Origin of the sequence: Exiguobacterium sp. s35 (assembly GCF_018617535.1) — a bacterium.
GTDB classification, from domain to species: Bacteria; Bacillota; Bacilli; order Exiguobacteriales; family Exiguobacteriaceae; genus Exiguobacterium; species Exiguobacterium aestuarii.
Genome location: NZ_JACSKI010000001.1, coordinates 1,326,327 through 1,557,012 on the forward strand (window position 1 = coordinate 1,326,327; position 230,686 = coordinate 1,557,012).

General features: G+C 50.0%; 221 protein-coding genes, 1 tRNA gene, 1 pseudogene, 1 riboswitch and 1 other annotated feature (1 of these 225 running past the window's edge). Of the genes and pseudogenes, 54 read left to right on the forward strand and 169 right to left on the reverse strand.

Annotated features, from left to right (window positions below):
- The 16 genes from rnr to KNO75_RS06905 form a co-directional block, all read right to left on the reverse strand.
- On the reverse strand, positions 1–807 hold the 5' portion of the coding sequence (gene rnr / locus KNO75_RS06830; RefSeq protein ID WP_214795459.1) for a ribonuclease R. Its footprint begins 1,599 nt before the window's first position; only the first 807 of its 2,406 coding nucleotides appear in the window; the start codon lies at positions 805–807; the stop codon falls past the left edge of the window.
- Between the two features lie 15 nt (positions 808–822).
- Complete coding sequence (locus tag KNO75_RS06835) at positions 823–1,563, reverse strand: alpha/beta hydrolase (RefSeq protein ID WP_074033592.1); 741 nt, start codon at positions 1,561–1,563, stop codon at positions 823–825.
- Positions 1,564–1,665: 102 nt separating this feature from the next.
- Positions 1,666–1,890: a preprotein translocase subunit SecG gene (gene secG / locus KNO75_RS06840; protein WP_012726902.1), complete on the reverse strand. Its 225-nt coding sequence runs from the start codon at positions 1,888–1,890 to the stop codon at positions 1,666–1,668.
- 73 nt (positions 1,891–1,963) lie between these two features.
- Positions 1,964–2,851 (reverse strand): YitT family protein, encoded by an 888-nt coding sequence (locus KNO75_RS06845; RefSeq protein WP_083600113.1) that lies wholly within the window; start codon positions 2,849–2,851, stop codon positions 1,964–1,966.
- 47 nt (positions 2,852–2,898) lie between these two features.
- Complete coding sequence (locus KNO75_RS06850; protein WP_214820605.1) at positions 2,899–4,239, reverse strand: glycosyltransferase; 1,341 nt, start codon at positions 4,237–4,239, stop codon at positions 2,899–2,901.
- Positions 4,236–5,444, reverse strand: coding sequence for a glycosyltransferase family 4 protein (locus tag KNO75_RS06855; RefSeq protein WP_251126141.1), 1,209 nt, complete (start codon positions 5,442–5,444; stop codon positions 4,236–4,238). The genes KNO75_RS06850 and KNO75_RS06855 overlap by 4 nt, the downstream gene beginning before the upstream one ends.
- Before the next feature lie 21 nt (positions 5,445–5,465).
- Positions 5,466–6,347: a UTP--glucose-1-phosphate uridylyltransferase GalU gene (gene galU, locus KNO75_RS06860; RefSeq protein ID WP_214795448.1), complete on the reverse strand. Its 882-nt coding sequence runs from the start codon at positions 6,345–6,347 to the stop codon at positions 5,466–5,468.
- A gap of 233 nt (positions 6,348–6,580) precedes the next feature.
- Positions 6,581–7,378 carry an aminoglycoside phosphotransferase family protein gene (locus KNO75_RS06865; protein ID WP_214820607.1) on the reverse strand — a complete coding sequence of 266 codons (798 nt, stop codon included), beginning with the start codon at positions 7,376–7,378 and terminating at the stop codon, positions 6,581–6,583.
- A gap of 155 nt (positions 7,379–7,533) precedes the next feature.
- Positions 7,534–8,826 (reverse strand): phosphopyruvate hydratase, encoded by a 1,293-nt coding sequence (gene eno, locus KNO75_RS06870; protein ID WP_012726908.1) that lies wholly within the window; start codon positions 8,824–8,826, stop codon positions 7,534–7,536.
- 36 nt (positions 8,827–8,862) lie between these two features.
- On the reverse strand, positions 8,863–10,401 hold the full coding sequence (gene gpmI, locus KNO75_RS06875; RefSeq protein ID WP_214795444.1) for a 2,3-bisphosphoglycerate-independent phosphoglycerate mutase: 1,539 nt from the start codon (positions 10,399–10,401) through the stop codon (positions 8,863–8,865).
- A complete protein-coding gene (tpiA, locus tag KNO75_RS06880) occupies positions 10,402–11,154 on the reverse strand; it encodes a triose-phosphate isomerase (protein ID WP_034778525.1) in 753 nt (250 codons plus the stop codon).
- An 18-nt stretch (positions 11,155–11,172) separates the two neighbouring features.
- The gene (locus KNO75_RS06885; protein ID WP_214746065.1) at positions 11,173–12,357 is read right to left on the reverse strand and encodes a phosphoglycerate kinase; all 1,185 of its coding nucleotides are present in this window, start codon (positions 12,355–12,357) and stop codon (positions 11,173–11,175) included.
- A 97-nt stretch (positions 12,358–12,454) separates the two neighbouring features.
- Positions 12,455–13,462 carry a type I glyceraldehyde-3-phosphate dehydrogenase gene (gap, locus tag KNO75_RS06890; RefSeq protein WP_012726912.1) on the reverse strand — a complete coding sequence of 336 codons (1,008 nt, stop codon included), beginning with the start codon at positions 13,460–13,462 and terminating at the stop codon, positions 12,455–12,457.
- Positions 13,463–13,521: 59 nt separating this feature from the next.
- A complete protein-coding gene (locus KNO75_RS06895) occupies positions 13,522–14,550 on the reverse strand; it encodes a sugar-binding transcriptional regulator (protein WP_012726913.1) in 1,029 nt (342 codons plus the stop codon).
- Between the two features lie 109 nt (positions 14,551–14,659).
- Positions 14,660–14,917, reverse strand: coding sequence for a glutaredoxin family protein (locus KNO75_RS06900; RefSeq protein ID WP_251126064.1), 258 nt, complete (start codon positions 14,915–14,917; stop codon positions 14,660–14,662).
- Positions 14,918–14,922: 5 nt separating this feature from the next.
- Positions 14,923–16,068, reverse strand: a complete 1,146-nt coding sequence (locus KNO75_RS06905; RefSeq protein WP_214820609.1) for an RNA polymerase factor sigma-54 — start codon at positions 16,066–16,068, stop codon at positions 14,923–14,925.
- A gap of 119 nt (positions 16,069–16,187) precedes the next feature.
- On the opposite strand from KNO75_RS06905, the gene KNO75_RS06910 reads away from it, so the two are divergent.
- The 3 genes from KNO75_RS06910 (at position 16,188) to clpP (ending at position 18,998) form a co-directional block, all read left to right on the forward strand.
- Positions 16,188–16,260, forward strand: a tRNA-Arg gene (locus KNO75_RS06910).
- Between the two features lie 139 nt (positions 16,261–16,399).
- The gene (locus KNO75_RS06915) at positions 16,400–18,295 is read left to right on the forward strand and encodes a 3'-5' exonuclease (RefSeq protein ID WP_214817249.1); all 1,896 of its coding nucleotides are present in this window, start codon (positions 16,400–16,402) and stop codon (positions 18,293–18,295) included.
- Between the two features lie 127 nt (positions 18,296–18,422).
- A complete protein-coding gene (gene clpP / locus KNO75_RS06920; protein WP_012726916.1) occupies positions 18,423–18,998 on the forward strand; it encodes an ATP-dependent Clp endopeptidase proteolytic subunit ClpP in 576 nt (191 codons plus the stop codon).
- A gap of 43 nt (positions 18,999–19,041) precedes the next feature.
- Here clpP and KNO75_RS06925 read toward each other — a convergent pair whose 3' ends face one another.
- The 13 genes from KNO75_RS06925 to hprK all read right to left on the reverse strand — a co-directional run bounded on the left by KNO75_RS06925 (position 19,042) and on the right by hprK (position 29,906).
- A complete protein-coding gene (locus KNO75_RS06925; RefSeq protein WP_214820611.1) occupies positions 19,042–19,737 on the reverse strand; it encodes a MerR family transcriptional regulator in 696 nt (231 codons plus the stop codon).
- A 57-nt stretch (positions 19,738–19,794) separates the two neighbouring features.
- On the reverse strand, positions 19,795–20,238 hold the full coding sequence (locus KNO75_RS06930; RefSeq protein ID WP_214820613.1) for a hypothetical protein: 444 nt from the start codon (positions 20,236–20,238) through the stop codon (positions 19,795–19,797).
- An 89-nt stretch (positions 20,239–20,327) separates the two neighbouring features.
- Positions 20,328–20,843 (reverse strand): DUF2179 domain-containing protein, encoded by a 516-nt coding sequence (locus KNO75_RS06935; protein WP_074033625.1) that lies wholly within the window; start codon positions 20,841–20,843, stop codon positions 20,328–20,330.
- Between the two features lie 90 nt (positions 20,844–20,933).
- Positions 20,934–21,173, reverse strand: a complete 240-nt coding sequence (locus KNO75_RS06940) for a CopG family transcriptional regulator (protein ID WP_074033629.1) — start codon at positions 21,171–21,173, stop codon at positions 20,934–20,936.
- 84 nt (positions 21,174–21,257) lie between these two features.
- Positions 21,258–22,211: a DNA-binding protein WhiA gene (gene whiA, locus KNO75_RS06945; RefSeq protein WP_074033630.1), complete on the reverse strand. Its 954-nt coding sequence runs from the start codon at positions 22,209–22,211 to the stop codon at positions 21,258–21,260.
- 34 nt (positions 22,212–22,245) lie between these two features.
- On the reverse strand, positions 22,246–23,241 hold the full coding sequence (locus tag KNO75_RS06950; RefSeq protein WP_214795434.1) for a gluconeogenesis factor YvcK family protein: 996 nt from the start codon (positions 23,239–23,241) through the stop codon (positions 22,246–22,248).
- Between the two features lies 1 nt (position 23,242).
- Positions 23,243–24,115, reverse strand: a complete 873-nt coding sequence (gene rapZ, locus KNO75_RS06955) for an RNase adapter RapZ (protein ID WP_074033636.1) — start codon at positions 24,113–24,115, stop codon at positions 23,243–23,245.
- A gap of 120 nt (positions 24,116–24,235) precedes the next feature.
- Complete coding sequence (gene trxB, locus KNO75_RS06960) at positions 24,236–25,189, reverse strand: thioredoxin-disulfide reductase (protein ID WP_214786950.1); 954 nt, start codon at positions 25,187–25,189, stop codon at positions 24,236–24,238.
- Positions 25,190–25,257: 68 nt separating this feature from the next.
- Positions 25,258–26,730 carry a tetratricopeptide repeat protein gene (locus KNO75_RS06965; protein ID WP_214795432.1) on the reverse strand — a complete coding sequence of 491 codons (1,473 nt, stop codon included), beginning with the start codon at positions 26,728–26,730 and terminating at the stop codon, positions 25,258–25,260.
- 294 nt (positions 26,731–27,024) lie between these two features.
- Positions 27,025–27,507: an acyltransferase gene (locus tag KNO75_RS06970; RefSeq protein WP_214786945.1), complete on the reverse strand. Its 483-nt coding sequence runs from the start codon at positions 27,505–27,507 to the stop codon at positions 27,025–27,027.
- On the reverse strand, positions 27,500–28,150 hold the full coding sequence (gene ppaX / locus KNO75_RS06975; RefSeq protein ID WP_214820615.1) for a pyrophosphatase PpaX: 651 nt from the start codon (positions 28,148–28,150) through the stop codon (positions 27,500–27,502). The genes KNO75_RS06970 and ppaX overlap by 8 nt, the downstream gene beginning before the upstream one ends.
- Positions 28,150–28,968: a prolipoprotein diacylglyceryl transferase gene (lgt, locus tag KNO75_RS06980; protein ID WP_214786942.1), complete on the reverse strand. Its 819-nt coding sequence runs from the start codon at positions 28,966–28,968 to the stop codon at positions 28,150–28,152. The genes ppaX and lgt overlap by 1 nt, the downstream gene beginning before the upstream one ends.
- A 2-nt stretch (positions 28,969–28,970) precedes the next feature.
- Positions 28,971–29,906: an HPr(Ser) kinase/phosphatase gene (hprK, locus tag KNO75_RS06985; protein WP_214786940.1), complete on the reverse strand. Its 936-nt coding sequence runs from the start codon at positions 29,904–29,906 to the stop codon at positions 28,971–28,973.
- A 148-nt stretch (positions 29,907–30,054) separates the two neighbouring features.
- On the opposite strand from hprK, the gene KNO75_RS06990 reads away from it, so the two are divergent.
- A complete protein-coding gene (locus tag KNO75_RS06990; protein WP_214795428.1) occupies positions 30,055–30,411 on the forward strand; it encodes a hypothetical protein in 357 nt (118 codons plus the stop codon).
- Positions 30,412–30,448: 37 nt separating this feature from the next.
- On the opposite strand, the gene KNO75_RS06995 is transcribed toward KNO75_RS06990, so the two are convergent.
- The 3 genes from KNO75_RS06995 to uvrB form a co-directional block, all read right to left on the reverse strand.
- Positions 30,449–31,618 carry a DUF4097 family beta strand repeat-containing protein gene (locus KNO75_RS06995; RefSeq protein ID WP_214786935.1) on the reverse strand — a complete coding sequence of 390 codons (1,170 nt, stop codon included), beginning with the start codon at positions 31,616–31,618 and terminating at the stop codon, positions 30,449–30,451.
- 65 nt (positions 31,619–31,683) lie between these two features.
- Positions 31,684–34,557 (reverse strand): excinuclease ABC subunit UvrA, encoded by a 2,874-nt coding sequence (uvrA, locus tag KNO75_RS07000; RefSeq protein WP_214820616.1) that lies wholly within the window; start codon positions 34,555–34,557, stop codon positions 31,684–31,686.
- The gene (uvrB, locus tag KNO75_RS07005; protein ID WP_214786932.1) at positions 34,558–36,528 is read right to left on the reverse strand and encodes an excinuclease ABC subunit UvrB; all 1,971 of its coding nucleotides are present in this window, start codon (positions 36,526–36,528) and stop codon (positions 34,558–34,560) included.
- A 451-nt stretch (positions 36,529–36,979) separates the two neighbouring features.
- On the opposite strand from uvrB, the gene KNO75_RS07010 reads away from it, so the two are divergent.
- The gene (locus tag KNO75_RS07010) at positions 36,980–37,687 is read left to right on the forward strand and encodes an MIP/aquaporin family protein (RefSeq protein WP_214795422.1); all 708 of its coding nucleotides are present in this window, start codon (positions 36,980–36,982) and stop codon (positions 37,685–37,687) included.
- A 28-nt stretch (positions 37,688–37,715) separates the two neighbouring features.
- Positions 37,716–39,233, forward strand: a complete 1,518-nt coding sequence (gene glpK, locus KNO75_RS07015; RefSeq protein ID WP_214820619.1) for a glycerol kinase GlpK — start codon at positions 37,716–37,718, stop codon at positions 39,231–39,233.
- Between the two features lie 65 nt (positions 39,234–39,298).
- On the opposite strand, the gene KNO75_RS07020 is transcribed toward glpK, so the two are convergent.
- From KNO75_RS07020 to cspD, 12 genes are all read right to left on the reverse strand, one after another.
- A complete protein-coding gene (locus tag KNO75_RS07020) occupies positions 39,299–40,453 on the reverse strand; it encodes a PDZ domain-containing protein (protein WP_353047553.1) in 1,155 nt (384 codons plus the stop codon).
- Between the two features lie 28 nt (positions 40,454–40,481).
- On the reverse strand, positions 40,482–41,885 hold the full coding sequence (locus tag KNO75_RS07025; RefSeq protein ID WP_214820621.1) for a S41 family peptidase: 1,404 nt from the start codon (positions 41,883–41,885) through the stop codon (positions 40,482–40,484).
- A gap of 101 nt (positions 41,886–41,986) precedes the next feature.
- A complete protein-coding gene (locus KNO75_RS07030) occupies positions 41,987–43,327 on the reverse strand; it encodes a murein hydrolase activator EnvC family protein (RefSeq protein ID WP_214820623.1) in 1,341 nt (446 codons plus the stop codon).
- Positions 43,328–43,350: 23 nt separating this feature from the next.
- Positions 43,351–44,253: a permease-like cell division protein FtsX gene (gene ftsX, locus KNO75_RS07035; RefSeq protein ID WP_214795411.1), complete on the reverse strand. Its 903-nt coding sequence runs from the start codon at positions 44,251–44,253 to the stop codon at positions 43,351–43,353.
- Complete coding sequence (gene ftsE / locus KNO75_RS07040) at positions 44,243–44,929, reverse strand: cell division ATP-binding protein FtsE (protein WP_214795409.1); 687 nt, start codon at positions 44,927–44,929, stop codon at positions 44,243–44,245. Before ftsE ends, ftsX begins: the two co-directional genes overlap by 11 nt.
- Before the next feature lie 352 nt (positions 44,930–45,281).
- Positions 45,282–46,889, reverse strand: coding sequence for a BCCT family transporter (locus KNO75_RS07045; RefSeq protein WP_214795407.1), 1,608 nt, complete (start codon positions 46,887–46,889; stop codon positions 45,282–45,284).
- A gap of 113 nt (positions 46,890–47,002) precedes the next feature.
- The gene (cccB, locus tag KNO75_RS07050; RefSeq protein WP_214820625.1) at positions 47,003–47,338 is read right to left on the reverse strand and encodes a cytochrome c551; all 336 of its coding nucleotides are present in this window, start codon (positions 47,336–47,338) and stop codon (positions 47,003–47,005) included.
- Between the two features lie 108 nt (positions 47,339–47,446).
- Positions 47,447–48,304: a YitT family protein gene (locus KNO75_RS07055; RefSeq protein ID WP_214795405.1), complete on the reverse strand. Its 858-nt coding sequence runs from the start codon at positions 48,302–48,304 to the stop codon at positions 47,447–47,449.
- A gap of 61 nt (positions 48,305–48,365) precedes the next feature.
- On the reverse strand, positions 48,366–49,466 hold the full coding sequence (prfB, locus tag KNO75_RS07060) for a peptide chain release factor 2 (RefSeq protein ID WP_214693596.1): 1,101 nt from the start codon (positions 49,464–49,466) through the stop codon (positions 48,366–48,368).
- A gap of 55 nt (positions 49,467–49,521) precedes the next feature.
- Positions 49,522–52,044: a preprotein translocase subunit SecA gene (gene secA / locus KNO75_RS07065; RefSeq protein ID WP_214820627.1), complete on the reverse strand. Its 2,523-nt coding sequence runs from the start codon at positions 52,042–52,044 to the stop codon at positions 49,522–49,524.
- A gap of 139 nt (positions 52,045–52,183) precedes the next feature.
- Entirely contained in the window at positions 52,184–52,747 is a 564-nt protein-coding gene (gene hpf, locus KNO75_RS07070) for a ribosome hibernation-promoting factor, HPF/YfiA family (RefSeq protein ID WP_214687196.1), read from the reverse strand.
- A 304-nt stretch (positions 52,748–53,051) separates the two neighbouring features.
- Positions 53,052–53,249 (reverse strand): cold-shock protein CspD, encoded by a 198-nt coding sequence (cspD, locus tag KNO75_RS07075; protein WP_012726946.1) that lies wholly within the window; start codon positions 53,247–53,249, stop codon positions 53,052–53,054.
- A gap of 273 nt (positions 53,250–53,522) precedes the next feature.
- On the opposite strand from cspD, the gene KNO75_RS07080 reads away from it, so the two are divergent.
- From KNO75_RS07080 to KNO75_RS07115, 8 genes are all read left to right on the forward strand, one after another.
- On the forward strand, positions 53,523–54,017 hold the full coding sequence (locus KNO75_RS07080) for a competence protein ComK (protein ID WP_214745974.1): 495 nt from the start codon (positions 53,523–53,525) through the stop codon (positions 54,015–54,017).
- A gap of 74 nt (positions 54,018–54,091) precedes the next feature.
- Positions 54,092–55,807, forward strand: a complete 1,716-nt coding sequence (locus KNO75_RS07085) for a hypothetical protein (protein WP_214820629.1) — start codon at positions 54,092–54,094, stop codon at positions 55,805–55,807.
- A gap of 9 nt (positions 55,808–55,816) precedes the next feature.
- Positions 55,817–56,107 (forward strand): EscU/YscU/HrcU family type III secretion system export apparatus switch protein, encoded by a 291-nt coding sequence (locus KNO75_RS07090; protein WP_074033686.1) that lies wholly within the window; start codon positions 55,817–55,819, stop codon positions 56,105–56,107.
- Entirely contained in the window at positions 56,104–56,484 is a 381-nt protein-coding gene (locus KNO75_RS07095; protein WP_214817284.1) for a flagellar export chaperone FliS, read from the forward strand. The genes KNO75_RS07090 and KNO75_RS07095 overlap by 4 nt, the downstream gene beginning before the upstream one ends.
- Positions 56,468–57,370: a flagellin N-terminal helical domain-containing protein gene (locus tag KNO75_RS07100; protein WP_214820631.1), complete on the forward strand. Its 903-nt coding sequence runs from the start codon at positions 56,468–56,470 to the stop codon at positions 57,368–57,370. The genes KNO75_RS07095 and KNO75_RS07100 overlap by 17 nt, the downstream gene beginning before the upstream one ends.
- 24 nt (positions 57,371–57,394) lie before the next feature.
- The gene (locus KNO75_RS07105) at positions 57,395–57,838 is read left to right on the forward strand and encodes a YaaR family protein (protein WP_214820633.1); all 444 of its coding nucleotides are present in this window, start codon (positions 57,395–57,397) and stop codon (positions 57,836–57,838) included.
- 9 nt (positions 57,839–57,847) lie between these two features.
- Complete coding sequence (locus tag KNO75_RS07110; protein WP_214820636.1) at positions 57,848–58,513, forward strand: DUF2225 domain-containing protein; 666 nt, start codon at positions 57,848–57,850, stop codon at positions 58,511–58,513.
- A 105-nt stretch (positions 58,514–58,618) separates the two neighbouring features.
- Positions 58,619–59,119, forward strand: a complete 501-nt coding sequence (locus KNO75_RS07115; protein ID WP_214820638.1) for a DUF1572 family protein — start codon at positions 58,619–58,621, stop codon at positions 59,117–59,119.
- Here KNO75_RS07115 and KNO75_RS07120 read toward each other — a convergent pair.
- From KNO75_RS07120 to KNO75_RS07135, 4 genes are all read right to left on the reverse strand, one after another.
- Positions 59,107–59,625 (reverse strand): DUF402 domain-containing protein, encoded by a 519-nt coding sequence (locus KNO75_RS07120; RefSeq protein ID WP_214820640.1) that lies wholly within the window; start codon positions 59,623–59,625, stop codon positions 59,107–59,109. The genes KNO75_RS07115 and KNO75_RS07120 overlap by 13 nt on opposite strands.
- A gap of 99 nt (positions 59,626–59,724) precedes the next feature.
- Positions 59,725–60,393, reverse strand: a complete 669-nt coding sequence (locus tag KNO75_RS07125; protein WP_214820642.1) for a DUF4352 domain-containing protein — start codon at positions 60,391–60,393, stop codon at positions 59,725–59,727.
- Between the two features lie 158 nt (positions 60,394–60,551).
- Positions 60,552–61,178 carry a hypothetical protein gene (locus KNO75_RS07130; RefSeq protein ID WP_214820644.1) on the reverse strand — a complete coding sequence of 209 codons (627 nt, stop codon included), beginning with the start codon at positions 61,176–61,178 and terminating at the stop codon, positions 60,552–60,554.
- A gap of 135 nt (positions 61,179–61,313) precedes the next feature.
- The gene (locus KNO75_RS07135) at positions 61,314–61,499 is read right to left on the reverse strand and encodes a hypothetical protein (RefSeq protein WP_031422829.1); all 186 of its coding nucleotides are present in this window, start codon (positions 61,497–61,499) and stop codon (positions 61,314–61,316) included.
- A gap of 159 nt (positions 61,500–61,658) precedes the next feature.
- On the opposite strand from KNO75_RS07135, the gene KNO75_RS07140 reads away from it, so the two are divergent.
- Entirely contained in the window at positions 61,659–62,036 is a 378-nt protein-coding gene (locus KNO75_RS07140) for a DUF3021 family protein (protein WP_214820646.1), read from the forward strand.
- A gap of 37 nt (positions 62,037–62,073) precedes the next feature.
- Here KNO75_RS07140 and KNO75_RS07145 read toward each other — a convergent pair whose 3' ends face one another.
- The 4 genes from KNO75_RS07145 to KNO75_RS07160 are packed head-to-tail and all read right to left on the reverse strand — an operon-like array spanning position 62,074 to position 64,876.
- Entirely contained in the window at positions 62,074–62,424 is a 351-nt protein-coding gene (locus tag KNO75_RS07145) for a flagellar protein FliT (protein WP_251126065.1), read from the reverse strand.
- On the reverse strand, positions 62,424–62,798 hold the full coding sequence (gene fliS, locus KNO75_RS07150; protein WP_214758342.1) for a flagellar export chaperone FliS: 375 nt from the start codon (positions 62,796–62,798) through the stop codon (positions 62,424–62,426). Before fliS ends, KNO75_RS07145 begins: the two co-directional genes overlap by 1 nt.
- Positions 62,799–62,812: 14 nt before the next feature.
- A complete protein-coding gene (gene fliD, locus KNO75_RS07155; RefSeq protein WP_214820648.1) occupies positions 62,813–64,507 on the reverse strand; it encodes a flagellar filament capping protein FliD in 1,695 nt (564 codons plus the stop codon).
- Between the two features lie 12 nt (positions 64,508–64,519).
- Positions 64,520–64,876 (reverse strand): flagellar protein FlaG, encoded by a 357-nt coding sequence (locus tag KNO75_RS07160; RefSeq protein WP_114165849.1) that lies wholly within the window; start codon positions 64,874–64,876, stop codon positions 64,520–64,522.
- 175 nt (positions 64,877–65,051) lie between these two features.
- On the opposite strand from KNO75_RS07160, the gene KNO75_RS07165 reads away from it, so the two are divergent.
- Positions 65,052–65,924, forward strand: a complete 873-nt coding sequence (locus KNO75_RS07165) for a DNA endonuclease (RefSeq protein WP_214820650.1) — start codon at positions 65,052–65,054, stop codon at positions 65,922–65,924.
- Positions 65,925–65,980: 56 nt separating this feature from the next.
- On the opposite strand, the gene KNO75_RS07170 is transcribed toward KNO75_RS07165, so the two are convergent.
- The 5 genes from KNO75_RS07170 to KNO75_RS07190 form a co-directional block, all read right to left on the reverse strand.
- Positions 65,981–67,147, reverse strand: a complete 1,167-nt coding sequence (locus KNO75_RS07170; RefSeq protein WP_214820652.1) for a flagellin N-terminal helical domain-containing protein — start codon at positions 67,145–67,147, stop codon at positions 65,981–65,983.
- A gap of 256 nt (positions 67,148–67,403) precedes the next feature.
- Positions 67,404–68,696, reverse strand: coding sequence for a methyl-accepting chemotaxis protein (locus KNO75_RS07175; protein ID WP_214760025.1), 1,293 nt, complete (start codon positions 68,694–68,696; stop codon positions 67,404–67,406).
- Between the two features lie 118 nt (positions 68,697–68,814).
- Complete coding sequence (locus tag KNO75_RS07180) at positions 68,815–69,138, reverse strand: hypothetical protein (RefSeq protein WP_214760022.1); 324 nt, start codon at positions 69,136–69,138, stop codon at positions 68,815–68,817.
- A gap of 10 nt (positions 69,139–69,148) precedes the next feature.
- Positions 69,149–69,976, reverse strand: coding sequence for a GNAT family N-acetyltransferase (locus tag KNO75_RS07185; RefSeq protein WP_214820654.1), 828 nt, complete (start codon positions 69,974–69,976; stop codon positions 69,149–69,151).
- A 66-nt stretch (positions 69,977–70,042) separates the two neighbouring features.
- Positions 70,043–70,528, reverse strand: a complete 486-nt coding sequence (locus KNO75_RS07190; RefSeq protein WP_214820656.1) for a hypothetical protein — start codon at positions 70,526–70,528, stop codon at positions 70,043–70,045.
- Between the two features lie 156 nt (positions 70,529–70,684).
- Here KNO75_RS07190 and KNO75_RS07195 point away from each other — a divergent pair, with 156 nt between their 5' ends.
- Positions 70,685–71,185 carry a hypothetical protein gene (locus KNO75_RS07195; RefSeq protein ID WP_074033734.1) on the forward strand — a complete coding sequence of 167 codons (501 nt, stop codon included), beginning with the start codon at positions 70,685–70,687 and terminating at the stop codon, positions 71,183–71,185.
- A 31-nt stretch (positions 71,186–71,216) separates the two neighbouring features.
- Here KNO75_RS07195 and KNO75_RS07200 read toward each other — a convergent pair whose 3' ends face one another.
- The 3 genes from KNO75_RS07200 to KNO75_RS07210 form a co-directional block, all read right to left on the reverse strand.
- The gene (locus KNO75_RS07200) at positions 71,217–72,152 is read right to left on the reverse strand and encodes a DMT family transporter (protein ID WP_214820658.1); all 936 of its coding nucleotides are present in this window, start codon (positions 72,150–72,152) and stop codon (positions 71,217–71,219) included.
- Positions 72,153–72,258: 106 nt separating this feature from the next.
- Positions 72,259–72,546 (reverse strand): putative quinol monooxygenase, encoded by a 288-nt coding sequence (locus tag KNO75_RS07205; RefSeq protein ID WP_214820660.1) that lies wholly within the window; start codon positions 72,544–72,546, stop codon positions 72,259–72,261.
- A 141-nt stretch (positions 72,547–72,687) separates the two neighbouring features.
- Complete coding sequence (locus tag KNO75_RS07210) at positions 72,688–73,548, reverse strand: YitT family protein (RefSeq protein WP_214820662.1); 861 nt, start codon at positions 73,546–73,548, stop codon at positions 72,688–72,690.
- A gap of 179 nt (positions 73,549–73,727) precedes the next feature.
- Here KNO75_RS07210 and KNO75_RS07215 point away from each other — a divergent pair, with 179 nt between their 5' ends.
- Positions 73,728–74,642, forward strand: coding sequence for a YitT family protein (locus KNO75_RS07215; RefSeq protein ID WP_214820664.1), 915 nt, complete (start codon positions 73,728–73,730; stop codon positions 74,640–74,642).
- Positions 74,643–74,698: 56 nt separating this feature from the next.
- On the opposite strand, the gene KNO75_RS07220 is transcribed toward KNO75_RS07215, so the two are convergent.
- The 17 genes from KNO75_RS07220 to KNO75_RS15135 form a co-directional block, all read right to left on the reverse strand.
- The gene (locus tag KNO75_RS07220) at positions 74,699–75,754 is read right to left on the reverse strand and encodes a GGDEF domain-containing protein (RefSeq protein ID WP_214820673.1); all 1,056 of its coding nucleotides are present in this window, start codon (positions 75,752–75,754) and stop codon (positions 74,699–74,701) included.
- A gap of 93 nt (positions 75,755–75,847) precedes the next feature.
- A complete protein-coding gene (gene csrA / locus KNO75_RS07225; RefSeq protein WP_074033743.1) occupies positions 75,848–76,075 on the reverse strand; it encodes a carbon storage regulator CsrA in 228 nt (75 codons plus the stop codon).
- Complete coding sequence (fliW, locus tag KNO75_RS07230; protein ID WP_214820675.1) at positions 76,075–76,512, reverse strand: flagellar assembly protein FliW; 438 nt, start codon at positions 76,510–76,512, stop codon at positions 76,075–76,077. The genes csrA and fliW overlap by 1 nt, the downstream gene beginning before the upstream one ends.
- 15 nt (positions 76,513–76,527) lie before the next feature.
- On the reverse strand, positions 76,528–77,082 hold the full coding sequence (locus KNO75_RS07235) for a DUF6470 family protein (RefSeq protein ID WP_251126066.1): 555 nt from the start codon (positions 77,080–77,082) through the stop codon (positions 76,528–76,530).
- A gap of 27 nt (positions 77,083–77,109) precedes the next feature.
- Positions 77,110–78,051, reverse strand: coding sequence for a flagellar hook-associated protein FlgL (flgL, locus tag KNO75_RS07240; RefSeq protein ID WP_214820679.1), 942 nt, complete (start codon positions 78,049–78,051; stop codon positions 77,110–77,112).
- A 6-nt stretch (positions 78,052–78,057) separates the two neighbouring features.
- Entirely contained in the window at positions 78,058–79,578 is a 1,521-nt protein-coding gene (gene flgK / locus KNO75_RS07245; protein WP_214820681.1) for a flagellar hook-associated protein FlgK, read from the reverse strand.
- Between the two features lie 14 nt (positions 79,579–79,592).
- Entirely contained in the window at positions 79,593–79,949 is a 357-nt protein-coding gene (flgN, locus tag KNO75_RS07250; RefSeq protein ID WP_074033757.1) for a flagellar export chaperone FlgN, read from the reverse strand.
- Positions 79,950–80,063: 114 nt separating this feature from the next.
- Positions 80,064–80,315 (reverse strand): flagellar biosynthesis anti-sigma factor FlgM, encoded by a 252-nt coding sequence (locus tag KNO75_RS07255; protein WP_074033759.1) that lies wholly within the window; start codon positions 80,313–80,315, stop codon positions 80,064–80,066.
- Between the two features lie 23 nt (positions 80,316–80,338).
- Positions 80,339–80,725, reverse strand: coding sequence for a flagellar protein (locus tag KNO75_RS07260; RefSeq protein ID WP_214793744.1), 387 nt, complete (start codon positions 80,723–80,725; stop codon positions 80,339–80,341).
- An 18-nt stretch (positions 80,726–80,743) separates the two neighbouring features.
- Positions 80,744–81,412 carry a ComF family protein gene (locus tag KNO75_RS07265; protein WP_214820683.1) on the reverse strand — a complete coding sequence of 223 codons (669 nt, stop codon included), beginning with the start codon at positions 81,410–81,412 and terminating at the stop codon, positions 80,744–80,746.
- Positions 81,409–82,566, reverse strand: a complete 1,158-nt coding sequence (locus tag KNO75_RS07270; RefSeq protein WP_214820685.1) for a DEAD/DEAH box helicase family protein — start codon at positions 82,564–82,566, stop codon at positions 81,409–81,411. Before KNO75_RS07270 ends, KNO75_RS07265 begins: the two co-directional genes overlap by 4 nt.
- A gap of 125 nt (positions 82,567–82,691) precedes the next feature.
- Entirely contained in the window at positions 82,692–84,326 is a 1,635-nt protein-coding gene (treC, locus tag KNO75_RS07275) for an alpha,alpha-phosphotrehalase (protein WP_214817316.1), read from the reverse strand.
- Between the two features lie 82 nt (positions 84,327–84,408).
- Positions 84,409–85,857 carry a PTS system trehalose-specific EIIBC component gene (gene treP / locus KNO75_RS07280; RefSeq protein ID WP_214820687.1) on the reverse strand — a complete coding sequence of 483 codons (1,449 nt, stop codon included), beginning with the start codon at positions 85,855–85,857 and terminating at the stop codon, positions 84,409–84,411.
- A 201-nt stretch (positions 85,858–86,058) separates the two neighbouring features.
- Entirely contained in the window at positions 86,059–86,766 is a 708-nt protein-coding gene (treR, locus tag KNO75_RS07285) for a trehalose operon repressor (protein WP_214786828.1), read from the reverse strand.
- A gap of 51 nt (positions 86,767–86,817) precedes the next feature.
- The gene (locus tag KNO75_RS07290) at positions 86,818–87,666 is read right to left on the reverse strand and encodes a DegV family protein (RefSeq protein ID WP_214820689.1); all 849 of its coding nucleotides are present in this window, start codon (positions 87,664–87,666) and stop codon (positions 86,818–86,820) included.
- A 95-nt stretch (positions 87,667–87,761) separates the two neighbouring features.
- The gene (locus KNO75_RS07295) at positions 87,762–88,454 is read right to left on the reverse strand and encodes a response regulator transcription factor (RefSeq protein ID WP_271305325.1); all 693 of its coding nucleotides are present in this window, start codon (positions 88,452–88,454) and stop codon (positions 87,762–87,764) included.
- A gap of 22 nt (positions 88,455–88,476) precedes the next feature.
- Entirely contained in the window at positions 88,477–89,601 is a 1,125-nt protein-coding gene (locus tag KNO75_RS15135; RefSeq protein WP_214820692.1) for a sensor histidine kinase, read from the reverse strand.
- 179 nt (positions 89,602–89,780) lie between these two features.
- Between KNO75_RS15135 and KNO75_RS07305 the strand changes: the two genes are divergently transcribed.
- Both KNO75_RS07305 and KNO75_RS07310 read left to right on the forward strand, forming a co-directional pair.
- Positions 89,781–90,422 (forward strand): YigZ family protein, encoded by a 642-nt coding sequence (locus KNO75_RS07305; protein WP_214820695.1) that lies wholly within the window; start codon positions 89,781–89,783, stop codon positions 90,420–90,422.
- 41 nt (positions 90,423–90,463) lie between these two features.
- Positions 90,464–91,471, forward strand: coding sequence for an LCP family protein (locus tag KNO75_RS07310; RefSeq protein ID WP_214793717.1), 1,008 nt, complete (start codon positions 90,464–90,466; stop codon positions 91,469–91,471).
- A gap of 40 nt (positions 91,472–91,511) precedes the next feature.
- On the opposite strand, the gene KNO75_RS07315 is transcribed toward KNO75_RS07310, so the two are convergent.
- The 5 genes from KNO75_RS07315 to KNO75_RS07335 all read right to left on the reverse strand — a co-directional run bounded on the left by KNO75_RS07315 (position 91,512) and on the right by KNO75_RS07335 (position 95,644).
- Complete coding sequence (locus KNO75_RS07315) at positions 91,512–92,564, reverse strand: glycosyltransferase family 4 protein (RefSeq protein ID WP_214793713.1); 1,053 nt, start codon at positions 92,562–92,564, stop codon at positions 91,512–91,514.
- Between the two features lie 123 nt (positions 92,565–92,687).
- Positions 92,688–93,095: a Rok-like winged helix domain-containing protein gene (locus KNO75_RS07320; protein WP_214793710.1), complete on the reverse strand. Its 408-nt coding sequence runs from the start codon at positions 93,093–93,095 to the stop codon at positions 92,688–92,690.
- Between the two features lie 218 nt (positions 93,096–93,313).
- The gene (gene pgmB, locus KNO75_RS07325; protein ID WP_074033782.1) at positions 93,314–93,979 is read right to left on the reverse strand and encodes a beta-phosphoglucomutase; all 666 of its coding nucleotides are present in this window, start codon (positions 93,977–93,979) and stop codon (positions 93,314–93,316) included.
- Positions 93,980–94,178: 199 nt separating this feature from the next.
- Entirely contained in the window at positions 94,179–94,514 is a 336-nt protein-coding gene (locus tag KNO75_RS07330) for an Asp23/Gls24 family envelope stress response protein (protein ID WP_074033784.1), read from the reverse strand.
- Between the two features lie 74 nt (positions 94,515–94,588).
- On the reverse strand, positions 94,589–95,644 hold the full coding sequence (locus tag KNO75_RS07335) for an acyltransferase family protein (protein WP_214793707.1): 1,056 nt from the start codon (positions 95,642–95,644) through the stop codon (positions 94,589–94,591).
- A gap of 329 nt (positions 95,645–95,973) precedes the next feature.
- On the opposite strand from KNO75_RS07335, the gene KNO75_RS07340 reads away from it, so the two are divergent.
- Positions 95,974–96,462, forward strand: coding sequence for a hypothetical protein (locus tag KNO75_RS07340; RefSeq protein ID WP_214786811.1), 489 nt, complete (start codon positions 95,974–95,976; stop codon positions 96,460–96,462).
- Positions 96,463–96,467: 5 nt separating this feature from the next.
- Here the strand turns inward: KNO75_RS07340 and KNO75_RS07345 are convergent, their stop codons facing one another.
- The gene (locus KNO75_RS07345; protein ID WP_214693725.1) at positions 96,468–97,067 is read right to left on the reverse strand and encodes an alpha/beta hydrolase; all 600 of its coding nucleotides are present in this window, start codon (positions 97,065–97,067) and stop codon (positions 96,468–96,470) included.
- Entirely contained in the window at positions 97,064–98,008 is a 945-nt protein-coding gene (locus tag KNO75_RS07350; RefSeq protein WP_214820697.1) for a ring-cleaving dioxygenase, read from the reverse strand. Before KNO75_RS07350 ends, KNO75_RS07345 begins: the two co-directional genes overlap by 4 nt.
- 116 nt (positions 98,009–98,124) lie before the next feature.
- Here KNO75_RS07350 and KNO75_RS07355 point away from each other — a divergent pair, with 116 nt between their 5' ends.
- From KNO75_RS07355 to KNO75_RS07365, 3 genes are all read left to right on the forward strand, one after another.
- Complete coding sequence (locus tag KNO75_RS07355) at positions 98,125–99,015, forward strand: ABC transporter ATP-binding protein (protein WP_214786805.1); 891 nt, start codon at positions 98,125–98,127, stop codon at positions 99,013–99,015.
- Positions 99,005–100,198 carry an ABC transporter permease gene (locus KNO75_RS07360; protein WP_214820699.1) on the forward strand — a complete coding sequence of 398 codons (1,194 nt, stop codon included), beginning with the start codon at positions 99,005–99,007 and terminating at the stop codon, positions 100,196–100,198. The genes KNO75_RS07355 and KNO75_RS07360 overlap by 11 nt, the downstream gene beginning before the upstream one ends.
- 64 nt (positions 100,199–100,262) lie before the next feature.
- Positions 100,263–100,688 carry a hypothetical protein gene (locus KNO75_RS07365; RefSeq protein ID WP_214693732.1) on the forward strand — a complete coding sequence of 142 codons (426 nt, stop codon included), beginning with the start codon at positions 100,263–100,265 and terminating at the stop codon, positions 100,686–100,688.
- Positions 100,689–100,742: 54 nt separating this feature from the next.
- On the opposite strand, the gene KNO75_RS07370 is transcribed toward KNO75_RS07365, so the two are convergent.
- Positions 100,743–101,342 (reverse strand): helix-turn-helix domain-containing protein, encoded by a 600-nt coding sequence (locus KNO75_RS07370; RefSeq protein ID WP_214820701.1) that lies wholly within the window; start codon positions 101,340–101,342, stop codon positions 100,743–100,745.
- A gap of 90 nt (positions 101,343–101,432) precedes the next feature.
- A complete protein-coding gene (locus KNO75_RS07375) occupies positions 101,433–101,933 on the reverse strand; it encodes a PTS sugar transporter subunit IIA (RefSeq protein WP_012727005.1) in 501 nt (166 codons plus the stop codon).
- A gap of 208 nt (positions 101,934–102,141) precedes the next feature.
- Here KNO75_RS07375 and KNO75_RS07380 point away from each other — a divergent pair, with 208 nt between their 5' ends.
- Positions 102,142–103,836 (forward strand): M3 family oligoendopeptidase, encoded by a 1,695-nt coding sequence (locus KNO75_RS07380; RefSeq protein WP_214820703.1) that lies wholly within the window; start codon positions 102,142–102,144, stop codon positions 103,834–103,836.
- Between the two features lie 31 nt (positions 103,837–103,867).
- Here the strand turns inward: KNO75_RS07380 and KNO75_RS07385 are convergent, their stop codons facing one another.
- The 4 genes from KNO75_RS07385 to KNO75_RS07400 form a co-directional block, all read right to left on the reverse strand.
- On the reverse strand, positions 103,868–104,935 hold the full coding sequence (locus KNO75_RS07385) for a DUF389 domain-containing protein (RefSeq protein ID WP_214820705.1): 1,068 nt from the start codon (positions 104,933–104,935) through the stop codon (positions 103,868–103,870).
- Positions 104,936–105,070: 135 nt separating this feature from the next.
- Positions 105,071–105,964 carry an aldo/keto reductase gene (locus tag KNO75_RS07390; RefSeq protein WP_285800806.1) on the reverse strand — a complete coding sequence of 298 codons (894 nt, stop codon included), beginning with the start codon at positions 105,962–105,964 and terminating at the stop codon, positions 105,071–105,073.
- A complete protein-coding gene (locus tag KNO75_RS07395; RefSeq protein WP_214793692.1) occupies positions 105,961–106,464 on the reverse strand; it encodes a cupin domain-containing protein in 504 nt (167 codons plus the stop codon). Before KNO75_RS07395 ends, KNO75_RS07390 begins: the two co-directional genes overlap by 4 nt.
- 81 nt (positions 106,465–106,545) lie before the next feature.
- Positions 106,546–106,872 (reverse strand): winged helix-turn-helix transcriptional regulator, encoded by a 327-nt coding sequence (locus tag KNO75_RS07400; protein ID WP_214793689.1) that lies wholly within the window; start codon positions 106,870–106,872, stop codon positions 106,546–106,548.
- Between the two features lie 262 nt (positions 106,873–107,134).
- Here KNO75_RS07400 and KNO75_RS07405 point away from each other — a divergent pair, with 262 nt between their 5' ends.
- From KNO75_RS07405 to KNO75_RS07415, 3 genes are all read left to right on the forward strand, one after another.
- Entirely contained in the window at positions 107,135–108,337 is a 1,203-nt protein-coding gene (locus tag KNO75_RS07405) for an MFS transporter (RefSeq protein WP_214793685.1), read from the forward strand.
- Between the two features lie 10 nt (positions 108,338–108,347).
- Complete coding sequence (locus KNO75_RS07410; protein ID WP_214820707.1) at positions 108,348–109,295, forward strand: LLM class oxidoreductase; 948 nt, start codon at positions 108,348–108,350, stop codon at positions 109,293–109,295.
- An 84-nt stretch (positions 109,296–109,379) separates the two neighbouring features.
- Positions 109,380–110,489: a low temperature requirement protein A gene (locus KNO75_RS07415; protein ID WP_214820709.1), complete on the forward strand. Its 1,110-nt coding sequence runs from the start codon at positions 109,380–109,382 to the stop codon at positions 110,487–110,489.
- Positions 110,490–110,526: 37 nt separating this feature from the next.
- On the opposite strand, the gene KNO75_RS07420 is transcribed toward KNO75_RS07415, so the two are convergent.
- The 15 genes from KNO75_RS07420 to KNO75_RS07490 all read right to left on the reverse strand — a co-directional run bounded on the left by KNO75_RS07420 (position 110,527) and on the right by KNO75_RS07490 (position 120,434).
- Complete coding sequence (locus tag KNO75_RS07420) at positions 110,527–110,955, reverse strand: CBS domain-containing protein (RefSeq protein ID WP_012727014.1); 429 nt, start codon at positions 110,953–110,955, stop codon at positions 110,527–110,529.
- A 254-nt stretch (positions 110,956–111,209) separates the two neighbouring features.
- Positions 111,210–112,013, reverse strand: coding sequence for an alpha/beta fold hydrolase (locus tag KNO75_RS07425; RefSeq protein WP_214820711.1), 804 nt, complete (start codon positions 112,011–112,013; stop codon positions 111,210–111,212).
- 75 nt (positions 112,014–112,088) lie between these two features.
- Complete coding sequence (locus KNO75_RS07430) at positions 112,089–113,201, reverse strand: M14 family metallopeptidase (protein ID WP_214817334.1); 1,113 nt, start codon at positions 113,199–113,201, stop codon at positions 112,089–112,091.
- An 87-nt stretch (positions 113,202–113,288) separates the two neighbouring features.
- On the reverse strand, positions 113,289–113,687 hold the full coding sequence (locus KNO75_RS07435) for a hypothetical protein (protein ID WP_214820713.1): 399 nt from the start codon (positions 113,685–113,687) through the stop codon (positions 113,289–113,291).
- 113 nt (positions 113,688–113,800) lie between these two features.
- Positions 113,801–114,268 (reverse strand): flavodoxin family protein, encoded by a 468-nt coding sequence (locus KNO75_RS07440; protein WP_214820715.1) that lies wholly within the window; start codon positions 114,266–114,268, stop codon positions 113,801–113,803.
- 56 nt (positions 114,269–114,324) lie between these two features.
- On the reverse strand, positions 114,325–114,765 hold the full coding sequence (locus KNO75_RS07445) for a hypothetical protein (RefSeq protein ID WP_214820717.1): 441 nt from the start codon (positions 114,763–114,765) through the stop codon (positions 114,325–114,327).
- Positions 114,762–115,412 (reverse strand): SIMPL domain-containing protein, encoded by a 651-nt coding sequence (locus KNO75_RS07450; protein ID WP_214820719.1) that lies wholly within the window; start codon positions 115,410–115,412, stop codon positions 114,762–114,764. Before KNO75_RS07450 ends, KNO75_RS07445 begins: the two co-directional genes overlap by 4 nt.
- 33 nt (positions 115,413–115,445) lie before the next feature.
- Entirely contained in the window at positions 115,446–116,195 is a 750-nt protein-coding gene (locus KNO75_RS07455; RefSeq protein ID WP_214820727.1) for a hypothetical protein, read from the reverse strand.
- A gap of 29 nt (positions 116,196–116,224) precedes the next feature.
- Positions 116,225–116,734, reverse strand: a complete 510-nt coding sequence (locus tag KNO75_RS07460) for an RNA polymerase sigma factor (protein WP_214820729.1) — start codon at positions 116,732–116,734, stop codon at positions 116,225–116,227.
- 114 nt (positions 116,735–116,848) lie between these two features.
- Positions 116,849–117,019, reverse strand: a complete 171-nt coding sequence (locus tag KNO75_RS07465) for a hypothetical protein (RefSeq protein WP_214820731.1) — start codon at positions 117,017–117,019, stop codon at positions 116,849–116,851.
- Positions 117,020–117,042: 23 nt separating this feature from the next.
- On the reverse strand, positions 117,043–117,579 hold the full coding sequence (locus KNO75_RS07470; protein ID WP_214820733.1) for a DUF2812 domain-containing protein: 537 nt from the start codon (positions 117,577–117,579) through the stop codon (positions 117,043–117,045).
- Positions 117,576–117,899 carry a PadR family transcriptional regulator gene (locus KNO75_RS07475; protein WP_214820741.1) on the reverse strand — a complete coding sequence of 108 codons (324 nt, stop codon included), beginning with the start codon at positions 117,897–117,899 and terminating at the stop codon, positions 117,576–117,578. Before KNO75_RS07475 ends, KNO75_RS07470 begins: the two co-directional genes overlap by 4 nt.
- A 116-nt stretch (positions 117,900–118,015) precedes the next feature.
- On the reverse strand, positions 118,016–118,651 hold the full coding sequence (locus KNO75_RS07480) for a GNAT family N-acetyltransferase (protein ID WP_214820743.1): 636 nt from the start codon (positions 118,649–118,651) through the stop codon (positions 118,016–118,018).
- 61 nt (positions 118,652–118,712) lie between these two features.
- Complete coding sequence (locus KNO75_RS07485; protein ID WP_214820745.1) at positions 118,713–119,705, reverse strand: tRNA dihydrouridine synthase; 993 nt, start codon at positions 119,703–119,705, stop codon at positions 118,713–118,715.
- Positions 119,706–119,789: 84 nt separating this feature from the next.
- Positions 119,790–120,434, reverse strand: a complete 645-nt coding sequence (locus KNO75_RS07490; RefSeq protein ID WP_251126067.1) for a TetR/AcrR family transcriptional regulator — start codon at positions 120,432–120,434, stop codon at positions 119,790–119,792.
- Between the two features lie 169 nt (positions 120,435–120,603).
- Between KNO75_RS07490 and KNO75_RS07495 the strand changes: the two genes are divergently transcribed.
- A complete protein-coding gene (locus KNO75_RS07495; protein WP_214820747.1) occupies positions 120,604–121,560 on the forward strand; it encodes a DUF5692 family protein in 957 nt (318 codons plus the stop codon).
- A 60-nt stretch (positions 121,561–121,620) separates the two neighbouring features.
- Here the strand turns inward: KNO75_RS07495 and KNO75_RS07500 are convergent, their stop codons facing one another.
- Positions 121,621–122,040: a hypothetical protein gene (locus tag KNO75_RS07500; protein WP_214820749.1), complete on the reverse strand. Its 420-nt coding sequence runs from the start codon at positions 122,038–122,040 to the stop codon at positions 121,621–121,623.
- Positions 122,041–122,249: 209 nt separating this feature from the next.
- Here KNO75_RS07500 and KNO75_RS15105 point away from each other — a divergent pair, with 209 nt between their 5' ends.
- Positions 122,250–122,909: an excalibur calcium-binding domain-containing protein gene (locus tag KNO75_RS15105; RefSeq protein ID WP_214820751.1), complete on the forward strand. Its 660-nt coding sequence runs from the start codon at positions 122,250–122,252 to the stop codon at positions 122,907–122,909.
- Between the two features lie 57 nt (positions 122,910–122,966).
- Here the strand turns inward: KNO75_RS15105 and KNO75_RS07510 are convergent, their stop codons facing one another.
- From KNO75_RS07510 to gatC, 11 genes are all read right to left on the reverse strand, one after another.
- Positions 122,967–123,890, reverse strand: coding sequence for a hypothetical protein (locus KNO75_RS07510; RefSeq protein ID WP_214820753.1), 924 nt, complete (start codon positions 123,888–123,890; stop codon positions 122,967–122,969).
- A gap of 40 nt (positions 123,891–123,930) precedes the next feature.
- Positions 123,931–124,464, reverse strand: coding sequence for a GNAT family N-acetyltransferase (locus tag KNO75_RS07515; protein ID WP_214820754.1), 534 nt, complete (start codon positions 124,462–124,464; stop codon positions 123,931–123,933).
- Positions 124,465–124,501: 37 nt separating this feature from the next.
- Entirely contained in the window at positions 124,502–125,308 is an 807-nt protein-coding gene (locus KNO75_RS07520) for a GNAT family N-acetyltransferase (protein ID WP_214820755.1), read from the reverse strand.
- Positions 125,309–125,448: 140 nt separating this feature from the next.
- Complete coding sequence (locus KNO75_RS07525; RefSeq protein ID WP_214820756.1) at positions 125,449–126,282, reverse strand: hypothetical protein; 834 nt, start codon at positions 126,280–126,282, stop codon at positions 125,449–125,451.
- Positions 126,283–126,420: 138 nt separating this feature from the next.
- The gene (locus KNO75_RS07530; protein ID WP_251126068.1) at positions 126,421–126,930 is read right to left on the reverse strand and encodes a dihydrofolate reductase family protein; all 510 of its coding nucleotides are present in this window, start codon (positions 126,928–126,930) and stop codon (positions 126,421–126,423) included.
- A gap of 139 nt (positions 126,931–127,069) precedes the next feature.
- Positions 127,070–128,203 carry a nucleotidyltransferase domain-containing protein gene (locus KNO75_RS07535; protein WP_214820758.1) on the reverse strand — a complete coding sequence of 378 codons (1,134 nt, stop codon included), beginning with the start codon at positions 128,201–128,203 and terminating at the stop codon, positions 127,070–127,072.
- Positions 128,204–128,410: 207 nt separating this feature from the next.
- Positions 128,411–129,769, reverse strand: coding sequence for a 23S rRNA (uracil(1939)-C(5))-methyltransferase RlmD (gene rlmD / locus KNO75_RS07540; RefSeq protein ID WP_214820760.1), 1,359 nt, complete (start codon positions 129,767–129,769; stop codon positions 128,411–128,413).
- A 55-nt stretch (positions 129,770–129,824) separates the two neighbouring features.
- On the reverse strand, positions 129,825–130,823 hold the full coding sequence (locus KNO75_RS07545) for a diacylglycerol kinase (RefSeq protein WP_214786002.1): 999 nt from the start codon (positions 130,821–130,823) through the stop codon (positions 129,825–129,827).
- 63 nt (positions 130,824–130,886) lie between these two features.
- On the reverse strand, positions 130,887–132,317 hold the full coding sequence (gene gatB / locus KNO75_RS07550) for an Asp-tRNA(Asn)/Glu-tRNA(Gln) amidotransferase subunit GatB (RefSeq protein WP_214793625.1): 1,431 nt from the start codon (positions 132,315–132,317) through the stop codon (positions 130,887–130,889).
- Positions 132,318–132,329: 12 nt separating this feature from the next.
- Positions 132,330–133,772 carry an Asp-tRNA(Asn)/Glu-tRNA(Gln) amidotransferase subunit GatA gene (gatA, locus tag KNO75_RS07555; protein ID WP_214820768.1) on the reverse strand — a complete coding sequence of 481 codons (1,443 nt, stop codon included), beginning with the start codon at positions 133,770–133,772 and terminating at the stop codon, positions 132,330–132,332.
- An 11-nt stretch (positions 133,773–133,783) separates the two neighbouring features.
- Positions 133,784–134,074, reverse strand: a complete 291-nt coding sequence (gene gatC / locus KNO75_RS07560; protein ID WP_012727041.1) for an Asp-tRNA(Asn)/Glu-tRNA(Gln) amidotransferase subunit GatC — start codon at positions 134,072–134,074, stop codon at positions 133,784–133,786.
- A gap of 215 nt (positions 134,075–134,289) precedes the next feature.
- Here gatC and KNO75_RS07565 point away from each other — a divergent pair, with 215 nt between their 5' ends.
- Positions 134,290–135,993, forward strand: a complete 1,704-nt coding sequence (locus KNO75_RS07565; protein WP_214793619.1) for a methyl-accepting chemotaxis protein — start codon at positions 134,290–134,292, stop codon at positions 135,991–135,993.
- A gap of 35 nt (positions 135,994–136,028) precedes the next feature.
- Here the strand turns inward: KNO75_RS07565 and KNO75_RS07570 are convergent, their stop codons facing one another.
- The 3 genes from KNO75_RS07570 to KNO75_RS07580 form a co-directional block, all read right to left on the reverse strand.
- Positions 136,029–137,390 (reverse strand): alanine/glycine:cation symporter family protein, encoded by a 1,362-nt coding sequence (locus KNO75_RS07570; RefSeq protein WP_214745746.1) that lies wholly within the window; start codon positions 137,388–137,390, stop codon positions 136,029–136,031.
- A 505-nt stretch (positions 137,391–137,895) separates the two neighbouring features.
- On the reverse strand, positions 137,896–138,333 hold the full coding sequence (gene bcp, locus KNO75_RS07575) for a thioredoxin-dependent thiol peroxidase (RefSeq protein ID WP_214793617.1): 438 nt from the start codon (positions 138,331–138,333) through the stop codon (positions 137,896–137,898).
- Between the two features lie 12 nt (positions 138,334–138,345).
- Positions 138,346–139,149 carry a hypothetical protein gene (locus KNO75_RS07580; RefSeq protein ID WP_214820770.1) on the reverse strand — a complete coding sequence of 268 codons (804 nt, stop codon included), beginning with the start codon at positions 139,147–139,149 and terminating at the stop codon, positions 138,346–138,348.
- Positions 139,150–139,321: 172 nt separating this feature from the next.
- On the opposite strand from KNO75_RS07580, the gene pruA reads away from it, so the two are divergent.
- A complete protein-coding gene (gene pruA, locus KNO75_RS07585) occupies positions 139,322–140,866 on the forward strand; it encodes an L-glutamate gamma-semialdehyde dehydrogenase (RefSeq protein ID WP_214786014.1) in 1,545 nt (514 codons plus the stop codon).
- Between the two features lie 39 nt (positions 140,867–140,905).
- Here the strand turns inward: pruA and KNO75_RS07590 are convergent, their stop codons facing one another.
- The 6 genes from KNO75_RS07590 to KNO75_RS07615 form a co-directional block, all read right to left on the reverse strand.
- A complete protein-coding gene (locus KNO75_RS07590; RefSeq protein WP_214820772.1) occupies positions 140,906–142,141 on the reverse strand; it encodes an HD domain-containing phosphohydrolase in 1,236 nt (411 codons plus the stop codon).
- Positions 142,142–142,269: 128 nt separating this feature from the next.
- Positions 142,270–142,734 (reverse strand): 6,7-dimethyl-8-ribityllumazine synthase, encoded by a 465-nt coding sequence (gene ribH, locus KNO75_RS07595; protein WP_147538420.1) that lies wholly within the window; start codon positions 142,732–142,734, stop codon positions 142,270–142,272.
- 5 nt (positions 142,735–142,739) lie between these two features.
- The gene (gene ribB, locus KNO75_RS07600; protein ID WP_214820774.1) at positions 142,740–143,915 is read right to left on the reverse strand and encodes a 3,4-dihydroxy-2-butanone-4-phosphate synthase; all 1,176 of its coding nucleotides are present in this window, start codon (positions 143,913–143,915) and stop codon (positions 142,740–142,742) included.
- Positions 143,915–144,556, reverse strand: a complete 642-nt coding sequence (gene ribE / locus KNO75_RS07605; RefSeq protein ID WP_214820776.1) for a riboflavin synthase — start codon at positions 144,554–144,556, stop codon at positions 143,915–143,917. The genes ribB and ribE overlap by 1 nt, the downstream gene beginning before the upstream one ends.
- On the reverse strand, positions 144,556–145,620 hold the full coding sequence (gene ribD, locus KNO75_RS07610; protein WP_214820778.1) for a bifunctional diaminohydroxyphosphoribosylaminopyrimidine deaminase/5-amino-6-(5-phosphoribosylamino)uracil reductase RibD: 1,065 nt from the start codon (positions 145,618–145,620) through the stop codon (positions 144,556–144,558). Before ribD ends, ribE begins: the two co-directional genes overlap by 1 nt.
- Positions 145,621–145,774: 154 nt before the next feature.
- Positions 145,775–145,916: riboswitch (FMN riboswitch) on the reverse strand.
- Positions 145,917–145,996: 80 nt separating this feature from the next.
- The gene (locus KNO75_RS07615; protein WP_214820786.1) at positions 145,997–146,809 is read right to left on the reverse strand and encodes an undecaprenyl-diphosphate phosphatase; all 813 of its coding nucleotides are present in this window, start codon (positions 146,807–146,809) and stop codon (positions 145,997–145,999) included.
- Positions 146,810–147,261: 452 nt separating this feature from the next.
- Between KNO75_RS07615 and KNO75_RS07620 the strand changes: the two genes are divergently transcribed.
- Complete coding sequence (locus tag KNO75_RS07620; RefSeq protein ID WP_074036465.1) at positions 147,262–147,903, forward strand: homing endonuclease associated repeat-containing protein; 642 nt, start codon at positions 147,262–147,264, stop codon at positions 147,901–147,903.
- Positions 147,904–147,948: 45 nt separating this feature from the next.
- Here the strand turns inward: KNO75_RS07620 and KNO75_RS07625 are convergent, their stop codons facing one another.
- Both KNO75_RS07625 and KNO75_RS07630 read right to left on the reverse strand, forming a co-directional pair.
- Positions 147,949–149,628, reverse strand: coding sequence for a sensor domain-containing diguanylate cyclase (locus KNO75_RS07625; RefSeq protein ID WP_214820788.1), 1,680 nt, complete (start codon positions 149,626–149,628; stop codon positions 147,949–147,951).
- 295 nt (positions 149,629–149,923) lie between these two features.
- Positions 149,924–150,754 (reverse strand): DegV family protein, encoded by an 831-nt coding sequence (locus tag KNO75_RS07630; RefSeq protein WP_214786721.1) that lies wholly within the window; start codon positions 150,752–150,754, stop codon positions 149,924–149,926.
- 161 nt (positions 150,755–150,915) lie between these two features.
- On the opposite strand from KNO75_RS07630, the gene KNO75_RS07635 reads away from it, so the two are divergent.
- The 3 genes from KNO75_RS07635 (at position 150,916) to KNO75_RS07645 (ending at position 154,758) form a co-directional block, all read left to right on the forward strand.
- Complete coding sequence (locus KNO75_RS07635) at positions 150,916–151,614, forward strand: ABC transporter ATP-binding protein (protein ID WP_214820790.1); 699 nt, start codon at positions 150,916–150,918, stop codon at positions 151,612–151,614.
- 12 nt (positions 151,615–151,626) lie between these two features.
- Complete coding sequence (locus KNO75_RS07640; RefSeq protein WP_214820792.1) at positions 151,627–153,948, forward strand: ABC transporter permease; 2,322 nt, start codon at positions 151,627–151,629, stop codon at positions 153,946–153,948.
- Positions 153,949–154,032: 84 nt separating this feature from the next.
- Positions 154,033–154,758 carry a DUF4261 domain-containing protein gene (locus tag KNO75_RS07645; RefSeq protein WP_214786714.1) on the forward strand — a complete coding sequence of 242 codons (726 nt, stop codon included), beginning with the start codon at positions 154,033–154,035 and terminating at the stop codon, positions 154,756–154,758.
- Positions 154,759–154,793: 35 nt separating this feature from the next.
- Here KNO75_RS07645 and KNO75_RS07650 read toward each other — a convergent pair whose 3' ends face one another.
- The 15 genes from KNO75_RS07650 to KNO75_RS07720 all read right to left on the reverse strand — a co-directional run bounded on the left by KNO75_RS07650 (position 154,794) and on the right by KNO75_RS07720 (position 171,258).
- A complete protein-coding gene (locus KNO75_RS07650) occupies positions 154,794–155,066 on the reverse strand; it encodes a GNAT family N-acetyltransferase (protein ID WP_214820794.1) in 273 nt (90 codons plus the stop codon).
- Positions 155,067–155,960, reverse strand: a complete 894-nt coding sequence (locus tag KNO75_RS07655) for a DUF5996 family protein (RefSeq protein WP_214820796.1) — start codon at positions 155,958–155,960, stop codon at positions 155,067–155,069. It lies immediately after the preceding gene.
- Between the two features lie 14 nt (positions 155,961–155,974).
- A complete protein-coding gene (locus KNO75_RS07660; RefSeq protein ID WP_214817409.1) occupies positions 155,975–156,376 on the reverse strand; it encodes a (4Fe-4S)-binding protein in 402 nt (133 codons plus the stop codon).
- A gap of 87 nt (positions 156,377–156,463) precedes the next feature.
- On the reverse strand, positions 156,464–156,790 hold the full coding sequence (locus KNO75_RS07665; protein WP_214793583.1) for a thioredoxin family protein: 327 nt from the start codon (positions 156,788–156,790) through the stop codon (positions 156,464–156,466).
- Between the two features lie 19 nt (positions 156,791–156,809).
- Positions 156,810–157,661 (reverse strand): DegV family protein, encoded by an 852-nt coding sequence (locus KNO75_RS07670; RefSeq protein WP_214793578.1) that lies wholly within the window; start codon positions 157,659–157,661, stop codon positions 156,810–156,812.
- 125 nt (positions 157,662–157,786) lie between these two features.
- Positions 157,787–158,206 (reverse strand): RDD family protein, encoded by a 420-nt coding sequence (locus tag KNO75_RS07675; protein ID WP_214693873.1) that lies wholly within the window; start codon positions 158,204–158,206, stop codon positions 157,787–157,789.
- 14 nt (positions 158,207–158,220) lie between these two features.
- On the reverse strand, positions 158,221–159,297 hold the full coding sequence (locus tag KNO75_RS07680) for a nitric oxide synthase oxygenase (RefSeq protein ID WP_214820798.1): 1,077 nt from the start codon (positions 159,295–159,297) through the stop codon (positions 158,221–158,223).
- A gap of 95 nt (positions 159,298–159,392) precedes the next feature.
- Complete coding sequence (locus KNO75_RS07685; RefSeq protein ID WP_214820810.1) at positions 159,393–162,224, reverse strand: sensor domain-containing protein; 2,832 nt, start codon at positions 162,222–162,224, stop codon at positions 159,393–159,395.
- A gap of 146 nt (positions 162,225–162,370) precedes the next feature.
- A complete protein-coding gene (gene pulA, locus KNO75_RS07690) occupies positions 162,371–165,292 on the reverse strand; it encodes a type I pullulanase (RefSeq protein WP_214820812.1) in 2,922 nt (973 codons plus the stop codon).
- A gap of 236 nt (positions 165,293–165,528) precedes the next feature.
- A complete protein-coding gene (locus KNO75_RS07695; RefSeq protein ID WP_214820815.1) occupies positions 165,529–167,187 on the reverse strand; it encodes an FAD-dependent oxidoreductase in 1,659 nt (552 codons plus the stop codon).
- 12 nt (positions 167,188–167,199) lie between these two features.
- Positions 167,200–168,486, reverse strand: coding sequence for an arsenic transporter (locus KNO75_RS07700; RefSeq protein WP_214820817.1), 1,287 nt, complete (start codon positions 168,484–168,486; stop codon positions 167,200–167,202).
- A gap of 36 nt (positions 168,487–168,522) precedes the next feature.
- Entirely contained in the window at positions 168,523–168,801 is a 279-nt protein-coding gene (locus KNO75_RS07705; protein ID WP_214820819.1) for a Fe-S cluster assembly protein HesB, read from the reverse strand.
- The gene (gene arsA, locus KNO75_RS07710; protein ID WP_483297998.1) at positions 168,798–170,555 is read right to left on the reverse strand and encodes an arsenical pump-driving ATPase; all 1,758 of its coding nucleotides are present in this window, start codon (positions 170,553–170,555) and stop codon (positions 168,798–168,800) included. Before arsA ends, KNO75_RS07705 begins: the two co-directional genes overlap by 4 nt.
- A gap of 13 nt (positions 170,556–170,568) precedes the next feature.
- Complete coding sequence (gene arsD / locus KNO75_RS07715) at positions 170,569–170,928, reverse strand: arsenite efflux transporter metallochaperone ArsD (RefSeq protein ID WP_483297999.1); 360 nt, start codon at positions 170,926–170,928, stop codon at positions 170,569–170,571.
- A 12-nt stretch (positions 170,929–170,940) separates the two neighbouring features.
- Entirely contained in the window at positions 170,941–171,258 is a 318-nt protein-coding gene (locus KNO75_RS07720) for an ArsR/SmtB family transcription factor (protein WP_214820826.1), read from the reverse strand.
- Positions 171,259–171,467: 209 nt separating this feature from the next.
- Between KNO75_RS07720 and KNO75_RS07725 the strand changes: the two genes are divergently transcribed.
- From KNO75_RS07725 to KNO75_RS07760, 8 genes are all read left to right on the forward strand, one after another.
- Complete coding sequence (locus KNO75_RS07725; protein ID WP_214821741.1) at positions 171,468–172,940, forward strand: SulP family inorganic anion transporter; 1,473 nt, start codon at positions 171,468–171,470, stop codon at positions 172,938–172,940.
- Between the two features lie 69 nt (positions 172,941–173,009).
- Complete coding sequence (locus tag KNO75_RS07730; protein WP_214793549.1) at positions 173,010–173,423, forward strand: universal stress protein; 414 nt, start codon at positions 173,010–173,012, stop codon at positions 173,421–173,423.
- A 111-nt stretch (positions 173,424–173,534) separates the two neighbouring features.
- Positions 173,535–173,741 carry a PLD nuclease N-terminal domain-containing protein gene (locus KNO75_RS07735; RefSeq protein ID WP_078147432.1) on the forward strand — a complete coding sequence of 69 codons (207 nt, stop codon included), beginning with the start codon at positions 173,535–173,537 and terminating at the stop codon, positions 173,739–173,741.
- The gene (locus KNO75_RS07740) at positions 173,738–174,586 is read left to right on the forward strand and encodes an ABC transporter ATP-binding protein (RefSeq protein WP_214820828.1); all 849 of its coding nucleotides are present in this window, start codon (positions 173,738–173,740) and stop codon (positions 174,584–174,586) included. Before KNO75_RS07735 ends, KNO75_RS07740 begins: the two co-directional genes overlap by 4 nt.
- Entirely contained in the window at positions 174,586–175,344 is a 759-nt protein-coding gene (locus KNO75_RS07745; protein WP_214820829.1) for an ABC transporter permease, read from the forward strand. The genes KNO75_RS07740 and KNO75_RS07745 overlap by 1 nt, the downstream gene beginning before the upstream one ends.
- 92 nt (positions 175,345–175,436) lie before the next feature.
- Positions 175,437–177,047 (forward strand): C39 family peptidase, encoded by a 1,611-nt coding sequence (locus KNO75_RS07750; RefSeq protein WP_214820831.1) that lies wholly within the window; start codon positions 175,437–175,439, stop codon positions 177,045–177,047.
- Positions 177,048–177,223: 176 nt separating this feature from the next.
- Positions 177,224–178,459 carry an exo-beta-N-acetylmuramidase NamZ family protein gene (locus KNO75_RS07755; protein ID WP_214820833.1) on the forward strand — a complete coding sequence of 412 codons (1,236 nt, stop codon included), beginning with the start codon at positions 177,224–177,226 and terminating at the stop codon, positions 178,457–178,459.
- Between the two features lie 114 nt (positions 178,460–178,573).
- Positions 178,574–179,473, forward strand: coding sequence for a CAP domain-containing protein (locus tag KNO75_RS07760; protein ID WP_214820835.1), 900 nt, complete (start codon positions 178,574–178,576; stop codon positions 179,471–179,473).
- Positions 179,474–179,554: 81 nt separating this feature from the next.
- Here KNO75_RS07760 and KNO75_RS07765 read toward each other — a convergent pair whose 3' ends face one another.
- Entirely contained in the window at positions 179,555–179,950 is a 396-nt protein-coding gene (locus KNO75_RS07765; RefSeq protein ID WP_214820837.1) for a hypothetical protein, read from the reverse strand.
- A gap of 143 nt (positions 179,951–180,093) precedes the next feature.
- On the opposite strand from KNO75_RS07765, the gene KNO75_RS07770 reads away from it, so the two are divergent.
- Genes KNO75_RS07770 through KNO75_RS07780 form a run of 3 tightly spaced genes read left to right on the forward strand, consistent with a single transcriptional unit; the run spans position 180,094 to position 183,258 of the window.
- The gene (locus KNO75_RS07770) at positions 180,094–181,026 is read left to right on the forward strand and encodes an ABC transporter ATP-binding protein (RefSeq protein WP_214820839.1); all 933 of its coding nucleotides are present in this window, start codon (positions 180,094–180,096) and stop codon (positions 181,024–181,026) included.
- Positions 181,027–181,037: 11 nt separating this feature from the next.
- On the forward strand, positions 181,038–182,171 hold the full coding sequence (locus KNO75_RS07775; protein WP_214820841.1) for an ABC transporter permease: 1,134 nt from the start codon (positions 181,038–181,040) through the stop codon (positions 182,169–182,171).
- Positions 182,158–183,258: an ABC transporter permease gene (locus tag KNO75_RS07780; protein WP_214820843.1), complete on the forward strand. Its 1,101-nt coding sequence runs from the start codon at positions 182,158–182,160 to the stop codon at positions 183,256–183,258. The genes KNO75_RS07775 and KNO75_RS07780 overlap by 14 nt, the downstream gene beginning before the upstream one ends.
- A gap of 43 nt (positions 183,259–183,301) precedes the next feature.
- Here the strand turns inward: KNO75_RS07780 and KNO75_RS07785 are convergent, their stop codons facing one another.
- Entirely contained in the window at positions 183,302–185,986 is a 2,685-nt protein-coding gene (locus tag KNO75_RS07785) for an HD domain-containing phosphohydrolase (RefSeq protein ID WP_353047554.1), read from the reverse strand.
- A gap of 200 nt (positions 185,987–186,186) precedes the next feature.
- Here KNO75_RS07785 and KNO75_RS07790 point away from each other — a divergent pair, with 200 nt between their 5' ends.
- The 3 genes from KNO75_RS07790 to KNO75_RS07800 all read left to right on the forward strand — a co-directional run bounded on the left by KNO75_RS07790 (position 186,187) and on the right by KNO75_RS07800 (position 189,660).
- Positions 186,187–186,495 (forward strand): PadR family transcriptional regulator, encoded by a 309-nt coding sequence (locus tag KNO75_RS07790; protein WP_074036378.1) that lies wholly within the window; start codon positions 186,187–186,189, stop codon positions 186,493–186,495.
- A 4-nt stretch (positions 186,496–186,499) separates the two neighbouring features.
- Positions 186,500–187,684, forward strand: coding sequence for a chromate efflux transporter (gene chrA, locus KNO75_RS07795; protein ID WP_214820845.1), 1,185 nt, complete (start codon positions 186,500–186,502; stop codon positions 187,682–187,684).
- A gap of 155 nt (positions 187,685–187,839) precedes the next feature.
- Positions 187,840–189,660: an acyltransferase family protein gene (locus tag KNO75_RS07800; protein WP_214820847.1), complete on the forward strand. Its 1,821-nt coding sequence runs from the start codon at positions 187,840–187,842 to the stop codon at positions 189,658–189,660.
- A 20-nt stretch (positions 189,661–189,680) separates the two neighbouring features.
- Here KNO75_RS07800 and KNO75_RS07805 read toward each other — a convergent pair whose 3' ends face one another.
- Positions 189,681–190,181, reverse strand: coding sequence for a YdcF family protein (locus KNO75_RS07805; RefSeq protein WP_214793516.1), 501 nt, complete (start codon positions 190,179–190,181; stop codon positions 189,681–189,683).
- 184 nt (positions 190,182–190,365) lie between these two features.
- Between KNO75_RS07805 and KNO75_RS07810 the strand changes: the two genes are divergently transcribed.
- Positions 190,366–190,659: a hypothetical protein gene (locus KNO75_RS07810; RefSeq protein WP_214793513.1), complete on the forward strand. Its 294-nt coding sequence runs from the start codon at positions 190,366–190,368 to the stop codon at positions 190,657–190,659.
- A 134-nt stretch (positions 190,660–190,793) separates the two neighbouring features.
- Positions 190,794–192,065 (forward strand): alginate O-acetyltransferase AlgX-related protein, encoded by a 1,272-nt coding sequence (locus KNO75_RS07815; protein ID WP_214816939.1) that lies wholly within the window; start codon positions 190,794–190,796, stop codon positions 192,063–192,065.
- Positions 192,066–192,099: 34 nt separating this feature from the next.
- On the opposite strand, the gene KNO75_RS07820 is transcribed toward KNO75_RS07815, so the two are convergent.
- The 17 genes and pseudogenes from KNO75_RS07820 to KNO75_RS07900 all read right to left on the reverse strand — a co-directional run bounded on the left by KNO75_RS07820 (position 192,100) and on the right by KNO75_RS07900 (position 222,518).
- Complete coding sequence (locus KNO75_RS07820; RefSeq protein WP_214693925.1) at positions 192,100–193,530, reverse strand: MBOAT family O-acyltransferase; 1,431 nt, start codon at positions 193,528–193,530, stop codon at positions 192,100–192,102.
- Positions 193,531–193,587: 57 nt separating this feature from the next.
- Positions 193,588–194,697 carry a non-hydrolyzing UDP-N-acetylglucosamine 2-epimerase gene (gene wecB, locus KNO75_RS07825; protein ID WP_214793506.1) on the reverse strand — a complete coding sequence of 370 codons (1,110 nt, stop codon included), beginning with the start codon at positions 194,695–194,697 and terminating at the stop codon, positions 193,588–193,590.
- Positions 194,698–194,777: 80 nt separating this feature from the next.
- A pseudogene (tagH, locus tag KNO75_RS07830) lies at positions 194,778–195,551 on the reverse strand (teichoic acids export ABC transporter ATP-binding subunit TagH); the annotation flags it as partial.
- Positions 195,552–195,564: 13 nt separating this feature from the next.
- Positions 195,565–196,362 carry an ABC transporter permease gene (locus tag KNO75_RS07835; RefSeq protein WP_074036361.1) on the reverse strand — a complete coding sequence of 266 codons (798 nt, stop codon included), beginning with the start codon at positions 196,360–196,362 and terminating at the stop codon, positions 195,565–195,567.
- Positions 196,363–196,379: 17 nt separating this feature from the next.
- Positions 196,380–197,669 (reverse strand): nucleotide sugar dehydrogenase, encoded by a 1,290-nt coding sequence (locus tag KNO75_RS07840; RefSeq protein ID WP_074036359.1) that lies wholly within the window; start codon positions 197,667–197,669, stop codon positions 196,380–196,382.
- A 145-nt stretch (positions 197,670–197,814) separates the two neighbouring features.
- The gene (locus tag KNO75_RS07845; protein WP_214820849.1) at positions 197,815–199,113 is read right to left on the reverse strand and encodes a glycosyltransferase; all 1,299 of its coding nucleotides are present in this window, start codon (positions 199,111–199,113) and stop codon (positions 197,815–197,817) included.
- Positions 199,110–199,463 (reverse strand): hypothetical protein, encoded by a 354-nt coding sequence (locus KNO75_RS07850; RefSeq protein ID WP_214820851.1) that lies wholly within the window; start codon positions 199,461–199,463, stop codon positions 199,110–199,112. Before KNO75_RS07850 ends, KNO75_RS07845 begins: the two co-directional genes overlap by 4 nt.
- A gap of 11 nt (positions 199,464–199,474) precedes the next feature.
- Entirely contained in the window at positions 199,475–201,436 is a 1,962-nt protein-coding gene (locus KNO75_RS07855) for a hypothetical protein (RefSeq protein WP_214820853.1), read from the reverse strand.
- A 60-nt stretch (positions 201,437–201,496) separates the two neighbouring features.
- Positions 201,497–203,662 carry a glycosyltransferase gene (locus tag KNO75_RS07860; protein WP_214820855.1) on the reverse strand — a complete coding sequence of 722 codons (2,166 nt, stop codon included), beginning with the start codon at positions 203,660–203,662 and terminating at the stop codon, positions 201,497–201,499.
- Positions 203,659–206,742, reverse strand: coding sequence for a CgeB family protein (locus KNO75_RS07865; RefSeq protein WP_214820857.1), 3,084 nt, complete (start codon positions 206,740–206,742; stop codon positions 203,659–203,661). Before KNO75_RS07865 ends, KNO75_RS07860 begins: the two co-directional genes overlap by 4 nt.
- Before the next feature lie 221 nt (positions 206,743–206,963).
- Positions 206,964–209,030, reverse strand: coding sequence for a bifunctional metallophosphatase/5'-nucleotidase (locus KNO75_RS07870; protein ID WP_214820864.1), 2,067 nt, complete (start codon positions 209,028–209,030; stop codon positions 206,964–206,966).
- Positions 209,031–209,271: 241 nt separating this feature from the next.
- Positions 209,272–211,383 (reverse strand): heparinase II/III family protein, encoded by a 2,112-nt coding sequence (locus KNO75_RS07875; protein WP_214820866.1) that lies wholly within the window; start codon positions 211,381–211,383, stop codon positions 209,272–209,274.
- A 171-nt stretch (positions 211,384–211,554) separates the two neighbouring features.
- Positions 211,555–214,119 carry an immunoglobulin domain-containing protein gene (locus tag KNO75_RS07880; protein WP_214820868.1) on the reverse strand — a complete coding sequence of 855 codons (2,565 nt, stop codon included), beginning with the start codon at positions 214,117–214,119 and terminating at the stop codon, positions 211,555–211,557.
- Between the two features lie 193 nt (positions 214,120–214,312).
- On the reverse strand, positions 214,313–217,093 hold the full coding sequence (locus KNO75_RS07885) for a hypothetical protein (protein ID WP_214820870.1): 2,781 nt from the start codon (positions 217,091–217,093) through the stop codon (positions 214,313–214,315).
- Between the two features lie 630 nt (positions 217,094–217,723).
- Complete coding sequence (locus tag KNO75_RS07890) at positions 217,724–219,040, reverse strand: Ig-like domain-containing protein (RefSeq protein WP_214820872.1); 1,317 nt, start codon at positions 219,038–219,040, stop codon at positions 217,724–217,726.
- Between the two features lie 216 nt (positions 219,041–219,256).
- Positions 219,257–221,986: a S8 family peptidase gene (locus KNO75_RS07895; protein WP_214820874.1), complete on the reverse strand. Its 2,730-nt coding sequence runs from the start codon at positions 221,984–221,986 to the stop codon at positions 219,257–219,259.
- Between the two features lie 160 nt (positions 221,987–222,146).
- Positions 222,147–222,518, reverse strand: a complete 372-nt coding sequence (locus KNO75_RS07900) for a nuclear transport factor 2 family protein (RefSeq protein ID WP_251126070.1) — start codon at positions 222,516–222,518, stop codon at positions 222,147–222,149.
- Between the two features lie 118 nt (positions 222,519–222,636).
- Positions 222,637–222,868: a binding site (T-box leader), on the forward strand.
- Positions 222,869–222,923: 55 nt separating this feature from the next.
- Between KNO75_RS07900 and trpE the strand changes: the two genes are divergently transcribed.
- Positions 222,924–224,255 carry an anthranilate synthase component I gene (trpE, locus tag KNO75_RS07905; RefSeq protein ID WP_214820876.1) on the forward strand — a complete coding sequence of 444 codons (1,332 nt, stop codon included), beginning with the start codon at positions 222,924–222,926 and terminating at the stop codon, positions 224,253–224,255.
- A complete protein-coding gene (locus KNO75_RS07910) occupies positions 224,252–224,827 on the forward strand; it encodes an anthranilate synthase component II (protein ID WP_214820878.1) in 576 nt (191 codons plus the stop codon). Before trpE ends, KNO75_RS07910 begins: the two co-directional genes overlap by 4 nt.
- Before the next feature lie 3 nt (positions 224,828–224,830).
- Here the strand turns inward: KNO75_RS07910 and KNO75_RS07915 are convergent, their stop codons facing one another.
- The 6 genes from KNO75_RS07915 to KNO75_RS07940 form a co-directional block, all read right to left on the reverse strand.
- On the reverse strand, positions 224,831–226,051 hold the full coding sequence (locus KNO75_RS07915) for a hypothetical protein (RefSeq protein ID WP_214820880.1): 1,221 nt from the start codon (positions 226,049–226,051) through the stop codon (positions 224,831–224,833).
- An 83-nt stretch (positions 226,052–226,134) separates the two neighbouring features.
- Entirely contained in the window at positions 226,135–226,830 is a 696-nt protein-coding gene (locus tag KNO75_RS07920) for a ferredoxin--NADP reductase (RefSeq protein WP_214820882.1), read from the reverse strand.
- 17 nt (positions 226,831–226,847) lie between these two features.
- A complete protein-coding gene (locus KNO75_RS07925; protein ID WP_214820884.1) occupies positions 226,848–227,600 on the reverse strand; it encodes an iron ABC transporter ATP-binding protein in 753 nt (250 codons plus the stop codon).
- On the reverse strand, positions 227,597–228,655 hold the full coding sequence (locus KNO75_RS07930; RefSeq protein WP_214820886.1) for an iron chelate uptake ABC transporter family permease subunit: 1,059 nt from the start codon (positions 228,653–228,655) through the stop codon (positions 227,597–227,599). Before KNO75_RS07930 ends, KNO75_RS07925 begins: the two co-directional genes overlap by 4 nt.
- Positions 228,652–229,656 (reverse strand): ABC transporter permease, encoded by a 1,005-nt coding sequence (locus KNO75_RS07935; RefSeq protein ID WP_214820888.1) that lies wholly within the window; start codon positions 229,654–229,656, stop codon positions 228,652–228,654. The genes KNO75_RS07930 and KNO75_RS07935 overlap by 4 nt, the downstream gene beginning before the upstream one ends.
- A gap of 9 nt (positions 229,657–229,665) precedes the next feature.
- On the reverse strand, positions 229,666–230,676 hold the full coding sequence (locus KNO75_RS07940) for a siderophore ABC transporter substrate-binding protein (RefSeq protein WP_214759601.1): 1,011 nt from the start codon (positions 230,674–230,676) through the stop codon (positions 229,666–229,668).
- Positions 230,677–230,686 lie beyond the last annotated feature (10 nt).

A 230,686-nucleotide genomic window follows, 5' to 3' on the forward strand; every position in this document is an offset into this window, starting at 1 on the left:
GACGGCATCATCCAAGTCTTTCGCATCTTCGCCGTCGATCGTGAAGATCGTCTCGTCACGAAGGTCGACACGACCGATGAAGTCTTTCTCATCCGCCTCGTCCGGTACGGCGTTCGCCTGAGCGATCACGTCTTCCGGGAACTCCGTCGGAATACCGTGCTTATAGACGATCGATAAGATGTCGACGCCTGGGTCATTCTTATGCCCGATGATGCGGACGACGTCACAAGCACCGGCGAAGCGGCCATCTGGATACTTCGTGATGCGCACGACAACTTTATGTCCGTCGACAGCACCGAGTGATTTGTCCGGGTTGACGACCGGCCAGAAGTTGATGCGCTTGTCATCCGGCTCGATGAAGGCGAACTGGTCGAGTCGACCGCTCGGGAGCGTATACGTCCCGACGAACTCCGAGAGTCCGCGCTTCAATACTTTCAATAGGATCCCTTCTGTCTTGCCACGGTTGTCCTCGCGTTTTTTGACGAGGATCGTATCGCCATGGTAGACGTCCTTCAGTTGGTCGGGCGGCAAGAACACGTCTTCCGCTTCCCCTTCGACCGACAAGAAGCCGAATCCGCGCTGGTGAATCGAGATGATCCCCGCGACTTGGCCGAGCGAGGCGAGCGTCCCGTAACGGTTCGTCCGCGTCCGGCCGATGGCACCCTCTTCCTCGAGGGCATTCAATGTGCGGATGAGTTCTTTGAAGTCATCCGTCGACGCGAGCTGTAGTCGCTCGGTCAGTTGATCGACAGAGAGCGGTTTCTCGCTCGCCTGTAAGATCTCTAGTAATTGGTCACGTAAATTCAACGTGACACCTCCTTCTTAGACTGACCAGTCTAACGTTTCGAGAAAATCGAGCACGTCCTGGTGCAGTTTCTCTTTTTCTTTGTCGAGCGTGATCACATGTCCCGAGTTCTCATAGATGAGCAACTCTTTTTGGAACGTGTTGACCGCCTCGTAAATCTGATTCGCCGATTCCGGGTCGATCATGTTGTCTTTGGCGCCTTGGACGACGAGTGTCGGGACGAAGATGTCCTCGAGCTTCGACGCCGTGTCGCGGACGAAGGCACGGAGGTCTTTTAGCGTTGGCATCGGTTTGAACTCTGCCATCTCCTGCTCGATCTGTTCCGGCGACTTTTCTTCTCTACCCTTATATTCTCGGGCATATGCCTGGACTCCTTTGTACAAGCGGTCCTCGGCATCGATTCCAGTCGGCGCGCACATCGGGATGACCGCCTTGACGTCTTTCTCCTCGGCGAGACGGAGCGACATCACGCCACCTAGCGATAGTCCGCAGACGACAATCTCCTCATGGCCTTTGTCGACGAGTGTCTGGTAGGCGTTCAAGACGTCTTCCCACCAGTCTTCTGGTCCATATTGGAGTAACTCTTCCGGTGGGACGGCATGACCACGATAGATCGGTCCCATACATGTGTATCCTTCTTTTTGAAGGAAGCGACCGAGCATGCGGACATCCGCGCTCGACCCAGTGAAGCCATGTAACATCAACACGGCACGTTTTCCGCCCTCGAAGAAGAACGGTTTTGGTGCTGTCACTTTCATTTTATCTGTCATCTCCTCGTATCTACATTATTCCCAAAAAATAAATCGAAAAAACAAAAGCTGACCGCCTCACGTGAAAATCGAGAACGATCAGCCTTATCATCATAATGATGCGACTAGTAATCCTAAAATGAAAAACAAAGTGCCTAGTACAGCTGCAGTTCGGTTCAAAACAGCATCGAAGCCGCGCGCTTTCTGGCGTCCGAACAACTGCTCCGCGCCACCTGCAATCGCTCCAAGACCTTGCGACCGACCTGACATGAGCAGTACGACGACAATCAATAAGACAGCCACGACAAGTAGGCTGATTGTAGCGATCGTTTGCATAGTAGTCAGTTCCTCCTTCTATTTACACGCCTTTTATTATATAGAAGTTATCGTCAAAACACCAGCATTCAAATTATCGGGACGGGTAGCTGAACCCTTCCCCGATGACTTCCTTCACTTGGTGGATGACGACGAAGGCACGGTCATCCGTCACTTGGACGATTTTTTTGAGTGGCGCGATCTGACGTTTGTCGACAATCATATACAACATGTTCTTATCTTGCTTCGTATAGTAGCCATGTCCATGGATGATCGTTGCCGAGCGGCCGAGCGTTTCTGTCAAGACGACGGCGAGCTCTTCTTGCTTGTCGCTGATGATCGTAACGGCCTTGCGGATATTGAGTCCTTCCGCGACGAGGTCGATGACCCACGAACCGATGATGATGGCGATGAGCGTATAGAGGACGACCTGCTCCCCTAAGAAGAAGCCAGATGTCGCGACGACAATCGCATCGATGATGAACATCGAGACGGCGACACTCAAATGGAGATAGCGCTCCATGAGGCGGGCGATGATGACGCCCCCACCGGTCGTCCCGCCGACACGGAGCACCATGCCGATCCCGACCCCAATCATGATCCCGGCGTAAACGGCCGCGAGCAGTTTGTCCTCAGCAGGGCTGCCCCAGTCGTGCGTCAAACTAAGGAAGAATGACGTTGCGACGACGGCGATGACCGAATAGACCATTGTCCGACGGTCGAGCAGCTTATAGCCGACGATAAAGAGAATCCCGTTCCCGATGATCGACGTGAGCCCGAGGTCCCAGCCGAACACGTAGTACAGGATGATCGTGACCCCGAGCAGGCCACCTTCCGAGAAATCGTTCGGTACGGTGAAGTAGTTGACCCCGAACGAGAGAATGAATGAGCCCGCGATGATCCAGGCGATATCCTTCACCGAGATCGTTTGTAGCTTGCGCCACACTTGTTGACGTAATAGATGTTGCTGTTGACGTTTCATAAATGTCCTCCCTCCATATAAAAAAGACCGCGGCCAAAGCCGCAGTCTTAAGATTGTACTGGCTTTGGCGCACCGTCTTTCATAATCGGCAACTTGCGCTCCGCAGCATTCGCGTAGACGTTCAAGAGTGCCTCTTTTTCCAAATCCCAGTTATATTGCTCACGCGCGGTCTTCGTGTTCTCTTTGACACGCGCATAGAGTGCTTGGTCTTCAATCATACGGTTGACGCCGTCTGCGATCGATTGTGGATCGTGCGAGTCGACGAGCACCCCGACATCGTTCCCCGCAACGACCCGTTCGATTTCAGGGAAGTCACATGAGACGACCGGTACTTCGGCCATCAAATACTCGAACAATTTGTTCGATGATGCCGAGTAGTGGTTGAAGCAGACGTTGTTCAACACTTGGAAGCCTAGGTAGGCGTTCATCGTATAGTAAGGTAACGCTTCGACCGGTACTTTGTCAATCATCTTGACACGATCGCCGACGCCTTCTGTCTCGATCAACTGTTGAATCGTCGGTTTGAGCTTCCCGTCCCCGATCATGACAAGCGTACCTTCTTTGAAGTCTTTCGCCGCGAGCACGAGCTGTTCAAGACCGCGCCCTGCTTGGATCCCACCTTGATACAAGAGGATCTTCTCGTCTTTTGGCAAGTCGAGAAGCGCATGCAAGTCCTTACGGAGCGAGAAGTCGAGCGGACGATAGAACGGGTAGTTGTGGAGCACGTACGGATAGAATCCGTATAACTCTTCGTTATGTGCCGCACGTGTATGGTTCTCGACCATCATCGTGTCGACGAACGGCAAGAGCCATCCTTCGAGGTTACTTTGGATGTAGCCGTAACCGGTACGGTCCGTCTGTACCTCGTGCGAATCATAGACGATCCGACCTTTATTGAACACTTTTCCGGCGAGGAGTGCCTGCGGGAGCGTGTTCAAATCGTTCGCATGATAAAAGTCGTATGACTTCTTCGTCGACGTGAACACCATCTCGAGCATCGCACTCGCGTTGACGATTTGCTTACGCACTTGCGGCAACAAGATTGTCCCGACCGCTGCCCCGAGAGCGAGCATCGTGAACGGTGCGAGTAGGAACAAGCCGGCACCGACGAGTCCGGCACCGATTTGACGGGTCCGTTTCTCGCTCACCCATTGGTACGTCTTCTTCGCGAACTTGAGCGCGTTGACGAGAATCGATGGCTGACGCTTCACGCGGATGACGCGGAAGCCTTCCGGACGCATCTCTTCTTTCGGTAACTCTTTATTTTTTGGATCTTGAAGCGCAATCAAATCAACTTCATAACCTGCCTCAGCGAGTGCCGAGCATTCGCGAAGGACGCGCGCATCATTCGTAAAATGGTTCCATACAAACATACATACTGACTTCATCGTGTTTCCTCCATCACTAACTGTTGTACGACTTGATCTAACACGTCGATATTCTCTTCCCAACATAAATTCTCTTTGACGTAACGAATCCCGTTCGCCCCGAGCGTCTCCCGAAGGTCCGGTCGGTCGAGGAGCTTGCGCAGGATTCGTTCAATCTCATCGATATCTCGTTTCCGTGAGACAAATCCGACCTCGGCCGCTTCAATGACATTCGCCGCATGGCCTGACACTGCTGCGACAATCGGTTTGCCGACCGCCATATAGTCGATGAGTTTCCCCGGAATGACCGTATCGAATACTTCTTGCTCGATCAGGCTGACAAAAGCGACGTCCGCATTTTTAATCGCCTGGAACGCCTCGGTCCGTGGCATCGCTTCTAGGAACAAGAAGTTTTGGAAGCCACGTTCTTTGATCGTCTGCTTCAACTCTTCTTTCCGGTACCCGTAGCCGATCAGTTTGAAATGAATCCGTGGTTCGTCACGGAACCGTTCGGCGAGTTCGAGCAAGAGCGAGACGTCCTGCGCGAGCCCCATGTTTCCGGCATATAAAATCTCCATCCGGTCGTCTGGTGGGATCGTCCGCTCCAGCGTCCGTTCTGATTCCCGAATCGAGTTCGGCATATAGTGAATCTTCTCGTTCGGGACACCGCGTTGACGAAGATAGCTGCGGAATCCTTCCGAGTTGATGATGACCTCATCGGCGGCACGATACAGTCGCTTCTCGAGCCAAAACGCCGGTGCGAGCACCCAGTCGTGTTTGAACACGCCGACCCCTTTCACCGATTCCGGCCAAAGGTCACGGACGTCTAGAATGAGCGGGACACGGTATTTCCGTTTCGCATATACTCCGACAAACGCCATAAAAAAAGAAGGGGTCGTCGCAAACACGACGTCTGGCTTCAATTTTAACTGGCGGACGGACCCGATCCCTTTCACCATCTGTTCAAGGAACAAGAGGAGACGGCTGACCATGTTGGACGTATGCTTCCGTTTCTTCGTGATGAGCCGTTTGATGAACGGTTGGTTGTTCAGCTCCCGGTCATTCCAGAAACGGTCGTCCTGATACATATCAAAGCTCGGGTACGAAGGGGCGGCCGTGATGACCTCGACTTCATACCCGCGCTGCTTCATCAAATGCGTAATGTTTTGCATCCGGTTGCCGGCACTGCCGATCTCCGGATAATAGTTTTGACACACCATGAGCATTGTTTTCAAAAATAACACACCTTACTGTTGATCAAGTTCGTCCACGAGCCGTTTTAACAAGGCATGGACGTCATCTTTTAAATCAGGATCGCTGAGCGCGTGGCAAATCGTCGTCTCGACGAATCCGATCGGCTCCCCGACGTCATAGCGTCGACCGTCGAACTCGTAGGCGAAAATCGTCTGCGCCTCATTCAAGCGTGCGATCGCATCCGTCAATTGAATCTCGCCGCCGGCACCTGCTTCTTGCCCCGATAACGCCTCAAAGACGTCCGGTTTCAGGATGTAGCGACCGAGGATGGCGAAGTTCGACGGGGCCTCACCGATGGGTGGTTTCTCAACGAACGTCCGCACCGGAATGAGCTTCCCTTCGACGGCAAGCGGGTCAATTATACCATATCGGTTCGTCATTTCATACGGGACGCGCTGCACACCGATGATGGAACGGTCATGTGCCTCGTATTGATCAATCAACTGCTTCGTCGCAGGTACGTCGGATTCGATGATGTCGTCCCCGAGCAAGACGGCGAACGGCTCGTCCCCGATGAATTTCCGGGCGCACCAGATCGCATGACCGAGACCTTTTGGCTCCTGTTGGCGTATGTAGTGAATATTCGCCAAATTCGAGGAGTGTCGGACGGATTCGAGTAAGCGGGTCTTCCCTTTTGACTCCAAGTTTTGTTCCAACTCGAGCGCGCGGTCGAAATGATCTTCGATGGCACGCTTGTTCTTACCCGTGACGATGATGATGTCTTCGATTCCAGAGGCGACGGCTTCCTCGACGATGAACTGAATCGTCGGCTTGTTGACGATTGGCAACATCTCTTTTGGCATGGCTTTCGTGGCTGGTAGGAAGCGGGTACCGAGACCGGCGGCTGGGATGATAGCTTTACGTACTCGTGTCATAAGCAATGGCTCCTTTACGCGTTATGTAAAGAGTATACCCAAAATTTGTGTGTTCTGACACAAAATAGAGGTCATGACAAAATCGTCATGACCAATCGTCGTCGCGCTTCGTTCTCAGATAGTACCACACTCCAAATGCGATCAGACCGATGACCAGAAGAATCCCTAGCATCATCATGAGAAACGCCTCCCTCATTTATGCTTCACTAGTTATATTCCCTTCCCACATCGCTTCAGAACCATTTCGATCCATGCATTTGAATGAAACGAAGTTCTTCTTGATAATGATCGTAATGCCCTTCATCCATCATCTTTTGAAAGGCGATATCCCCTTCGTTCGCTTTCCGCTTCATCAAGAGGCAGAGTGCCTCGATGCGTAACTGTAGCATCTCAAACAAGTCTTCTTTTGCGTCATCCCAACCATATGCCTTTAAGAATAATGAAACACGTTTTTTATACGTCTCATCATCTCGAACCGCATCGTAATAGATGACCTCTCCCGATTCAGCTTGATGGCGGCGACTGAGCGGAACGAATGTGTAGAGTGCGTAGACGATGTCCCAAGCTCTCGGACCTGGCGCAGCCAAATCAAAGTCGATGATCCCCGATACTTTCCCCTCATAAAAAATCGTGTTGTAGACGGCGAAGTCATTATGGCAAATGACCTCTAACGGTTGAGGTATGTTGTCAATCGGTACCCACTCCGCTGACCACTCAAAATCTGACGACGCATCATGTAGCCGTCTCATCAGTCGTGCAGCACCTTGAATCGCCTCATCGGACCACATATAGGATTTGAGAGGATAGTCTGCGGTTTCTCCATTTAAATACGTTAAGATTTCGCGACCTTGCTCGTCGATTCCCACAAACCGTGGAACCTCTGAAATCCCCTTCGCCTCCAGATGCCTCAACAACCGATGAATATTCGAACTGCCATCCTTCTGCGTACGATAGACGTAATTCCCTTTTTTATAGACGGTCGACACGTTCCCCCCGCTCAGTCGTTCTTCTTGTTCATTCAATTGGTCCATCCAATCCCCCCTACTGTTTTTCAGTCACGTTCAGTATACAGCAACATAAGATATCGATGACGAGGAGTTCCGACACAGAGCGTTCACGCCCGTCGATTGAATGGATATTCCACAAAAAAACAGGCCCGCCATGCGACGAGCCTGAAAACAATCAATTATTTTTTGAGGTTGTAGAACGACTTGATGCCGTCGTATTTCGCTACATCGCCGAGCATGTCTTCGATGCGGAGAAGTTGGTTGTATTTCGCGATACGGTCTGTACGTGAAAGTGAACCAGTTTTGATTTGTCCAGCGTTTGTCGCAACAGCGATGTCCGCGATTGTCGCGTCTTCTGTTTCACCAGAACGGTGTGAGACAACTGCTGTGTAACCAGCTTTTTTAGCCATTTCGATCGCGTCGAATGTTTCTGTGAGCGTACCGATTTGGTTAACTTTGATGAGGATCGAGTTCGCGATTCCTTTTTCGATACCTTCAGCAAGTTTAGATGTGTTCGTTACGAAGAGGTCATCCCCAACGAGTTGAACTTTGTGTCCGATTTTGTCTGTGAGAAGCTTGTGGCCATCCCAGTCGTTTTCGTCACAACCATCTTCGATTGAGAGGATTGGGTACTTGTCAACGAGCTCAGCGTAGAAGTCTACAAGCTCAGCAGTTGTGAGTGACTTGCCTTCGCCAGCGAGTTCGTATTTACCAGTTGATTTGTCGTAGAACTCAGAAGATGCAACGTCCATTGCGAGGTAGACGTCTTCACCTGGTTTGTAACCAGCTTTTTCGATCGCTTCAAGGATAACTGTGATCGCTTCTTCGTTAGACTTCAAGTTTGGTGCGAAACCACCTTCGTCACCGACTGCTGTGTTAAGACCCATACCAGAAAGAACTGATTTGAGGGCGTGGAATACTTCAGCACCCATACGGAGCGCTTCACGGAATGTTGGCGCGCCAACAGGCATGATCATGAACTCTTGGAAGTCCACGTTGTTGTCCGCGTGCGAACCACCGTTGATGATGTTCATCATTGGTGTTGGAAGTGTCTTCGCGTTGAATCCACCGAGGTATGTGTAAAGTGGGAGACCGAGCTCATCTGCTGCTGCGTGAGCTGCTGCCATTGACACACCGAGGATTGCGTTAGCACCAAGTTTAGCTTTGTTTGGCGTACCGTCGAGTTCGATCATTTTCGCATCGATTGCGTTTTGGTCGAAGACATCGTAGCCGATGAGTTCTGGTGCGATTGTGTCGTTCACGTTCGCAACTGCTTTCAAGACACCTTTACCGAGGTAACGTGACTTGTCGCCATCGCGAAGCTCAACTGCTTCGTGCTCACCTGTTGATGCGCCTGATGGGACGAGGGCACGGCCGAAACCGCCGTCTTCTGTGAAGACTTCTACTTCTACTGATGGGTTACCGCGTGAATCTAAAATCTCGCGTGCGTAAATTTCTGTAATCATTGACATGAAAAATCGCTCCTTTTCGTTTGAAAAATAGTTGTATTATTTTGTAACGATTGATGAACCAGTCATTTCAGCTGGCTGCTCTCCACCGAGAAGGTCGAGAAGTGTTGGGGCGAGGTCGCAAAGTGCGCCTTCGAGAACTGGTTTCAGTTCGACTCCCTCTTTTGTGATGATACACGGAACAGGTTCCGTCGTGTGCGCCGTCATCGGCGAGCCGTCCGGGTTCGTGACGATGTCTGCGTTCCCGTGGTCTGCTGTGATGATGGCCGCGCCGCCTTTAGCAAGTAATGCGTCCACTACTTTACCGAGGCACTCATCGACTGCTTCGATCGCTTTCTTCGTAGGCTCAAGCTTACCTGAGTGACCAACCATATCCGGGTTCGCGAAGTTGATGATGTATGCATCATACTCATCCGACTCGATACGCTCGAGCAAGCCGTCTGTGAGTTCGTACGCACTCATTTCTGGTTGCAAGTCGTATGTCGCGACTTTCGGTGAAGGTACGAGGAGACGATCCTCGCCTTCGAATGGCTTTTCTTTTTGTCCGTTCAAGAAGAACGTGACGTGTGGGTACTTCTCTGTTTCTGCGGCACGGAGCTGTTTGTATCCTTGCGCAGAGAGTGTTTCCCCGAGTGTGTTTTTCAAATCTTCCGGTGGGAAGACGATGTCCGTGTCGATATCATCCGAGTACTTCGTCATCGAAACGAGAAGAAGGTTCTCAGGATGGTTTTCAGAGAGTTTGAAGCCTTCGAATCCAGCTTTCTCTTTGAATACTTTCGACAACTGGATCGCCCGGTCCGGACGGAAGTTGAAGAACATGATCGCATCGTTGTCTTGAATTGTTGCGATCGGCTTGCCATCTTTTTCGATGACTGTCGGTAAGACGAACTCATCCGTCAAATCGTTCTCATACGACTTCTTGAGAACCTCGACTGGGTCCGTACCGACTTCGCCTTTTCCGTTTACGAGGACGTCGTATACTTTCTCGACGCGCTCCCAACGGTTGTCGCGGTCCATGGCATAGTAGCGACCAGACACGCTAGCGACTTGACCGACACCGAGTTCAGCGAGCTTTTCTTCTGTTTCCTTGAGGAAACCAGCACCTGACTTCGGATCACAGTCACGGCCGTCCGTGAACGCGTGAATGTACACTTTTTCAATACCGTGGAGTTTTGCGAACTCAACGATGGCATACATGTGTTTGATGTGCGAGTGAATCCCACCATCTGACACGAGGCCCATGATGTGGAGGCTCGAGTCATGTTTCTTCACATGTCCTGCCAAATGGTTCATCGCCTGACGGTCGAAGAACGAACGATCCTTGATTGCGTTGTTGACGCGTGAGAGTGACTGATAGACAACTCGACCGGCACCGATATTTAAGTGACCGACTTCCGAGTTCCCCATCTGCCCTTCTGGAAGACCGACGTACTCGCCTTTTGCGTTTAAGAGCGTATGTGGATACTGCTCCCAGTAGCGATCGAAGTTCGGCTTGTCTGCAGCCAAGACCGCGTTACCGAACGATTCGTCACGCATCCCGAAACCATCTAAGATGATGAGTGCGACTGGTCTAGCCATTTAAATCGCCTCCAACAATTTGAGGAACGAAGCGGCTTCAAGTGAAGCACCGCCGACGAGTGCGCCGTCGATATCTTCTTGTGCCATGTACTCTTTGATGTTCTCAGGTTTTACAGATCCACCGTATTGGATGCGTACTGCAGCCGCTACGTCTTCGCCGTAAAGACCTTTCACCACGTCGCGAACATACTTACAAGAGCTTTGTGCGTCAGCTTCGTCCGCTGATTTACCTGTACCGATTGCCCAAACTGGCTCATACGCGATGACGAGTTGTTTGACTTGGTCAGCAGAGAGGTCAGCGAGACCGCCTTCGACTTGTGTTTTGATGACTTCTTCGAACTTGTCGCCTTCGCGCTCCTCGAGTGTTTCACCGACACAAACGATTGGCGTAAGACCGTGTTCGAACGCTTTTTTCGTTTTGCTGTTGATGAACGCATCTGATTCGCCGAAGTACTCGCGACGTTCTGAGTGACCGAGGATGACGTAAGTCACGCCGAGGTCAGCGACCATAGCTGGGCTGATTTCGCCAGTGTAGGCACCGCTATCTTTGTCGTACATGTTTTGTGCACCGAGCTTCAAGTTTGACCCTTTAGCTGCTTCTACCATCGGTGCGAGGAAAAGTGCCGGAGCACCAATCGCTGCATCTACTTTGTCAGTAGACGGGATGTTGTTTTTAACTTCCTCTACGAAAGCGACTGCTTCCGAGAGTGTTTTGTTCATTTTCCAGTTACCTGCAATAATCGGTTTACGCATCGATAACCCTCCTCTAAATTACTTGTCGTTAAGCGCCTCGACACCTGGAAGTTTTTTGCCTTCCATGAATTCGAGTGACGCGCCACCACCAGTTGAAATGTGACTCATCTTGTCAGCAAGACCAAACTTGGCTGCCGCAGCGGCTGAGTCGCCACCACCGATGATTGAATATGCATCGCTGTCTGCAAGTGCTTGAGCGACACCTTTCGTTCCGTTTGCGTATTTATCAAGTTCGAATACGCCCATCGGTCCGTTCCATACGACAAGTTTCGATTCGCGAATCGCGTCCGCGTAAAGTTCGACTGTCTTCGGTCCGATATCAAGACCCATGTGATCCGCTGGGATCGAGTCGATATCGACTGGGCCGACATACGTTTCTTCGCCGAATTCTTTCGTGATGACACAGTCGACAGGCATCAAGAACTTCACGCCTTTGTCTTCTGCTTTCTTCATGAATTGACGAGCGAGGTCAAGCTTATCCTCTTCAAGGAGCGACGTCCCGACTTCGTGCCCGAGTGCTTTCGAGAACGTGTACGAGAGTCCGCCACCGATGATGAGTGTGTCAACGATGTCAAGAAGGTGGTCGATGACCCCAATCTTGTCAGCTACTTTCGACCCGCCGATAATCGCCGTGAACGGACGGTCAGGGTTAGAAAGAGCTTTACCGAGAACTTCAAGTTCTTTTTCCATCAAGAGACCAGCAACGGCTGTATCCACGTGGTGTGCAATTCCTTCAGTTGAAGCGTGTGCACGGTGAGCCGCGCCGAACGCGTCGTTGACGTATACGTCAGCAAGTGCTGCGAATCCTTTTGCAAGTTCAGCGTCGTTTTTCGTTTCACCTGGGTAGAAACGAACGTTCTCTAAAACGACGACATCGCCTTCAGAGAGTTTAGCGACCGCTTCTTCTGCGACCGGACCGTATGCTTCTTCGACGAGCGGTACATCTTTTCCGAGGAGCTCAGCGAGACGCTTCGCTACTGGAGCAAGTGAGAACTCAGGGTTCTTCTCGCCTTTTGGACGGCCGAGGTGGCTCGCAAGGACGAGTTTCGCACCACCGTCAAGCAAATGCTTGATCGTTGGAAGTGCGGCTTGGATCCGAGTTTCATCTTGGATGACGCCATCTTTGAGTGGAACGTTGAAGTCAACGCGGCAAAAGACGCGTTTCCCTTTTACATCGATGTCACGAATAGACTGTTTGTTCATAACTTTCGCCTCCATATGTCGTGCGTGTCATTTCATAAATAGAGCGGAGAACAATCTCTTGTTTCCGCTCCTATTTGATTCTATTTAGTTCACGAAATTACTTCGCGATGTTAGCGAAGTGCTTAACTGTGCGAACCAATTGTGCAGTGTAAGACATTTCGTTGTCATACCAAGAAACTGTTTTAACGAGTTGCTTGTCGCCAACTGTCATTACTTTAGTTTGAGTCGCGTCGAAGAGTGAACCGTATGTGATTCCAACGATGTCAGAAGAAACGATTTCGTCTTCAGTGTAACCGAATGACTCGTTTGCTGCTGCTTTCATCGCTGCGTTTACTTCGTCTACAGATACTTGCTTGTCGAGTACAGTTACGAGCTCAGTGAGTGAACCTGTAGCAACTGGTACACGTTGTGCAGCACCGTCAAGTTTTCCTTGAAGTTCAGGGATTACGAGACCGATTGCTTTAGCAGCACCTGTTGTGTTAGGTACGATGTTCGCTGCAGCTGCACGTGCACGACGGAAGTCACCTTTCGGGTGTGGAGCGTCAAGCGTGTTTTGGTCGCCAGTGTAAGCGTGGATCGTAGTCATGAGACCTTCAACGATTCCGAACTGGTCTTGAAGTACTTTAGCCATTGGTGCCAAGCAGTTTGTTGTACAAGAAGCACCTGAGATGACTGTTTCAGTACCATCGAGGATGTCGTGGTTTGTGTTGTAAACAACAGTCTTCATGTCACCTGTAGCAGGAGCCGAGATAACAACTTTCTTCGCGCCAGCTTTCAAGTGAAGCTCAGCTTTTTCTTTAGAAGTGAAGAATCCAGTACATTCGAGAACGATGTCTACACCGAGGTCTCCCCATGGAAGTTCTTCAGGGTTACGGTTAGCAAGCGTGATAACTTTTTCTCCGTTTACGAGGAAGTGATCGTCATGTACTTCAACTTCTCCGTCGAAACGACCTTGAGTCGTGTCATACTTGAGAAGGTGCGCAAGCATCTTCGTGTCTGTCAAGTCGTTGATTGCAACAACTTCGATCCCTTCGTTTTTGATGATCTCGCGGAATGCCAAACGACCGATACGTCCAAATCCGTTAATACCAACTTTTACTGCCATGTTAATTTCCTCCTTAGGGTAGAAGCTATTTATTGAAGAGCCAACGGGGGGTCAACTCTTTAATAACAAGTTAATAATTCTTTCGCCGCACCTTCGTCTGTGACGAGGATGATGTTCGACGTGTGTTTCGCATAAGCGGCGATCGCCTGTGCCTTCGATTTTCCTCCGGCAACCGCGATGACGGTATCCATGTCATCCAGCTCTTCGAGTTGGATTCCGACCGTCTTGACGCGATGAACGATCTCACCTTCCGCATTGAAATAATATCCGAATGCTTCGGCGACGGCGTCATGCCGTTCAATCATCCGCAAATGCTCCGGTGATGCATGACGGCGTTTTGCCATCGTTTCTGCCTCACCAATTCCATGTACCACAATTCGCGCCGCTCTAATCATTTCCAGTACATTTTTAATACTAGGTTCCTCCACCATCCGGTCGAATGTTTCTTGTGACACTTCATCCGGAATATGTAGAAGATGATAGTCTGCGTGGGCCCGGTCCGCCATGCGTGAGCAGACGGTATTCGCTTGAAGTTCAAGCGTTTCACCAAGACCTCCGCGTGCGGGCACAAAATGCATCGGGCGTTCTTTTTTATCGGGCGACATCATCGCCGCAACCGATGCCATCGTCGTTCCACCTGTTACCGCAATCACGTTATCATCCGGTGCGAGCCGCGCTTTTAACTGCGTGACCGCTGCCCGTCCGATATCGCGTTGGACCCAGAATGTCTCATCTGAATCACCTGGTACGATGACGACTTGGCGAACTCCTAATTTCTCTTCGAGCTCTCTTGCCACTTCTGAGATTCCGAGAAGTTCTCCCATGATCTCGTGCAAGTCTCGTAAGACGTTTCGTCCCGTCTCACTAAGGGAAATTCCTTGAGTAGCGACGTAAAGAAGACCTTGGTCTTTCAAAAAGTCGACTTCTCGTCTGAGCACCCGTTCGGTCAGTCCCAAACTCGTTGCGAGTGTCCTGCGGCCAATCGGCTGCATCAAGCGGACATAATGTAAGATATCGTAACGATGTCGGAGCGTATCGAGCAGGTCAGGGACAATTTGCTTCTGAACGTGAATCAGTTGCTGGATCATGCTCTTCCCCCCTCGACTTTCAGTGTGGACAACTTTTGTCCCACTTTTTTATTTGCGTCCCACCGCTACGAGTTCATCTTATCAATCACTTTTCCGTCTGGCAACCCCTTCAAACGTTTTTTTTCGATGTAAGCGTATACTTAACAAAATCTTCAACTTTGTTGTCATCATATCGCCCTTGACTGATGACTTGCCCTTCGTGTATAAGAACGGGGATTTCGAAGAGGTACTTCGCCTCGAGTACCTCGTCTCCCGTGATGTCGACCTGTTCGAGCTCAATCGGATAATCTTCCTGCAACCATTCGAGCATGACGATTGCCTCGTCACAGAGTGAACAATTGTCACGTTTATATAATGTAAATTTCATTTTCGTCATCCTTTCCATAACTGTCGCTCACGCTCACGTGAATTGCCGAATCCGAGTTCTTCACGATAGTTCGTCACGGTCCGTCGCGTCACGAGATATCCGTATCGGGCGAGCTCTTTAGCGAGGGCTTGATCACTTTGCGGTGCCTTCTCTCGTTGGATGAGTTCCGCGAGCGTCCGTTTGATCATGAACGGCGAATGCCCATGATTCGTCGACCGGACGAAAAAGTGTCGCCATTCCATGATTCCGCCCTCGGTCTTCGCGAACTTCCCTTGTATGGCACGCCCGACCGTTGATTCGTGCTTTCCGATTTGTTGCGCGACGGTACGACGTGTCAACGGATGGAGGACAAGTTCTCCTTTGAGCCACTCGGTCTGACGCGACTCGATGACCGCCCAAATGTCTCGAAGCGTCTCGTTACGCATCGCAAGGGATGTCATCCACCATTTCGCCTCGCGGTCATTCCCGACACGCGTCTCGTCAAGTTCAGGACTGAGCCACGTCGTGACAAGCTCCCCGTCCTCCACACACACTTCGACTTCCGGATAGACGTGCCCCGTTTCTTCATATAATAAAGGACGCTTCGGGAGTGTCGCGACAATCCGTTCTAGACGGGCTAGTTCTTCTTCCGAAATCGCGAGCGCGCTTGCCATCTGTTGATGGCTCACTCCACTCTCAATCGCATCGAATACATCGACGACGCGCGGGTCCTCATGCTCAATCGCATGCCGATACTGACACTCCCGTTCCGTTCTTGCCCCGATCCCCGTCGGTTCAAGAAATAGGAGTGCCTGTCTCGCCTGTTCGATTTGAGAGACGTCGATACCGAACCGCTCCGCCAATCCCTCATTCGTGTCCGGCAACAACCCTCGATGATCGAGCAAGAGGACGAGTTGTCGTCTCAGCTCCTTCTCCGTCTCGCTTCCGCTTCCTTCCCGAATCTGCGTGAACAGCTTCTCTTCGAACGCACTCGCCGCATCTGCAATCCATCCGAGATCCCCGCTCCCGAAATGAATGTTTGGATTATGTCGCGCGAGCCGTGCTAGACGAAACGTGAGCGCGAGACGATCCGCCTCGAGTACCGGCAGCCGTTGCACAAGGTCTTGTGTCATCTGTTGCTGTTGCACCTGTTTTTGTTCTTGCCGTTGCATCGTTCTCCCCCCCTCTCTTCTATTGTAACGAACCCGCTCCACTCGCGCTCAAAAAAGCGTAATGAACAGGATTGCTTTTTCAATAAAACAAATGTATAATAAATTCGTGTCACACACATGCACCCGTAGCTCAGGGGATAGAGCACTGGTTTCCGGTGCCAGGTGTCGGGAGTTCGAATCTCTCCGGGTGTATTACATAAAAGGACGAAGGCCTAATTGAGGTCTTCGTCCTTTTTTTGTGTTTTCTCCCTCAATTTCAAACCACCATCCTTTTTATGTATCCTTTATATAGTATATTTAAGTAAAAGGATTGGAAACGAGGTGTCAATTAATGGCTCATACTGTTCCTGAAACGATTCGTTCATCCGCAACAGCAGGAGAGCGGCTCGTATTTCGTACGTTGAAACGCTACCTTCCAGACGATTACATCGTTTATTTTGAACCCAATATACACGGTCGAAGACCTGATTTCGTCATCATCGGACCTGATTTAGGGTTGATCGTTTTAGAAGTGAAAGACTATACGCGTTCTACTCTCTACCAACTGAACCATGATGAATGGATGATCACTCCCGCAAACGGATCTCAAAAGAAAGTAAAAAGTCCATTTCTACAAGCCCGTGAAAATATGTTCAAACTGACTGACGTCCTAAAAAAGGATCAAAACCTGATTCAACACGAAGGAAAGTATGCGACGACATTAAAATTCCCTTATGGATCAGGCGTCATTTTTACACGATTGACACAAGATGACTGTATTCGTCATGGACTCTATCAAGTCATTGATCCTTGTTTCTCTCTGATGCGTGATGAAATCAACCCGGATGATTCACAATTCTCAGAAGAAATCCTCATCGAAAAAATTCTGAATATGTTCACGGTTCCTTATCGCCTGAGGCAACCGTTGACTGGTGAAGAAATCGATGCGATTCGTTATCATCTCTTCCCAGAAGTTCGAATCAGCGCCGAATTTAAAAAAGTCACACCATATCAAGACCAGCTTTTACTATCCCTTCACAACATCCGGGCGATGGACCTACATCAAGAGAACTTGGCCAAACAACTCGGTGATCAAAATCGTTTAATTCGAGGTGTTGCAGGTAGTGGCAAGACCCTCATTTTGGCGAGTCGCGCTAAACTGTTATCTAAACAACATCCCGAATGGAAGATTTTAATCCTATGTTACAATATCTCGCTAGCCCGTTTTATCGAACAGATGGTACAACAGATGATGTTAGAACCGGATGATTTGTTCGATTTTGATCCTCAGTTGAAACAGAGGAATCATTTGATTGAAGTTCGAAATTTTCATGCCTGGTTGCAGAATGATTTACACATCTCGGAAAGAAGAATACCGGCGATACTTGAAAAGTTAAGGAAGCGAGAAATCATCTTCCCGTCTTACGATGCGATTTTGATTGATGAGGGACAAGACTTCGAACCCGAATGGCTCGAACTTGCAAGCGAACTTTTAAATCCTGAAACGAAATCGCTTTTACTCGTCGAAGATCGAGCGCAGTCTATCTATAAACGAAAACGTAGTTATGTACAGGATACCGGTTTGGATTTCCGAGGAAGGTCCAAAATTCTAAATATTAATTACCGAAACACTTCTCAAATCGTATCGTTCGCCTGGTCGTTTTATCAATCCAATTCCTCCCTAAAAGATAAAGTTGTGACGAAGGAATTAGATGGTGAAATCATTGCTCCTCAAAGTACGCTTCGAAGAGGTCCTGAACCAGCCATTATTAAATGTGATCATTTCTTCAAAGAGGCAGATCTCGTTGCTCGGCAAATAAAAAAATTACATGACGAGAAAAAAGTCCCCTATTCTGAAATGTTGATCCTGTATCGCGTCCAGAAGTTCTCGACGATGCATTATGTCGACACGTTACAACGTGCCCTAAACTACTATGGAATCGAGCACTTTTGGATTACGGAGAGTAGCGAGACGAAACGTACCTTCTCAAAAGATGATCAACGCGTAAAAATTAGTACAATTGACAGCAGTAAAGGTCTTGATTTTCAAGCCGTTTTTATCGTAAACGTTGAAAATATGCCGTTTAAATATGAAGAAGATCTCGAGCGTGAAGTCTCTCTCCTTTACATCGGAATGACGCGTGCTAAAGAATATCTCTTCTTATCCTATTCAGGTGAATCCACTTTCACACGTTATTTTGAATCAAGTCGGGTCATCAAACCAGCTCGTCCAAAGCTAAATGGGTAACCATCACGTCTTGAGACGTTTTACACATCGAGGGTCGTGGAATAAGCAGTAGAAAGGGTTTCTGTTTGACCAACATTGACTATACAGGTATGATGAACTTACAACCTACATAAAGGAGGCAGATTCAATGTTAATTCCAACAGTTATCGAACAGACAGGCCGTGGGGAGCGCGCGTACGACATCTACTCACGCTTGCTCAAAGACCGTATCATCCTTCTCGGAAGTGCGATTGACGACAACGTCGCGAACTCAATCGTCGCACAGCTCCTCTTCCTCGCAGCTGAGGATCCAGAAAAGGACATCTCGCTCTACATCAACAGCCCAGGTGGTTCGATTACAGCAGGTATGGCGATTTATGACACGATGAACTTCATCAAGCCAAACGTGTCGACGATTTGTATCGGAATGGCTGCATCGATGGGTGCCTTCTTGCTCCAAGCCGGTGAAAAAGGAAAACGCTTCGCACTTCCGAACGCAGAAATCATGATTCACCAACCGCTCGGCGGCACACAAGGCCAAGCGTCAGACATTAAGATTCACGCAGAACGCATCATCAAAATGCGTGAGAAATTGAACCAAATCATGGCTGAGAACACAGGACAGCCACTTGAAGTCATCGAGCGCGACACAGAGCGTGACTACTTCATGGCAGCTGACCAAGCGAAAGACTACGGTCTCATCGACAAAGTCATGACACGCTAATCATACAAAAGACGTTTCCCGATTGATCGGGAAACGTCTTTTTCTATTCGATGGGCATCCAGACTTCAATCATGTCATCCGCCCCTGCCTGCCCGTGAATGTAGCGTTCAAAGTCGACCGCATCGCGAAGCGTCACGTCTGGAACGTTTAACAGTTGCTCATATGTCGTAGGAATCATCGGGATGCCCCCTTCGACCGTCGCGACGATATAGTTCCCTTCCGTCAGTTCGACTTGTCGCGCTCCTTCCCCACTCACGGGCTTCGTCATGCCAGCCACATAGCCGTTCTCATGTGGGAGGCAGACGCCATATGACTCATCTGTCGTCAATTCTGGTTGAAGTTTCACCCATACCTTAGGGATTTCTTCTAGCGTGCTCCCATAACCATATACTAAAATCGGTTCACGCAATGTTTCATATCGAATGTTCATGTTGTCCCCTCCTGACTGCATCGACCGAATCTGTCCCTCGATTCGATGAAGCTGTTCAATTTCCGTCCTGACTTCACGTAACCGCGTTTCAAGCAATGCCTCGATTGATAAATTAGACTGGATTTGTTCCATACTCAGTCCAATCTGACGCAATCGTTTGATTTCGCTTAAACGTCGAATCTCGTCCATCCCATACATTCGATAGTGATTATCGGATCGGATTGGTCGCACGAGACCTCGTGCTTCATAAAATTTGATGGCTTTGACCGACAACCCGGTCACATGCGCCACTCTCCCAATTGGAATCAAAGTTTCCCCACCTCCTATCTTCACTGTACAGCCGTCCCTTGGAGGCAGGTCAACCCATTAGTTTTCAGGTACCCTGACACCGAACACGTATCGGCTGTCGCCTTGTGTCCATTCCCCACCAATCTCATATACATAAATACCTGGTTCGTCTGGCACGACCGGTTCAGCCGGGACGAGTTCTCCGTCGTCGACTCGATAGAAAGTCGATTCCATCGGGTCGGCATGGTAGACGACGTCAATCGCATCACCCGGTTTGACCGTGATCAGTTGCAGGTCTTCGGCTTCCGGCAAGCCGTAGTCGGCGCACGTTGCACGATTGCCGGCTTCCCAACAATAGGTCGATTGCTCCACTTCCGCTGTCACCGAGCCGACACGAACCGTCGGGAGCGGCGGTTTGACCGGATCGTCCCCATCACCAAACCAAGACACGGCGACATAAATCACCCCCACACCGACAAGTAACCCAATCAATACGATCCAAAAACGTCGATTGCTCTTCACGGTCTCATCTCCTTTCCTCACTCATTCCCTATCGTGCGGTAAAATCCCTACTCCAACAAAAAAAGACCCACTTCCGTGAGTCTTGTGCGTCATTTCGGACGACGCAGTCCTTTCATCATATAGCCGCCTTTGAAGTCGATTGGGTCGAATGCGACGAGAAACGCCTTCGGCTCATGCTTCTCGACGAGTTCACGCAATTCTTTCATCCGTGTCCGGGCTGCCAAGACGTCCAGACGATAACGGACACCGTCTCGACCTTGACCTTGATAATGCGTCACCCCGTAACCATTGTCACGCATCTGTTGGATGAGCTCCGCCGGATACTCTTTCGTATGGACTTGAATCATGTTGTAGCCGATGGCGAGTTTACGTTCAACGTAGCCACCGAGTAAAATCCCAAGTCCGAACCCGACCGCATAAACGATCATACCGAGCGTCGTCAAATCTTGGAATACAATCCCGAGCGCGAAGATGTAGATGAGCGTTTCAAGCGTCCCGAACAGACCCGCGATGACCGTCTTCCCTTTCACGAGCATAATCGTCCGAAGCGTGAGCACCGGGACGTAGATAAGTTGTAGCAATAGGATGAGTAAGATTTGACCCATTCGATCGACCTCCGTTCAAATTCATTACCACCACTATTCCAAATTTCCGAGAGAGATGCAACTAAAAAAGGCTGACCGAAGTCAACCTTATTATTTCGTATCTAGATTTTTCACGCTCGTGAGCAATTCGTAGTCTTTACGAATCACTTCGTAGATCGCGTTCTTATCTCCGTTCAACAACTCTTCCGCACGAAGCTGGTTCAAGAGAAGGCTTGTTGCGAACGTGACGAGTGCACTCTTCGGAATTCCGATTTCTTTTGCGCGCTCTGTGATGACTTGGTCGAGCTTAGCGTCAATCGTGAGCGATAATCTTTTCTTTTCATTCGACATAGTGATGAAGCTCCTTTAATTCCTATTCAGTAAACCTATTCCAGTTGCTTATTATATAGGAAGAATGGTTTTGGTGCAACCGCGTCACGAAGAGGCGATCTCATCGCCACTCCGCACACGCTCTGCAATTTGGTCAATTTTACGAAGTCGATGGTTGATTCCAGACTTCGAAATTGGACCAGACTCGAGCATTTCCCCGAGTTCTTGTAACGAGACGTCTTGATGCGTGACGCGCAGTTCAGCGATTTCGCGAAGTTTTTTCGGCAAGACGTCGAGTCCGACCGTCCGCTCCAAGAACTTGATGTTCTCGACTTGGCGTAACGCCGCCCCGACCGTCTTGTTCAAGTTGGCCGTCTCACAGTTGACGAGGCGGTTGACGGAGTTACGCATGTCTTTGATGATGCGTGCATCCTCAAATTCGAGCATTCCTCGTGTCGCACCAATCAACTTGAGGAAGTCGGAGATCTTCTCGCTCTCTTTCATATAGAGGATGTGCCCTTTTTTCCGTTCGAGCGTCTTCGCGTTCAAATCGAACCGATTCGCCAGATCGCGTAGCGCCTGGTTATGGTTTTCATACAAGCTGTAGACTTCGAGGTGATACGACGACGTCTTCGGATGGTTGATTGACCCTCCGGCGAGGAAGGCCCCACGCAAGTAGGCGCGTGCCAAGTTCTCATCACGTGTCATATCTGAGTTCAGCGTCCGAATCATCTCATAGTGTTCCCCGAGAATCTCGAGGTCACGAAGCATCGTCTCCGCATGCTGTGACACACGGACGATATAGACGTTATTCTTTTTCAGACGCATTTTCTTCCGTACGAATAAGTCTAGCGGATGGTCATAGAGGCGTTTCATCAACGAATACATCCGACGGGCGATCGAGGCGTTTTCGGTCGAGACGTCGAGCGTCATGCCTCGTCCTAGGGCGAGTGAGATGACGCCGTTCATCCGAACGAGTGCCGACAATTCTGCTTTCGCCTCGGCGTCGTTCACTTCGAGTTGTGTCAATTCTTTCTTCACATCTGATGCAAAGCTCATCGATTCCCCCTCCTTTCTATCTTTCAAACAATTCTTATTTCAATTCAAGCTGCTGAAACGAACGTGGTTTCTTGATTCGGAGCACGCGTTGCATGACAAGTCCGGCAATGGCGTCGGAGTCATGACGGATGTAATCCCGATTGTAATCGACGATATCTCCCGCAAGGACATTCGTTCCATAGTTTCGGAGCTTTTTCCGGTCGAAGCGGACTTCTTCCGATCCGTCTTCGAGGTAGCGTTCCAAATATTCTTCATCGATCGGCTCATTATTGACGACGATCGTATCAATCGACGCCTTCCCGAGATAGGCTTCGATGGCCTTCAAGTGCTTCATCGCATCATAGCCCTTCGTCTCGCCCGGTTGCGTCATGACGTTACAAATATAGACGACTGGGACTTGTGAGCGGACGATGGCTTCCCGCACCGCCGGAATGAGCAGGTTCGGGATGATGCTCGTATAGAGGCTCCCTGGACCGAGCACGATGACGTCGGCCGACTCGATCGCTTCCACGACCCCTGGGGCCGGCTTGATGCCGTCCTCGAGTAAAAACAGGCGTTTGATCGGCTGTTGATGAAGCGGGATCTTCGATTCGCCTTTGACGATCGTCCCGTCCTCAAACTCCGCCGCGAGCGTCATGAGCGTCTCGGTCACCGGTAACACTTTCCCTTGTGCGTTCAAAAGCTGTGACATGACGTCAATCGCTTTGACGAACGACCCTTCACAAATATGGGTCGCCGCCGTCAGCATCAAGTTTCCAAGAGAGTGACCTTCTAGGCCGTATCCCGTGTCGAAACGATACTGTAAAATCTTATCCATCAACGGCTCGACTTCTGACAAGGCCAAGATGACGTTACGGATGTCTCCCGGAGGCAACATATGAAACTCGTCACGCAGGCGCCCTGAACTGCCTCCGTCGTCTCCTACCGTGACGATGGCAGTGATGTCGAGTGGATAATGCTTCAAACCACGGACGAGGGTGGACAATCCTGTCCCCCCACCGATGGCAACTACTTTCCGTTCTCGTCTCATATCATTTCTCCTTCGTCGCGTGGGCAAGGTCACGGTGGACCGTCTTCACGTTGTAACGCTCTGCGAAATGCTCTGACACTTTCTCGGCGAACGTGATCGAGCGGTGTTTGCCGCCTGTGCAACCGAATGCCACCACGATCTGCGTCTTCCCTTCCCGCTTATATTGCGGAAGCAGGAATTCGAGCATATCGATCAACTTCTTATAAAATGCCCGCGCCTCCGGATGCGACATGACGTAGTCTTGCACTTCCGTCGTCTGACCCGTGAGCGGTCGAAGTTCAGGGATATAGAACGGGTTCGTGATAAAGCGGACATCAAACAGTAAGTCCACATCGAGCGGGACCCCGTGTTTGAACCCGAACGACATGAAGTTGACCGTAAACGGGATACGTTCCTCGTTGAACTGTTGCAAGATACGGTCCTTCAGCATCTGCGGCTTCAAGTCACTCGTGTCGTATAGCGTATGGGCACGGTCGCGGAACCCTTCTAACAGTTCGCGCTCCATCTGGATGCCGACGAGTGGCGCATCTTCTGGGGCGAGCGGGTGTGACCGCCGCGTCTCTTTATAGCGACGAACGAGCACGTCGTCGCGCGTCTCTAAGTACAGAAGATGCGGGTGTACATTCTTCTTTTCCAAATCGTCAATGACGATGAACAAACTATCGATAAAATCTCTCGTACGTGTATCAATGGCGACCGCGATTTTCGGTCGGACCGAGCTGATGACATCAATCAATTGTGGTAAGAGAACCGGTGGTAAGTTATCGACACAGAAATAGCCGAGATCCTCGAAACTATTCATCGCGACGGACTTCCCAGCCCCGCTCATTCCGCTGATGATGATCAATTCTTCTAATCCTTTAAAATCTTCCATCTCGCTGACGCCCCCTTAAAATTGACAACCGAGCCGTGTGTGTAGCTCTCTCCATCTAGTATAACGAACGTCCGAAAAAAAGAGAAGGACCGCGGTTCCCCGCAGTCCTACCTTCTTGAATCATGCGTTTTGTTCTTGCAACGATTCGAGGAGCCCCTCGATGAAGTGTTGAGCGTTCTGAGCGGCAATCGATCCGTCGTTCGTCGCCGTGACGACTTGGCGGAGCGTTTTCTCACGAACATCACCGGCAGCAAAGATTCCTGGGATATTCGTTTCCATCGCCTCGTTCGTGACGATGTAGCCTTGCTCGTTCGTGATCCCGAGGTCTTGGACGAATCCAGTGATCGGGTTCATGCCGATATAGATGAAGACGCCGTCGATGTCGTGGTCTGTCTCTGTACCGTCAACCGTGCTGACGAGACGAGCCCCACCGACTTTTCCGTCTTTCTCTGTAATTTCTTTCAATGTGTGGTTCCAAATAAAATCGATTTTCTCATTATCGAACGCACGTTTTTGAAGAATTTTTTGAGCACGGAGCTCGTCGCGACGGTGAACGATTGTCACCTTGTTTGCGAAACGTGTCAAGAAGACACCTTCTTCAACAGCTGAGTCGCCACCACCGATGACGAACAAATCTTTGCCTTTGAAGAACGCTCCATCACATACCGCACAGTACGATACGCCACGGCCACCGAGTTCTTCTTCACCCGGTACACCGATTTTCTTATACTGAGCACCAGAGGCGAGAATGATCGCACGTGCTTTGTAGTCGCGGTTGTGCGCATGGACGATTTTATATTCTGTTTCATCCGAGATGCTTTGCACGTCCCCATATGCATACTCCGCACCGAACGCTTTCGAATGGTCGAACATTTTCTGAGACAAGTCAGGACCGAGAATGCTGTCGTATCCTGGGTAGTTCTCGATGTCTTCCGTGTTGGCCATTTGACCACCTGGAATTCCGCGTTCGATCATAAGTGTTGAAAGGTTCGCACGTGAAGCATATAGCGCAGCGGTCATTCCGGCAGGACCGGCACCGATGATAATGACGTCATAAATTTTTTCTTCTGTCATGTTGATTCCACCTCTGCAAGAAATTGATTGCCTTTAGTATAAGAAACCTGTATGGGTATCGTCTATCTTTATGCTTGTTCGAGTGTCCGTTTGAACGAACGAACCGTCTCTGTCAACGTATCAACCGGGAGATGGAAGGCGTTCGCACAGTCCTCAAGAATCAAGGCGTCACGTTTCGTATAAAACATCCAGACGAGCGCAGCGGCCGATGCCGTTACGTCCATAAATGTTTCATCAGACAACAATAGCGTCGCAAATCGTTCATAGAAGTCACCTTCTAGACTCATCCGTTCCGCTTCCGAAACATGCGCTTCGGCAAGGACGAGGGCATCAAACGCGCGCTTGACGCGAACGTCTCCATGGAACGGTTGTTGACAGAGGTCGGCACGACACATCTCTGCGAAGGCACGGACCGTCTCATTCTCCGTGACGGCGTTCGTCAGCGCAAGTGCCTCAAACGCCTCATCATCTTTTAAATTAGAAATGATTCGAATGATCTCGACTCGCGCTAGGTCGGTCTCTTGACGAAGACCTTGTACGAGCGCCGAACGAAACTCGAGGTTTTCCCGAATGTCGAAACTTTGCTTCTCTTCGAAACGTTTCATCTCTTCATTGTTCAAGTAGGTGGCTGCCTCTTCTAATCGTCCTGTCTTATAGGCAGACACGCTGAGCCAATGCCCAAACAATGGGTCTCCACGAAAACCGCGGTCTTTCAATAGACGTAACTCTTCATACGCACGGTCATAATGTCCGACGAGCGCAAGTGTCGTCGCCAATTTATAACGTAGGTCAAATTGGAGTGGACGGACACGTGTGAGTGGCGTCGATAACTGCGTCGCCGCTTCGGATTGTCCCGCCTCATGCAGCAATAGAATCGTGTTCAAAATCGCATGCAAGTTGCCCGGGTTCTGGTCGAGCACATATTCGAGCGTCCGAAACGCCGCTTGGTCATCGCCGAGGTAAAAACTGACGACGGATAGGTTGTTATAGGCTGGCCAAAACGATGGGTACTGCCCGATCAAACGTTCGAGCGTCGCCTTCGCCGCAAAAAGTCGGCCTTTGTCGATTTGACGCTGTGCTTCTGTATGCCATGTGATCAATTCGTCCTCTTCCTCGTCCTCGAGCTCTTGTTCGAGTTCGATCAGTTCAAGAAGGGATTGCACGGCTTCCGCGTAGTGACCTTTCGTGTCACGGGCGAGATATTCAGAAGCATAGTTCGCCGCTTCTTCATATTGAGAGACATAGGCACAGTTGCTCGCTAAGTGATAGAGCGCCTCTGTCGCGGTCTCGTCGAGCTCTAATACTCGTTTCCACACGTCATTGGCGTGGTAGACCTCCCCTACTTCAAATAACAGTTCTGCGTACTGTTTATGATAGTCGACGCGATGCGTGGCTGCTGCTGTCGCTTCAGCCATGAAAAAAGTCGCTTCATCTAGGCGACCTTCCCGTAACGCACGACGACCTCTATAGTAGTGGAGCTCCGCAGCGAGCGGAGATTCTGGTTCGGGTAGCGTCATTACTGCTTCATAGTTCGCTTCCATATTCTAAATCCTCCACATCATCTCTAAATCTTTTTTTAGTTGCAGGGATAAGAATACCGCACTCGAACAACGAGGGCAACTGAAAAAGTTAAAAAAAATTGCGACTATATTCCCTCTATAATGAATATTTTTTACTAGGTTCAAAAATTGTTTTTGAACGAAAATATGATTCCGTCAATTCGGTTCATTTTCCCATTAAAAAGCGGCATCTCTTTTAAAAAAAGTGATACCGCTCAAGTATTCTTTTACGCCTCTATACAAAAAAGGCATAAAAACATTTTGCGAAAAATTGTGTCAAATATGTGTCAGCGACTGGAGCTTTGAACCGACGACCCGCTCACCTGGTAAGACGTCGCGGTGCACGACCGCACCCGCACCGACGACCGCACCGTCGCCGATTGTCACACCTGGTAAGATGGTCACGTTCGCCCCGATTAAGACTTCATTTCCGATAACGACGTCCCCGATCCGGTACTCATCGACGAGATACTCATGACAGAGAATCGTCGAATTGAATCCGATGACGGTGTTGCGACCAATCGTGATCCGTTCCGGGAACATGACGTCCGGCGTGACCATAAGGGCGAGGGCACTATACTCGCCGATCTTCATACCGAGAAATGTCCGGTACAGCCAACGCTTCGCCTTCACCGAAGGGAAGTAACGACCGATGAGCACGACCGACGTGTTTTTGAAGACACGCAGGAAGCGAATCGTCCGATACATCTGCCAAAGCGGATTCGGTCCGTCGATGCGAAACCGTTTCGTCTTACGCATGAACGCTGACCTCGTCAAGCCATGCCTCGAAATGTTCCATCGAGTCGATGATGACATCCGGCTCGAGTGATTCAAGGAACTGACGGCCTTTTAATGCCCAGCCGACAGCGACCGTCTTCGTCCCTGCATTTTTCCCGCTGAAGATGTCTGTATCGTTATCCCCAACCATGACCGCTCGCTCCGGTGACGAACCAAGCGCTTGAAGCGCACGTTCGACCGGTTCGGCGTGTGGTTTTTCATTCTCGACATCGTCCGCCGTCACGACGACGTCAAACAAGTGGTCGATGTTGAACAACCGAAGACCGCGTTCGACGACCGGACGACCTTTCGATGTAACGACGCCCATCTTGTATCCTTTCGCATGAAGGCGATATAAGCCTTCGATGACACCCGGATACTCGGCGACGAGTTGGTCGTGCATGGCGATATTGAAACTCCGATAGAACGCTTGCATCTCTTTCCATTCCGCTTCGTTCAATTCACGGAACGACTTCTCGAGCGTCGGTCCGATGAAACGATAGATGTCCTCATCCCGATACGTATGTTCCGGGAAATAATACTCGAACGTGTGGCGGAAACTGGCGATGATGAGCGGGTTCGTATCGAGTAACGTACCGTCTAAGTCAAATAAGAGCGTATCCATTAATCAAACAATCCTTTCTCTGATGGGTCATTGTATCGTTTCGCATTGCGGCGAAGGATCATCATGACGATACCGAAGAGAATCAGCGCGATTGACACCATTTGGGCTGCACGCAAATCGCCTGACATGAGACTATCTGTCCGGAGTCCTTCAATATAGAAGCGACCGATCGAATACCAGACGAGGTAAGACAAGAAGATATATCCACGACGTGGGTTCCCAATCATGCGCCAAGCGACGAGGAGGATGACCCCGATGATGTTCCAAACACTTTCATAAAGGAACGTCGGGATATAATATGCGCCATCGATATACATCTGATTGACGATCCAATCCGGTAACATGAGCGTATCTTGCAGGAAGCTACGCGTCGTCTCGCCACCATGGGCCTCTTGGTTCATGAAGTTCCCCCAGCGCCCGATGGCTTGTCCGAGGAGAAGTGATGGCGCCAATATGTCCGTCACTTTCCAGAACGACATCGATTTTCGCATACAATAGACGATGACGACAAGGAGTGCCCCGAAGATGGCACCGTGAATGGCGATCCCGCCTTGACGGATATCGATGATCTGCCCGAGGTTCTCTGAGTAGTAATCCCATTGGAACGTCACATAGTAAATACGCGCGAAGATGATACTGATTGGAATCGACCAGATGACGACGTCGACGAGTCGTTCCGAATCATAGTTGATCCGTTTTGCCTCATAGAGGGCAAGGACGAGTCCGAGCATTGCTCCGAAGGCGATAATCATGCCATACCAATATATCGGAAGAGAGCCAATTTCAAACGCTACACGATCAAATGTCGGTTCTACCATGATCACAAGTCTCCTTCAGTGTCCTGAATCGCGTTCGCGAGACGTTCCGCAAACTCTTCAGCCGTATTGATCCCCATGTTTTGCAGACGATAGTTCATCGCTGCGACCTCGATGATGACCGCCAAGTTTCGACCTGGGCGGACCGGGATCGTGAGGAGCGGGACTTCACTGTCGATGATTTTCATCGTGTTGTGATCGAGCCCGACGCGGTCGTACACTTTTCCAGCGTCCCAGTTCTCTAAGTTGACGATGAGACTGATCTTTTTATGGGACCGGACCGCACCTGCACCGAACAAGGTCATGACGTCGATGATGCCGATTCCACGAATCTCAAGCAAATGACGAATCAGCTTTGGTGCTGAACCGACGAGGAGCTGGTCACCCGTTTGACGAATCTCGACCGAGTCATCGGCGACGAGACGGTGTCCGCGTTTGACGAGCTCGAGTGCCGTCTCCGATTTCCCGACACCGCTTTGTCCTTTGATGAGGACGCCGACGCCATAAATATCGACGAGAACCCCGTGCATCGCCGTCATTGGCGCGAGTTCCATCTCAAGGAAGTTCGTGATTTGCGATTCGATCGAAGTCGTCACCGCATTCGTCCGCATGAGTGGGACGTTTGCCGCTTCCGCTTCTTCTTCGATTTCTTTCGGAATGTCAAATCCACGTGTGATTAAAATCCCAGGTGTCGATTCCGTACATAAGATCCGGGCACGCTCGCGACGCTTTTCTTCCGATAAGCTCGCATAGAAAGTTAACTCTGTCTTCCCTAGCACTTGAAGACGGTTTTTCGCATAGTGCGTGTAATAACCGGCGAGGACGAGTCCAGGACGACTCAGGTCGGGTGTAGCGACCGGACGATGAAGCCCCTCTTCTCCCGCAATGACTTGAAGTTTAAAACGCTCAACGACTTGAGCTGTACGTACGATATTTTGCATCAGTATCTGCCCCTTTCACGCTCATTATTGTATCATAGCTCTTTCTATGTAGGGTTAGAGAAGTGACGAAGAACGTGTCAAAAAATTGTTGAAACTTTCATACATAGCGTGCGTAGGAAGGGTATAGGCAAATAGAGGAGGTGAAAATATGGATGCTTTATTTTGGATTGTCGTAATCATCGCGCTCGTCATCGGAATCGGGACGCTTATCTACATCATCAAGTCGCTGATTGATATGTGGAAAGAGTATGCGGCGACGAAAAACGAGACGGTCTTGCTCTTGTTCATTTTGAATATCATCGGATTCTTCTTGTCTGGTGCACTCATCTCGATGATTGTCGCCATCATCTTCTACTGGAATCGCTCGAAATCGATGCGGCTCCTCGGCATCATCTTGCTCATTGCCGGTCCCGTCCTCTTTATCGTCTTCGCAGTCAGTGCATTCACGCTGTTTGATACACAGATGATGGATTGGCAACAGATGGAATATGAAATGAATCTTTAATCAAAAAAGTCCCGAAGGCTAAGCCTTCGGGATTTGCTTATTGTTGATGGAATGGATTGTTCAAATCAGCTGGGTCGACGGGATCGACCGGATCCGATGGCTCCGTCTGTTCTTCCTCAAGGAATGTCGACGGTGTGTATACCGATCCGTGTTCCAAGTCGATTGTACCGGTACGCGTACCCGCTTCGACTTCGATGCGAGGCGTTTGACCACGACCGGACAAGAATTCAAGCCGACGCTGAGCGACGTCTTTTCGGTCACGGATGATTTCAAGTTCGTCGAGCAAGCAGTGGAGTCCACCGAAGTTCGTCTCAAGTTCACCTTCGACTTCGACACCATGCGGTAACACGAGTCGAACGTTTCCGGCGAGCGAGGCGAGTTCGAACTTGGCCGGACGAGCAGTCGCAAGCTCCGCGCGAATGTTTCCATTACCCGTCTTGAGGGATGCCTTGTCATACTTTCCTCCGACGATGACGGCCCCATTTCCGGTACGGACATGGACGAGCTCTGCTTCGACACCTTCGACCTCAACTGTCCCGTTTCCGGTGTTAAGGAGGAGTTCCGATGCATGCACGTCATGTAAGACAACGCGACCGTTCGCCGTTTGAACCCGGACGTTCTCGACGTCAAGACCATCGGCACGGACTTCCCCGTTCAACGTCTGAATATGAAGATGGTTGAAATGATGATGCGGGACATACAGTTCCACATGAGCCCGGACGAGTTTGTCACGCAAGGAGACGACGAGACGGTCTCCGATGACAGAATGTTTGACCGCCGACTGCAACTGTTCGAGCGCTTTGTCCGCGTCTTGTTGGCGAAGCGGACGACCGGTCACGATGAGCTCACAATCTTCTGCATCTGACGAGACGATCGTCGCCGATGCGTTGAAGAGATCGAGTGAGATGTCGGTGCCTGTGAATGGGAATGATTTCGAATACGTCACTTCTGGCCCGAAATTCGAGCTGAAGGAGAAGTCGCTGTCACGAAGCTTCGTGACGAGCCCCTCTACCGCAGACGTCAGTTTCGTTGTGAGCGATTCGACCGAATAGGCATCGACCTTTTCCGTATCTTGTCGCTCTTCTAACGCCTTGACTTGTTCTGGTTCGAGGCGTTCGAGACGCTCGAGTTGCGTCATCGCCTCCTCGATTGTCATCTTGCCTTCCTTCACTTGCTGGAGAATCAGTTCACGCATTTCTTGTTTCACGTTCGTTTTCCCCCTTCAATTTGGTTGCACGTCAATTACCTTCCCGTTTCTCACCATTTCTATACTTATTTCTTTTTTCCTGCTTTTGGTTTCACACGAGCCGCATCTCGTTCGAGTACCGGCTTCAAGTACTTGCCGGTATACGAGCCAGACACTTCCGCGACTTCTTCCGGCGTTCCCGTCGCGACAATGAGTCCGCCGCCGTCTCCGCCCTCTGGTCCGAGGTCGATCAAATAATCGGCCGACTTGATGACGTCGAGGTTATGTTCGATGACGAGTACCGTATCCCCGTTCTCGACGAGGCGCTGCAACACTTTCAACAAGCGCGCGATGTCGTCGACGTGGAGACCTGTCGTCGGTTCATCCAAAATATAAATCGTCTTCCCGGTCGAGCGTTTATGGAGCTCCGAGGCGAGTTTCACACGCTGGGCTTCCCCACCCGAGAGTTCCGTCGCCGGTTGACCGAGTTTCATATAGCCGAGACCGACGTCATAAATCGTCTGGATTTTTCGCTTGATTTTCGGAATCTTGTCAAAGAATTCGAGCCCTTCCTCGATTGTCATATCGAGGACGTCGGCAATCGTCTTCCCTTTATATTTCACTTCGAGCGTCTCACGGTTATACCGTTTCCCGTGACAGACCTCACACGGCACGTACACGTCCGGTAAGAAGTGCATCTCGATTTTGATGATCCCGTCCCCACGGCACGCTTCGCAGCGTCCGCCTTTGACGTTGAAACTGAAACGTCCTTTCTTATACCCTCGCATCTTCGCTTCGTTCGTCGAGGCAAAGACGTCGCGGATGTCGTCGAAGACGCCCGTATACGTCGCCGGGTTCGAACGCGGTGTACGTCCGATCGGGGATTGGTCGATATCGATGACTTTGTCGATATGCTCGAGACCTTCAATCTTCTTATGCTTCCCTGGTTTCGCTTTGGCACGGTTCATGTTGTGCGCGAGCGATTTATAGAGAATCTCGTTGATGAGTGTCGACTTCCCAGAACCCGATACGCCCGTCACGGCGACGAACATCCCGAGCGGAATCGAGACGTCGACATCTTTCAAGTTGTTCTCTTCCGCCTTGATGATTTTCAAGAAACGCTCGTCCGGCATCTTCCGTTCAACTGGGAGTGGAATGAACTTCTTCCCGGCGAGATATTGCCCTGTGAGCGAGTTCTTATTTTTCATGAGTTGCTTCGGTGTCCCGGCGGCGATGACTTGTCCACCGTGCTCCCCGGCACCCGGTCCGATATCAATCAAATAGTCGGCTTCCATCATCGTGTCCTCATCATGCTCGACGACGATGAGCGTGTTGCCGATGTCCCGCATCTGTTTGAGCGTCGCGATCAAGCGGTCGTTATCTCGTTGATGTAGACCAATTGATGGTTCATCGAGGACGTACAAGACACCTGTGAGGCGTGAACCGATTTGCGTCGCGAGGCGAATTCGCTGCGCTTCCCCACCTGAGAGTGTTCCTGCAGCACGAGACAGCGTCAAATAGTCGAGACCGACGTTATTCAAGAAGCTGAGTCGTTCCCGAATCTCCTGCAAGATGAGACGGGCAATGGCGATATCCTTTTCACTGAGCTGTTCATTGAGCCCTTCGAAGAACGCGAGGGCGTTCACGACCGACTTCTCCGTCACTTGTCCGACGTGCTGCCCGGTGATCTTGACGGCGAGTGATTCTTCTTTCAAGCGATAGCCATGACATGTCGGGCAGGCGTGGGTTGCCATATACATCTCCATCTGTTCACGGATATAGTCGGACGTCGTCTCGCGGTAGCGGCGTTCGATGTTACGGAGCACCCCTTCAAAGAAGATTGTGTTCGTCCGGACTTGACCGAAGTCGTTCTCGTAGCGGAACAGAAATGACTCTTCCGAAGAACCGTTTAAGACGAGCTCTTGGTCACGCTTCGACAGGCGCTCGAACGGCACGTCCATGTCGATGTTGAAATGCTGACACATCGCCGATAACAGTTGCGGATAGTACTGGGAACTCGTCGGCTGCCACGCAGCAATTGCCCCTTCTTTTAACGTTTTCGATGGGTCTGGAATGACGAGTTCCGGGTCGACATCTAATTTCGTCCCGAGTCCGTCACATGTCGGGCAAGCCCCGAACGGTGAGTTGAAGGAGAACATGCGTGGCTCGAGCTCTCCGATCGAGAATCCACAAATCGGGCAGGCGTGGTGTTCACTGAAGAGAAGCTCAGTACCGTCCATCTTGTCGATGATGACACGTCCATCAGCGAGACGTAATGCCGTCTCGAGAGAGTCGGCGAGGCGTCCCTCGACATCAGGTCGGACGACGAGACGGTCGACGACGACTTCGATGGAATGCTTTTTGTTTTTGTCGAGCTCGATTTCATCCGTCAGCTCGATGGTCTCTCCGTTCACACGGACACGGACGAACCCCTCTTTTTTCAACGAGTCGAACACTTTGACGTGCGTCCCTTTACGACCTGACACGATCGGTGCCAAAATCTGTAGTCGCGTTCGTTCCGGCAACTCCATCACTTGGTCGACCATCTGAGAGATGGTCTGACTCGAAATCTCGATTCCATGGTTCGGACAAACCGGTTTCCCGATACGTGCGAACAGGAGTCGGAGATAGTCATAAATCTCGGTCACCGTCCCGACAGTCGAACGTGGGTTTCGGCTCGTCGTCTTCTGGTCGATTGAGATGGCAGGACTTAATCCTTCAATCGTATCGACGTCCGGTTTATCCATCTGTCCGAGGAACTGACGGGCGTACGCAGACAAACTCTCGACGTAGCGTCGCTGTCCTTCCGCATAAATCGTGTCGAACGCGAGCGACGATTTCCCGGAGCCGGACAAGCCCGTCAAGACGACGAGCTGGTCACGTGGGATATCAATATCGATATTTTTTAAGTTATTGACGCGTGCCCCTTTGATGACAATCGCATTTTTCTTTTCAGCCATTTAATTCCCTACCTTCAACTCCAAGATTAAGTCACGCAATTCGGCCGCTCGTTCGAACTGAAGATCGCGCGCCGCTTGCTTCATTTCTTCTTCTAATTTGGCAATCGCTGCCTCGCGTTCGGCCGGTTTCATCGTACTGAGTGATTCGAGCGCCTCTTCCTCGGCCTCGACCGTCGCTCGGATGACGCCACGAACGTCTTTACGAATTGTCTGTGGCGTGATGCCATGTTCTTCATTATAAGCCTGTTGAATCGTACGACGACGATCCGTCTCTTCGATGGCTCTTGCCATCGAGTCGGTCATCTTGTCCGCGAACAGGATGACGTGTCCGTTCGCATTACGGGCCGCCCGCCCAATCGTCTGAATGAGCGAACGGTCAGAACGAAGGAACCCTTCCTTATCGGCATCAAGAATCGTCACGAGACTGACTTCAGGAATGTCGAGTCCTTCCCGCAACAAGTTGATTCCGACGAGCACGTCGTATTTCCCGAGACGAAGATCTCGGATGATTTCAATCCGTTCGAGCGTCTTGATCTCGGAGTGCATATAGTTGACCTTGATTCCCGCTTCACGCAAGTAGTCGGACAAGTCCTCTGCCATCTTCTTCGTGAGCGTCGTCACGAGGACACGCTCGTCTCGCTTGATGCGTTCGCGAATCTGGTCCATCAAATAATCGATTTGACCTTTGATCGGATGAATCTCGATCGTCGGGTCGAGTAGTCCCGTCGGACGAATGATCTGTTCGATCATGTGCGGTGTATGTTCGAGCTCATACGGACCTGGTGTCGCCGAGATGAAGATCGCTTGTGAGACTTTCTTCTCGAACTCATCGAACTTGAGCGGACGGTTGTCCTTCGCAGACGGAAGACGGAACCCGTGGTCGACGAGCACTTGTTTCCGCGCCTGGTCCCCGTTATACATCCCGCGTACTTGCGGCAGCGTCACGTGCGACTCATCGGCAACGAGCAGGAAGTCTTCTGGGAAGTAATCGATCAATGTATACGGGGTCGAGCCTTCTGGCATTAAGTTCAAGTGTCGCGAATAGTTCTCGATGCCTGAACAATACCCCATTTCACGCATCATCTCCAAATCGTAATGCGTTCGCTGTTCGAGACGTTGCGCTTCAAGCAACTTCCCTTCCTCGCGGAACTTCTCGAGTTGCTCTTCGAGTTCCGCTTCAATATTAACGATTGCCTTTTGAAGTTTTTCGTCACGCGTGACGAAGTGGGATGCAGGGAAGATGGCGACGTGATCTCGGTCTGCGATGATTTCTCCCGTCAACGGGTCCATCTCACGGATTCGATCGATTTCATCACCGAAAAATTCGATTCGCATACAGTGTTCGTCACGCGAAGCCGGGAAGATCTCGACAACGTCCCCACGGACACGGAACCGTCCGCGCTGGAAATCGATATCGTTTCGTTCATATTGAATGTCGATGAGCTTACGAAGCATCTCGTCACGCCCCATCTCTTTTCCGACCCGAAGGCTGAGGACGAGACTACGGTATTCTTCTGGGTTACCGAGACCATATATACAAGAGACCGATGCGACGATGATGACGTCATCCCGCTCAAAGAGAGCCGACGTCGCCGAGTGACGCAGCTTATCGATTTCATCGTTAATGGAAGCATCCTTCTCGATGAACGTATCGGTCGAAGGAACGTACGCTTCAGGCTGATAATAGTCGTAGTAACTGACAAAGTATTCGACCGCGTTGTTCGGGAAGAACTCTTTGAACTCGGAATAGAGTTGACCCGCGAGCGTCTTGTTGTGGGCAAGGACGAGTGTCGGTTTCTTCACTTCTTGAATGACGTTTGAGACAGTGAACGTCTTCCCTGTTCCAGTCGCCCCGAGGAGCGTCTGATAACGGTCTCCCCGATTCACGCCTTCGACAAGTTGCCGAATCGCTTCAGGCTGGTCACCTCCTGGTTGAAATTCAGATTGTAATGCAAACGGGATCGATTCCATAAGATACTCCTCACCTTCTCATTTCATAAGTTCCTTAATTATATCATAGACACGAACAAATATTCGCTTATTAGCTTGTAGATGGATATATTCCATTTATCTTTCATATCATCTTTTCTTTTTCCGTTACCATCTCAAAAGAAACATCCAATCTCACGCCAATTATCATCTGAGAGATTGATCGTAATCGCTTTTGTGACATAGGACACGAAAAGTCGAATCCTGGACCTTGTTCCTATTCGGTTGAAATTCCCACGATTTTAAAAATGGAAGCCAAATTGGTGAATATTTCGCTCCCTGTCTGCTCCTTTATGTGAAGTTTACAGGTGTAAATGTGAACATTTGTAGGAAAAAAGTAGGATTTTTGAAAAACACTGTTTTAAAACGCTTACATTTTGGGCATATAATGAAGTGGTAAGTCAAATTGCATAGGGAGAAAGGGGAGTATCACATGTCAGCATTTGTAAGTGAAATTATCGGTACGATGCTATTGATTCTGCTCGGTAACGGTGTCGTCGCCGGCGTCGTCCTCCGCCATTCCAAAGCGGAAAACTCTGGCTGGATTGTTATCACAATGGGTTGGGGTCTCGCGGTTATGGTCGGGGTCTACGCAGCCGGTATTTACGGAGGCGCACACATCAACCCTGCCGTCACGATTGGTCTCGCGACAGCAGGAGAATTCCCATGGGCCGATGTCCCACTCTACATCCTTGCTCAGTTTATCGGAGCGTTCATTGGGGCATGTTTGGTGTATGTCCACTACAAGCCGCATTACGATGCGACGGAGGATCCAGGTTTGAAACTCGCAACGTTCTCTACTGCACCAGGTATTCGCAACACACCATCTAACTTGATTGGTGAGATTATCGGAACATTCGTCCTTGTCTTTGCATTGTTGTCATTCGGGGCAAACACATTCGCAGATGGACTTAACCCGCTCATCGTCGGTTTCTTGATTGTCTCAATCGGTCTCTCACTAGGTGGTACGACGGGATATGCGATCAACCCAGCGCGTGACCTTGGGCCACGTATCGCACACGCCATTCTTCCGATTAAAGGAAAAGGTTCATCTGATTGGGGTTATTCATGGATTCCAGTCGTTGGTCCGATTATCGGTGCTGTCATCGCCGCTCTCGTGTATGGCATTCTCGTCCCTTAACACATAATTTTGAAGGAGGAAATCACATATGGCGAAAGAAAAACGTTATATTCTAGCATTGGACCAAGGAACGACAAGTTCACGGGCAATCATTTTTGATCATGATGGAAAGATTGTCACAGTCGCACAACGCGAATTCAAACAGTACTTCCCAAAACCAGGCTGGGTCGAGCATAACGCCAATGAAATTTGGGGTTCTGTCCTCGCGGTCATGGCGGAAGCGTTCGGTTCGGCGGATATCGATCCGAATGAAATCGCTGGAATCGGGATCACGAACCAACGTGAGACAGCGGTCGTTTGGGAAAAAGAAACAGGACGCCCTGTTTACAACGCGGTCGTTTGGCAATCACGTCAAACTGCTGATATCTGTGAAGAACTAAAAGCAGCAGGTCACTCGGATATGGTCCGTGACAAAACAGGTCTCCTCATCGATGCCTACTTCTCAGGTACGAAAGTGAAATGGATTTTGGATAACGTCGAAGGCGCTCGTGAGAAAGCCGAAAACGGTGAACTCCTCTTCGGAACAATCGATACATGGCTCATCTGGAAACTCTCAGGTGGTAAAGCCCACGTAACGGATTATTCGAACGCATCACGTACACTCATGTATAACATTTACGAACAGAAGTGGGATGACGAGTTACTCGAAATCTTGACGGTACCGAAATCAATGCTTCCTGAAGTCAAACCTTCGAGTGAAGTATATGCAAACACGATCCCATATCACTTCTTCGGATTCGAAGTACCAATCGCCGGCGCGGCTGGTGACCAACAGGCTGCCTTGTTCGGTCAAACATGCTTCGAAAAAGGTGAAGGAAAGAACACGTACGGTACAGGTTGCTTCATGCTCATGAATACGGGAGAAGAAGCCGTCAAATCGGATCACGGTCTTTTGACGACAATCGCATGGGGCTATAACGGAAAAGTTGAGTATGCGCTCGAAGGTTCGATCTTCGTGGCCGGTTCGGCAATCCAATGGCTCCGTGACGGATTACGGATGTTGAAATCAGCGAAAGATTCGGAACAATATGCGACGCGTATCGAATCGACAGAAGGCGTATACGTCGTACCAGCCTTCGTTGGTCTTGGTGCACCATACTGGAACTCTGACGTTCGTGGTGCCATCTTCGGCCTCACACGCGGAACAGAGAAAGAACAGTTGGTCCGTGCGACGATCGAGTCACTCGCTTATCAGACGCGTGACGTCCTCACATCGATGGAGAACGATTCAGGTATCAACTTGAAGACACTCCGTGTCGATGGTGGAGCCGTCAGCAACAACTTCCTCATGCAGTTCCAATCGGACATCCTCGACGTTCCGGTTGAACGTCCGGAAGTGAGTGAAACGACTGCACTCGGTGCCGCTTACTTGGCAGGTCTCGCTGTTGGTTTCTGGAAAGACCAAGCAGAGATCAAAGAGCAGTGGAAACTCGATAAGAAGTTCGAGCCAAACATGGAAGAGTCTCATCGCGAAGCACTCTACAAAGGTTGGCAACACGCCGTCGAAGCAACGATGGCATTCAAACCATCAAAACTTGACGTATAAGATGAAAGGGCATCCTCACGGGTGCCCTTTTCGTATGCAAAAAAAGAGTACCCGTTAGGATACTCTTACAATTTACGAAGGCGGACACGTGGACTCGTCGGCTCCCCGACGAACAAGATACCGAGTTCGTGTGGATCGGTCTCATACATCGCACGCTGAACGAAACGGATGTCCCCGTTCAGATTCAGTACTTCGAGCTTGATGTACGGTTTATGTTGCTGGAGCGCCTCGTAAAAGCTATGCCCTCCTGTGATGATCGTTCCATTGACTTTATAAATCGATTCACCTGGGATGAGTTGCATCGCCTCTCCCGGTGAATTCGGAAGCGTGTCGACGATGACCGCCCCGCGATTTCCATTGATGAAGACAGGTGTCGTGCCACGATTTTCTCGTTTGATCCACTGAAGCCCAAGCTCATATAGCACGAACAAGGCAAACACGGCATAGTCGACATATGGAATCTCCCATACATACGAGAGACCAAATAGACCGAGAGCAATCAATGCGAGCACTGCGCGATAATTGCTCAATCGTGCAAGTAGCGTTCCCGGCAATGCGCCGGTCGACAACAAGCTGACCCCGATCGGAATCGGAAGAATGATGGGAACCATCGGCCAGTCGAGACCGAACGTCGGTGGCAAGAAGACGACAAGCGGGAAAAACCAAATCCGTTTGACGACATGCCCCCCGATGAACTGACCGCGTTTCGATAAGATCAGTGTCGGGGACGTCTCTTTTGGTCCATTCCAGCGTAAAAGGATCGCTTCCGCGAACGTGACGAGCCCGAACGTGAGGGCATAGACCGTCCAATCGACTCGAGCGAGCTCGATCACCCAATCACTGAGCGCCCCATAAGAAACGACATCGCGCAACATGACGACCCCGAACAAGACGAGAAGCGGAAGCACCGGATTGAAGAATCGCGGATGCATCGTCAACACCACGAGCGTATAGAGCACTGTGAACGAGACGGCCCACTCAAACGTGATGGTCGTCTCAAGTACGATCGTCGCGGCTGATGCGAGGACCGCTAGAAGAAGACTTGGCCAGATGAAATGCTTCCATTCCGACTTCGGCGAGCGTCGTCTCGAACGAAACATGGCTCGTTCTCGTTTGACTCGTGTCATCGATATGTATGTAAGGGCGACGAGCGTCACCCAAAACAGCGGACTACCTAACAACGTCAATAAAGCCGTAACACTCATTCGTACAACTTCCACGCGGTCCAATCCTTTCTTTCATTCAACGTTATTTTGCGGCTTCTTCGAGCGCTCGGTTCAATTGGGCATCGTTCGCCTTATCTTGAATCGCCTCGAGCAACTTCGATTCGAGCGCCGAAGCGGTCTCTTCATCGACAGTCCCTGAAGCCTCGAGACCATTGTCTGTCTGGAATGCTTTCACGGCTTCTGCCATCGTGTCCCCGAAGTATCCCGGTTGACCACCTGGCTCGTAGCCGATTCCCGTCAAAATTTTATGCAAGTTCGAGACGGCATCGCCGTAATCGCCGACTTTTAGTGACTCTTCTTCTGTCAAGACACGGGTCACATTAAAGTAATCTGGTTGAGCCACTTCAATATCCGGCTCGATTCCTTTTTTATTGATCCAGTTCCCGTCTGGCGTGAGCCATTTGCTCGTCGTCAACTTCAGGTTGCTACCGTCCTCTAAATCAAACGCCGTCTGGACGACGCCTTTCCCGAACGTCTTCGTTCCGATGATTGTTGCGCCTGCGCCTTCTTTCATCGCACCCGTCAAAATCTCAGATGCCGAGGCAGAGCCCTCATCCGTCAAGACGAAAAGATTGTACGGTTTTGCTTCACGGGCGCGACCATTTTGAGCGTCACGGTCCCCGTCCGCATTCTCGATTTGAACGACCGGTTTTGATGTCGGGACGAACCCTTCAGACATCTCGATGACGGCTGGTAAGAGCCCACCTGGGTTCCCACGCACGTCGATGATCAAGCTATCGATATCCTCTGACTCGAGCTGTTCGAGCTGTTCGAGAAACTCATCGGCCGTCGGTTCGGAGAACTGTGTCACTTGAAGATAGCCAATCTTTTTACCGTCCTGCTCCTTCACTTCTGAGAACACCGTCTCGATTGGGATCGTGTCACGCGTGATCTCATAGTCCGCCGTCTGACTGCCACGGCGAATCGTCAATGTGACGGTCGTCCCTTTTTCCCCTCGGATGAGTTGGACGGCTTCTTGTACATCCATTCCTTCGATCGACTCCCCGTCGACCGCTGTGATGATGTCACCGGGGCGAAGGCCCGCCTCCTCGGCTGGAGCGCCTTTGATTGGAGCGACGATTAAGATGTCTTCTCCTTTCTTCTCCAAAGTTGCGCCGATTCCTTCAAAACTCGATTCAATCGAGTCGGTAAATTGCGATGTTTCTTCCGCGTCCAAGAAATCCGAGTATGGATCATCGAGTGCTGCGGTCATGCCGTCGAGCGCTCCTGTCAATAAATCCTCTTCCGAGATGTCTTGTAACGAATGTTCCTCAATCAAATCACGCACTTGGTCGACTTTATCCCAGCCTTCCGCATTCGTCTGAATCGGAAGTGATGTGTCTGTAAACGCCATCGTCGCAAGGCCTGCACCGGCCCCAGCCACGAACGTTGTGCCAGCGAGTAGTCCTGCGGTAGAATTTTTCACGGGTTGGTCCCTCATTTCTCTTTGTAAGTCTTTTCATTAGTATAGCAAAAACGAGAGGAAAAGCGGACGCGTTCCACATATTTGGGACGCGTCCGCTTTAGTCAGTATCCAATATACGGGGCTGGGTCAATCGCATTCGGTTGTCCCGGTGCCCATTTTCCTCGATGTAACTCAAAGTGGAGGTGCGGTCCGGTCGACCAGCCGGTGTTGCCGAGCGTCCCGACCGTCTGTCCAGCCGCGACTTGTTGACCGGCGCCGACCGTGATGGCATTCAGATGGGCGTAGACGGTCGTCCAAATCTCCCCATTCATGACGTGAGAGACGAAAACGACGTTCCCATACCCGGTCGCCGGTGCCGCCTTGATGACCACACCCGGTGCGCTCGCGACAATCGGTGTCCCTTGGGCGTTGACGAGGTCGATCCCCTTATGAATCTCAGGGACACCTGTCAGCGGATTGTTCCGCGGTCCGAACGGGCTCGAGACGTAACCGGACACGGGGCGGACAAATTCAGTCGACGTGGACACATGCGTCGGCGTTTCAGCCGGCTGTGCTGGCGGTGGAGCCACTTCAGGTACTACGACCTCTGTCTCCGCTTCCCGTTTCTCTGCTTCGGCGCGTGCCCGCTCTTCCGCAGCACGTGCCTCCGCTTCCCGTTTCGCGCGTTCTGCAGCCTCGGCGGCTTCGCGTTCTGCCGTTGCAATCGCCTCGAGCTGTTCGCTGATAATCCGGTTCTGTTCGGCCATGACCGCCTGCTCTTCACTGCGCGTCATTTTCTCGAGTTCGAGCTGCTCGACTTGTTCGTTCAGTTCGACCAACAAATCGCGCTTCTTCTCGGCCGTCCGGTCAAGGTCTTGTTTCGTGATGACGAGCTCACGCTCTTTTTGTTTGATGAAAGAGAGTTGGGTGCGCTGAGTCGTCTCTAACGACTCGAGACGTTCCATCTCACTCATATAGTTATGTATGAGTTCCCGGTCCTGCTCAGCAATCGTGCGGGCCGTCATGACCCGTGTCACGAAATCACCGAAGGAACGGGACTCAAAAATGACTTGTAGATAGGAAGTATCTTCATGTACTTGCAAGACGCGAAGGCGCTCATTCAATAAATCCTTCTGGCTTTCCAAGTACTCTTCCTGAACGGAAAGTTGTTGGCGGGTCGCCTCGAGCTCTTCACGGGCCGTATCGACCTCGTGTTGTTGAATCGCGATTTGTTCACTCAAATCATTCAATCGGTCATCGACGATGTGAATCTCCGTCTGCACGGCATCACGCTCTGCCTCGGTGACCTCGAGCTCGGCGTCTGTCTCGGCCTGCGCTTTTTTCGACTCCTCCAATTCATTGGACAATCGATCTTGTCGAGCTTTTAACGTGTCTTTCTCTGTCGCCATGACTGGCATGGCAAGTAACGATACACACAACCCTAGCGCAAGCGAACGTTTCATCCGCCAACTCCTCCTTATTTAAGTTAGATTTTCAAGAAGCGACCGAGCGATGTCGTCGATCCCCAGATCCCGATGAACGCACCGAGTGCAAGTAAAACAAGCGATACTTGTACCGTGAGCGTCGATGGATCAATCAACTTAAATATATCACTATTCAATTGATCAAGCGATGGTTGTAAAGCACTATATGCGACGTCATATCCGAAATAAATGACGAGAATCGGGACGAGAGCACCAAGCATACCGAGAAGCAGTCCTTCGATAAAGAACGGCCAACGGATAAAGCTGTTCTTCGCTCCGACGAGTCGCATGATTTCAATCTCACGACGACGTGAGAAGATTGTCATCTTGATCGTATTCGAGATCAAGAACATCGCCATCAATGTCAATCCGACGATCAACGCGAGTCCACCGATGCGAATCCCGTTGAAGAAGGCAAACATTTTATCGATGTAGTCTTTTCCGTACTTCACATCGTCGACATTATCGAGTGAACTGACCGATTCGGCCACTTTCTCTAGTTCTGTCGGGTCTTGTGCTTTGACGATGTAACGGGCGTGGAGCGGATTGTCTTTCTCAACCGTTCCGTATGCTGCCGCGTCATCCCCGAGTTGAGTTTGGAATTTCTGTAACTCATCCTCTTTCGAGCTGAACGTGACCGTCGAGACTCCCGGTACCTGTTCAATGTTCTGTCCGAGCTTCTCTACCGAGTTCTCATCCGCTGTCCGGGTGATGAACACTTGAATCTCGACATCGTTCTCGACGTTGTCTGAGATCTCGTTAACGTTGAACATGACGAGTGCGAAGACACCGACAAGCAACAAAGTGATTGTCACGGCACTGATTGCCGCGAACGACATCCATCCATTACGAAGTGTTCCTTTGAACCCTTCACGCAAATGGCGCAATCCAGTCTTAAACATCATAGCCATATGCTCCTTTCTCTTCATCGCGAACTACTTTACCACTCTCAATCGCGATGACGCGGTGACGAATCTTATCGACGATGTCACGGTTGTGCGTCGCCATGACGATGGTCGCCCCGCGGCGGTGAATTTCTTCAAACACTTCCATAATACCCCATGCCGTTTCCGGGTCTAAGTTCCCCGTCGGCTCATCGGCGATGATCAGCTTCGGCTTGTTCACGATCGCTCGAGCGATCGAGACACGCTGCTGTTCCCCACCTGAGAGTTCATCTGGATAGTTGCGCGCCTTGTTTTTCAATCCGACAAGGTTCAACACATCCATGACTTGTTTACGAATCGACGACGTGTCTGCTCCGACGACTTCTAACGCGAACGCGACGTTCTCATAGACAGTGAGTGTCGGCAACAATTTGAAGTCTTGGAAGATGACGCCGAGTTGGCGACGTAACTTCGGCACATGCCGGTCTTTTAATTTTCCGACATCGAGCCCATCAATCAATAATTGACCAGCTGTCGGTTTCTCCTCACGATAAATCATCTTCATGAATGTCGACTTTCCGGCTCCGGAAGGTCCGACCACATAAAGGAACTCGCCGTCGCGAATCTCTAGATCGAGGTCATCCATGGCAACGACGCCGTTTGGATATACTTTACTGACTTTTTGCATCGAAATCATAACGTATTCCCTACCCTTTTTTAATATTTGTATGCATCTATGACGAAGTTGAATCAATTGTTTTAGTTACTGTATATTTCGCCTAGAGTCTTTTTTACAGGAAACAACTCCCTCTGTCAAGGTATCGTTTTTCATGTTCGCCTGGTCAAAAAATCATCTAGGGCATAGTTGAAGCGACTACAATTATATCAATCCAACTTTTAAAAGACCATTACAGGAGTATTTCAGTTCGATTGAGTTCGGTGGGAAAATGTCGCCAAGAACCTTGCCTTCTCTATATGTAAGAAAAAGTTGAAACTGAACTTCAAAAAGGGTGCTCCCGTAGGAACACCCTTCACGATATCGTCAAATGTTAGTCATGTGGTTTTTCTTTCAATGCATCAAACGGAGATTTTTTCCGCTTCCGATATTTGATATGAATCGTCGAAGACTCATAATCATCGGAGGCACGAATGTCCCGACTCGACACCCGGACGAACGACCACGCCAGGAGGAACATGATAAAGATTAACGGGAACCCACCGACGATACTTGCCGTCTGTAACGTATCAAGTCCACCGAGGAACATGAGCGTAAGCGGCATGATGGCGAGTGCGAATGCCCAGAAGAGACGGTTCCAAACGATTGGCTCGTCCTCGACATGCTTCTGTGTGACTGACGCCAAGATGTAAGACGATGAGTCGAACGTCGTCGCCAAGAAGATGATGGCGAGAAGTGTGAATACGCCGACAACGACCTTCCCGAACGGCAATTGACTGATGATGGCAATAATCGTCGGAGCCGGACCGTTCGCCGCCATGTAACCGACGACATCGAACGTGCCGCTCAAGTGGAGGTAGAGACCATAGTTCCCGAGTATCCCGAAGAACAGGATACAACCGAGCGTCCCGTACACCATCGTCCCAAAGATCATATTCCGAATCGTCCGGCCGCGAGAGATACGGGCGACGAACAATCCGACGAACGGTGCATATACGAGCCACCAAGCCCAGTAAAAGACGGTCCATGATTCAGGGAATCCGGTCGTCGTGAAACCACCGAAGTCACCGAACGGCTCCATCCATGTCGCCATGCGGAAGAAGTTGTCCATGACGATCCCGACTCCGTTGAATGTTGTCTCCAAAATGAAACGCGTCGGTCCAAAGATGAAGACGAACGTCAAAATCCCAAGCGCGAGCCAAATATTCAAGTCACTGAGCACTTTGATCCCGCCTTTCAGCCCGATATATGAGCTGACGGCGAAGATGACGGTACAAATCAACATGATGACGGCCTGCATACCAAGCGTGACCGGAATACCTGTCAGTTCGTTGACCCCTTCGGCAATCATCGGTGTCCCGAGAGCGAGCGTCGTCCCGGCACCACCTAATAATCCAAAAATAAATAAGATATCAATCAATTTACCGATTGGGCCGTCCGCCCATTTCCCGATCACCGGACGTACCGCTTCACTTACTTTCAATACTGATTTCTTACGGACATAAAAGAAATAGGCGATCGGCAATGCCGGTAACGTATAGATTGCCCAGGCAATCGGTCCCCAGTGGAACATGCCGTAAGCCGTCGACCACTGGATGGCTTCAGGTGACTCGGGTGTCAACCCGAACGGCGGTCCTTCATAATAGTAGACCCATTCAATGACCGACCAATAAAGGATACTAGACCCGATTCCGGCAGCAAACAACATCGCCGCCCACGAGAACGTACTAAATTCGGGTTCTTCATCTTCACGACCTAACTTGATGTGACCATTCTTACTAAAGGCAATAAAGATCAAAAATCCGAACGCGCCTAACCCCATGGCTAAGTACAATACTCCAAAGTTAGAGGTCATGTATTCGTTCGCCGCTCCAACCCATGCCTTTCCCGTCTCCGGGAAGAAGATGAGCGGTAACGTCACCCCTAACAGTAGTACAAACGAGCCGATAAAAGTCGGCCAGTCAATCAACTTCGTCTTCAATTGTCATCACTCCATTTCCATAACATCTACCATTACCCTAACAATAATTCCCCAAGGAATAACACCCCAAACAAAAAAGCACGAGGTGAATGTTCACTCCGTGCTTCCCTATCTTATTTTTTCTCAGCGAGCCAAGCGGCGACTGCCGTGATCTCTTCATCGTCTTCGATGACGTTCGCAGGCATCGCGCCTTGACCGTTACGGATGACGTTTTCAATGTCTTCTGCCGACAAACGAGCACCGACTTGCTCGAGTGACGGACCACTCATTCCTTCAAGGTTCGCACCGTGACATGCCGCACAGTTTTGTGCGTATACCGCTTCCGCGTCAACCGATGCCGTGTTCGAGCCCGAATCCCCGTTGCTCGATGTGTCTTCTTCTTCACCGCCGCCACATGCGCCGAGTGTCAGCATGGCGCCGAGGCCGATGGCCATCATCCATTTTTTCATAACCACGTTCCCCTCCTAAGTTGTAGAAATGACCTACATTTACCATTATAGCCGTTAACGTATGCTTTCTAACCTAATCTCACGAAAAGTACACAAAGATTCCACAACTTATGGCACGTTGATATAACGTTTGTCCGACGTAAACCCTTGTCCGAGCACCTCGTGCGCCTCGCTGAAGACGAGGAACGCCTCGGGGTCGATTCGACGAATGATCTCTTTCAGTCGGCTCACCTCGCTCTGACGGACGACAATCATGAGCATCGGACGGTCGAGACGAGAATACGCCCCGATCGCCTGAATCTCCGTCGCGCCACGGTCGAGCTCTTCAAACACGGCACGGACGATAAAGTCCCGTTTCTCCGAGATGATATATGCCATCTTGTCCTGCGTGAACCCGAGCTGGACGAAGTCGATCATCTTGACCGTGATGAATAACGCGATAAGTGCATAGAGCCCGGTCGAGAACGAGAACGTGATGGCGGCCGTCAAGACGACCATGCCGTCAAGGATGGCGATACAAAGATAGAGCGGGATGTGCGTGAACTTATGTAAGATCTGCGCGATCAAGTCCATCCCTCCTGTCGAGGCACGTCCCCGGAAGATGAGTCCGAGCCCGACGCCGACTCCGACTCCACCAAAGATGGCGGCGAGTAACGTGTCGTTCACGGCAGCTCCCGCATCGATCGCCTCATAAAATAGGATGACGCCTGGTAAAAAGATCGAGCCGACGAGTGACTTCACCCCGAAGCCGAGACCGAGGATGGCCCACCCGATGATGAGCAGCAACACGTTCGCCACGAGCTGGAACGCACCTGGCGAGATGCCGAACAGTTCATACGTGATGACCGAGATCCCGCTCACCCCGCCCGACGCGAGATTGTTCGGCAACAGGAATAAGCTGAAGGCCGAGGCGACGAACACCGAGCCGGACAACAAATACAGATAGTCTTTGACGATTTGCTTCATTAAAGAAATTCTCCTTTACAGACAACGTGGCCCAAAGACGGGAGTCTTTGAGCCACATGCATCACATATTTGTTTTACGAAGATACGCATCGATGAACGGCATGACATCGCCATCCATGACACCACTTGTGTTTCCGACCTCATGGTTTGTACGGTGGTCTTTGACCATCGAATACGGGTGGAAGACGTATGAACGGATTTGGCTACCCCAACCGATGTCCGTCTTCTCTCCACGGATCTCGTCGAGCTTACGTTGCTGCTCGTCGAGTTCGCGTTGGTACAATTTCGCTTTCAACATCTTCATCGCAGACTCACGGTTCTTGATCTGTGAACGTTCCGTCTGACATGAGACGACGACGCCTGTCGGCACGTGCGTGATCCGAACGGCAGAGTCCGTCGTGTTGATGTGCTGTCCGCCGGCACCTGACGCGCGGTACGTGTCGATGCGGAGGTCTTCTGTGCGCACTTCGATTTCGATGTCGTCATCGAATTCTGGCATGACGTCACATGACACGAACGACGTGTGACGACGGCCTGACGAGTCGAACGGCGAGATGCGGACCAAACGGTGAATCCCTTTCTCCGCCTTCAAGTAGCCGTATGCGTTATGACCGACGATGCGGAGCGTGACCGATTTGACGCCCGCTTCTTCACCAGGAAGGTAATCGACCGTCTCGACTTTCCAGCCTTGTTTGTCTGCGAAACGCTGATACATCCGAAGGAGCATCGATGCCCAGTCTTGTGACTCGGTACCGCCCGCACCCGGGTGTAATTCCAAGATCGCGTTATTCGCATCGTACGGTCCGTTCAAGAGGATCTCAAGCTCGAAGTCGTCGAACTCTTTCTTGAGCGATTGAATCGTCTCCGCGAGCTCTTCTTGCATCTCTGCATCCGGCTCTTCCTTGATGAGTTCAAGCGTCACTTCGCCGTCCTCATGCTGTGTCGCGAGGTCTTGGTACTTGTCGACCATCGCTTTGAGTCCGTTCGACTCATCGATGACTTTCTGTGCCTTCTCTTGGTTGTCCCAAAAGTCAGGATATGTCATCTCGTTCTCGAGTTCGGCGATGCGTGCTTCTTTCTCCGTTAAGTTGAGCGAAGCTCTGTAATTCTCGAGGCGCTTCGCCATTGCCTCAAGTTCGTTCCGAATATCTGAAATTTCCATAGTGTTGATTCACCTTTCCGTAGGAAAGAGGCGAGCGGACCCGCCTCTTCAATAATTAAGCCTGTTGTCTACCGTGACAGTTCTTGAACTTCTTACCAGAGCCACACCAGCACGGATCGTTCCGGCCGATGCTGTCTTCTTTCGAACGACGGACCGGTTTTTTCTTGACCGGTGCGTCTTCCTTGCCTGAGACGGCGACTTCTTCTTCGACGACTTTCTCGCGTCGGAGGTTGTCCCCGACTTCGGCACGGAGCACGAAGCCTGTCACTTCTTCTGAGATGGCTGCGTTCATCGCATCGAACATGTTGATCCCTTCCGCCTGATACTCGCGGAGCGGGTCATTCTGTCCGTATGCACGGAGATGAATCCCTTGACGCAACTGATCCATGTGGTCGATGTGAGACATCCAGTGCGAGTCGACGGCACGGAGCACGATGATCTTCTCGAACTCGTTGAAGCGCTCTGGCGGTGCGAGTTGACGTTTCGCCTCGTACTGCTCGTTCACGCGCTCCATGAGGAGTTCGATGATCTCTTCGCGTTCTTTGCCGAAGAAGTCTTTGCCTTCGACTGTACGCTCAAGCGCGAGCGTCTGGTTCGCCCAGTGCGCGAGCTCGTCGATATTCCACTCTTCCGGCACGAGTTCGATCGGCGTGTATTGACCGACACCGAGTTCGACCGTCTGTGCCATCATCGAACGGACGATGTCTGTGACCGACTCGTTCTCGAGGATGCTCGAGCGGTCTTTATACATGACCTTCCGTTGGTCGGCCATGACGTTATCGTAACCGAGAAGCTGTTTACGCGCATCGTAGTTGTTTCCTTCGACGCGTTTTTGAGCCGATTCGACCGCTTTCGAGACCATACGGCTCTCGATCGGTTGCGTGTCGTCCATCCCGAGACGCTCCATCATATTCTGGAGGCTTTCCGTTCCAAAACGACGCATGAGCTCATCTTCGAGTGACAAGTAGAACTGGGATTTACCAGGGTCCCCTTGACGACCTGAACGACCACGGAGCTGGTTATCGATCCGGCGTGACTCGTGACGCTCCGTCCCGATGATATAGAGACCACCGAGGTCGACGACACCTTCGCCGAGCTTGATGTCGGTACCACGACCGGCCATGTTCGTCGCGATCGTGACCGAACCTTTTTGACCGGCGTTCTCGATGATTTCAGCCTCACGTGCGTGGTTCTTCGCGTTCAAGACGTCGTGACGAATCTTCTTCTTCGTCAAGAGCTTGCTCAAGTATTCAGACGTTTCGACTGCGACTGTACCGACGAGGATCGGTTGACCTGTCGCGTGGACGGATGCGATCTCCTCGACGACGGCTTTGAACTTCCCTTCCATCGACTTGAAGATGAGATCCGAACGGTCCTCACGAAGGATCGGTTTGTTCGTCGGAATCGTCACGACTTGCATGTTGTAGATGTTACGGAACTCTTCTTCCTCCGTCTTCGCCGTACCAGTCATTCCGGCAAGCTTCTCGTACATACGGAAGTAGTTCTGATACGTGATCGTCGCGAGCGTCATCGATTCGCGTTGAATCTCGACGCCTTCTTTCGCCTCGATCGCCTGGTGAAGACCCTCCGAGTAGCGACGTCCGTCCATGACACGACCGGTGAACTGGTCGATGATCATGACTTGTCCGTCACGTACCATATAGTCGATGTCATGGTGCATGACCGCGTTCGCACGAAGGGCGAGCCCGACGTGGTGGTTGACCGCGACGTGCTCGATGGCGAACAAGTTGTCGATGCCGAAGAACTTCTCGGCGAGGTCGACCCCTTGGTCCGTCAAGAGGACCGATTTCGTCTTGATGTCGACCGTGTAATCGTCTTCCTCTTTCAACGTACGGACGAATGCATCCGCACGTGTGTAGAGCTCAGTCGATTTTTGAGCCGATCCCGAGATGATGAGCGGGGTACGCGCCTCATCGACGAGAATCGAGTCGACTTCATCGACGATCGTATAGTAGAGCTCACGCTGAACACGGTCTTCCTTATAAAGGACCATGTTGTCACGGAGGTAGTCGAAACCGAGCTCATTGTTCGTCGAGTACGTGATATCACAGTTGTAGGCCGCCTGCTTCTCGACACGGTCCATGTTCGACACGTTGAGGCCGACCGAGAGACCGAGTGCGAAATAGAGCGGCTCCATGAGTTCTTTATCTCGCTTCGCCAAGTATTCGTTGACCGTTACGACGTGTACGCCACGGCCCGTGAGCGCGTTCAAGTAGACCGGAAGTGTCGCGACGAGCGTTTTCCCTTCACCGGTTTTCATTTCGGCGATGTCACCGTTATGGAGCACGTAGCCCCCGATGAGCTGGACACGATAGTGACGCATGCCGAGCACACGCTCAGATGCCTCGCGACAGACCGCGAACGCTTCTGGCAAGATGTCGTCGAGCGTCTCACCTTTGTCTAAGCGTGCACGAAACTCTTCTGTCTTCGCTTGAAGCTGTTCGTCTGACAATGCTTTGATTGGTTCGGCGAACGACTCGATCAAGTCGGCCGCTTTCTCTGCTTTTTTCAATACTCGTTTCTGTGGAGCAAATAACTCTTTCAAAAAGTTCGCCATACTCATATCTCCTCTGCACTCACTAAAAAATGCATGTTTTTTCCCTAATGTACAGTTTAACCGAAGTGGTGCCACCTTTCAAGGAAAGGCAAAACGAAACGACCCTCCGAAGCCGGAGGGTCGTGTAAGGTCAAGTATATTATTCTGGTTCGATCAAGCCATACTTCCCATCTTTACGACGGTAGACGACGTTCGTGTTGCCCGTTTCCGCGTCAGAGAAGACGAAGAAGCTGTGACCGAGCATGTCCATTTGAAGAATCGCCTCTTCCGTGTCCATCGGTTTCAATGTGAAGCGTTTCGTCCGTACGAGTTCGAGTTCTGCCTCGTCCTCATCGTAGACGGCCGGTGCATCATCAGGTCCTTCGAGGGACTTGAAGTACTCGCCGACGCCACCTTCTTTCCCGCGTCCTTTACGGTTGAGCTTCGTTTTGTGTTTACGGATTTGACGTTCCAATTTATCGACGACGAGGTCGATTGCCGCGTACATGTCGAGGTTGATGTCCTCGGCACGGAGCAACAAGTTCGGCATCGGGATCGTCACTTCCACTTTTTGTTTCTCGTTATACACTTTTAAGTTGACGTAAGCCGTCTGTGCATCCGTAGGAGTTGTGAAATACCGAGTCAACTTCTCCAGCTTTTTCTCGACATAGTCTTTGATTGCTGGTGTGACCTCAATGTTTTCGCCGCGAATGTTATAAATCATCTGAACTCCTCCTTAAAATAACCGCTTGAACCAATGATTCGTCGAACGAGACGGAATCTCCTGCTTCATTTCTAAAAAGAAAGTGGAACCAGGTGGCTCACTAATATTATACCCCGAAATCGCTATGTTTGAAAACGTTATCATCAGAAAATAATGACAATTTTGTTCCGAATTCAACGCTCCCTAGAACGAGCGAAAGGTATAGAAAGAAAATACCCATTCCACCCATTTTTAAACGCGTTTTTTTATTATGTAGGCAAAATAAAAAGCCGACTCCCGAGGGAGCCGGCTTCACGGTTTGAAATTATAATTTTACAACGTTAGCCGCTTGTGGGCCACGCTCGCCATCAACGATTTCAAACTCTACGTCTTGACCTTCGTCAAGTGATTTGTAGCCTTCAGATTGGATTGCTGAGAAGTGTACGAACACGTCTTTGCCGCCTTCTACTTCGATGAATCCAAAACCTTTTTCTGAGTTAAACCATTTTACTTTACCTACCATGTGTAAATCCATTCCTTTCACCATTGGAGAATACAGAGGGTTGTCCTCTACGGCTAATCTTACCACCTTCTTGTAAGCGTGACAAACACTTTCTCAAATATTTGTAAACGTTTCGTCATTTGGCTTTCATTGGAATTCTATTTCCCTACTTTTCATATTGTCTTGTTGAATTTACATTTTTTGTGATATATCATTGAAGGGATGATTTAGGTTTGTGCCGTTTTGTCATTTAGCCGATCCTGAAAATCTTATACGAGGAGGATGGTGCAGCGTATGCGCTCCTACTATTCTGAGGAAAAATATCGCATCACAAAGCGAACCGTGGCGATTCTCCCTTGCTTTGATATCATGAAGCAATCACGGATCATTCTCGAGGATGGCACCGAGATTTCAACCCCGCTCCGGCCGTACCAGTTGTTGCAACTTTCTTGCCGCCAGTACAACAGCTCGATCGAGGAACGAATCTTCATCGCCAAACGCGTCGCCGGCGTAAAAGGGAAAGTCCCTGTCGTGATTGAACCGACAACCGGACTCGTCTTCTTCCCGACGAAGTCTCCGAAGCGAGACGATTGTGAATGGTATGCCTGGTCCCATATTCGAGACATACTGAACATCGAGGAGGAGCCAAACGGCCTCGTCCTCACAAAAGATGGACACCAAATCCAGACGAACGCGACACCGTACGTCCTTCGGAACCAACTGAAAGCGACAGGTGAACTCGTCGCCCGGTTCCAACAATTGAACGCGAGCCCCGCGCTTGAATCATGACACGCCTTCCGTCGAAAAGACGGGAGGTTTTTTTCGTTTGTTTCGCTTCATTTTTTGAAAAAGAGGTCGATATTATGGTCGAGGTGACAAACATGCAAATTCAAGCCCAAGCGACCGCCGTCAGTTCGGTCTTACCAGGCATCCAGACGAATCGGACCTATAAGGCCGAACTCGTCAAACAGACAGGGCCCGACTCCGCAATCGTCAAAATCAACGGCGAAGAAGTCGAGGTCACATTCAAAGACGGACTCCCGAAGACGAACCCGTTCCAGGTGACGCTTGCCGAACAGGACGGCCTCTTGCTCGCGACCGTCGTCCCACAAAAGGAAGAGACGCTTGAACCCGCACCACCTGCATCGTCAAAGCTCGACGCGAAGATCCAGACGCTCCTCGCCGCCCTTCCACCCGAAGTGCGAAGCGCGGTCAGCCGACTGCTCCAGTCCGGGCGCTTGCCGATGAACGAGGACACGGTGCGCTTGCTCGAGACAGCCTTTAAAGGAGACATGCGCGACGTCATCCTTCATCTAAAGACGCTCGACACGCCGACCGTTCCCCGAGAGGTCGCACGAGAGATCGCCGTCCTCTCCTTAAATGAAGCGAGACAACTCCTCACACCGCCGGCGTCACACGCCCCGTATCCACAAAAAGAGCGATACGTCGAACTCGTCAACTTGTCACGTCCCGTGAGCGAACGGGTGACGCCGACACCGGAGACGATCGATCGAGTGATTCGCGACTTGCCTACCCCACCGAAGATGGAGCGCACCGAACCGTTGCCGCTCCCACCGGTCAACGGACGCCAAGTCATGGTCAAGGAAGTGACGAGCCATCTCGCGAACGTGACGAACACGTTCCGGAATGAACAGGCGACGGTGACGAAACAACTCGGACAAGTCGCCGCACTTATCGAGACGAACCCACATGCGGCCCGCCCCGCGCTCGAGACCGTCTCGACCCGCTTGACGCAACTCGTCCAAAAGACGGATGCGCTCCTGCATACGGATGTGACGCAAGAGAAACAACTCGTCGCCATGACCGCGAAGCTCGACCTCGCCTTGTCGTTACTCTCGACGAAACCACAAGAGAGCGCGGCGCTCGTCAAAGACGTGCGAGCGACGTTAAACGACTTCCGTTACGCACCGAACCAGGCACGGATCGAGTATATCCCTCACGGTGCGACACGCGCCGGAGAGATGCCTAGCGTCACGCCACTGAAACTTGACGCGACACTGTCCGGCCGACACGTCCAGGAAGTGACGCAACGCGTCCAAGCACAGGCCCAACTCGCACAGGCGAACAACACGCCGACGTCTGCGCTGTCGGTACGAAGTGACACGACGAACCCCGAGGCGCAGCGACTCGCCTCGTTCCTTCAGGTCCAACAGACGCTCAACCGCCTCGATGGCGGGCAGCTCCACCAGCTCCTGTTCGCCCTTCCGGCGAAAGTGCAGGAGATCGACACCGGGATCCACGTCCATATCCAAAACCGGGAGGCCGGTGACGTCGTCGACTGGGAGAACAGCGTCCTCTATATCCGCTTGGAGACGCCTCGCCTCGGCGAGATCGGCGTCAAACTCGAGGCGAAAGACCGGAACCTCCGCCTCACGCTCGAACATGACGATGCGACGGTCGAACGACTCGCACGCCCGCTCCTCGGCAAGATCGAACAGACGCTCGAGACGATCGGTTATAAGAGTGTGACGACCCAGTTCAAACCACTCACGAAAGCTGAACGTGTCGTCGATGAGCCTAAGATCGCACCGACGACCGGCTATGACTTCAGAATTTAGGAGGCCACGATGTACCAACGCATGGATTTGACGAAACGAAAGACGGCCGCGGTCGTTCGCTATGATGAATCGACGGACAAAGCGCCCGTTGTCGTCGCCCGCGGGACGGGAGCCGTCGCTGAAAAGATTCTACAAGAGGCACGAGCCCGAGGAGTTGCGGTCGAGAACGACCATTCCTTGCTCGGACACCTGCTCGACCTCGACTTAGGGGACGCCATCCCCCCGCAGCTCTATGACGTGATGGCAGAAGTGTTGTTGTTAATAGAAGAACTCGATTCCATTAAAGGAGAACCAAGATGAACCCAACCCAGTTATATGAAATGAGGCCTGAAGAACTGACACAGGCGATGTTACATGCGCTCACGTATCACTATGAACGCGCCCAAGGCTCGACGATCGCCGAACGGAATCGTCACCTGCGCCAAGCTCGCGAGCTGTTGGTCAAGCTCCATCAAGGACTTCATGACGGCGGCGGCATCATCGCGGCGCAACTCGATGAAATCTATCTCTATATGGCGAACGCCAGCGTCGAGGCAATCATCGACCAGGATCAACAAAAGATTGCGGAACTACATACGCTTGCAAGCGACCTCGATAAGACGTGGAGCGAAGCGATGGAACGTGCCAAGACCCAACCTGTCCCGACTGGAGGAAACCGCTATGAAAATTACCAATAACGTCCAAGCGTTAAAAGCCTATACGTCACTCTCGTTGAACCAGGCGTCGATGAAAAAGACGATGGACCGTCTCTCGAGTGGGGTCCGGATCAACAAGGCGTCGGATGACGCGGCAGGGCTCGCCATTTCCGAGAAGATGCGGATGCGACTCGACTCGCTGTCGATGGCCGAGCGCAACACGCTCGACGGCATCTCGCTCACCCAGACGCTCGAAGGTGGGATGAACGAGACGCATTCCCTACTCCAACGCATGCGTGAACTGTCGGTACAAGCGGCGAACGGAACGCTCAGCGAGGATGATGCGAAAGCCGTACAGGAAGAGATTAACGCGTTGACGGAAGAAGTGACACGAATCGCCGAGACGACCGAGTTCAACTCGAAGAAAATCATGAACGGCGAATACATGCAGGGCGCGAACACCCTCTTCTTCCAAATCGGGGCCGGCAATAACGAGGCCGTCGTCTTGAACGTCGAAGACATGCGGGCGCACGCGCTCGGCATTACGAAGACGACAGCGGGAGGCGGAGCGTTATCTCCCGTCGACCATGACAATGACCAGGCGACAGCATCTGAAACATATTACTCCCTCAGCGTATTGACACCGGATAAAGCGGGAGAAGCGATCGCGAAGTTCGATGCGGCAATCAACCGCGTTTCACTCGAGCGTTCGAAGCTCGGGGCAATCCAAAACCGGCTTGAGGCGAACGTCAGCGTCGTCGCCATCGGTTCTGAGAACTTGACGGCGTCCGAGTCACGGATCCGTGATGCCGACATGGCGCGTGAAATGATGGACTTCGCCCGCCTAAACATCCTGAATCAGTCCGGCATGGCGATGATTGCGCAGTCGAACGCGTTGCCGCAAGGCGTGTTACAATTATTGAACTAACCTAAAGAAAGGACGGTTGCCCATATGGACATTCGTCGCATCATGGAGACGCAATCGCTCCTCGGCTCAAGTAAGGCGAAACGCCCCGAGGTCGAACCCGGCGTCTCCTTCCAAAACGTCATCGGTCAAAAGCGTGAAGACCGCGAACATGAGCGGTTCTATCGCCAAATCGCCGCAATCCAGGAACAAGGAGAGCTTCTTGCCGAGAGCCAGACGGTCGAGGCGCTCGCCGATTATAAGAAAATGATCAAAGACTTTATGAAAGAGGCCGTTGACGCGGCACTCCGCCTCGAGGACAAGCGCGGTTTCAACCGCCGGGGACGTGCGAAGATCTACAAGGTCGTTGAACAAGTCGACCAAAAGCTCCTCGCGCTGACGGACCAGGTCATCTCAGGGGAAGCCTCACGCCTCTCCCTCCTCGACCAGGTCGGTGAGATTCGCGGATTGCTCGTCAACGTCTATGTGTGAGGTGTCGAGATGGCAGAGCATTTGTTTTTAAAGAAAGTCAAATGTCCGTATTGTTTACAAGAGAGCAAGGCCCAGCGCGTCTTATCGCGTCACATCCGTCCGCTCGAGGTCGAAAAGGACGGCTATACGACGTATGACGGACCGAACCCGTATTTGTATGAGCCGACCGTCTGTGGTCACTGTCACCTCGTCTTCCACGACTCGTTCGACAAGGTGCGAAAGCATAATCGGGAGGCACTGGAGACGCACTACTTCAAACAAGTGAACCCGGACGTCTTAAAAGGCGACCGCACGAACGAGCATGTCATCCTCTTATATAAGTTCGCCGTCATGACGGCCCAGTTGAGCGGACAAAAACCGTCCGTCGTCGCCATGCTCGGGATGCGGATTGTCTGGATGTATCGATTGATTGGGGATACGGCGTCTGAGAAGGAATGGATGCAGCGGACGCTCGATAAATACAATGAGGTGCAAGAAGCGTACACGGACCCGATTCGGACCGGACTGCCTTACGACCAGCTCATGCTGCGAATCGCCGACCTCTCCGCTGCGCTCGACTATTATGAGGACGCGCGTCGCTGGTACGGGATTCTCCTCAGCAGTAAGGAAGTATCGGAGCGGATCCGGAATCAGGCCCGGACGCATTGGGAAGATTTTCGGTTGGAACATGCGTAAACGAAAGCGTGGGATATTGGATCCTACGCTTTTTTCGTAGTTATCATTGAGAAGATCGATGATGGGGTATAAACAAATAGCTTACATACTAAAGGAGGATTTCTCATGTTTGAAACGCAATATCTCGATACCGTACGTGCCACGTTCAAAAGCCAAAAACAACTCGCCGAGCGCGCACTCGTCCAAGTGAGTGACGAGGACCTGCACAAGACGCTTGCGCCCGATACGCTCTCCCTCGCCCTCATCATCCAGCACATGGCGAACAACATGAAGTCGCGCTGGACCGACTTCCTGACGACGGACGGTGAGAAGCCGGACCGTAATCGCGACGCCGAGTTCGAGGACCAACAACTGTCCCGGGACGAACTCATGCAAGTGTGGGACGATTGCTGGCAGCTTTTGGACGACGTCTTGGCAGACCTGAAACCAGAGGACTTAGGGAAAAATGTCATGATTCGCGGAGAAGCCCACTCTGTGATCGATGCGATTGAGCGACAAGTGTCGCATTACGGCTATCACGTCGGTCAGATTGTTTACCTATCGAAGCTGTTTGCCGGTAGCGACTGGGATGTGTTGTCGATCCCATTGCCGCATCAGCGGAAGTGAGACGACGTCTGAGCGAGCTCGATGAGACGTCGCTCTAACGAACCGTCAAACGGAAATTGCTGTTGTCGGATTCGGCTCTTTACGTCATCGACGGTTTTCCATACCTGTTCAATGAGTGAAGCTGGATAACCGTATCGTACCCGGTTGATGTCGAACTCCTCTTCATCGACGAGTTGCCATTCACCGGGCTGTCTCGAGACAAGGTCTACATCCAAATCGACGAAGTGAATCGTCTCGTCCGTGATTGTCGGCGGAAGGCCGATATTGGAATATCCGCGCATCGTGCCGTCTTGTTCTAAATCAAGTTGTAACGTGAAGCCTTCATGCCGCATGAAGCACTCCAGCGAATGGGAATCGTATGTATAACAGGCGCCTCGCGTATGATGCCGGAGCGTTCGTCCCGGCCCCGCATACAACAACACGTAATCGTCCGTTTCTTCGATGATGCGACTCGACCATTCATAATGGAGCTGTTGGTCATATTTGAGTAGAGAGACAAGCTTCATCATAAACCTCCTAAATGATGGGATATCTTCATTATCCACTTTCGTTCGGGTTTAGACTAGACAAATAGGGCGTGCCGTTCGGATTCGGCACGCCTATTTTCATTTCGTAACGTCAATCGTGTATTCATACCGATCTTCCGCGATTGTATTGAATTGGTCGTTATAGGGACCTTCCACGACAAAACGTACCTCGGTCAACTCTGCTGGCATCGATTCAACCTGAAAATGTACGCCACCTTCTTTCCTCACTTTTCCTAAAAATTCACCACCGACGTCATCGGAAAGTAAGAAAGCAGCATCAACCTGTTCTCCTGTGTTCGTGACAAGACGTGCTTGATCCGGATAAAAGGTGACAGTCTCATCACTCGTGTTTTCTGCAACCACGCTAAAAGAAACGAGAGTCACTTCCTTTTTATCGTCGAACACGGAGCGGAAATCAGAAGCTACTTGAAGCCGCATCGTCTGCACTTTATTGATTTGAAAAATGATGGGACCGATTTTTTCTTCGATGCCTAAATCGCTATTTCTCATGTAGATTTGTCTAACTCCAATCTCGTCCTCCTCTACTTCAAACTCTTCGGATCCACCAATCCCTTCTGACGTATCTTCACCCTTACTCGATTCACTTCCTTCGGATGAAGAAGTGGTTTGTTCATCCGATGTCTGTTGGGTCTGCTCGGTACTTTCAGAACTCGTCGCCTCCTCCGTCTCCCCGCATCCAATCAGAAAAACGAGCGGCAAAACGAATAACCCATGTCGAATCTTCATGACACGCTCCCTCCTATTCGAAATTTCGTCGGACAATGACTTATATTGAATATGTACCCATCTAATTAGAAAAAATCATATATTTTATGATCATTCACCTACTTATTTTCCAATGACCATACAAAAAGCGCACCGACACTCGTTCGGCACGCCTCATCTTATTTTGTCACGTTGATCGTATACTCGTAGCGATCTTCTGCCACTTTGTCAAAATTCTCGTTAAAGGGTCCGTCGATGACGACTTTCAAGTCCGTTAGTTCTTCTGGCTTCGCCTTCACGAAGAAGAGAACGTTCCCCTCTTTTTTCACTTTCCCCATGAATTCGCCACCGACGTCATCTGAGAACCATAAGTCCGAAGACACCTGCTCCCCCGTGTTCGTCACGAGCGTCGCCTGGTTCGGATGAAAACTCATCGTCTCATCAACTGTATTTTCAACCAACATATTCATCGCGACGACCGTCACCTCTTCTTGTCCGTCGAACGAATCACTGTATGTTTCTGCGACCGTGAGGCGTGACGTCTGTACTTTGTCGATCGCGAACTGAATCGGTCCCATCGTCTCCGTGATCGTGAGTGCCTTGTTCTTCATATAGATTTTGTTGGTTCCGAGTTCGCTTTCTTGGACATCCGTCTCTTCAGCAGTCGTCTCATCCGGCGCACTCGCTTCCGCCTCTGCCACTTCTTCCGTGTCCGTCGCCGTCGTCTTCAGTTCATCTGCTTCCCCGCATCCGACGAGTAGTACGAGCGGCACCGCCACCAGTAAGCCAAATCGTTTCATGTTCATCTTCATCTCTCCCTTTTCATAATCCAAGTGATGTGGTTAAGACGAATATAACGAATTGGCAATTCGTACCGTGGTAAGAAAAAGTTCTTGGTAAAATAAAAGTCAAGGTTCAGAATTGGACCTTGACACATACACTTATCCTCTTGATTTCAGCTCTTCTTCCTCATACGGATCGGGACGATCCTCAAACGGCGTATCGTCCTCGACGTACGCCTCAAGTTTTGGATCCCGTTCCACATACTCATCGTACGCTCCCTCTGGACCATAGACGAAATAACGGCGCTTCCGTGACGATACCGGTTTGGACTCTTTCTCACGCATCTCGTTTCCCTCCTCTTTCCAGAAAAGAAGCAACGGCTACAATGATGTTTACCCGATTATAGCGGAAAACAGACGTCATTTCATCCTCGCTTTTTCTCTGAAACCTTTCTACGTGATGTCCGTATATATGCATAACGATTCAATGAAGGGATGGTACATATGCAATTAGTGAAGAAAGGGTTCGTGCGGAGCCTCTTATGGTCGCTGCCGTTCGTGATCCTCGCGCTCTATCAAGGATGGTCAGGAAATAAGGACGGCGTACATGCAATGTTCGTCTACGCCGGAGTCGCTTTCTTTCTCGGATTCACGAGTGTCATTTACGAAGTCCCGAAATGGTCGTTCAAAATGCAGATTTTCATTCACTGGTGCGTCATGCACGTGACGATCCTGCCACTCCTTTGGTTCGGTGGGTCTACACCGGTCACGTCACTTCAAGATGCCGTACGCCTCTACTTAAACTTTACGGTAAGTGGTCTCATCTTGTTTACCATCTCTTATTTCATCATTCGGATGCGTCGCCAAGTCAAGACCTCTTAACACACAAAAGCTCGAAGGCATCATGCCCTCGAGCTTTTTACGTCTGTTGGTCGAATAGACCAGAAAAGTTAGAATCGACGTCTTCATACGGATCGACGTACGACTTGACCGTCTTCCGTTCCAGTCGGGCCGTCCCGAGCGTCATCCCGAGACGCTGGTGTTCGGCCTCAATGAGCCGTGCAATCTTTTGGCTGTCGTCGACGAGCTGCCGTAAAACCGTCTGATCGGCTTTCTCCAAGTCAGGACCGTGTGCTACGAGTAGTTGTTCGCGGTCGTCCAAGAGCTCATGGATTTGTTCCATCCACGTGTCGTACGTCGGCTCTTCCGGAACTTGCGCCAGCAACTCTTTTAGACGTTGCGTCTTTAAGATGATTTCATCCATCGGCATCATGACTGCTTCGCGAGTTTCATCGCTTCCTTCCACGTGTCGCGGAGTTCCGTCGTGAAATCGAGCACCTCATCAAGGATCGTCGTATCGTTCTTGACGTTCGCATCGACGAGACGGCGCCACATGTACTCATAGAGCGAGTCCAAATTCGCCGAGATGGCGATGTCTTTATTCAGTGTGAGACGAAGCTCTTGGAAGATCGCTTGCGTCTTTTGGATGTTGATGTTTTTTAAATCAGGGTTGCCCTGGTCGATCGCAAGCTTGGCGAGGCGCATGAACTTGAGCGCCCCATCATAAAGCATAAGCGTCAGTTCCTGTGGGTTCGCGGTCGTGACCGCATTGTTTTGATAAGCTGCGTATGGATTGGCTACCATTTAAATTCCTCCTCTTACATGCCTCCGCCTAAAAACTGTTGAAGTGAAGCGGCTTGTGAGTTCGCCTGGTTCATCGCCGTTTCCATCGCCGCGAAGCGACGGTAGTAGGCGTTTTCTTTATCGATCAATAAATCGTTAAGTCGTTGGATTCGTGTATCCATTTGCGTCATTTCGCGCCCCATTGAATACGTTGGAGCCCCAGCACCGTCCGCACCGGCGATACGAGTGATCGTCTCACGCGAATCTTTCGCCGTATCACGGATTTGTGGGAGGAGTCCTGTCTCTTCATCTGTGAAGAGCTTGTATACTTGTTCCGGGTCTTTCTCGATGGCGGCTTTTAACTTTTCTTCATTTAGCTCAATCTTTCCACCGTTCGTGAAGTCAGAACCGGTTGAGAGACCGATTTGGAACAAGCGAGACATGTCTAGGTCATTCGTGCTCGATGTTGCGCCCGACCATTTGCTACGAAGCGTGTCCATCGTTCCGCGTAGGATTGTATCCCCACGGAGCATCCCGCTCATCGCTTTTTCTTCCCATTTCTTAATCTCGTCTTCAGACAACTCATCACGCTGTGCTTGTGTGAGCGGTGCGAACGAACGGAAACGTTCTTCACGTGTCTTTTTGTTCATGAGATCGATTGTCTCATTGTATTTATCGACGAACCCTTTGATGTTGTCAAAGATTTTTTGAGTGTCTGTCGCAGCCGAAAGGGTGACCGGTCCTTCCGTTTCAAGGAAGGATGATTTTAATGTCAACGTCATGTTGTCAATCGTTGTCGTGTTCGAAGCACGTTCGACTTCAATCCCATTCACTTTAAACTTCGCATTTTGTCCAGTCGGTACAACCGTTCCCACACTAAAGGCAGATTTGAAATTGGTATCAAATTGAATAGTAGACGTTGCTCCGGTCTCTTTCGTCGACAAAGAGATTTTTCCTGTAGACGATTCAAAGAAAGCAGAGAGTCCTGTCTCTTTACTGTTTAACTGACTCATCAAATCTTGTACTGTTGCGTCCGCACCTAATTCAATCTTTTGATATGTCCCGGTTGTATTAGATTTGTACTGAATTTCAAAACCAGTCCCAGAGGCGAAGGAAGCAGAAACATCTTTTGGAATGACTCCACCAGGGTAGTTTGTTGTGTTGGTGGCAGTGACTTTTCCAGTCGCTGCGTCATACGCAAAGTCCGTAGAATCTAAAACGTTTCCTGCCGCATCTTTTAGGACGACTGTCGAAAAGTCCAAATCTTTTGGAATCGTCAACTCGGTTCCAGCCGTCTCTTGAATGACGCGCTTCTGACCGGCAACAAATCCATTCATGTCTGATAATTTTGTTGTACTCGTCAACTTCTGTCCATTCCGATCGACAGCATCTAAAATGGTTGTCGCCGAGCTGGCCAACTGTGTCACCGAGTCAATCCGAACCGCACTATTTCCACTAGATGGCGCGGCGGTTACACTGATTTTTGACTCATCCGATGAACTCGACGTCTTCGCATAGAAGTTTCGGCTGAACATCAAGTCGACCGCACTGTTCCGTAATGTCATGAGCGAGCGGTTGATTTCGCGATACGCATCGCGTTTCCATTCCGTCGTTTGTTTCTTTTGTTCAAGTTTATCGACCGGCGCACGCTCGGCCTGCATCAATTGCTTGATAATCGTATCTGTATCGATTCCACTGGCGAGTCCGCCAAATCGGATCGGTGTCGTCATGAGAATCCTCCTTTATACCCGTTCATCAAAGAGTTGGTTGAACTCCATGAACGCCGCAAAGAAATCGAGTGATTTCTTGCTCGGGATTTCGCGGATGACTTCGTTGTTCGTATCCACGATTTGAATATAATAGTCGTTCAATTTTTCATGTTTCATAAATTTTAAGCCTGTACGTTGTTGTTCGAGTACTTGATTCGCCTTCTCGACGGCCGCCTCTAACTTGGTGACGTGTTGAGGCGTCGGAAGAATGACGATGCCTTCGTCGGCGAGTTTCGCTTGATTCGCTTCGACGAACACGTTTTTCGTTTGTTCATACGGCAAGACGGAAGAAGGTAGGTGAAGCCGGACTTCTGAAATGGTCGGATTCATACGTTTCTACTCCTTATTTGTTCTTCTCTATCTTAATATCGGCAAGTCAGTAAAGAAGTTCAATGGAAACTTGTTCAATGATTATTCATAATTAGTTTCTTTTGAATTGAAAGTTGATTATTTAAATGGGTATTTAATATAAGAACATATATTCCCACAAGAGAGGATGAAAGCGATGAAATGGGCAGAATTGACGACTTTTGAGAAGAGTTTATTAATGGGTACTTTACTAGGAGATGGACACATCGGAATTTCTAAAAAGAAATATCCAAACGCTAACTTAAGATACGGAGAACATTTTTCAATCAAGCAACTTGAATATCGTGAATGGAAATTAAACAGCGCTCCACGTATCTTTTCAAGTATCATTAAAAACAACAACGGAACGAGCGCTTCTCTCAACTCATGTTTTGACGAATTGTTTACCTGGCTTCGAGCAGAACTTTATATCGGAGGTAAAAAAAGCATCCCCCTTCATTTACTTGAAGAATGTACAGATCCTGTTTTTTTACTAGCCCTCTATTTAGATGACGGTAGTCTGTGTGTCACGCGCTCGGCACGTTCAAAAAAGCAACAAATGATTTTAACTCCTCACATCGCACTCTATTTGCAAGCATTTCATCCTTCTGAACTAAATTACTTAAGTAAATTCATCAAAAAAACATTTGGACATCATTTTGTGCTAAGCCGAAGAAATGATGGTCACAATTTCATTCTCCGTATTCAAAAGACGGAAGATGCTCTAAAATTCTTAGACTTTACTGCTTCTTATAGTGAGGAGATTCCTTCTATGGCATGGAAGCTAGATTGGGAACATCGCTTGCAGTTGGAAAAAGAAGCGAATCCAAATATGATTGTCATTACATCAAAACCTAAAAACGATTATTCACAGGAAGAAATCGAACTGATTGTGACTTCAAAATTAAAAGGAATTTCAGATCAAGAAATTGCAGATACACTAGGACGTAGCTATTGGTCTGTCGTATACAAGTGGCAAGATATTAAGAAGAATCGATTAAAAGAGGAGCAAGTTGTGTATGTAAGTTAAAAACACCCGTGTCTCTTTCGAGGACGCGGGTGTAAAAAAGTATGCTATAGAGCCGATTAACGAAGCAATTGAAGAACCGCTTGCGGTTGCTGATTCGATTGCGCCATCATAGCTTGTGCCGCTTGGTTAAGGATGTTGTTCTTCGTGAAGTTCATCATCTCTTTAGCCATGTCTACGTCGCGGATACGTGATTCAGCAGCTTGAAGGTTTTCAGCTCCAACGTTCAAGTTATTGATTGTATGCTCAAGTCGGTTTTGAATAGAACCTAATTTTGAACGTTCTCCCGAAACTTTCTCAAGTGCTGTGTTAATAGTTGTAATAGCAGCCGTTGCTTTAGTTGCAGAAGTAATATCAACAGCAACTCCACCAGTACTTAATCCTAAGTCATCAGATTTCATGCTATCAATACCGATAAGAATATTTTGACCTGAGTTAGCTCCAATCTGAGTCGAAATAGCTTTAGTCACATCATTTGATGCAGCTTCCATTTTTCCAATACTGATTGTAACGCTTTCTCCAACTTTCATTGAAGCTAAATCTGTCAAAGTTATTGCAGAGCCAAATGAAGCATCCAATCCATCAATTACTCCAGCTCCTGAAGATGTTAGTGCAACACCACTGTTACTAGGATCACCAATTGTGAAATCACCAGCAACAGCCGTTGCAGAAGAGTTCGTACGTGTGATCGTAATAGTACCTGATGAAGTCAAGTCATCAGTGGCTGCAGCAGTTGCAGTAACAGATGCAATACTACTATTATTTTGAACCGTGACCGAACCATCCACTTTATCTTTAAGTCCCACTTTTGATCCATCTAACAATTTTTGAGTGTTAAACTCAGTTGTATTTGCAATTCTATCGATTTCTGAAGTCAATTGATTTACTTCTTTTTGGATTTCTTTACGGTCTGTTGCAGTATTTGTATCGTTTGAAGATTGAACAGCGAGTTCACGCATACGTTGAAGAATTGAGTGTGTTTCATTCAACGCACCTTCAGCAGTTTGAATCAATGAGATACCGTCTTGTGAGTTACGTGATGCTTGATCAAGACCACGAATCTGTCCGCGCATTTTTTCAGAGATTGCAAGACCAGCTGCATCGTCACCTGCACGGTTGATGCGAAGACCTGAAGACAATTTCTCCATTGCTTTACCAGTTTGCGTTGTGTTGAACGACATGTTGCGGTGTGCGTTCATTGAGTTAAGGTTGTGGTTAATAATCATTTTAATTTCCCTCCATAGGTTTGAGTTTTTCCGCTCTTCCAAATCCATTTGTCCGAGCATACAAGGTTTAGGCCGGCCCCTCACCTTGTATTTTTTGGAACGTTTTATCGTTTCCATACTCTATATCGGAGTCATCCCATATGTGTTTAGTCTTTTTCGAAAAAAGTTACGCGTTTTGAATAGAAATCTTCAAACTGTATAAAAATAGCCCACTCTCGTCGGCTGTTGATGACCAACTCGAGTGAGCTATTTTAACTTACACTTCCACCTTCATTTGTTCCGTCTCATTCTGCAAACTCTCCGCGACACGAACGAGCTCTGTCATCGCCCCGTTCACTTCACCAAGGCTTGCTGCTTGTTGGCTCGCCGCTGACGTCACTTCATTCGCATAACGCGATGCTTCTTCGACCATGCCGACAATTCCTGCAGAGTTCGTCACGACCGAATCGATCTGACCGCGTGACTCATCGAGGAGTGAATCGACCGAATGCACATGGCTATATACTTCATTTGCCGAGTTATGAATCGATGCGAACGCACCACCTGCTTTTTCAACCAAGCCGACGCCTGTCTCCACTTCTGCTTTCACGTTCGCCATCGACGATGACGTGTCGCCAACGAGACGCTTCACGTCGACGATGAGATCCGTGATTTCTTGCGTTGAGTTCGCTGTTTGTTCCGCGAGCTTCTTCACTTCCGCCGCTACGACGGCAAATCCACGACCATGCTCCCCGGCACGTGCCGCTTCAATCGACGCGTTCAAGGCAAGCAAGTTCGTCTGTGCCGAGATGTCACTGATGACATCCGTGATGCGTGAGATTTCGCCCGTCATTTCTGTCAACTGGCTGTTGAGCGTCGATGACTGTTCGACTTTCCCAGCAATCGCATGCATCGCATTGACCGAAGACGACGCAAGGCCTTTCCCGCTCTCCGCTTCTTGTTGCATCTCGCTCGCCGAATCAAGCGCCGATGACATCTCTTGACGGATACTCTCCATCGTCCGCGCAACCGCTCCGAGCAAGTCCATCGAGTTATATGTCGCACTGACGTTGTCTTCTAACATCTTGTTGAGGGAATCCATCGCGACGCGAATACTTTCGCCCGCGACATTTCCTTCTTGTACTGAAGCTGCAATTTCCTGTGCCGAACCCGTCAACTGGTCCGCCGTATAACGCATGTTCGTCCCTTGCTCCCGAAGGTGTTCGACCATGTTGTCCATCGACAAGAGCAAACGTCCCATCTCCGAACGGTCTGATGTCTTCTCGTCCGCGAAGTGAACCGTCAAATCACCGTTCCCGACTTCAACGGCTTTTTCAGAAGCCATCTCGACGGCTTTTAGTGGACGACGGGCGATCAAGTAGATGACGATGCCGCCGAGTGACGAGATAAGTAACGCCACGACCGTACCTACGAGCATGACCTGACCTTGTTCCATCTCGAGTTCTGTCAAAAGCAATAGCGTGATGTAGCCGACCGCTCCGCCCGTGATAAAGGACGTGACCAAAATCCACGCGAGCAGTTGTGTCGTAAAGTTTTTAAATACTTTCACTGTGTTGTTCCTCCTCATTGTGTTCATCACTCCTTATATCGTCCGATTTCCAATGAATGTATAGCGTTTTCAGTTGAACGTTTGGTCAATGAAAAAACGCACCCCAGAAAGGAGTACGTTAAAATGCTTCATCGTCACGTTCGACGCGCGTCACCCGTCGTGGTGTCGTCGCCGCGTCAATCGCGAGCGTGATCGCTGCTGCCCAGTGGAGCATCATCCCGACGATCGGGATGAACCCGAGGATGGATGCCGTGATCCCGACAGCCGCGCCGTACGAGAATCGGTTCAGTCGGCTGAACGAGAGAATCAACACGATGACGTGGTAGACGAACATGAATCCGAGGGGCGAATAGCCCATCCCGATGATAAAGAGACCACCGAGAATCGGGATCCCGAGAAATGCTTCAAACGCCGCGCCGAGCCATTTCAGATTTTTCACCATATGGTTCACCTCATAATTCGATCATGTAGAACTCGTAGCCACCGTTCTCTGCAAAGCCGGCGCGCTTATAGATTTCGAGCGCCGCCTTGTTTTCTGTCTCGACATCGAGCTCGACTTTCGTCCGGCCCATGCGGAACAGTTGTTGCACCATCTGCTTCAACATCTTTGTGCCGTAGCCTTTGCCTTGTTCTCCTGCTTTGACACCAAACGCGTGGATGCTTGCCGCATCGTCACCGACGAGAAGGGCACGGATGACGCCGACCGGCTTACCGTCGACTTCGCCGATATACGTCACGCGGTCCGGTGTATCGATTTGCTGATAGATGTTTTCCGTCACATCGACCGGGTCACCGAACGCCTCGCTGAGCGTCGCGATGATGAGCGGACGGTCGTCTGCCGTCGCCTCACGGAGCGATACCTCGTCCGGTTTTAAGAACAGCTCCGCCTTCTTCAAAACGAGATTGTATTCCGAGAACTGGTACGCCGCCTGAAGGTGCTCGAGTACTGCCTTCCCAGATGCCGAGTTCCGGTCGATGACGAACGTGAACGCCTCACAGCCGTTCAGTTTCGCATCCTGTTTCGCCGTCTCGAGCAGTGCCGTGAAGACACCTTGCTTCCGGTATTCCGGATGGACGAGCGCGTTCACCTCATACTCGTTCGGGAGATACGGGAAGAGCATGAGATACCCGACGAGCGTTTCCCCGTCATATACCGCATAGTCGTTCTGTCCGACCGACTCATGACCGACTTTGACGTCGATCTTGTCGTTCTCATTGACCGCCTGTTCTAACATTTTCACATCATCTGCTTGTTTGACTTCTTCTACTGTCCAATTCATGTACATCACCTCATTTGTATTGTAGCACAAAGGAAAAAGCCCGCCGTAGCGAGCCCACTTACGAGATTATAACGTCCGGAACTCCAACTCAGGGAGCGTCTCGATCAATTCAGCAATCTCATCCGTATGCGCCTCGGCACCCGGGACCGCTTCTGTCGGTTCCACCCAGAAGAACGTCTTGTCGTTCGTGCCGAGGTAGTTGCCGTATCCGACCTCTGTCGCAAACGCTTCTTCCGTCAACTCCCGGTCGATCAAGTCCAAGTGGAACAAGAGTTGGTCGTCCCCGTCCTCGACGTTATAGTACAAATCGAACGTGCTATAGCTCTTCGTGTTCCCGATGTCGACGACGTCCTGTGCCTTCTCGATATAGACGTCACCGCGCTCGATCGCCGCAACGATTTTTGACGGCAAGATGATCTCGTACCCAAGCTCTCGGTCACGGATCGTCTGTGTCGTATCCTCTGTCCGTCCCCGGGACGAGACGACACCGACCGTTGCCACCAATGCACCTGTCACACCGAGCGCGAGCGCCCATTTCATCGATTTGTTCACAAGAACCACTCCCTAGTTGTTGATGTCTTCACTTGATTATCCCACAAGTTGATGACTTTTCATCAAATATTCTGAAAAAATGTTTCCCCTTACATTGACGACCGTCCGCCAATCCCATACGATGGTAATAACGTACTAGAGAAAAGAGGAACTGACATGTCTAACGAAACTACTTTGACGCGCGCTCAGCTCGACGCGCTTCTAAAAAACGTCTTCGCCCTTCAAATCCCGGTCATCGAGAAATTCATGACGGATTTGTTTAAACAATACGTCTCGACGGCTTCTACGTTCAAACAAGATATGGACACGATGAAAGCGACAGACTGGCACAAGCACTTCTTCGGTCAAAAGGTCATGCCGCACCTCTTCATCGAAAACCTCGGCTTCGGCGCATCGTTCCGCCACCAAGGTCAAGAGAAGGTCGTCAGCATCCCGGAGAACATGACGGTCGTCAAACCGGACTCGGACGCACAGATCAAAGAGATTTTAGAGAACCTCGACAAGACGCTCGCGTCGATGGACGGGATCAAAAACAAAGGACTTGTCAAAAAGTTCTATAAAGAAACGCTAGAACTCATCTGCCAGCTCGGTAGCCGTACTGGTATGATGGATGACTTCTACGACAAAGTCAAAGGCAGTTTGACAACAAGTTCATGACAATACCTCGCTCCTTCGAGCGAGGTATTTTTTATGCCTCTTTTTGCAATGCGGTCGGAAGCTCGATGAACTGGCTGCGGCTATGGAAGACGACTCCGACCATGACGAGTGTAATCCCCACCAAGGCGATCGGGGACGGCATGACCGCATGGAGGAAGAGGAGTTCGCCGATGAGGGCGAACAAAACCTCGAGCGCCTGCGTCGCCTCGACGGACGCCAGTTTTCCCATATCGTGCTTGACGAGGTCCGTCGCCTTGAAAAATAGGACGGTCGCGACAATCCCTGACAACAACGCGACGAGAAACGTCTGCCCGAGCTGGCTCGATGAGGGGCGACCCGTCGTCAAGCCGTACCCGAATAGTAAGAACCAGACCGGGAGCGAGCCGAGGCACATTCCAAGAATGCGTTCGAACACGTCGAGGTCCGTATGTTGCATCATCTTCCGATTCCCGAGCGGATACGCGAAAGCCGCGATGACGACCGGAACGATGCCGAGCCAGAGGAAACGAGGCTCAAACGATTCGAAGAACTCGACTTGCATCAAGACGACCCCGATCAAAATCAGGCTCGAGAATCGTAGTCCACGCCACGGGATCTGTTCGCGTGACCCGTCCGGCCGCTTGAAGAGTGGTGACAAGAGCGCACCGGCGACGATCGTCACTTGCCATGTGCCCGCGATGAGCCATGGGGGCGCGACCTCGGCCGCGAGACAGATGGGAACGTAAAACAACCCAAACCCGACCGTCCCCCAGACGAACCACGGACGTGGATTTTCCGTCAGCGCCGTGACGACCCGCTTGAGCCCGCCCCGTAAGGCGACGACAATCATCAACAGCGGGATCATCCATAAAAAGCGAAGTGAGGCACTGTAGGCGAAGCTGCCTCCCCCGACTTGCATCACTTCATTCAACACGAACGTGCTCGCAAAAAATAAGGCCGCGAAGACCCCGAGTATGAGTGGGCGCATACGTTCCCTCCTTTCCGAATCCTGTCTTGTTCTCGGTATCCACCTCTTTCTCCTGCAAAAAAGACGGACGACACGTAGTCATCCGCCTGTTGATTCGATGATTCCGTCACGTCCGCAGTTCGAGCGCGGCGATTTGCTCCATCCGCTCGAGGATGGGCTTCGCCTGATCGATATACGCCCTCACTTCAGCAAGCGACAACGACGCCGCATGCGCATCCTCACTCCGCCACACTTCATAGACGAACACCGTGTCCGCCTCGTCGAGCGATACGTGGACCCGATACGATTCACAGTCCGACGTCGCCTCCATCTCCCGTGCCGCTTCCGATAAAATCGCCACGAGTCGGTCCCGTTGTCCCGCTTTCGTGACGAGCTTCCCGATCAGTGCATACATGCTCCATCCTCCCCTTTCCCTTGCATCGACTCATTCCACTTCCCATGTCCGTTTTCCTGCATGGACGCTTCGCACATGCGGAATGTTTTCGCGGCGCACGTTTCCCGGTCAAACAAAAAACGGACAGCTCGTGGCCATCCGTTAGTGAATATCGCGTTTTTGGAAATTCCCGCCCTTGACCTCCGTCACTTCATACACGACGACGAACGCTTTCGGGTCGACATCATCGATGATGTCTTTGATCTTTCGTTCTTCGAGCCGGTTGATGACGCACGTAATTTCGTAATAGCTCTCTTTTGAATACGCACCTTGAATCTGATTCAAGGTGGCGCTCCGTCCGAGACGATCCCGAATCGTCTCGACCATTTCATGCGGTTCACTCGTGATGATCTTGAACGTCTTCGCCCCGCTCAATCCCTCTTCGACAATATGTATCACTTTGGATGCGATGAAGTAGGCGATCGCGGACAAGACGGCCCCTTGAAGCCCGAACACCGTCGAGACGACGATAAAGACGAACGTATTCAAAAATAGAATCAAGTCACTCGTCCCGAACGGCAATTTACGGGACAAAAGGACGGCCAGCATATCAATCCCGTCGAGCGCCCCCCCGTTACGAAGGGATATCCCCATCCCGAACCCGAGGATGATTCCGCCGACCACGGTGATAAGGAGCGCGTCGCCCTCGATGATGGTCGGTACACGGTGCATGATCACCGTACCGACGGACAACGATGCGATCCCCGTGACCGAAAGGATGGCGAAGCTCTTTCCAATCTGTTTATAGCCAAGGTAGATGAACGGGATATTGAGGATCCCGATGAAGATTCCGAGCGGCAACCCCGTCAGCTGCGACCCGACGATACTGATGCCGGTGACGCCCCCGTCCGACACGTTATTCGGGATGAGGACGGACTCCAACCCGTACGCCGCGATGAGTCCGCCGATGATGTTCATGAAGATTTGAAATCCCATCAACCAGGCTTTATTCTCTCGTTTCATGTTTCATTGACCTCCTTCTCAGTTTCAACAACTTTTTTAGCCTATCACAAAACAATATCGAAATAATTTACAAGGAATCATCAATCTATTCTGAATATTCATGTCAGATTCTCTGTCTCAAATGATTTTGCCTCGACTCGTTTTGGTATACTGAAGAAAATGGAAAGGGGGCACCACGTATGCAGCGTACACCCATGCCTTCCCCGACACCGGAGGAAGTGCAGCGCTTAAGGCGCGAACATAATCCGATCAAGGCGTCCGAACTGTTTGCGAAAGCCGTCCTCTTGCTACTCGGTTCCCTCGTCTTCGCGGTCGGGCTGGAAGCGTTCCTCGTTCCGAACCAGATCATCGACGGCGGGATCGTCGGGGTCTCAATCATCGTGTCGTATTTGACGGAGACGAAACTCGCCATCTGGCTCGTCCTCTTCAACTTGCCGTTCATCTACTTCGGCTATCGACAAATCGGGAAGACGTTCGCCGTCGTCACGTTGACGGCCATCCTCCTCATGTCGGCGTTCACGATCGTTCTGCATGACATCAAACCGTTCACAGATGACCTCTTGTTGTCGACCGTCTTCGGCGGCTTCTTGCTCGGGGCCGGCATCGGGCTCGTCATCCGCGCCGGTGGATCGCTCGACGGGACCGAAATTCTCGCCGTCGCCTTCACGAACCGATTACCGTTCTCCGTCGGGGAAATCGTCATGTTCTTCAACATCTTCATCCTTGGGACGGCCGGCTTCGTCTTCAGCTGGGACCGGGCGATGTACTCGCTCCTCACGTACTTCATCGCCTTCAAGACGATTGACGTTGTCTTAGAAGGAATTGACCAGTCGAAGGCGGCGTGGATCATCACGACCGCACCGGAAGAGATCGGCCAAGCCATCATGGACCGGCTCGGTCGGGGCGTGACGTATCTCCACGGGGAAGGTGCCTACACCGGGGACGGGAAGAAAGTCGTCTTCACGGTCATCAGCCGACTTGAGGAGACGAAACTAAAAGACATCCTCGACGACTATGACGAGAAAGCGTTCCTCGCCATCGGAAATATTCACGACGTCCGGGGCGGACAGTTCAAGAAGAAAAACATTCACTAAACGTGAAATCCCCTATAACCGCTGGACACACATCGCCAACGGTTATAGGGGATTTTTTAGGCGAAACGGACCTGGTCCCGTCCATTCCGTTTCGCATCATATAAAGCCTCGTCCGCCCGTTCGAACACGACCATGCTCGGTTCGTGCTCGGCGACCGCGGCACCGATCGAGACGGTCATCGGGATGACCTCTCCCTGACATTCGAACGTCGTGTGGCGCACGGTCTCGACTAACGATTCGGCCATTTCTTTCGCCCTTTCATTACCTTCAATCACGAGCAAGAACTCCTCCCCGCCGTAACGACCGACGAACCCGCCTGACGGACAGTGCCGCTCGAGGGTCTGACCGATATGACGGAGTGCGGCATCTCCTGCTAGATGACCATATGTATCGTTCAACTGCTTGAAGTGATCGACATCGATGACGAGTAACGTCCACGGTTTCCCAGACATCTCCAGTTCATTCATCTGTTCAAGCGTCCGGTAACGGTTCGGTAGTCCTGTCAATTCATCGACGGTCGCCCGATGCGTATGCAGAAGGAACATCCATAAATGCGTCTCAAGCTTTTTCGCCCCCCAGTAACAGAGCCACGCCCCGAGCGACAGCATGAGGAAGTACGGGATAAAGACATTCACGAACACCATCGCATCCACACTACCGGTCACGCGAATCAAAACGAGGAGCGCACCGAACCCAACATAGACGGCATATCCTCGCGACCGATGCATCGGCACACTCGAGAGGAGGAGCGAAAATATGTATAAGACGACAAACATAAGGATCGAATCGACGAACGGGGCACTCATCCCATGCAAGGTCATGCGCCCGATAAAGATGAGCGCGAGCGTGACGACGGCACCAAACGGTCCGGCGTACGTCGCCGATAAGGCGATTGGGATGAGACGGAGGTCAATCCTCGCATCGCCAAGCTCGATGGCGTTTAAGGTCAACAAGATCGCCGTCAATCCATTCGACACCCCGAACCAAAAACGGACGAACAATGGGGAGGACGGTTGAATCGGTAAGACCGTCCGCATCACGTATAACGTGAGCGACATGAGTAAAAAGATGATACTGATATTAATAAAAAACTGGTTGATGACCATTCCCATCGATTCCCCTCCTTCCCTTTCCGTTTCCATCCTATCCCAACTAGGTGAAAAATGTCACCCTTACATTCTATATTTACAAAAAAAGTCGAAAGCTCACGCTTCCGACTGCTTTTTGATCATCTGTTTCATCAAGTTGGCACTATCTCGTGCCGACTCGTTCTCTTCTTGCATCTGAATGTACACTTCATGACGATGGATATCGATATGGCGCGGGGCATCGATGCCGAGCTTCACCTGGTCGCCCTCGATGGCGAGAACAGTGAGCGTCACGTCGTCCCCGATGTGGATTGCCTCGCCTTGTTTCCGTTTCAATACGAGCATCAGCGCACCTCCGCTTTCGTGCCGCCGAGCGGATAACGGGCCGGGTAGGCGTCATCTAAGATGACTTGCTTCCCGCGTCGTTCTTTCGTCTCGATGACGATCGGTGCCTTCAAGTTGAGCGTCGACGCATCGAACGGCTCACGGAGCGTGACGATCGAGTAGACGGAGACATGTTCTGCTTCCGCAATCCCGAGCTGGTCTTTCGCCCCGTCCGACAATTCAAACGAATAGTCCGACTTATGCCAGAACGGATTCGTCACGACGAACGCGCACGCCTTCTCTTCAATTGACTGGAGCGACCAGAACGGCAACTCTTCCCCGTATGGAATCAAGACGAACGTCTTCGAGTCCGGGAATCCTGGGATCTCACTGACGAATGTGATCGTCTCCGCTTCATTTATTTCAATCTTGCCAAAGTAGTCTGTTTCAATGAACATGGATTGTCCTCACTTTCAACGCGTTTCATCATACATCCCACCGACCGGCCATATGTCGAGTGACGCCTGTTGACGGAGGGAAATGTCCGTCGTCCATGGCGTGAACGAGATGTCAGCCGGTGTGAGCGATACATCAATCTGGGGCGGTGTGATATTCCATTCGATTTTCACATCCGCGGGCGTATACGTCAACTTGACACGGTCAATCGATTTCGGCATATAACCCATCTCGACGATCGGATACGGGTCGTTCACTTTCTCTGCAGCGATTGAAGGGATCGGGTTCCCGTTCTCGATGCGCATGAGACGGTCCCCTTCACGGGCAATGTTCGCCATCGCCTCGCGAGCCCCTTGTTCCCCCATCTGTCCGAACGATCTTCCGAGTTCGAGCGCGCCTTTCAGGTTACTCTCACTCCGAGCAACTGAGGAGTCGATGTCAAGTTTCCCTTGAGTCGTCTGTTGCGTCATCTCGGCCTTGCCTTGCTTCATCGACATGTCCGCCCGACCTTGACGCATCTCGAGCACTGGTCGGTTCGACGTCATCTGGATGGCGGCAAAGGTTTGCCGCATTTCAAGTCTCGCGAGATTCATGACCGATTACCGGAGGAAGTCAAGGAGGGTCGGTTGAATGATTCGAGCCCCTGCCGAGAGCGCCGCACGGTGGACCGTCTCATGCGACTTCAACTCCATGATGACTTTCTCGACGTCGATATCTTCGTTGTCGGACATGATTGTCTTGGCGATGATCTCGTGGTCTTGTAGACGGTTGTCGACGAGCTCCAAACGGTTCGCCCGGGCCCCGAGCTCTGACCGCTCCGTGATCAAGTTCTGACCGATCGTATCGAGCGTCTCGAGCTGGGCCGACAAATCAGCACCACCCGTGTTCTCATCGGCGAGCAAGCCGCTCAATTGTTTCAACCCTTCGAAGAGTTCTCTTCCGAAGACGGTCTCTGGCTGCATATTCACTTGCATCGTGATTCCTTTTGAGACTTCGAACTCGATTTTTCCAGTCGCGGTCGGTGCGCCAGCAACATCTGTGTAAATCGAATTCACGTCTGGCGTCGCACTCGGGTCAGCCAAATATGCTTTCAGCTTATCCATATCAATCAACGGTTCGTCCGTTTTCGTCCCGTTGTAAATATATTTCTCGCCCGCCTTCGAGTTGGCGAGTGAGCCGATATGTTCGATTAACTGGTCGACCTCACTCTTGATGATTGCGCGTTGCGACGACTCGTACGTATCGTTCGCAGCTTGCGTCGTCAACTCACGGATCCGTTTGACAGCTTCCGTGACCTCGTTCAATGTCGAGTCCGTCATATCCATCCAACTTGTCGCCTCGCTGACGTTGCGACGGAACTGGTCGACTTCACGCACCTCGGTCCGATATCGGATGCCTTGCATCGCGACGACCGGGTCCTCCGATGCCTTTTGGATCCGTTTCCCGCTGATTAGTTGTTCCTGGACGCGGGCGAGCGTGTTATAGCTACTCGATAAGTGTTTCAAGTTCGTCTGTGTGAGCATCGTCTGTGTGACACGCATCAGTCATTACCTCCCAACGACACCCATGCCGTTAATGATTTTGTCGAGCATCTCGTCGACGGCCGTGATGTTACGTGCCGCCGCATTGTATGCATGTTGATATTGGATCATCATCGTCATCTCTTCATCGAGCGAGACCGCACTCACCGACTGGCGGCGCTGGTCCGAGCTACTCAAGAGGGCGAACGTACTCTTCGCGAGGTTCGCGTTCTGGCTCGCCTCGACCGCCATGTTTCCGATGACGTTCTGATAGTACTTCCCGATCGAAGTCGTCGTCGTGGCCGACCCGGCAAAACTTAAGGCCATCTCTTTTAGGCGTGCGAGTTCGAGCGCACCGCTCCCGTCCCCGATATTGCCGTCTTTCGAGGCGGCGATCAAATCGAGGTTACTCATGAACGTCTCGTTCACTTTAATCGTAGACGCCGTGATATCGGCGTTCGTATTCGTTCCTGAGTTCACGAAGAAATCGTTTCGCCCCTCCGTCCCTGACGCATCTTTGTTCGTCATATGTGCATCGTTGAACGCCGTCGCGAACACGCTCGCCATCTCATCTAAGTCTTTGAGCATCTTCGTATACGCCCCGTCCGCCGCTTCAGGACCCGTTTGGCTTCCGTACATCTCAACGAGCGCTCGCAACTTACCGTTCGGCATGTCTTGGAGCGTCATCGTCTCAGGTGTCGTCGCATCTGCCGCACGATACGTCGACTCGGTCATTTCCCCGACGCCGCCGGAGATCCCGTCAACCAATTTGATCGGGTTTGGATTTCCCGGCACGCTGATTTGGATATCAATCCGTCCTTCTGCGACGCGTTGCGAGTTCCCGCGTGTCTCACCGTTCAAGTAATCGACGGGCACACGCTCGAACTCGATATATTGCGAGAGCTCGTCCATGTAACGGTCACGCTCGTCATACAGCTCGTTCGGTAGGACGCCGAGTGGTTCCGCGTCTCCGATTTGACGGTTCACGTTATTGATTTTCGTCAACAGGTCGTTGATCTTTTTCGACACGACGCCCGCTTCTGCTTTCAAGTCATCTTGCACTTTCGTCAGCGACGAAGACATATAGTTGAACGTCTCGGCGAGCGTCATTGCCCGCTGGCGGACGACGCTTCGTGCACCTGTATCGTCCGGGTTGACCGACAAGTCTTGGAGCGATGCCCAGAACAAGTCGAGCGATTTGGCGAGACCGTTCTCAGACGGTTCGTTGATGATGTCCTCCATCCGACCGAACGCCGCCTCTTTCGTCGCATAGAACGCGTTCTTCACCGATTCGTCCCGATACTGTTGGTCGATCATGAGATCGCGAATCCGAGCGAGTGTCTCCCCACGCACCCCAGTCCCGAATTGTCCGGCTTTCGTGCCACCGAAGTTGACCGAGAGTTGTTCCGTCATCCCGAGGGTGAGACGTTGGCGTGAATAGCCAGGGTTTGAGGCGTTCGCCACGTTGTTCCCCGTCGCCTGGAGCGCCCACTGGTGTGTCGTCAGACTGCGACGCGCCGTCTCTAATCCCATAAATGTTGAACCCATTCTGTACTTCCTCCTTAAACGTCACGGCTGAACGAGCGTGTTTCAAACGCCTGTTGTCCGTATGTGAAATCATCTGCTTCTGGCAAGAGCATGTCCAAGTGCCAGGTAATATAACGAAGGGACTGTTCGAGAAGTGACGCGTTCAATTCGTTCTGACGCTTCAACTCGAACAAGACCGGTCTCAGTTCCTCTATCTCTTCATCGTCCAATTCATACGTCCCTTGAAGTCGTTCTGCTTCTTTTTGTGAGATTTGTCGGACGAGTTTCGCCTCTTCTTTGACGAGCGCGCTAAAAGCGGCCATGTCATTTTGAACGAGCAGCTGTTCTTTCGTATAGGCCAATTCGAGTAAACGTTTATGTAATGTGAGCATGAGTCTCTCCTTTTCTCAAAAAAAGAGCCGACTAAAGAAAGGGGTGCCCCTTATTTAGTCAGCTTCCGTGCCGTGTTATTCAGTGCGAAGGCCTCAAACGGACCTCGCTTCCATTCATCCTTGTAGAAAGCGTTTGGCGATTTCACGCGCGTCCCGTGAATACGTGCCCGCATCAATCTCTGCTTTCAAAGCGTCGATTTTTGCGAGACGGTCCGGATGTTTCACCGGTTCTTCAAACCGGGCGCGGGCTTCCGCCGAGATTGACAATTGGTCCGTTTGGCGTGATGGCGCGGGCTTCGGCTCGACTTGCGTTTTCTTTTCATAAGTGTTCGGTAAGTGTACCCACTTGGCTGAATCGATGCGCATGCGTCTTCCCCCTCTTCATGATGTTAATCCAAACGATAAGCGCGAGCAGATGACGATTTCGTCAAGCTCTCTTGTAGACTAGACAGTTCCTTCTGCATATCTCTCTGGCAGTTCGAACACACTTTCCCTTCGTTCGTCGGTTGACCGCAACGTACACAGCCGACCAAGAGTTCCGGGTTGTCCTTGATGATCAGGCGTCCTTCATGGATATATCGCGTGATATCAAGTTCTGACACACCTGTCGCTTCGACGAGGGTGCCGATGTTCGTTGATTTGTTTTCTGGTTCACGAATGAAGTCACGGACTTTCAAAAAGTTTTGGAAGTCGACTTCACTACATGATGGGCAATAAGGCGAGCGGCCTTGTTTCATAAACAAGCGTCCGCACATTTGGCAAGATGCTGCATCCATTGGTTTCACCTCTGCTCTTTATATCGGACGCGTTTTTGATTTGTTTAGCGCCCGAAATAAGCAAATCGCAGAAACTTCTGTGGCACCCGCCTGCCGTAACGAAAATGCTGCCTGATGGAGCGTCGTCCCCGTCGTATAGACGTCGTCTACAAGAATGATTTTCCTACATTTCACTGAAGTTGGTACAGTGAAAGGATTCGTTCGGTGTCGTCTTTCTTCTTTCCCGAGTTCGCGTTGACTTGAAACCTCGCTCTTTTCAATCAGTTGCCGGGTCGGACCGATTTTTTGCGCGAGCAGTGTAGCTTGATTGAAGCGACGTAATCGGAGTCGGTCATCACTGAGCGGGACGGGTACATACGTCACGCCCGGTTCTCTTAGCGTACGAAGCACTGGTGCGACCGACGCGGCGATGGCGACGTCTCCACTGAACTTGAAGCGATGTAGCCATTCTACACCCGCCTCGTCATACGCGTATAGACAATGAACAGTCAAATCCAACCCGAGTGCGAGCCAGCGGATACAGTCCGGGCACGTCTCACCAGTCTCGTTCGGTTGACCACAACGCGGACAGCCTGCATGGAGCGGTGTCAGTCGGTCCTCACACGATGGGCACACCCAGTCACGTTTCCATAACGTGGCTGGTGTCCACGGGACGGTCATCGGTTGATGACAAAGGAGACAGTTCATCGTCTGTTCGCCTTCTGGATCGCCCGAATGGCAAGGTCCTGTCGAAACGTCCGCTCCCCGTAAAAGAAACAGACCTCTCCTGTCGGCGCATCCGGTTTTCGCCCGGCCCGTCCCGCCATTTGGATGAGCCCACGTGTCGAGAAGAGCCGATGCTCACTCTCAAGCACCCCGACCTGCACGTCCCGAACCGTCATCCCCCGCTCCCAGATTGATGTCGCGAGGACGATCCCGTTCGTCTCTTGGAGCCAGTGAAGCGCATCGGTCCGCTCCTCGGTCTCGGCAGACACAATCCGACACGTAAATCCTGCGTCTTCTAACGTCTTTTGATACCGCTCCAGATCAGGCTTCGTCGGTACGAACAAGAGACGTGGTTTCGATGCATGACGTCGACAGAAGTCGAAGAGTCGCTCATCGGTCTGTTTGACGAGTGTCGGCACGGGTAAATCGAAACCGTGATAACGTCGAGACAGATGGACCGTCGAAACCATCTGTTGCCATACGGTCGGGGTCGCCGTGATGAAGACAAACACCCCTTTCCCGACACGAAGGATGGTGCGCCATAACGTGACGTCAAAGGCGAACGGGAAAGCATCGGACTCATCGACGAACACATAGTCGAACACATGACGTAGATTGAGTAGTAACGGCGCGGTCGCGACGGTGATCATCCCGATGGAATCTTTTTCCCCGCCTCCGTATCGTCTCGTGACGGGTACGGTGAATGCCTGTTCGAGTCGTTCCACCCATTCAAGGGCGACATCTTTCCGTGGGGATACAATCAACACCCGTTTCCCTTCATTGACGACCCGCTCGATCACTGGGAACGTCATCTCGGTCTTCCCGGCCCCACACACCGCGTGTACGAGCCCGGTCTTGCGGTCGTCCCACCAAGCGAGCAACTGATTCGCGACCCGCGTTTGGGCGGGTGCGAGTTCGAACGGCATCGTCAATTCGGTCGTCTCGGGTGGAGTCGTGATGTCCCTTTCTTCTAAAAAGTCACAGCGACAGACGCGTCCGAGATACAGACAGTTCCGGCAGTAGGCACACGAGCCGTGATGACAGGTAAAGGTCCGGACGTTCGTGCTGAGGCAGCGTTGGCAGATGCCGAAACGGATGGCACGGGTCCCGTTTGATGCGACGATGAGTTCCCCCATATTTCCTTGCTCCTTTTTTCCTTTCACACTAGCAAATTGGAGACGCGACTGCGACTCAGCTTATGAAGGACAACCAATCGGCTAAACACAAATAGGACCCGACGAAAAAGTCGGGTCCCACTTGCTTATTTCTGTTTGTAGAACATGATCGCCTCGTATGGACGAAGGGACAACGTCGTCCCGTCGAGCTCAGGCACGTCGTAGTTGTGGCTGACGACGCTCACCCGCTCGAAATCTTCCGGGATCGTGTACGTCGTTTCGGTTCCATAGAAGTTGGCGACGACGAGGAGCTCCTCGCGGTCGGTCTTCCGTGTATATGCCCAAACGTCTAGAGAATCAGGCGTGAGGAGCGTGTAGTCCCCGTCCGTCAAGACGTCAAGTTCTTTTCGTAACGCAATCAAGTTCTTGTAGTGGTAGAACACCGAGTTCGGGTCATCGAGCGCCGCTTCGACGTTCACGTCTTGATAGTTCGGTGCGACATTGATCCACGGTGTGCCATCCGTGAAACCGGCATGCGTCGTCGCATCCCACTGCATCGGCGTCCGCGAGTTGTCGCGTGACTTTTGTTTGATGGCCGCCATCATGTCTTCATGCGACACACCCTCTTCGCGTTTCAACTTATAGTTGTTGAGCGTCTCGATGTCTCGATACTCATTCAAGTCGTCAAAACCAGGATTCGTCATCCCGATCTCTTCCCCTTGATAGATATAAGGTGTCCCTTGGAGCCCGTGGAGCACGGTCGCGAGCATCTTCGCGCTCTCGACGCGATGGTTCGTGTCGTTCCCGAAACGGCTGACGACACGCGGTTGGTCGTGGTTGCACCAGAAGATGGCGTTCCATCCCTTTCCGTGCATCCCTTGTTGCCACGTCGACATGATGTCTTTCAATTGGATGAAGTCAAACGGTGCCGCGACGAATTTCTCGCCGTTCGGATAGTCGACTTTCAAGTGGTGGAAGCTGAACGTCATGCTGAGCTCGTTCTCGTCCGGGTTCGAATAACGCACACAGTGGTCAAGCGTCGTCGACGACATCTCACCGACCGTGATGACGTCATGACCGTCGAACACCTCTCGGTTCATCTCTTTCAAATATTCGTGGATACGTGGACCGTCCGTATAGAATTTCCGGCCGTCCGACTCATCCTCTGGGAAGTCTTGTTCTTTTGAGATCAAGTTGATGACGTCGAGACGGAACCCTTTGATCCCTTTCTCGCGCCAGAAGCGCATCATCTCATAGACGTCTTCACGCATCTGCTCGTTCTCCCAGTTCAAGTCGGCCTGGGTCACGTCGAACAGATGGAGATAGTATTGTCCGCTCTTCTCATCATATTCCCACGCGTTCCCACCGAACTTCGATTCCCAGTTCGTCGGCTCGTCACGCCAGATGTAGTAGTCACGGTATCGTTCGTCTCCCGATAGTGACTTTTGGAACCATTCATGGTCGGTCGACGAGTGGTTGACGACGATGTCCATCATAAGGCCGATGCCCCGCGCCTCTGCCTCACGGATCAATTCGTCGAGGTCTTCCATCGTACCGTATGAAGGGTCGATGGCATAGTAATCACTCACGTCATAGCCGTTATCGTGTTGAGGTGACTGATAGACAGGCGTCATCCAAATGTATTCGATGCCGAGTTCTGCCAAGTAATCTAGCTTCGCCGTCACCCCTTTGATCGATCCGGTCGCGTTCCCTTCCGGACTGTAAAAACTTTTCGGGTAAATTTGATAGACGACTGATTTGCGCCAATTTTTCTGTGTCATCAACGACATCTCCTTTTTGTAAGAGTTTTCATTTCAATAAGAAAGAGGGAAGAACTGCCGTCCCTCCCTCCCGAGTCAATGCTTATGCGACTTTGTTTTCTTCGATTTCACCTTTCTTCATGTAGCGCTTCGACAAGATGAACGTGAGCGCGAACGGCACGATGATTGCGATGACCATGCCGACGATGAAGAGAAGGATTTTGTCTGTGAAGATGGAGAGGAATCCTGGGAGTCCTCCGACACCGATGGCGATTGCTTGCACATCATTCAATGTGATGAAGATGGCTGCGATCGCTGACCCAATCATCGCTGAGTAGAACGGGAATTTATTTGGTAAGTTGACCCCGAACATGGCCGGCTCTGTGATTCCGAAGTAGGCAGAGATGGCTGAAGTCGATGCCATGCTCTTTTGCTTCGCGTTGTGCTTGTAGACGAAGAACATCGCAAGTGCAGCAGAACCTTGGGCAATGTTAGAGAGTGCGATCATCGGCCAGATGAACGTACCGCCTGTATCGGCAATCAACTGAAGGTCGATGGCGATGAACAAGTGGTGCATCCCTGTGACGACGAGTGGTGCATAGAACAATCCGAAGAGGAGTGCCCCGACGACTGGTACCGCTTCAAACGTGTTGACGAGTCCTGTCGCAATCAAGTTCCCGATTCCGCGTGTGACCGGTCCAACGATTGCGAGTGCGAGGAATCCAGTGACGACGATTGTCGTGATCGGAACGACCAAGAGTTGAATCGCGTTCGGTACACGTTTTTTCAAGAACATCTCAATTTGGCTCAAAATATAAGCCGCGGCGAGGACCGGCAAGATTTGACCTTGGTATCCGACTTTCTCGATCTCGAACAGTCCGAGGATATCGAATGTCGGTACTTCGCCTTCAAGTGCTGCCGTCCCGTAGCCCCATGCGTTCAAGAGGTCCGGGTGGACAAGCAAGAGACCCATGACGATCCCGAGTACTTCGCTTCCGCCGAAACGTTTCGTCGCCGACCATCCGACGAGTGCCGGTAAGAAGACGAATGACGTGTTCGCCATCATGTTGATCAGGTCCCAAAGTCCTTGTAGGTTCGGATAAGCCTCGATGAGCGTCTGCCCTTCGATGAAGAGGCCTTCTGAAGCAAGTAAGTTGTTGATCCCCATGAGGAGACCGGCCACGATGATGGCTGGAATGATTGGCATAAAGACGTCAGAGAAGACTTTGACGAGTTTTTGAAGCGGATTCATTTTTTTGCCGCCTGCGGATTTGACCTCGGCGACCGTTGCCGCCTCGAGTCCCGCGAGTTTGATGAACTCGGCATAGACGCGATCGACATCGCCGGCTCCGATAACGATTTGATACACGCCAGAGTTCTCGAACGCCCCCTTGACGAGATCGACTTCTTTCACACGTGCCTCATCGACTTTTGACTGGTCTTTGAGCGAGAGACGGAGACGCGTCACACAGTGTGCGGCTTTGTCCACGTTGTCTTTGCCGCCGATCGCTTCTAAAATATCCGCGGCAATTTGACGATAATCTGCCTTCATGTTTAATGTCCTCCTTTGTTTGAAAACGATTAATGAAAACGGTTACTTATGAGTACAAACAAAGTATAACTTATCTATATAAGTTACGTCAACAACTTATATATACAAGTTATCAAGAAACATTCTAGTGATTATTCATGTAAAAAATCCCCTTATCCATTCTCCGTCAAACAAAAAAACCTCTTCCAGTTCGAAAGAGGTCTAGCGCCGAGCAACATCACTGAACTGAAATTTATCCAAGCGGTGACGTGACTCCGTATATTCAAATTGCTGCCCTTCATATAAGAACGTATCGTTCGTGATGACGATGACGTACTCATAGTCGTGCAAATCGAGACGCATCCGGTCGAGCTCAGTCACGTCTTCCGCCGCGATTTTCCGTTTGGCGTAGCTGATTTGCAGACCGAGTTCACCTTCGATATATCCATAGATGGAACGAGCGGCAATCTCTTCTGTTAATCCAGGGACGAGGTCTTTGACGAAATAGTTGATGTCTAAGATGACGTTTTCCCCGTCAAAGTTCCGGACCCGCTCGATGCGAAACACATGTGTCCCCGCCTTCAAGTTCATCCGTTCGACGAGCCAAGGTGGGGCCTCCATCTCTTCGAACGCCGCAACGTGCGTCTGAATGGAACGACCGAGCATGCTGGCGTACACTTCCGAGAAACTGACGATGCCGTTGAATTGAAACTCGATCTGGTCACGTTTCAACACGAAGACGCCTTTCCCGTGATGCTTCCGGACATAACCGTTCTCTTGCAACAGATCGAGCGCCTTGCGGACCGTTCCCCGGCTTGCCTCGAACTGATGCATCAATTCCGTCTCAGACGGAAGTTTCGAATCTGCAGGTCTCGTGCCGTTGCGCATCTCTTCTGCCAAGCGCTCAAATATTTGGCGATATTTCGCCATCGCATTCCCTCCTCCATTGAAAAAGACGACCGGAAACGGTCGTCTTTTGGTTTACCATTCGCGACGATACCAAGTGATGCCGATTGCACCAGGTCCGAGATGCGTTCCGATGACCGGACCGAAATGGCTTCCCGAGATGTGTGCTTTCGGGAATTTCTGTTTCATCGAAGCGATTTCTTCCGCCTGACGCTCCGGGCAGTTAGCGTGAATGATTCCGATACAGTATCCCTCACCGTCTCCGGCAATCGACTCGTCCATCATTTCTTCGATTCGACGCACAGCCTTCTTATACGTACGAATCTTCTCAAACGGGACGATCAATTTGTCTTGGAAGTGTAGGACCGGCTTGATTTGTAAGAACGAGCCGACGAGCGCTTGCGCGGCGCTCAATCGTCCACCACGTTGTAGATGGTCGAGGTCATCGACGACGAAGTAGGCGCGAATCGAATCACGGACCGTCTCGAGTCGGGCGATAATCTCTTCCGGTGTCGCTCCTTTGTCACGGAGGTTTAACGCCTCTTCCACAAGAAATGCTTGCGGCATACAAGAAATCTCTGAGTCAAACGCATGAACGGTCACATCGACCATATCATTTATCGCGACCATCGATTGGTACGTTCCGCTGATGCCACTTGATAGCGTGATGGCGATCACATCCGTCACATCGTCTGGCAAGTTTTCAATCAACTCGACCGTCTCACCGATGACCGGCTGCGACGTCGTCGGTAGTTTGCCTGCCTCGATTCGCTCATAAAACGCCTCTGTCGACATATCGATTGACTCGCGGTACGACGCGCCATCGAAGATGACACTGAGTGGTGCGACATGGACGTCATGTCGTGCCAAAAAATCATCCGACAGATAGGCGGTACTGTCGGTTAAAATCGCAATGTTTCCCATACTATATCCTCACTTTACGTCGTTTCATTTTTCCAATTATGTTAGGATTCCATTCCATATTGTAACACAAAAACGAGGTAAAGCATCGGTGACGCTCAAATCTCGACCCAACCTCGGCGAATCGCATCAACGACCGCTTGCGTCCGGTCATTCACATCCATTTTACGGAGGACAGAGGACACATGGTTTTTAACCGTTTTCTCACTGATGAACAACATGTCACTGATATCTCGGTTCGACCGACCGTCCGCGAGAAGGTGCAACACCTCTACCTCGCGACGTGACAACAATTGGTACACTGGATCATCTGTGCGACTCTCGACGCCACGACCCGCTTGCTCCCCTTTGAATTGTAAGAGACGACGGTATTCTTTCAAGACGTTCGTCGTTACTTTCGGATGAAGGTAAGCCCCGTCCCGAGCGACGGCGCGGACCGCCGAAATCAATTCGGTCGACGCCACTTCTTTTAATAGAAAACCAGACGCACCCGCTTCGAGCGCATGCGTGATATACGATTCGTCATCATGGATCGAGAGAATGAGGACGCGTGTCTCCGGTGAAAGGAGAGACAGTTGTTTCGTCGCCTCGATGCCGTTCATGTCCGGCATGTTGATGTCTAAGATCATGATTTCCGGTTTTTGTTCGCCAGCGATGCGAATCGCCTCGCGACCCGTACGCCCTTCTGCGACGACCGTAAATTCATCTTCTAAATCAAAAATCCGCTTCAATCCTTCGCGGAACAGTTCGTGATCATCCACGATTGCAATGCGTGTCTGTGTCATTTCCATGTATGTCTTCCCCCTTGTTCTCTCACGGAATCGGAATCGACATCCGGACGACCGTCCCCTTGCCGACTTCCGAGTCAATGGTGATACTTCCGCTCACCAACTCAATTCGTTCACGCATCCCGACAATCCCAAATGATTCTTCGCCAATCGTACTCGGCTCGAAACCGATGCCATAGTCGCGGATGTGAAGGTGAATCACATCGCTCGCCTGTTCGACATTGACGATAATCTCTGACGTCTTGGCATGCTTGATCGCATTTTGTACCGCTTCTTGTACGAGACGGAACACGTTGATTTCTAACTTCTCTGGTAGACGGGCGCGTGATCCCCGATAGTTGAGGCGTGTCTTGATAGCCGTATACTCCTCCGTTTGGTGGAGATAGCGCTCAAGCGTCGGTAAAAAGCCTAAATCGTCAAGTGACATCGGGCGTAAGTCGTAAATCAAGCGACGCACGTCAACGAGTGCTCCACGAATCAACTTTTTCAATTCATGTAATTCGGCAAACGCCTCGTCTTTCCCTCGTTTATCAAACGTCTTTTCAATCAAATCGGCACGTATCAAAATATGGGCAAGCGATTGCGCCGGTCCGTCGTGCATCTCGCGGGCCAGATGGCGCCGTTCGCGCTCGGCCGCTTCGAATACACCGATGGCCATCTCCTGCTTTTTCATCATGTCTGAATATTCTTGTTGCAGGTCGTCTCGTAAGAAGTTCAAGACGACGCTGACACGACCGATCAATTTTTCGGCCCGTTCAATCGTATCCTCTAAAATAAGAAGACGCCGCTCTAAATCATTTCGCCGTTGCTGTGCCGCCATCTCTTCTTTTTGAACGAGAAAACGTTCCAATTGCATCTGATTCGCCCGTTCGTAGGCTTCACGAATTTCTTGCTCACTATGTATATGAAACTTTTTACTGACTTGAACGAGCTTGGCTTTTGCGGCTTTCACGAGTCGGTCGAGTCGATCGGACTCCTCGATGTAGAACTCGATTTTATCCGTCAATTCTTTTAACTCGTTTTGAATTGCTGAATATTCAGTTGCTGAACTTTCGGTTATACGGACAATCTCCTCTTTACTTTCCGTCACCGTTTCAATCATATTTGTTATGATATGTTCTAAAGCTGTCCGATCGGTAATATGATTCACGATGCCATCCCCTAATAGTTCGGTAGTTAATCCTCATCTATCCTTATATATCGTCCACTCTAAAACAGGTTTACAGTGAACATGAGAGATTTTCTATAATTGCATTCGCTAAGTGAAGCGTATGTGCCTACTTGAATTCTAAAAAAAATATTCAAAAATAGAAAGGAGAATTTTCAGAAATGTCTATTGAGTCAAATTATACTATAAAACAAAGTGGAACATACGAAGTCGTTATACAAAAATCAAAATTTATCGCTCACTTCAAACGTGTCGAAACCGAGGAAGAGGCGCAGACGTTCATCCAAGCCATCAAAAAAGAGCATTGGAACGCGAACCACAACTGTTCCGCCTATATCATCGGGAAACGAAATGAACATCAAAAAGCGAACGATGACGGAGAACCGAGCGGCACCGCGGGCATGCCGATGCTCGAGGTATTACGGAAGCGTCATCTCAAAGACACCGTCGTCGTCGTGACACGTTACTTTGGGGGAATCAAGTTAGGGGGCGGCGGGCTCATCCGGGCATATGGTGGAACCGTCAGCGAGGGACTCGACGCGATCGGGATTGTCGAACGTTTGCAAATGCAGCAATTGACGCTTACCGTCGACTACACCTGGATCGGCAAAGTCGAGAACGAATTGAGACAGTCCACCTACTTGCTCGACGACATCTCTTACGCCGACCTCGTCACGTTCCACGTGTCGGTACCCGTCGAAGAAACTGATACGGCACTCGCTTGGTTGACAGACATGACGAACGGTCAAGGTACACTACAAACTCACGATATCCGCATCATCGAACGTGATTTCAAACGCTGAAACGCCTATACTAAAAGAAACAACTGAAATGAGGAATCCATATGGAAACACCCCCACGCAAGAAAAAGTCACCTTGGAAAATCGTCCTCATCGTGCTGGGTGTCGTCTTGCTGATCGGCGGTTCCGCTTTCGGGTATTTTGTCTTCAAAGCGAACGATACCGCCGAAAATGCAAACAAAGAGTTGGAGCGTGGCGACAAGTCAGAACGTCGTGACGAAACCATCGACTTGACGAAAGATCACTTCTCCGTCCTATTAGCAGGTGTCGATGGCGGCGCCTCACTCGAAGAAGGTCGAAGTGACTCGTTGATGGTGGCGACGTTCAACAAGGAATCGCGTCAAGTGACACTCGTCAGCATTCCGCGCGACTCGTATGTCGACATTATCCTCGATGAAGGCGACCCGTTCAAAGACAAGATTAACCATGCTTATTCGTACGGAGGCATCGATGCAACGATCGCGACCGTCGAGAATTTGCTCGATATTCCAATCGACTACTATGCGACCATTAACTTTGACGGAATCGAAGACCTCGTCGATGCGGTCGGAGGTGTCGAAATCGACGTCCTCATCCCAATCTCCGGAAAAGCGACCGGGAACGTCGAGTTAGAGCCTGGCGTGCAAGTGTTGAACGGGAAAGAAGCGCTCGCGTACGCCCGTATGCGAAAAGAAGACCCAGCTGGTGACATCGGTCGGGCCGGTCGACAGCAACAAGTGATCGAGGCCATCATCAACGAGGCGACCACGATCAACTCGTTCACCAAGTTGAACCGGATCATGAATGCGGTCGGCGAGAATATTCGAACGAACATGTCCTTGTCAGAAGCCTCACAGCTTCAACCGTATGCGAAATCCCTCAAGTCATTCAATCGTGAAACACTTGAAGGAACCGATTTGACGTTGAACGGTGTCTATTATTACGAACTTGACCCCGCTGACCTCCGCGACGCGCAAGCCCTTCTCCAAACAGAGCTTGGAATGCCCGTCACGGCAGACGAACCGTCAACGGATGAGACAGATGACTCGATGACCGAGACGACGATTTACTAACGAAAACGGCCGATATCGCTTGGCGATATCGGCCGTTTGTTTATGTCCTCGGACGACCCAAAAGTCGTCGGGACGTACGGATGATTGGTTTATAGTTCGGATGAATGAGTTCGGTCGATTCGACAATCAATTCAATGACGATCAGGACCACGACGAACGTGATGACCGCCCCAATCATCGTCGTCTTCGCAAACAAGATCGAAGAGATCCCAAAGAAAAGGGTCATCCCATACATGAGCAAGACAGCTTGGCGTGTCGTGAACCCCATGTCGATCAACTGATGGTGCATGTGCGATTTATCAGGCGACATCGGAGGTCGCCCTTGGACGAGCCGACGTACAATCGCGAAAATCGTATCCGAGATCGGCAAGCCGAGCAACAAGACCGGAACGACGAGTGAAAACAATGTAACGTTCTTAAAACCGATCAGCGAGAAGACGGCAAGCATATATCCGAGAAATAACGCTCCCGTGTCCCCCATAAAAATCTTCGCTGGGTAGAAGTTATGGACGAGAAAGCCGAGTGTACTCGCGAGCAACAACAGGGCCATCATCGTCAAATAGACGTTCCCTTGAATGATCGCTAGGACAGCAATCGTTCCGAGGGCGATACTCGACACACCTGCTGCGAGCCCGTCGAGCCCATCGATCAAGTTGATCGCATTCGTGATCCCAATCAGCCAGAGAACCGTGACCGGGATACTCCATGACCCGAGATACAGTTGCTGGTCGAACGGGAGGTTGACGAGCTCGATGCGCATCCCAGAGTTCAAAACGACGACCGTCGCAATCATCTGCCCCATCAACTTCACGCGGGCCGACAACTGGAAGCGGTCATCGATCAGTCCGGTAATGAGAATGACGACGGCCCCGATCAAGATGGCGTCATTATAACGACTCGTCGGAAGCAGCAACGCATAGCCGATGAAAAAGGCAATGAAAATCGCCAGACCACCGATTCGTGGCATCGTCCGTAAATGTACTTTTCGTGCGTTCGGATGATCGACCGCACCAATGAAGAATGCGAATCGACGAACGAGCGGTGTAATCAAGATGGCCATCACAAAACTGACCAACATGGCAATCCATAGCATGGGCCGACAGTTCCTCTCTCAAAAAAATAGACTCTGGCGAATTATATCATATTTTGAATCGATGAGTTGATATCAGTCCGTTTACAACAAAAAGCCGATGGGACCTTCCCCATCGGCTCAAGATTATGAAAATGTTACGGCTACTTCTTCTGCTGGTTCATATGTATAGAGGCCGCGGCCAATCTTTTTGATTTCCGGGTTCACCCCTTCAATCTTCACCATCAATTGGTAAATGTTGCTGATGTGATGACGGTAACGAAGTTCGAGCTCCATCTGTATATCACGTACGCTCATCGTCTGACGCTCTTTCAATAGATCCGTCACTTGATGAACATATACTTCGAGCGGATAGCGCTGATTTACACGACGTGGACGTAGGCGTTTTGATGCATCAGTCATTGAGTCTTTTTCCTCTTTGTCTCGACTCAGTTCCGCGATCAAATATTCCGCACGTCGTTGTAATTGACGGTACGATTCCTCGATTTCCATCAATTCTCTGTAAATGTGCTCATTCACATTCGTAGATTCCATACACAAATCCCCTTCTACATCCAATTAATTTTAGGAATTCCCTATTTTAAATCAGTAATTCCTAATTATCCCTTGATATCTTCTATAAAAGTGTAACGGATTTGTAATGTGCTTGTCATCTCTTTTTGGGCAATATTGTCTATTTGGGACTTTTGGACCATAAAAAGACGGCGACTGTTCGGGGCAGTCGCCGTCTCACGGAAGATGATTGTAGTCCATTACACGCGAGCGCGTTCGAGGATGCGATCGAGTGAAAGTTCGTCAGTAGAAGCGACGATGAGGTCTGCATGACCGAGCATCGATTCTTCTCCGACGGCGACAGCAAACATGTTTGCCGCTTTGATTGCAGTTACGCCTGCAGCCGCGTCTTCAACGCCGATGGCGAGTTCGGGTTTCACGCCAAGGGCAGAAGCGGCTTTCAAAAACACTTCGGGGTGCGGTTTTGACTGGGCGACAGTGGCTGCATCGACAATATGGTCGAAGTAATGACGGACGCCTAGTGCGTCAACGACCGCAAACGCGTTCTTTGAAGCAGAAGCCATTCCGATTTTGAGTCCCGCCTCTTTGATTTCATCAAGGAATGAAACGATACCAGGAAGCAAATCGTCAGATGAGATATGTTGAATAAGTTCAACGTAATGCTCATTTTTCTTTTGGGCGAGTTCTTCTTTCTCTTCCGGCGTGAAATCGTTCTGTTTTCCGCCGAGCGTAAGGATGCGCTCGAGCGACTCAGTCCGACTCACCCCTTTGAGGGTTTCGTTGAATTCGCGGTCAAATGGAATTCCGAGCTCTTCACCGAGCTGCTTCCAAGCGAGGTAATGGTACTCTGCCGTGTCAGTGATGACACCGTCCAAATCGAAAATCACTGCTTCAATCGTTGACATACATGCTTTCCGCCTTTCCTTCAAATGCTTGTGTCGTCAGACTACATTTAGGGAACTTGACAAGTACCCGTCGCACGTTTGGTCAATGATGCAAACGGTTGCACTTGTTCGATTTCTATTATAAATGAAAACGTTATCTTGATGCAACCGTTTTCGCAAAAATCAAAAAAAGAGAAGAGCTTCCGCTCTCCCCTCCCCATTACAGTTGAATGCCAACGACTTTTACGTTCACCGAACGCGGTGTCATCGCGAGCATCGTATCCATATCTTGCGTGATTCGCTCTTGAACAGCCGTCACCGTCTTGATGATCGACTGACCATATGCGATGTAAAGCGACAAGTTGATTGTGATGCCTTCTTCTGACTCATCCACTTTCACATGTTTCATGAGCGCACGTTCTGACAATTTCGTGTCTTCTTGTGTGAACGATACGTGTTTCGTTTCTTTCACCGCGACTGCGGCGATCATTTCCACGACGTGACGAGAGACGTTCACGTCGCCTTCTGTGCTGTGCATTCCATTTTCGTATGGCATAGGGTCACTTCCTTAACTCTAGTTTCGTTTCCTCTTTATAAAGTGTAGCGGAAATGAAGCGTTTAGAAAAGACTTTACCCTTTCACACCTTTCGTATTTTGTACGCGCCTCACATCAATCTCGACGAGCGGACGCAACAGACGGACCATCGGTGGACTGATAATCACGAGCACCATCACGAATGCGACGCCGAACAAGACGAGCAGTTGCATCCAAGACGTCGGCATAAATCCAGCTGGCACGAACGCCTTCCAAGCGACGACGAAGAACACGTGAACGAGATACACGTACAAGCTATATCGCCCTGCCCGAGAGAAAATAGGCAGCTTTCGTCCCGGAATGATGAGTGCGAAGCTGATTGACATGAGGAGAGACACCGTATAGACAATCAAGAAGGCAAACGGTCCGCTCCACATCGCTTCCGGCACCGCCGTATCATAGGCGAAACGGAACTTGAACAAGTTCCCGATATGATAGAACGTGTCATCTTGTTGGACGCGCATGGAAATCAATAAGCCGATTGTCAGCGTGACAAAGACAATCGCTCCACCGATTCGATAACGGTTTCGTTGTTCTGCCCGTTTCGGAAGTTCGAAGAAATTGAGCGTATTCCGTTCGGACATCCAGTTCCCAATCAGGAAGAACGGATAGAACATGATGACTTTTCGTAACGCGAAGTACCCGGTCGCCTCGGCCTGGAACCCGAATAAGAGCGCGAATAAAAGGGCATACAATACGTAACCTTTCAATTGTGTCACGTATGGGGTAATGATGTACCAGAAAATGATGGCCATCAAATACCAAAGTGCCCAGTATGGCTTCAACAGATTCAGTCCCGGATTCTCAAGTGAGAAAATCGGGATTCCTTCTGTGAAGGCGAACCATGAACCGAGAATGACTTGCCAGATGACGTAGACGACGAACAACTGAATCACACGTAAATATCGGTTCTCTCGATAAAAATAACCGCTGAGCATAATGAATAACGGCATGTGGAAAGTGTACAGGAACAAATACACCCACTTCGGAAGAATATCGTCGTATGCGCCACGTACGTCCGTCAACAGGTGACCGAACACGACGAGCAAGACGAGCACTCCCTTAATATTGTCGTACCAATAATTTCTCATAACATTCCCTCTAGTTCTTTATGATGATTACGATGAAGCTGTCCTTCATGTTTTCACGCGCTCTTTGCATACGGAATTCATGAAAGGTCATATGGAAAAATCCCTCACCTATCATAATCGATTCCCTCGCGAAGTGAAATTACGTTTCAACAAAATTTTCATGTCTTCATTGTCATCATTCCCATAATTCGTTGATTGCAAGCCGAAACGTCAAAAATTCCTCACGATTCAGCACGTTGTGAGGGTATTCAAATAGACGGGATTGGGTACAGTATAGTATAGTAGTGTTACTAAATATTCAGAATATTCTAATAAAGGAGGTGGAGAGAATGGCTTCGATCATCCGGAATCGACATCATATGGTTCATGACCCAAAACGTTCATTCTCTAACTTCGGATTTTGGTGGTTCATCAGCAGCTTTTCCGTCGGGCTACTCATGATCGCCTTTGAATCGGTCCGCAACGGCTTCTCTGCCATTCATCCTCTGTTGTCTAGCATGGCCTTCCTCGGTCTCACGTTCGTGCTCGGTGTCTGTGCCAAACTGGTCCGTGACGTCTGGTGGCTCAACTATTTGCTCGAGCGTACGCAAAATCGCTACTTATATATCGGTGGCGACACACTCCAAACCTGGCAGTATACGCTCGATTCGATTTGGTTGCTCACGCGAACCTCACAAAAAAAGCTCGGCCGATTGTATATCCAAATCGACCGAACTGTGCGTGCTGAGGAAGCAAAACGTTTATTCGCCGCCTATTTGATTGACCGAGGTGTCCTCGTCGTCTATTCTCGTCCGAACAAACCGAAAAAAATGGCTTGAACGAATTAGTCGAGGTGAGCGGCAATCCATGTCCGTGCCGCCTCGACTTCTTCCATGCGCACTTCATGCCCACCCGTATGATAGAAGAGCTCGACGTCCGCTCCGGCATTCCGGAGTGTCGATGTCAGCTCTTCTGTTTCTGCTTTCGGGCAAATCGGGTCACGCTCTCCTGCCGAGATAAACACGTTCGTCCCTGACAAATCCGGTAAAGTGAGCGAGCGGTCCGGGACCATCGGATGGAACAAGAGTGAAGCGGCGAAGGCCGGTTGGCGGTACAGCGCAGAACCGATCAAGTTTGCCCCGTTCGAATAACCGATCGGAATCATCTTGTCTCGTTTGATCCCATATTCCGCTGCAGCATCATCTAAAAACTGAAGGAAGCGTTCCGTCTGCTTTTTTAAATCTTCAAGATCGAGCACGCCTTCCGCGTGACGACGGAAGAATCGGGTCATCCCGTTCTCAAGCACATCCCCTCGTAGCGTCAGGACGTTTGACTCCGGTGACAGCTCTTTCGCGAGCGGGATCAAGTCTTGCTCGCTCCCCCCTGTTCCGTGTAATAAGACGAGCGTCGTTTCTTTCGTTCCTTGAATGAATTGATGAATCATATGCGTTCTCCTTTCGGGATTGTAATGGTTGGTAACGTCCGGACAATCTTGTCGCGGTCCGCTTCAAGCCATGGCGGTAAACGTAACGTCTCACCGAGTGTGTCAACCGATTCGTCCACGGTGAATCCCGGTACGTCTGTCGCCAGTTCGTGCAGGATACGTCCGGCATCATGGAAATAAACCGAGCGGAAATAGTTCCGTTCTTTCACTTCGGTCGGTCTCAGTCCGAGATCAAAGATGGCATCTTGCCAGGTTGAATAACGTTCACCGTCCGCAACCCGCCAAGCGATATGGTGGACCGTCCCCGTTCCCGGCACACCGTTCGGAAGAATCGTCTTTTTGACATCGATCACGTTCCCGTAGTCAGCCGTCCCTTTCAGACGAATCCATTCCTCATCTTCTTCGATCCGTTCAAATCCGAAAAGTTCCACCAACAAACGCACGGTTTCTTCCGGTGATTTTGATAAAAGCGTAGCGCCGGCAAATCCGACAATCGCCTCATTCTTCGTGACGCCCGGGATGACCCAGTGCGTCTGTTTCGTCGTAGCCCGTGCGACGAGTTCGACGACGAGTCCGTCCGGGTCTTCAAAAAGAAGCGACGGCTCATCGAACCGTTCCGTGGCAACGGTCGCGATTCCATGCTGTTGTAGTCTTTCTTCCCAGAACGGTAAACTTCCTGCCGGCACGAGATATGTCGTCATACCGACCTGGCCACTTCCGACCTGACCCTTCCCTAACCCTGGAATCGGGAAGAACGTGATCACGGTCCCCGGTGTGCCGACCTCGTCCCCGAAATAGAGATGATACGTGCCCGGGTCATCAAAATTGACGGTCTGTTTCACGAAACGGAGACCGAGTACTTGCCCATAAAAATCAAGCGTACGTTGCGGGTCTTGAACCATCGATGAGATGTGATGGATGCCTGTAGACTGCGTATTCATTGTCACCCTCCTTTATTATCTTGATTTCAAGATAAATCATTTGCCAGAAAAAGTGAAACTTTTTGCTCACGGTGGCGTACGATAGGAGTAGAGACATTCTAAGGAGGTATAAGAATATGGCATTACAGATCGAACGAGTCACCAAAGAATTCGGTGACTTCACCGCTGTCGACGACCTCACTTTCCGCGTCCCACAAGGGGAAATGTTTGGGCTACTCGGAGCGAACGGCGCCGGAAAGACGACGACATTCCGCATGATTCTCGACATCTTAAAACCGACCGATGGAACGATCACGTGGAACGGAAAAGCAGTCGACCATCGAATCGTCGGATACTTACCAGAGGAACGAGGCCTCTACCCGAAGTCACAAGTACGCGAACAACTCGTCTTTTTAGCCAGTTTGAAAGGCATGCGCTCAAGCGATGCCAAACGTGCGGTCAAATCATGGCTCGAACGGCTGGAAATCCCCCAGTATGAGACGATGCGCGTCGAACAACTGTCAAAAGGGAATCAGCAGAAGATTCAACTCGTCGCCGCCCTGCTCCACAACCCTGAACTCGTCATCTTAGATGAGCCGTTCAGTGGACTCGACCCGGTCAACGTCGAAATCTTGAAACGTGAAGTGCTCGCCTTGCGCGATGCGGGGACGACCATCGTCTTCTCAAGCCACCGGATGGAGCATGTCGAAGAGCTCTGTCAACATGTCGGGATTTTAAAAGGCGGTCGTGCAGTCGTCAGTGGTGACGTACCGACAATCAAGTCGCGTTACGCCGAACCGGCTCTCTTCATTGAGACGGACCAAATCCAATTACTCGAAGCACTTCCTGTCGTCGAGACGATCGAGCCGTACAAATCCGGTCACTTAGTACGCCTGCATTCGTTCGAAGACAGTGATATCGTTCTATCGACACTCGTCCGCCATCAGGCGAACGTCAAGACGTTCATGCGTCAACCGGTATCGCTCAATGACATCTTTATCAAGGAGGTCGGACAGCATGTTTCATAACTTTGGACCGCTCTATGCATTCACACTCAAATCGAGAATCCGTTCGAAGGCGTTCGTCATCTCAACGGCGTTGACGATTCTTTTCATCTTTGGATTCACGAACATCGACCGCATCATGTCCTCGTTCGAGGATTCCGAACAGGCGAGTGCCCTCGTCGTATCGGAGAATCCAGCGCTTGTTGATACGATGAAGTCGCTCGGCTATGAGGATGTCGCCGTGAGTGACATCACTGAAGAAGAAGCGCGGACCGGAATCAACGACGGCGAGTACGGGGTCGTCGCTTTCGTCGATGGCTACGACGCCCGTGTCATCTCGGAACGTCCGGAACAGGAATTTACGACGCTCTTGCAAACATCGCTTCAACAGCTGCGAAACGCGGAATTGATTGAATCAGCCGATGTCGACCCAGCCGTCATCACCGCTCTCAGCGAACCGATTCAGCTCGATGAGTCGTATCTCGGGCGCGGAGGTGAGAACTCGGATGAACTTCTCTCATCTTCGGCACTCGTCTATGTCATGTTGATGCTCTTGTATATCTCGATCATCACGTACGGGTCGATGATTTCAACGGAAGTGACGACCGAGAAGTCGTCGCGTGTCATGGAGCTCATCATCTCGACGACCCATCCGGTCACGCATATGCTCGCCAAAGTGACCGCAATCGGGACGCTCGCCCTCATCCAAATCGGGATTTTCCTCGGATTCGGTTATGTCAGTGCGAGCGGCAGTGAGTTAGCGACAACCGTCATCGAAAATGCGGGGAGCGCACGAGCCGTCATCTATCTACTTGTGTTCTTCCTACTCGGCTACTTATTGTATGCGTCCCTCTTCGCCGTTCTCGGCTCGCTCGTCAGCCGCGTCGAAGAGTCGCAACAGATGGTCATGCCAGTCATCATGCTTCTCGTCGCAGCGTTCTTAGTGGCGATGTTCGGCTTGAACAATCCGGATGCGACGATCGTGACGATTCTATCATTCGTCCCATTTTTTGCCCCGATGCTCATGTTCCTTCGAGTCATGCTCGTCGATGTGGCCGTGTGGGAAGTCGTGCTCTCGATTGGTTTACTCATCGGGACGATTGGCGTGACGCTTTGGATCGGCTCGAAATTCTATCGTGGTGGCGTCTTATTCTATGGAACGAACGCCATTAAACAATGGCGACAAATATTACAAAACCGCCAATAACGTTTACAGCAAATTCGTTTTCGTTTACTCTAAAGAATGTGCAAAATGAGGAGGAAAACGAACTATGCGATCACGATTACTCGCGGCCTTAATCTTTACGTTTATGACGACGCTCACGACGTTCATCTGTTACACCGTCTTCTTAGACGCGGATGCGTTATGGCAAATCCTGCTTGCGTATGCAGGTAGTACGTTTATCGGAACGCTCGCGTTTTGGTATCCGGTCAGCAGACGTCCACAAACGTCTCGCTTCGGTGGCGCATGGATCGGCATCATGATTACTGCAACGACACTCATTGGCTTCACCGTCATCCGCTTCACATTCCGCGGCGACGCAGCAGCTCTGCTCGACTGGCAAACAGTGCTAGCGAGCCTCGCTTACACGTTCGGGTATGTCGGATGGGTGCTCACAATCTTGAATATCGTGCTCGGCTTCTTACTTGCCGGCACACGTCCGAAAGTACGCTACGAAGCGCGTCCGATGCGCTGATCAATGGAAATGACCAGGAGAAATGATTCTCCTGGTCATTTTTTTATTCTATGATTATTGCAATTTATATGATTTATTAACGACGCCGTACTCTGCATACTGGAAGAAGTTGTCCGCGAACTGGTCGGGGACAAGTCGTTCCACGTAACGGGCGAACGGGACGATGTGCCGATTCGTGTCATGGGACCGTCCAAGGTCGAGGACCGCGTCAACGAGTGCCTCAAGCGCATGGTGTGTCGTCGGCTCTTCGTCCTCTTCGAAGATGCGCTGCAACTCCTCTTCATGCATCAAGTCAAAGATGCGCATCCGCTCCTCGAGCTGTCGCTGCATCTCTTCGACGGACTTCCCGTGCATCGCTTCTTCATAGGCGAGCTTCATCTGTTCGAGTTCGGGGACTTTCCCACGCATCAATACTTTGAGTGACTCCCCTGTCCAAATGTGGCGTGCCAAATAATTCGAATCGATGCGCAGAGCTTCTGCGAGCGCCTCTATGTAAGGCATCGTCGGATACACCTCACTCAGTTCGGTACGTCGAATAAAATATGGGGCCACGCCGATTTGATCCGCAAGTGTCTCGATTGACAATCCAGCCCGCTCTCGTAATATCCGAATTCGGTCCCCGTATCCCCGATATGGTGCATTTTTACCATCCATCTCAATTCCCCCTTTCCTCTCTTTTATTATAATTCCCGAATTCACAAAAAAATACTCGGAAGCGTGAGCTCCCGAGTTTTGATCGTTCTCTTATTTCTTCGTCAATTCGACGACTTCTGAAGATCCAGCTGTCACCGTGTCGCCTTCTGCGACAAGTTTGTTCACGCCGAAGCTGTCATGGTTCGTGATGATGATCGGAGTGATTGTCGATGGAGCGTTCGCTTTGATGAAATCGAGGTCGAACGTGACGAGCGGGTCGCCTGCTTTGACAGACTGACCTTCTGTAACATGTGTCTCGAAGCCTTCACCTTTAAGGTTTACCGTATCCAAACCGATGTGGATCAAGTACTCTGCACCGTTGTCGGCATTGATACCGATCGCGTGTTTCGTCGGGAATACTGTAGCGATTGTTCCGCTAACCGGTGAGACGACTTTACCTTCTGTCGGCTCGATCGCAATTCCGTCACCCATCATTTTTTGTGAGAATACTTGGTCCGGTACGTTCGTGATGTCGACGACCTTTCCTGTAAGCGGTGAAACCGCGTTGAGTTGTTCTTCTTTACCACCAAATAGTTTTTTAAAGAATCCCATAGCTTAATCCCTCCAACATGTTCTATTGAATCGAAGTCTTCACTTTTATACCCGAAAAGCTAAAACTTCAATCCCTACCTTATAAACGGTATAGTAGGTATAAGGTAGTGCGAAATCGTTTTACACATCGTAAGAATACGAGTGTGCAATCGCTTTTGCAAGCCCTTTTTACACTTTATAAAAATTTCACACGATGGAGGCGCTTACAATGACGACTTTCACAAAATTGTCATATGAACGGCCCGACTTGGACGCTTTGAACAGCAGATTGTCGGACTATTCTGCCGAATTACAGCAAGCGAGCACACTCGAGGAAGCGAACGAACTTATTCGCCAAATCAACAAGGAACGTAACGACTTTGAGACACAAAGTCAGCTTGTCGCAATCCGACACTCGGTCGACACGCGCGATACTTTTTACGAGGAAGAACAATCTTTCTTTGACGATGCTCTCCCGGTCTATGAGAAAGAAATCCAAGCGTACTACCGCGTCTTGACGAACCACGAGCTTCGTTCTGAACTCGAAGCGGAATGGGGCAGCCAGCTGTTCTCCCTCGCCGAGCGTGCGCTCGAGACGTTCGAAGAGTCACTCATCCCGAAACTGCAGGAAGAGAACCGCCTCGCGACGTCCTATCAAAAAGTCATGTCAGCAGCACAAATCGAATTTGACGGCAAGACGCTCAACTTGTCACAGTTCGGTCCATACCTTCAATCACCTGACCGTGATGTCCGAAAAGCCGCATCCGTTGCCCGCTATACATATCTTTCTGACAACGGTGACGAGCTCGACCGCATTTACGGTGAACTCGTACGCGTGCGTACAGAGATCGCCCACGCGCTCGGATTCCCTTCATTCGTCGAGCTCGGCTATGCACGTATGCAACGCGTCGGGTATGACGAGTCGATGGTCGACAACTTCCGGAAACAAGTCCGTGACGTGATCGTCCCGCTCGCGTCTGCGTTGAAAGACAAGCAGGCGAAACGAATCGGCGTCGATCACCTCTACTATTACGATGAGTCGTTCGTCTTCCCAGACGGTAACGCGACACCTCAAGGGGATGAATCGTTCATCATCGAAGGTGGAAACAAGATGTATCATGAGCTCTCGAACGAGACGGACGAATTCTTCCAATACATGCAAGAGCGCGGCGCTCTCGATTTGACGGCGAAGCCAGGTAAGGCTGGCGGCGGATATTGCACATACTTACCGTCTGAAGGTCTTCCGTTCATCTTCTCGAACTTCAACGGCACAGCCGGAGATATCGACGTCCTCACACACGAAGTCGGTCACGCGTTCCAAGTATATGAGAGCCGTCATTTGACGACTCCGGAATACGCCTTCCCGACGTACGAGGCGTGCGAGATCCATTCGATGTCAATGGAGTTCTTCTGTTGGCCATGGATGGAGCTCTTCTTCGGCGACCAAGTCGACAAGTACAAGTTCAACCACTTGGCTGGCAGCATGACGTTCCTTCCATACGGCGTGCTCGTCGATGAGTTCCAACACGTCGTCTACCGCAATCCAGAGATGACAGCTGCCGAGCGACGTCAGGCATGGCGCGATTTGGAGAAGGTCTATCTTCCGCATCGAGATTATGAGACGAACGACTATCTCGAATCAGGCGCATGGTGGCACCAACAAGGGCACATCTTCCAAAGCCCGTTCTACTATATCGACTATACACTCGCGCAAGTGTGTGCGTTCCAGTTCTGGGTACGCATGCATGAAAACCGCGAAGCGGCATGGAGCGATTACCTCACGCTCTGTCAGGCAGGCGGAAGCCGATCGTTCCTCGAACTCGTCGAACTGGCAGGCCTCAAATCGCCATTCGCAGACGGCGTCTTGAAAGAAACGATCGATCAGATTGAAGACTATCTCTTAAAACATCCGCTCGCAAACTAACGAGTAAGACCATCGAAAAATCGATGGTCTTTTAGTTTGGGTTGACTTCGTTCTGCAGTTCGAACGGCAAGTCCTCCAAATTGATTTGACGACTGTCGAACAAGTTGAACTGCTGGAGACGGCTCTCTAAATATTTTTGTAACAGTTCGGCCACTTTTTCGCCGGACAGTCCGTTCAAATCCGGAACCTGTGTCACCGACAATTCGATGGCATTTAGTCCGTAGTCCGGCAATCGGGATTCGATCTCCGCAAGTTCTTCATTGGTCAGCCGTTTCCCTGTCGTCGTCACGAGGAGGAGATCTTTATCCTCTTCGTAGTCTTGACTGATAATGATGGCGTCTGAAAACTCTTCTTCGATGAAGTTGTTAATCCCCGTCCGAACGATGCTGTCTTGTACGAGTGTCGCAGCCGAAAAGATACTTGGCACAACGATGAGGACAGACAACCCGATGAGGAGTCGATTGATTTTTTTATGGTTGGCATCTTGTTTCGTCAACACTTGTGAGATGCCCATGAACTTGACCCCGATGAACGTGGCGATGGCGATGAACGCACAGTTGATGACGAACAGATAACTCGATCCGATCAAGTAGTCAACGTTCCACGTCGCAATCGAATATCCCACAGTACAGAGCGGGGGCATCAAGGCGGTCGCGATGGCTACACCCGGGACGATGTTGTTGCTCATCTTCTTTTGTGCCCCGATGATTCCGGCCGTCCCCCCGGCGAAGGCGATAATGACGTCCCAAATCGTCGGCTCGGTCCGGGCAATGATTTCATTACTCGCATACGTGATCGGTGAAATGGCGAAATAGATGGTCGCGACGGTGAGACTGACCGCGACTTGAACAAGGAGCAGACGTACACCTGCCCGAAGCAGCTTCATATCATAGAGCGACAAAGCGAGACCGATACTCAAGATTGGAGTCATGAGCGGCGAAATTAACATTGCCCCGATAATGATCGGAATCGAGTTCATATTCAGTCCGATTGAAGCGATGAAGATGGAGCACATGAGGATAACGGAATCACTCGGCCGTACTTTCAAATTCGAGTACATCTTCTCTTTGAATTCTTCGGCAGTATACGTCTGTTCCATTCTATTTTCAGCTCCCTTGTCGTATCAGTCTCGTCCACACAAACAAGTCCTTTCTATATTTACCCGCAACACGAACAGGACAAGCGATTTCGACAAAAGAAAAACTGGACCGATTGATTGGTCCAACTCCTCTCGTCAAATGACATCTAACGGTTGTTTCGTCGTCGGTGGAGGGAACGCCTCATCGAGCGCCGCAATATCTTCCTCACTCAAATCGAGTAAGAGCGCTGCCGCATTCTCCTCGACGTGCTCGGCCTGCCCGGCTTTCGGGATGGCGATGACGTGTCCACTTCGAATCGTCCAGGCCAGTAAAATTTGCGCAACCGAGGCGCTATACGTCTCCGCGAGTCGATTGACCGTCTCGTTCTCGAAGACGTCTTTTTTCACATCACTTCCTTCAGCGAGCGGTGCGTACGCCATGACCGGAATTCCTTGTTCTTTCAAATAAGGAATCAGATCATACTCGATTCCTCGACTGCCGAGGTGATAGAGCACTTGGTTGACCGCACAGTTGTGACCGTTCGGCAAGGCAAGAAGTTCTTTCATATCCTCGACGTCGAAGTTTGAGACGCCCCACGCCCGAATCTTGCCGTCTGCTTTCAGCTGCTCCATCCCTTGAATCGTCTCCTCGAGCGGGGCATCGCCTCGCCAGTGGAGTAAGTAGAGGTCGAGATAGTCGGTCCCGAGTCGTTCGAGCGACTCATCGCATGCTTTGACGAGTTTTTCTCCGTACGCATTGTATGGATAGACTTTCGAGACGAGGAACACCTCTTCTCGTCGATCTTGGATGGCTTCACCGACCAGTTTTTCGGATTCCCCTTCGCCGTACATCTCCGCCGTGTCGATGACATGGAGTCCGCAGTCGAGCCCTGTCCGAAGTGCCTCCACTTCAGCGTCATGCTTCGATTTCTCTTCTCCCATGCGCCATGTGCCTTGCCCGAGTGCCCGCATCTCGCGTCCGTCTTTCAATTCGACGACGTTTTGTTTTAACGCCGCGAGTAATAAAGAATGTGGTAGTCGTTGATTCATAACGTTTCCTCCTTTGTCCACGCTTCATGTAATGGTCCCGTCGTCCCGAAGACAGGGTCAAACATCGGCTTCTCGACTTGTTCAATGCGTTTTAAATTGTCTGGGCGTTCTTCCGTCTTCCCGGTCAACGTGTCATAGTCACGACCGTCCGGATATGCCCCGACGACTTGGAAGTCTGAACTCGCTTCGATACGACGATGTCCGGTCCCTGCCGGTAAGACGAGCACGTCCCCCGCACGTACGCGTACGAGATCACCGTTCGTCCCTCCGAGTTGAAGCGTCGCTTCGCCGTTCAATACCCCCAATACTTCGTGCGTGTTGCTGTGATAGTGATGATAGTCGAACACCCCGTTCACCCAGCTGTTCGTCCATTCGTTATGAGCGAACGTCTCCTGCATCCCGCTCGGATCATCAAAGACACCACGATAGAGGAGCGCTGGATAATCCGGATGATTCGGAATGGATCCGTCATCTGTAAACATATAAGTTTTCAAGTCCATCCTAAGTCCCTCCTTGTCTCTGTCCCTGTACCCGACTTTAATGTACAAAAAACGGTCGTCCATCATGGACGACCGTGAATGTTAGGAGATGACCTCGTCTCCTGTCTGATCGATGTGACACTCACCCCAAGCGCACATGGCGTCTAGGATTGGTTTTAGTGACCATCCATACTCTGAGAGCGAGTAGATGACTTTCGGCGGCACTTGCTCGTACACCGTACGCACGACAACCCCGTCCGCTTCAAGCTCACGCAATTGTTGGGTGAGCATCTTTTGGGTGATGTTCGGCATGAGCTTACGAAGCTCACTCGTCCGTCGCTCTCCTTTAATCAAATGACACATGATGACGACTTTCCATTTGCCGCCGATCACATCAAGTGTCGCTTCGACCGGAATGTTATATGGCATATCGTTTCCTCCAGTTCTTCCATAGGCACTTTTTGGTGCCTACCGCACTAAAAAGTACGTACTTCTCAAACAGTTTTCATGCACTTATGATAGCAACTATAGCAAATCCATACAAGTTCATTTCGCTCGTAACACCCTCTTGAGACGGTAAGGTACTTTTTCGACCGTACTGAACAATAGAGGAAAGAGAAATGTCTTTGCTATCCGGAGACGACGGGCCCTCGTCTTCCACACTATTCATTTACTTTAGGAGGAACTATTCATGAATCAACCGTACACGCAACCTGTCGAAGAACAGGCACCTAAAAATGGAGGGTTAGCATTACTCGCCCTCGCGATCAGCGCTTTCGGAATCGGAACGACTGAGTTCGTCCCGGTCGGTCTTCTCGCTTCAATCGCAAGTGATTTAAACATCGGCATCACACTCGCTGGTCTCATTATCTCGGGTTACGCGATTGGCGTAGCTGTCGGTGCACCAATTTTGACTGCACTCACAAACCGAATGAACCGCAAAACGTTACTCATGGCGCTCATGGTCGTCTTCATCGGCGGAAACTTGGTCTCTGCCATGTCGACTAGTTTTGAACTCTTAATTGTCGCCCGATTTATCACCGCGTTCTCGCACGGTGTCTTCTTCTCCATCGGGGCAACGATTGCCGTTCAACTTGTACCACCGCATAAAAAAGCGAGTGCCATCGCACTTATGTTTACAGGTTTAACCGTCGCGACCGTCACAGGTGTCCCACTCGGTACTTTCATCGGTCAAGCGTTCGGATGGCGTGCAACATTCTTCGCTGTCGCAGCACTTGGTGTCGTTTCAATCATCGCAAGCTTCTTTTTGATTCCGAAAGATTTGAAACAGTCACCACCAGCGAAGTTCTCAGATATGAAGAAATTGCTCACGAATGGTCGTCTCATGCTCGGATTCTTGATCACAGCACTCGGTTACGGCGGAACGTTCGTCGCCTTCACGTACTTGACACCAATCATGCAAGACGTGACAAAAATCAGTCCTAGTTTAATCAGTGTCGTCTTACTCGTTTACGGAATCGCAGTCGCCATCGGGAACGCGGTCGGCGGAAAGCTCGCAAACGAAAATCCAGCAAAAGCATTGTTCTATATGTTTATCGTTCACGCGGCAGTCATGATCATCATGTCGTTCATGATTCCATTCAAAGTGGCCGGTCTCATCGCAATCGTCTTGATGGGTCTCCTCGCCTTCATGAACGTGCCTGGACTTCAACTGTATATCGTACAATTGGCTGAAAAATATGTACCTGCCGCTGTCGATGTCGCATCAGCGCTCAACATCGCTGCCTTCAACATCGGGATTGCCTTAGGTGCAACAATCGGTGGAATCGTCGCCGATTCAATCGGACTTGTCCACACCCCTTGGGTCGGTGGCATCATGGTCATCATCGCCGTCATCTTGACAGCCATCTCACGTCGTTTGGAAGCAAACTAAGGAGGACCTTATGTTCAACAATCACAAAAGCTACAATCGGATGTACCGGGAGGGCGAGCTCACGCTCGGCCTCCACATCCCTTTAGAAAATTTCAAGATGCGTACCCCGACTCTCGAACGCCAAGTAGAACTTGCCCAAAAGGCCGACGACTACGGCTTCACAGCGTTATGGCTAAGGGACGTCTTATTAAAAGACCCGAATTTCCTAGACCCTGCCGTCGGTCAGATTTACGACATGCTGATTTACGGAACACATTTACTCGGTCAAACGAAAAACATCGCACTCGGTACGTCTGCACTCGTCTTGCCACTCCGTCATCCCCTTCGTTCGGCGAAGGAAGTCGCAACAATTGAATCGTTGTTCCCAGAACGATTGATTTTAGGCATCTCTTCAGGTGACCGTCGTGCCGATTTCAAAGGGCTCGGAGTCGATCACCCGACACGTGGCGACCAATTCAAAGAGTCGCTTCGTGTCATGGAGCAGGCGCTTTACAACAACTACCCAACCATTGACTCACCGTATGGGGAAGTCGAACAGGCTACGCTTGTGCCACGTCCGAAAAAACGGATCCCGACGATGATCACCGGGTTCGCGCAACAAGACATGGACTGGCTTGGGGCGAATGGGGACGGATGGATGTATTATCCGCAAGCACCTTTCGCACAACAACAAGTGCTCGACGCGTGGCGCGCGAGCGGTGAGGCGCACGGTCGCACATTCCGTCCGTTCTCGATGCCGATGCATCTTGATTTGACGCTTGACCCAGATGAGCCACCGACACCGGTTCGACTCGGTTTCCGAACCGGTCGCAACCATTTGATCAAATTGCTCGAAGCGTACCGTGCCATCGGAGTGAATCATCTGTTCTTCGCCCTCTTCGACGGAGAACGTCCGGCCGAAGAAGTCATCGATGAATTAGGTAAATATGTATTGCCGCATTTCCCACCACTTGATTGAGGTTTGCCCTTCATTTTCTAAATGAAGGGTTTTTTGTGAAATGGACGGGTAAATAACAATGAATCTATGAAAAGGAGTTCTCCCATGCCCTCTCATCATGAAAAGGTAGAAAAGATTGAACTGTTTTTTGATTTAGTATTTGTGTTTACATTCATTCAACTTACGTTGAAGCTCGAGCATCATCTGACATTTCATACGTTTTTAGAGGTCCTTGTCCTTATGGCCCTTATTTGGTATATCTTCGAAGGGTATATTTGGTTGACGAATACGACCAAACTGACAAGAAGAAACCATCAAATCTTCATGACGCTCGGGATGATTGGATTTATGCTGATTTCCGTCGCCATCCCAAAAGCCTATGATCAAGATGGCTTCATCTTCGGACTTGGTTTTTTAGTGATTGTCGCCGTACATTCGACGCTATTCTTGTTGCACAGTAATGATGATACGAAAAAAGCGATGCTCGCCATCGTACCGTACAACGTATCATTTAGCATCATCATCCTCGTTGCTTCACTGTTTGAAGGGAACGTACGCCTGATTGTATGGGGGATTGTCGCGATCGTCGCCGTATTAGGTCCTCTTGTACAGAAAAACAGAGGGCAGTTCGAAGTGTCGTCCTGGCACTTCCTTGAGCGTCATTACCTCATCCTCGTCATCGCTCTCGGCGAAACGATTGCGTCGACCGGTCGAGCCGCGATTGATGAAGATTTGACTTCTGATGTCGTCTTGACGATGATTCTTGCGCTGACGCTGACCGTTCTGCTTTGGTATTCCTATGTGAAAGACGATGAAACAAGAGAAAGTCGTTTTCAAGACATGTACACGGATAAACGGGATCAGATCGCCAAGGCGGGGTTCTATTGGTCACACCTCTCGATGTTCCTCGGTATCATCTTACTCGCCGTCGTCAAGATCACCATCGTGCACGACCCGATGCAGACGCTCGATTTGGCACATCGCATCACACTGTATGTCGCCATTGTCTTGTTTGGATATGGTGTCATTTACTTCAACCGTCTGTTCTTCAATGTGTCGTGGAAGCGACTTTCGATGCTAGCTGGCTTGCTTGTCATTCCACTGATTGCCCCATATTTGCCGGCAATCATACTCTTACTCGTCATCACCCTGATTTACTTCATCGCAATGATTGCCCCACTTCCGTTTTTGAAAACAAAGCAGAAAGAAACATAAAACAAGCCAGAACCAAGAGTCGGTTCTGGCTTGTTCATTATCGGACTTCATTCTCGAGTTGTTTCAACTTTGTCGAGTAATACTCGATGATGTCACGGCGTCGGATGATACCGATGAAATATTTTCCGTCATCGACGACCGGCACGAAGTTTTGATCCGTGATCGCATCGACGAGCTCTTCGATTTGAGCCGTAATCGATACCGGCTTATAGCGAACGCGTTGCTTGATATCTTTTAGACGTGTCCGGAGCACTTTTTCATAGTCTTCTTCCCCACGAAGCTGTTCTGCGAGTGCCCAGAGCAAATCCCCCTCTGTCATCGTCCCGGCGTAAAATCCGTTTTCCGAAACGAGTGGGACAGACGTGAATCGATGATGCTTCATCTTTTCAAGTGCTTGTCGTACCGTTGATTCGGGGTCCAAATATTTGACGTCTTCTTTCGGATATAAAAAGAAAGCGATGTTCATTTAAATCTCTCCTCAATCTGTTAATCCACCCCGTTATTGTACCATGAATGGTAGGACAGGTTGAACTAAATCCATGTTCCTATCTGTAATCATCCCCTTTCTCCTAAACGACACAAAAAAACATCGTGATCCTGGTCACAGCGATGTTTCGGTGATTCAAAAGAATTGGAAGGGAACTCCAATTGATTTATACCCGTTTTAGTTGGTTCTTATCCATCCAGACATACAAAAGGGCCCCTTTAGGAGCCCATAAATTATTGAACAAACTGCAACAGTGTATCGTTAAATTTCTCTCGTTCATCGAGCACGGTGCCGTGTCCGCTCTCTTCGAAACGCTCAATCCGAGCGTTCGAAATGCCTTGCTCCATCTGTTCTGCAAACTCAAATGGACAGATTTTATCATGTACGCCGTGAATAATTAACGTCTCTACGTCAATCTTCGGCAAAGCATCGCGCAAATCTTCGTCCCGGAGTGCCTGTGCCGAGGCAATCGTTCCGTGACTCGAGGCCACGAGTGCGAGATGGTGGAACCAATTCTGCATCGGTTTCGAATGTTCTTTCTCAAAGAAGATTTTTCCGAACCCTTCGAGCATTTTCGGTCGGTCGGCTCGTGTATCTTCAATCAACGCGTCGACTTCTTCCGTTGTCATGCCGTATGGATAGTCTGAACGTTGTGTGAAAATCGGTGCTGCCGCTCCCGCTAAGACTAACTTTTTGAGTCCATCCTCTTTATAGTCGGCTGCGTAGCGGACTGCAATCGCGCCCCCCATCGAGAAACCGACGAGCGTGAAGTCTTTTAAGCCAAGACCGTAGACAACCATATGCACATCCGATGCCATCGTCTCATAGTCATACCCTGTCGCCGGTGCATCCGATTTCCCGTACCCTCTGAAGTCGATTCCGATATAGCGATAGCCGGCTTCGATTAACGCATTCTTCTGATATTCGAACATATTGTTGTTCGCAGGCCAACCGTGTAAGAAGACGACCGGCTCCCCAGAACCGACATCCTCCACATATAAATTCGTACCGTCATGTGCTGTAATATATCCCATCATCCAACCTCCATCGTTTTGATTAATCGTAAATACTCACAACCTACTTGTTCCCGTTTCCGAATCCTAAAAACCTTCTCATGTGTCACGCCAGAGCGATTCCCCTTTTAAATACCCTTCAACTGCCTTCGCGCCTTCTCGTAACACGGCTTCGCGCCAACTCGGGTCGTCCGGGTAGAACATCGCCATGAATTCGTTTTGAATCCCATTGCGTGCTTCGGGATCTTTGGTTCCTTCGAAATAGAGACGATTTTCTAAAATGATTGTCAGAAATTCTCGAATCGAGGCTTTCGTCGACGTGCCGAACGTCCCAAACTCGAATAAGGCGGAGACGAGTCCTTTGTCTGGATATTCCGTATCGCGTACGTAGTAAAAGTGATTCGTCGAGTCCCCGAGCACCTCGTCCGGGTCATACACGTTGACGTTGTCGAGGCCGTACGCTTGTTTCAACTCATCTTCGGTTCGGCCGTCCCGCTTACTAATGACCATCGTCACCTCGTTTGTCGGACCGAGCGCCGTATGCCAGTCCATATGCACGACTCGTTCATAACGCTCGAGTAAATCGTGTTGAATCCCTTTCAAGAAGATGGCGGATGGTTCATCCGAGTCTCCGCCATAGTACACACCTTTCGGGAATTGATACTGCCCCATCCCTTTCGCCCCACTCATCGCCTTGAATCCGTCGAGCTTAATCCCAGAACCGAGGAATGAATAAATTTGTTCACGCGCTTCATGGTAGTCGTCAATCACTCCGTCTGGAACGAACAGATGTCGCATCAGTTCATACTCACGGTTGACGTTATACGGCACCGATTCACGGTCAATGACGTAGTTTCGGTTCAAATCGACATTATGCTCATTGACCCGTCGGAAGTGTTTCATTCCCCAAGGATTGACGGCATGAATGAGACAAATGCCTGTCGTCTCATGTCGCACATGAGGCAATTGCGTTTGCACAAATTGATGCGTCACCGCAGCACCCGCATATCCTTCGATCCCATGTTCCCCAATCGTCATGAGAAGGATCGCTTTCCGCTCTCGTTTTGGTTCCCCTAAGATGATGTCGATGCTTTCGTCCCCAATTGAGTGCGTTAACAGCTCTGCTTTTGGATAATATCGTTTCACCTCAGATAATAAATGTTTGAACTTTTCTCGCGATTCTTCATAGGATGATGAAAAATACTGGGTCATCGCACTCTCCTCCAATTCTTTTCTCTCTACACCATTCCCATCCTAGTGCAATCTAAAAACGCCTTCTGTAAAAGAAGACGTTTGCTGTCAAGGCGTTCGGATTCGTTTCGTATGTTGCCGTCGGAAAGCCATCACATAGAAAATCGGACCAATCAAGACGGCACCGAACAACCAATAGAGACCCGCGTTCGCATACAATCCTTCAAACGACCGAAACACCCAGGCGAGAACCGTGAACGCGACGATCAACTCGACGGTCCATAATAATCCTCGGCGAACCGCTAGAAGAATCGTATTCGTTTTTTGGAAAAAGGCTGCGACGAAAGCAATTAAAAATGCAGGAAAACTCGAGAGCCACAACATTCGGTTGAGTGAGGACTCGGCAAAATAGGCGTTTCCGAGAGAGACAGTGATGAGGAAGTGCACCAAAATAACGAGCAAGACGACCACCCATCCGACGAACACATCCCGTTCCATTTTTTTCATCACAACCAGCTCCCTTTCTAAATAGTTGAATACTAATATTTACCCGCTTTTTCAGCCTTCTCGTCTGATTCAACTAAAAAACGCACTCTGCTCGCAGAATGCGTTCCAATGTATTATCCGACCAACTCCCGCGCCCATGCTTTCGCACGTTCAAGTTCGCCTGCTTTCAACATTTCCGTCTCCCCATCAACCAAAAATGATTCTTTTCGGACCTTCGTTGCGCCTTTTTCAATCATTTCCCCTTCGACGCGGTTCACCGCATGACCGAACCAGTCGATGATTTTACCGAGAATCGGATTTTGTTTTTCTTTGACGACACTTGTATCAAACGCGGCCGTCCGCTTCCCGCGAAGCGCATTGTCTGAGATTCCGTCTAAAAACACTTTAATGTCCTCCGTCTCATACCCGCCATGCGTTGGTGAGCCGATGACGACAAGATCGACATGAGCCAAGTCACCGAGCCCAATATTCAACACATGTTCCATACGCGCTTCATGTTCTTTCGACAGCTCTTCCTGCATCGCATGAGCAATCTTTTCTGTATGCCCATACAAGGAATCAAAGATAATCAAAATATTCATGGTGAATCCCCCTTTACCGAACTTCTCTTTATCTCCCTTCCCATTTCAGCGTTCGTTCATGCTTCTTTTTTGTACAGTGCACTTCGCTTGAAGAGCGTCCAACTCACCAGAACAATACCGAGTACGAGCAAGGCATAGCCGAAGAATTTAATAAAGTCGCTCGTGTGGTAGGGAGCCCTGAATCGGTATTCCGCCCGTTTCCATTCCGAACCGTCTTCAACCGCAATGACGTCTTCAACGGCCTCCCCGACGACTTCACGGTACGCGGTCCCAATCGGATATCCATTCGAAGCATTCCCGTAATAACGCCCTGTCTCGTCGTTGACCGTTGTTTCCACTTCACCAATCACGTCACCGAGCGAATTCTCATCGATTGTCGTATCGAGCACTTCATATACATTTCGTTCAAACACGACAAATGTATACGCCCAGGAAAGCGCAGACACAGGAAATGCAATCGATAATGCGAAAAGAGTCAGGAAGGTCAGTCGCCTCATTTGAGGCCCCAAACGAACGTCGCTGAGTCGCTGACATTGATATTATCCGGCTCTATTTCTGGCATCCCTGATTCAGAATAGGTGATTTCGTGACCATAACGAATGTCAGTTTCAGAGAAGAGGTGAATTTCGCTCCATGTATAGTCAATTTGAATCAACTCCCCTAATTCTGCACCCGCTCCTGTCGCGAGGAGTTCCGCTCGTTTTTTCGCATTTTCCGCAGCGTTGACCAATAACTGATCTTCAATCGCATTTGGGTCTTTCATTGTAAAGCGAATCGATAGTACCGGGTTCGCACGACATTGACTGATTTGTTCGATGGCGTCAGACAATTTGGATGTATCGAGTGGAAACTCCAGTTTCATTTTTTGTCTACACGCATATCCAATTAACCTTGAGCGGTAAATCTTATCTTTATCACGATACTGGTCGTATAATGTGTCAATCGAAAAGTCACTCGTCTTCAAGTCCTTCTTTTCAAATCCTGCGCGCACGATTGCCTTTTGAATCTGCGTCACCGCGTTCGCTGCCTCCGTCATCGTCTCTTCATAACGTGGTGCTTTTGTAATAAGATCCATGTCAATCACAATTAAATCTGGTCGAGACGAGACATTTCCTGTTCCTTTTACCGTAATCGTACGTTCCATATCATTCTCCTCCTTATTCGTTTGAGATATCACTTACTCTACTTCACGAAATTTTGAACTCATCCAACGTTCTATTTCATCTAAAGAGTTCATGTCTTGTAACGACGGATAGGCGTCCCGTTCAAATAGCAGTCCGCTCGGAGTATCTAAAAACAGATAACGTTCCCCGTCCGGAAAACCGTAATCCGCAATATCTTTCAGTCGAAGCGTCTCTCCGTTTTGTTCCCAGATGAATTCGTCATCATATGGAATCGGCATAAAGATGCCCTCCATCCCTTGATGCACGTGTGAGATGACGTCAGTATGCTCTTCCTGTTCCGCTCTTCCGATTGCATCGGCACGAACGACCAGTTCTTGTCCAGTTTGCACATCGCCATGATACACATCTGACACTTGTATGGTGAGAAGCGACTGATATTCGAGCTCTCCGTTAAAATCAATCTCGATATGCCGGATGTTCTCGACCGTTCCTTTGACTACGACCGGATTCCACCGCGAAAAAAGTTCATCTTCTGTCATGTCCATCAAGTTTTCTTGAGAAGTACCTTGTCTTATTTCTGATTCATCGATGATGTGAACCGAGTTTGCCGTTGAATCCGTGGATAACGGAATACGTTCATTCCAAATATTCGATGTGAAGAGCATGAATCCCGCAGCGACGGCGAGTACCACTCCTGCCCCCCATTTGAGTCGTTGATAAGGTCTTCGCCCTATCACCATGGATTCCTCTATATGGCGGTCATCCACTTCACCTAGTAGTTGAAGTAATTTTTCGTGATTCATACTTGAATCCCTTCTGATTTGAGTACACGCTATAACGAATCACGTGTTCGCTTCAGCTTCATTTTGACATGACTCTCCCCAAGTTGATGGTTTTTCGCAATTTCTTGAATGGAGTGAAGGTAAAAATAGCGTTGCATGAAAATCAACCTTGTCTGTCGAGGAAGGTCTGAAAGAAATGCAATCAACAGGTCGACGATCTCTTCGTCCTTCATCGATTCCGTGAGGACATGTTCCAATTCTTCATAGACGAGCGGCACTTCTCCACCACCCCGTTTTTTCGCATGATTCTTCTTATAACGCTTCAGTGCGAGATTTCGTACAATCTTTGTCAAATACGCCCCAAGTCGAAACGGACGCGTCGGCGGGATCGACTCCCACACTTTCATGTATAAGTCGTTCAAACACTCTTCCGTATCTTCGTGATTTTGTAGGATATTATAGGAGACACGACGACAATAGCTCCCGTATTTCTTCTTTGTGGCGACAATCGCATATTCGGATCGTTCCCAGTACCAATCGATGATGACCTGGTCATCCATCTATTTCCCCCCTTTCCCTTGCTCTTCACTTATATAGATCCCGATACAAGATCATTCGTCACAATAAGCTAAAAAAAACTCGTCATAGCGACGAGGTATTTAAACGATGATCTATCATTTTTTCCAAATCGATACGGCAAGCCCTCCGACGTAGCCAACCATCGCTCCGCTCGCAATAGCATATGTCAGCTGTATATTGAAGAAGAACGAGAGGATTACACCGAGAGTCGTCCCCGCAATCAACCCAAAACAAATGATACAGTCCTTCCATTCTCGTGAATCCATCTGGCTCCTCCTTACCAATCCGTTCAATCTTCCGACTTCATTTCCCCAATTTCTTTAAGACCTTTTAACGTTCTCATTTTCCGTGTGTGATGCTGGACAGCATAGGCCAACATCGCAACAACAACTATATTTAATAGGATTGTCCATTTTGCAACCGGATTCGAGAAGTTCGCTAAGACGACCACAAAATTGGCGAGCAAAACGGTTCCGTACAGTTGTATGATTCGTGTTTCACGCTGAATCATCGAGTCAAAATCTGAATACAATTGGAACGATCCGTCGCTCGTTCGCTTTCTTAAAAAGACCCAGCGATAGGATGTGTCAACGACCTCAATCCCAACTTCAGTCATGAAAGCCATGTAAGCTTTCGAATCGGGATGAGAGGGCAGTTCTCGTAACAATTCAATTCGATATGTATACATCCCTGGTTCGACTGAACGAAAGCGATATCGCATGAAGCGAAACGACTCGAGGGCCCATCCCTTTTCTGCCATCTCGTTGAGCCATTTCTCTTCCTTCTCATAATCAACAAATATGCGATAGACCGTTTTCGTCTTCATGTGTCCAACTCCTTTGTCCATTCATGACCGTGTCGTACCAATTCTTCTAGTCGCCTCAATTCTGTCTTAAGTGCTTCTCGACCAGCATCGGTGATTTCGTATTCCTTTTTCCGAGCCGTTCCTTCGAGTGCCTGAATCCATCCGCGCTCTACGAGACTACTAAGGGCACCGTATAACGTACCTGGTGCGAGCTGGACTCGCCCTTGACTCAGCTCTTGGACAAATTGCATCATCCCATACCCGTGCCTCGGGACTTGCAAGGACAATAATATATAGTAAACCGCCTCGGTTAATGCACCTGTATTCGACTGTTGTGTCACGTATCCGTCTCCTCTATATCGTAGTTCGTTATATCGCCATCCGATATATCAAAAATATCCTATTTTTGGTTATAAGGCAAGATAAAATGCCAAGGAAATGATTCCTTGGCATTTCTTCATGATTCATCCAGCTCAGTCGAAACGAATTCATACTCCCGTTGACTCGGAAGCACTTCTTTATTCTTCTTCGGAAACGTAGCATCGAACGCCTCAACTTCCGCTTCTTCTACTTCCATGCCTTCTGTGAATACCGCCATACCCCGAACCCCCTCTAGCGCCCCTTCGTATAAAGGTAATACGAGCAGTCCTTTATAGTACTGTCCGTCAGGCATTGCGATGTCATATCGCTTCCCGCCTACAAATCCATATGGCTCATAATGATACGGATAGCCAAGTGTCAGGATCGCACGATAGCCAAGCGACTTTGCATGTTCAATCGAATGTGTAATGAGATGTCTGCCAAGTCCTTGTCGGTGGTACTTCGGGTCGATGAAAACCGGACCGAATGTGATCGTATCAACCGACTCTTCTCCGTCTACGACTTTCGACTTCGAGTAAAAAATCCCGCCGGCCAGTTCTCCGTCCACCTCGATGACCCATGACAATTCAGGTAAGTAATCTTCATGTTTTCGCAGTTGATGAATCGCATAATGCTCATGACATCCCGGGAAATATAAATTCCAAAACGCTTCCCGCGCAATCGCTTCGACGCGACGCTCATCATCCGGTCTTTCTTTTCGTATGTTGAACATTCGCCTCACTCCTTTCCAATCATTATACGAAAAAGGTCCAGCTTTCGCTGAACCTCATCGCTTATTCAGCAGCAAGCGCCGCCTCTTCTTCGTGATATTTCTCGACGAAAGCGTCGAGCAACGCCCGTACCTCGTCCGTCGATTTTGTTTCCATCAGATTATGACGAAGCTCGCTCGCCCCACGGAATCCTTTGACATAAATCTTGAAGAAACGGTGCAAGTTCGAAATCGAACGCGGCACGTCCTCTTGGAATTTGTCTTGAAGGTCCAATTGCAGACGCAATAAATCAAGATGTTCTTCCATCGAATGTTCACGCGGCTCTTTTTCGAACGCGAACGGGTTTTTGAAAATCCCGCGACCGATCATGACCCCGTCAACGCCGTATTTTTCAACGAGCTCGAGACCCATTTGACGGTCGAGGATGTCCCCGTTGATCGTGATGAGCGTATCCGGTGCGATCTCGTCACGCAACTTCACGATGTCCGGAATGAGCTCCCAATGGGCATCGACTTTACTCATCTCTGAGCGTGTCCGTAAATGAATCGACAGGTTGGCGATGTCCTGCTTCAAAATATGTGTCAACCAGTCACGCCACTCGTCGAGCTTCGAATACCCGAGACGCGTCTTGACGCTGACGGGGAGTCCGCCGGCTTTCGCCGCTTGAATAAGCTCTGCCGCGACTTCCGGACGAAGGATGAGTCCGCTCCCTTTCCCGCGTCGTGCGACGTTCGGGACCGGGCAACCCATGTTGATGTCGAGTCCTTTATAGCCCATCTCGGCCATACCGATACTCATTTGACGGAAGTACTCCGGGTTGTCTCCCCAAATATGGGCGACCATCGGCTGTTCGTCCTCCGTGAACGTCAAACGACCGCGGAGGCTGCCTTTCCCTTCCGGGTGGCAATAGCTGTCCGAGTTCGCGAACTCGGTGAAAAACACGTCCGGGCGCCCCGCATGGGCGACGACGTGGCGGAAGACGACGTCGGTCACGTCTTCCATCGGTGCAAGTATGAAGAATGGACGCGGAAGGTCGCGCCAGAAGTTCTCTTTCATCGTAAAATCAGTTCCTTTCTAAAATACAGTCCAACAAAATCACTTATCTATTCTATTATGTCTGCTGGATTGTATCAACTGACTTTACTCGTTTACTGCGTCTCGTGAATGAATTAGCTCAAAGAAGTGCGGAAACCCTTCTGTCAGCAAATAATGCAGTACCCTGTTTGTCTGTGCTTGGTCAATCGTACCGGTCTGTAACAATGTTTGTAAGACCATCCCGTCAATCCCGGCCATCGTCCACGTTGCGACCGCCCGTGTCGAAGGTCCTTTCTCAACACCGTAAGCTCGGACAAAAATCGCTTCAACCCGCGTGATCCAGTTCTCATACTTTTCTTTAAATTTTTGCTGAATATCCTCGTTTCCGACCATCGCTTCATGAGCAAGGTAAAACTGGAGCCGATTCTCTGCGTCTTTTTGAAACCGCTCCTGCATCCCGTCATAAATCTCTTGAATGATATCTCCCGCTTCTTTTCTGTCTTCTAAAGAGACGGTTGCAATTCGTTTGATTTCACCAAGTCCTTCGTCCATCACGTCATAGAGAATGTCTTCTTTGGAAGAGTAATAGTGATAAATAGCACCTGTACTGACACCTGCGCGTTCAGCAACTGCTCGAAGTGTCGTACCTTGTATTCCTTGATCGACGATGACTTCGCGTGCGGCCTGTAATATCTTGAGCTTCCCTTCATTCATCATCTCCGACATCCCTCTCGTTTTATAATGTCTCATTATACCACAATCATATGTCGGACTATCCACACTTCAATGTGAGCAACCACGCGATGTTGACAACGCTTACATTCGATTGTTAATATTTTCACATAAACATAACGAACGTTCGGTATGTTTATCGTATGGATATTATTTTTTTTACTCACTATTGAAAGGAGCGCTTCATATGTTCTTCTTCGAATCGATCCCTTGGTACAATTTTGCCATGTGGTTTGTCGTCCTCGGTTTACTGATCGGATTGAACGAGATTGTCCGTTCAAGCAAACGGTCTAGTCAATTGATGTTCATCGCCTTGCCAATCGCCCTGACACCGATTTGGCTATTCGTCGTCGACTCAGACATTACCTCATGGTTCCACTGGGTAAAAGTGTATTCTGCCTTGACCGGTTCACTCATTTACATGGTCATTCGTTTCACCAATTATCACAAGAAACATCCTTGGTATTTAATTCTCGTCCCTGCCATCCTGGCGATTAATATCGTGGAGGCTGTCATCCGAGAATTTCAAGTCGGGTTTATGGGATTTGAAGGGGTAGTCGATGGAATGTACTATATCTCAGGGGGCTGGAACTATGTGAACGCCTTCGCTGGTATTTTGAACGTTCTCTTAATTTGCGGATGGTTCGGCATATTCGCGACTTCCGGAAAGAAAATCGATATGATTTGGCCAGACCAGACGAAGTTGTGGATCATCGCTTACGGAATTTGGAACATCTCATATGTCTACTCTTGCGCACCAGGTAACGCATTCTATTCTGGATTTGCTTTAAATATCGCAGCTACGATACCAGTCCTCCTTTGGGCGAAAGGAACGTGGATGCAAAACCGGGCACAAACTCTTACGATATGGATGATGTGGGTCATGACATTCCCTTACTTCTTCGCTATCGGTAGTACGTTTAACGTGAGCGTCTCTTACAACCCTGCCGCGAACTGGACACTCGCAATCATAAGTTTGACACTAAACGTCGTCCTTGCGGTCATGCAAGGATCACGTATCGTCAAACGTCGCCTCAATCCATTGACTGACGAGATTTGGACAGATACGGAAGAATACAAAGACGTCAATGCACTCCGTGACGGAAATGAATATCCAAATGGAGACATCGCAAAAGTGTATTAACACCTTATAAACCGAACGGATGAATGAACCAATAACGATTCATTCATCCGTTCGGTTTTCTTATGTCTCAATCATGCCATTCTCCCATTGAACAATGGGTTCACCTAAGTAATGAACACTTATTTCAACTTCCAAGTACGCTGTATCGGTTAACCACATACAACTGAACAACAGACGATTTTCTCCATACAATTCTCCAACGATTTCCAAACAGCCACTTTTAACGACGTCACGTAGCTTTGTCATCGGCATAATGTCATACGTCGCCTCATGAAATCGGGTAATCGATGACTCTTCCCAATCCACCCGAGGTACGACCACAACGGCACGAGACGTCCACCGCGTTCGCTCTTTGAACCGGTCTTCGATCCCGTTCGCAAACTCAAACCGGATCGCATCTTTCGAGACAGATACGTCGGACACGACCGCCCGTTGAAAGGACAACGGCGATTTCGCATGTTTCATCACGTATTGCTTCATCGTTTTCCTCCTTTTCTATAAATATCACGAGAAACCTTTCTTTTCATTTCGCCTTATCTGATCAAATTTCCTCGGTGCCTGATAACAAACGTCATGAAAATCGAATAATCACTTCATAACATGCCGAATAGCTTGTGATTTTTTGCGGATTTCATAAAAAATGAAAAGAGTGCATCGGCGTGTATGACTTGAAGAGTGGAGGAGTTCATATGAAATATTATGAAAAGACATGGTTTGTCGTGTTGATGCTGATTCTATTCTTTCCGGTCGGTCTCATCTTAATGTGGCGTTTTGAAAAATTCCCAGTTCTCATTCGTCTATCCGTCACAATTGTGCTGTTACTCTTCCTGGGGGTCGCCTTTAGTAGTGGGGATTCAGAAAGCGCTGAACATTTACATCAGGAACTGGCTAGTTTGAAAAAAGAAAAGAACGATATTGTGGCTGAGAAGAACAACCTGCAGGCACAACTCGATGACTTCAAAGTAGAAAACGCATCTCTTCTTCAGCAACTAGAGGCGACGAAAGAAACGACCGAACAAACCATTAAAGACATGGAAACGAAAATGCGTGAACAGTTTGATTCTGAACTGGAAAGCGCCAAAGCCGCGGCAGAAAAGCGTGCTGATGCAGAGATTGCCGCTATCCGCCAAGAAGAGGCCGCCAAAACGGAAGCCGCGATCGCCAAGGCGAAAAAAGAGTTCGAACAGCAAGCCCAGGCTTCCACGAACTCACAATCCACGACGAAGACCGAGTATTTCCAAAACTGTACCGACTTACGCGGAACGTATCCTGGGGGCGTGTCTTCAGACCACCCTGCTTACCAATCGAAGATGGACCGTGACAACGATGGTTGGGCATGTGAATCATGAAAAATAGACCTGATCCCTTGTATCATAAAAGGGACAGGTCTATTCCACGTCATTCCTTCAATTTTGTTGAAAAACCCCAAACTTCCAAAGCTTCTTCGTTCGTTTCACCGCAAGGACACACCGCCAAATCACGGTCACCCGATGCGCGAGCTCGTTCTCGACTCCCCAAGAGAAGTTCGGTTGCCAATATCCGTCTTCATTCAACGAATCGATCCAATAGTCAATATTCTGTTCCACATACGGCTCGACGAGAGGATACCACGGTGAGCTTGGAGAGTTGACGAAATCGAGTGGCTGCGCGACGTAGTCCATCCATTGAGAAGGATCTGTATGTAGGCATTCCCGTATCCGCCTCTCCAAATGCCGCTCTGCCGTCTCATCCCACAGTTCGGGCTGTATCTCCTGCAGCGTCTCCGCGAGGACTTGCAGGCAAAAACAGTCATGCATATAGCACGGGGCGTCGCTCGTCAAAAACTCGAGACACCGCTTGGCAATCTGAAGACCGATCGTTCGTTGCCCCTCGTCACCGTACGTCAAAAAAGCCGATGCGACGATGGCAGAAGGATTCGGAGAAAACCGCTCTTCTTTTGCATAGTTCCACCACGGGGCGTGCGGATGATCGTCGACTTGCTTCGGAACTTTCTCCCAAAACGATGCAAGCTCGACATCCGTATGGAGCGTCTGCTCAAAATAGTCGAGCAGATCGACAAACCACGGCTGACTGCAATCAAGATCATATTCGTATGCGATCAAAATCGCTTCAGCGGACGCGATGCTAGACGAGTCAGGCATTTGAATATCCGCCTCGAGCCCGTTGCCAAATCCACCATCCGCGTTTTGATACGCCAGGAGCGCCGCGACGATTTCGTCCGTCGTCCCACCTCGAAAGTCGACATTCCATTTTGCCCGTTCCAATGCCCGTCCATGATTGCCGACGTAAGCTTCAATCTGTTCGAACTGTGTTTGTTGTAATTGCTTCATCTCGTCCTCCCGCTTGATTAAGGTGTACCTTGAATCTCTTCTAGTATAAATACCCTAGAAAATCGAGTGTTCCTTCCGTCCACAGCTTGTCGCCGACAGGTCGAATCATCAATTCTGTGAATGTATCCTCGCCAATCCCATGCGTCGTCAACTGTTGGTCATTGATTTGAAGCCACGTACACGGATTGGTCGCATGGACGAATCCTGTTTTCACGTACAGGTCGTCCCGGTCAGCGAACAACAAGACGAAGTCGACAGCTTTCCGTTCGCCGAGCGCGACCACTGCTTCCACGAGCTTCTTCCCGACGCCGTTTCCACGTTCGTCTTCCTGCACGCACAGATCGATGATGCCGAGCACGCGTACCGGCACCCCATCCAGATTCATCACCCGATAGTCTAAACCGACTTGGCCGATGACACGACTCTCATCAAACGCGATCAGGCGTTGATGCGGTGTTTGCTTGAAAAAAGTCCGCTTCGGATAAAGCGGGGCGAACGATGCCATCAGTAGCTCCCGCAGTTGACGTTCCATCACCTCATCAAGGTCAAACTCCAACACTTCTCTAATTTCCATCCCATTCCTCATCTCTCGTGACCTACTGGATGGCCCTTCACCCGTCCACTCCAGGAAACATCAAATGTGTGTTTACGATTTTATAACCCAATCCTTGATACAGCTTGACCGCCGCTTGATTAAGCTCCCACACTTCCAGCTTCGACTTTTTCAAACCGACCGATTTAAAGTAGTTGAAGAGAAATTGCATAATTTGCTTCCCGATTCCTTGACCACGGTATGACGCCAACACATACAACGTCTCGACATGCCCGACCCCCTCGTCCTCAAAGACGGTACAGCCACCGACTAATTCACCGTCGATGGAAAATACAAAGTTTCGGAAGTGCTTGTTCTTGGATTGCGCTTCGAATGCCTCAAGGTCGAGCGGCGTGACGAACATGTCGTCATACATCGCCTTATAGCTTGCCAGCACATCCTCGTCTTCCGTGTCCATTTCCTCCACGTGCAGGTTTTCGGAAAGACGGATTGCCTGAGTATCCTCTAATTCTTTTTCCATGACAACGGTGTATTGCGGGTCAAATCCGTTCTTCACGTAAAACGCAAGCTTCTCCTCATCCGGCTCGAAGCCTGTATAAATATGTGCCTTCAAATCAGGTTGCAACGCCCGCAACGTCTTGGCACGATTGTACACTTGGTCAAAAAGAGATTGCCGCACATAATCTTGATTCGTATTGACTTGAATGAACAATAAATAAGGCGTGTCCCCCGTTTGATGCGTGTTAATCGACGGGTAGACGAAAGCATACCCCAAAAATTCATCCTGTTCGTCAAACGCCAAAAAAATGTTTTCCTTCGCATTGCCGTACTGATCCTCGTTCGGATTGATGATTTGAATGTTCATACGGTGGTCTCCATTCATTTAATGTACGTGCACAGTTTCTTCGGTTAAGAAATTCGCTAGTCGACAAGTTCTTTCCTTTCGAATAACGCAGAAAAAAGATCCCTATTCTCCTGTGATTAGGGATCTTCGTGACGAATGGTTTAGAAAATTATAATCTTAGCGTTTTTTGCATAACCGAGCGTGATTCTTTTAAACTTCATCCCATAACGAGACGGTTCAAACGTGTGTTCATGGCGGCTGAGAGATGCACTTCCAATCGGGTTCAATGTATGGAAGACGACGACCGGTTTTCCTTCTGAATTATAATAAAAATGCGGATCCATCAAGTCTGGCATCGAATGCCCCTCTGTGAACTCCCATTCGTACGTATTGTCTGACGTCAATATCTCGGACTCCCACCAGGACACACCGTGCCACATCGCGCCAAACTCCTGAAGTTCGTGATAGGCAAGCGCTGCCTGCAAATACGATAATGGACTGCCGTCTCCATCTATCGCTTCCATAAAATCATCTAGCGCCATCTCCGGCTTAGGCGGTGACAATAAATATTCCGATAATCGTTTACACTCCTCAGGTTCCGGCAATGGTTGGTCTGCCGGAATGGCCCAAACGATGCCGTTCCCGTTTTCTCCTTCTACGAATTGGTAGGCTTCCAATTTGAATTCTTCTTTCACACGAATTTTTGAAAACTCACGAATGACGCGTTCCGGGTCATCAAAGGACTTTCTCCAGCCATCCGAAAATACTCTCATTCTCCGTTCTTCCGGAGAAGCTTCCTCAATTTCCGTCTCCGGCTTGGTGTCCTCTAGCGTAAATATGTGCAAAGTCCCGGCATCATGCTGTTGAATCGTGTTTTGTTGAGAGGACCGGGTGTCGGCCTGCCCTGAATAGTTCTCTCCATTCTCCGAAATTGAATGGCTGAACAACTCGCGTCCCTTTTTCAATATCCGTTTGATCCATTTTTTATGTTCCATTCTTCAATCCCCATTCTTGTCGAACTGATTTCGTAAAATCAGTGTACAAAATCCGGTCGGTTCATCTAGGTAAAATTTCTTATCAGGTTAAATAAAAATGGATAGACGCCTTGTTGACGTCTATCCATGTCATTTCATTCACGCACGCTCTACATCAACGTTCCGTTTATAGTGCACGACCGATACCCCGTTTAGAAGGGAATGATGCTCAGTCACCTGGAAAGTAAGAGGATTCAAACCGTCGTTCGGGAACAACTGCTTTCCAGAACCGATGATAATCGGGTAGTGGATGAACCGGCACTCGTCAACGAGATCGTGGTGCAACAAGGTTTTCACGAGTTCACTGCTTCCCCACACATGAAAGTCCGGTCCATCTGCTTGCTTTAATTCTTTCAATTGCTCAACCGGTTCGGATAGAAATACGTCCTGTCCCAACAATGAATCACGTTGTGTCGTTGAAGCCACATATTTGGTAGCAGCGTTCGCTTCCGGCCAAATCTCTGCATGATTTGGCCAATAATCTGCCCATAGTTCATATGTTCTTCTTCCCAACAACAAATCGAACTCACGATGCATCTGCCCCCGGATCAGTCTCCCTAATTCTGTGCTCGCAAATGGCGCCGTCCAACGACAGATGTTCCAACACAATAATTTTTCTCATTTTCAACCCCCCTCATTTTACTGTACAAAAAAGCCTCCAATCTCAACAATCGAAGGCTACTTTATCTCATCTTATTCTACTTTCTCCATCATCGCCATCGCATTCACATGTGTTTATAAGAATGTGTTATTCATTGGATGTTTCGTTTATATACACTCTTAATTCTTCTAATTCTTCAAACTTATTGATCGCGACTGCATTTCCTTTCATCAGTTCCATGGCCCGCTCATCAAACGTCTGTATTTTTTCAGAAACGATATCAAAATCACCACGATGCAAATGAGCAGCTACATCCGGTAGTTCCAGATCATCATAGATCTTTCGGTATTCTTTATAGATGCGAAGGCTTGAATAATCAGTTTCATCATAAGAAGTGGAAAGCATCAAAGTCATTTCATTCTGTAGTTTCGTCGCAGCTGCGAACATAGCGATTTCATTTTCCTTGTTGCATGCTGAAAGCACTTTATTCGTATATTCAAAAACTCCAGGATAATAACCCTTGAATACCTCTTGAAACGGCTCTCTTTCTCCGAGTCGTTTTTGTTCGGCCAGCAATAATTCTCTTATTTCTTCCTTTAGCCTCAGCGCAGTCTCTTCAATTTCACGAAAATTTTCGGAAGTCGATATTGTCCGGATCCATTCCAACAGTTTTTCAGGTCTAATTTCAAAGGATTGGAGCTTTTCATCATTCGCCCACCACACTCTGTTGAAGTAGGTTTGATTTATGAGAGCCAGACAGTCTACAGATGTATCAATAAACTCCAGTGCGGCCGTCCTGATCGAAGCGACATCGTTCTCTTTGATCGACAAGGCCAGCTTTTCAAAGTAGAACGGGATGTCTTTATACACTTCCTCTGCCTCTTTCATCATCACTCGTTTATTCTCAGGTTTTTGCAACTTTACGATTTTCTCTTGAAGTGAGTTAAACCTTTTTAAATCCTGTTCAGATCTTGAGTAAAGCACCTTTGCGTTTGCTATGAGTGATGGCGCCACCGCATAACTTTGCTTTCCTGAAGCAATTTTTTCAGCGAATTCCCAGGAAACCGGCCAAAACTCGAAAGGCAGTTCTTGAAAGATGAAAGAGCTGTAGAGCGGAACCTTTTTCCCCTCATCCGGAATGTAAAACATGTCCAGGTCAGAAGTCTCCGATGCTTCCCCAGTAGCATAAGAGCCGTAATAAGCTACTATTCCAACGTCCGTCCCATAGTTTTCTTTTACATTCTCAACGAGTACTTCGGCAACTTTAAAAACGTCAACCACTTGTATTCACCCCTTTTTCCAACCTTTGAAATCCGATTTCATCTGTAATATTATGGATGATTATCTATAAATAATGGTGAATTAAGAGTAGCTGAAACGCAAGGTAAAAATCTTTGAGCTTCTTGTTTCTCGTACAAATTTACACAAAAAATTCCCCCAAACTACCTGTTTGGAGGAATTTATAACACGCTTCACTATATACTTTTTCTACTCTTTCTCCATCCATGCCACCGTCTCCACATGCGCCGTATGCGGGAACATGTCGACCGGCGTCACTTCCATCAAACGATAGCCACGGTCGGCGAGATAACGCATATCGCGCGCTTGCGTCGCGACGTTACAAGAGACGTACACGATCCGCTTCGGTCCCATCTCGACCATCGTCTCGAGGAACGATTCGGCACAGCCTTTTCGTGGCGGGTCGACGACGATCACGTCCGGATTCACGCCGTCTTTCTTCCACTGCGGGAGCACGTCTTCCGCCGCTCCACATGCGTACGTCACGTTATCCATCTCATTGACGAGCGCGTTCTGTTTCGCATCCTCGATGGCTTCTGGTACGACTTCAACGCCGTACACATGAGCCGCTTTTCGGGCGAGGAACAGACTGATTGTCCCGATACCACAATATGCATCGACCACTTGCTCCGTACCTGACAACTGTGCGTACTCCAGTGCTTTTCCGTACAGCTTCTCCGTTTGGACCGGATTGACTTGGAAGAACGAGTGCGGGGAAATCGTGAACGTCAGTCCTGCGATTTTATCCTCAATCGTCTCATGGCCGTAGAGCAACTTGTTCGTCGCTCCGAGGATGACGTTCGTCTTGTCCGGGTTGACGTTTTGCATGATCGACGTCACGTCCGGAAGACGCTCGACGATGTCGGCGACGATTTCATTCACACCTTTTAGTTTCGTCGTCTTCGTGATGAGGACGATCATGAGTTCACCCGAATGATATCCATATCGGGCCATGACGTGACGGATGACCCCACGTCCGGTCTTCTCGTCATACGCCGGCACACCACGTGCATCTAACACGTCGCGAACGACTTGAACGGCTTTGTCATTGCGCTCATCTTGAATCAAACATTCGCTCATCTCAACGATGTCATGCGAACGTGGGCGATAGAAGCCCGAGACGAGACGGTCTCCTTCTTGTTTGAACGGGACTTGAGCCTTGTTGCGGTAGCGCCATGGCTCCGGCATGCCGATTGTGTCATGTACTGGCACGTCGAACTGACCGAGGCGCTTGAGCGCATCGACGACGCGTTCCCGTTTCTGGCGAAGTTGTCCTTCATAGCTGAAGTGTTGCAGCTGGCAGCCGCCACATTGATAAAAGATCGGGCACGGCGGCTCGACGCGGTCCGCGCTCGCTTCTTTCACGTTCAACAATCGGGCGAACCCGTACTGCTTGTTCGTCTTCGTCACGACGATTTCGACCGTCTCTCCTGGTAACGCGTTCGGAACGAACAGCGTATAGCCATCGACACGTGCCACACCCGCCCCTTCATGGGTCAAATCGTGGACGTGGACATCGAGACGATCATTCTTTTTCACTGGTAGCATACGAATGCTCCTTCCATTGCAAATAGGAATGACTGATGTCGTCATTCCTATCTTTTCACTCTGCTTTATCGAGCGAAACATTGAACAATTGCTTGATCATCTGTTCGCGTTCATATTGTGCATTCAAATCTTCCATCTCGCGGATTCGGGCGTTCGGTGCGAGTACCGTCAAGTGACGGAACAAGTTCCGCATCTCGCCGGTGCACTCCCCGCCGTACTCGCCGTCGATGTTGAGACTCATCGGTTCTGTCGTCTTCATCTTGACGCGGCTCGTCTTCACATGTTCGACGAGCGAGCTTGATAAATGCTCCCCACGGAGGAGAAGACGGACGACATGGATGAATTCGAACAAGTTACATTTCCGAAGGATGAACAGGTCGAACAACCCGTCATTCAACGACGCATGGGGTGAGATTTTTTCAAAACCACCGACCGAGTTCGAGTTCGATGTGAGGAAGACCATGACTTCTCCTTGGAACGTTCCTTCATCGTGCTCGAGCTCGATATACGTCGGTTTGATGAGCGGTAGTTTCTCCATCCCCTTCACGTAATAGGCGAGCTGACCGAGTGCCGTTTTTAACTTCGATGGCACTTCATACGAAAGTTCGGTCATGATCCCGCCACCAGCGATATTGATGAAATAGTGGATGTCACCTTTCTCGCCTTCAATCTCCCCAAGGTCGACGGGCATCTCGAACCCGTCACAAATGACGTCGAGTGCACCGACGACGCTGAGCGGAATTCGCATCGCCCGGGCAAAATCGTTCGTCGTCCCGACCGGAATGAGCCCGATCGTCGGACGGTTCTCAAGCGGTGCAAGCCCTGAGATGACTTCATTCAATGTCCCGTCTCCACCTGCGGCGATGATGAGATCGAATTCGGCCGCCGAGGCCCGTTTTGCTTCGAGCGTGGCATCACCAATCGCTTTCGTCGCATACGTCGACGTCTCATAACCCGCATCCTCGAGGCGGTTCAAAATGTACGGGAGTTCCCGTTTGATCACTTCTTTACCAGATGTCGGGTTATAAATGACCCGCGCACGTTTCCGTTGCATATTGATTCTCTCCCCTGTGCTCAACTCGAGCGAAAAGCGAGACACAAGTGTCTCGCCGCCTGCTTAGCGTTTTGCGATCTCTTCGTGGAACAAGCCATCGAGGAGTGCCGGGTTCGCCATCCCTTTCGTCTGTTTCATGATTTGCCCGATGATGAAGCCTTTCGCACGGTCTTTCCCGTTCTTGAAGTCTTCGATCATTTGCGGATGTGCCTCGAACAATTCGAGGATGTAGCCGCGGAGCAAGTTCTCGTCCGAGATTTGGGCGAGACCGTTCGCTTCGACATACGCTTTCGGCTCTGCGCCCTCTTCCATCATCGCTGTGAAGACACGCTTCGCAATCTTCGATGAAATCGTGCCTTCCGCGATCAAGCGGATGAGTTCTGCGAGTGATTCCGGCGTCAACTTCATCGTCTCGACCGTTTCATCCGACTTGTTCAAGTGACCGAGTACTTCACCCATGAGCCAGTTCGCTGCTGCCTTCGGTTCAGCCCCAGCCGCTGTCGTCGCTTCAAAGAAGTCCGAGAACTCACGCGTCGACGTGAGGGCTTTCGCATCGTATGCCGAGAGACCGTATTGGCTCATGTAGCGTTCACGACGTGCTGCCGGCATCTCTGGGATCGTCGCGCGAATGCGCTCTTTCCATGCCTCATCGATTTCGAGACGGACGAGGTCCGGTTCTGGGAAGTAGCGGTAGTCCGCTGCCCCTTCTTTGACACGCATGAGAATCGTCTTTTTCGCTGCCTCATCATAGCGAAGCGTCTCTTGACGCATGACGCCGCCTGAGAGAAGCAATTTACGGTGACGTGTCTCTTCAAAGTCGAGTGCCTTCAAGACGTTCGAGAACGAGTTCAAGTTCTTGAGCTCCGTCTTCGTCCCGAACTTCTCTTGCCCGTATGGACGGACCGAGATGTTACAGTCACAACGAAGCGATCCTTCTTCCATCTTGACGTCCGAGACGCCAGCGAATGAGAGGACCTCTTTCAAGCGTTCGAGATACGCGACCGCATCTTTCGGCGAACGCATATCCGCTTCACTGACAATCTCGATGAGTGGTGAACCGGTCCGGTTGAAGTCGACGACCGAATGTTTCTCGCCCGTATGGTTCATCTTCCCAGCATCTTCTTCCAAGTGCACGCGCTCGATGCGGAATCGTTTCATCTCTCCGTCCACTTCAACGTCGACGTGACCGTTCGAGCCGATCGGCTTGTCGAACTGCGAGATTTGATACGCTTTCGGCGTGTCAGGATAGAAGTAGTTCTTGCGGTCAAATTTTGTATCTGTCGCGATCTCACAATTGAGTGCCATCGCCGCTTTGATCGCGAGGTTGACCGCTTCTTCGTTCAATTTAGGCAAGACGCCCGGGTGTCCGAGACAAATCGGACACGTCTGTGTATTCGTTTCGGCACCGTAAGTGCGTGAGCAGCCACACCAAATCTTCGACTTCGTGCTCAGCTCGGCGTGCACCTCGATCCCGATGATCGTTTCAAAGTTCATCGTACGTCCTCCTTAGAGCTGTGGCATCTTGAAACCGCCGTTTGCTTGTTCAAAAGCATGGGCCACGCGGTAAAGTGTTGATTCATCAAAGTAGTTCCCGATAATTTGAAGACCGACCGGAAGACCTTCTGAAAGACCTGCCGGGACCGAGATTGCCGGGATGCCGACCAAGTTGACCGGAATCGTCATGATATCGTTCGCATACATCGTGAGCGGATCGTCGAGCTGTTCGCCAAGTTTGAACGCTGTCGTCGGTGCCGTAGGTCCAACGATGGCATCGTACTCTTCGAACACTTTCGCGAAGTCCTGCTTCATGAGGGTACGGACTTGTTGTGCTTTCTTGTAGAACGCATCGTAATAACCAGAGCTGAGCGCATATGTCCCAAGCATGATCCGGCGTTTGACCTCATCACAGAAACCTTGTTCACGCGAATACGTGAACACTTCGTCGAGCGTGTCCGCTTCGGCGCGGCGTCCGTAACGGATGCCGTCGAAACGAGCCAAGTTCGAAGAGGCTTCTGACGATGCGAGCAAGTAGTAAGCCGAAAGTGCGTACTTCACGGACGGGATGGATACCGTCTCGATTGTCGCACCGAGAGACTTGAGTGTCTCAATCGCTTTTTCGATTTGTTCGCGGACACCTGGCGCGACGCCTTCTGCCATGAACTCTTCTGGAAGGGCGAACTTCATCCCCGTCAAATCTTGGTTAAGTGCTGCCGTATAGTCAGGCACCTCAACCTCGGCTGACGTCGAATCCATGTCGCAATGTCCTGCAATCGTATTCAATAAGTAAGCATTGTCTTCAACGGTACGCGTGAGCGGACCGATTTGGTCGAGTGAGGACGCGAAGGCAACGAGACCGAAGCGAGAGACGAGACCGTATGTCGGTTTCATACCGACGACACCGCAATAAGCGGCTGGTTGACGGATCGAACCACCCGTATCCGAACCGAGGCTAAAGAGGACTTGCCCAGCTGCGACCGATGCCGCTGAACCGCCTGAAGAACCTCCTGGTACACGTGTCGGGTCCCATGGGTTACGGACCGGTTTGAACGCCGAGTTCTCGTTCGATGAACCCATCGCAAACTCGTCCATGTTCAACTTCCCGATCGTGACAGCGCCGGCGTCGTGAAGACGCTCCACAACTGTCGCATCGTGTGCCGGGACGAAGTTCTCGAGGAACGTCGAGGCACATGTCGTGCGCATCCCTTTTGTGACGATGTTATCTTTTACGCCGATTGGCATACCGAAGAGCGGATCGTCTGAAGTTTTCGCGAGCTCATCCATGCGTTTCGCTTGCTCGAACGCATCTTCATTGAGCGTCAAAAACGCACCGATTTTGTCATCCGTCGCTTCGATACGATCGAATGACTCTTTGACGAGGTCCGTGACCGTGACTTCGCCTTCTTTTAATAGCGAATGCAATTTCGCTACACCGTGGTCAAATAAACTCATGAAAGGCCTCCTTACTCAAAGACCGCAGGGACACGGACTTGACCGTTCTCCCAGTCAGGTGCCATCCGTTCGACTTCCTCACGTGGAAGCGATGGACGAACCTCGTCTTTGCGTAGTACGTTTTTCAAATCTAGGGCATGGGTCGTCGGTTCGACGCCCGTTGTATCCAGCTCATCGAGTTGCTCGGCGAACTCGAGAATTTTTGTCAATTGCTCCGTGAAGTGCGTCACTTCTTCATCCGTGATCGCAAGTCGGGCAAGTCCGGCGACGTGCCGAACTTCAGCTTCTGTAATACGAGCCAAAATTCCCACCTCCAACAGTTTTCAATACATCGTTCATTATCATACCACTTTTTCAGAAGACAAAAAAGGAAATCTATCTCGTTCTAAATTGTCTCATTTTTATGAAACTAGGGGAATCCACCCCGAATATTGACCCGCTTTCGAAATCAGCTATACGGTCGGCGACGGATTCTGATTATGCTTATGATAGAAACGATTCGTTAAGGAGGAATCATATGTCGATCCGAAATAAACTAATCACCGCTTTCAGCATCATGTTTGTGTTGCTTCTTGGTGTAAGCGGTTACTCTTGGTATGCCTTGAACGCCTCAAAAGCGGCTCAAGAAGATATGACCGTTTCCTGGGTACCGGGGATGGACCAGATTCATCAAGTCGATAAACAATTGCTCGAAATTCGCCGCCATCTCATTCGCCACGCCCTCGTCGATGACGCGGTGACGAAACAAAATATCGAGCGAGATATCCAAGCGTCCGTCGCCATCTTAGAGCAACGGATGGATGGATATGAAGCGACGATTATCATGGAAGAGGATCAACAGCTCTTCGATCAAGCAAGTTCCGATTGGGCCAACTTCCAGACCGTCATGAATGAACTTATCCGTATTTCAAATGAAGAAGGTACAGAAGCTGCGGAAGCGTACATTCGTGACACGGCTACCGCTAGTGCGGACACCCTCTCGAATTCGCTTGGCCTCCTCGTCAACCTGAACCGGGAAGCGATTCAGACAGACACGGCCGCAGCAGCTGAAATGTTTGAACAGGTTCAGCTGACGCTCCTCGTTGTTCTCGGGGTCGCTGCCGTCATGACCATCCTCATGATGCTCTTCATCTTCCGTTCCATCTTTGAGCCGCTCAAAGAGTTCAAGACGAAGATGCACGAACTCGCGACGAGCGAGGGGGATTTGACGACGTCGATTCCTGTGAAGCGCCGCGACGAGTTCGCTGGACTTGCCCGTGACTTCAATCAGTTCATCGCCAACTTGCGTCAGTTGATCCTTCAAGTAAACGACGTCACAACGGGTGTGACGAAACAATCGACACATATGTATGAAGAGTTGAAAGAACTCGACACGTATATGACGACGACCGCCGCAACGACGGAAGACTTGACCGCCGGGATGCAACAGACCGCGGCAAGCGCGCAAGAGATGAATGCGTCTGCATCCGATATGGAACGGACGATTCACCACATCGTGACCATGGCCGATGAGCGCAAAGTCGAAGCGAAACAAATCGATGAACGCGCCCTCTCCCTTAAATCACATGCGGTAGAGGCGAAAGAGAACGCGATTAGCGTCCTTCACTCAACGCGCACGAACTTGGAGAAAGCGATGCAAGACGCGAAAGCTGTACGGGAAATCGCGACCCTCACGAATGACATCCTTGATATCGCCGCCCAAACGAACCTGTTATCGCTAAACGCCTCCATCGAAGCAGCACGTGCCGGTGAGGCCGGTCGTGGATTCGCCGTTGTCGCCGATGAGATTCGTAAACTCGCCGAGACGAGCCGGGCGACCGTCGAACGCATCCAAGCGATCTCGACGACCGTTCTTCATTCGGTCGACCACTTGAATGAAAGCTCCGGGCAGATGCTTCACTTCCTCGATACGAATGTCTTGAAAGACTACGACCAACTCGAGGAGGCAGCCGGACAATATAGCGAGGACGCAGGTCGCTTCGAGACGACCGCGACCGAGTTCGCCGCTGCTGCGGGTGAACTTGAGCAATTGACATCGAACATGATCGGTGTCATTCAAGACGTGGCGACGACCGTCAACAACGGAGCGCTCGGTACACAGGAAATCGCTGAAAAAGTAACGCTGTCGGTCGATCGCTTCGCTGAATTGAACCGCGCGACCGAACAGTCGCAACAAAAGATGGAAGAACTCGATTCATTGATTCGACAATTCAAGGTATGAAAATAACCCGCCGACACGTGTCGGCGGGTTTCTCATTAGGCGGCAGATTGCACCGCTTCTTTTTTTCGTTCGAGTTCGAATCGTTTTGTCTCGGCGACGACGACACCTGATAGGAACAAGAGTCCAATCAAGTTCGGAATCGCCATGAGACCGTTGAACACATCCGAGATGGACCAAATCAAATTTAAGTTCGTCGTCATTGCACCGAGCCCTGCGACTAAAATATAGAGGACACGATACGGGACGATGACTTTTTCCCCAAGTAAATAGTACGCGGAACGTTCCCCGTAATAACACCAGCCAAGGACGGTGGAATAGGCGAAGAAGACGAGTGAGACCGTCACGATGATTTCACCGATTGGTCCTAAGAAATAAGCGAATGACGCTTGCGTCAAGGCAATCCCTTCAAGTCCTTCCGTGTATTGACCACCCATGACAATCGTGAGTCCGGTAATCGAACAGACGATGAGCGTATCGATCAAGACCTGTGTCATCGAGACAAGTGCTTGTCGTCCTGGGAAGTCGGTCTTCGCGGCCGCTGCCGCGATCGGTGCAGATCCAAGTCCTGCCTCATTAGAGAACACACCGCGCGCGACCCCGTAGCGAATCGCGGCACCTAACGCACCCCCACCGATAGCTTCGGCACTGAATGTGCTCGAGAACATCGTCGATAAGGCACCCGGTACCAATTCGAGGTTCATGATAAGAATCACGAGCCCACTTCCGACATATGCAAGAATCATGAACGGGACAAAAATCCCGACGACTTTCCCGATCGATTTGACACCACCTAAAATGACAAACGCCGTCACCGCCATCATGACGATTCCTGTCACAACCATTGGGACGTTGAACGAATTGTTCAAGGCGAGACTGATTGAGTTCGTTTGTACCCCGTTCCCAATCCCAAAGGCTGCGACTGATGCGAATAAGGCAAACAACATGCCTAGCCACTTTTTCTTTAGCCCGTGTTCTAAGTAATACATCGGCCCTCCGGCAATTTCGCCTCGTTCATCGACGACACGATATTTGACCGCAAGGATGGCCTCCGCATATTTCGTCGCCATTCCGACAAAACCAGATAACCACATCCAAACGACTGCACCCGGTCCCCCGAGGACGATTGCCGTCGCGACACCGACCATATTTCCGGTACCGACCGTGGCCGCTAAAGCCGTCATCAACGCCTGGAAATGCGAGATGTCCCCACGTTGTTTCTTCTTCGGTTTCTCATTCTTTGGAATAAAGGCCTCTTTCAAGCCGACACCAAGCCTCGTCACTTGAATAAAGCCGAGACGGACGGTCAGGAAAATCCCTGTCCCGACGAGTAAGATTAATAAATGTGGCCCCCAGACAAGATTTGATAAACTCGACAGCCAACTTTCAATTTGATTCACCGTGTTGCTCTCCTCCTACGTTCTTGATTTGAGCGCTCTCCTATATTTTTCAGAACATTCACAATCGAGTCAAGGTGGACTACCTAAAGAAAACGCTTTCACGCCGTTATATAATTGTAATATTTTCCCTGAACCCTTGTTCTCATACGCTTTTTAAAATTTATTTCGAAATATGATTGTAATATACCTCCGCACTAAGAAGCACCGATTTCACAATCAATATGAATCGTTAATCGATGGACTGCATCTCGATAAGAAATGGGTCGGATGTAAAAGTACAAAGACCTCTCGTGTCGGATTGAGAGGAGTGACCAAGTACAGCCAGGCGAGACTCCTGAGAGAATAGCAAGCAAAGTGAGACCCAGCAACGACCGAAAGTCGCGATGCGGCTCACTGCTTGCCCCTAGGAAAGCGAGCCGTGCCTGGATTGGTCAAAAAAAGACTGTAGACCTATGGTTTGTCTACAGTCTGAAACCGCTCGAGGCGATTCCTCCAGTTGCTCGTTTTACGAATGAATTGCAGACACGACTTCCTCGACGTGTCCCTTCACTTTGACATTACGCCACTCTTCTTGAATGTAGCCGTCCTCGTTGATCAGGAAAGTTGAACGGACGATACCGTAGTACTCTTTCCCGTAATTCTTCTTCAATTGCCAGACACCGTACAACTCAGACACTTCGTGATCTTCATCGACGAGCAAGTCGAACGGCAACTCATTCTTGGCGATAAAATTCTGGTGCTTCTTTTGGCTGTCCGCTGAAATTCCGATGACGACCGCGCCTTCCATCTTCGGCATCGCATCGCGGAAATCACATGCCTCCGTCGTACAACCGGGTGTCGAGTCACGCGGATAAAAATACAAGACGACTTTCTTTCCTAAATAGTCTTTTAACGAGACCATCTCTCCGTTTTGGTTCGGTAATGAAAATGTTGGTGCGAGCATCTGTTTTCCTCCTTACCCGAACGACGGGTCGACGAGTTGTTCGTCAAAACCATCGATCGCTTCCTCTAGTTTTGTCTTTAACGGGTCGAGTGTTTCGATATACTCGATCGGGTCTTCGGTGGCGGCCGCTTCTCGAAGCGTCGCCTCATTGTCGGTATACCACTTCTCGTACGCTTTAAAGTAATCGGCCATGATCGCTTGGTTCTCTTCGACCGTCAACGTCTCCGCCATCAGAAGAAAGACATTATTGTCTGCTTCTAAAGCTGTATAGTCGGTCTGGGCATTGACTCGGTCGTAAATCGGACCGGCCTCATCTTCCGGAACTTCCGCAAGACGGGCGTTCGCTTCCGCGTTGACCCCATATTCGTTTGCCTGTACTCCGATGAGAAGTTCCCCGACTTCAGCGATCACGTCCTCTGGTAACGCGGTCGGCGTGATGACGAGCGACCAGTCCTCCCCATCTTTCACAGCAACTTTACTGAGGCGGTTCGGGAGCGGAGTGCCGTCTTGGTCGACCATTTCATGGACGAGAAACGCCACGTCCTCGTCCTCGTTGACCCAACTCTCATAGATATCTCCTGGGGCAAGCTGACGCGTGACAGCGCCGGTCGCCGGGATGTCGGTCAAGCGACCCGCATAATCGATGGCCGTGAGCGCCTCGGCATCGCCCGATTCGAGCGCCGCTTGATAGTCCGCATACACTTCTGTAACAGCATCCGGCAATGCGCGTTTCGTTTCTTCTACAACCGCCTCTTCGTCGTTCCCACATGCCCCGAGCGTGAAGACGAGGAGAAGCGGAATGAGCCATTTTTTCATGTTGTTCGTCCTTTCTAAAGCCGTGTTCTCCCCCCATCCTACCATGTCTCGAATCGTCGCTCCAATGGCATGTGTTTCTGGAAAATTGTTTCACTAGGATTTCTACGATAATTTCGATACAATACAGACGTAAGCGCTTTAACGCTCAACATCACTTTAAGGGGGAACGAGAATGATTCCATACAAACATGAACCATTCACAGACTTTACACAAAAAGAGAATGCCGATGCGATCCAAGCGGCAATCGAGAAAGTGAACGGTGAGCTTGGGAAAGACTATCCGCTCGTAATCGGTGGGGAAAAGGTTACGACGGAAGGAAAAATCACGTCTTACAACCCAGCGAACAAAGAAGAAGTGATTGGTCGCGTCTCGAAAGCGAACCAAGAGCTCGCAGAACGTGCGATGCAAGAAGCACTCACAGCGTTCGACTCATGGCGCCACGTAGACCCAGCTGTCCGTGCAGACGTCTTGTTCAAAGCGGCGAACATCGTCCGCAAACGTAAGCACGAGTTCTCGGCTTATCTCGTCAAAGAAGCTGGTAAGCCATGGAACGAAGCGGATGCGGATACGGCAGAAGCAATCGACTTCATGGAATACTATGCACGTCAAATGCTCGAACTCAAGCCAGGTAAGAAAGTCGAGAGCCGTCCAGGCGAATATAACCGTTATGACTACATCCCACTCGGGGTCGGGATCGTCATCAGCCCATGGAACTTCCCGTTCGCAATCATGGCCGGTACAGCTGTCGCGGCAATCGTTGCCGGTAACACGATTCTCTTGAAGCCAGCTTCGACGACACCAATCGTCGCTGCGAAATTCGTCGAAGTGATGGAAGAAGCAGGTCTTCCAAAAGGCGTGCTCAACTTCATCCCAGGACCTGGCGCAGAAGTCGGTGACTACCTCGTCGACCATCCGAAGACACGCTTCATCAGTTTCACAGGCTCACGTGATGTCGGACTCCGCATCAACGAGCGTGCTTCTAAATTGAACGAAGGTCAAATCTGGCTCAAACGCGTCATCGCAGAGATGGGCGGAAAAGATACAATCGTCGTCGACGAGTCAGCGGATCTCGAACTCGCTGCACAATCGATCGTCAAATCGGCATTCGGTTTCTCAGGTCAGAAATGTTCAGCTTGTTCACGTGCCGTCATCGTGGACAGTGTGTATGACACGGTACTTGACCGCGTCGTCGAACTTACGAACGAACTCTCTGTCGGCAACACAGAGAAGAATGAACACTTCATGGGACCTGTCATCGACGCAGCGGCCTTCAAGAAAATCACATCGTATTTCGATGTCGCTAAAGAAGAAGGACGCATCGTCGCTGGCGGAAACGCGGATGATTCAACGGGCTACTTCATCGAGCCGACAGTTGTCGCAGACGTCGACCCGAAAGCGCGTCTGATGCAAGAAGAGATCTTCGGACCTGTCGTTGCATTCACAAAAGCGAAAGATTTCAAAGAAGCGATCGATATCGCGAACAACACAGAGTACGGCTTGACTGGTGCGGTGCTTACGCGTGACCGCGCGAACCAAGAGTTCGCTCGCCAAAACTTCCACGTCGGTAACCTTTACTTCAACCGTGGTTGCACTGGCGCAATCGTCGGTTACCAGCCATTCGGTGGATTCAACATGTCAGGAACGGATTCAAAAGCAGGTGGTCCGGATTACATCCAACTCCACATGCAAGCGAAGACGACATCTGAAACGTTCTAATCAACAAGGAGACGTTCCCTCGGGGGAGCGTCTCCTTTATTAGTGTGCTTTAAAAGTCTGTTCGAACATGATGGCCATCTCTTCTTGATGGAGCAAAAACAGGTCAAATAGCGTCGGATCGAACGCTCCATTCATGTCTTTCATCGCGACAATCGTATCGTCATGGGAGAAGGCCGGTTTATACGGGCGAACCGTCCGTAACGCGTCATAGACGTCGATGATGGTGACGATTCGTGCCGCAAGTGGGATCTCTTCCCCTTTCAAGCCTTTAATATATCCCGTCCCGTCCCAACGTTCATGATGATAGAGGGCAATCTGGTAAGCCATCTGGATAAAGTAGTTTTGAGGAAACTGTGTTTGTAGATCCTTCAACACCTCGCCCCCGACGCGCACGTGATCTTTCATGAATACCCATTCCTGGTCGGATAGCTTGTTCGCCTTCAATAAAATCGCATCCGGGACAGAGATCTTTCCGATATCATGAAGCGGTGCCGCGAGTCGAATCCCTTCGATGAAAAGAGGAGACACATCCGGATGATGGTGATCATATAAAATCGTCGCAAAGAGCGTCGACAAATCCTGCACCCGCTCGATATGGTTCCCCGTCTCATTGTTGCGGAGTGCTGACAGGCGTAACAGTGTACGGACAAGTCCTTCTTGATAATCGATCATTTCTTTTTCCCGCTCGGCAAGGATACGCTGTGCTTCTTCGCGTCCCGCCTCGATCCGATGTCGTTCGACCGCCCCGAGAAGTGCATTACTGAAGTCTTGCAGTGCCTGTTGTTCGTATTCCGTGTACGTCCGTTCCGAGACGACGGAATCAAACCCGACAAATCCTTGGCACGTCTTCCCTTGCATCATCGGGACTGCGAGCAGACTTTGAATAGATTGCGGTTCGAGAATCCCGCGGACGACACTATTTTCTGGTAAATCAGCCACGCGCGGAATATACATCGTCTCACCCGCAACATGGGTGTTGACCCATTCGGGCAACACATCGATTGGCACGTCTTGAAGATTGTCCATTTCGGCGGTGATGCCTTCGGCGCACCACTCGAACGTGTTGTGACAAACCTGGTTCGTGAAATCGTAATCGAAGACATAGACGCGGTCGACCGCGAAATAATGTCCAAGTTCGGCTAGCGACTGGTCAACCCGCTTTTTGAAATCCGCAATCTCTGTTGTTAAAAAGCGATTGAGGAGTGACGAAAGCAGGTGATGGAGTCGCTCTTGTTGTTGTAACTGTAACGTCAATGATTCATGCGAAGTTGCCATGTGCCAAACCTCCCTTATTGTCTGAAATGAAATCAATCGTTCCATGAGTTTATTTTACCCAATTTTCAGTCTTTTTACCCTGCTTATACCAATTCAAAAAACCGAGCGACGATGCGCCCGGTTCTTCATCACACTTGCTTTAACAAGTTCGCCATCTCAATGGCTGACGTCGCTGCTTCCCAGCCTTTGTTCCCTGCTTTCGTACCAGCACGTTCAATCGCCTGCTCGATCGTCTCCGTCGTCAATACGCCAAAGATGACCGGGACCTCCGATTGATAACTCGCTTGCGCGATTCCTTTGGCCGCTTCGTTACATACATAATCAAAGTGCGGTGTTGCGCCACGGATGACGGCACCGAGTGTGATGACCGCATCGTATTTTTTGCTCATCGCCATTTTTTTCGCAACGAGCGGGAGCTCGAACGCACCCGGGACGAAAGCGAGCGAGACGTCCTCTTCCTTCACGCCGTGACGCTTCAACGCATCCTTCGCTCCATCGAGTAGACGCATCGTAATCAAGTCGTTAAATCGTCCGACGACGATTCCAATCTTTAAGCCTTCTCCAACTAAGTTTCCTTCAAATGTATATGTCATCTCATTCATCCTCCGATATGGTTCATTTTGAGTTGTTTCGTCATTCGATATGACTCGTTCGCTTCGTGCGATCCGACATGAAGCGGGACACGTTCGACGACGGTGATGCCACATGATTCTAAGGCATCGACTTTTTCTGGGTTGTTCGTCATGAGGCGAACACGGGTCACTCCGAGGTCGCGGAGCATCGCCGCACTGATACGATAGTCACGCATGTCGGGATGGAATCCGAGCGCCTCGTTCGCCTCGACCGTGTCTAACCCTTCCTCTTGCAAGGCGTATGCTTTCAATTTGTTCACGAGTCCGATCCCTCGTCCTTCTTGGCGCATATAAAGGACGATGCCCGACTCCTGTTCGATTCGACCGATAGCAGTATCGAGTTGTGGACCGCAATCACATCGGAACGACCCGAAGACGTCTCCCGTCAAACATTCCGAATGAATTCGAACGAGCGGGACGTCCGACAGCGTCTCGGTCACGAGTGCGACGTGCTCGTGTCGGTCGAATCGGTTCGCGTATCCGATCATCCGAAACGCGCCTTTTGATGAGGGAAGTGACACGTCCGCTTCGCGCGTGACAAGGTCTGTCTCCATATATCGGACCAACGCCTCGATTGTGATGAAGGCCAATTCGTGACGTTTGGCGACTTGCACCAAGTCTGGTACGCGAGCCATCTCCCCGTCTTCACGAATGATTTCACAGATGACGGCTACCGGTTCACTGCCTGCAAGTCGTGCCAAATCGACGGACGCTTCCGTATGGCCACGGCGCACGGAGACGCCTCCTTTTTTGGCGATGAGTGGGAAAAGGTGTCCCGGGCGTTGAAAGTCAGACGGACGTGATGACGGATTCGCCAATTCGCGAACGGTATGGGAGCGCTCGCTCGCAGAGATGCCTGTCGTCGAATCGACATGGTCAACACTGACCGTAAATGCCGTCCCATGTGGGTCCGTACTGTTCGTCACCATTGGCACAAGGTCAAGGCGTGCCGCGACTTCTTCGGCGACGGCTGCACAGACGAGTCCTTTTCCTTCCGTGATTAAAAAGTTCATCGTCTCAGGTGTCATCTTGTCACCGAGCACGACAAAGTCACCTTCATTCTCACGGTCCTCGTCATCGACAACGATGATGGGACGTCCGCGTCTTAACTCCTCAATCGCTCGATCGATCGAATCAAACATTACCATCCCGCCTTTCCATAACCTTGTGACGCCAAAGACTCGAGTGTCATCTTCGACTGCCCGACTAATTTTTCCATATATTTTGCTAACAGATCACATTCCAAATTGACAGAGTCGCCGACATGCTTCGATCCGAGAACGGTCTCGCTATACGTGTGCGGGATCAAGGACAGGGTAAATCCACGTTCTGATACATCAAATACGGTCAGACTTGTCCCGTCCACAGAAATCGATCCCTTAGGCACGATGTATGAAAGAAGCGAACGGTCGCATTGAATGTCGACATATACGGCATTCGCGAGTGGACGTTTCTTGGCGATGCGTCCGACGCCGTCGACGTGTCCGGACACGAAATGCCCACCGAATCGTCCGTCCGCTGGCATCGCCCGCTCCAGATTGACTCGTGTGCCCGGCTTGACCCCATCTAAACTGGAGGCTTTCAACGTCTCTGGCATCACATCAACAGCGAACGTCGACGCGTCAAACGTCGTGACCGTCAGACAAATCCCGTTCACCGCAATGCTGTCCCCGACCTTCACGTCCTCGAGCACTTTCGCACCCGATAGGACGAGCCGTAAGGACGGTCCATTTCGCTTCACCGCTTTGACCGAACCAATTTCTTCTACGATTCCGGTAAACATCAGAGCGCCCCCTTTCGAAGGACGACTTTCAGGTCAGGTCCAATCGTCTCGACCTGATGAATGCCAAAGCGAGCAATCGCATCGATCGAGCCTTCCTGCTGCGAGCGATAGATGCCGTTCTTCCCGCCGAATACGCGCGGTGATTGATAGGCGACCCATTCATCGACATACCCTCCGTCAAGAAGGGACGTGACAAGCGTCGGTCCCGCCTCTACCAACAAGCGCCCAACCCCGTTCGCGTACAATGTCTCGAGCATGTTCCCTAGCGACGTATAATCGAATAGCTCGATGCCCATAGCACGCGCCCGTTCCCGTCTCTCTTCATCGTCTGACGAAGTGAACAGGAGGACCGGTACGTCTTCAGCCGTTCGAGCAAGCGTGCTCGCGAGTGGCAAGCGAAGGTCACGGTCGAGGACGACTCGCTTAGGCTGACGTGTCTCTCGGTCCAATCGAACGGTCAGTGCCGGATCATCGGCGAGCACCGTTCCAATCCCCGTCAAAATCGCATCGACTGTCGCGCGTAGTTCATGAACGTCACGACGAGCTTCTGGACTCGTCACCCACTGGCTCTCCCCCGACTCCAAGGCAACTTTCCCGTCGAGGCTCGTCGCCGTCTTTAAGATGACGTACGGTCGTTTCGTCTCGAGCGCTCGCAAGAACGCTGGATTCAATTCCCTTGCTTCATCTTCAAGCAGTCCGACTTCGACCTCGACCCCAGCCGACCGGAGACGCATGATTCCTTTTCCGGCAACGAGCGGGTTCGGGTCCTCCATGGCGATGACGACCCGTTTGATTCCGGACTCTACAATCAAGTCGGCGCACGGTGGTGTTTTCCCGTGATGCGAGCACGGCTCAAGCGTGACGAAAAGTGTTGCTCCGTTCGCTGCCGCACCTGCCATCTTGATTGCATGAACCTCGGCATGCGGTTCGCCCGCCTTGAGATGGGCGCCTAGCCCGACGATGCGACCGTCTTTGACGAGAACGGCACCGACGAGCGGGTTCGCCCCAGTCTGTCCATCGGCCGATTTCGCCAATTGGATGGCCAGTTTCATGTACTGTTTCATCGTTCTCCCTCCTTTTTTCCGTACAAACAAAAGACCCTAAGGAAAGGTCCTTAGGGTCTTGGTGGGAGGGTTTTCGTCGCTTTTGGGCAAGCCAAATAAACGTTTTCTTTACAGAAAAGCGTACGACGAAGCACAGGTCACGCGGACCTGTTTTTTGTTCCTTCTCCCATCCAGACTATACTGTCGGCTCTAGAGTCTCACTAGATCCACCGTTCGCACACGTGCGCCCGGGTCACGGACTTAGGGCGTGGCCCATCACCGCCGGTTGGGAATTTCACCCGACCCCGAAGGAATATTTGTTTGTACAGATTTACTGTATCGCAATTGTTTTTATTTCGCAAAACAAAAAGCGCCACTCGTAAGAGTAGCGCTTCGATTATGCGAGAAAGAGGACGACAAGAAGCCCGACAATCCAGCAATAATATGAGAAATACTTCAGTTCGCCTTTAGCCATGATGTGTTGGAACCACTTCAACGAAATCGCAGTCAACGCATATGAGGCGATGAACGCCAAGATGAGCGGGCCGAACAAGTCACGCGTCTCCGGGTTCGTAAACAAAGCCGGACCGTCCAAAATCATCGTTCCGAGACTGATCGGGATGAACAGGAAGAATGAGAAACGAAGTGCTGATTCCTGCTTGATCCCGAGTAACATCGCCATGACAATGGTCGCCCCAGAGCGACTGATGCCTGGGATAAGTGCTACCGCTTGGGCGAGCCCAATCAAGATGGCGTCACGTAACGTGATACCGCCGTCCCCTTTATTCCCGCGCATATTTCGAATGAACCAAAGCGCGAGACCTGTGATGATGAGCGTATATCCGACCGTCGCGACGCCACCGAGTACTTCTCCGATCCAGTCGCCGAAAATGACACCGAGGACACCGGCTGGAACCGTTGCGACGAGGAGCAAGCCGATAAACTTCACATCGACCATCGTTTCTTCCGTTCGGTCCTTCTTGAATAGGAACGTCCATAAACTGACGATGAGACGGATGACATCTTTACGATAGACCGTCAAAACCGCGAGGAGCGAAGCAAAGTTTACGAAAACTTCAAATGACAATCCCGGCAAGTCGATGTTAAATAATTCTTGGAAGATAACAAGATGTCCACTTGATGAAATCGGAATCGGCTCCGTGAATCCCTGGATCAATCCGAGCAACGTATAAAATAACCAAACTGTCATAATGGTAATCCTCTTTTCTGTTTTTCACTCAATGCGCCTATTTTAGCAGAATTGGACTTTCGTTGACCAGCTGTTAAAAATTTTTTGATGTAATTTCAATATTCGATTGATTAGTCTGAAAATTAAATTTATTATAGAAGGGTACTCATCTGGAGCGAAGGCGATGACCCCATTTCTCCAGTTGGGTACTTTTTTATAAAATATGACATTTTTGGTTGATTAAAACTTTTTGTTTACATTTATCTCGAAATTCGATTTAATTTGTAATAGAACTGTTACCATTTTTTGAAATCTTTTTCTGTGACTTTAGACCTATCCATTTCTTAGAATATGTTTAAAAATTTTCAAAATCACGTTAATAAATCCGAAAAACCATCCGATAGTATGATTGTAGGAGCATTTTTTTCATCTTTGTCGGTTCATATTTGAGTCCACGGAAGGAGGAACCATCATTGAGTCAAACGCTAACCACTAAATCCCATCACCTGTCCACTGAACAGCAGAGGATGATCCATTGCATCCGCCTTCTCGGGGACTTGTTGAAGGAACGTCCGCGCCGTTCTGTCTATCGTCGCTTTGCCATGGAACAGAATTGGCCATCTCCTGAATCGATCATCAGACAGTTCGGGTCATGGGCTGAGGCACTTGCCATCGCAGGCTATGAATGGCATGGAGAAGCAACTGTCGAATTGCCAGACAAAATGCCAAAGTATACACGCGAGGACATCATCGAGACACTTGCGCTTTATTCGCGAGACATGGGCTCGATTATCACCTTGAAGAAGTATCAGCAATGGCGAAAGCTCCATCCGAAGGCACCGAGCCATTATCACATCGTCAAGACGTTCGGTTCGTGGCATGATGCCTGTGCCGAGGCAGGACTTGAGGCGAGTGTCACCTATTCGAAAACGGAACTCTCCAACGCGCTCCGTGAAGCCATTCAGGAAATGGGCTTCTCCCTCTCCTTCGAAGCATATCGGGAATGGGCGAAGCGTAACAACAAGCCTTCGACAAAAGCGATCTTACATCGTTACGGCTCTTGGTCAGCCGCCGTTCATGCTGTTGAATCGGAACTTTATAATACGAACTCATAATCTTTTCATACAAAAGGAGGATCTGCCATTTGGCGGATCCTCCTTTCATCTGACTTCTGTTGATAATCCTTGATAGTGGGCGACCCGGTCACGACCATTGAACTTGGCACCGACATACATGGCTCGGTCCGCATGCCGAAGTACCGTATCGAGGTCTTCATATTCATGAATCGTCTCGATCCCAATACTCGCCGTCACCGTAATGCGTGTCCCTTCCGTGCCAAAGTCATGTCGTTTCAGTGCGTCGCGTATCTTTTCACCGACCAGTTGGGCTACAGCCTCATCCATCCGAGGAAAGACGAATACAAATTCTTCGCCACCATACCGTGTCACCAAATCTGTCGCCCGAACGCTACGCGTGAACAATTGTCCGGCCTCAATCAACACCTCGTCCCCGAACGCATGTCCATATGTATCGTTGATCGACTTGAAATGATCCAAATCAACTAGGAAAAGGGATAGTGGATAGGATGCGACGTCGTTCAATCGTTCTGTCGTCCAGTTACGTAACGCCCGCTGATTATGGAGACCTGTCAACGGGTCCGTCAAACTCTCATGTTGAAGGCGGTCCCGCTCATCGATTCGCTCGATTGACCACGACAACGTTTTGAGGAGCCGATTCACTTCGACGGCAATCGGCATCTCATACGCGCCGTTCGCTGTCGTCGACACCATACAGCTGACGGCCGTTTCCGCTCCCCAAACAGGCTGGATAACGAGCGCCGAATGATGAAGCTCTTGTTGCTGTTGTTGCAAGTCGGGATGCCATTCATGAAGTGAATCATAGACGAAACATGGCTCATCCTCGTCTTGATAGCGCTCGATCGTATAAGCGTCCGGCACACTCGGGATGATGCGTCCCGTCATATCATAAAACGTCCGCTCCCCTTTTCGGTTGACCTGCAGCCAACCACGTTCGACTTCAACGACGTCACGTAGTCCGTTCCAAAACTTTTCAATCAACAGCTGTTCACTATCGACACGATAGAGCTGCTCTTTCAATCGCTCGATCTGATCGACTTTTGTTTTCGTCTCTTCTGTCTCCGTCGCTTTCGACATCGTCATCTTTAAGACGGATAGAACGAAGAATGTGACAATCAGCCCGACATATCCAAACACGAGATACGATTCAATCGCAATCATCGTGAACAACAGTTCGAGTGACACGACGAGCCAATCGAATCGAATCAACCGCCACATGATCGGTAACGGGATTCGTTCTCCGACCATGAAGTACGACAGGGCAAAACTCATCGTTAGAACGAGGAAGAGCGTACCTAAGAACGCCAACATCGCCACGCCTTGTTGCATCAAATGAACCTGTTCACCGATGCGTCCACCGAGGCCGATATAGGCTAGGCCTGGCAATAGGACGAGGAGGCATTCAATTACCGTATTGAGCGGATAGAAATGTAAGAAACGACGACGCCCTACCCGACGGTTGAACGTCCTCGCCTGAAAGGTGAACAAGAGGAGCTGTCCCATCAGGAGGGCCGGGGCGAGTCCATAGAGGAAGAACGTGATAAAGACGAACATCTCATGGAACGTGAAATGCAGATGTCTACGCTTGAGCGGGTTCATGACGAACAAAGCACCTAGTGTATAGATAAACCAAAACAACGGCCAGTCGAACGATTCGAGGTGGTGCAAAGTCAAATACGTCACACCTGTGAAGACGACGGCCCATGCGAGCCAGCTCCGAACTAGATACTTCCGAAATCGCATCGTCTTCTCCCCTTTTCCCGTTCATTTTTTCTAGTATGACCCGTAATGCAAAAACATTCCAGCAATTGTTTGAAAGTTGAGACAATGAAATATTGAAATTATTCCCATTTAGATGTTTTACTTAACAACAAGTCGGCAACAGTCATAGAAAGGAGGCTAACAATGGACCTTTCCATGTTTCTCATCACATTTCTTTTGATCTATTCGCTGACGATCACATTTCTCTTTTTACGGAAGCAAAAACAACATTGAAACATACAAAAGGCGATCCTCTCACGAGCATCGCCTTCATGTCTTATTTCGCTTTCAAATATGAAATCCCGATCGACCCAGATCCCGTATGTGCCCCGAGAAGCGGTGCGAGCGTGTCGACCCGAATCGGAATCTTGTCACCGAGTCGTTCTTTCCATTCTTGCGCGAGTTCAGGGACGTTCCCGTGGAAAATCGAGACATCCTGACATTCTCCTGACTCAATCGCCGCACGCAACACTTCGAACAAGTGGGCTTGTGCTTTCTTGTATGTGCGGACGGTCTGATAAGGAACGATTAATCCATCCTCAAATCGAAGTACCGGCTTCAATTGAAGCATATTCCCGATCAATGCTTTCGATTTTGAGATACGTCCGCCTTTTTGCATCTGCGTCAAATTTTGAAGCGTCAACTCGATGCGCACATCTTCGACGCGCTCCTTCATGTAGGCTTCGACGTCTTCAAGTGCATCGCCTCGTTCGACACGTTCAATCAACTCCTCAAACATGAGTCCCATCGTATAGATGCCTGCTCGTGAATCGAAAGCGAGTAACTTAAATTCAGCGATTTCGGCCCCTTGTACGGATGCCGAATACGTTCCGCTCAAGTCAGACGACAAGTGGATGGCGATTCCCATATCGTACTCGTCTTTCAACTTCTCATAGAGTGTGACAAAATCTCCGATGGCAGGCTGGCTCGTCGACACACGCTCCCCGGCATCGATCCACTCATAGACGGTCGTCGCATCGACTTCAATCCCGTCCTTATACGGTTGGTCCCCTTTGACGACGTAGAGCGGGACGATATGAATGTCTGGATGGTTCACTAAAGCATCTGGAAGGACAATCGTGCTGTCCGTGATATAAGCAATCTTCATGGAAAGTTCTCCCTTAAAAAAAGTTTTTAGTACCTGGTTATATTATTTTATCACAGGTGAAGCGGTTTCACTATTTTTTCAAAACATCCTATGTGCAGCTCGTCCAATCTGACCTCGAAACGGGTACATGATACATAACGAACAAAGGAGGCGAACGAGAGATGATTCAACTCGAGAACGTCAATAAAATTTACAAGACTGGCGATGTAGAGACCGCCGCCTTGAAAGAGATTGACCTAACCATTCGTGACGGCGCATTCGTCGTCATCCTCGGACCGAGTGGAAGCGGGAAAAGTACATTACTCAACGTCATCAGCGGACTCGATACCGTATCAAGTGGCAAGATCACGTTCGGGGACACGGTGCTGACCGATTTATCTCCTGAACAGATGACGACATTCCGACGCGACCATCTCGGATTTATCTTTCAACAATACAATCTCCTTCAAAACTTGACTGTCTATGAGAATATTCAAATCGGATCTGATTTGACAAAAGACCCACTCCCCATCGATGAATTGCTCGATCAAGTCGGACTCGCGACAGCCCGACACAAATATCCCTATCAATTGTCCGGCGGTGAACAGCAACGGGTCTCCGTCGCCCGAAGTCTCGCTAAAAATCCATCCATCGTCTTCTGTGATGAACCGACGGGGTCGCTCGACGAAGAGAATTCGAAGAAGGTGCTCGAGTTATTGGAACGACTGAACGAGACGTATCAAAAGACGATCGTCGTCATCACGCACAACAATGGAATCAGCGACATGGCGGACGATGTCATCAAGATGAATTCCGGTCGGATTGTCGAAGTAATCCATAATGACACCCGCGTCGCGGCACGTGACATTCGTTGGGGATAAGGAGGTGGCGACATGCTGTACAAAAACGTGTGGAAGACGCTCAGCAAAAAATGGATGCAACTGCTCGCCATCGCCATCATCATCGTCATGAGTTCGCTCACGTACACGATGATGTTCTATGGGATCAGCGGAATCGAAGTTCCGACCGAAGAATACTTGGAGGAATCGAACCAGGAAGACTTCGCCATCGAGATGCTGAACCGGGTAACGGAAGAAGAATTACGTGATCCCGATGTCGCCACACTCGCTGGAACCGGAACGTTCACACTGGCCGACATCAAACAGACCGACGAAGACGTCTTTAATCGTTTGATCGCCTCCCGCATCGATGCAGTCGAACGAGAGATGCCAGAGGCGACGATTGAGCTCCGTGACTTCAAAACGATCACGTACACGCTCGGTGATGCCGAACATCGTGGTCTCATATTGAAGGAATCTGATACAATCAACCGCTCCTATGTAGAGGCTGGATCAAGACCAAATACGAATGACGAGGTCGCCCTCAACAAAAAATATGCTGAAGAGAACGGGATTGAAATCGGGGACACGATCGATCTCGGCAGACCGTTCACCGTCAGCGGGTTCGTCCTCTTCCCTGACTACACACTCCCACTGTTCGATGACAACTTTTTCAATCTAGACCCAGGCTCTCAGACGCTCTTACTCATGACGGACGAATCGTTCGAATCCACTGTCGGACAAGAGTCGTTCCGTCTATCGGGTGTGACGGAGCAGACAGTCGTGACCGATCTCGAATTGCCATTTGTCGTGTCCGTCATGGAGACAGAAAATATCATCCGTAGCGGTGCGATTTATAGTGAAATCTCATCTGGGAAAGCGATGGCGCTCGGACTCAGTCTCTTCATCGTGTCGATTGCCGTCATCATCGTCGCCATCTTGATTTCGAACATGCTCGAGGCGGAACGAGGCCAAATCGGACTGTTGAAAGCGATCGGCTATAGTCGCCGTCAAATCGCGGCACCCTATCTCGTCCTCATCTTGATTTTCGCTTTCTTCATGCTCATCATCGGCTACTTCCTCGGTCTTTATTTTGCGGACCCGTTGAAAGAGTTGTATCTCGACTTTTACCTTTTACCGTCCATCACCATCGCCCAAAGTCCGCTCGTCTTTCTCACTGCCGTGTTTGCACCATTGCTATTCTTCGCGCTCGTCGCAGGCGCAGTCATCTATAAAATCATGGGAGAAAGCGCCCTCGCCCTTCTATCACCTCGAGACAACGTCTCCTTGAATCGACTGAGCCGATTCGTCAGTCGACTATTGAAGCGAGCGAGCGGCAAGACGAAGTTCAAATACTTGTATGCCGTCAAAAGTACAGGCAGTTTTCTCATTTTCTTCCTCGGTATTTTGTTCTCGACCATTCTCATCGTCTTCGCCCTGATGATGAACGGAGCCGTCGACCGAATGACCGTGGGTGGTTTGAATGAGGCCGTCTATGAATACGAAGCGTATACGGACGGTTCACCGCCAATCGAAGACGGACAAGAACCATTCCTCACTTATCCGTTCGCGTTTGTTGAAGAGAAACTGATCACCTTGAAAGGCTTAGATATCGACAATACCTTATTCCCTTTACGCAACGAAGAGGGTGACACGCTGACACTTGAACCTGACGGACTAATCGTATCGTCATCCCTTGCCTTAAAACTCGGACTCGAGGTCGGGCAGGACATCGATATCGAACTGAATGAGGAAACGCTGACTTATCCCATCACGGGCATCGCCGATGAATTCTCTGGAGACTTCGCCTATTTGCCCCGGACGACGTTAAGTGAACTTCTTTCGGATGGGATGACGGATGACTTATTCAATGGCATCTATGCGATGGAGCGCCCAGATGACTCCGACTATACGACCATCTTGTCGCGTCAAGGGTTGATTGAGCAGTCCGAATCCATCAATCAATATATGAACTTTATGATGAACGTCTTGATCGGCGGGGCATCCCTCATCGCCTTCAGCATCTTATTCGTCCTGACGGCACTGACGGTCGAGAAGAATTACTATGTCATTTCCTTGTTGAAAGTCATGGGATACCAAAAACGGGAAGTCCGCTCGATGATACTGAACAGTTACTTCATTTACGCGCTCGTCTCGGCCCTTTTGAGCATTCCAATCGCCTTGTTGACGCTTCGGGTCATTATCGTCGTGTTCGCAGAAGATTATGGGCTCGTGCTGCCGCTGGAATTCGAGTGGATCTATATCGTCTATACGCTCGGTGCGGTCGTTCTCCTCTTCTTCCTGAGCACGTTTATCAGCCGACGGAAGATTGATCAAATCCCACTTCAGGAAGTATTGAAGACATATCAAGAATAATTTGTGCCAAAATAGGGCATAATAAAAGATAGACCAGGCCTCTCCCGAGGAGGGGCCTGACTTTTGCAGAAAAGGATGATTGACATGAATCGTACACAAGTTATGCTCGCCATTCCAGGGAACTGGTCTTCCGCGGAAGGCGTGAACGAACAAATTAGTTTACATAGTGAAGGCTACACGATGGCCGGTCTGTTGTTGCTCGAAGATGAGACGGGCAAGGCGTTTACTGTAGAAGTCGTCGAACGAGACCCGGCTCTCGCCGAGGCGATGATTCACGCGAGTTCGGGTGGATTCACACCAAAAGTCGCAAAAGGAATCGCCCGTCATACGCATGTCGTCTATTTGATTGTCGATGTCAACGATTTGACAGACGTTGCCGCTGCGCGCCGTGCCGCAAATGCCGTCTTAAATGCTGGTGGGGTTGGCGTCATGGTCGAGTCGGCTGGTGTCTCTTTCTCGAAAGATGAATGGCAAGAGTCGAAAGAAGAAGACCTCGCGCTCGATTACTCGCTGTTGACGGCCATCACGGAAGAAGAGAACGCCTATATGTCATGGGGAATGAAAGCGTTCGGTCATGCAGACGTGGCTGTTCCGATGACACTTGATATCGAGGATGCCATCCATGTGATTCATTCGTTCAACTTCCACCTCATCTCAGGTGGCGCGATGTTCGGCGATGGTGACCATTTCGCGTTCGAAGACGGACGTGCCTTCACGGTCGAGATGGGTGAAGACGAACGGACGACAATCGACAACTTGTTGCATAACCCGTTCGGTTTGATTTACCTCGTCCCACAAGCAGCAGAATAACCTGAAAATGGAGCGCCATTCGGCACTCCATTTTTTTATGTCGCCAACACGTCATGGTATTCAGGATGACGATCGAACTGATTTTTTGTGAACGGACAAAGCGGGATGATTGTCTTCCCTTCTGTCCGAGCATAGTCGACGACAGCGACCACAAGTTTCTCCCCGATTCCTTGTCCTCGCAGGTCATCACTGACATACGTATGATCGACAATCAGTTTGTCGGGTCCCGTCGGTACGTAGTGCAGTTCTGCCGATGGCTTCCCCTCGTCCCCGACGTAAAACGTATTTTCCTTCTGTTTGATCTCCATTCACTTACCACGCTCCTCCTCTAGTTTTAGTGGGATGAAGAAATGATCACGCGTCGTCCAATCCATCTCACGCATCAAGATATCGAACGAGGTGGACAAAAAGTCTTGGACGTGACCACTCGTTGCTTCATCAAGCGGCAAGAAAAATTCACTCTTTTCCGCGTCATAATAAGCCGCGCCCGGCTTCAACGTCTCCGTCGGCAACGGTCTGAACAAAAACGGATACGGCAACACAAAATAACTTGGACGATCCGTCACATCATCCCCGAGCCAAAATCCGAATTCGACAAACTGTTCATCAAAGGCGACACGCTCAATCACTTTGTTCTCCGGAAACGGCTGTTCAATCGGATAAATGACGAGTGACGAGACGTCAAACGTTCCCCAAAAGAGGGCCGGTTTGATTTTTCGGCATCGCAGTTTTGATAAATATGTCAGTTGTTCGTGCGCCGCTCGCTGAAACAACCTTAACCCTTTTCGGGCATACGCCGCGTCATAGGCAAGCGGTGTCTCGTCCGTATCGAGCTGGCCTGTGAACGACATCTCTTGTGGTTTCGGATTGATGTTCACATGTATCCCGTGTTCGCGAAGACGCGTGAATAAATCATCGTGATAAGACTTGATCGTCTTCCCCGATTCAATCGGAATGGCGTCCGTCTGATTCTCGACGTGGATGACGAGACAAGACGTCAACAGGTCCACGTCGATTTGTAGCGTTCGTTCTCCTTCGAACAACAACCCTGTCGTGAATCCTTGCACCATAAGCGGCAACGAGACATGCCCCCACTGCGGTTCTGGCGGTGCCAGTTGAAGTCTGATCTTCCCGAGCAGTTGGGAAATCAAATGCAAGGTCAACTTTGTGTCGTGCCATTCTGAATGCAGTGGAATATGCATCCTCACTCATCCTCTCATCCTTTACATGCGCCACTATGGTCACAAATCGGTCGTTTCTCAGACTGCCCGCACCCACACAGTGTCGCTCGGTAAGTCGAAATGATGTCATTCCCTTGTTCAATGTGAAGGTCGCCCCGCACCTCGATTTGTTGCCAGTCGTTCAGCTTAACAGATGTCGGCACATCCGGCGTCTCCGCATCTCCTCCGTCTTTTCGGACGAATTGGAGCGCACCGCTTGGACAACGTTCAATCACCGTCGCGACATCAGGCGCCTCGGCACCGTCTGGTAAAATCCACGGTTTTCGTTTCGTATCAAACACGTCCGGTAGCCCGCGCACACATTCTGCCGCATGTACGCAAAGCGACACATCATAATACACATCAATCGATTCTCCCACATATTGTTTGCCCCGCATCGAATCACCCCTTATGTGTTTGCGGGTCTTTACCCGTTCACCTACGAAAAAAACCCATCATCCGTCAAGTGGGATGATGGGCTTCGATTAGGCTTGTCTCATTTCTTGCATGCGTTCGAGTTGATGTGTCAATTCCCCGATTGGGACGAATCGCGCCCGACGTAGCATCTCTTTTCCGTTGATGAAAAAGAGGACGACCGGTACTGTGAAAATGGAGAAGGTTCCCGCAACTTCTGGGACTTCGTCCGAATCCACTGCGACCGCCTCGATGTCAGGGAATTGATGGAGCATCTCTTCGATTTGAGGTTTCAGCGCATGACAGACACTGCATCCTGGATGTGACACGTAAACGAGCAGTTGTTCCGTGCTCGCGATCCGTTCGTTCAATCCAGTCAACGTTGTCATTGCTTCCATCTTATATTCCTCCTATTAATTAAGCGTCGAGCCACAAGACACCGACCGTCTCAAACCCGGCATGTACCGCGATGGATGGACAGAATCGTGTCCGTACCACTTCAAGACCCGGTAATTTCGACTCGATAAGTGCGACAAGGTCGTCTTGCATCTTCGGTGCGAGTGCCGTCTGGACGAACACACGATTGTCTTTTACACCGTTCTCCGCGTGGCGACGTTCGAGTTCGCCGACCATCTCCGCATAGGCTTTCTTCAACGAGCGTGCTTTTTTGAACGGAATGACTTTCCCCGTCTCATCGAGCGTGATGATCGGTTTAATGTTCAAAATGTTCGCAAGGAACAGTTCACCCGAAGAAACACGGCCACCGCGGCGCATCGTTTCCATGTTTCCGATAATCATGAAGAAGTTTTTCTTATCACGCCATGCTTCGAGCAATGCGACAATCTCTTCGACGGATTTGCCTTCTTGTTCAGCAGCCTTTCCGATTCGAACGAGCTCTTGTTGCGCTTCGAGCGCAGCGTGAGAGTCGATTGTATACACTTTAAAGTCAGCCGCCTCTGCCGCTGCTTTTGAGTTTTTGGCCGTGCTGCTCAATCCGTTCGAACAGTGGACGGCGATGGCGCAGTCATATCCTTCTTCTTTCAAGCGCTCGTAGCGGCCGATGAAATCTCCGAAAATCGGTTGTGACGTCTTCGCTTCTTTCTTTTGGTCAATCATATACCGGTGCAAGTCTTCAAGCGAGAGATTTGTTTCACTATAACCGTTGCCATCCACAATCAATTGAATCGGGACGATATCCACACCGAGACGCGCCGCCTCTTCTTGTGAGAAGTTGGCCATGCTGTCGGTAATCCATGCGATTTTTGTCATAACTAAAAAGCCTCCAATGGTCGTTCATTTTTGTCCAATCCCATTATACCTTATTTTCTGCCCCTATTCCTACTCGTCCGAACGAGACACAAAAACAGAGCGACATGCGGTCGCCCTGCTTCTCTTCACTTCGTCGAAATCAATTTTGTATGGGCGAATTCGTCATGCGGCAACTCGAGGTCTTTGTTCGACTTCATCTGTTGGAGCGCTCGAATGAGCGGAATCCCGAGCGTCGCCGGATAGACGACGTCCTTATAAAGTGTCCGTTTGATGACCTGTTCAAGAGAGAGCGGGCGTCCGTCCGCACTCACGACTTTTATTCCAACGACTCGATCACCAAGTGTCTGACCGTTTTGGTACAGCATACAGTAAACCTCTCCAGCCATCGTCACAACGGTCGGTAAGTAATACCGCTTCACTTCCTTGTCTGGCCATACCTTTTTGCGGATTGCCTTCTCAATCAATTTGGCCGGCGTCTGAAAGACGACTTGGTCGATTTGACCGGCGACGGCTCGTTTCCAAAGTGGGACTGCCACAGCAATCATCCTTTCTCTCGGTTCTAGCCTTTTATTTCCTCTTTTACCGGCTGACGAAACCCCGAGAACGGACATCCGCTTCGTGCGAACAAGTTCGGCGTCTTGATGATATTGTCATAATGTTCATGGAAGACGTGCGTCGTCGCAGGCGATAGGGGTGGGATGAGCCAGCTCCACTGCCCGGTGACGTCACGCCCCGCTTCCCGTTCATTTTTTTCGAATCGTTTGAACTGTTTTGCGGCGGTATGGTGGTCAACGATGGTGACACCTGCCCGTTCGAACGACTGAAGGACAGCGATATTCAATTCAACGAGGGCACGGTCCCGCCAAAGGGAGCGTTCTTTCGACGTGTCGAGCCCGAGTGAACGGCCGACAAGTGGCAATAAGTCATAACGGTCGGTGTCTGCCAAGTTACGGGCACCGATTTCCGTCTCCATATACCAGCCGTTGAACGGCACGGATGTAAAACGGAGACCGCCGATTTCAAGCTCCATGTCGGCGATGGCCGGGACGGCGTGCCATTTGATGGTGCGCCCGTCAAACAAGTCATACTCCTCATGCACGATATCCACTTCGAGCACAGCGTCACTCGGTAATTCATAAAGACGAACATCCTGACCGTCCGTAATCATGAGCGGCAGGACGTCAAACGGCGTGCCTGCACCGACCCACCCGAGTTGTTCAGCCCGTTTCGTCATCGTCACCGACATCGGATCCCCGATGATCCCGTCTGGCGTCTCATATCCGGCATACCGAATGAGCTGCGTATTCAACAGTTTGAACTCGTTCGGAAGGACCGTCATCGTCGAGCGGATCTTCCCACCGTTCGTCGCGAAATGAAGATGATCGACAAGCCGCGCGTAGACATCATCAAATGTTGTGGCGTCTCGAGCATCGATCACATGGAGCGTCTGCCAAAACAATCGTCCGATGCAACGGTTCGAGTTCCGCCACGCCACTTTCGCACCCTCACACAACTCCTCTGTCGTCAACGTATAGGTACCGGTGCGCTCAATTTCTTGTTCGATTTGCCGCAGGCGTTCAGAAGGGACGTCTTGCCGTTGTCGCATCCACTCGCTCGCTTGTTCATACACATTCATATCTTAAGTCTCCTCATTTTTTCTCTCTTCTCCATCTTAGAGAAAAGGAGACCTTCGTTTCAACTATCCATCCTCGCCTACGACAGGTCGAACGCTCATATTCCCTCTACCTGATGTACGAGTTGCAAATAATCGGAGATGGATTCGTCTCCGGTCACTTCTGTCTCAAGAGAAGTGAGCTGCGCTTCCACCCCCGGACTCGATTCGTATTCGGCAGTGTATTGATATAGCCCATTGGTCACTTCTGTCATCCGATGTAAACGAACAGGTAAATCCGCTCCAACCGTAAAGCGAATAATGAACTCGACCTCTCCTTCTAGCGGAAGACGAAGTGCGGCATAAAAATGAAGATGCTGGTCCGAACGTGATGTCAAGACGATTGAGGATAGTCCGACCGATACCGGTTGTTGTCGAATCGTCGTGATCGTGATTCCCGCTTGAATATAACGAGTTGTCGCCATTTCATGATCATCGAGCGGGTCGGCAATCAGTTTTCCGGTATGCATCATCTTCTCGAAAGCATCTCCGCGGACAGGAGGACTGAACAGATACCCTTGAATCGTCTTGCAACCGAGTTGACGCAACAGCAATAAATCTTCCATCTGTTCGATCCCTTCTACGACGACTGCGAGATCGAATTCTTTTGCCAAGACGACAAGGCTATGAATGATGGCACGGGCTTGCTTGTTTTCCGATACGCCGTGACCAAATATTCGGTCGATTTTAATCGTATTCACCTGGAACTGTTGCAAATAGGCTAGTGACGAATATCCTTTTCCGAAGTCGTCGAGGGCAAGTTGAATCCCAAGCGCTTTCAACGAAGAAAAGACGTTCATGATATGGTGTGTTTCATCTAGTTTTGACGTCTCGGCCACTTCGATTTCAAGCCAATGTAACGGGACATCATGTCGCCGGCTCGCCGCTTCGAATGTATGCAACAACTGTTCGTGATACAAGTATTTCGGGGAAACGTTCAACGAGATTGGGACTTTACTCCGTAACGTCGCCAAGTACCGAAACACTTCCTCAATCAAATAGTCCGTCAATCGAATGAACAGGTTGCTCTCTTCGGCGAGTGGGATGAAGTCAAGCGGAGACACGACACCCCATGTCGGATGATCCCAACGCATCAGCGCCTCCGCTCCCGTGATCTCTCCGGTCCACGCATTCACTTTCGGTTGATATAAGAGATAAAATTCATTCCGGTCAATGGCGTTCGGCAAGTCACGTAACAATTCGAATCGCTTCAATTCATCAAGGTTCATATGCGAGGCATACAAAGAGACCGAGGCCGCTCCCGACTTCCCCGCTCGTCCCATCGCCATATAACTCCGGCGAATGAGCGTCGTCTCGTCATCCGCATCATTCGGATAACGGCTGACTCCGACTTGCATATTCGGATATACGGAATACGGTTCAAGTTGAAAACAGTAATCGGATAATGTCGTGAGTCGCTTCCCGATTTGGAACAACTGTTCATCTTCGTGATGACCAGGCATGATGACGAGATACGTATCTCCATCTAAATGACCGACGACCGCTTCGTCCGGTACACTTTCGAGCAACCGATGCGCCGTTTGAATTCGCCATTCATCCCCGTACTCATAACCGAAAGCTCGATTGATGTCACCGATTCGATTGAACGTCACCGTGAATAAGACGAATGCGAGGTCCGTCTGAATCAATCTTGTGACGGACTGGAACATCGTTTCGCGGTTCGGAAGATTCGTCATCGGGTCGAATTCGATCAATCGAAGCACCTCTGCTTCATGCTCCCTCACTTCGGTCATGTCCCGGATTACCGCCTGAAACCCTCGCACGCGCCCCGTCTCATCGTATAGATGGTGACGGAATTCTTGAATCCATTTCTGCTTTTTTCCGACAAAAATCCGATATTCAAGGTGGACCGGGGTCATATGACGCGTCTGTTCATTCGCCAGATTGACCTTTTCCAAATCTTCCTGATTGATGACGACTTTCCAATAATCCGGATGGGCATTGAACTGTTTCACCGTATAACCGAAGATGGCTTGAAACTGCCCTGCCGCAAACTCAATTTGGCGCGTATCATAACTATAGTCACAAATCGCCGTGTCTGAAGCCTCACATACGCGACGCAACAGTTCTTCTTTATCGGTCAATTCATGCTCGATGCGTTGCTGGTCTTTCGTCGAAAAAATAACGTACGTGAACACGTTCCGTTCGAGAGACAACGCACCTCTCACCGTCACAGGTAACTCTTTACGTGTGACCTGATGTCGAAGGCGAATCTCCATCGCGAAGTCTGCCCCTTCCCCGGCTGTTCGCAATGTTTGAATCGCTTGTTTTAGTTCTTCCCAGTCATCAGGATGAACCGTTTCGCGAATGTCGTTCAGTGTCATGTCGTTCAATCGTCGTTTTGAAAGGCCAAGGAACGATGATACTTGGGAGGAGAATGAAAACGTGCCGTCTTTCACATGTGCTTCGATGATCATGAGACCCGGCACTTGTTCAAGCAACTCACGTCCTACTTTCATAATCGCATAGCGGTTTTGAGTCTCCCATTCCGTACTCATGTCTTTTACAATCCCATAAACACCTTGAATGAGTTGGTCTTTATAAAGTGGGGTACACGTGACTGCGAGTTTACGTTTTTGCCCCTCATAAGTTTTGACTAGTTCAAAATGAACCGTTTCTCCTACTAACGCCCTCGCGTGGTAAGACGCGAACTCTTCTGACTCTGTCGGGGAAATAGTGAAATCGTCAAATAAAAGTCCCATCTTTTCGTTTGAATCAATTAAGTGACCATTTGTATCGATTACGTAGATGGCATCAGGATATTGTTCGATTAATAGGGAGTCCACATGAAATGCGGGCACTTTCCCTTTCGAAAGCATATCTGTGTCGTTTCCGTTGACGCGATGAATCCACTTCTTGAAAATCGCCATACAATCTCTCCTTTCGAAAGAGATGGAAATTCCAAACGTAAAATCTCACACTGATACAAAAACACTAGTTAAACAAACATTAATTACCAAATACCCATATTTGTTACATAAGAAAACCCCACTTGTTTGCAAGTGGGGTCAATGAATTAGTGACGTTCAAGGACAAACGTATGGTATGCAGGGACTGTGACTCTGCCAGTCGTACGCTTAATCGTCTTCGTTCCAGCGCGATCCCCATCGACAATCACGTTCCACGTTCCTTTTGGAAGTTTCACGGATACAGCGTTCGGGTTCGCGTTATGTGTGATGTACAAGTCGTTCTTTTGACCTGGTGCATCTTCATCGATCAAGTACGTGATGACGTTCGCCTCAGACTTGTAGAATTTCAAGAAGCGCTTCACGTCAGTCGCTTTCGTCATGCGGAGACCAGGGTTTGCTTTCCGCATCTCAATCAAACCTTTCATGTATTGGACGTCCGCTTTACGGTCGGCTGCCCGTTTCCAGTCAAGCTGGTTGATGGAGTCTGGCGATTTGTACGAGTTGTGATCGCCTTCTTTCGTACGCATGAATTCCTGTCCAGCGTGAAGGAATGTCGTTCCTTGGCTCGTCAAGAGAATGCTCGAAGCGAGGCGGTGCATGTCTGTACGCACTTCTTCAGAGGCGTCAGGATTCGTCAACTCCAACTTGTCCCAAAGCGTATGGTTATCGTGCGCTTCGACATACGTAATCGCTTGCGTCGGTTCTTTCGTGAAGCCTTTGATGGTGTCGTTGTACGTGATTTCACCGACGATTCCTGTCTTCACGCGATTTTCCATGCCTTCTTTTCCATTGATGAAGCCATTGTCTTCATCGTAGAAGACGCTTCCTTTCAATCCGTCGCGAATGTTGTCATTGAAGTGAGCAACACCTGGCATGTCGTAGGCGTTCTTTTGGTTCGCCTTCAGTTCCGCATCAAGTGGCGTACCGAGATCCCAGCCTTCTCCGAAGACGAGAATCGATTTGTCCACTTTGTTCAGTTCCGCACGGACTTTGTTCATCGTATCGACATCATGGATTCCCATCAAATCGAAGCGGAAGCCGTCCCAATGGTATTCTTTTGCCCAGTAGACGACTGAATCGACGATGAGTTTCTGCATCATCGCGCGCTCAGACGCCGTATCGTTCCCGACACCGGTTCCGTTCGCGAAGTCGCCACCTGCCGTATAACGGTAGTAGTAACCCGGTACGATTTTGTGAAGGTTTGATGCCTGTGCATCGAACATGTGGTTGTAAACAACGTCCATGACCGCACGCAAGTTATTGTCATGTAGGCCTTGGATCATTTCTTTCATTTGACTGATTCGTACTTTGGCATCGTACGGATTCGTCGAATACGATCCTTCTGGTGCGTTGTAGTTTTTCGGGTCATAGCCCCAGTTGTATGTCGCCGTTGGATTCGTCTCGTCGACAGAGGCCGTGTTGTAGTCATAGACCGGGATGAACTGGACGTGCGTCACGCCAAGGTCTTTGACATGGTCGAGCCCCGTTTTCGTCGTTGTCTTCTTCCCATTCTCAATCAAGCGAGTCCCTGGTTGGACGACACCGAGGTACTTCCCTTTGTAGCGAATGCCTGAATCATATGTGTTCGATTTGACATCGAAAATCGAGAAGTCGCGGACGTGAGTCTCATAGATGATAGCGTCCGTTGCATGTTGCAACTTCGGTTTCATCGAGTTCCAACGTTTCGGATCCGTTTCTTTCAAGTCGACGATGACCCCTTGATCACCGTTCACACCGACAGCTGTCGCATACGGATCGACCGCACGGACTTTCCCTGTCGCATGTGTCACTTGATACGTATACCCGACACCGTCGAGGTCGCCGCGTACTTCAGCCACCCACGTGCCACGCTCGCCGCGTTTCATCTGGATGACTTTTTTCAAGTCTTTGTCGTTCGCTAGTCGGTCTTTCGGCATGTTCCATAGCTCGAGCTCGACTTGTTGAGCAGTCGGTGCCCAAAGAACAAATTGTGTTTTTGATTTTTGGTACGTGATGCCGAGCTTTCCATTATAGGCATACTTCGCATCAAACTCTTTTGAACGAAGTACTTTTCCTGCTTGAAGCGTCTGTTCACCAAACTCAGGATGTGAGGCTTTGATGACCTTCGCTAAATCGATGTCTTCACTGAATTCAATCGTGACTGACTTGTCACTAGCCTTTGTGATGGCAGCGACAGTAGCACCATCCACCGTCACTTCATCGATGAACGCATCCGTAATGACGCGGTTCGTCGTGAGCGTTGCTTGACGGAACGTGTCCGCCGAGAATGAGACGAGTTTCGGTGAGCGATCGATTTCAGGCTCTGAATAGTAGATTGTCGAATCTCCTTCAACGAGCCAAATTTCTTTCGCTGAACCAAGAACGAAGCGATCTTCCCCGTCTTTCTCCGTCCATTCTCCTTTTTTCGTGATCAAGCCCATCAGTTTTTTCGACTCTGGGTTAGCGAGCTTGACGTTCGCCACGCCACCGAATGCATCAGTCTCGTCAAACGCGATGCTCTGACCGTCCCCACCGTCTGGCCAAGCCCATAGGCCCCAGTCCGTATATGTATTGTCGTAACGGAAATAGTGGACTTTCATATCGATTTCCGTTGATGCCGTCTCTCCGTCTGGATTAGACGTATAAATCTTTGGATCACCTGATTTGATCCACACTTCTGCGACACCGTCTTGAATCATGTCACTCGTGATGAAGCGGTCATTTTCTGACCCTTTATCCTTGTCCCAGTTGTCCGTTCGGACGATGAGACCAATCTTTTCAGGTGAGTCGACCGGGAATTCGTAAGCCGCCACCTTTCCAAATGCATCTTCCCCATTGAACGTGAAGCCTTTATTCGGGAAGTAATCTGGGCCGTTCGCCCAAAGCCATAAGTTCCAATCCTTTTCGTTATCCGGCGCCTCTTGATAATGGACGACGACGAGTGTCGACTTTCCTTTATCTAAAGCGGACGTCGGCATCGGAAACATTGACAGAATCAGTGCAAACGTTAGCACAACTGCCCATACGGGTTTCCATTGCTTTTTGACCATGAGGGTCCCTCCTTGTAGCACTATTTTGAGAAAACGCTTACACAAAAATTGTAAACGGTTTCCTTTAACGAAGCAACGTTATTTTAGAAAAGGGTCAATTGGCATCATTCATCTTGTGTACCATCTAAGGAATATGAACTAAACAGATCGTTCTCTTTCAATAATCGTTCCGCTTCTGTCTTTCTTTTGAAACCTTGGTATAAAAAAAACGACGTCCGCAATGGACGTCGTCTTGCTTAGTTCCCGTACTTTTTGAACAACTGATAGTTCTTATTTCCGCCTGACAAGTTGTACACGTCGGTGAACCCGAGGTTACGAAGCACGTTCTGCGCCGCGTTTCCCGTGACCCCGCCGTTACAGTAGACGACGGTCGGCTTGTTCTTGTCCATGTCTTTCGCCGCTTCGCGAAGGTTACCGAGTGGGACATTAACCGCACAATCGACGCATGCCTTCTCGAACTGCGCCGCTTTCCGTGTATCGATGATTTGCATATCTTCCCCTGCATCGATTCGTGTCTGAAGCTCAGCCGGTGTGATGAGTCGTGCCGCCTTGTCGATACTGTTCGACAAGACCATCCCCGTATACATGACCGGGTCTTTCGTCGTCGAGAACGGCGGCGCGTATGCGAGGTCAAGGTGGAACAAGTCGTCGACTTTCGCCTTCAGCGTGATGGCCGTAACGAAGACGTCAATCCGTTTGTCGACCCCTTCGAACCCGACGATTTGGACGCCGAGCAATTGACGTGTCGAACGGTCCGCGACCGCTTTGATTGTCATGTCTTTCCCACCCATGTAGGCAGGTTTGTCCGGTTTCGTATTATGAAGCACTTCGATGTCATATCCGAGTTCGCGTGCTTCCTTCTCGGAGAGACCCGTTTGTGCCACGGCAAGTCCGAACACTTTGAAGATGCCCGTTCCGAGGATACCGCGATGTTCGAGATGGCCGCCCGTGATGACGTCCCCAGCGGTCCGCCCCATCTTGTTCGCTGTCGAACCGAGCGGGCGCCAAATTGGTTTTCCGGTCACGATGGAGAAGCTCTCCGCAACGTCACCTGCCGCATAGACGTCTGGGATGTTCGTCTCCATGCGCTCATTGACGGCAATGGCACCCGTCTCACCTAGTTCGACTCCCATATTCATGGCGAGCTCGACGTTCGGACGGACCCCGACCGATAAAATGACGAAATCTGTCTCAATCTCCTTGCCGCTCTCCGTGATGACACGTTCCACATGTCCGTCACCGACAAGTTCCGTCACCGTCTCACCGAGCATGAGCTCGATCCCGTTCTTCTCGAGATGTTCTTCGACTCGGCACGCCATGTCCTTGTCGAGTGGCGGCATCACTTGCGGTACACGCTCGATGATCGTCACGTCCACACCACGTAGTTTCAACTGTTCGGCCATCTCCAGACCGATGAAGCCGGCACCGATGATTGTCGCATGTTTCGGGTTCGTCGAATCGACGAACGAACGTGTCGCTTCTGCGTGTTGAATATTTCGAATCGGGAAAACGTTATCCGACTTCACACCTGGAATCGGTGGGATGATGCTCGTCGCCCCTGTCGCGAGGACGAGGACATCATACGAGTCCGTGAACGTGTCACCCGTCTCTAAGTTTTCCACTGTCACTGTCTTCGCGTTCTTGTCTACTGACGTCACGTTATGACGTGTCATCACGTCGATGTTGTAACGCTTTTTGAAGAAGGCTGCGTCACGTGGTGTCAAATCGTCTCGCGACTCCACTTCTCCACCAACGTAATACGGAATCCCGCAACCTGAATACGAGATGTCGTAGTCCCGATCGTAAATCGTGATTTGTGCCTCTTCGTTATTACGACGCGCTTTCGCCGCGACCGATGTCCCGGCAGCAACTGATCCAATGATGACTAATTTCATATAACCCACTCCTCAATAAAGTAATAAGCTGATATATAGACCGAGCAACGTGATGGCTAGCGTCGGAATCGTCAAGATGATCCCGACTTTGAAATATTCACCCCAGCCGATTTTTAGACCTTTTGTGCGGAGCACGTGGAGCCAAAGGAGCGTCGCAAGCGACCCGATTGGTGTAATCTTTGGTCCAAGGTCGGATCCGATAACGTTCGCATAGATTAATGCTTCCCGAATCTGACCGGTCGTATTCGTCAAGTCGATAGCGAGCGCATCAATCATGACGGTCGGCATGTTATTCATGACAGACGATAGAATGGCTGCCAAAAAGCCCATCCCGAACGTCGCACTGAATGCGTCCACCGCGAACCAGTCAATGAAGTTCGCAAGGACTTGTGTCAGTCCTGCGTTTTGTAATCCGTACACAACGATATACATCCCGAGTGAGAAGAAGACGATTGCCCACGGTGCCCCTTTGACGACTTGAGTCGTTTTCACCGCAGATGATCGATTCGCCATCACTAAGAAAAATAAGGCGATCACCCCGGCGACGAGTGAGACCGGGATTCCGAACAAGTCACTCGTGAAGTAACCGATGACCAACAAGGCGAGCACGACCCACGATAAGCGGAACATCGTATGGTCTTTGATGACCGATGCCGGTTCAGCCAACTGAGAGGCGTCATATTGCTTCGGGATATCTTTTTTGAAATAGAGATACAACACGAGCAAGCTGCCCGCGACCGCGAACACGTTGACGAATACCATCCGTGCCGCATATTCCGCAAACCCGATGCCGAAGAAATCGGCTGAGACGATGTTGACGAGGTTTGACACGATAAACGGAAGACTTGCCGTATCGGCGATAAAGCCGGATGCCATGACGTACGCCAACACGACCGCGTCAGGAAGCTTGAGTGCCCGTACCATCGCCAAGACGATTGGGGTCAAGATGAGCGCTGCCCCATCGTTCGCAAACAACGCTGCGACGAGCGCGCCGAGTAGGGTGATATAGACGAACAACTTCACCCCGCCACCTTTGGCGATTCGTGCCATATGTAAGGCGGCCCATTCAAAAAATCCAATCTCATCTAAAATGAGGGAAATGATGATGACGGCGATGAACGTAAACGTCGCATTCCAGATGATGCCCCATACCGTTCCGACGTCATCCAAATTGACGACGCCCGAGATGAGCGCGATGACAGCCATCCCCATCGCCGAGTAACCGATGCCGAGGCCTTTCGGTTGCTTGATGATGAGAAAGAGCGTCACGAGAAAAATTAAACTAGCAATCCACTGCACAATGAGTTCCTCCAATAATCTCTATTTAATTATTTTTTAGCAAGATGGTTGTAAACCGTGTAACACGAGTGTGATGCCGTCTTCTGTCGACTCGACGTCGAGCGTGACGTTTTCTGCCAACGTTTCAGCTTCCTTCGCAACGGCAAACGTGAGCGTGCCGAATTGCTTCACCTCGTCTGTCTCTTCTGGTGTAGCCACGGCTAGACCGAGCGTCGGTCCACAGCAGCCCGCCTCTGTGATGATGCGGACCGATTTTGTCTCTTCCTCTTCTAGCGCGGTTTGTAAAAAGTCGATTGCTTCGTTTGTGATGTTCATCTTACTTCCTCCTTTAGTAATTGAGATAACGCCGAATATCCGACAGGCAGTTGTTCTTGCCATGCGAGAATCGTCGGACGCGGATTGTTGCTCACACGTTCGAGCCAAGTTGTCTCACTTGCGACTTTCGCAACCAATAGTTTGCTCGTGACGTCGAGTGGCGTGAACGATTGGTTCACGACCCAAGCGAACGGTTGAATCTCGGCCCGCTTCAAGTCCGCTGTGAGTCGTTCTGCTTCATACACCGGCGTCGCTTCTGGGAGTGTCGTGATGATGACGTGCGTTTGTTTCGGGTCACGCAGTTTCGGAAGTAACATTCGGACCGCTTCCGGGACGACGCCGGTCGACCGTTCGAGTTCGCGGTGATAGCTCTCCGTCGCATCTAATAGGAGGAGCGTATGACCTGTAGGCGCAGTATCGATGACGACGAAGCGGTCTTTCGCTTTCGCCACTTGATCGGCGAAGGCACGGAAGACGGCGATCTCTTCGGTGCACGGTGAGCGCAAGTCCTCCTCGAGCATCATCCGTTGCTCCTCGTTTATGTCCCCTGCTTCTCGGAACACATCCGTCCGATACTTCTCAATCTCGGCTTTCGGGTCGATCGCATCGACGGTGAACGTCTCTGAAACATCTGCTCCAATCGTCAGAGCAACGTGCGCGGCCGGGTCTGTGGTCGTCAAATGGACAGCATGCCCTCGTTCATGGAGTGCGACGGCAAGGAGCGAGGCGAGTGTCGTCTTCCCGACACCACCTTTCCCCATCGTCATAATCACACTCGGACCGTCCGCTTCCAGTTCGTCGACGAGTTGGTCGACGGACTCGTAACGACTCGTGTCATAACGTGTATCCGAAGTGGTGATCGGCTCTCTGCTCACAAAACGCTGGAGAGCGGATATCCCGACGAGGTTTTCGTACGCATATGGGAGCGTGAACGTCTCGAGGTCGACGACACCATGTGGAAGATGATCGAGCGCTTGCTGTTGTCGCTCGATAAATCGTTTCGTATAGCGGTCTGTCCCTTCACTTGATTCGACGACACCGTTGATGACGAGTTGCATGCGCTCGATGCCGATTGCGCGAAGCTCGGTCGCAGCACGCGCCGCTTCGACGAGTGTCGACTTCTCCGGACGCGCGACGAGCAGTAACGTCGTTTCATTGGCGTCAGTGAGCGTCTCGACGGCTTGTTTATACTGCACTTGCTTATCCGCAAGACCTGCAAGTGGACCGAGGCAAGACGCCCCGGTCGTATTCGTCTCTAAAAACTCATCCCATGCGCTCGGTAACGTCAGTAGTCGCAACGTATGCCCAGTCGGTGCCGTATCGAAGATGACATGGTCATATCGTTCCCGTGCCACTTTTGACGTCAACAGCTCTGTGAACTGATCGAATGCCGCAATCTCAACCGTACAGGCGCCAGACAATTGCTCTTCCATCGACTGGATGGCCACGTCCGGTAACACGCCACGATACGGACCGACCATACGTTCCATATACTGTTTTGCCGCCTGTCCCGGGTCAAAGTTGGCGATTTCGAGCGTCGTCCCTGTGACGATTTGCGGTGTCTCATCGAGTTCCATCTCAAAGACGTCTTGCAAATTACTCGCCGGGTCGGTCGAGACGAGTAAGATGTGTTTCCCACGATTGGCGAGCGTCAAGGCGAGACTCGATGCCGTCGACGTCTTCCCGACACCACCTTTTCCGGTCAAAAACACATAACGGGTCGGGTCCATCGCCTGAAAATCAAATGGTTTCACTGTGAGCAACTCCTTATTTTTTGAGTGAGATTCGAACTTTCGGTTTTTCTCCGTCTTGTTTCGCGAATGCGGCAATCGGTAATCCTGTCAACTCCGCCATCTCTTCATTCGTCAAATAAGCGCCCCGCTTCACAACCTTCCCGTCGACGAGCGTCATCGGGAGAACATCGAGCCCGTTCATGATTTCGGCTTGAACGATCGCATTCTCAACAAATCGGTTCGGTTCCGACGCAAGGTTATAGCGTGACATGTCAAACCCTCGTTGCTGTAACACGTAATGAATCGTCGCCACCCGTGTCAGTTCCGGGTCGATGGACGGTCCGCACAATCCGGTCGGACAACACATGGCTGGTTCAAACACTTCAATTTTCATTTTCATCTCTCCTCAAATGGCACAATTCGGCTCACAATCACAATTCGGTTCAGTTGTCTCTAACTTCGATAACAAATCGGTGACGAGCGGATAAAATGGACTCGTCTCATTCAATCGATAGTGAATCCACTGCTTGTCTCGACGTTCGAGTAAGAGTCCCGCCTGGCGCAACATCTTCAAATGGCGGCTGATGGCCGGTTGTGAGATATCGAAACAATCGACGAAACTACAGGCGCACTGTTCGCCCGCTTCCATCTGTTTCAACATCGTCAGCCGAGTCGGGTCCCCGAGCACTTTGAGAACTTTACTCAATTCTTCTACGGCATACATATTGACTCCTCACCTCTCGTATAACATTTTCGTTATATAACCTTCACGTTATGAAATTACCATAGTTTTTCAAACGAAGCAATTGTCATTTTCCCTTGAATTCGGTATGATGAAACACGTTGAAAATGAACGGATTGTATCATTTTGATTTTCGTGAGACTCGAAGATCAAATCACTTTATTAAGGAAAGGTGTGTTCTTTTGGAAAAAATGAATACGTTGAAACACGAATGGTTCGGAAATATCCGGGCCGACATTTTGGCTGGGATTGTCGTCGCCTTGGCGCTCATCCCGGAAGCCATCGCCTTCTCCCTCATCGCGGGAGTCAACCCGATGGTCGGGCTTTATGCCTCATTCATCATCGCCATGGTCATCTCATTTGCCGGAGGTCGTCCAGCGATGATTTCCGCTGCGACCGGAGCGATGGCGCTCGTCGTCGTCTCCCTCGTCGCTGACCACGGTCTTCAGTATTTACTGGCTGCCGGTATTTTAACGGGAATCATTCAAATCGTCCTCGGTTATCTCGGGATCGCCCGCTTGATGAAATTCATCCCACGCGCCGTCATGGTCGGATTCGTCAACGCACTTGCGATTTTGATTTTCCAGGCACAGTTATCAAACTTTGAAGGTGAAAGCTGGATCATCTGGGCGATTGTCGCCGCGTCACTTGCTATCATCTTCTTATTCCCACGTGTCACAAAAGCAATTCCCGCACCGCTCGTCGCCATCGTCGTCATGACGATCCTTGCGATCACACTCGGTCTCGACACGAAAAACATCGGGGATATGGGGACGATTTCTGCGACACTTCCGGACTTCTTGTTCCCAGATGTGCCGTTCACGCTCGAGACGCTCATGATCATCTTGCCATACTCGATCTCACTTGCCTTCGTCGGCTTGATCGAATCGCTCTTGACGGCTCAAATCGTCGACGACATGACTGGGACGGACTCAAACAAGAACCGTGAATCTCGTGGACAAGGAATCTCGAATATCATCGCTGGGTTCTTCGGTGGGATGCCAGGATGTGCGATGATCGGACAATCGGTCATCAACGTCTCATCTGGTGCACGAGGTCGTCTCTCAACGTTCACGGCCGGACTCGCTCTCTTCATCATGATCATGACGATCAGTGATGTGCTCATGCTCATCCCAGTTGGTGCACTCGTCGGGGTCATGTTCTTCGTCTCGTATGCGACGTTTGACTGGGGCTCGCTTAAAGCGATGCGTACCGCTCAAAAATCAGACACAGTCGTTATGCTCGTCACGGTCATCGTCACTGTCTTCACGCATGACCTGTCACTCGGTGTGCTCGGTGGGATTTTGACGGCCGCGATTTTATTCGCTGCCAAAATTTCAAAAATCGACCTCGATCGCCAAGTCACGTCACATCGCGCGGACTATACGGTCAACGGGCAATTATTCTTCGCTTCCACGTCTGAATTCGTCAACCAGTTTGACGTGACCGAAGACGTAGATGCGGGTGTCCAACACGTCACCATCGACTTTGCGAATACGCATCTATGGGATGACTCGGCAATCGGCGCCATCGATAAGGTCGTCTTCAAATACCGTGAAGTCGGGATTGAACCTGAACTTCTCAACTTGAACAAAGACTCTGAAAAACTGCTCAACACGCTCGCACTTCACTTGAAACAACAAGATGCGAACGCGGGGCATTGATTCATCGTTTCCCCGCTTCATTAAATCACCTATACTAAATGTAGAACGTGCGAAAGAGGAGGAGTTTTCATGGGAAAGGTATTTTTAGCGGCAGACGGTTCTGCCCACTCGAAACGTGCGCTTGAAAAGGCGATTCAACTCGCAAAGGCTTCGAATGCGTCAATTGACATCGTGCATGTCATCAGTGCGAAAGAGTCAAAAGAAGCGGCCCTCAACTCAACGGGCAAAATTGACTTGGAAACGAAACGAAAACAGATGCTGAAACCGTTGTTCGATTTGACGGAAGCAGAAGGCATCCCTTACGAGTACATCGAACTCCGTGGTGAGCCAGAAGTCGAACTCGTCAAATATGCGAACCATGAGCCATACGAATATGTCGTCGTCGGGTCACGCGGATTGAACACGTTTCAAGAGTTCGTCCTCGGTAGCGTGAGTCATAAACTCGCAAAACGTGCACTCGCTCCCGTCATCATCGTCAAATGATTTCCTTTCCCCGTCTCTTCGTGAGATGGGGATTTTTTGTGTCCATACAGGTGACGCACTATTCTTGTAGAATGTGTAAGGGTAGGCTATTTTTCTAAAGGAGGTCTCACGATGGACATCGCAAATGATCCGAATACACTTTTTCTCATCCTATTACCTGTCCTCATTTTGCAACTCATCTTGCTCGTCGTCGCCTTGATCGACTTGTTCAAACGGGACATGACGAACGGACCTAAATGGGTATGGCTTCTCGTCATCGTCTTCATCAATATTCTCGGTCCTATTATCTACTTCTTATGGGGACGGACACCACGATGAAAGTGACGCAATTGACGAAACAATTTGGCTCATTCACGGCACTCGATGATGTTAGTTTCGAGTTGCGCCCAGGCTGTACCTCACTACTCGGGGAGAATGGAGCCGGCAAAACTACCTTATTGAACTTGCTCGCCCGAGTCACGGAACCGACGAGCGGAAAGATGAGCGGACACGACCACATCCGAATTGGCTATTTGCCGCAACGTCCTGCCCTCTACCCGTCTCTCACTCCTGTCGAGACGATTCGATACGCCGCCGAATTGACAGGAACGAAACACATCGACCCAGTCAGTCTGCTAAAGCGTGTCGGGCTTGAACCGGTCAACCGTCCGGCCTCGAACCTATCCGGTGGGATGCGTCAGCGTCTCGGCATCGCCCAGGCGCTCGTCCATGACCCCGAATTGCTGTTACTCGACGAACCCGTCTCAGCTTTAGACCCACGTGGACGACGAGAAGTGCTCGACTTATTGAGCGACTTGAAACGAGAGCGAATGATTCTCTATTCGACACACGTCCTCCCGGATGCTGAAGAAGCGAGCGACTGGGTGCTCTTGCTTCGAAAAGGAAAATTACTGATGGAAGGAACGGTGACAGACTTGCTCGGTTCGAAATCGACGATTGAATTGCGTCTCTTCGATGATCCGACGAGCGAAGCGGATTGGAGCACGTTAGCAGGTGTACGTCGCGCGACGAGAACGGGTTCGACGTGGACGTTTGAATCGACGGACCGAGACGTCGCCGAACGGGCGATTTTACATCGGGTACTGGAACTGAACGTCACTGTTCAATCCCTACACGTCGGGCATCCATCACTCGAGTCTTTGTTTTTGGAGGTGAATGCCTGATGCGCACGGCAATCTTCAAACAAGAATGGCGGGAGTCATGGGCGAACAAACGACTCATTTGGATTCCAATCGCGCTCATGCTCCTCGCTTCGATGCAGCCGCTCACGCTTTACTTCTTACCCGATATCCTCGCTTCTGGCGGGAACTTACCGGACGGTGCTGTCATCGATATTCCGACACCGACTCCGGAAGAAGTGTTGATTTCCGTCAGCGAACAACTTCGCCAAATCGGACTCCTCGTCGTCTTGTTGTCGGCGATGCATACGTTTAGCCATGAACGGACGAACGGGACACTCGCCTGGCTCAAGTCGTTACAAATCCCGACGTCGCGCATCGTCATCAGCAAATGGGCGCATTATGCCTTATTGACCGTCGGTGGTATTTTGCTCGCACAAACGGCAGCCGCATACTATACAATCATCTTATTTGATTCATTTGACTGGTTGGATTTTCTCATATCGACCACACTCCTCATCTGTCATTTCATTGTTCAGTTATCGATTTTCTTTTTCATCGCAGCGATTCTTGAAAGTGGTGTCGTCGCAGTCGTCTTGACGCTCGGTCTTCACTTCGTCATATCGCTCGTGATTGGTTGGATCGACCTCGATTGGATGCCTTGGATGCTCGGTCCTTTATCGAGTCAGGTTCTCCTCACAGAAGTGAATCTGATTTGGCCACTCGTGACAGGACTCCTCGTCGTGATCGTCTCGCTTTTCCTCGCGTCAAAACGCCTGCGGTTCATGAGTCATTCGGCGTAAACGTCTGACTCTTCAATTGAATCCTTTGCCTCAGCTTCACATTGGATAAATATGGGTATCTCTTTTGTATTCGTATCGAGGAGGTTCAATAGATGGGATGGAAAAGAAGAATCGGCATCGGGCTTTTCATAGGTGCCCTATGGGTGAGTCCCCAACTCGTTTTCGCTGAAGGGTCGTTTCAACAGACGGATGACGGGACAATCTCGACGGGGTGGCAACAGATTGACGGAAATACGTATTTTCTAAATGCGGACGGGATCCTTCTCACAGGTTGGCAAGAAATCGACGGAGCTACATATTATTTTGAAACGGATGGTCGCCTCATCACGGGCACCTACTCCATCGACGAAACGACTTATACCTTTGGTGAAGACGGGAAGCTGCTAACCGGATGGCAAGAACGGGATGGGGCCGTCTATTTTTACGACGAGACCGGTCAGCCCGTCAAAGGATTCCAGACCATCGACGGCAAACGGTACTACTTCTCATCGGAAGGGATACGCCTCTCTGGTTGGCAAACAATTGCGGGCGTAAAACATTACATTTTTTCAGACGGAACGATTCGTACCGGCATGTACACGCTCGGTGGAAAAACGTACTTTCTATTGAACGACGGTAAAGTCGCAACGGGATGGCAAACAATTAAAACGCGTTCTTACTATTTCGGAAGTGATGGGGTCCGTCGTCAAGGTTTGGCATGGGTCGGGAAAGACGTATACGGATTTCATCCGACGTACGGATATAGCCTGAAAGGGACATATCGGTTGCGCGACCGAAATTACTTATTCGATTCAAAAGGAAAACGGCAATATGGACTGCAACGGATCAATGGCAAAACATATGGGTTCCACCCTCAGTACGGGTATCGTCTAAAAGGGAAATTCAAGATGGGCAACCAGACGTACTTCTTTCATTCGACCGGCGTACAGGAGATCGGATGGAAGTACTCGACACGATATGAATATTTCGCACCGGCACTGACGAAGAAGACGGACTGGCAGCTGATCAAGGGACAGTGGTACTACTTCGATTCGAACGGACGTATGTATCAAAACAAGCGTATCGGCAATGCCGCGTTTGACGCGAAAGGTGTCTATTCTCCCCGGCTATCGATTTATAAGATGAGCGTCCCCCTCTATCGTCAGTTCCCGATGGGGTATCCGTCCGGTTGTGAGTTCTTCTCACTTAAAATGGCACTTGAAGAAAAAGGGCGCGCCGTCAGTGCCTCGACACTATATAACGAGATGCCGAAAAGTATGTGGAACGCGCGTTATGAGAATCGGTTATACCGCTGGGTCGACCCGAACGTCATGTTCACCGGGGATCCGCGCCGTACGCTCGGTAAGTATAAAAACTACGGCATTTATCCGAAAGGGATGATTGGATTCTCCAGCAAATATCGACCGGTGAAAGACTTGTCAGGGCAAGGACTCGCCTCGATCGAGCGGGAACTGTCGATGGGTAACCCGGTTATCGTGTGGGCAAGTGTCGACTTCAATAAACCGTACGGCTACTTTAATTGGTATACCGCCTCGAACAAGAAGTTCACCGGATACGTCAACTATCATGTCATGTTGGCGACAGGTTATGACAAATCGAATCTATACATCAACGACCCATACCGTGGTCGACTCGTCGTCCCGAAATCAAAAGTGAGCGCCGTCATGGGCGCCACGGGATGGAAAGCGCTCGCGGTCAGATAATCTTGAACGTGTCTTTCATATGAAAGACGCGTTTTTTTGTATCTTGATAGGACGATAGTACGAAAATCAGAAATATAAATTCCTATTTTTGTTATAAAATATTGAAATTAAATTTCTAAATGATACACTCCTGTTAAGAAATTAAAGCGCTTACAACATGAAGAGGAGGAACTCGAATGAAAAAGTGGATAGGTGGTATGGCGGCATTGACACTACTCTCGACCTCAATCGTCTTGCTTGATGCGGACGCGAAGTCAGATTCGAAAAAGCCAAAGGTCGAACTAGGTGTCGATCGCTTGATGGAGAATCCGGACATCTTGAAAGGAAAACGAGTCGGGCTGATCACGAATCCGACCGGGATCAATGCAGAGCGGACGAGCATCGTCGATTTGTTCGACCAGTCCGATGATTTCGAATTGACGGCTCTGTATGGGCCCGAGCATGGGGTTCGAGGCGACGCCCAAGCCGGCTCCACCATCAGTTCGTATATCGATGAAGTGACAGGATTGCCGGTATACAGCTTATACGGGGCCACGAAGAAACCGACGGCTGAGATGTTAAAAAATGTGGATGTGCTCGTCTTTGACATTCAAGACGTCGGAACTCGCTTCTACACGTATATTTACACGATGGCATATGCGATGGAGGCTGCTGCTGAGAATAATATCCCATTCGTTGTGCTGGACCGTCCAAACCCCCAAGGCGGACTTCGTGTCGATGGTCCGGTCCTCAATCCCGAATACGCTAGCTTTATCGGGCTCTATCCGATTCCTTTGAAACACGGAATGACCGTCGGCGAACTCGCTCAACTATTCAATACGGAGTATCAGATTCAAGCCGACCTCGAAGTCGTCAAAATGAAAGGATGGAAGCGTTCGATGATGTATGAGGATACGGGGCTTCCGTTCGTCATGCCGTCCCCAAACATGCCGACGATAGACACGGTCAACGTCTATCCTGCGACCGGATTGTTTGAAGGGACGAATTTATCAGAAGGACGCGGCACAACAAAACCGTTCCAACTGATTGGTGCTCCGTATATCCAAGCGCATGAGTATGCGAAAGAGCTGAACGACCTTGACTTGCCTGGTGTCGCCTTCCGAGCCGCCTCATTCACTCCGACGTTCTCAAAACACTCGGGCAAACTGACGCACGGAGTCGAGGTCTATGTCACCGACCCGACTCGATTCGAATCGACGAAAACCGGGATTGCGATGATTCAAACGGCACACGATTTATATCCCGATGACTTTGAGTTTTTAGCGAACGACTTTATCACGAAATTGACAGGGAATGCTTACGTCAAAGACATGATTCTTGAAGGGGCTCCACTTGAAGAAATCCTGACGAAAATTGAGGACGAACGAGACGCGTTCCTTCCAATCCGAAAAGAATATTTACTTTACAAATAATGAAGCGAGGGTGGGCTCAAGAAGAGTCCATCTTTTTTTGTAATGAAATGGTAAAACCAAAAATCGACCAAACAATATAGAATATAGGGAGTCCGATAAAAGGAGTCGATCGAATTGAAAAAAATCATGACTGCCTTTCTCTTGACCCTCATCGTTTCGCTATCGTCAACATTGTCGCAACAACCAATCGTTGCACATGCGTATACGGAAGTATCGGTCAACACGAAAGGATATGTGACAAACATCAGTAAATTATATGCGCGCCCTACTCCATCGCTCAGTGCCCCAAGACTATCGGCGATTGCCCGAGACGGCTCGATGCGCGTGCGCACCACCTTTTTCGTGAACGGAGAGCGCTGGTATAAGATTCAATGGGGCAATGGCTATGCCTATGTGCCTGGGGATTATGTCCGTTTGTCTACAGCGGAAGTTCCTTTCACGACACCGACTTTTGTGAAACCTTCGAGCGTATACGTGAAATCTGCGCCGCTGACAACGTCATCGAACGTGAAATTTTTACGTCAAGGCACTTCACTCGAAACCATCTCCTATCGCTATACCGGGACATCACGTTGGTATAAGGTCCGTTACGGATCTTACATCGGATATCTTCAAGCCAAACATGTCAGCTTCACGTCTCCAACTAACGTGTTGACCGAGACGAACAGAGAACGACAGTCAGCCGGCTTATCGCTTCTCGCCGCTTCAAACGAAGCGAACCTTGTCGCACAAGTCCGGGCGGATGAAATGGCTCGGACGGGCCAGTTCTCACATACGTTGAAGGAGAACGGTACACCTGGTGACACGTTAGATGCTTATAACGTGACATATCGGGGATGGGGAGAAAACATTTACAAGGGTTCGAGTGACCCAATTCGGGCAGTTGACGCCTGGATGAACAGCAGCGGTCACCGTGCCAACATACTGAATGCGAACTATACACATCTCGGGATTGGCAAAGCGACCGATGCCCAAGGTTCGACCATTCACGTCCAAATCTTTTTAACGAAATAATCGATCAGAACCAGTCACAGATGTGGCTGGTTTTTATTGCACAAAAAAAGCGGATACGCATCCGCTCAAACTCCTATACATTTACACTTCATGCTCTTTCACGAGCACACGAAAACGCGGTCGGACGGTCAATTCGATTGACGTCACGGTCCGCTTCCGGTCTTCTGCGAGGACAATCAACAACTCCGCATGATCGCGCCGGTCTTCTAAAATTTCGACTTTGCTGACGGTCCGAAGCAACTGATAGTAGAGGAGTTGCCCTTCCCGGTCTTTCACATTGATTTCAAACTCGTGATAGCTCGGTGATATTTTAAAGTAGAACGTCTCTTCTTTATTCGTGAATCGAAAAATCGACTCGTCATAGTAAAACGGTAACGTCGAATCCATACGTTTCGGTTCGACTGTACAAAAAGCAGAAAGTACAATCTCGTCCGGGAATAACGCCCCCTCATGTTTGTTGAATTGCCACCCTTTCATCCCAATCCCTCATTTCGACACAATAATTATCTGAATAATTAGATTATTGCACATTTCAACCCGTTCGGACAGGTATATTCGTGACAATTCTCGAACACCTTTGTGTAGAATGATACGTCTGTTTCAACAGAAGGGAGTGCACTATGTCAATCATCTCGCTCGACCATGTCACGAAACGGTTCGGGGACACACTCGCCTTGAACAATCTCAGTCTAAACGTCGAAGAAGGAGAGCTCTTCGGACTTCTCGGTCCGAACGGGGCCGGTAAGACGACCGCCATCTCCGTCATGCTGAATTTGTATGAAGCCGACTCAGGGACGATTCAGATTTTTGGACAATCGATGCCAAAAGACGAACTGTCCATCAAGCGACGTGTCGGAATTGTCCCGCAACATGTCTCCGTCTATGATCAGCTGACCGTCTATGAGAACGTCCAGTTTTTCGCCGAATTGTATGGATTCAGTCCCAAAGAAGCGAAACAAAAGACCGAGGCCGCGATTGCTTTCGTTGAACTCGATGCCCACCAAAAGAAACGACCACCCGAACTGTCTGGCGGTCTCCTCCGTCGCCTCAACATCGCATGCGGGATTGTCCATGAACCTGAACTCATCTTCATGGATGAACCGACCGTCGCCATCGATCCGCAGTCACGGAACACGATCTTAGAGAACATCCGTGAGCTGAATCGTCGCGGGGCGACCATCATCTATACATCACACTATATGGAAGAGGTCGAGCTACTCTGTGACCGCATCGCGATCGTCGACGAAGGGAAAATCATCGCCGAAGGGACGCAAGATGAACTGAAAGATCGTGTCATGACGCTTGAGACGGCCCGTATCAAAGTCGATGCACTCACGCCCCATCTGCTTGAACGACTCGATGCACTCGACCACGTTCAAAAAGTGCAATATGAAGAACCATATATCGAGGTGTCACTCGATAAAGATACGCCGCTCGCCCCGCTCCTTGACACGCTCCATCAGGAACATGTTCACTTCACATCCATCACGGTCGACCGCCCTTCCCTCAATACCGTCTTTTTGGCATTGACCGGGAAGACACTCCGGGAATAGGAGGCGATTTCATGTGGACTTTCATCAAATATGATGTGAAACAGCGACTCCGAGACCGTGCCACACTTTTTTGGATGCTCCTCTTCCCGCTCATCCTCATCTTCGGTCTCGGGACGATGTTATCGGCTGTCTTTAGTGACACGTTCAAACTGCCCGTCACAAATGTCGCGTACGTCGAATCATCAACCGATCAGTATCGTGAGCCACTTGAGAACTTTTTGAATGACGAAGACATTCAGGCGTTCATCCGGCTCGTCCCTTACGAAGATATTACGTCAGCCGAGAGTGGCGTGAACGATGGGGATGCGGACGTCATCTTACAGCTCGAAGAAAATGACATCACGCTTTTATATGAAGAGCCGACGACCGTCGAGTTTGACGTACTCGAAGCCATTCTCGGTCAGTATACAGCGATTGCCAACCAACAGATCACGCTCGCGGAGGCCGGTGTGTCGGCCCCGTACGAGAATGAGTCGTGGCTTGATACCGAGAGTGTCGACCTCGCGGGACGGACCCCGACCTCACTCGAATATTTCACCGTCACCATCTCGATCATGACCGCTTTGTTCGGGTCGTTTTATATCACCGCGATGGCACGGGAAGAACAGCCGAACACGGGCAGTTATTTACGGATTCAAGCCGCTCCTGTCCGAACCATCCAGTATCGGCTCGCGCGGACGTTCAGCCGCTACGTCATCATTTTACTTCAGCTCATCTTATTGTTTTGGTTCAGCCATTTCGTCTATCGAACGTTTGATTTGGCAAACGTTCAGTTCGTTTATTTAATCCTCGCTTGGCTCGCCTTGACTGCATATGGAGTCGCCATCGGGTTTGTCATCGTCAACCTTCCAAAGCTGAGTACGACGACGAGAGATGCGATCGTCAACGGATTCGTCGCCATCATCATGATTTTATCGGGTGGCTACGTTCCCGGATTCGATCAAGTGACGCTAAACTATGCGCCGTGGGCCGCTTATGTGTTCATGCCCATCTTTATGCGGGATGGGATGCTCGCCGTCATGCTTCGTGAAGGTGATATGCGCGTCTATTGGGAAAGCCTCGGCTTACTCGGCATCCATCTGCTCGTCTTCATCGTGCTCAGCTATATTCTGTCGAAAGGGGTGAAGCGCCATGGTACTCATTAGGCACGTGGCCAAACGGATGCTCCGAAAGAAAGGGCTCTGGGTGTTCACGTTCGTGTCGATGTTCGGTTTCGCGCTCATCTTATCCTTCGTCGGGAGTACCTCGAGTCTCAATGCATCGATTGGAATTGTCGATGAGGATGGGGGCATTCTTGCCGAGCGTCTTATTGAAGAAGCCGAGCGCTTTGGACGCGTCACCTTACTTGAGACGAGTGGCGAGGACGTCTTGTTAGAGGGTGAAGATATCGTACTCCTCATCCCAAAGAATTTTACAGAACGAGCCTTTGACGAGGACATGCCCCGTCTTTCGTTCTCCGCGATTGCGGGCAGTGATGCTGCTTTGGTCGAACAGGCACTGAACGGTCATTTGTCGCGTGAACGTCAACTTCTCGAGGCGAGCGGATTTGATGAAGAAACGTTCGAACAACTTGCGGCTAAGGAGACAGAAAACGGCTACACGCTATCAAGCGAACCGTTCCAAGAGAGCGTCGCCACTACCGCGCGTACGCAAGCCTTTTTCGGTCTCTTGTCGTTCATCATGATGTCGACGTTTCTCCAGTTCATCCCGATGTTTGTCGCGGACGACCGAGACGAGAAAATCTACGCCCGCCTGTTCGCCTCACCGGTGACACCCCGGCGTTATTTCGCATCGCTTCTCCTCGCCTTCTATCTCGTCGGCTATGTCTATGTCATGCTGTTGATTGGTGTGAGTCTCGTCCTTTATGGTCAAGACGTGTGGACTCATCTCCCGACCGTCTTCGCTTTGTTCTCGGCCTACCTGCTCGTCTGCCTGGCATTTGGAGGACTCATCGCCGTCTTTGCGACAAATCGGGAGAAAGCGAATATTTTTCAAATTTCGGTCACAATGGCATCCGCCATCACCGGGGGCGCATTCATCAGTCTGCTGTGGTTACCGGAATCATTAAAAGTGGTTGGTCGTTTCTTACCGACCTATTGGTTGAACAACGGGGTGATCACTATGTACGAGGGACAGTTCCCATTCCTCTCCATTCTCGTCATGATCGGCATGACCGGTATCGTCTTCGTGTTGACGGTTCTCGTATTGAAGAAGCGTCCGCTTACCATTTGAAAAAGCGAGTCCTCCCATTCTGTGTGGAAGGACTCGCTCTTTTTTATTGTTGCAGTGTCGGTACGACTTTTTCAAAGAAGACATCGACGAGCATTGGGTCGAACTGCTTGCCCGCCTCTTGTTGGATGATGGCGAGCGCCTCTTCAATCGTCTTCGCCTGACGATAAGGACGACCTGTCACCATAACATCGAACGTATCGGCGATTGAGATGATACGGGAAGCGAGCGGAATCTCGTATTCACTGATTCCTTTCGGATATCCGTTTCCATCCCAACGTTCGTGGTGTGCCAAAACGATTTCAGATAAGGCGACATATTCAGGGACCGTACTTAAAATATTGTAACTGACTTCGGGATGACGTTTGATTTCGCGCCATTCGGGCTCCGTCAAAGTACCCGGCTTATCTAGAATATCGTTACTGATTGCCACTTTTCCGATGTCGTGTAAAATGGCGGCTGTTCGGATTTCATTCACCTCTGCGCTCGTGAAGCCCATCGCTTCCGCAAGTTTCCCAGACAAATTCGCGACACGCTGAGAGTGCGCCTCTTCACGCGGAATCTTCTCATAAAGCGTACGCATGATCAGTTGAATCGAGTGATGACGGCGACTCTGCTTCTCGGACACTTTATGATGATACATCCGGTCTTCCGCTAAATTGAAGACGTCCGTCAATCCGATTGACGCATCGTGTTTGACCGCCTCACCGAACGATGCGGAAATCGGAAGTCCTTCTACCGTTTTCCCGAGGAAAAGTCGGCTCAAACGGTCGGACAGTTGTTTCGCCTCGTCAAGTGTCGTATTTGGTGAAATGACGACAAACTCATCCCCGCCGATGCGTGCCACTTCATCTTTCGCCCGCAGTTCATTCCGTAAAATATTCGCCGCTTCGACGAGTAATCGGTCACCAATCAAGTGTCCGAACGCATCGTTCGTCAATTTCAGTCCATTAATATCGATGACGATCAGTGACAATGGATAAAACGCATCATCGTCATAACGTTCAAGCGCTTCTTCAAAGTAACGACGGTTTTTGGCACCTGTCAACTGGTCGTGATAACTCAAATATTCGATTTCTTTCTCATACTTTTTCTTCTCCGTGACGTCACCGATGTAGCCGTGCCAAAGGACATGACCGTCGGCAATCTTCTCTGGACGGGACGAGCCTAAAATCCAAATCGTCCGTCCGTCCTCGGTCAATACACGAAACTCGGCGTCCCAAATCGTCAAATTCCGATAAGATTCATCAATCGACTGCATGACGTGAGGATAGTCATCGGGATGCATCCGACGGAAGACGAGTCCGGCATCTGCTTGGACTTCTTCCGCAGAGATTCCCAACATGTCTTCAAAGCCACGACTGAAGAATGGGAAGTTGAAGCTTCCATCTGGCAACAACTCGAACTGATAGATGGCACCTGGGATCTGATCAGAAAGTTTCGTTAACAAACGGTCCCGTTCGGCCAACTTCTCTTCTAACTGAACGCGGTCCGTCACGTCTTTCGCGACAGCGTAAATATAGTTCCCCTGAAGTTTACAATGCCATTCGATCGAACGATATGTGTCATCAATCGTCCGGAAACGATTGACGAAACGGAACAGCTCTCCCCGTTCCTCAAGTTCTGCAAAGGCAGCTTCCGTGATGCCATCATCGTCCGGGTGAATCAAGCTGAGGAAATCCATATTCTCCAGTTCGTCAAGCGAATAGCCGAGCACCCGCTCCCACGTATCATTTAAATGTAAGATTTGACGCGTATTGAGCGCCATGATGCATTCCAAGTCGAGTGTTGCGAATCCATCGAACATCGACTTCTTCGTCTCACCGACTTGGCGATCGGCTTTGATTAGTTGCTCGAGTACATGGACGAGATACAATTCGACAAGTCCAAGTCGATTCGCCACTTTCCCTTCCTGCATCACAATCGTCAAATCTCCATATAGTATCCCATTTTTCTCGATTTTAAAGAGGACGACCTCTCCAAGCGAGAAGATGCGAAGTAAGTTTTTGACGAGCCGTTTCGGAAGTGCACCGTCAATCAACGGATCAATCCCGTCAAACACGAGCGGATTCGATCGACTGAACAGTTCACGTCGTTGGTCGGTCATCGGCCACTTCTTCCCGACCGGATGAAACCCTAACACATCAAGACTTCGTTCTAACATCTCATCCATGCCGGACAACGCAACCGTCGTATACGATTCACCGTCGGATTCCATCAAATTCAGCGCGACCGCTTTCGCCCCAGTGAAATCACGAATCTGATCCAGGAACTGTTGGTTCATCAACAAATCACTACCGGTAGAAACGAAACGATGCGACACGTTCACGAGCTGCTTTAAGGCATTGTTTTCTTGCACATGCCGGGTGATGTCATGAAACATCACGGAGACAAAGCCTTTTCGTTCACTAAAGACGGACATCTCGTACCATGATTTATTGCGGCGTGAGAAATGCTCAAACGTCACCGTACCGCCATCGCTGACGACCCGTGCCACTTGAATCATCCATTCACGCTCGCTATATTCAAAATCCTTCAGTGCCGCCGACACTTTCTGTCCAATAAAATGTTTTCGTTTCCCTTTCATCATCTTCTCGAAGGCAGGATTCACTTCAAAAAATTCATAGTCAATCGGCTCCGAAGCATCGTCGTAAATCACTTTAAACTCGACGTAGCCTTGGGGCATATGGCGCAACAATGTATCGTATGAAGAATGAATGGGGTTTGTCACGTCACTTCCTCCTCAGCAAATAAACTCAATACCTAGTTTACCTCATTTGTGATAGATTCCCTATTTTTTCCGAACTCATTCCCTTCTGCTTATTATAAAGTTTTGTAAACTGCAGATAGATAGCTTGTTTCCTTTTAACTCGTTTGTTAGACTGATTTCGAAAACCGATATCGAATTTCGATAACAAGGAGTTGACACGTATGGAAGACCGCGTCCTGCGGAAGCTGTTCCTCGGATTCATCCACATTCATATCCTGCATCATGCCGCTGAACATCCGGTATACGGGGCATGGATGGTCGATGAACTTCGGGAGCACGGTTATGAAATCAGTGCCGGTACACTCTATCCGATTTTACATGGCATGGAGAAGGATGGTCTCCTCGTCCGTGAAAATGAGACGGTCGATGGACACGTCCGAAAAAATTACGTGACGACCGAAAAAGGACTCTCAGTCTTACAAGAAGCCCGTCAAAAAGCTTATGAGTTATTTAAAGAAATTAAGGAGTGAAGATATGAGGACACAACGTGTGACGTTCAAGACGTTACTAGAGATTTTATTCGTTTCAACTCGACTCGGCCTGACATCGTTCGGTGGACCGGTCGCCCACCTTGGCTATTTCCATGAGGAATATGTAAGACGGCGTAAATGGATGGACGAGAAGGCATATGCCGACCTCGTCGCCTTATGTCAATTCTTGCCCGGCCCCGCGAGTTCGCAAGTCGGAATCGGCATCGGCATCGTCCGTGGCGGGATACTAGGTGGAATCACCTCGTTCATCGGATTCACGACCCCGTCGGTCGTCGCGCTTATGCTATTCGCTTTGGCACTATCTGGTCTCGATGTATCCGATGCCGGGTGGTTATATGGCTTGAAAGTCGTTGCCGTCGCCATCGTAGCCCATGCGATTTTAGGGATGGCAAGTAAGCTCACACCTGATACGAAGACAAAAACGATTGCCTTCTTCGCACTCGCTGGCGTATTGCTTTGGCAGACGACATTTAGCCAAGTACTCGTCATCCTCGTCGCTGCTGTCGCTGGGTTCTTATTGTTCAAGCCAGATCGTCTCGATGCGAAATCGAGCACGTTCCCGATTTCAAAACGTCTCGGTGCCGTCTTATTGTCAGTATTCGGAGCACTTCTCGTCATCTTGCCAATTTTACGAGAAACGTTTGAAAACCAGACAATCGCTCTATTTGATAGTTTTTATCGTGCTGGTGCACTCGTCTTCGGTGGCGGACACGTCGTCTTGCCACTCCTCGAACGTGAGCTCGTCCCTGCAGGTTTCTTGAGCGAAGAAGCGTTCCTCGCAGGATACGGTGCCGCACAGGCCGTTCCGGGACCTTTGTTCACGTTCGCATCCTATCTCGGGACAGTCATCAACGGTATTCCGGGCGGGATTTTGGCGACGGTCGCTATTTTCTTGCCGGCGTTCTTGCTCATTCTCGGGGCACTCCCGTTTTGGGATGCACTTCGTCACAATCCGAAAGTCGCTGGAGCGTTGATCGGCGTGAACGCGGCGGTCGTCGGTATTTTGATTGCGGCATTCTACAGCCCAATCTTTACGAGTACCGTCAATGGCGCGGTTGATTTCGTCTTCGCCGCTTTCTTGTTCGTCATGATCGCCTACTGGAAATTACCACCTTGGGCACTCGTCATCGCTGGTGTCATCGGTGGAATGTTCATTAAGATGATGTAATCACAATGGGACCTCGCGTCCCTTTTTTTGTGGACTTTTTAATCAGAGTTGATTGTAAATCTTTTGAAACCACTCCTTTTCCCCCACTCGTTATACTGAAGAATGGATTCTAAAAAAAGGGAAATGTCCGCTTTGACTAGAAAGGAAGTGGGGGCATGCAACCACTCAAACATACAACGTATATGCCTGGCCTAGACGGCTTACGCACGTTCGCCGTGTTGGCTGTAATTTTATATCATTTAAACGTACCTTACATATCCGGGGGCTTCCTCGGTGTCGATGTCTTCTTCGTCCTTTCCGGCTATTTGATTACCGGCATCCTCATTCGAGAGTGGACGAAGACGGGCACGATCGACTTGAAAAAATTCTACATCGCCCGTTTCCGTCGATTGCTACCGGCGCTCATCTTGATGTTGTCACTCGTGATGACATACGTCACGCTCTTTGACCGCTCCTTGCTCGATACGGTACGGCAAGACTCACTCGCCGCGCTCGCTTATGTGAACAACTGGTGGTACATCTTCCATGAAGTATCGTATTTCGAGAGCTTTGGGAAACCGTCACCACTTCAAAACTTATGGTCACTCTCGATCGAGGAACAGTTTTACGCGGTCTGGCCGCTCATTCTACTCGTCGGTCTCGCCTTCCGGAAACGGTTGCTTCAATTGGTCGCTGCACTCTTACTCGTCTCGGCAACATGGATGGCGTTCCGCTATGTACCTGAAGCAGACCCGAGCCGCGTCTACTACGGGACGGATACACGTCTGTTCGGCCTACTCATGGGCGCCATGCTCGCATTCGGCTGGCGACCGGATACGTTCAAGCAAGTCATCCCCAACATCGGGCGACATATTTTGAACGTGGCCGGTACGATTTCCCTCATCGTGATTGTCGGGATCATCGCTCGTGTGAACGCATATGATGCATTTCTCTACTATGGCGGCTTCTTGCTCGTCGCGTTCTTATCCGCAATCTTGATTGCCGCGGTCGCCCATCCGGCGACGATTTGGTCACGTCTATTTGGAAGCGTTTGGATTCGTGTGATTGGTACACGGACATATGGGATTTACTTATGGCACTACCCGGTCATTATTTTGACGACACCACTCGAACGACTCGGAACATTTTCACCGCTCCTCGCGGTCGGTCAGGTCGCACTCACACTGTTGATTGCTGAGTTGTCGTATCGCTTCATCGAGACGCCGATTCGTCGGAACGGATTCATCGCGTCGTTCCGTCAGCTCGTCTCGACACCGACACACCCGAGCGCGCGTTTTGCGGCTACGGCTTGTGCGACCGCACTCTCGCTCGTGCTCGTCGGTAATTTGACCATCCTGGCCTTCTCTGAATCGAAGCCCGTTCAAGATGAGATTCCGGTCGTGAAAGTGCCGATGCCAAAAGAAGAGACACCTGACGTGCCGAAAGAAGCCGAAACAAATGAGTCGGAAGAAGCGGCCACAGATGTGACGCCTCCACCGACCGACAAGCTGGAGGAACAGAGTTGTCCACCGGCACTCGCGATTGGCGATTCGGTCATGCTCGGGTTGAATGAATATTTGGCAGACGCGTTTCCGAACATGAAGATTGATGCTGAAATCGGTCGCCAAGTCCGCGACGCCATTCCTGTCGCATCTCAGTATGCATCGTATAGTGCGCCAGGTCATGTCGTCTTCCTTCATCTCGGTACGAACGGGGCGTTCAAGATGGAACAACTCGACACGCTCCTCAAGCAGTTCGAACGCGCGGACCAGATCTATTTGATTAACACCCGCGTCCCACGACCATGGGAAAGCGAGGTTAATGAGAAGCTCGCCCGGGCAAGCGAACTTCACGAGAACGTCTCCCTCATCGACTGGCATGGACAATCGATTGGCAAAGAATCTTATTTCGAAAGCGACGGCGTCCATTTGAATGTGGAAGGTGCTGAAGCGTTCGGTGATGTCTTAAACAAAGAAATCGGCTGTCAACAAAACTAGGCTCTTGCGTCTGCAAGAGCCTAGTTTTTATCTTTCTTAAACAGATAGCGCACGAGTAGCTTCACATAGGCCAACACTTCGCGGATCACGTACCGCCCTTTTGCTAGTGATGGGGTCGGTGCATACAAAGCATCACTCTCGAGTTGGAAATAAAGCTTCGCTATCAGACGGGCACGTGGGACATGAAAATCATTCGTCACAATCGTGAGCCCCGTCTCACCTTGCCAAAACGGTCGACTATGCTGAAAGTTCTCGATTGTGGAAGTAGAGGTCGCTTCGACATGGATCCGGTACGGTTCAATTCCACGCGCAATCAGTTCCCGTTCAATCACAAGCGCCTCGGCCATGCCTTCGTCTGGGCCTTGCCCTCCTGTTGCAATGAGCTCTACATATGGATACATCTTCGCATAAGCGGCAGCGACGTCAATCCGATGTCGGAGCGCTCTCGATGGAGAGATGCCGTTGACCTTTGCTCCAAGAATCAATACGAAGCGATATTTCCCCGTTGCGTTCGTTCTCATGTGGTCACCTACATTTCATACATTCTCCCTTAACCATACTCCAAGAAATGAAACGAATGCACGGATTCGGCACTTTTACAAATTTAAGTAAATATGTTGGGATTAATATGAAATAAGATTCCAAATATCCAAAAAATGTTTTATGATAATGGTAATGAGACTTTGAAAGGAGGACATGTGATCCATGACTGATTCTGATAAATGGTTATCGACCCGCTTCTTATATACACGTGATGCACGACTGTTTGCAGAGATTGAAGTCATTGAGCTCGACCCATCACACTATAAGTTCGTCATTCATCCGACACCACTCGGAGCCGATGAATCGTCTTATATGCGACAAGGTCCTCTCGACTCGGATCACCTCCCTTCTGCCTTTTCCGATGTGAGTCGTGTATATGCAAGACAGCTTGATTGTTTACGTGCCGCCACGCGACTCGTGTCGTCGATTGGACCGGCTCGCTTTACCGCTCACTAAAAACGTTTAGAGTGACGTCATGTCGCTTTAGGCGTTTTTTGTATCGGCTCTGCTGATACATAATTGTTACAGTTACAGAAGCAAATATATGGTAGAATGAGACTCGGATTAATCTAGTATCAAAGGAGTTCTCTATGCAAAATTTAAACGTTGATTCTCATAAACAGGACCCCCGCTCCAATCGTAAAAGACGCAATCATCCGAAAATCATTCTTCAGCTTGTTTTGATTTTCTCCTTCGTCGCTTTTTTAGTCGGCGGCGCCTATTTGACGCTTTCTTCTGAGAAGCGGGACGTATCGGACATGGAAAACCGAAAGCTCGCACAAAGCCCAGATTCTCCTACGTTTACGCATATCATGTCCGGTTCATATATGAAACAAACCGAGTCCTTCGTCACCGATCAAATCTTCAATCGTGATGCTTGGATCAGCTTAAATGCTTTCTTAAACAAAGACGTTTTCAAGCAAACCGTCAAAAATGGGATATACGTGTCAGCTGACGGCACGATGGAATCTCCGATGAAAGAGTCGGTTGATACCGATACACTTGTGAGCGACTTGACGACGTTTACGTCACGTCTCGAAGAACGTGGGACCGATGTGTATTTCGGACTCGCCCCGAACAAGGCTTCGATGGCGAACGTCGAACCTCACATGCCGGACTATATGGGGAACGAAGCACCTCGCATTTATAAATCTGTTCGCGATCAACTGACGACGGTACCCGGTCTGAACGTGATGGACTATCGGAAGTCGTTGAACGAAGCCCAGCAGTTAAGCGATGTCTTCTTCAAGACCGACTATCACTGGAACATCTATGGTGCTTATGCGGCTTATGCGCAGACGGTCAATACGATGTCGAAAGATCATCCTGAAATGGGACTGACACTAAAACCGAACCAACTTCGGACAAAGACACATGAAGAACCTTACTACGGTTCATATGCACGAAGTACGACACTGCAATACGTCAAAGACGGTGATACGTTCGAATGGATGGTACCAAAGGAAGGCTTCACACCGAGTTCGGTCTGCTTCAATCGGGCGACACCTTGTAAACCGATCACGAGCATCATCAACAAAAAGCCGCTCAAGTCAGAAGAGACGTATACGGAAATGTATTCGCTCTTCCTCCATCGGAACTGGCCAATCGTCACGATGGACCAGGAACAACCAATCAACGACACACGGACGCTCATCTTGAAAGATTCGTATGCGAATCCGATGCTTACCTTGTTACCCGAGCATTTCGGTCACGTTTCGGTCATTGATGTCCGTCACTTCGATGAATCTTCCATTGAAAAGTATGTGACTGAAAACGACATCGATGTCGTCTTGTTCATCCATAACGTCAACTTAAACGAGTTCGTGAACCTGTATCATGAAAAACTGAATGAACCCACATAAAAAGTCGTTCTCCATTGTGAGAACGACTTTTTTATTAAAATCTGAAATAAATGAACGGGTTAAAACTACTCGCGACGACATACGAAATGGCGAAGATAAAGATGGTTGCCAAGAACCCAATGCGCATGAATCCAGCCGTATAGTTCACCCATAACTTTCTACTGTTTTGTTCGAGCAAGAGTACTTTCTCGCCGAACCATTTCGGGATTGGTGTCGCAGCGATCATAGCAATGGATAGAATCACCCCGTATTGAACGAAGTAGAACATCGCTTCATGATCCCAGACCGGTCCACCATTCAAATGGAACATCGCCGACAAGTACGACAGCGCGTACGGGAAGTTATCGGCCCGGAAGAAGACCCAACCGATGATGACGACGAATAACGTGAACGCGTGTGCCAGTGCCGCTGGGAGCGCTCTGAGCCAAGCACCGAGGAAGGCACGCTCCAACATGATGAAGACGCCATAATAGGCGCCCCATGCGATGAACGTCCAGCTCGCACCGTGCCATACACCGGTCAGCACCCAGACGACCGCTAAGTTACGATAGAGCTTCCACGCACTTCCCCGATTCCCGCCGAGTGGGATGTATACGTAATCCCGGAACCAGCTACCAAGCGAGATATGCCAGCGCCGCCAGAACTCAGAAACAGACTTCGAGATATACGGATAGTTGAAGTTCTCGAGGAAGTGGAATCCGAACATGCGTCCTAATCCGATGGCCATATCGGAATACCCAGAGAAGTCAAAGTAGATTTGGAGCGAATAGGCGATAATCCCAATCCAGGCGAGCCCCATCGACATGTTATCCGTACTTTGCGAGAAGATTTGGTCCGCCACATATCCGGCATTGTTTGCGAGAAGCATCTTCTTCGCCAAGCCGATGACAAACCGTTGCACCCCGCTCGCAAAGTCATCCATCGTTTCTTTACGATCATTGATTTCATCAGCGACCGTCTGGTAACGAACGATCGGCCCCGCAATCAATTGTGGGAACAAGGAGATGTATAAAGCAAGGTCGAGAGGGTTCCGTTGAACTTTCCCATCCTTCCGATATACATCAATCACATAACTCATCGCTTGAAAGGTGAAGAAGGAAACACCGATTGGGAGCGGAATTTTCGGATCGGTCAATTCGAGCCCCGTGATCGCATTCACGTTTTCGATAATAAAGCTCGTGTATTTAAAGACGGATAACAGTAACACGTTAGCCGCGACCATGAGCCCGACGATCCACTTCGCTTTCTTCTTCTCTTCCCGATAGCGGTCAACATAAATTCCGAACAAGTAGTTCATCACAATCGACGTCAACATGACGGCCGTATAAATCGGTTCCCCCCACGCGTAAAACAAAAGACTGGCAATCAGCAGGATCGTGTTTTTCAAAAAGCGTGGAGATACATAGTATAAGATCAAAACAATCGGCAAAAACCAAAATAAAAAAATCGTTGAACTGAAAAGCATGGATTCCCTCCTTTCTCAAAAAAGAATAGACTGCCCCGAGGGACAGTCTATCATCAATCAGCGTGTGAAACGTTCGACGATCGCGTCGACGATTCGGCGTGACGCCTCCCCGTCCCCGTAAGGGTTAGACGCTTTTGCCATACTCTCATATGCGGCTTGGTCCGATAACAACTCATCGGCGAGTCCGAAAATGACTTCTTCCTCGATTCCAGCGAGTTTCAACGTTCCCGCTGCAACACCTTCCGGACGCTCTGTCGTATCACGAAGAACGAGAACCGGTACACCGAGTGACGGCGCTTCTTCTTGTACGCCACCTGAATCTGTCAAGATGAGGTGTGAACGAGATGCGTAGTTGTGGAAGTCAAAAACGTCGAGCGGTTCAATCAAGTGAACGCGGTCTAAGTCATTTAAAATTTCACCAGCGAGTTCGCGTACGATTGGGTTCATGTGAACTGGGTAGACGACCTCAATGTCATCATACTTTTCAATCAAGCGACGAACCGCACGGAACATGTTGCGCATCGGCTCTCCAAGGTTCTCACGACGGTGTGCCGTCAAGAGGACGAGACGCTTGTCTTGACCCGTGATCTTGTTGAGTAATTCGCTGTCGTAGTCATCTTGAACTGTCGTTTTCAAGGCATCGATCGCCGTATTTCCTGTTACGAAAATATCGGCTTCTTTCTTGTTCTCACGAAGCAAGTTTTCAGCTGACGTGTCCGTCGGAGCAAAATGAAGGTCTGCCATGACGCCTGTCAATTGACGGTTCATTTCCTCTGGGTAAGGCGAATACTTGTTGTATGTGCGAAGCCCTGCTTCTACGTGACCGATTGCAATCTGGTTGTAGAATGCCGCGAGCGATGCCGCGAACGTCGTCGTCGTATCACCGTGAACGAGAACGATATCCGGTTTCGCTTCTTTCATGACTTCATCAAGTCCGTGAAGAACACGTGTCGTCACATCAAAGAGCGTTTGGTTTTTCTTCATCACGTCCAAATCATAGTCCGGTGTGATTTTGAAAAGTTGAAGGACTTGATCGAGCATCTCACGATGTTGAGCTGTGACGACGACAATCGGTTCGATCCCTTCACGTTGTTTGAGCTCTAACACGAGCGGGGCCATTTTGATAGCCTCAGGGCGTGTACCGAATACGGTCATAACTTTAATCATACAGATTCTCCTTTAAGCGTTTTTCGCGGTAAGATAATCGTCTCACCGACGTCATCTTGGTCCACAATCGTCGTCCGTTGCGCCATCTTCTGTTGCTTGAACTCCGATTGACGTTTGGAATCCAACGTGCGGAACCATTTCAAGAATTTCATATACTCGTCTGCGACCTCATCTACGGGACCATATTCGCGAATTTCCCCATACTCGAGCCAGATGGCTTGTGTACAGAATTGACGCACTTGGGACACCGAGTGACTGATGAAGAAGATCGTCTTCCCTTGATCTTTGAACTCGTTCATTTTGACGAGACAACGATCGGTGAACGTTTGGTCCCCAACGGACAACGCTTCATCGATGACAAGAATATCTGGGTCGATATTGATGGAGATGGCGAAGCCAAGACGTGACTTCATCCCGCTCGAGTACGTTTTAACCGGTTGATCGATGAAATCTCCGATATCGGCAAACTCGATAATTTCCGGGGTAATGTCTTTGATTTGCTGCTTGTTCATCCCGAGCATGAGACATTTCAGTTCAATGTTCTCCATCCCCGTCAAATTGCCGTTCAATCCAGAGGAGATGGCAATCAATGATGGTTTGCCTCGAAGCTCGATGCGTCCGTGTGTCGGTGGAATCACGTCAGAGAGAAGGTTCGACATCGTCGATTTCCCAGAACCGTTAATCCCTAAAATACCGACTACCTCACCGGGAGGAACTTCGAACGTCACATTACGAAGCGCGTAAAACTGTTTCCCGTTCGCACGGTTGAACAAGACTTCTTTCAATTTATCACTTTGCTTACGATACAACGTGTATCGCTTCGAGACATTTTCGAATTTGACTTGATAGCTCATACGTCACTGCTCCTTAAATATAGTCGATAAAGTAGCGACGGAAACGCACGTGAATCGCTGAACCAATGAGGAACGTCACGAAGGTGAAGCCCCAGAAGTAAAGACCATAAGTGAGATTTTGCATAATCCAATCCGTTCCGAGGAACATCGAGCGATAGCCTTCCACGAGGTAATAGAGCGGGTTGGCCATCAAAATCAATTCTAGTTTCCCGGACGGTTGCCAAAAAATCGGTAACAGATACAGCATCATCCGAATAATTTGTGACAGCAAATTTTGAAAATCTCGGATGATTGTGGCTAATGCGGAAGTCAACAATGCGAACGCATATAAAAACGCAAGCGCACTGATCAATAAGTACGGGAGGAACAAGATGTTCCATCCTTCACTGATCCCAAACGCCATCATTAAGATAAAGGCGATGACGACCATGGCCACGTGTCGGTATAGCTCCGACAAAATGACATAGGCCGGTATCGTACTGATTGGAAAACTCATCTTCGAGACGAGGGCAATCTTAGAAAAAACGGATCGAGATCCGCTGACAATGGCCGGTCCAAAGAAGAACCATGGCACAATCCCTGAGACGAGCCATGGTAAGAACGGGACATCCCCAACGTCTCGACCCGCACGTAAACCGAATCCGAAGACGAGCCAATAGATGGCGATTTGAATAATTGGTGTGATGATTTCCCACAAGTAGCCAAAATACTGCATCGAGTAACGACTTTTCGTTTCATAGACAGAGAGTCTCAAAATGAGATAGAGACTCTCCCAAAGTTCAATGAAAACTTGTTTCGATGCTTTGATCATATTGGGCACCTAACGGTTTAGGCCAACGTGACTTTCCCGTTGACGTAGTTGTAAAGGTTTCCGTAGTTTACAACGGCAAGGTCGCTGTCATCGGCCTTCACGATATTACGTGTGTCGAAGATCATTGGGCGACGCATCGCGCCGTTCAATTCTGCGAAGTCGAGTGCTTTGAACTCGTTGTGGTCAACGAGGACGAGGACGAGGTCCGCATCTTGGATCGCTTCTTCTTTCGAGACGAGGTCGAAATGTTTCGAAGAAGAGACTTCGACGTGTGGGTCGTGGACGGCTACGTTCATGCCGTCAGCGAGCATCAATTCGATGATGTCGACCGCTGGGCTTTCACGCATGTCGTCGACGTTTCCTTTGTACGTTACGCCGAACGCCGCGATTTTCGCATTGTCTTGTCCTGCGACGAGTTTCTTGACGTTCTCGACGACGTAAGCAGGCATCGATACGTTCGTGTCACGTGACAACTTGATGATCTTCGCGAGGTCTGGTTGCTTCGCGACGATGAAGTATGGGTCGACCGCGAGACAGTGGCCACCTACACCCGGTCCTGGGCTATGCAAGTTAACACGTGGGTGTTTGTTTGCCATCTCGATGACGTCAAGCACGTTGATGTCGAGGGCGTTACATACTTTCGCGAGTTCGTTCGCGAGGGCGATGTTCACGTCACGGAATGTGTTTTCCATGAGTTTAGACATCTCAGCCGTTTTGGCATCCGTCTTGATGATTTCACCTTTAACGAACGTACCGTACACTTTTGCACCAGCTTCCGCACATGCTTCCGTGATTCCACCGACGATACGGTTGTTGTGAACGAGCTCATGCAAGATTTGTCCTGGGAGGACGCGCTCTGGGCAGTGTACGAGGAAGATATCTTCGCCGACTGTGAACCCAGCAGCTTCGACGAGCGGCTTCACATGGTCGTCCATCGTACGTGGCTCGATTGTTGATTCCACGATGATGACGTTTCCTTTTTCAACGTGTGGAAGCACGCGTTTCGTTGCTTCAAGAACGTATGTGAGGTCACATGATTTGTGCTCGTCGTCGTTGTTTGGTGTCGGTACCGCGATGATGAACGCGTCCGCTTTTTCTGGCTCGAGTGACGCACGGAATTTACCGTTTGCGACAACTTCTTTCACGACTTCACCAAGACCTGGCTCTTCGATGTGAATCTCGCCACGGTTCAATTTATCCACGACGGACTGATGAATGTCTACACCGAGTACGTCTACGCCATACTGGGCGAAAACGGCTGATGTAGGGAGTCCGATATATCCTAATCCGATTGTACAAACTTTCATAATTGAAATAACCTCCATAGATTAGTGACACGTGTCACCGAATGTTGCAAAACATTTCATATTGTTTAGGATTTCACCAAAAATCAAACCCATTATACTCCCGATACGAATTGAGAAGCAATTACATTTTCATGACAATACTGTATTAACGGGATGGGACCGAGTAAGATTTTACACCTAAATGATGTTCTGTGCATAATGCGACGGCACGCACATCCCCACTACTATAACAAACTTCAGGCAATATTGACCAATTCGGTAGCGACATATTCGCAAACGTCAGTCGCTCAAATTGTTCATCCGTCACATGGCTCCGCAGTTCCTGACGCGTATACGGCGCCATCAAATAGACACGGATGACGACGTCTTCGGGGAATTCAGCAATGAGTGTGCCGGCCCGCTCGAGGTGTTCGCCGATGACGATCCCCCGTTCCGCTGCATGTTGATTCAATATACTAAATGAAAAATAACGAAGCGCTGCTTCCCGTACCGACGCACGGATATACGCGCGTTGTTCAGGAACCGTCTCATAAAATAAACTCATCATCGAGGTCTGAGCGTCGATTTTCCGCTCGATGAAGCGTCGAATCGAGGCTTCTTTCGTCGGAATGGCATCGAGCCGCTTGATGACGGAAAGACGTTGGGCGACCGAGAAATCTTGGCTGACCGCTTGGCGAGAGACAGAACGTTCTCGCACTTGGCGATAATAGATCGCATCCGTCTCGGAAGGCAATATCTTCACTTCAGGCGTATACGTGGAGAACAGCGTTGAGAAATAAACGACATCTTCCCCGCTCCTTAAGGTCGGTTCATAACGCACTTGTTTCGCATAGACGGCTGGGACAAGTTTACACGCGTTGAGCGTCAGGAGTTGTGACATTTGCTCGTACGTCGTCTCTTGTCCTGTCAGGCGTTCGAACTCCCGATGGAGGGGTGAAGGAAGTGCTTCGCCCGATGGACTACGGTCTTGAATATCGGCAATCACGATTCGATTCGGTAATGCTTGTTCGAATAGTCGCTCGACGTAAGTCGGGCTGAACGTATCGTCCTCGTCTAAAAACGTCACATACTGCCGTGTCGACGCGTCAATGCCTTGATTTCGGGCGATGCTGACATTCGCCTCTTCGACTTCGAGACGGACGACGTCGACATATTGACCGAACGACTCACTGACGGCTCGTAATGCCTCGCGGTTCGGACCGTTGAAGACGAGGACCCATTCAATCAATGAGGAATGAATCGTTTGGGCTTCTAGTGACGCAAGGCAAGCACGCAACAATTCTTCCGAATCATGTGAAGCGACGATGACACTGACGCCACGTTTGATGGAAGAACCGTCGAGCCAATTCGGGGTCGGCATCGTCTCAAAGTGACGATTGACGGTCTGGACCCATGCCTTTTTCTCCAATTGGATGTCGTTTAGCTGTTCCTCATACGTTTTCATGATGGATTCCCTTCACGCTCAATCTTTGTGATGAGCTTACCGGCGAGCGGGATGGCTTTCGCACGATCAATCACATGCTTCATCCGCTCCACTTCTTCCGTCATCGTTTTCACTTTGTTCTGCTCAGAAGCTGCCGTCTTCCGCCACTTTTCGGCGTTCGCTTGGGCTTGACGCAATTCTTTTTCGAGTTCTTTCATCTTTTGGACCGTGTTCTCTTTTCCTCGAATCTGTTTCGCGCCCTCTTCGAGCACTTCTTGTCTCAACGTTTCCATCTGGTCTGTCATCATTTGCAACTGCTCACGTAAAAAAGCATTCTCACGTTCTACATATTCAACTTGTTGACGTTCCATACTCGATGTCCTCAGCTTTCTATGTCCCATGCACCCATTCGGAGACGGACCGCATGTTGATCATTTTGGAATTTGATGGCGAGCTTCATATACTTGGCGTCTAACTCTTTCGGGACACGTTGTTGTAACGTGTTTACTCCCGTCCGAAGCGTTTGACCAAAGGCTGTCTTCTTCAGATTTTTCTTTGCATCATATTGCATGATGTACAATTCAATCTTCGTGTCTTCATCTGACAACAATTCAATCGTCCCTGACACTTGGATGAACGGTGCGTTCCCGAGCGTCGCGTCCTTTAAGAACTCACTCGATGGAGGTGAACTGAAGCTCTGGTTGAAGAGCTGGATATATCCATTCTCTCCATGTAACGGCTCGACGTCGACTTCTGCCTTGAATTGATTCTCTCTCAGACTGAACAACTCTGTGTTGAACGGGACGAAATAGTGATAGATGAACGGTTTGATCGTCACCGATCGCGGTTGGTGCGCTTCTGGAATCTCCAGTTTGACCTGTTCTTCTTCAATCGCCGTCTCTTCCAACAAATGCGACCAGTTTTGCGCCGTCCAGTCATTCCAAATGGACACGACCTGATGGTTCGGCTTTTCGCCCTTCGGCATCGCTTGGCGAACCGAGTCTTCCACATGAAGGAGCTCATGCATCCGTTCGACTTGGCTCGGCACGACCGCATCGAGCATCAACCGCCAGTTCAGTGGCGCCGGCGTGACGGTCGGTAAGAGCGGTGAATCGCTCCAGGCGAAACTCTCTTTGACCAGATGTGGAGGCGTAGGGCCGAACACTTCATCGAAGGCGACCTTCATGAGGTGACCTTGTCGTTTCAGTTCATATGGTGCTTCTAGAATATGGCGCAGCACGTCACGGTCGAACAGTGGTTGAACGAGCAACATCTCATCCATGAAGCCTTGTCGTGCATACGCATGGAAGTGCTCCACTTTCAACTCGAACCACGCCGCCTCGAGACGTCCGCTCCAATCCCGGTCTTCGTACGTGTCAAACAATCGTTCCAGCATCGCCTCGACTTGTTCGCGCTCTGCTTCACCAAACCCTTCGAACGGACGAATCGCCCGTCTCGAGAGCTGTTGTTTCGCCTCATGCTCATCCATCGTCTCTTTTAAGAAAATATGCTTACCGTAAAGCCAGTCTGAACCGTGTTTCCCGATTTCAACGTAGTCCGTATCACGTGCCCGTCCAGTCGGAATCGACTCATACGCGCTCAAGTTTCCTTCTGTCACATCGAACGACTGTGCTACCCGTTTCGATAGCGACAAGTGGATGTCTGTCACCGGCGGCTCCGCCTCGACAAGTTCGGCTTCCTCAAATAGTTGGCGTGCCAGTTCTGCCTCGTTTCCATCTAATGAAGGAACGTGAAGGCGCACTGTCTTCCCTGCCTCGAGTGCAAGCTTGGTGAAGACGAGGTCAAACGCCGAACCCGCAAACGGAAGATTCAACGTTTGATAAGGTGGAATCGATTGACGTAACGCCTTGATCCACGTCGCATCAAAATCTTCCCGTAATGTGTTCGTCCCCATCGGCAGGTCGTCCCATTTCTCGATGGTCACGTCCCCATCTTTGACAGTGAGACGCTCGCCTGCAGCGAGTCGCTTCACGCCTTGGATGCGCGTGTTACGTCCAAACACATGACCGACAAATCGCATTTGCGAGACAGCTTCAGACGACACTTCCGTTTTACCGGCCCGCTCTGCCACTTGACGGAGCGATGTACCGACGACGACAGGATCCATCGTGTAATAGACCGGGATGACGTTATTGAATGGGACCGACACGGTGAACGTCTCTTCGAATTGAAGGGAGATATAGTGACCGTGTGGCTCGTCACGTGTTGCGTCAAACCAGCCGATGCGTGCATCGAGCGGTTTTTTCGACAACACATGGGTCACTCCGTCACGCTCTGTCAACTCGACGTGTCGGGTAGTGGCTTCATACAAAAAATAACTCATGGGATGCTCCCCTTCTCTTTGTTTTCAAAAGAAGCAAACCCGCGATGGCGGGCTTGCTGATTATGAATGGACGGCATTCAGTTCTGCTAGTAAGAGCTCCTCTAATTTCGGAGCGAGCGTTTCAATCGCGAAATGATGATGCGCATACGCTTTATAGGCCTCTGTCGCTTCCAAGAGACGCGTTGAATCCCCTTTGAACGAACGGATGATGTCGACGCCTTCTAACACGTTTTCCATCAACACATCGTCCGGATAGATCGTCTCACTTCCCGTCCAATGACGGATGATCGGATACGTACCAGACGTCATCGCTTCAGCCGGTGCCAAGTGGAAACTTTCCAAGTCACTCGTCGACAGCACGAAGCCGATTTTCGTCAACCATTCCGGAACGTCATCTCCGTGTCCATCGAAGCGGACGCTCTCTTTGAAGATTGGTTGCTCCAATCGCTCGAGCAAGCGGTCGTAGTAGGCACGCTCGTCTTCTCGCTTGTTGATCCAGTAGATGTCGTTTGGATGATGGCCTTTGATAAAGAGTTTGTATCGTGGGTCATCTTGTAACAACGTTTCGAGCATATCGAGCGCAAGGTCGAGACGCTTCAGTTTCGGGTTGACCCCGATCATACCTAAGTGGAACGTCAAGTCTTCCGTTTCTTTCGGTTGGACGAGACGCTTCCCGTCGACCGCGTTATAAATCATCGTCATCTTGTGACGCGGGATGCGGAAGAGACGATACATCTCTTCAAGCATATATGGCGACACCAAGATGATGCGGTCGATGTTATGAAGGTTGTATTCACGTGGGAACGGAGTCTCTTTCTCTTGACGGTGGATGCGGACGATCATCGTCTGGTGCGGCTTCTTATGATGCGAGTACCAGACGGCGTTCCCGAGACCCCACTCACAGAAGATGATGTCTGCTTGCTCGAGACATGCCTTACTGTGATTCACGTCATGAATCTTATGCCCTTCCCATTGGTCGATCAAGACGTTAAAGCGCGGGTTGTTCTGGAAGTAGTCCATGAACAAGCGCAAGAACTTGAAGTCATGACCGGCGAAGAGAAGATTGATCTTTTTCATCGACCAAAGCTCGTCACGAAGACGTGCGTACGTGTTACTGAACGTATAATACTGCGACATCTCATAGAGACGCTTCGCCGCGTCAGCGTACACCTCTTCGTCCGTAAGTGCGAGATGCGCCTTCTCAATGAATGCTTCTTCCGAGTTGACGAAGAGCGGATAGTCTTCCCCGAGAATGAGTTCGTGCATCGGGTTACGGTTCAAGAGGACCGGTTTACCGAGCGAACCGTATTCGAGCAATTTTGTCGAAAGTTCGAGACTCGCGTCGAGTTCAGGATGACGCCATGATACACCGATCGCACTACGGTCGATGAGCGTCTCGACGTCCGCTCGCGGAATCCCTTTGAGCCAATGTATTCCTTCCTCCGACTTCAGACGCGCTAACGTCTCTTGTTTGAAGTTCGGGTTGTTCGGATCTTGGTTGAACTTGTCGCCCGCAATATGAAGCTCGGCCGGATACGTCTCGCGTAACTTCGCGAATGCGTCTAAAATCTCGGTCGTGTACCAAAGCGGCGCGAACTTCCCTGTATAGACGAGGCGGTCGTTCGGTTTCGTGAACGTCGGCTGCGTCCCCTTCCCGTTCGGAATCATCGGATTCAGAATCAAGAACGGGCGGTCCGTCGGCAAGAACGACTCGAAGTACGTCTTCATCGCCTCGGTTTGACAAAGCATACGGGCCGAACGCGACGCAATCTGACGAAGGCGTGCGAGTTCTTCTTCCGACGCTTGTGTATGGTCGTGCGTGAAATCCGTGATATATGTCCACGTCTTCGCCATCGTCTGTTCATATTGAGACAGATCATACGCCAACTGGAATCCACGGACGAACGCCAAGTCATATCCGTCTTTTGTCATCAACTCATCGATCACTTGTGCTGCCTCATCCGCTTGAAGGACGCCACGTTCGTGATAAGGCGTCCCTTTCTTCGGTGAGTTCGCTCCGAACAAATCGATGAAGCGAACGTTCGGCAACTCTTTGATGCCTGCCGTGACTTCTGGTTTGGTGATTGAGCGTTTGAGGAGGACATCGACGTGAATCGATGGGTCCTGCTTCAACATCGAGACGACGGAAGTCAGCCAGATGGCCGACCCGTCAATCAAGTTTAAGTTGACATCCCCATAAACGAGGACGCGAAGTGGTGTCGTCATAATTGTACCTCCTGAGCGACTGCTGTTGGCATCTCGCTCCCTGCTTTTACATATTGATATGGGTCTGTACTAAAGATTCGTTCACCGGATTGAGCCAACTCTTTTAGCGTCGCATCTGTCGCGAGGACGTCAAGCGCTTCCCGGACACTATAGAAGCGGAGAACGTCCGGCTTCATGATCGAACGTGAAGGCGTCGCGTCGAACACATAACGATATGTGCCATCCGAATCGACCTTCTCGAGCGTATCGTTCCAAGTGAAGTAGTCCTCTTTCGTCAAAATGTTCGCTTCCGCATAGCGCGTCGCCAACATGTAGTCGGAGATGTAAGAAGGACCATAGTAATCTGTCGTCTGAATGTAGGCCATCCAATCAAAGCCGTCCATGATTTCAGACAAGGCGTTGTACTGCGGCAAGTAGCTGAGCATGAATGTCGAGATATCCTCGGTGTTGTATGCCTCGTATACATCTAAATGTCCTTCGAACTTGTAGAGGAAGACGACGAGATGTTTGTGCTCATAATCCTGTGCACGGAACGTGTCGACGACACGGTTCATCTCTTCTGTCGAGCGGACGAATGCGACGAGCGCGACTTTCGGATGATCGACACGATACGGGAGACCGATCGTGCTGACGACTTGTGCGAGACGTTGCGTGTACGTGTGGTTCTTGAGTACGTGACGCATACCACCCATCGCCACGTCCTCATAGAACGCATCGTCGGTGAGCAGTTTACGGAACGTTTCTTCGAGCATCTCATCGCCCTCATCGAGGAAGACATAGTCGCCAAGCATCTGTTTAACACCGACCGAACGCGTACTGACGACCGGTGTCGCACACGCGAGTCCTTCAAAGACACGGCGCGAGAACATCGTCGGTGAATCGTTGACCGAGTTGACGTTCAGCATGACTTTAAAGCCTTTATACGCTTTTGCGATTTGATTATATTTCAAGCTACCACGGATCGATTGACGGAACTGTTCAGGGAACTGAAGCTGGTCCGTCTCGCCGCGCTGGTTCATCTCGTAGTTGCGGTCATAGATGACGAGACCGTACTTGTCAGCAGCTGCGAACAAGCGGTCCATGTCAATCCGACGCGACTCGTGACGGTTCGCATAATAAGAGCCCGCGAAACAAGCGTACGGTTCGCGCGTGCCCGGAAGGCGAATCGGGTTATGCTCCTTCGGCTGTGCCGCAAACGGCAATGCGCCGACACGGTCATGCCCACAATCGCGCTTATAGTTCTCGAGGATGTTCGCATCCGTCGTATAGACGAAGTCGAAGCGTTTCGCCGTCTCGATGAAGCGGTCGTAGTGAATCGGGTCCTCTTTGTTCCAGAAGACGGTCGGGACGTTGTTCAGACGGCACCAGTCAAGAAGTGCATCGAGGTCTTCCCACGTGTTCGTCCCATACTTGACGATCTTTTTCTCCCACGTCTTGTCGTTCCCTTTCCATGCGGACTCGACCATGAGGAAGTCAGGTTGACGGTCAGCCAAGACGGCTGGCCAATCGTCTGGTGAGAAGGTGATCAACTCACACTCTGGACGATACGATGCCGTCGTGAACTCATCGAAGATGGCCGCGACTTTCATCTCATGCAACTCACGTGGTGTCGTCTCAAATAGACGTGCCTCACGCGGGTCCACCCATTCCGGCACTTGCGTGCGGTCGGTGATGATCTCTTCACTGACACGGATGCCTGTGACGAGTGTCTCACCTTGTCCATCCACACGGAGGGCAAAACGGAGGTAGCGGACATCTTTTCCGAACTCGAAAATCTTCTCGCTACCGAGCTGAACTTGTTGCATCGACAATCGTTCCGTCAGCGAGTACGAAATGATATAAAGGACGACGCCTGTATTCGCACCGAGCTCGCCATCGACTGTGACGCGATAGCGATGGTTCGGTCGGACCGTATACGGGTTCTCTTTCGGGAGAACCGTGAAGCGGTTATTCGTTTCCATATAAGAAACATAACGACGTACGTCTGGCTCGACGTCTAAGACAAGACGAAGACCGTTCGGATCTTGTTTCAATTTAATCGACTCCGGTGTAGGAACCGTCCAATACGTTGGATCTAAATCGAACTGCTCCGTACGACGGACACTGTTCTCACGGATGACACCAAGCTTGAGGTCTGAAATCACACCATCACCGTAGAAACGAATGAAGTAACGGACCGATTCGTGGCTAGGTGTCAGGCTCAAGACGTTACTGAAGCCAAGTGGTACTTCAATCAGTTGATCACGTTCGCCGTGTGCATACGTCGCCACAAACAATGTCGCTTTCGCCGTTTGAGACGCATCTCCTTTTAAATAGAAGCGATAGACATAGTCGTCCATATCGGCAAGCGAGAAGTCGATACCGCGCTTCGTATCCACGTGTGGAAGAGCCGCTTCTTGCACGCCGTAGTGCTCGTACTGGCTACCTTGTCCTGTCACGATGATGGCCTCGTCTGAAAAGTCGACAATGCGTCCAACAGGAGAAATCAATTCAAGCGTCGAGGCACCAAGCTCGATCATCGCGTCAAAGTCGGCATCGGCAACGGCACTACCCATCCCTTCCACGTTCCATAGCGGTTGGCCATCAACGAGGAGTGATTGGATGAGGGCGCGACCCTTACCTTGTGTTTGAATGACGAAGCGTGTCTTCGTCTCATTTTCACGAAGGGCGACCGTCGTGCGAACACCGTCACTCACACGGACGACACGCGTCCGTTCTTCGTCGTTATACAACATCACGAGTAGTGTGACTTCGATGTCACCACTTTTTTCAACGTTCAAGCTCGCGTCAAATTCACGAATCGACGGGTTGAGCTGGAACGAATCCGGGCCAGGGACGCCACGGAACGACGAGGCACGTTCGCCATACGTCAAAAATTGCTTCTCAGCCATCGTTGAAACGAGCGCTGCACCATCGAGTTCGTAGTTTGCAGATGTACGTGCGTACCAAGATGGGACGACCTCGACGAACTGTCTCGTCTGGACTTGCGTCTGTGTCCCTTTCATCAACCGACGACCGATGCGTTTGCCGCGCTGCATGCCTAAATAGACACCGCGTTTCACTTTTCGTTTCCAACTCATGGGGGTTCCTCCAAATTCATTATGGCATCGTTTTCTCTTTAGCCGATGCCCTGTTATTTGAAACATCACGTTTCGACACCCATTGATTATAGCAAACGCTCAATTCAAAAGGCAAAATCAACTGAATGACAAATCGAATACAAAGAGGACATATTGTTTGTTTCGATTGAATTCACAACAAAAATCAGGACACCCGTAAAGGATGTCCTGATTGAACCATCTTATTTTGCTACGTCGACGATACGACCTTCAACCGTTGGTGTGATCTCACCAAGGTCGAGCATGTGGTCGCGGAGGTTTTCCCAGTCGCTAAGACCGAGGTCCGTCACTCGTGCATCTTTGAATGCTGCTTCGAACTCGACATAGTTGTCGCCGCCCGTCGCTGTGTAGTAGTTTGTCGCAACTTTATACATACCGTTCGGGTCGATGGCAACATCCGTCGTTCCGTTGTTGTATGTCACTTTCACGATACGTTCGTTCGCTGGTTTCGAGCTGTCGAACTCGACTTTCAATCCTGATACTTGGAGGAAGCCGCCGCTCTCACGTGGGTAAACGCTCACGCTGCGCTCGAGTGCCGCGAGCAACTCAGAACCTTTGAGATTCATGACAGCAAGCGTGTTACCGAACGGAAGGACTGTGATGACTTCACCTGTCGTGACAGGACCTGCATCGATGCTCGAACGAATACCGCCTGAGTTTTGAACTGCCGCGATGATGTCTGCATCGTAGTCTTTCGCTTTCGCGAGCATGCCGTCTGCGATCAAGTTACCGAGAGCTGTCTCTTGTTTACGTACACTTGGTGCTGAAATGTCACCTTCGTCACGTGGGTTTTCAAGTGCCGCTGTCAACGTGACACCGATCGGGTCGTTGCTGATCTTGTCGACATCTTCTTTAAATGGTGCGAGAAGTGAAACCGCGCGAGCGTCTGGCTCGAGTACTTTCACGTCAATCAACTTACCAGCATGTGAAACGATTTTTCCGTCTTTGTCGAACTCGACATCAAGCGTACCGAGGAACTCACTGTACTGGAAGGCTTGAACGATGAGCGTCGGCTCTGTTTTATTTTCTGAGATGACAACAGGTGTGCTCAAGCGTGAATGCGTGTGGCCACCGATGATGACATCGATGCCGTCAACGTTTTCAGCGAGAAGCAAGTCGTTGTCGACTGTCGGGTTGTCGTTGTAACCAAGGTGCGAGACCGCGACGATTTGATGGACACCCATGTCTTCGAACGCCTTGACCGCTTTCTTCGCCTCATCGATATAGTTTTGGAACTTGATTGGACCCGGGCTAGCGATGTCAGCCGTTTCTTCTGTCGTCAAACCGAAGAATCCGACTTTCTTCCCGTCAACCACTTTGATGACGCCCTCATAGAGACGACCGTTGTAAGCCTTCTCTGTCGTTTCATCACGGTATAAGTTCTTCATGTACTGGTCGCCAGAATAATCGACGTTCGAGCTGACGAACGGGAAGTTCGCATAACGAACGAATTGTGACAACTCTTTATGTCCTTCTTCTGTTCCGAGGTCGAACTCGTGGTTACCAGGTACCATCAAGTCGTACTTCATGTAGTTCATCAACTTGAGGTCAGCTTGTCCTTTGAACTCGTTGAAGTAAAGTGAACCAGAGAAGACGTCTCCCGCATCGATCAACAAGCTATCTGGTTTTTCAGCTCGAACTTGTTTGACAGCTGTCGCACGGTTCGGAGCGTACTTGAGCGCCGCATGCGTATCGTTCGTATGCATGATTGAGAGGTCGTATCCTTCTACTTTATAAGGAACGTCGAGTGTCACGGTGCGGCCTTTATGCGTGTAAGAAGCCGTCGCGACGAACTCACCAATCTTATCTGTCGAAAGGTTTGTCCACTTCACCGGTTGACGGAGGACACGGTCGACGAATTGGATTTGAAGCGTGTTCAACTGGCCAGTCAATTGCTCACCATGTTTGAACGTCCAGTCCCCTTTTGGAGGGATGATTGCTTTCGGATAGTTAACGACGCGTACTTTTTTCTCGAAGTACTGGTTCTTCCATTTAATGTATCCTTTAGCAACTTGATATGTACCGAGTTTGTCCATGTCGACTGTCGATTTGTACCAATAGATTTTGTTCCCTTGATACGTTTTGTCGAGCGCTGCGTCAAGATCCCCGTCTGTAACGAAAGCCGCTTTCAACTTGATTGTCTTTTTGGCAGGAGCCGCTTCTGTCACGACCGCCGGGGCGATCACCGATGCCGTGAGCGTTGCTGCGAGCATTCCTTGATAGAACTTGCGTGTTTTTGAGTTCAACATGCAGATATTCCTCCTTTAAATATGTATGAGTCGACCGTACCGAAGTCACACCCTCGATTTCGACCTCCACTGACAGATGTCTGACATCAAGCCAATGGAAGCGATTACAAAACCTGTATAGACTTCATCTTTAAAGATACGCAATCTCACAAAATAACACAATTACTTTTCTGTAAATATTTCGTTATTTCTTGTCAGAATTGAAAAAGAAGATACCAATTGGCATCTCCTCCTCATTTCCTTATAGCGTCTCACTTATTTCCTCACTCACACCTTTCGGCATTTCGACGGTACGAGATTGACCGTTCGACAAGGAGTAGTTCACGACGTAAGCCGTCTCTGTCTCCATCACGTTCGAGAACGTGACGCGTGTCCCTGTCTTCGAAAGATGGAACAAGGTGACGAACGAGGTGCCTTTCCCAGTTTTTGTCGAAACGACTTGGTGACGTGGCTTCCATTCGAAATCACGATAGGCGACAAAACTCGGTTCGATTCGCACCGTCCCCGTCGAAGCAATTGGTAATTGAATCATCTGGAGTGTTCGCCCTTCCGCATCACGGAAAAGCATCTCGCCTTCACGCTCTTCGACCGGTTCAAGACCGACTCCGAGATGGAACCGTTGCGTGAACGGGACGCGGGCGTCACTTTGAATCGTATCCGCGACGAGCACGGTGCCGTCTAAATCGTGTGCGATGCTTCGCGTATGATGAATCCCTTGCCCCATCAAGTCACTGAATCCACTCGCACGTTGTAATCCATCGACTTCCTCGACCGAAGTGATCCCGCTTTTCCCGATTGTACTCGAATGGAGCGTGAGCTGACGAGATCCCATGTTCACCGTGTTGTGCGCTTCGACACGGACGGCAGTATCTCGCTCCGGTCGATTCGTATACCCATATCGTCCGGTCTCGACGATAAAATCGCGTCCGAATCCGTACAGGTCGATGCTGAGATCATCTTGATGTTTATGGGCCGCATTATGGAACCCTGCCGTCATCATGAGCAAGACCGCATCGACGAAGGGCTCATTCTCTCCCCAATGTTCGCGCAACACCGCGTATTGCGTATCGAGTTGCTTCACGCGTTCCGTCGGTCGCTCCCCTTCCGCTCCTCCCGTCACCGCATAGAGCAGTTCAGGATAGTCACGCAATGTCGAAATCATCGACGTCGTCCGCGGTTCCCCCGTCGTGTCTCCGAAGAGTGGAAGCGTCCGGTTTGGTTTCATCAAATGGACGAGCGTCTCTGGCATTCGTTTGACGGCCTCTAAGCGAGGGGATGTCACGAAGCCGTTCGCTTCGATCCATCGGTTGAAGCGATACAGCATCTCATACGTATACACCTGATAACCCGGCGAATGCTCCAGATGGACGTTGTCAGGACTTAAGGAGTGGTCCAACTGTGTCGTCAACCGCGTAGTCGCAAGCTCATTCCAAACACTTGATTGTTCGAGCTCAGGGAACGTCTGGGCGATATCGGTCAACGCCATATCTTGGAAGATCCCGTGATTGTGTCGCTCCCGATAAAACTTCGCGTCCGCCAGGATTTCGCCGTGCCCTTCGATCGTTCGGAGCACGCGAGCGCTGAACGCTGCGTCATTATTTAAAGGAGACTTCTTGTATTGATTCCAAAAGTTGATGAGATGAAATGTTCGAATCGCCGTCCCTTGTTGGTGATACGCGTTCGGGTAACGACGATACGAGTCGGTCGGATATTGCTTGACCCAACTATCGACGAATGCCTTTCCGTAAGCTAAATAGCTCGTGTCTTTCGTGTAGTGATACGCCATCGTCAGTTGGTTCAATACCATCCAGTACTGCATTTGGAACATGAACGACGTCGAGTCGCCGACGGTGATGTCACGCTCCCAGTCGAACGTGTGAACGTCTTCCACGATTTGTTTGCCCGGGGTTGCCCCGATGCGCCACACCCCGTTCATGGCCGAGTCTGCTTGACTAACAGCTTGCGATTTTGTCAGAAATCCATAGTAATACGGGACCTCACGTCTTTCGACACGCGCCGTATAGTTATGAAGCAATCGTTCGTATTGTCCGTCAGAGACGACAGCTTTTGTCAGAAGTTGAGCCTTTAACGGGATCTCTTGCTTTTTGACGTACGTGCGTCGCCCGTTCACCTCGACTTGATAATAGCCACCAGACACACCGACGACCGCATATTGTTCATTCGGAAGCAGTTTCCCGACCGGCTTCATCGTCTTATCCGGCAACAATCGATACACGGTTGTTTCTTTTGATACTTCTGTAAAGAACGGACGTGCCACCTCTTCTGCCCCAACAGAAGTTGTCGTGAGAAGTAGCGCCGTGGAAAAGAGCGCACCTTTTACATATGTATTCATCCAATACCTCATTTATCTTTTTTTACCATCATACCATGATTAAAAGGGATTTTTTTCAAAAAGAAGAAAAGCGAATTTTAAATTTGACTATGTAACAACAACTTACATTAACCAATCATAGAACCTATATAAAAAACGTCTATCCCAATTGAATGAGATAGACGTTGAATGTTAGCGCACCGTGACGTAAATCGTCTGTGAACGACCTTTTGGCGTCGTCATCCGAACCGTCAAACGTGTGCCTGATTTTTGAGCTGCCATCGAGACAGATGTCGTTTTTGACGTCACCGTCTTCGATGCGAGGAGTGTGGATCCGCGATGGATTGTCACTTTGCCATAATCGATGTTGGCGTTCACCGTCACAGAACGTGACGAGCTCGTCGGCGTCGTCACCGTGAACTTCGGTGTCAGCCCCGCCTTCACGTAGACCGTCTGAACAAAACGATACACGCCTCGCTTGCTGACGAGTGTGACTTTCGACTTGATCGGTTGAGGCGCCAAGTTCATGACGACACGTCCTGTCGAAGAACTCTTCCCGCTCGCAATCCGTGTCGAGCCGTTTTGCAACGTGACAGAGCTGTTTGGAAGTACCATACCGATCCATGTCTTTTGCTCGTCATGGAGACGGATGTTGCTGAACGTGACTTTCGGTAACGCAAGACGCGTATCTAGCTTTTGACCTCCACGGACGAGACGAACGAGGACGATATCACCAGGTCGTGCCGGAACTGTGAATCGCGTCGAGGAGACCGGCGTCGCCGTCGTACGTTTGCCGTTGATATAGAACTGAAGGTCTGCCTTCACGTCACGACGAACGCTCACGACCGTATGAGTCGCCGTCATCGCGACATCTGTCACTTGAAGAATCGTCGGTCCGACTGCAACGACACGATGCTCCGTCGTTGTTGAGCGGTCTCCTGTTGTAGCGACAGTACGAATGACGTCACCATCTTGAAGCGCCTTCGGTAACGCAAGCGTACGACCGTCCCCGACGAGCACGTCGTTGACGAACGTCTTGTATGTGATGCGTTTAGCTGTAGACGCATAGGATAATGTCGCATCCCCTGCGTTCGGCGTAACCTGGAACGTGAAGGTCGGTTCAGCCCGCTCAAAGACCACAAGCTCCTTCTCCACCCCTTCCGTGCCCGCTGGTGCATACGTCACGCTGACGCCTTTTGCGAGCGGATCGACTGTTCCCGTCACGCGCGCAATGCCTGAGGCGTCTGCTTGAATCGTGTCGTACCACGAATGAAACTGTTCTTTGACGAAGACATCAATTTTCCCGTTCGGCACGGTTTTAAACATGACACCCGTTTCGACAGAGTCTCCTAACACTTCAATCGTGTTGGCTTCTGGATTCGGAACCGGTACGGTGAACGATTGGCGATACACCGCTGTCCTGCTCGCCAGGCTCGTCACCGTGAACGTCGTCCCTGGCGCTAGTCGTTCCGTCGTCATTCGGAATTCACCAGATAACGTCGCTTTCGTTGAATATTGGATCGGTTCTTTTCCGTCTTGATGAACTCGTACCGTCACACCTGCGCGTGGTGCCGTTTGTCCAACGATTTCACCCTCAAGTCCAAATTTACGAATCGAAACATCCCCAAGATTGTAGGAGAAGAGCGTCCCACTGAACGTTTTCCCCATGTACGTGAGGTCATAGTTGACGTCTGTTACGTACGAAAATACTTGTGGTGAAGTGACTTCATTCGATTTATTCGTTCTTAAGCGCTCAAACGGAATCGTTTCGGTCACCCCGTCCAGATTGGTCGATTTGAACGTTATTGTATATGCACGGTCGACATATAGGTATGGGTCACCTTCTGTGTTTGCCGCTTTATCCACTTCGAATTCTAGTTGAGTCGGCATTTGTTTATAAGAAGAAAGCGGAATCGTCTGATCCGAGAACGCTAAAACGCCAGGGAATAGCGTCGGGTAGACGATTGGATCATACGTCTTCAATTCTCCAGATGCAGTATGTAAGACCCCATACATGCCTTGCGAATACCAATGTAAGAATCCATCTTCTTCTGCATACTGTACGTTATACCACTCAGGAAGCGCGACAAGTTGTCGGGTTGCCTCAAGATAGACATAACCTTGTTCCGGATAAGCGATGACACCGTCAAAAGCGAGCGCTTCCTTGTCACGGCCTTGGACCTTCACATCAAAGGATTGAGTTGACTCCGTTTCACCCGTCACTGCGTTCACACGGTCAATCTTCAACAGATCATGTTGTGCCGCAATGACAGTCTGACCATCGGTAGATAACGTGACGGCAGTCCCGAGGTCGGAACGCTTCCAAAGGATATCCCCTTGAAGGTTCGTCATGATCACTTCTGTCCACGTCGCCCATAAAAGTCGATCATGTGCGACGTCTGCTCCGACGATTCGATAATTTTCCGGGACCCGATGCGATGTGACCTGACCATCAAGGTCGATGATGTAACTACTCGTTGAGCAAATACCACATCCGATTGTAAGGACGAGATGCTGACCGTCCACACTCATCACAGCATTTTTATCATTGGACCAGTGTAAATCCAATTCGGTCGATAATGGAATACGTTCCCCCGTCTCCACGTGATAAAGTTCCTTTCCATCCATTGTGATGACGTAAGGACTGTTAGAGATTCGATAATGGTTCGGAAGCGGTTCACCTGCTTCTACCGAATCAGGCAAACTGAATATAGGAAGAAAAACGGCAAGTAGAAGTGCCCACAGCAATTGTTTCACGTACATTTCCTCTTTTCTTAAAAAATGGTAAAAGATTAATTTGATGACAATAAAAGTATAATTTGTTTTATAGAAAAGGGGAATTGTTTTTTGGGACAAAAGCAAAAAACCGATAGTGCCGAGGCACTACCGGTTTACAAGATGGCTCCGTCCGAAGACGTTGCTCTATTTAACCCTAAGGGAGGGTCAACGATTATTCAACAACTTTTACGTCGAATGCTACAGGAGCTGAGAGAAGATCTCCGTTAACGTTAGATTCAACTTGTGGAACAACCACTGTGAATGTACCAGAAGTACGTCCTTCAGCAAGTGTAACCACTCCGTTTGCATCAACGACAACGCCGACTTTGTTTGTTACAACGTATTCGTCAGCAGAGAGAACTACGCCGTTAGCGAGTGTTCCGATTGCTTCATCAAGGTCATAAGCGATTGCTTTACCGAACTGATCTTGTACAGAAACAGCAGGTTGGATAATGAACTTCTTCGTACCAGATGCGTTTGTTTTACCGAAGAGAAGTTCTTCGATAGAAACTTCACTATCAGATGAAATATTCGAGAGGTCGAATGTACGCATAGAAGCATCAACCATCGCTTTCTTAGCTACTGAGTCTGTATTTGTGTAGTCTACAGAAACCGTGTCAACTTGAACATCACCAACAGATGCTTTAATTGTCACTTTACCTGAAGCAGCGAATTTTTGTGCTGCGTCTTCAGTAAATTTCAATGTGTTTGTAACAGCTTCGTTAAAGAATGTCGCGTGTGAAGTTGAAGAATAAGTGAAGTCATACTTAGCATCTTTAACGACTTGAATCACATTACCATACTTATCAAGTCCACGAAGTTCAAACACTACTTCGTCATCAGCATCAGAAGTTACCCCATCAACATCAACGTCAGCATCGAGTGATTTGTTCGCAGAAGTTACAACGAGATCGTAAGATGCTACAGTTGCATCGAACTCAGATACTTTAACTGCTACATACTTCGTGAAGACGACTTTACCTGAGTTGTCTTCGAATGAAATTGTAACTGTTGCAGAACCATTCTTAGTTCCTTCTGAAACTTCAACAGCTCCGCCTGCACCGATATCAACTTTAGCAATTTGCGTGTTGCTTGACTTGACTTTCAACATACCAACTTTAGATTTCCCTACCAAAACTTCTCCTTCAGAGTTGATTGTAGCAGCGAAATCTTCTTTGTATTGGTCGAGGAAGTCAACCGTTACGTCTTTTGGAGTATCGTTTTCAACAACGTCACCAGAGTCAAATCCGATTGATGTAGTTGAAAGTTCTGCATCCGCAATCTTAGAATTAGCAACAACTGAGAATTCCACAGTCGTTTCAAAGTTACCGTTTTTCACTTTAACCTTTGCAGTACCTGTTGAGAATGCCTTGATTACTAAGTTCCCGTTTACATCTTTAGAAACTGTCGCCACAGCAGGAGTTAGGTTCGTGAATGAATCAACAGCCAAACGTTGGATTTCACCAGTAACATCTTTCACGTATACGTTCAAGATTTGATCTGATTCAGCAAGTTTCAAGTCTGTATCAAGTTTCCCATCTTTCTTAGCTTGTTTGTAAGCTGATGGTTCAGTAGCAGCGTCAGCAATATGGATGCCGTCGATTGCTGAAACTTCTTGATCGTCAGACACAGTTACTTTGATTGCACCAGAAGTTGCAACTGTTTTGCCGTTCGAAACGACTTTCGCTTCAACGAAGAGTGTGTTTTCTGAAGGCGTACCAGAGAAAACAAATTTTCCTGTTTTAGTGTTCAGTGCTGATGAAGTAGCTGAAAGCTCAACATCTGCGTTTGACAAGAGCAAGCCATTCTTATCTTTTACAACGAGGAAGTCACGGATGTCTTCGCCGTCAAGGAAGTTTGTTTTTGTGAGTGTGATTGAAGCTGCCGCCTCTACTTCAAACTTAAACTCTTTCGCAATTTCAGCTGATACATCCCCTGAAGGAATTGAGAAGTTTTTAGCAGTGAGCTTGTACTCTTCACCGTTAAGAAGTTCTTCGTTAACAGTCAACCAAACTTTAGACTTGTCATCAGCATCAACTTCAACCTTAGTAACGTAACGACCGTTATCAAGTTTGAAATCAGCAGCTTCTGCAGCTGTGATGTTTTTGTTGAATTTAACTTCAAGTTTGTCAGCTTTAACTGGCTTAACTGTGAAGTCTACAGCATCTACAGTGAATGCCATTTCTTCAGTCATCACTTCACCAGACTTAACGATGAATGAGTGAGTACCTGCTGGAAGAGCAGAAGTTTTAGCAGTCAATTTGCCGTCTTTAATTTCAGCTTTAACAGTGATTGCTTTAGAAGCATCTTTGAATGGGTAAACGAGAACGTCTGCCATTGTGTCTTCTTTTGCATTTTCAACATCTGCCATTACTGACAATGTTTCATTTGCTTGATCTACTGAAGATGAAACGTTAGAGAACGCTACTTCAGAAGCAACAACTGTGTAAGTCAAGAACGAAGTGATGCGGTTCCCGTTGTGGTTGTAAGAGATGAGAACTTTTTGCTCGCCTTCATCTTTCGTGTTGTAAGTTGAGCTCATTGTGAAGCGCTCAGGAGCTTGTGTGTACACTTTTCCGTCGCGGTACATAACGCGGATTGATGGCTTCTCGAGTTCAGAACCAGCTTCTACTTCACCAAGATCTTGGTCAAGGATGTAGAGTGGGTAGTTACGAGCGTAAAGTTTCTTGATGTAAGTCTTTCCATCAGAACCTTGGCCTTTAACTGTTTGCCATTTGTTGATTGCAGTAACGAGGTATTTACCCCATTTGATCTCAACGCCAGCTGGTGTGTTGAGTGCGAGTGCTTCTTTGAACTTCCCGCCGAGTACAACCTCTGCTTTGAGTTCAACTGTTGAAGTTGATGCTTCTGCTGCCATTACTGGTGTAAGGGCTGCTGCCGTCACAGCAAGAGCTGCTGACGCTTTGACTAGCTTGAATGATTTCTTAGCCATCTTGTGTAAATCCTCCCTTTGGTTATGTTACGTGTTTGTCTCTACTCGTCTACGTCGACGCTCCCCCCGCTAAAGATCCCATATGTATACGCCGCTCATACGAATGACTTATGCAACTTGATCGTTTAGGTCTTGAGCTTCATCGAAACGGGTAGGTATTCTTTCAAGAGGTGACCCTTGAACAATTTACCAAGTATGAACTTGGAAAACCTTACATCCATAATATACATAACGCTTCCAGCTAGCACAAGCGTTTTTTTTCGCAAAAATGGGAATGATTTTGAATTTCTCGTTATTGGAGATTATTTAATATCAAATTTACCTATTTTATAAATGTCGAAATGCGTCGAAAAAGGGCGAATTAAAGCCATTTATCATTCATAAATTCATTTAAATACATTATTTGTATATTTAAATGAATAATATGGATTTATGTATAATTTCCATGTCTATTTTTCGATTTGAGCATTTTTCAACTTTATTAAATCCTAAATTTTACATTGACCAAACTTTTAAAACCATTTCGAGGAAATCCTCACTTGTCATCATTCCTCCATTAGACCTATCCACGAAACCCAAAAAAGCCGCAGGTGAATGATTCACCTACGGCTAATAACTTATTTCTTCTTATTAATATCCTGCGTATTGAAGCGACTGGATGAAGGCACGCTTCTCGCCAGCGATCAACGCCCACTCCACATCATAGTCATATCCTTCAATCGTGATGACGATCCGGTTCTCTGGACGAACGTGTTGTTTGATGAAAGCAATCATCTTCGCGCTCGGGATAAACCAGTATGATTCTTCTACTGATCCGTCTTCGTACTCGTAGTAGTCGACATCCCACTCATCGATTGCTTCTGTGTATGTCGCATTCCCTACACGGATGCGAAGTTTATTGAATCCAACCACATCTTCATATTCTGTGTAGTTGCTCAATAAGAACAACATATTCGATTTCGATGGGCGGTCAATGAAGAACGGCGCAAATGTTTCGTTGTAACGTGTCGATCCATCCCATGTGAATACTTCTTTATGGAAAACTGCACGGAATCCCTCATCCGTCACACGATAGAAGTTGTTGAAGAGCGCATGTTGAACCGTCAACGTTTCAGAAGCGCTGTAGTTACCAGCACCATCACGTACCGCGAGGGTCATCTTCTTACCGAGTGGTTGTTTTGGAATCGGAAGCACGAACTTCCCAGTCGACATGACCGGTGCTGAGTATGTTTTTCCGTCGATTGTTACGACTACCGTCGCGAGCGGTTCTGCCGTTCCAGCGATTCCGTTCGATGTCGTCGTCACGGCTTGTGTCAAACGCGCTTTCGCAGGTGCGACTTTGTCAGCGACGACCGTTGTTTGAACGAGTTCACTGAGTGCCCCACTCTTCGCTTTCGCTTGAGCAGTTAGCGGTGTCCCTACTTTTTGAAGGGCGATCACGCGGCGGTATTGCCCGTTCGCATCAAACGATCCGTTGAACGTGCTTCCTCCGACTGTGACCGTCACACCTACTCCAGGTGTTCCTGTGACAACGATTGCACGTGCCGAGTTATCGACCGTGTTAATGACCGGTGCTTCCGGGCGTTGCTCCGGGTCTTCTGCGACCACGACACTCGTCTCTTCACTCACGTTTCCGCTCGCATCGACGAGACGGACTGTGATCACGCGACCGACAGGCTGTGGTGACATCGTGAAGATCGCTTCCCCTGTTGAACGTACGACACGCTCATATGTTTTGTTCGCGACGAGAATCTCCGCTTTCGTTCCGACTTCTCCTGTGATTTTCAAAGAAGTCGACGTATGAAGCGGTGTTTCCACGACTGGTGCTTCCGGTGCCGTCGTGTCGACGACTGTTTCATTCGTCTCTGCTGCAACGAATGTTGGAGCAAAACCGCCGAGAACGAGTGTCCCCGCTAAGAATAAAGATAAGTACTTTGGTTGTTTCATGAAAAGATGTTCCTCCTAAATAATGTTTTCTTCAGACAACATCTTTATTTTAATGGATTATTTTAAAAATAGGTACATAATTTTCTATTTTTAATCATATTTTTTAAAAACACAAAAGGACTCCTTATTTAAAAGGAATCCCATAGTGTCGCACTGTATACATACTCGATTACATATTGAAGAATCGAGTATGATTTTTTCAGAAATTTCCTTTTCTTATCGAACCGTGATCGTTGTGACCGGACTGACTTTCTTCGTCACGTCCTCCACATGAACCATCAGGCGTTCACCCTTCTTCAACACTCGTGTCTTCACGACATACGTGCCGTTCAACGTCACTTTTGACTTTCCGATGACTTGTTTCTTCTGGTCGCGAATGACGACCGTCATCCCAGCCTGAGCTTTACCTGTCACTTGTTTTGTCTTCGCACGCACGGCGTTCACCTGTGCCGTTTTCGGACGAAGTCCTTTCATGACAAGGAGGCGCTCGTTCGTACTGAATTTACCATTTGTGTATAGAGCCGTCAGTACAGCCCTTTCTTGTTGAGGTGCGATCGACATTGTGACTGTACCATTTTTTGAAACGCCAGAACCGATACGCTTCGTTCCGTTATAGAGCGTGACGCGCGTCCCCGATTTGACTTTAGCCGAGAAAACTGGCGCATTGTCATAAATCCGATTCGGTTTCGGTGCGAGTTGAAGCATGGATTCAGCGCGATAGACATCTACTTTCCCGTATCCGCTCACGACATCATAGTACGGAAGAAGTGGACGATCTAATTCATCGAGCACATACTGTAACCCATCTTCCATTCGTGGATCACGTGGTGCATCGCCACCTGAGAATGCGAGAGGTTGTGCCGTACGGCGCAGGATCGAGCGTGCCCCTTCGACCGTCATGTTCGGATGTTGTGATTTCAAGAGCGCGACAGCAGCCGCGACGTGTGGTGTCGCCATGCTCGTCCCGTCCATATAAACGACGTTTCCGTCTGGAACAAGACTCGCTACTTTAGAACCTGGTGCGACGACATCGACATCAATCCCATAGTTTGAGTAATCCGAGACGATCCCGAACGAGTTCGTTGCCCCGACTGAAATCGTGTATTTCGAAGACGCCGGATAAGACACACGTGACTGTCCGTCATTCCCCGTCGCCGCCACGATGATGACACCACGGTCATGTGCATACTTCAGCATATATCCGAGTGTACGGCTCTCATTTCCACCGAGGCTCATGTTGATGACTTTCGCCCCAGCGTCGACTGCATATTTGATGCCCAGTGCGATTTGATCCGTATCCCCATAACCACCCGCATCAAGTACTTTCACAGGTAAGATCGAGACGTTCGGAACAATCCCACGCATCGAGACACCGTTGTCTCGGATGGCACCGATGACACCGGCGACATGCGTACCGTGCCCATGGTCATCAATCGCGTCGCCTTCACCGTTCGGGTCGACAAAGTTCTTCGCGTTGGCGATATCGACCTTTCCTTTTAAATCGAGCAGACGATGGTCGACTCCTGTATCGAGAACGGCCACTTTCACGGCACGTCCCGGTAATCGTAACGATTCATAGCGATCAAGACCGATTCCCGCATCCTGGAACGGTTTGAGAATCGACTTCGAATTGATGGCCCATTGGTAATCGAGACTCACATCCGTTGCGAACGATTTGTACGTCTGGACCGGTTCGATGTACTCCACATTCTGATCTGATTCGAGCGTTGACTTCGCTTGTGCCTGCATCTTCGTAGAAGCTTCCTCTACATCGACGAGCGCAAAGTAATCCGATGGCGCACCGATCGCGATTCGCTCAGCTGACACGTTATTCATGGCATTCATCTTGCCAAGGGACTTACTCGGTGACGATTTGTATTTGACGATATAACGCGGTGCGTCCTGACCGTCCGTTTGAATCGTCATGCCGATTTTTCCAAAGAGGTCGGATACAGGTGTTCCTGCGAGCGAGTCCATTTCGAGCGCCGTCGCAATTTCACCAATCTCACTTTGGAGCGCCGTCGGAACGCTTCCATCCACAAGTGCATGGAGACGTTTGATTGCCGCTGCATCTTGCGTCTTCAGCGTGTAGTCTTTTTTGTCGACAAGCGCCGTCAACAATGGACGGAGTGTCTTCAAGTCTGTGAGTGCCGCTTTTCGTTTTTCTCCGTCAAACGTGATCGTTTTGACGATGTAAGGCGAAGCGCGGTAATAGAGGGCCGATAAGTCCCGACCTTCTTGTGATTTGCCGAGTACTTCCGATTGCACACGACGGATGAGTTTAAGCATCGAATCACGCTCCGGTGCCGGTTGTACGATTGATTCGACGGCACACATGTCACCACTGACTTCTTCGTACTTCACCGGAAGTTTAACCGGATTGACGACGAGCTTGATGTCGGAAGCGAACATCGAGAGATCCGGTGATGGTGGCTCTTCCCCTTCTCCTGGTTCTCCTTCTGTCGGTTCCCCGCCTTCTGCTGGTTCTTCACCGACTGGCATCTCTTCTGCCGGAGTATCCATCATCCCGTCACCGAGGTCCATCGGCATATACTCGACCTTGATGTAGTATGGACCTTCCCAAGCGAATGGGAACGGAATCTTGGTCGTCTGTTCTCCCTCTTCTTTAGTCGCACTCGCGCGATAGCGATCGAACGTCTCATCCTTCGCCGCCATCTCGGCGCTCGGATAGATGCTGATGTTCGCGAGTTTGGAAGATTCGAACGTGACTTCCATATGTGTCATCGCTGACGCGACACGTTCCATCTTGAACCAATACGTGTTGACCGGTTCGATTCCGGTCGTGAACTCGACCGCCTCTCCTGGATTGAGTAAGGCGGCCTCCTTCATGCCTTCCCCTTTGTCGGCTGACACCGGTGGAAGGAATGACAGGACGAGGACGAGGATCGTCATCATCGCCACGAACTGCTTGAATCTCGTTTTCATAGTTTCCCCTCTTTCATTTCGTCTTGGAGTGTATGCTCCAAATCGTTCTACGGAATATATCGGTTAATGTTTCAAAAATGTAACAAAAATGTTTCGACAATGTTTCGACAAGTAAATTTGCTCAAAAAAAGACACCTCTTTTTCAAGAAGTGTCTACACATTATTCGTTGATCATCGTCGCTTGACCGCCTTGCCATAGCCAGTCATCGCCTTCTTTTATATACAGGTGGAGCGCCCAAAAGCGTCCTTCGTATGCATTCGTTCCTAGAATAAACCGTTCTTCGAGCAAGACTTTTACGATTGCGAGGTCCGTCGTCACGGTTTCATCGAACGTCACCGTTTCTTGGGCAATCCATTGAATCGCAGTCGGGTCGACGTATTGGTCGAGGAACGTCTCTTTATCAAACTGACGTCCGCTCGAGTCGACATACCGAAACGAGTCATGCATCAAGTCACGCATCGCGTCGAGGTCACCCGCAACTTGTTTCGTCGCGCGGTCGTCAGAAAGTTGTTTCATGTTGAGTGTCTCCATCGGTGCACCTTCCTTTCACCATCCATCATAGCATAATTTATCTATTTTCAAATGTCTGTCGCGTTTTGAGTCTTGACAAGAAAGCTTCATCCCGTTAAAGTAACGATAACATTCATACGAACTCGCGATGAGAAAGAAGAGTAGCGCGAAGAGACGTCTCCAGAAAGCCGGTGGTCGATGCGAACCGGTGTCGTGCCTTGCGTGAATGGGCTTTTGAGCGTTCAGACCGACATGTAGGCTCTGACGGGTCCTCCCGTTATCGGGGACAGCGAATGATGGTTCGCGATGAGTGGGAAGACAAGGCGTCTTTCAACGAAGGTGGCAACACGGGGAATCTCCTCGTCCTTCATGTCCAATCGGGCATGTAGGACGGGGAGATTTTTTTAGTTTAAGGAGGAGATTTCGATGCAACAACTGATCATCAATGGCGACGAATTGACACCGGTGGCAATCTTTCACCGTCTGCAAGGTGAACGTAAGGTCCTGCTCGAGAGTCGGGCGGAAGGAAAGCACGGCCGCTATTCCATCATCACAGCGAATCCGGTCGAGACGATCCGTGTCGATGGGAACGACGTGACAGATTCGACCGGCACCATCTATGCGGACGACCCGCTCCATGCTCTATCTGAACGTATCACACGTGAAGATATCACTGCACCGTATCCGTTCATCGGGGGTGCCGTCGGCTATATCGGCTACGACTTACTTCGCGTGTATGAACCAATCCCGAACACGCCGACCGAGACACGTGATTTACCGGATGCCCTCTTCCAGCGCTATGAGACGGTCATCTTATACGACCATCTCGAAGAACAGGTCGTCTTGATCGATACGAGCGAGATGGATGCGACCGAGCGACTCGAGTCCATCCGTGAACAGCTCGAGACACCGGAGACACACGCCCTCGAACCGGTCGTCCGGACGAGCGAACAACTTTTGACGACAAAAGACGAGTTTATCGACCGTGTGCTCCAGGCGAAAGAGGCGATTCTTGCTGGCGAGGTGTTCCAACTCGTCTTGTCGCAACGTATCGACGCGACGTTCACCGGTGACCCGTTCCACTTTTACCGGACGCTCCGCAAACAAAACCCGAGCCCGTACTTATTCTATATCGACCTCGGGGAGGCCATCGTCCTCGGCGCCTCACCTGAGAGTCTCGTCCGGGTCGAGAACGGCAAAGTGACGACGAACCCCATCGCCGGCACACGTCCACGTGGGAAGAGGGTCGAGGAAGACATGCGTCATGCGGAGTCACTTCTTCAGGACGAGAAGGAACTCGCCGAACATCGGATGCTTCTCGACCTCGGACGGAACGACATCGGTCGCGTCGCTAAAGTCGGCACGGTCACGATCCCGAAACACATCGAGCTCGAACGGTTCAAAAATGTGATGCATCTCGTCTCAGAAGTCGAAGGTGAACTTCGTGATGATGTGACGGCGATCGATGCGCTCCGTGCCTGTCTTCCGGCCGGTACCGTTTCGGGTGCCCCGAAGATTCGGGCGATGCAACTCATTGACGAGCTCGAGACGGTGAAGCGCGAAGTGTACGCCGGGGCGGTCGGTTATCTCGATGTCCGGGGCGGATTCGACTTTGCTCTCGCCATTCGGACGATGGTCATCCAAGGTGACACGGCGCACGTTCAAGCTGGTGCTGGCATTGTCTATGATTCGGACCCCGTATCAGAATACGAAGAAACGTTGCATAAAGCCAAATCCCTTTTGGAGGTGTTCGCATGATTCTCCTCATCGACAACTACGATTCGTTCACGTATAACGTCTATCAGGACGTCGCCCGATTCAGTGACGTCTGCGTCATTCGGAATGATGAACATACTATAGAAGAAATCCGTCGCATGAACCCGAGTGGGATCATCCTTTCTCCGGGTCCCGGTGGTCCAAAAGATGCCGGTGTCTCGCTTGCGGTCGTTCGACAATTGTCCGGATACGTCCCGATCCTCGGGGTCTGTCTCGGTCATCAAGTCATCGCCGAAGCGTTCGGCGGTGTCGTCGGTCGGGCGAACGAGGTCATGCATGGGAAAGTCTCACGGATCAATACGGTGCCAGGCGTCCTTTTCGAAGGATTGTCGATGGATGTCATGCGCTATCACTCGCTCATCGTACAAGAGACGGAACTGATTATCACGGCAGAGACGACAGATGGTGTCATCATGGCACTCGAACATCCGACCCATCCGACGTATGGCGTCCAGTTCCATCCCGAGTCGATTGGGACACCGGACGGACGTGACATCTTCGAGCGCTTCGTCCAACTGTGCACGAAAAAACCGGGGAATGTTTCCCCGGTTTGAGTGTCAGCCATTCGACAATGCCATTACTTTTATATCATCTCCATCAGCAACAATAAAAATCTTTTGTTGTTCGACTTCTGGTTTGAAATTCACGTCAATCGAACGAGACATCGATAATTGATTTGCTTGAATTCGTTCGTTTGAAATGAGTTGGATTTGATGTCGTTCCCGTTTTTCTAGAGCAAAACGTACTTTGAACTCTTTTTCGTAATTTTCAAGTGACAAATGAAAGTCCGATCTCTTCATTTCAAATTCTTGGCTCATCTTATTTAAATGGTTCGTTGCCTGTACGATAGCATTTTCTGGGTCACCTAACATGCGCATAGCGTGTATTGCACCTTGTGTATTTAAAAGAAACATATAAATCAATTCCTCGTATTCTTGGAATTCCGTCACCACATTTTTCAAAGCATTCAATTTATCCGCCTCTTGGAATACAAAAGTACGTTTCTTAATTTCTTTTAACGTTTTTATGGGAATCTCGATATCTTTTAAAAGTGCATAAAGCGAATCGATATCGACTTTGTAATTATACTCGAGCTGTTGCACTACTTTATGATCGATTGATTCCTCCTTGATAAATATATGAACACGATCAAGGTAATTAAATGAGCTCTTCACTTGTCCATGGTAATCATTCAACTTCATAGCGACAAGATTATCTAATGTTATTTGGATTTTGTCTAACGATTTTTTGATTTCTTTTAGGTGCTCTTGTGCAACTACAGTCGTTGCTACACTGAGTAATAACATTCGCATTTGCAAAGGGTTAATTTTCTTAAGATTTGCATGTTCCTTAATTACTCTTCCATTTTTCACAAAAGCACGATATAATCCCTCGTCTTTAGATTTACTGATCTCATATACACCCTTTTTTATAGCAGCCTCGGTTTCCGGTGAAAATACTAATTCAAATGCTTGTTTTCGATTAATCATTTGAACTGCAGCTGACACTCCGGCCGACTTGATGATTCCTCTTAATGAGTTTGTCCAATCTGAACCTAATTCAACCGGTTCTAACGCTTCAATATTCTTAATATCAACCGGCATTACATAGGCAGAATTTTCATCTTGTACTAAATGCATCATCTGATCGTCTTCATTTTGCTCCACTTCCAAAAGTGAAGTTGCTACATTTACTTCGGAATACTTACGTTTATTCATCCAGATAAGTCCAACAACAGTTATAAACAGGACAGCAAGCACTATATATATTTCTTCCACCTTAAGTCCTCCTTTATAATCACTTGATTAAAGTATAAAGGTAGACGTAAAAAAAACCGAGGGCAGACTCCTCGGTTCGAACATTATTTTAAAAAGTCTTCACGCTGAAAATCATGTTTGTCGATTTTGATGTTGTCACAGGCTACTCCGTTCGTCTGGAGCACGTGAATCGTCTCGCGTAACAGTTCGTCACTGCCGACGACATAGAACAATCCATCTTGATCGGCAGCCAACGCTTCAACTCGTTCATAGTAATCTTTCCGACTCGGGACGAACTCGGACGTGAAGGTCTCGTTCGATTCGAAGACGTCAGCGAATAGATACGCTTTCGACGAATCGACGTTCAACGAATGGAGATGCGGGACGCCTTCCCCGTTCGCCAAATAGTCGAGGACGATTGGACGGAATGTCGCGAGTCCGACACCCGCCGATAACAGATAGACGTTCTTCCCGCTCCGCTCGAGCGGGACGTTCGAGTGTGTCTTGAACAAGGCGACCTTGTCTCCCGGCACCATGTCGCGAAGGATGGATTTGAACGTCGAACATTCGGACTTGATGCGGGTCGTGATGCCGATTGCCCCTTCGTGCGGCAACGTCGAAATCGACATATGGCGGACGAGACTTCGGTTCGGCTTGTCCCCGGCGTTGAATCCTTCGAGCGCGAGATGCGTATGCGCCCCTTCTTGCCACGTGAACTCAGGAGGTAACGCGAGATGGAACGTGTATGTATCAGGTGCTTCGTTTACGACTTTTGTGATGGGTGTCCAATCAATTTTCATGTGAATTCTCCCTTTCGTTAATACACCGCAATCGGCCCGTACGGCCCTTCGATGATTTCGAGTTTCGTCTCAAAAATATCCGATAAAATCTTTGCGTCCATGATTTCCTCGACCGTCCCGAATGCAGCGATTTGCCCGTCCTTCATCGCACAGATGCGATCCGAATATTTCGCCGCGAAGTTGATGTCGTGAAGTACCGTGACAATCGTCCGACCAAACTCGTCGGCGACGTGGCGCAAATATTCCATCATCTGTACCGAACGAGCGATATCCAAGTTATTGAGCGGCTCATCGAGGAGGACGTATTCTGTTTCCTGACAGAGTACCATCGCCACATAGGCGCGTTGACGCTGCCCACCTGACAGTTCGTCGAGGTAACGATTCTCGAGCGCGGTTAAGTCGAGGAAGTCGATATATTTCGAGATGATGGCCTCGTCCTCTTTCGTCAATCTCCCTTTTGAATACGGGAATCGACCGAATCCGGCGAGTTGTCGGACCGTGAGCCGCGTCACGAAATGGTTCTCTTGACGAAGAATCGTGATGATTTTCGCCAAGTCTTTTGACTTCGTGCTTGATACATCCATCCCAGCAACTTGAATCTGTCCCTCGTCTAAGTTGAGTAACCGTCCGATCATCATGAGCGTCGTCGACTTTCCTGCCCCGTTCGGTCCAATTAATGAGGTGAACCCGGCTTTCGGGATGTCGAGCGTGAGCGGTCCGATGTGGACATCGTCTGTATACGTTTTTTTGACTTGTTCGATTTGAATCATAGCGACCTCTTCCTTAGAATGACAGCCAAGAAGATGAGTCCGCCGAACAACTCGATGATGACGGAGACGACACTTGGCGTCTGGAATATGTGATACATAAAGAAATACGCGCTCGTCAGGACGAAGAATCCTAGGGCGAACGCCATCGGGAAGACGTATTTATGATCATACGTCGACGCGACCTGGTAGCTGAGCGTCGCCACTAAAAATCCGAAGAACGTGAGCGGGCCGATGAGTGCCGTCGACACCGACATGAGGAGTGAAATCAGGACGAGCGTATAGATGACGCTTCTCCGATGATTCACGCCGAATGTCGTCGCGACATCCTTACCGAGCGCCACGATATTGAGTCGGTTCGAAAACAAGAACAACAGTGTCCCGGCGATGACGACAATCGGAATGACGATTGGAAAATAGGCCACGTCGGCATTCGTCACCGATCCGAACAGTCGTGCCTGCAAGATATCGAATTCGGACGGTGCGAGCATGCGGCGCATGAACGACGACACCGAGTTCAGTCCCGTCCCGATGATAATCCCAACGAGCAACATGAGCTGAAGATTGGCGTACTTCCCCGATAAGAGCCATCCGTATAAGAGAAGACTCAAAGTCACCATGAGCCCGACTTGCGTCAAAAAGGCGCCTGTTCCCGAAAATCCAATAAGGGCCCCTGCCCCGAAGAAGAACACCATGCTCGTCTGGATCGTCGAGTAGAGCGCATCGAATCCGAGAAGCGATGGTGTGATAATTCGGTTGTTCGTCACGGAATGAAACGCGACCGTTGCAAGACTTTGGCACAGTGCCGCGATGAGCATCGTCACGATAGCGACGATTCGCCGTTCGACGACCGGCACGAATGACGGCGAGTCCATCGGAACCGGATTGTTGTAAAGGAGAAGGCCGAGCGCACACAACAGTCCTCCGAGAATAAAGGCACTTAAAAAGAACCAGTAGCGCCGTGCTGCTCGTTTTGATTGAAACGCCGAAGCATGACGTTCTTCTGTCAATGCCCCAACTTTCACTTCAACGCCATCTCGTTCAATGACCGTACTCATCGAACCCCTCCTTTTTTGCGTTGCCGCAATAGAATCATAATGAAGACGAACGCACCGACCGTTCCAAGAATAAGCGAGACGGGGAGTTCGAACGGCATGATGATCGTCCTTGAGATTAAGTCACTGACGAGAATTGCGCCCATCCCGACAAGACAGACCCACGGCAAGTTGCTGCGTAGATCATCCCCTCGAAACATCGAGACGAGGTTCGGGACGATGAGGCCGAGGAACGGTAAATTCCCGATGACCGTCGCCACGACCCCGACCGACAAGGCAATGAGCCCGGTCGCGACCATCATCAATTGGTTGTAGTTCACACCGAGACTCGTCGCGATGTCTTCCCCGAGCCCGGCGAGCGTCAAGCGGTTCGCCAATAGAAAAATGAGCACCGTCACGACGATAATGACCCATAAATATTCATAACGTCCGATTTGTACCGAGGCGAATGAGCCGACGAACCATCCTTCGATCGCCTGACTTGCGCGGAAGAACAAGCCAAGGAACGTCGAGATAGCTGAGATGACCGCCCCTAGCATGAGTCCGATAATCGGGACGATGAGCGACGAGCGGAGTTTGACCGAACGTAAGAACCAGAAGAACACCATCGTTCCGATGAACGAGAAGACGATTGCCCCGGTCATCCGCATCATGAGACTCGGTGCCGGAACGAGCAAGTACACGGTAAGCAAGCCCAGCCCTGCCCATTCAAGCGTCCCCGTCGTCGTCGGTTCGACGAGTCGGTTTTGCGTGATGAGCTGCATGACGAGCCCCGCCATCGCCATCGCAGCTCCCGTCAGCATGAGCGCGACCGTACGAGGGACGCGGGTGATCCAAAACATATCGAAGCCGTCTGTCCGTGATAAGTCATATACTCCTGTGAAGAGCGACAGCACCGCCAAACCGAGGACGATGATAGCGGTGAATACGAACGACTTCGTCCACAATTTAGAAAAGGAGGGCTGAGACATCGTCTCAACCCTGGCTGTCAACGGTTTTTGCATAACGAACCCTTACTTCGTGAGTGCTTCTGCGACACTGTTGAAGAATTCCGAATACGTTTGAATCGATTCGTTCAAGTACGTGTCTTTCGGCGCGTAAACGATTTGGTCTTCTGTTACAGCCGTCGTCTTTTGAAGTGCAGGTGCGTTGTCGATGACATCTTCAGCCGGTACCGCTCCTTCTGCGTCACCAAGTGGTGCATCACGGTCTAGGACGAACAACCAGTCCGGGTTACTTTCCGCGATGGCTTCCACCGACACTTCATCACCTTCGTGATCCCCCGTCGTCTTCTCGACTTCGAGTGCCGGTACCCAACCAAAGATATCGTACATCGGTCCGAACACGCGTCCCGTCACCGGTGCTGAGAATCCGATGTCGCCGCCCGACACGATGACGGACATGATTGTGTCTTCTCCGTTATATGCTGCTTTCGCGTCTTCGATTGATTTGTCGAGGTCAGCGACGATTTGTGCTGCATCTTCGTTCTTGTCAAAGATTTGACCGAGCGTAAGTGTCGTATCTTTTAATCCTTTAACCAAGATCTCACCCGGTGTCCCTGCATCTTCTGGAATCTCGATGTTCAAGTCGATGACCGCTGCTTCTGGTACCAACTTTTTGATGTCTTCATAGTAATCCGCGAAACGTTGACCGACGATGACGACGTCCGGGTCCACTCCCGCAATCGCCTCTAAGTTCGGTTCAAAGTGCATACCGACGTCTGCGATGTCTTTGTCTGATGCGTATGGTGACTCCGCTGGAAGGAGTCCGATTGGTGCCGCCACCAAGTCAATATCCCACGCTGCCAATGTTTCGAACGTACGGTTATCAAGGGCAACGACTTTCTCCGGATTGACCGGTACCTCGATTGTGCCGTGCGCGTCTGTAATCTCGACTGTCTCTGTTTTTGTTGCACCGTCGACGTTCTCTTCTTGCTTCGTCTCACTCGTTCCGCCACATGCGGCGAGTACGAAGACGAGTAACGTCAACATGAGTGAAAGTTTAAATTTCCCCACTTCATCCATCTCCTCTGTA

Excerpts from the sequence above, each read along its gene's own strand:
- KNO75_RS06835 (WP_074033592.1), bottom strand. The coding sequence starts at position 1,563 with ATGAAAGTGACAGCACCAAAACCGTTCTTCTTCGAGGGCGGAAAACGT.
- secG (WP_012726902.1), bottom strand. The coding sequence starts at position 1,890 with ATGCAAACGATCGCTACAATCAGCCTACTTGTCGTGGCTGTCTTATTG.
- KNO75_RS06845 (WP_083600113.1), bottom strand. The coding sequence starts at position 2,851 with ATGAAACGTCAACAGCAACATCTATTACGTCAACAAGTGTGGCGCAAG.
- KNO75_RS06850 (WP_214820605.1), bottom strand. The coding sequence starts at position 4,239 with ATGAAGTCAGTATGTATGTTTGTATGGAACCATTTTACGAATGATGCG.
- KNO75_RS06855 (WP_251126141.1), bottom strand. The coding sequence starts at position 5,444 with ATGCTCATGGTGTGTCAAAACTATTATCCGGAGATCGGCAGTGCCGGC.
- galU (WP_214795448.1), bottom strand. The coding sequence starts at position 6,347 with ATGACACGAGTACGTAAAGCTATCATCCCAGCCGCCGGTCTCGGTACC.
- KNO75_RS06865 (WP_214820607.1), bottom strand. The coding sequence starts at position 7,378 with ATGGACCAATTGAATGAACAAGAAGAACGACTGAGCGGGGGGAACGTG.
- eno (WP_012726908.1), bottom strand. The coding sequence starts at position 8,826 with ATGTCAATGATTACAGAAATTTACGCACGCGAGATTTTAGATTCACGC.
- gpmI (WP_214795444.1), bottom strand. The coding sequence starts at position 10,401 with ATGGCTAGACCAGTCGCACTCATCATCTTAGATGGTTTCGGGATGCGT.
- tpiA (WP_034778525.1), bottom strand. The coding sequence starts at position 11,154 with ATGCGTAAACCGATTATTGCAGGTAACTGGAAAATGAACAAAACACTC.
- KNO75_RS06885 (WP_214746065.1), bottom strand. The coding sequence starts at position 12,357 with ATGAACAAACAGTCTATTCGTGACATCGATGTAAAAGGGAAACGCGTC.
- gap (WP_012726912.1), bottom strand. The coding sequence starts at position 13,462 with ATGGCAGTAAAAGTTGGTATTAACGGATTTGGACGTATCGGTCGTTTG.
- KNO75_RS06895 (WP_012726913.1), bottom strand. The coding sequence starts at position 14,550 with ATGATCCAGCAACTGATTCACGTTCAGAAGCAAATTGTCCCTGACCTG.
- KNO75_RS06900 (WP_251126064.1), bottom strand. The coding sequence starts at position 14,917 with ATGAAATTTACATTATATAAACGTGACAATTGTTCACTCTGTGACGAG.
- KNO75_RS06905 (WP_214820609.1), bottom strand. The coding sequence starts at position 16,068 with ATGCAACGGCAAGAACAAAAACAGGTGCAACAGCAACAGATGACACAA.
- KNO75_RS06915 (WP_214817249.1), top strand. The coding sequence starts at position 16,400 with ATGGCTCATACTGTTCCTGAAACGATTCGTTCATCCGCAACAGCAGGA.
- clpP (WP_012726916.1), top strand. The coding sequence starts at position 18,423 with ATGTTAATTCCAACAGTTATCGAACAGACAGGCCGTGGGGAGCGCGCG.
- KNO75_RS06935 (WP_074033625.1), bottom strand. The coding sequence starts at position 20,843 with ATGGGTCAAATCTTACTCATCCTATTGCTACAACTTATCTACGTCCCG.
- KNO75_RS06940 (WP_074033629.1), bottom strand. The coding sequence starts at position 21,173 with ATGTCGAATGAAAAGAAAAGATTATCGCTCACGATTGACGCTAAGCTC.
- whiA (WP_074033630.1), bottom strand. The coding sequence starts at position 22,211 with ATGAGCTTTGCATCAGATGTGAAGAAAGAATTGACACAACTCGAAGTG.
- KNO75_RS06950 (WP_214795434.1), bottom strand. The coding sequence starts at position 23,241 with ATGAGACGAGAACGGAAAGTAGTTGCCATCGGTGGGGGGACAGGATTG.
- rapZ (WP_074033636.1), bottom strand. The coding sequence starts at position 24,115 with ATGGAAGATTTTAAAGGATTAGAAGAATTGATCATCATCAGCGGAATG.
- trxB (WP_214786950.1), bottom strand. The coding sequence starts at position 25,189 with ATGACAGAAGAAAAAATTTATGACGTCATTATCATCGGTGCCGGTCCT.
- KNO75_RS06965 (WP_214795432.1), bottom strand. The coding sequence starts at position 26,730 with ATGGAAGCGAACTATGAAGCAGTAATGACGCTACCCGAACCAGAATCT.
- KNO75_RS06970 (WP_214786945.1), bottom strand. The coding sequence starts at position 27,507 with ATGCGTAAGACGAAACGGTTTCGCATCGACGGACCGAATCCGCTTTGG.
- ppaX (WP_214820615.1), bottom strand. The coding sequence starts at position 28,150 with ATGGATACGCTCTTATTTGACTTAGACGGTACGTTACTCGATACGAAC.
- lgt (WP_214786942.1), bottom strand. The coding sequence starts at position 28,968 with ATGGTAGAACCGACATTTGATCGTGTAGCGTTTGAAATTGGCTCTCTT.
- hprK (WP_214786940.1), bottom strand. The coding sequence starts at position 29,906 with ATGCAAAATATCGTACGTACAGCTCAAGTCGTTGAGCGTTTTAAACTT.
- KNO75_RS06990 (WP_214795428.1), top strand. The coding sequence starts at position 30,055 with ATGGATGCTTTATTTTGGATTGTCGTAATCATCGCGCTCGTCATCGGA.
- uvrA (WP_214820616.1), bottom strand. The coding sequence starts at position 34,557 with ATGGCTGAAAAGAAAAATGCGATTGTCATCAAAGGGGCACGCGTCAAT.
- uvrB (WP_214786932.1), bottom strand. The coding sequence starts at position 36,528 with ATGGAATCGATCCCGTTTGCATTACAATCTGAATTTCAACCAGGAGGT.
- KNO75_RS07010 (WP_214795422.1), top strand. The coding sequence starts at position 36,980 with ATGTCAGCATTTGTAAGTGAAATTATCGGTACGATGCTATTGATTCTG.
- glpK (WP_214820619.1), top strand. The coding sequence starts at position 37,716 with ATGGCGAAAGAAAAACGTTATATTCTAGCATTGGACCAAGGAACGACA.
- KNO75_RS07030 (WP_214820623.1), bottom strand. The coding sequence starts at position 43,327 with ATGAAACGTTCGCTTGCGCTAGGGTTGTGTGTATCGTTACTTGCCATG.
- ftsX (WP_214795411.1), bottom strand. The coding sequence starts at position 44,253 with ATGATGTTTAAGACTGGATTGCGCCATTTGCGTGAAGGGTTCAAAGGA.
- ftsE (WP_214795409.1), bottom strand. The coding sequence starts at position 44,929 with ATGATTTCGATGCAAAAAGTCAGTAAAGTATATCCAAACGGCGTCGTT.
- cccB (WP_214820625.1), bottom strand. The coding sequence starts at position 47,338 with ATGAAAAAATGGATGATGGCCATCGGCCTCGGCGCCATGCTGACACTC.
- KNO75_RS07055 (WP_214795405.1), bottom strand. The coding sequence starts at position 48,304 with ATGAAGCAAATCGTCAAAGACTATCTGTATTTGTTGTCCGGCTCGGTG.
- prfB (WP_214693596.1), bottom strand. The coding sequence starts at position 49,466 with ATGGAAATTTCAGATATTCGGAACGAACTTGAGGCAATGGCGAAGCGC.
- secA (WP_214820627.1), bottom strand. The coding sequence starts at position 52,044 with ATGGCGAACTTTTTGAAAGAGTTATTTGCTCCACAGAAACGAGTATTG.
- hpf (WP_214687196.1), bottom strand. The coding sequence starts at position 52,747 with ATGATTTATAACATTCGCGGCGAAAACATTGAGGTCACACCAGCAATC.
- cspD (WP_012726946.1), bottom strand. The coding sequence starts at position 53,249 with ATGGTAGGTAAAGTAAAATGGTTTAACTCAGAAAAAGGTTTTGGATTC.
- KNO75_RS07080 (WP_214745974.1), top strand. The coding sequence starts at position 53,523 with ATGCGCTCCTACTATTCTGAGGAAAAATATCGCATCACAAAGCGAACC.
- KNO75_RS07085 (WP_214820629.1), top strand. The coding sequence starts at position 54,092 with ATGGTCGAGGTGACAAACATGCAAATTCAAGCCCAAGCGACCGCCGTC.
- KNO75_RS07090 (WP_074033686.1), top strand. The coding sequence starts at position 55,817 with ATGTACCAACGCATGGATTTGACGAAACGAAAGACGGCCGCGGTCGTT.
- KNO75_RS07095 (WP_214817284.1), top strand. The coding sequence starts at position 56,104 with ATGAACCCAACCCAGTTATATGAAATGAGGCCTGAAGAACTGACACAG.
- KNO75_RS07100 (WP_214820631.1), top strand. The coding sequence starts at position 56,468 with ATGAAAATTACCAATAACGTCCAAGCGTTAAAAGCCTATACGTCACTC.
- KNO75_RS07105 (WP_214820633.1), top strand. The coding sequence starts at position 57,395 with ATGGACATTCGTCGCATCATGGAGACGCAATCGCTCCTCGGCTCAAGT.
- KNO75_RS07110 (WP_214820636.1), top strand. The coding sequence starts at position 57,848 with ATGGCAGAGCATTTGTTTTTAAAGAAAGTCAAATGTCCGTATTGTTTA.
- KNO75_RS07115 (WP_214820638.1), top strand. The coding sequence starts at position 58,619 with ATGTTTGAAACGCAATATCTCGATACCGTACGTGCCACGTTCAAAAGC.
- KNO75_RS07120 (WP_214820640.1), bottom strand. The coding sequence starts at position 59,625 with ATGAAGCTTGTCTCTCTACTCAAATATGACCAACAGCTCCATTATGAA.
- KNO75_RS07125 (WP_214820642.1), bottom strand. The coding sequence starts at position 60,393 with ATGAAGATTCGACATGGGTTATTCGTTTTGCCGCTCGTTTTTCTGATT.
- KNO75_RS07130 (WP_214820644.1), bottom strand. The coding sequence starts at position 61,178 with ATGAACATGAAACGATTTGGCTTACTGGTGGCGGTGCCGCTCGTACTA.
- KNO75_RS07135 (WP_031422829.1), bottom strand. The coding sequence starts at position 61,499 with ATGCGTGAGAAAGAGTCCAAACCGGTATCGTCACGGAAGCGCCGTTAT.
- KNO75_RS07140 (WP_214820646.1), top strand. The coding sequence starts at position 61,659 with ATGCAATTAGTGAAGAAAGGGTTCGTGCGGAGCCTCTTATGGTCGCTG.
- KNO75_RS07145 (WP_251126065.1), bottom strand. The coding sequence starts at position 62,424 with ATGCCGATGGATGAAATCATCTTAAAGACGCAACGTCTAAAAGAGTTG.
- fliS (WP_214758342.1), bottom strand. The coding sequence starts at position 62,798 with ATGGTAGCCAATCCATACGCAGCTTATCAAAACAATGCGGTCACGACC.
- fliD (WP_214820648.1), bottom strand. The coding sequence starts at position 64,507 with ATGACGACACCGATCCGATTTGGCGGACTCGCCAGTGGAATCGATACA.
- KNO75_RS07160 (WP_114165849.1), bottom strand. The coding sequence starts at position 64,876 with ATGAATCCGACCATTTCAGAAGTCCGGCTTCACCTACCTTCTTCCGTC.
- KNO75_RS07165 (WP_214820650.1), top strand. The coding sequence starts at position 65,052 with ATGAAATGGGCAGAATTGACGACTTTTGAGAAGAGTTTATTAATGGGT.
- KNO75_RS07170 (WP_214820652.1), bottom strand. The coding sequence starts at position 67,147 with ATGATTATTAACCACAACCTTAACTCAATGAACGCACACCGCAACATG.
- KNO75_RS07180 (WP_214760022.1), bottom strand. The coding sequence starts at position 69,138 with ATGGTGAAAAATCTGAAATGGCTCGGCGCGGCGTTTGAAGCATTTCTC.
- KNO75_RS07185 (WP_214820654.1), bottom strand. The coding sequence starts at position 69,976 with ATGAATTGGACAGTAGAAGAAGTCAAACAAGCAGATGATGTGAAAATG.
- KNO75_RS07195 (WP_074033734.1), top strand. The coding sequence starts at position 70,685 with ATGTCTAACGAAACTACTTTGACGCGCGCTCAGCTCGACGCGCTTCTA.
- KNO75_RS07200 (WP_214820658.1), bottom strand. The coding sequence starts at position 72,152 with ATGCGCCCACTCATACTCGGGGTCTTCGCGGCCTTATTTTTTGCGAGC.
- KNO75_RS07205 (WP_214820660.1), bottom strand. The coding sequence starts at position 72,546 with ATGTATGCACTGATCGGGAAGCTCGTCACGAAAGCGGGACAACGGGAC.
- KNO75_RS07210 (WP_214820662.1), bottom strand. The coding sequence starts at position 73,548 with ATGAAACGAGAGAATAAAGCCTGGTTGATGGGATTTCAAATCTTCATG.
- KNO75_RS07215 (WP_214820664.1), top strand. The coding sequence starts at position 73,728 with ATGCAGCGTACACCCATGCCTTCCCCGACACCGGAGGAAGTGCAGCGC.
- KNO75_RS07220 (WP_214820673.1), bottom strand. The coding sequence starts at position 75,754 with ATGGGAATGGTCATCAACCAGTTTTTTATTAATATCAGTATCATCTTT.
- csrA (WP_074033743.1), bottom strand. The coding sequence starts at position 76,075 with ATGCTCGTATTGAAACGGAAACAAGGCGAGGCAATCCACATCGGGGAC.
- fliW (WP_214820675.1), bottom strand. The coding sequence starts at position 76,512 with ATGTTCATTGAAACAGACTACTTTGGCAAGATTGAAATAAATGAAGCG.
- KNO75_RS07235 (WP_251126066.1), bottom strand. The coding sequence starts at position 77,082 with ATGCGGCAAACCTTTGCCGCCATCCAGATGACGTCGAACCGACCAGTG.
- flgL (WP_214820679.1), bottom strand. The coding sequence starts at position 78,051 with ATGCGTGTCACACAGACGATGCTCACACAGACGAACTTGAAACACTTA.
- flgK (WP_214820681.1), bottom strand. The coding sequence starts at position 79,578 with ATGGGTTCAACATTTATGGGATTAGAGACGGCGCGTCGCAGTCTGACG.
- flgN (WP_074033757.1), bottom strand. The coding sequence starts at position 79,949 with ATGCTCACATTACATAAACGTTTACTCGAATTGGCCTATACGAAAGAA.
- KNO75_RS07255 (WP_074033759.1), bottom strand. The coding sequence starts at position 80,315 with ATGCGCATCGATTCAGCCAAGTGGGTACACTTACCGAACACTTATGAA.
- KNO75_RS07260 (WP_214793744.1), bottom strand. The coding sequence starts at position 80,725 with ATGGATGCAGCATCTTGCCAAATGTGCGGACGCTTGTTTATGAAACAA.
- KNO75_RS07265 (WP_214820683.1), bottom strand. The coding sequence starts at position 81,412 with ATGAACTGTCTCCTTTGTCATCAACCGATGACCGTCCCGTGGACACCA.
- KNO75_RS07270 (WP_214820685.1), bottom strand. The coding sequence starts at position 82,566 with ATGGGGGAACTCATCGTCGCATCAAACGGGACCCGTGCCATCCGTTTC.
- treC (WP_214817316.1), bottom strand. The coding sequence starts at position 84,326 with ATGACACAGAAAAATTGGCGCAAATCAGTCGTCTATCAAATTTACCCG.
- treP (WP_214820687.1), bottom strand. The coding sequence starts at position 85,857 with ATGAAGGCAGATTATCGTCAAATTGCCGCGGATATTTTAGAAGCGATC.
- treR (WP_214786828.1), bottom strand. The coding sequence starts at position 86,766 with ATGGCGAAATATCGCCAAATATTTGAGCGCTTGGCAGAAGAGATGCGC.
- KNO75_RS07290 (WP_214820689.1), bottom strand. The coding sequence starts at position 87,666 with ATGGGAAACATTGCGATTTTAACCGACAGTACCGCCTATCTGTCGGAT.
- KNO75_RS07295 (WP_271305325.1), bottom strand. The coding sequence starts at position 88,454 with ATGGAAATGACACAGACACGCATTGCAATCGTGGATGATCACGAACTG.
- KNO75_RS07305 (WP_214820695.1), top strand. The coding sequence starts at position 89,781 with ATGTCTATTGAGTCAAATTATACTATAAAACAAAGTGGAACATACGAA.
- KNO75_RS07310 (WP_214793717.1), top strand. The coding sequence starts at position 90,464 with ATGGAAACACCCCCACGCAAGAAAAAGTCACCTTGGAAAATCGTCCTC.
- KNO75_RS07315 (WP_214793713.1), bottom strand. The coding sequence starts at position 92,564 with ATGCTATGGATTGCCATGTTGGTCAGTTTTGTGATGGCCATCTTGATT.
- KNO75_RS07320 (WP_214793710.1), bottom strand. The coding sequence starts at position 93,095 with ATGGAATCTACGAATGTGAATGAGCACATTTACAGAGAATTGATGGAA.
- pgmB (WP_074033782.1), bottom strand. The coding sequence starts at position 93,979 with ATGTCAACGATTGAAGCAGTGATTTTCGATTTGGACGGTGTCATCACT.
- KNO75_RS07330 (WP_074033784.1), bottom strand. The coding sequence starts at position 94,514 with ATGCCATACGAAAATGGAATGCACAGCACAGAAGGCGACGTGAACGTC.
- KNO75_RS07335 (WP_214793707.1), bottom strand. The coding sequence starts at position 95,644 with ATGAGAAATTATTGGTACGACAATATTAAGGGAGTGCTCGTCTTGCTC.
- KNO75_RS07340 (WP_214786811.1), top strand. The coding sequence starts at position 95,974 with ATGGCTTCGATCATCCGGAATCGACATCATATGGTTCATGACCCAAAA.
- KNO75_RS07345 (WP_214693725.1), bottom strand. The coding sequence starts at position 97,067 with ATGATTCATCAATTCATTCAAGGAACGAAAGAAACGACGCTCGTCTTA.
- KNO75_RS07350 (WP_214820697.1), bottom strand. The coding sequence starts at position 98,008 with ATGAATACGCAGTCTACAGGCATCCATCACATCTCATCGATGGTTCAA.
- KNO75_RS07355 (WP_214786805.1), top strand. The coding sequence starts at position 98,125 with ATGGCATTACAGATCGAACGAGTCACCAAAGAATTCGGTGACTTCACC.
- KNO75_RS07360 (WP_214820699.1), top strand. The coding sequence starts at position 99,005 with ATGTTTCATAACTTTGGACCGCTCTATGCATTCACACTCAAATCGAGA.
- KNO75_RS07365 (WP_214693732.1), top strand. The coding sequence starts at position 100,263 with ATGCGATCACGATTACTCGCGGCCTTAATCTTTACGTTTATGACGACG.
- KNO75_RS07370 (WP_214820701.1), bottom strand. The coding sequence starts at position 101,342 with ATGGATGGTAAAAATGCACCATATCGGGGATACGGGGACCGAATTCGG.
- KNO75_RS07375 (WP_012727005.1), bottom strand. The coding sequence starts at position 101,933 with ATGGGATTCTTTAAAAAACTATTTGGTGGTAAAGAAGAACAACTCAAC.
- KNO75_RS07380 (WP_214820703.1), top strand. The coding sequence starts at position 102,142 with ATGACGACTTTCACAAAATTGTCATATGAACGGCCCGACTTGGACGCT.
- KNO75_RS07385 (WP_214820705.1), bottom strand. The coding sequence starts at position 104,935 with ATGGAACAGACGTATACTGCCGAAGAATTCAAAGAGAAGATGTACTCG.
- KNO75_RS07390 (WP_285800806.1), bottom strand. The coding sequence starts at position 105,964 with ATGAATCAACGACTACCACATTCTTTATTACTCGCGGCGTTAAAACAA.
- KNO75_RS07395 (WP_214793692.1), bottom strand. The coding sequence starts at position 106,464 with ATGGACTTGAAAACTTATATGTTTACAGATGACGGATCCATTCCGAAT.
- KNO75_RS07400 (WP_214793689.1), bottom strand. The coding sequence starts at position 106,872 with ATGCCATATAACATTCCGGTCGAAGCGACACTTGATGTGATCGGCGGC.
- KNO75_RS07405 (WP_214793685.1), top strand. The coding sequence starts at position 107,135 with ATGAATCAACCGTACACGCAACCTGTCGAAGAACAGGCACCTAAAAAT.
- KNO75_RS07410 (WP_214820707.1), top strand. The coding sequence starts at position 108,348 with ATGTTCAACAATCACAAAAGCTACAATCGGATGTACCGGGAGGGCGAG.
- KNO75_RS07415 (WP_214820709.1), top strand. The coding sequence starts at position 109,380 with ATGCCCTCTCATCATGAAAAGGTAGAAAAGATTGAACTGTTTTTTGAT.
- KNO75_RS07420 (WP_012727014.1), bottom strand. The coding sequence starts at position 110,955 with ATGAACATCGCTTTCTTTTTATATCCGAAAGAAGACGTCAAATATTTG.
- KNO75_RS07425 (WP_214820711.1), bottom strand. The coding sequence starts at position 112,013 with ATGATGGGATATATTACAGCACATGACGGTACGAATTTATATGTGGAG.
- KNO75_RS07430 (WP_214817334.1), bottom strand. The coding sequence starts at position 113,201 with ATGACCCAGTATTTTTCATCATCCTATGAAGAATCGCGAGAAAAGTTC.
- KNO75_RS07435 (WP_214820713.1), bottom strand. The coding sequence starts at position 113,687 with ATGAAAAAAATGGAACGGGATGTGTTCGTCGGATGGGTGGTCGTCTTG.
- KNO75_RS07440 (WP_214820715.1), bottom strand. The coding sequence starts at position 114,268 with ATGAATATTTTGATTATCTTTGATTCCTTGTATGGGCATACAGAAAAG.
- KNO75_RS07445 (WP_214820717.1), bottom strand. The coding sequence starts at position 114,765 with ATGAGGCGACTGACCTTCCTGACTCTTTTCGCATTATCGATTGCATTT.
- KNO75_RS07450 (WP_214820719.1), bottom strand. The coding sequence starts at position 115,412 with ATGGAACGTACGATTACGGTAAAAGGAACAGGAAATGTCTCGTCTCGA.
- KNO75_RS07455 (WP_214820727.1), bottom strand. The coding sequence starts at position 116,195 with ATGAATCACGAAAAATTACTTCAACTACTAGGTGAAGTGGATGACCGC.
- KNO75_RS07460 (WP_214820729.1), bottom strand. The coding sequence starts at position 116,734 with ATGGATGACCAGGTCATCATCGATTGGTACTGGGAACGATCCGAATAT.
- KNO75_RS07465 (WP_214820731.1), bottom strand. The coding sequence starts at position 117,019 with ATGGATTCACGAGAATGGAAGGACTGTATCATTTGTTTTGGGTTGATT.
- KNO75_RS07470 (WP_214820733.1), bottom strand. The coding sequence starts at position 117,579 with ATGAAGACGAAAACGGTCTATCGCATATTTGTTGATTATGAGAAGGAA.
- KNO75_RS07480 (WP_214820743.1), bottom strand. The coding sequence starts at position 118,651 with ATGTTCAACATACGAAAAGAAAGACCGGATGATGAGCGTCGCGTCGAA.
- KNO75_RS07485 (WP_214820745.1), bottom strand. The coding sequence starts at position 119,705 with ATGAAAGAGAACTTCTGGCGCGACCTTCCGCGTCCATTCTTCATACTT.
- KNO75_RS07490 (WP_251126067.1), bottom strand. The coding sequence starts at position 120,434 with ATGAGACATTATAAAACGAGAGGGATGTCGGAGATGATGAATGAAGGG.
- KNO75_RS07495 (WP_214820747.1), top strand. The coding sequence starts at position 120,604 with ATGTTCTTCTTCGAATCGATCCCTTGGTACAATTTTGCCATGTGGTTT.
- KNO75_RS07500 (WP_214820749.1), bottom strand. The coding sequence starts at position 122,040 with ATGAAGCAATACGTGATGAAACATGCGAAATCGCCGTTGTCCTTTCAA.
- KNO75_RS15105 (WP_214820751.1), top strand. The coding sequence starts at position 122,250 with ATGAAATATTATGAAAAGACATGGTTTGTCGTGTTGATGCTGATTCTA.
- KNO75_RS07510 (WP_214820753.1), bottom strand. The coding sequence starts at position 123,890 with ATGAAGCAATTACAACAAACACAGTTCGAACAGATTGAAGCTTACGTC.
- KNO75_RS07515 (WP_214820754.1), bottom strand. The coding sequence starts at position 124,464 with ATGGAAATTAGAGAAGTGTTGGAGTTTGACCTTGATGAGGTGATGGAA.
- KNO75_RS07520 (WP_214820755.1), bottom strand. The coding sequence starts at position 125,308 with ATGAACATTCAAATCATCAATCCGAACGAGGATCAGTACGGCAATGCG.
- KNO75_RS07525 (WP_214820756.1), bottom strand. The coding sequence starts at position 126,282 with ATGGAACATAAAAAATGGATCAAACGGATATTGAAAAAGGGACGCGAG.
- rlmD (WP_214820760.1), bottom strand. The coding sequence starts at position 129,769 with ATGCTACCAGTGAAAAAGAATGATCGTCTCGATGTCCACGTCCACGAT.
- KNO75_RS07545 (WP_214786002.1), bottom strand. The coding sequence starts at position 130,823 with ATGCAACGGAAACGTGCGCGGGTCATTTATAACCCGACATCTGGTAAA.
- gatB (WP_214793625.1), bottom strand. The coding sequence starts at position 132,317 with ATGAACTTTGAAACGATCATCGGGATCGAGGTGCACGCCGAGCTGAGC.
- gatA (WP_214820768.1), bottom strand. The coding sequence starts at position 133,772 with ATGAGTTTATTTGACCACGGTGTAGCGAAATTGCATTCGCTATTAAAA.
- KNO75_RS07565 (WP_214793619.1), top strand. The coding sequence starts at position 134,290 with ATGTCGATCCGAAATAAACTAATCACCGCTTTCAGCATCATGTTTGTG.
- bcp (WP_214793617.1), bottom strand. The coding sequence starts at position 138,333 with ATGCTCGCACCAACATTTTCATTACCGAACCAAAACGGAGAGATGGTC.
- KNO75_RS07580 (WP_214820770.1), bottom strand. The coding sequence starts at position 139,149 with ATGAAAAAATGGCTCATTCCGCTTCTCCTCGTCTTCACGCTCGGGGCA.
- pruA (WP_214786014.1), top strand. The coding sequence starts at position 139,322 with ATGATTCCATACAAACATGAACCATTCACAGACTTTACACAAAAAGAG.
- KNO75_RS07590 (WP_214820772.1), bottom strand. The coding sequence starts at position 142,141 with ATGGCAACTTCGCATGAATCATTGACGTTACAGTTACAACAACAAGAG.
- ribH (WP_147538420.1), bottom strand. The coding sequence starts at position 142,734 with ATGACATATACATTTGAAGGAAACTTAGTTGGAGAAGGCTTAAAGATT.
- ribB (WP_214820774.1), bottom strand. The coding sequence starts at position 143,915 with ATGTTTGATTCGATCGATCGAGCGATTGAGGAGTTAAGACGCGGACGT.
- ribE (WP_214820776.1), bottom strand. The coding sequence starts at position 144,556 with ATGTTTACCGGAATCGTAGAAGAAATTGGTTCGGTCAAAGCGGTGAAG.
- ribD (WP_214820778.1), bottom strand. The coding sequence starts at position 145,620 with ATGAAACAGTACATGAAACTGGCCATCCAATTGGCGAAATCGGCCGAT.
- KNO75_RS07615 (WP_214820786.1), bottom strand. The coding sequence starts at position 146,809 with ATGACAGTTTGGTTATTTTATACGTTGCTCGGATTGATCCAGGGATTC.
- KNO75_RS07625 (WP_214820788.1), bottom strand. The coding sequence starts at position 149,628 with ATGCGATTTCGGAAGTATCTAGTTCGGAGCTGGCTCGCATGGGCCGTC.
- KNO75_RS07630 (WP_214786721.1), bottom strand. The coding sequence starts at position 150,754 with ATGAAGATTGCTTATATCACGGACAGCACGATTGTCCTTCCAGATGCT.
- KNO75_RS07635 (WP_214820790.1), top strand. The coding sequence starts at position 150,916 with ATGATTCAACTCGAGAACGTCAATAAAATTTACAAGACTGGCGATGTA.
- KNO75_RS07640 (WP_214820792.1), top strand. The coding sequence starts at position 151,627 with ATGCTGTACAAAAACGTGTGGAAGACGCTCAGCAAAAAATGGATGCAA.
- KNO75_RS07645 (WP_214786714.1), top strand. The coding sequence starts at position 154,033 with ATGAATCGTACACAAGTTATGCTCGCCATTCCAGGGAACTGGTCTTCC.
- KNO75_RS07650 (WP_214820794.1), bottom strand. The coding sequence starts at position 155,066 with ATGGAGATCAAACAGAAGGAAAATACGTTTTACGTCGGGGACGAGGGG.
- KNO75_RS07655 (WP_214820796.1), bottom strand. The coding sequence starts at position 155,960 with ATGCATATTCCACTGCATTCAGAATGGCACGACACAAAGTTGACCTTG.
- KNO75_RS07660 (WP_214817409.1), bottom strand. The coding sequence starts at position 156,376 with ATGCGGGGCAAACAATATGTGGGAGAATCGATTGATGTGTATTATGAT.
- KNO75_RS07665 (WP_214793583.1), bottom strand. The coding sequence starts at position 156,790 with ATGGAAGCAATGACAACGTTGACTGGATTGAACGAACGGATCGCGAGC.
- KNO75_RS07670 (WP_214793578.1), bottom strand. The coding sequence starts at position 157,661 with ATGACAAAAATCGCATGGATTACCGACAGCATGGCCAACTTCTCACAA.
- KNO75_RS07675 (WP_214693873.1), bottom strand. The coding sequence starts at position 158,206 with ATGATTGCTGTGGCAGTCCCACTTTGGAAACGAGCCGTCGCCGGTCAA.
- KNO75_RS07680 (WP_214820798.1), bottom strand. The coding sequence starts at position 159,297 with ATGAATGTGTATGAACAAGCGAGCGAGTGGATGCGACAACGGCAAGAC.
- KNO75_RS07685 (WP_214820810.1), bottom strand. The coding sequence starts at position 162,224 with ATGGCGATTTTCAAGAAGTGGATTCATCGCGTCAACGGAAACGACACA.
- pulA (WP_214820812.1), bottom strand. The coding sequence starts at position 165,292 with ATGGTCAAAAAGCAATGGAAACCCGTATGGGCAGTTGTGCTAACGTTT.
- KNO75_RS07695 (WP_214820815.1), bottom strand. The coding sequence starts at position 167,187 with ATGAAATTAGTCATCATTGGATCAGTTGCTGCCGGGACATCGGTCGCG.
- KNO75_RS07705 (WP_214820819.1), bottom strand. The coding sequence starts at position 168,801 with ATGAACATCACAAACGAAGCAATCGACTTTTTACAAACCGCGCTAGAA.
- arsD (WP_483297999.1), bottom strand. The coding sequence starts at position 170,928 with ATGAAAATTGAAGTGTTTGAACCAGCCATGTGTTGTCCGACCGGATTG.
- KNO75_RS07720 (WP_214820826.1), bottom strand. The coding sequence starts at position 171,258 with ATGTATGCCGTAGAAGAATTGAGTAAAGTTCTCAAAGTGCTCGGGGAC.
- KNO75_RS07725 (WP_214821741.1), top strand. The coding sequence starts at position 171,468 with ATGAATACGTTGAAACACGAATGGTTCGGAAATATCCGGGCCGACATT.
- KNO75_RS07730 (WP_214793549.1), top strand. The coding sequence starts at position 173,010 with ATGGGAAAGGTATTTTTAGCGGCAGACGGTTCTGCCCACTCGAAACGT.
- KNO75_RS07735 (WP_078147432.1), top strand. The coding sequence starts at position 173,535 with ATGGACATCGCAAATGATCCGAATACACTTTTTCTCATCCTATTACCT.
- KNO75_RS07740 (WP_214820828.1), top strand. The coding sequence starts at position 173,738 with ATGAAAGTGACGCAATTGACGAAACAATTTGGCTCATTCACGGCACTC.
- KNO75_RS07745 (WP_214820829.1), top strand. The coding sequence starts at position 174,586 with ATGCGCACGGCAATCTTCAAACAAGAATGGCGGGAGTCATGGGCGAAC.
- KNO75_RS07750 (WP_214820831.1), top strand. The coding sequence starts at position 175,437 with ATGGGATGGAAAAGAAGAATCGGCATCGGGCTTTTCATAGGTGCCCTA.
- KNO75_RS07755 (WP_214820833.1), top strand. The coding sequence starts at position 177,224 with ATGAAAAAGTGGATAGGTGGTATGGCGGCATTGACACTACTCTCGACC.
- KNO75_RS07765 (WP_214820837.1), bottom strand. The coding sequence starts at position 179,950 with ATGAAAGGGTGGCAATTCAACAAACATGAGGGGGCGTTATTCCCGGAC.
- KNO75_RS07770 (WP_214820839.1), top strand. The coding sequence starts at position 180,094 with ATGTCAATCATCTCGCTCGACCATGTCACGAAACGGTTCGGGGACACA.
- KNO75_RS07775 (WP_214820841.1), top strand. The coding sequence starts at position 181,038 with ATGTGGACTTTCATCAAATATGATGTGAAACAGCGACTCCGAGACCGT.
- KNO75_RS07780 (WP_214820843.1), top strand. The coding sequence starts at position 182,158 with ATGGTACTCATTAGGCACGTGGCCAAACGGATGCTCCGAAAGAAAGGG.
- KNO75_RS07790 (WP_074036378.1), top strand. The coding sequence starts at position 186,187 with ATGGAAGACCGCGTCCTGCGGAAGCTGTTCCTCGGATTCATCCACATT.
- chrA (WP_214820845.1), top strand. The coding sequence starts at position 186,500 with ATGAGGACACAACGTGTGACGTTCAAGACGTTACTAGAGATTTTATTC.
- KNO75_RS07800 (WP_214820847.1), top strand. The coding sequence starts at position 187,840 with ATGCAACCACTCAAACATACAACGTATATGCCTGGCCTAGACGGCTTA.
- KNO75_RS07805 (WP_214793516.1), bottom strand. The coding sequence starts at position 190,181 with ATGAGAACGAACGCAACGGGGAAATATCGCTTCGTATTGATTCTTGGA.
- KNO75_RS07810 (WP_214793513.1), top strand. The coding sequence starts at position 190,366 with ATGACTGATTCTGATAAATGGTTATCGACCCGCTTCTTATATACACGT.
- KNO75_RS07815 (WP_214816939.1), top strand. The coding sequence starts at position 190,794 with ATGCAAAATTTAAACGTTGATTCTCATAAACAGGACCCCCGCTCCAAT.
- KNO75_RS07820 (WP_214693925.1), bottom strand. The coding sequence starts at position 193,530 with ATGCTTTTCAGTTCAACGATTTTTTTATTTTGGTTTTTGCCGATTGTT.
- wecB (WP_214793506.1), bottom strand. The coding sequence starts at position 194,697 with ATGATTAAAGTTATGACCGTATTCGGTACACGCCCTGAGGCTATCAAA.
- KNO75_RS07835 (WP_074036361.1), bottom strand. The coding sequence starts at position 196,362 with ATGATCAAAGCATCGAAACAAGTTTTCATTGAACTTTGGGAGAGTCTC.
- KNO75_RS07840 (WP_074036359.1), bottom strand. The coding sequence starts at position 197,669 with ATGAAAGTTTGTACAATCGGATTAGGATATATCGGACTCCCTACATCA.
- KNO75_RS07845 (WP_214820849.1), bottom strand. The coding sequence starts at position 199,113 with ATGAAAACGTATGAGGAACAGCTAAACGACATCCAATTGGAGAAAAAG.
- KNO75_RS07850 (WP_214820851.1), bottom strand. The coding sequence starts at position 199,463 with ATGGAACGTCAACAAGTTGAATATGTAGAACGTGAGAATGCTTTTTTA.
- KNO75_RS07855 (WP_214820853.1), bottom strand. The coding sequence starts at position 201,436 with ATGAGTTATTTTTTGTATGAAGCCACTACCCGACACGTCGAGTTGACA.
- KNO75_RS07860 (WP_214820855.1), bottom strand. The coding sequence starts at position 203,662 with ATGACGACACCACTTCGCGTCCTCGTTTATGGGGATGTCAACTTAAAC.
- KNO75_RS07865 (WP_214820857.1), bottom strand. The coding sequence starts at position 206,742 with ATGAGTTGGAAACGAAAAGTGAAACGCGGTGTCTATTTAGGCATGCAG.
- KNO75_RS07870 (WP_214820864.1), bottom strand. The coding sequence starts at position 209,030 with ATGTTGAACTCAAAAACACGCAAGTTCTATCAAGGAATGCTCGCAGCA.
- KNO75_RS07875 (WP_214820866.1), bottom strand. The coding sequence starts at position 211,383 with ATGAATACATATGTAAAAGGTGCGCTCTTTTCCACGGCGCTACTTCTC.
- KNO75_RS07885 (WP_214820870.1), bottom strand. The coding sequence starts at position 217,093 with ATGGCTAAGAAATCATTCAAGCTAGTCAAAGCGTCAGCAGCTCTTGCT.
- KNO75_RS07890 (WP_214820872.1), bottom strand. The coding sequence starts at position 219,040 with ATGAAACAACCAAAGTACTTATCTTTATTCTTAGCGGGGACACTCGTT.
- KNO75_RS07895 (WP_214820874.1), bottom strand. The coding sequence starts at position 221,986 with ATGAAAACGAGATTCAAGCAGTTCGTGGCGATGATGACGATCCTCGTC.
- KNO75_RS07900 (WP_251126070.1), bottom strand. The coding sequence starts at position 222,518 with ATGGAGACACTCAACATGAAACAACTTTCTGACGACCGCGCGACGAAA.
- trpE (WP_214820876.1), top strand. The coding sequence starts at position 222,924 with ATGCAACAACTGATCATCAATGGCGACGAATTGACACCGGTGGCAATC.
- KNO75_RS07910 (WP_214820878.1), top strand. The coding sequence starts at position 224,252 with ATGATTCTCCTCATCGACAACTACGATTCGTTCACGTATAACGTCTAT.
- KNO75_RS07920 (WP_214820882.1), bottom strand. The coding sequence starts at position 226,830 with ATGAAAATTGATTGGACACCCATCACAAAAGTCGTAAACGAAGCACCT.
- KNO75_RS07925 (WP_214820884.1), bottom strand. The coding sequence starts at position 227,600 with ATGATTCAAATCGAACAAGTCAAAAAAACGTATACAGACGATGTCCAC.
- KNO75_RS07930 (WP_214820886.1), bottom strand. The coding sequence starts at position 228,655 with ATGAGTACGGTCATTGAACGAGATGGCGTTGAAGTGAAAGTTGGGGCA.
- KNO75_RS07935 (WP_214820888.1), bottom strand. The coding sequence starts at position 229,656 with ATGCAAAAACCGTTGACAGCCAGGGTTGAGACGATGTCTCAGCCCTCC.
- KNO75_RS07940 (WP_214759601.1), bottom strand. The coding sequence starts at position 230,676 with ATGGATGAAGTGGGGAAATTTAAACTTTCACTCATGTTGACGTTACTC.